This window comes from Curtobacterium sp. BH-2-1-1, from assembly GCF_001806325.1.
Taxonomy (GTDB): domain Bacteria; phylum Actinomycetota; class Actinomycetes; order Actinomycetales; family Microbacteriaceae; genus Curtobacterium.
Map to the genome: position 1 here is coordinate 2489138 of NZ_CP017580.1, position 225930 is coordinate 2715067.

Sequence of the window (225930 nt, forward strand, 5' to 3'; positions counted from 1 at the left end):
AACGGCTTGAGGAGCTCGCCGCTGCGGTGCACGAGGGTGATCGAGATGTTGCCGCGCTCGATCTCGGGGTACGCGCCGACGAGGGCCTGGTCGCGGAGTTCGGCGAGCGCACCGGCCATCTCCACGCCGGTCGCGCCACCGCCCACGATGACGATCTTGATCTCGTCGGGGCCCTGGTTGGCTGCGGCTTCCTCGAGGCGGGTGAACAGCTCGTCGCGGATGCGGAGCGCCTGCGAGCGGGAGTACATCGAGTAGGCGTACTCGTACGCGCCGGGCGTGCCGAAGTAGCTCGTGTTCACGCCGTTCGCGAGGATCAGCCAGTCGTAGTGCAGGTGCTCGCCGTCGGACATCTCGGCGACCCGCTCGACCGGGTCGATGCCGGTGAGCAGCCCGTGCCGGAACTCGGCGTTGCTCTGCTTCGCGCGGAGGCTCCGGAGGAAGTACGTCACGTCGCCGGCGTTCAGCCCACCCGTCGCCACCTGGTACATGAGCGGCTGGAACATGTTGTAGACGTGGCGGTCGACCAGGGTGACCCGCACCGGTGCGTCGGCGAGCTCGCGCATGGCCGCGACACCGGCGAATCCACCGCCGACGATGACGACGTGCGGGCGGGTGTCCTGGGGCATGCTGACTCCGGCTTCCTCGGATGGTGAGATGGTCACCACCGAGGGTACGCGCGGTTCGGACAGTCGTTCGACGGCCGGGAGGCGCTGCGCACCTCCGTCAGGCGTCGAGCCGCGCGTAGGTGCTCACGACGTTGCCCTTGCTCGTCACGGTGCTGTCGACCAAGCGCAGGCGCGTGGGTGGGTCGGTCGGCTCGAAGAGCCTGCGGCCCGAGCCGGCGATCGCCGGGTGCACCATCAGCTGCAGTTCGTCGAGGACTCCTGCGAACAACAGGCTGCGGACGAGGGTGACGCTGCCGCACACCGCGATGTCGGCGCCGTCCCGCTGCTGCAGCCCGCGGACGAACTCGGGGACGTCGCCCGTGATCCGGGTGCTGTTCTCCCACGCCAGGTCGTCGCCGAGCGTGGTGGACGCCACGTGCTTCTCGATCGGGTTGATCCACTGGCCGAAGGGATCGTCGGGGTGGGCGGGCCACCACTCGGACCACTCCAGGTAGCTGTTCCTGCCCAGGAGGACCGTGTCGGTGCGGGCCATGAACGCGCCCATGCCCGCACCGAGCTCGTCGTCGAATGAGTCGTACTGGAAGGTGTACGGGTCCTGCACGACGCCGTCGACCGACGTGAAGAGTCCAGCGGTGACCTTGCGCATGGTCGGAGCGTAGCCCTCAGCTGTTCGCGGAGGAACCGCTCGTGTCCGATCCGGTGCCGGTGCCGGTGCCGGTGCCGGTCCCGGTCCCGCCCTGCGTGCCGTTGCCCGGGAACTGGCCGGTGCCGCCGCCGGGGAACTGGTTCGTGCCGCCGTTCGTGCCCGGCACCTGCGTCGTGGACTGGCTCGTGCCGCCGCCGATCGCGTGTCCGATGGCGAAGCCGATGCCGCCACCGACCAGCAGTGCCGCGAGGCCGACCCCGACGGCCAGCACCTGCCAGAACCACGGCGGTCGCGGGCCGCGCCCGCGCCGGGGCGTCGCCGCGGAGCCGTACCAGGGCGTCGCGCCGTTCGGGGCGCCCGGGTTCCACGAGCCCGCCGGAGGGGCCGGTGTCGCGTACGGGGGCTCGGGCGCCGGCGCCGGCGCCGGGGCGTCGAGCGTCGCGGTCGATGTGGGCGTCGGTGCGGCGCCCCAGCCGGCCGGGCTGGCGGGGTACGGCGTGGTGGGCTGGTGGGCTGCGGGGTCCACGTCGTCGCGGGACTCGCGGGACTCGGGGTTCACGGGGGTGCGCTCGGTCATGAGGACGAGTACAGACCGGTCGCCTATGTGCGGGCGATGACGACGCTGGAGCGTCACTGTGCACGGCGCCGTCCGCGTAGCCTCGCATCGTGCGCGCGAGAGTCGAGACCGTCCGGATCGACGGGCTCCCCGTGCGCCTGCACACCCTCGCGCCCGCCGGCAGGGTGCACGACGCCCTCGCCCCGACCGTCGTGCTCGTGCACGGCATCGGGATGTCGCACCGGTCGTTCGCACGGTCGCAGCGGGCGCTCGCCGCGACGCACCGGACCGTGAGCGTCGACCTGCCGGGCTTCGGCGGGCTCCCGGCGGCCGGTCGGAGCCTCACCATGACGGAGCTCGGGGACCTCGTCGTCCGCGCCGTGCGGTCCCGCGGGGCCGGGGACCTCGTGCTCGTGGGGCAGTCGATGGGGACGCAGGTCGTCGCCGAGGCGGCCCGCCGGCACCCGGACGCCGTCGCCTCGGTCGTGCTCGTCGGCCCGGTCATCGCCGCCGGTCGTCGTCGGCTGCTCACGCAGGCGCTCGACCTCGGGCGGGACGGCTTCGTCGAGGGCGCCCGGATGAACGCCGTCCTCGTGACCGACTACCTGCGGAGCGTGCGGCAGTACGTGCCCGAACTCCGACCGATGCTCCGCTACCGCCTCGAGGACACCGTCGCCGAGCTCGCGCAGCCGGTGCTCGTCGTCCGTGGCACCGAGGACCCGATCGCGCGCCACGACTGGTCCGCCCGGGTCGCCGCCACCGCCCCCCGCGGGGCGTTCGTCGAGCTGCCGGGGCCGCACCACGTGCAGGAGCGCCAGCCGGTGGCGTTCGCGCGGCTCGTGGGGGAGTTCCGCCGCGTGCAGACCCTGGAGGGGCTGCGGTGACCGACGCGACCACGTCGGGGACGGACGGGACGCGCACGGACCGCACCGCGCCTCCCGTCCACGTCTCCCTGCTCCGCCGCACCCGGTGGGCCGTCCTCGACTGGTGGTACGCGATCCGCTGGCAGGTGCGGAGCCTCGGGCCGACGACCGCCGACGACTACCGGAGCGGCGACGGCCAGCCCGTCGTCGTCGTGCCCGGCGTCTACGAGACCTGGCACTTCATGCGTCCGCTCATGGACGCCCTGCACGACCGCGGACACCCCGTGCACGTGCTGCCGGTGCTGCGGCACAACCTGCGTCCGGTGCCGGAGTCCGCGGCGGAGGTGCTCGCCTACCTCGACGAACACGACCTCCGCGACGTCCTGCTCGTCGCGCACAGCAAGGGCGGGCTGATCGGGAAGTACGCGATGACGCGCCTCGACGACCACGCGCGGATCGACCGCATGGTGGCGGTGTCGACGCCGTTCGCGGGCTCCGGGTACGCGCGGCTCGCACCCGTCCGGCACCTGCGGGCGTTCCGGTCGAGCGACCCGGTGCTCGCCGGCCTCGCACGGGAGCTCGACGCGAACGCCCGGATCACCAGCGTGTACGGCGTCTTCGACACGCTCATCCCCGAGGGCAGTGCGCTCGCCGGGGCGACGAACGTGCGGGTCCCGGTCGGCGGGCACTTCCGCATCCTCGGCGACCCGCGGACGCGTGCGGCGGTGCTGGCGGCGGCGGACCCGGACCACCCGGGCACGGCCGAACCCCGGCCGAGCTCCGGCCCGCCCCCGGCCGAGCCCCGGCCCGGCCCGACCCCGGCCTGAGCCCTAGGCGCCCGGCAGGAACAGGCAGAACGGGTGCCCGTCGGGGTCGAGCAGCACGCGGACGTCCTCCTGCGGCTGGAACGCCGCCTGCCGAGCGCCGAGTCCCTCCGCCCGGTTCACCGCCGCTGGCAGGTCCTCCACCTGGAAGTCGAGGTGCAGCTGCATGCCGGGGGCGTCCTCGGTGCCGGGCCACGTGGGCGCCACGTAGGCGGGTTCGTACTGCACGGAGAGGCCCGGGCCGTCCTCGGGGCGGATGCGCGCCCAGGTCGGGTCGTCCTCGTGGACGGTCCAGCCGGTCAGCGCGCCGTAGAACCGGGCGAGCGCCAGGGGGTCCGGCGACTGCAGCACGGTGGCGGCGAGCGTCGGCATCGACGGGTCGGCAGCGGTCATGCGGCGGAGCGTACGCCGGACCCGCCCGCCCCGGTCAGCGCGTGGCCACGCTCGCGCGCTCGACGATCCGGTGCGGCACCACGACGGTCTCGGGCGGAGCCTCGCGGTCCTCGATCCGCCGGGTGAGCAGGTCGAGCGCCGCCGTCGCGAACGCCCCTCGGTCGAACGACACCGTGCTCAGCGCGGGGATCGCGTACGCGGCCCCGTCGACGTCGTCGAACCCGATCACGCTCACCTGCTCGGGGACCCGCACGCCACGCGCGGCGAGGACGTGCAGCACCCCGAACGCGATCGAGTCGGTGAACGCGAACACCGCGTCGGGCAGCGGGTGCTCGTCGAGCCACGCCGCGAACGCCGACGCCGCCGCGCTGGTCGACCACGCCGGCAGCGGGACCCGCAGCTCCGGGTCCGCACCGATGCCCGCCGCCGCGAGGCCCGCGAGGTACCCGCGCTCCCGCAACTCGCTCGTCGCGGTGGCCTCGACGTCACGGGCGGCACCGACGATCGCGATCCGACGGTGGCCCCGGCCGACGAGGTACGACGTCACCTGCTCGGCCGCGGCACGGCTGTCGACGTGCACCTGGTCGACGTGCTCGGGCTCCACCTCGCCGATGACGACGGTCGGGGGCAGCCCCTCGGTCGAGGCCAGCACGCTCGCGCTGAGCGACACCGGGTTGAGGATCAGCCCGTCGACGAGGTGTGCCCGGGCACGCGAGACGAGGTCACGCTCGCGGGCGGGGTCGTTCGCGGTCTGGTCGAGCTGCACGGTCCAGCCGCGCTCCCGCGACAGCTCCACGAACCACTGCGCGAGTTCGGCCGAGTAGGCGCTGGCCATCTCGGGGAGCGTCAGGGCGATCGCACCCGAGCGTCCGTTGCGCAGACCCCGGGCGGACAGGTTCGGCACGTAGTCGAGCTCGGCGAGTGCCTGCTCGACCCGTGCGCGGGTCTCCGGGCGCACCACGACACCGCCGTTGATGACGTTGGAGACGGTCTTCGGCGACACCCCGGCGAGGGCAGCCACGTCCCGCACGGTCGCGCGCATCGCCACGAGCGTAGCGCGGCTGCGGCTCAGGGACGCACGTACCGGTGCACGTACGTGGTGTAGCCGACGGGGACGGTCGCGCTCCCGGCGGTCTCCGGATCGTCGTCGAGCACGCGCCGCACCCGGTCGAGGAGGGCGGTGCGCTCGTCCGGCGGCAGCACGATGACGTAGCTGCGCGAGGCGACCATGTCGAGGAACGCCGACCGGTCCTGCTCGTGCACCCACGGGAACCGCTCGTGCTCGACGGCGCCGTCGTCGAACGGTGCTCCGACGACCGGCGCTCTCTGGACGCTCGCCCGCGACTCGGGCTGGGACAGGATCGCGCTGATCCGGGCGGACCAGGGCCGGGTCTCGTCGCGGACGTTCCACACCAGACCGAGCACGCCGCCGGGGCGGAGGACCCGGGCCACCTCCAGCGACCCCCGCACCGGGTCGACCCAGTGCCACGCCTGCGCGAAGGTCACGGCGTCGGCGCTCCCGTCGGCGAGGGGGATCGACTCGCCGGTCCCCGCGAGCGCCCGCACGTCGGGCAGCACCGCGGTGAGCCGGTCGCGCATCGCCGGGTCCGGTTCGACGGCGACGATCTCGGCGGCGCGTCCGACGAGGCTCCGCGTGAACTTGCCGGTCCCCGCGCCGACGTCGGCGACGAGTCGGGCGTCCGCCGGTAGGAGCCAGCCGACCGCCGCCTCGGGGTACCCCGGCCGTCCGCGCTCGTACGCATCGGCAGCGGCTCCGAACGAGTTGGCGTACTCCTCGAGGGTCATGCGTCCAGCATGCCCCGCCCGGCCGGGTGGCGGACCGGAGGCGCGGGTCGGGCCGGTCGCGTGCCTCCCGGCCGGCCGTGTGACGGACTGGAGGCGCGGGTCGGGGCCGCCACGCGCCTCCCGTGCGCAGTGGGGTCGCCGGGCGACGCGTCGCTCACGCCGTCGGGACGGGCACCGTCCTGCCGGTCCGCACCGACTCCTGTGCCGCGAGGACGATCGACAGCGTCCGCAACCCGACCTGCACGTCGGGCTGGGGCTGCGCGCCGGCCCGCACCCCGTCGAGGAACGTCCGCAGCATCGGCACGTCGTGGTCCGCCCCGTACCGCAGCTCGATCGGCCGGCCGCCGACCGCGTCGAGCCCCCTGGCCGCCGCGCCGAAGAAGTCGACCGACACCGTGCCGCCCGTCCCCGCGACGTCGAGCGTCAGGCCGCCCCACGCGGGCGCCGTGTCCGGGCGGCTCCACGAGCAGTCGACCGCGACGACCATCCCGGTGTCGTAGCTCACCGTCACGAGCCCGGCCGTCTCGGCCCGTGCGCGCTCGGCGTGCAGCACGCGGTTCGCGACGGCGGTGACGGACACCGGTCGCGCGCCGGTCAGCCCGTCGACGAGGTCGGCGACGTGCACGACGTGGTCGACGATCGCGCCGCCGCCGCTCAGCGCTGGGTCCGTGAACCAGTCGCGCGTGAGCGGCAGCATGCCGTTGTTCGCACCGCGGACCGAGAACACCGTGCCGAGTGCGCCCGAGGCGTGCGTGGCCCGCAACCGGTCGAACGCCGACGCGAACCGCACCGGGTAGGCCATCATCAGCGTGACCCCGGCGCGCTGCACGGCGTCGCGGATCGCGAGGCCGTCCTCCCACGAGGTGGCGAGCGGCTTCTCGCAGAGCACGTGTGCGCCGGCGGCGGCGGCCCGTTCGACGAACTCGCGGTGCCGTGCGTTCTCGCTGGTCACCACGACGGCGTCCGGCCCCCAGGCGAGGAGGTCGTCGACCGTGTCGGCGTGCGCGACGCCGAGCGCTCCGGTGAGGTCGGCGCCCCGGAGTTCGCCGAGGGTCGTGCCGGTCGAGACGCCGCCGGGGTCCGTCCCGCGCACCTCGACGTCGGGCATCGCGGCGAGCGCCGCGAGGTACCCGATCGCGTGCGTGTGGGCGAAGGACAGGACGCCGACGCGGAGGGTCACAGCGTCACCTCCACGGGTTGTCCGGACTCGATCGACGCCAGGGCGGCGTTGGCGAGGCGCACCGCGACGGCACCGTCCGCCGCACTGACGCGGGGGAGCGGCCCGCCGTCGAACGCGGCGACGAAGTCTGCGAGCTCGAGGGCGTACGGGTCCTCGGCGGGGTCGACGGACGGCAGGAACCCGTCGACAGCGGTCGGGGTCGCGAGGTCGGCGCGGGTGTCCTCCTCGGCGAGGGACGAGTGCGACAGGCTGCCGCGCGTGCCGGTCACCGAGTACTCCGTGCTGAAGGCCAGGTGCGGTGGTCCCCAGAGCCCGGCGACGTGGCTGATCGCGCCGGACGCGTGCGTGAGGAGGACGTGCGCGGCCTCGACCGGGTGCTCGTCGTCGCCCGTGCGGACGGTGACGGCGGACACCCGGGTGACCGGACCGGCGACCCAGCGGGCGACGTCGAGGTCGTGGATCATCTGGTCCATCACGATGCCGCCGGACTGTGCGCGGTCGCCGAACCACGCGACTCGGGTCGGGAACGCCCCGGAGCGGGAGAAGCGCAGGACGGCGAGGTCGCCCAGGAGGCCCGTCGTGACGGCCTCGTGCAGCCGCCGGTACGCGGGGAACCAGCGGACGACGTGCGCCGGGTAGAGCTGCAGGCCCGCGTCCGCCGCCCGGGCGACGAGGTCGTCGGCGTCGGCGTCGGTGCGGGCGAGGGGCTTCTCGGAGACGACGTGCCTGCCCGCCGCGAGTGCCGCACGGACGACGGTGGCGTGGGCCGGTGTCGGGACGACCACGTCGACGACGTCGACCGCGGCGAGCAGCTCGTCGAGCGAGTCGGCGACGGTGATCGTGCTGCCGACCCGTGCGGCCTCGTCCGCGAAGGCGGCGGCGAGCGCGGGCGCACCGTCCTCCGAGTGCACGACGAGGTCGCCCAGGCGGAGGAGCCCGGGGACGTGCGCCACCGCGATGCCGCCGGCGCCCACGAGTCCGATCCGCCGGCGTGGTCGGGGTGCTGACTGCAGCGTCATGGAGCCAGCGTAGAGGTCCGCCGGACGCGGTGCGGCGATGCGACCCGGCTTCGTCCCGATGGACCGTTACAACGATGGAAACGTTTGGCAACGGGTTGCCGCACGGTTGCCGTCACCGCCAGGGTCGCTCCAGGAATCCAACGGAGGGGGCCACCGAGTGACGAAGCTCGACGACCGTGCGACGGACCGCACGAGGACCGCTGCACAGCGCGACCCGGGAGCGGCACCACCACCCGACCCCGGGCTCCGGCGGCGCAGCACGTGGCAGCGGATCCGCCGTGACCGCGTCCTCCTGCTCATGGGCCTGCCCGGCGTCGCGCTCCTGCTCGGGTTCCACTACCTGCCGCTGCTCGGGAACCTCATCGCGTTCCAGGAGTACCTGCCCTTCGTGCCGCTCGGCCGCAGCCCCTGGGTCGGCGTCGAGAACTTCTCCGTCATCTTCGACGGTGACCCCGAGTTCCTCCGCGCCCTCGGCAACACGCTGCTCATCACGCTCGTGCAGGTCGTGTTCGTGTTCCCGGCGCCGATCATCCTCGCGCTCATGCTCAACTCGCTGCTCTCCGAGCGGATCAAGCAGGTCGTGCAGTCGGTGCTGTACCTGCCGCACTTCCTGTCGTGGGTGATCGTGGTCGCGGTGTTCCAGCAGATCCTCGGCGGCTCCGGGCTCGTGAACAACGCCATCCGCGCGGCCGGCGGTGACGCGATCGACTTCCTCGGCAACCCGAACGGGTTCATCGCCCTGCTGACCAGCCAGGTGATCTGGAAGGACACCGGGTGGGCGACGATCCTGTTCCTCGCGGTCCTCAGCCAGATCGACGCGAGCCTGTACGAGGCCGCGAAGATGGACGGCGCGAGTCGCTGGCGGCAGCTCTGGCACGTCACGCTGCCCGGCATGCGCGGCATCATCATCCTGCTGCTCATCCTCCGGCTCGGCGACTCCCTGACCGTCGGGTTCGAGCAGATCCTCCTGCAGCAGCAGGCCGTCGGCCGGGCCGCGAGCGAGGTCCTCGACACCTACGTCTACAACAACGGCGTGCTCGGCGGGCAGTGGGGCGTCGCCGCAGCGGTCGGGCTCGTGAAGGGCGTCGTCGGCGTCCTGCTCGTCCTCGGCGCCAACAAGCTCGCGCACGTCTTCGGCGAAGCGGGCGTCTACCAGAAGGAGGCGAAGTGACCGCCACGCACACCGTGACCGTCCCCCGGACGAAGAAGCGCCGCCGCGGTGGCCCGGACGCACCCCCGCTGCCCGGACGGCTGCTCACCGGGTTCGTCCTGCTCATGATCTGCCTCGTCGTCATCCTGCCGTTCGTCGGCATCGTGTCGACCAGCCTCGCGCCCGTCGCCCAGGTGAACGACGCCGGCGGGTTCGTGATGTGGCCGCAGGGACTCGACCTCGGCGCGTACCAGAGCATCTTCGCCGGCGGCGTCGTCACCCGCGCGATGCTCGTCAGCATCGGGATCACCGTCGTCGGGACGCTCATCAGCCTGTTCGTCAGCGCGATGCTCGCCTACGCCCTGAGCCGTCCGGGGTCGTACGGCTCCGGGTTCGTCCTGAGCCTCGTGCTGGTCAGCCTGCTGTTCGCGCCCGGGCTGATCCCGAACTACCTCGTCGTGAAGGAGTTCGGGCTGCTCGACTCGTACTGGGCCCTGATCCTCCCGACGGCCCTCAGCGCGTTCAACGTCATCGTGATGCGGTCGTTCTTCATGGCGATCCCGAAGGAGCTCATCGAGTCCGCCCGCATCGACGGCGCCGGCGACTTCCAGGTCTTCTGGCGGATCGTGCTCCCGCTGTCCAAGGCCGTCCTCGCCGTGATCGGCCTGTTCTACGCGGTCGGCTACTGGAACGCCTTCTTCAACGCGCTGCTCTACATCAACGACACCGCGAAGTGGCCGCTCCAGCTCGTCCTGCGCACCTACGTCATCAACAACGCACAGCTCGGCGGCGCCGACCTCGGCACGTCCTCCGACGCGCTGCCCCCGCAGGCCTCGATCCAGATGGCGATCCTCGTCGTCTCGATCGTGCCGATCCTCATCGTCTACCCGTTCCTGCAGCGGCGCTTCGCCAAGGGTGTCCTGACCGGCGCGGTGAAGGGCTGACCATGACCACCTCCATCAGCCGCCGCGCGCTCGTCGCGGGCGGACTCGGGATCGCCGCCACGACCCTCCTGGCCAGCTGCTCGACCGTGACCCGGTCCACCGACGTCCGGGCCATCAACAAGGCCGTCCAGCTGCCGGACTACGTCCCGTGGACCGGCGGCCCCGAGCCCGTCCTGCCGAAGACGAGCCCGCTCATGCCGAGCGCCTTCCGGAAGATCCCGGCGACCCTCGTGCCGACCAGGGGCAAGCCCGGCGATGGTTCGACCGTGCACGGCAGCGTTCCCACCAACTCGCCCGTCCCGCCCTCGAAGGGGAGCAACCCGTACTGGCAGGGCCTCGACGAGCGGATGGGGATCGACCTCGACCTGACGATCACCCCGAACGCGGACTTCGGCAACAAGTTCGCCACCCAGGTCGCGGGCGACACCCTCGGCGACGTCTTCACGATCAACCAGGCGTTCTCCTACCTGCCGCAGTTCCTCGAGGCGAAGGCCGCCGACCTCAGCCCGTACCTCTCCGGCAACGGCGTCCGCGACTACCCGTACCTGGCGAACCTGCCGACGGCGTCGTGGCGCGGGACGGTGTTCTCGGGCGGCATCTACGGCGTCCCCGTGCCCCGGGGGCCGCTGACCTCGCAGGCGCTGCACCGCCGCCAGGACCGCTTCGAGCGGCTCGGCGTCGACCCGTCGTTCTCGAGCGTCGACGAGTTCGTGCAGCTCTGCCGGCAGGTCTCCGACCCGCACGCGAACCGCTGGGCCCTGGCCTCGGTGCCGACGAGCATCCTCGCGCCGATGCTCGGCCTGCCGAACCAGTGGCAGGAGCAGGGCGGACGGCTCATCCACATGTACGAGCTCGAGGAGTACGTGGAGCTCCTCGACGTGTCGCGCCGGCTCATCGCCGAGGACCTCGTCCACCCCGACAGCGTCACGGCCTACAACGGCAAGGTCTGGTTCGTGCAGGGCTCCGCGCTGATGCTGTCCGACACGTACAGCGCGATCCCGGGACTCCTGCAGCAGGCCACGCCCGGCTCCGGGTTCGAGCTGACGATCGCCCCGTTCGTCGGACCGTCCGGAGGCGCCGCGAAGCCCTGGTTGGGTGACCCGAACAACACGATCACGTCCGTGGCCGCGGGCTCCGAGTCTCGGGTGCGGATGCTCCTCGAGGTCCTGAACTGGTGCGCCTCGCCGTTCGGCACCGAGGCCTGGACCTACCGCAAGTTCGGCATCGAGGGGCGCGACTTCGAGTACCGCGACGGCGCCCCGGTCCTGACGAAGACCGGCAACAGCGAGACCGCGCTCGGCGAGTTCCCGCTGCAGTACTTCACCGAGTGCCCGCTGCCGCTCTACTACGCGGGCAACCCGACGATGACCGACACCGTGTACGAGTCGCTGGCGTCCTGGCTCGACCGCGGCCTGCCGAACCCCGTCTACGGCCTGTACTCGCCGACGAACTCGACGAAGGGACCGGCGGTCGGCACGTTCGCGACGAACGCGATCAACGACGTGCTGCTCGGGCGGGCGAAGGTCTCGTCGTGGCGGGCGACCGTGCGCGACTGGCGCCGCCGGGGCGGCGACGCGATCCGCCGCGAGTACGAGCAGGCGCTGGAGGCGCGCGCCGCCTGACGCGGCTGCTGACGGACGGGAGGCGCGGGTCGGCCCCGCCCCGCGCCTCCCGTCCCCCAGACCGGCGCGCCCACCCCCCCCACCGGACCCCGCTGGCTCGCGGACGTTCGCATCCGCCTCCGGTCGTGACCGTTCCGGTTCGCGGAACCCGGAAATCGCGAACCGGACGGTCACGGGTCGCGCGGATTGCCCGAACCCGGCGCGCTCCGTGCCCTACGCTCGGGCTGTGGGGAAGCGCGGCATCTACGTCGAGACGGTCATCGACGCGGACGTCGACCGGGTGTGGGCGGCGACGCAGGACCCCGAGCAGCACGTCCGGTGGGACGTCCGCTTCTCCGAGATCGTCCCCGAGCCGGCGGACGCCGACGGTGCCGCCCGCTTCACGTACGTCCGGCGCTCCCCGGTGCACGACGTGCACGGCACCGGCGTGAGCATCGGCGAGCGACGTCGTGCGGACGGCACCCGCACGTCGGCACTGCGGTTCGCGACCGACGACCGGTTGTCGCCGATCCGGGCCGGCCGCGGCTACTGGCGGTACGTCCCGACCGACGACGGGCGCACCCGGTTCGTCACCGGCTACGACTACGACTCCGGCTGGGGCCCGCTCGACCTGGTGGTCCGGCCGCTCCTCGGCTGGGCGACCGCGTGGAGCTTCGACCGGCTCCGGATCTGGCTGGAAGGCGGGGCCGAGCCGGAGGCCTGGCCGCTCACCTCGGTGCTGCAGCCGTGGCAGCGGGACCGGCCCCGCGCCTCCAGGACCCGCCGCGCGCCCGTCGGTGGCACCCGGCGAGGCGACCAGCTGCACGACGCGCCCGCCACCCTGGCAGCGCTGCCCGACCCGGGAGGCGACCGATGAGCTCGGTGTTCGAGGAGGCGCTCGGCGCCGACTTCCAGCGGCTGCACCCGCAGATGCGCCGCAGGTTCGGCGTCGGTCTCGACGCCGCCGAGGCGTGCACCGGCCGCGGCGTCATGACGTCGATCCGCCGGGGACCGTGGTGGACCGTGCCGTTCCTGCAGATCGGGCGACTGCGGAACATCCTCGTCCCGGACGTCGGGACGGACGTGCCGTTCACGATCGAGAACTACCCCTACCGCGACCGGTACGGCCGCGAGACGGTGACGTTCGTCCGGACCTACACGACCAAGCCCGGGCGGACCGCTCGGTTCGACGCCACGATGGTGCTCGTCGACGGCCGGGTGCTCGACTACCTCGGTTCCCACCAGCACCTCGCGGTGGACCTCGACCTGACCGTCGACGACCGCGGTGGCCTCGTCCTGACCTCGGACGCGCAGCGGTTCTACGAGGGGCCGATCGCGTTCCGTTTCCCGATGCTGTTCAGCGGTCGCGCGACCCTGCACGAGTGGTGGTCGGACGACGACCAGGCGTTCCACGTCGACCTCGAGGTGCACAACCGCGTCTTCGGGTTCCTGTTCGGCTACCGCGGGACGTTCACCTGCGAGTGGACGCCGGCGACCGACGCCCCCGAGCGGTTGAAGCCGCGGCGGACCGAACTCCGGACCTGACCGCGGCGGCGGGCACCAGGGTGTTCAGCGGCGGAGCCACCCCGCCTCGGCGAGCACCGTCTGGAGCTCGTCGACGAACCGGGACCCGTGGAAGCCGTCCGTGACCGCGTGGCTCACCTGGAGCGCGAGCGGCATCAGGGTGCGTCCCTCGACGAACCGGTACCGGCCGATGGTGAAGATCGGCAGCAGGTGGTCCCAGCCGTCCCGCACGTGCAGGGCGAACCCGGTGAAGGACGCCCCGGGCAGGGTCGAGATGTCGAACACGTTCCGCGGGCGGTCCTCCTGCGGGAACATCCGGTGGTCGTCCCGGTAGCGCTCCATCGTGGCGACCGCGGCCTCGTGGAAGCGTGCCGGATCGTCGTCGTACGGCACGGTCAGCACCGAGAACGTCTCGGTGCTGCGGTGGAACACGGTGAACATCGGGTGCACCACGTCCCAGACGGCGGGCGAGCCGTCGTCGAGCAGCTGCATCCGGAACTCGGCGTGCCGGTTCACCACCGAGGCGATCGCCCAGATCTGCGACGCGTACGTGCGGCGGTCCGTGGCGCGCACCGTCTCGGCGAAGTCCGTGACGTCGAGCTCGACGGTCATCTCCCACGTGCAGGGCACCCGGTCGCGGTAGTGCTCGAAGTGTTCGCGTCGGGGCCAGCGGTCGAGGTCGACGGGGCGGAGCTCGGTCATGGGACCAGCTTCGTCGCGAGCGCCTGGTCGAGTGCCGAACGGTCCCCGTCGATCGTCACGGCGACCGCGTCGAGTGGACGCCGGCCCCAGAGGACGAGCAGCAGGTCCTCCGCCCGCCCCGTCACCCGGACCTCCGGCCCGGCACCCGCCGTCCCGACGAGCTCCGCCTCGCCGTCGGCGTCCGGGAACCGGAACACGACGGTCTCCGACAACGGGTCGACGCGGCCGAGGCGCACCTGGCGCGGGTACAGGTCGCCGACCACCTCGCGCACGCCGTCGGCCGCGGTGTCGGCCTGGAGGCGCGGCTCGCCCCCGACCGCCTGCTGCGCGTCCCACAGGTGGATCGTCGTCTCGTGCAGCTGCCGTCGTGCCCACGTGCCGGCCGTGTCGGGTGGGTAGATCGCGCTGCACGCCGCGTCCGCGGCGCGCGCGCGGAGCGCGGCCACGAGGCGGTCCGCGCCGGCGCGGAACCGGTCGGCGAGGTCGGCGGGCTCCGGCGCTTCCGGGTCGTCCGGCTCGGTTCCGGTGAGCTGGCCGAGGGCCCAGCGGTGGACATCCGTCAGGTGCCCGGCGAGGTCCGTCAGCGTCCACCCCGGGCAAGACGGCACCACGGAGCTGTGGTCGCCCGTCCGGAGCACCGCCTCGAACCCGTCGACCGCCTCCGCGAGCAGGTCGATGTGGGCCCGGTAGGTGGATCCACCGGCGTCGGTGAGGTCGATGCCGCTCGAGCGCAGGGCAGCACGGAGTCCGTCGACCCCGGTGAAGTGGTGGACCCGCATGCCGAGTGCGACGGCCCCGGCGAGCTTCGACTCCGAGTCGTCGGTGAAGAACACCTCGGGTCCGTCGAGGTCGAGCGCGTCGAGCACGTGCCGGAAGGCCCGGACGTCGGGCTTCGCGAACCCGATCTCGTGCGAGCTGTACAAGGCGTCGACCCGGTCGCGCAGGCCGAACGAGGCCACCTCGGCCGGGATGCCGTCCGTGCCGTTCGTGAGCACCGCCGTCGTGTACCCGGCGGCACGGAGCTCGTCCGCGAGGGCCAGCACCTCGGCGTCCGGGGTGAACGGCTGTCGGCCCCAGGCCTCGGCGGCGTCATGGTCGCCGATGCGCTCGCCGACGGCCCGGACCCACTCGGTCCGGGTGATCCGGCCGGTCGTCACCTCGTCGATCAGGGGCGCGGCGAACGCCACCGCCTCGATCGTTCCCGGTGGCAGGCCGTGCGCGCGTTCGATGGCCGCGACGTGCTCCGGGTGGAAGTGTCGGATGACGCCGTCCAGGTCGAACAGGACCGCGCGGATGCCCGTCACGAGCCGTCAGTCGTTCGGACGGATGAGGCAGAACGGGTGCCCGGCCGGGTCGAGGTACACGCGGAACGTGTCCGTCCCCGAGCCCGTCGCCGTCGCCCCGATGGCCAGGACCGCGGTCTCGCCGGCGTCCAGGTCGTCGACCTTCACGTCGAGGTGGCTCTGCTGCGGGACGTCCTGGCCGGGCCACTCGGGGGCGCGGTACTCCGCCACCTGCTGGAAGGCGAGGATCGGCCGGTGGTCCGTGAAGGGGAGCGCGACCTCGGTCCAGTCCTCGTCGAAGCCGACGATCTCGCCGCCGAGCAGTTCGGCGTAGAAGCGGGCGAGCGCGCGAGGGTCCGCGCAGTCGAGGACGATGACGTCGAGTGTGCCGATCACAGGAGTGCTCCCGTCGTGAGGATGGTGGAGGTGAACAGGACCCAGTCGTTGATGATGTGTGCGCCCGTGCTGACGGCGATGTTCTTCGTGCGGATGTACGCGAGCGTCAGGACGAGTCGTGCGACACCGATGACCAGGAGCGCCTGGGCGAAGTTCCAGTCGTAGGTCGGGAGGTGCGCCGCACCGAACCAGACGGCGGTGACGAGCCAGGCCACCAGGACCGCCCGGTTGCGGGACATCCCGCCGCGGAAGCAGAACGACATCACGGCCAGGAACGGCAGGATCGAGAAGAGCTCCTCGCCGAACAGCTGGATCGCCGTGCCGAGGTAGAACGCCGTGATCTCCGCAGCGCCGTGGACGCCGTCCGTCGCGCCGTTCGCGTTCGCGCCGAAGACGTACTTGACGAGGATGCCCATCGCGAAGCTCACGACGATGTTCGCGATCGCGAACAGCACCATCGTGAGGACGTCCCGCCCCGTGGTCCGCTGGAAGATCCGCGACCAGTGCCGCCGGGTGAAGACGATGAACACCGCGAGGGGGATCGCGGCGAAGAGGAACCGGGGGACCAGCGACTGGACGTTGTCCGCCGCGGGGGTGAAGCTCAGGACGAGGAACCCGACGGCACACGCGGCGATCACCGCCACCCACTGCAGGATCGACAACGGCAGCGGATCACCGTCGTAGTACGGGAAGTCCCGCCCGTCCCTGCGCTCGATCGCCCTGCCGTAGCGGGCTTGCACCCGTTCCGGCCCTGCCGTCGTCCCCACCATGTCCCGAGGCTAGCGGGATCAGCGGACGGCGGCCAGCGCCTTCGTGATGCGCTGCAGCGAGACCGTCTCGGCGGTGCCGAGCTCCTGCGCGAACAGACTGAGCCGGAACTCCTCGAGCATCCAGCGGGCGTGCACGAGTTCCGGGTGCGCTCCGACGGACGGCGGGAAGGTGCCGCCCGCGTCGACGTACCGGTCGGTCGCGACGGTGACCTCGCGCATCCACGTGGCGTCCCGCCCGGGGTTCTGCAGGAGCTTCTGCACGCGGGCGTCGACGCCCTGCAGGTACACCCGGATGCGCCGGAGACGATCGAGCCCGGCGACCGAGACGAACCCCGGGAACACGAGCCGCTCCATCTGCTGCCGCATGTCCGTGAGCGCCGGCAGGAGCGACATCGAGTTCGCCTGCTTGAGCGACCGTTCCGCGGCTCGGTGCGCGGCGAGGACCGCGGCCACCTCGGACACGGCGGTGAACATCGTGTCGACGACGGTCGCGGACACGGTGTCGCGCACGGACTCGAAGTCGGTCTTCGTGAACACCAGCCCGTCGGGGTGCTCCCGGCGGATGCCGGCGTCCACGACCGCCGCGAGGACGTCGTCGAAGAGCGCCGCGGTGGAGGGGTACGGGCTGGCGGCGAGCGCGAGCTTCTCCTGCGCGGTCAGGTGGGACTGGATGTAGGAGACCGGCGAGGGCACCGCGTGCATGACCAGCCGCCGGACACCCGCGGGCATCCGCACGGCCCGGTCGGACGGCGTCGCGAGCAGCTGGACGCCGACCGTCGCCTTCGGGCCGTCGCCCTCCTCCACGAGGGACGGGTACGCGCGGATCACGCCACCCGCCTGCTTCGTGTCGAGCACCTGCGGCAGGTCGTCGGGGGGCCAGGCGGTGAGCCCTGACCGCTCCACGGCACCACCGGAGGCGGCGGACGCGACGCGAGCCGCGCCTCCTGGACGCCCTGCGGCGCGCGTCGTCGCCGAGGCGACGCTCTGCTGCGTCCGGTCCTTGAGCTTCGTCTGCAGCGCCGAGAGGTCCTTGCCGGCCTCGACCCGACGGCCGCGTTCGTCGACGATCGCCCACGTCGGCAGGAGGTGGGCCGGTACCCGCGAGAGGTCGAAGTCCGACTCCGACACCGGCACGTACGTCATGCGCTGGATCGCCTTGGCGAGGGTGGCGCGGAACGACTCGGTCGGCTCGGTCGGGGCGTCGTCGGGGAGCTCGGCGACGATCTTCTCGGCCCAGTCGGCAGCGGGGACGACGTTCTTCCGGATCTGCTTCGGCAGGGACTTGATGAGCGCCGTGACGAGCTCCTTGCGGAGGCCGCGGACCTGCCAGTCGAAGCCCTCTTCGCGCATGCGGGGGAGCAGCGCGAGCGGCACCTGCACGCTCACGCCGTCGTCCTGTGCGCCGGGTTCGAACCGGTACTTGATCGCGAGGCGCTGGTCGCCGCTCCGCCACTGGGTCGGGTACTCCTGCTGGTCCTGTGCGGCCTCGGCCGCGTCTTCGTCCAGCAGGTCCGACCGGCGCATCGTGAGCAGGTCCGGCTGCTCGCGTCTCGTCTGCCGCCACCAGCCCTCGAAGTCGCGCGTGGTCGCGATGTCGGCCGGGATTCGGGCGTCGTAGAACTCGAAGACCCGCTCGTCGTCGAAGAGGATGTCGCGGCGACGCGTGCGCTCCTCGAGCTGTTCGAGCTCGCGCCGCAGCCTGCGGTTGTCGCGGTCGAACGCCTGCTGCGCGTCCCACTCGCCCTCGACGAGCGCGTGCCGGATGAAGAGCTCACGCGAGTGCTCCGGGTCGACGCGCTTGTACTGCACGCGGCGGCGCTGGACGATCGGGACGCCGAACAGGGTGACCCGCTCGTAGGCGACCGCCGCACCCTGCTTCTTCTCCCAGTGGGGTTCGCCGTAGGTGCGCTTCAGGAGGTCCCCGGCGAGCGGCTCGACCCACGCCGGGTCGATCCGACCGACCGTCCGCGCGAAGAGCCGACTCGTCTCGACGAGTTCGGCGGCCATCACCGCGTCCGGCTGCTTCTTGGCGAGGACACTGCCGGGGAACACCACGAACCGGGTGTTCCGCGAGCCGAGGTAGTCGCGCTTCTCACGGTCGCGCAGACCGATCTGGCTGAGGAGTCCGGCCAGCAGGGAACGGTGCACCGCGTCGCCGTCGTCGGAGCGCGCCTGCCCGATGCGGACGTCGACCTGCTTCGCCGCACGGGAGAGCTGCCGGTACAGGTCCTGCCACTCGCGGATGCGGAGGTAGTTCAGGAACTCGGCCTTGCACAGGCGGCGGAACGCACTGGACGAGAGCTCGTCCTGCTTGTCCTCGATGTGGTTCCAGAGGTTGAGCAGGGTGAGGAAGTCGCTCGTCGGATCGGCGAACCGGGAGTGCAGCTGGTCGGCGTGTGCGCGCTTCTCGAGGGGGCGCTCGCGCGGGTCCTGGATGCTCAGTGCGCTGACGACGGCGATGACCTCGCGCCCGACGCCCTGCCGACCGGCCTCGAGCACCATGCGTCCGAGCCGGGGGTCGATGGGCAACCGGGTGAGCTGCTTGCCGGTCTTCGTGATCGTGCCCGCGGCGTCGACGGCTCGGAGCTCGCGGAGCAGGTCGAGGCCGTCCTTCACACCCCGGGAGTCCGGCGGCTGCAGGAACGGGAACGCCTCGATGTCACCGAACCCCAGCGAGATCATCTGCAGGATCACCGCCGCGAGGTTCGTCCGGAGGATCTCGGGGTCGGTGAACTCCGGACGGCGTTCGAAGTCGTCCTCGGAGTAGAGCCGGATCGCGATGCCGGCGCTCGTGCGGCCCGCGCGACCGGAGCGCTGGTTCGCGCTCGCCTGCGAGATCGCCTCGATCGGCAGTCGCTGCACCTTGGCCCGCGGCGAGTAGCGCGAGATGCGGGCGGTGCCGACGTCGATCACGTACTTGATGCCGGGAACCGTCAGACTCGTCTCCGCCACGTTGGTCGCGAGGACCACTCGGCGTCGGATGCCCGGTGTGGTGCGCCGCTCGAAGACCCGGTGCTGGTCGGCGGCGGACAGGCGACCGTAGAGCGGGAGGACCTCGGTACCGGGGTAGCGTTTGCCCTCGATGGCGTCCTGGGCGTCGCGGATCTGGTTCTCGCCGGAGAGGAACACGAGGACGTCGCCCGGGTCCTCCTGCGCGAGTTCGTCGAGCGCGTCGGTGATGCCCTGCATCGTGTCGCGGTCGTCGGCCGTGCGCCCGCCGTGGTCGTCCGTCCGCGGATCGTCCTCGTCGCCTTCGTCGTCGCGGTCGGCGTCGTCGGCGTCCTCCGCGACGAGCGGGCGGTACCGGATCTCGACCGGGTAGGTGCGGCCGGAGACCTCGATGATCGGTGCCCCGCCGAAGTGCTGCGAGAACGACTCGGGGTCGATCGTCGCACTCGTGATGATGAGCTTGAGGTCCGGCCGACGGGGGAGCAGCCGCTTGAGGTAGCCGAGCAGGAAGTCGATGGTGAGGGACCGCTCGTGCGCCTCGTCGATGATGATCGTGTCGTACCGCTTGAGGTCGCGGTCGAAGTGGATCTCGTTGAGCAGGATGCCGTCGGTCATCAGCTTGACCCGGGTGTCGGAGGACACCTTGTCGGTGAAGCGGACCTGGTACCCGACGAGTCCGCCGAGCTCGCCCCCGAGCTCCTCGGACACGCGCTCGGCGATGGTCCGGGCCGCGATCCGCCGGGGCTGGGTGTGCCCGATGTGCTCACGTCCGAGCTCGAGGCAGATCTTCGGCAGCTGGGTGGTCTTGCCCGACCCCGTGGCACCGGCGACGATCACGACCTGGTTGTCGCGGATGGCGGCAGCGATGTCGTCCCGCCGCTGCGACACCGGCAGTTCGGGCGGGTACGTGATGACGGGGGTGGCAGACATGAGCCCTCCAGGATACCGCGCCGGGGGTCGGTGGGTCGCTAGCCTGTCGTGCGGACTCGATCGCCGAGGAGAGGAACCGGCCGGTGCACGTGTGGATCCGCCCGAGCGCGCGTGGTGCGGTGCGAGGAGCGGCAACCGCTCGGGAGCGGCCCTGGGATGCACTGGCCGCGGTCCGGACGCTCGACGCGGAACTGAGCACCGGCCGACGGTTCTGGGGTGGGACGGTCTCGGTCGCACTCGCGGTGCTCGGAGGCGCGGTGCTGTTCGGGGTCGGCGGCGCTCGGAGCGGTCCGGATGTCGTCGCAGTGGCGATCACTGCCTCGCTGCTGCTGGGAGCGGCGCTCTGTGTGGGGATCGGAGTCCTCCGTGCACGGCACGCCATCGTCGAGGCGTTCGTGACGTGGTCGTCGATGTCGGCGCCGCTCGGCCCTTCGTCGGTCTTCACCGGGCAGCTCAGCGGGAAGAGAATCGCTCGTACGGCGCTCGCCGCCGTGCTCTTCATCGCCGCTGCGTTCAGCTGGTCGTCGGTCGCGGCCGGCCCGTGGGCGTCCGATGACTGGTCGTTCCGCCTGTCCGCCGTTGTGTGGGGTGTCGCCAGCACGGTCGCGATGCTCGCTGTCGTCGCGACCGAGGTCCGTGGGAACCTCGCTCGGACCGGGCGCATCGCCCGTGGCCGGCTCTGAGCGCCCCTGACTCCGCCGATTCCGGGTGTCGCCGCCGGTCGGGCCGCGAGCTGGTCACGCGCTGAGCTGTGCCGTCAGCTCGTCGACCGACCGCGCGGGCAGGGCGCACACGCGGTCGTGGCAGACGTACCCGGCGGGGTCGAGCCCGTCACGGGACTCGAAGAGCGTGAAGCCCGCGGCCGACCAGTCGGCCGCCTGCGCCGGGGTCACCGTGGCGACGACGGTCCCCTGACGCCGAGCGCCGCGGGCCGCCGCACGGATCGGGTCGTCCGGGTCCGACGCGACCACGACGACCTCGCGCGAGGGACGCTGCAGCGCGAGCGCAACCCCGAGGGCATCGGCGTGCCCGAGCGGCCGCTCCGTCCCGGTGACGGCCCGGTCGGCCACGAGCGACAGCGCCGCCGCCCGGTACGACTCGTTGCCGGTCAGCGCGGCGAGCGTCGCGGCGGCCGCGGCGAGTGCGACCGTGCCGGAGCGCATGGCGGTCTGCGGCTGCTCGCCCGTGGCGGTGCCGGCTGCCGCGAGCACCGGGTCGGTGTCGAACCGCCCGGCCAGGCCGTCGTCGACCAGCGTGCGCGCGACGTCGGCGTGGGGGCGCTCCCCGGTGACGAGGGCGAGTTCGAGGAGCCCTTCGGCGAGGAGTCCCACGTCCTCGATGGTGGGCGCCGCCGTCGACGCGCCTCGCGGAGTGCTCGACCGCACCGACACGTGTCCGTCCGTGAGGTGCCCGGCGACGATCGCGTCGGCCGCACCCCGTGCGAGCTCGATCATCTCGGCGTCGCCGTGGCGGGCCCCGGCGATGGCGAGCCCCCGGATCGCCAGGCCGTTCCACCCGGTGAGCACTTGGTCGTCGAGCGGCGGAGGATCGAGCCGCCCACGCTCGTCGAGCGGGAGTCGGTACCACTCGCCCTCGACCCGCCGGCCGTCGATGGTGGACTCGCTGTCCTGCGCCGCGACGAACACGCCGTCCGCACGCCGGAGCGTGTCCCGCAGGAAGTCGGCGATGCCCCGGGCCTGCTCCGCCCCGGCCACCGCGAGCAGTCCCGCGTTGTCGTAGAGCATCCGCTCGTAGTGCGGCACCGACCAGTCGCGCTTGGTCGCGTACCGGAAGACCCCGCCGTCGGCGTCGGTCAGCTCGCTCGCGCGGATCGCGTGCAGGGAACGTTCGAGCAGTGCGGACGCCCGAGCGTCGCCGTCGGCGGCGACGTCCGACAGGAACTCGAGGAGCGGCGCGCTCGGGAACTTGGGGGCACCGCCGAAACCGCCGTGCGTGGTGTCCTCGGCTCGTGCCAGTTGGTCGACGACGGCTCGGACGTCGTCGACGCTCGGGAGGCGCGGCTCGTCCCCGCCACCGTCCGCGCCACCGCGGGCGGTCCGGTCCGCCTCGGCACCCTGCCGGATCGCCGCGGCGATCGCACTCGCGTTCGCGTCCACCTCGTGCCGGCGCTCGGTCCACGCGTCGAGCACCGCCGCCAGGATCTGCCGGAACGCCGGCACCTGCCCGACGGGCGACGGCGGGAAGTACGTCCCCGCGAAGAACACGTGCCCGTCCGGTGTGAGGAACGTCGTCAGGGGCCAGCCGAGCTGCTGCGTGAAGGCACTCGCCGAGGCCATCAGGCTGGCGTCCACGTCCGGCCGTTCTTCGCGGTCGACCTTCACCGCGACGAAGTCCTGGCGGAGCAGCTCGCCGATGCCCGGGTCGGAGAAGCTCTCGCGCGCCATGACGTGGCACCAGTGGCACGTGGCGTAGCCGACCGACACGAGCACGGGGACGTCGCGCTCGCGGGCCTCGGCGAAGGCTTCCGGGCCCCACTCACGCCAGTCCACCGGGTTGTCGGCGTGCTGGCGGAGGTACGGGCTGACGGCGGATCCGAGGCGGTTGTCCGTCATGCGTCCAGCCTGCCTCGACCGTCCTGGGTGCGCTGCGCTCAGTCGCGATCTGTGGACGGATCCGCGGTGTCCACAGGGAGCCGCAGACCGACCCAGCCCACGAGCGACGCGAGCTGCGCGGCCACGTCGACCGGCGACCGGGAGTCGGTGTCCACCCGGGTGACGTCGCGTCGGACAGTCGAGTCGAGCCTCCTGGCCGTCCGCGTGCTGTGCGCCAGCTGCGCCTCGGGGAGGTGCCCACCGGATCGACGGCGCAGCCGGTCGGCGGTCGTCGTGTCGCCGGCGCGGAGCAGCACGGCGGTCACGACGGGGTCGTCGCCCATCGCCTCGGCCAACGCGTCCTGCTCCAGCACCGACACGGTGTTCGTGTACACGAGCCGGTGGTGGCCGAGTTCGCGGTACCGGGCCCACATCGCGGCGAGGTTCCGTTCGGCGAGGCGGGCCTCCGGGTGCTCGACGTGCGGCGCGGGGTGGGCGAGGTCGAGGAAGTCGCCCTCGATGACGGCGTGCTGCACGTCGGCGGCGACGAGCAGGTCGTGCAGTGCCTCTGCTGCGGTCGACTTCCCCACGCCGGACCTGCCCCCGATGAAGAGGACCTCGGTGCGGGGCACGGCGTCAGTCCCCGCTGAGCGACAGGAGGGCGAGGGCGGCGTCCTCGGGGCCGTAGTCGAACAGCCGGTCCCAGAACGGGTCGTCGGCCCACGGCACGTCGCTGCCGGCCGGGACCGCGTTCGCCGTCTCGACGAGCCAGTCGAGCTCCGGCCGGACCGCCGTCGCGAACACGGGCGGCTCCCACCCGAGGGAGCGTGCGGCGGTGGTGTCGAGCACGAACGGCGTCGGCGTGGTCCACGGGGTGGTGCCCACGAACGCGGGGGCGTCGGCGTCGAGCAGGACCTCGTCGAACGGGTGGTCGAGGTGACCGGCGATGGTGCGGACGATCTCGAGCACGCTCGGCGCGGTGTCGTCGGCGACGTTGAGGATGCGGCGGTCAGGTGCATCGGCGACGAGGCGGACGAGGGAACCGATGCCGCTGGCAGCCGTGGTGTGGTCGACGCTGCGGCCGTGGTCGGCGAGGAGGATGCGCTCCCGACCGTCCAACGCTCGCCGGACGACGAACCACTCGCGGGGCCGACCGATGCCGACGCCGTACACCTTCGATGGCCGGACCACGGTGACCGGGGCGCCGTGGTCGAGCAGCACCTGTTCGGCGGCGACCTTGGCGGCGCCGTAGCCGTCACGACCGGTGGGGTCGCCGTCGCCCGCCGTGACGGTCGGCTGCAGCTCGGTCACCGCGCCGCCGAACACGGGCTTGTCCAGCGAGTTGGCGTGCCGACCCTGCTCGTCGGCGTACACGGCCTTCGATGACACGAACACGGTCGAGCCGACGTCGTCGAGGAAGGGCAGGAGCTGTCGGGCGTCGTCGCGGGTGAGGCCAACCGTGTCCACCAGCAGGTCGGCGCCGGGGCGGAGGAGGTCGCGGAGGACGGCGGTGTCGCGACGGTCGCCCGGGAGGAACGTCGCTCCCGCCGCGGTGAGTTCGTCGGCGACGGGGCCACCGCGGCGGGCGACCACGTCCACCTGCCAGTCGTCGCCGCCGCGTCCGGAGGCGTCGAGGAGCGCACGCGCGACGGCCGAACCGATCCCGCCGGTACCGCCGAGGACGACCGCGCGTCTGGTGCTCATGGGTCAACGGTAGTCGGCGCGGGCGCGGGCGCGGGCGCGGAGTCACCCGAGACGGCCGCCGGTGTGACCGGTGTCGGCCGCCGGTGTCACCGGCGTCGGCGCTCGGGGTCGTCGGGCTAGGAGGCCAGCGCCTCGGGCTCGCGCCGCCACCAGTCGAGCAGGGACCCGTCGTAGACCCGGACCTTCTCGTGGCCGAGCACCGTCAGCGCGAGGGCGTCGACGCACGCGGCACTGCCGACACCGCAGTACGTGACGATCTCGTCGGCGTCGAGCACGGATGCGAAGGCCTGCTCGAGGGCGGGACGGCGCAGGTACGCGTTCGTCGTGGGGTCCACGAGCGTGTCCACGGTGATCGGGGTGCTGCCGGGGACGATCGGCGGGTGCTCGGCGCCGAGGGCGGACTCGGGCGCGGCGAACACCAGCGACGCGGGCTGCTCGCCCGAGACGGCACGGAGGACTCGTTCGTGGTCGGCCCAGAGCGGACGCTCCTCGCCCGCGAGGAAGGTCGTGGTCGCCGTCGCGTCGCCCACGTGCGACGCCGGGGTCGACGCTGGATTCGGCGCCGATCGGAGCGCACCGACGCGCACCGGGCGACCCTCGTCCCGCCACTTCGTGAAGCCCCCGTCGAGCACAGCGACGGAGTCGAAGCCGAACGAGCGGAAGATCCACCAGAGCCGCGCCGACCACTCGCCGACGCTGTCGTCGTAGACCACGACCGTCGAGGTGTTCGTCACGCCGAGGTCGCCGGCGGCGGACTCGAACCGCTCGGCGCCGGGTCGGGTGAACGGGACGTCGGCGTCGGGCGTGGAGAACGCCTCGACGAGGTCGGCGTGCCGGGCGCCCGGGACGTGTCCGCGCTGCTCGTAGGAGTCCCGCGCCGTCTGCCACGTCGTCTCGAGACCGGTCCCCGCGGTGTGCACGGACGCGTCGAGCACGACGAGCTCGTCAGCACCGAGGTGGTCTGCGAGCCACTGCGTCGACACGAGCGGCGAGGTCAGGACGGGGGCCATGCCGGAAAGGGTAATCGGCACCCCTGACGTGTGCGAGGGAAACCGACACACGACGCAACCGGGCCGCGTCCTGCGGCGGATCGTCAGACCGGACGGAGCGGTTCCGGCGTGCCGGCGGGGACCTCGACGCGGATGCGGTCTCCGGGGCGGACGACCCCGCCGGTGACGACGACGGCCATCACGCCGCCCTTGCGTTCGACCGAGCCGTCCTCGGCGCGACCGAGCACAGCGCGCAGGAGCCCGGGCTCGAAGTCGTTGATCTGCTGGCAGGGGTTCCGCAGGCCGGTCACGCGGACGCAGGCGTCGTCGCCGAGGTGCAGGAGCGTGTCGGTCGGCAACCCGAGCAGGTCGACGCCGCGGGTGGTGACGTTCTCGCCCATCTGGCCCGGAGCGACTTCGTACCCGGCCTCGGCGACCTCGTCGAAGAGTTCGGTGTGCAGCAGGTGGACCTGCCGCAGGTTCGGCTGCGAGGGGTCCCGCGCGACCCGGGACCGGTGCTGGACCGTGGTGCCGGCGTGTGCGTCGCCCTCGATGCCCCAGCCGGCGACGAGCACGACCTCGTCCACGACCGGCTTGCTGAACCGGTGGTCGGTGTCGCGGCTGACGGAGACGACGGCGGCGTGATCTTCCTGGTGTTCGGTCACCCCTCGATCCTGGCGCGGATCGGGTCGGGGCGCGAGGGTGTCCCGCGCGGAGTGCCGGGAGTGTCGACGCCGAACGACAAACCCGTTGTCGTACGACCTCGATCATGTCGCTGCCGTCGGACCGCGAATGCTCGCGAACGCAACGAGCGACAACGCCGATGTCGTGCGCCGTCGACCATGTCGTTCGGCGTCGGCGTCGGCGCCCCCGCCCCGCCCCGCCCCGCCCGCCACGCCGCACCCGCGCCCGCGCCCGCGAGCGACGAACGGCCCGCCCCGGAGAACCGGGACGGGCCGTTCGTGTCGAGCGGGACGGGTCAGTGCGCCGCGGTCGGGATGCTGCCCGTCGTCGCCGCGCTGGCGTGCTCGAGCTTCGCGAGCCGCACCGACTGGCGGTTGATGAGGAGCCCGCCGGCCAGTGCGACCAGGACGAGCACGCCCGCCGAGATGCCGAACGCCACGTGGTACCCGTCGAGCACGGCCTGCGCCTGCTGGAGCTTCGTCGGCGCCGCGGAGAGCCCGGAGAGGCTGTTCGCCACGACGTTCGCGAAGATCGTCGACAGGAGCGCGGTGCCGATCGAGCCGCCGATCTGCTGCATCGTGTTCACTGTCGCCGAGGCCACGCCAGCGTCCGCACGGGCGACCCCGGTCGTCGCGGTGTTCATCGCGGACGAGAAGATCGTGCCCATGCCGAGGCCGATCACGATGAGCGCCGGCAGGACGGTGCCCGCGTAGGAGCTGTCGAGGTCCGTGCGGAGGAGCAGCAGCAGACCGATCGACGCGACGAGACCACCGGCGAAGATGAGCACCTTCGGCCCGACGCGGGGGAGCAGGCGACCACCGATCTGCGTCGCCGAGATCATGATCGAGAGCGGCATCGGCAGGAACGCCAGACCCGTCTGCAGCGAGCTGAACCCGAGGGTCTGCTCGAGGTAGTAGGTCAGGAACAGGAAGATGCCGAACATGCCGATCGCCACCAGGCCGATCGCGATGAACGAGCCACCGCGGTCACGGTCGAGCACGACCCGGAGCGGCAGCAGCGGGTGCGCGACGCGGGTCTCGATGAAGACGAACGCCGCGATGAGCACGACGCCCGCGGCGAGCATGACGATCGTGACCGGGGAGTCCCAGCCGTTGGTCTCGGCGTTGGAGAAGCCGTAGACGACGCCGACCAGGCCAGCGGTGATCGTGAGGACGCCGGCGACGTCGATGCGCGGGCGTTCGACCTTCGGCGGCTTCGCCATGAACACCAGGGCGCCGATCACGCCGAGCACCGCGAACACGACGTTCACGTAGAGGCACCAGCGCCACGACGCGTACTCGGTGAGCACGCCGCCGAGAAGGAGGCCGATCGCGGCACCGGAGCCGGCGATCGACCCGAAGATGCCGAACGCACGGCCGCGTTCCTTCGGGTCGCGGAAGGTCGTCGTCAGCATGCCCAGCGCGGAGGGGGCGAGGAGCGCGCCGAACACGCCCTGCAGTGCACGAGCGGCGACGAGCAGGCCGAACGAGTCCGCCAGGCCGCCGAGCACGGACGCCACGGCGAAGCCGACGAGCCCGATGATGAAGGTGTTCTTCCGGCCGAAGAGGTCGCCGAGCCGCCCGCCGAGGAGCAGCAGCGACCCGAACGCGAGCGAGTACGCCGTGACGATCCACTGGCGCTGGTCGGTGCCGAAGTCGAGGTCGGCCTGGGCCGAGGGCAGTGCGATGTTGACGATCGTCGCGTCGAGCACGACCATCAGCTGCGCGAGGGCGATGACCGCCAGGGCGATCCAACGGTGGTTGCTCTTGTCGGGCGTGGAGCCGGAAGTCGTGGGTGCTGTCCCGGTGGGGGTCGGCACGGTCTGTTCTGCCGTCACGGCAGCCTCCTTCGAGAAGGTGGAGGGGTGGTGGAGCACGCGCCGTCGGGCGCTCCGGGAGAGGGAGGGATGAAGCGGATGCGATGCATCCGCTTGTGACCAGTGTAGACCGAAACGGAAGGTCCGCATCCGCTTATTCCCAGAAAGTTCAACTAGCGTCGAGGCCGTGAGCACCACCGACCTCGAGCGCCCCCTCCGCGCCGACGCAGCACGCAACCGCGAGCTGATCCTGCAGACGGCACGCAAGTGCTTCGCGGAACGCGGGTTGTCGGTCACGCTGAACGACATCGCGCACGAGGCCGGGGTCGGCGTCGGCACGGTCTACCGCCGCTTCGCCGACAAGGACTCCCTGATCGAGGCGCTGCTCGCCACCAAGTTCGAGGCGATGAACGACGCCGCGGCACGTGCGGCGGACGAGTCCGATCCGCGCGAGTCCCTGCGGGTGTACCTGATGGGCGTGTTCGAGTTCCGGGCACGCGACCGGGCCCTCGCCGACGCCATCGTGCGTGCCGGCAAGTCGCGTCCGTCGATCGTGCAGGAACGCGATCGACTCGAGACCCAGGTCTCCGAGATCATCCGCCGTGCGCGGGACGCCGGCGTCGTGCGGGTCGGGTTCGACTACCGCGACCTGCCGATGCTCACCTCGATGGTCGGCGCCGTCGCGGACACCACCCGCGCGCACGACCCCAACGCGTGGCGGCGCTACGCCGAGGTCCTCATCGAGGGCGTGCTACCGGGCGAACGGGAAGCGCCCATGCTCGGCGAGCCGCTCGACCGTGAATCGATCGAGCGAGCGCTGCACGCGCAGTCCTGACGCCGCGCACGCCGCAGTCCCGGCACCGCGGCGGCCGAGCACTACAACCAGCTCGGCACCCAGTAGTGCGACCGGACGAAGTCCCACGGCATCTGCATGCCGGTCCACATCGGGAACCAGTACGCCGACGCGAGCACCACGACCCCGAGGTACACGCCGACCCAGACGACCGCTCGGGTCCGGCGTGGCCGGAGATCGTCCCGTGAACCGAGCACCAACCCGATCGCCGCGGCGAGCGCCATCACCATGAAGGGCTCGAACGAGACCGTGTAGAACTGGAACACCGTCCGGTTCACGTAGAGCAGCCACGGCAGGTACCCTGCCGCGACGCCCATCAGGACGAAGGCGTACTCCCACCGGCGGCGCAGGATCCAGAGCACCAGCAGCGCCACGGTCGCGATGACGGCCGCGTACCAGATGAACGGGTTCGCGATGCCGGTGATGGCCTCCCCGCAGCGGGTCGCCGTGCAGCCGTCCTGGCCGGCGTTCGTGCCGACGTAGTACATCGACGTGGGCCGCTGCATGAGCAGCCAGAGCAGTGGGTTCGCCTGGTACGAGTGCGGGGTGTGCAGGCCGATGTTGAAGCCGTAGATCTCGGACTGGTAGTGCCACCAGTTCTGCAGGCTGTCCGGCACCCACGACAGCACGCCGGTCCAGCGCTGCCCGCCCGTGGCGATCCAGTCGCGGTCCCAGCCGTCCTTCGACACGAACCACCCGGTCCACGACGCGACGTAGGTGACCGCGGCGATCGGCACCGTGAGCAGGAACGACGCCGGTCCCTGTTGCAGCCAGGCGCTCGAGGACCAGAACTCGATGCCGGCCCGCTTCCGCAGCATCATGTCGGTCAGGACGGAGTACACCGCGAAGAACGCGAGGAAGTACATGCCGGACCACTTCGTCGCGGTCGCGAGTCCGAGCGCCACCCCCATCGCGATCAGCCACGGACGCCACCAGAGCACCGGTCCCCAGAGCGTGTCGCGGCCGGCTGCCGTGCGCCGGGCGACCCAGGCGTCGAGCCGCTTGGACGTCCAGCGACGGTCGAGCAGCAGTGCGCCGAAGCCGAGCACCACGAAGAACGTCAGGATCCCGTCGAGCAGGCTCACACGGGACAGCACGATCGCCTGCCCATCGATCGCGAGCAGGAAGCCGGCGAGGGTGCCGACCAGTGTCGAGCGGAAGAGCGACCGGGCGATGACCGCCGTGAGGAACACGGTCGCGATGCCGAGTACCGCCACGGCGAACCGCCAGCCGAACGAGTTGTCCGCGCCGAACAGGAGCATCCCGAGGCCGATGAGGTACTTGCCGAGCGGCGGGTGCGCGATGAACTCTGCAGCGCTGGTGAACAGCGAGGTCTCACCGGACGCGAACCGCTGGTCCGTCGTCGGCTGGGAGCTGTCGGCGGGGTTGCCCGGCCAGGTGCCCTCGTACCCGAGGTGCACGATCGACCAGCCGTCCTTGACGTAGTACGTCTCGTCGAACACGAGCGAGTGCGGGTGTCCGAGGGCGACGAGCCGCAGCACCGCGGCCAGCAGCGTGACGGCCAGGGGCCCGGCCCAGCGCCAGACGGCGACGCGCCTGGCGGTGGAGAGCGTGCGCCCCCACCAGTCGTCGAGACGGGAGCCGACCGGCCCGTCGGGGACGGCGGTGCGGTCGTCGGTCAGCTCGCTGGTCATCGAGAGAGCATCCTACGGACCGACGCCATGTCTCCGCTGTCGCGCTCAGGCGACCACAATGGTCCCGTGATCGTGCTCGCAGCAACGCCCATCGGCAACCTCGGAGACGCCTCCCGGAGGTTGGTCGAGACCCTCTCGAACGCGAGTGTGGTCGCCGCCGAGGACACCCGCACCGCGATCCACCTCATGCGGGCGCTCGGCATCGAGAACCGCCCGCGCCTCATCGCCCTGCACGAGCACAACGAACGGGCGAAGGCGGCCGAGGTCGTCGAGCTCGCGCGGGACGAGGACGTCGTCGTCCTCACCGACGCCGGCATGCCCGCGATCAGCGACCCGGGCTTCCCCCTCGTCGAGGCCGCCGCGGCCGCCGGGGTCACGGTCACCGCGCTGCCGGGCCCCTCGGCGGTGCTCATGGCGCTCGCCGTGTCGGGGCTGCCGACCGACCGCTTCAGCTTCGAGGGGTTCCCGACGCGGAAGGGCGGGGAACGTCGGCGGCTCTTCGCGTCGCTCGCCGGGGAGCAGCGGACGATGGTGTTCTTCGAGTCGCCGCACCGGTTGGGTGACACGCTCGCGGACATGGCCGCGGGCTTCGGGGACGACCGGCGCGCGGTCGTCTGCCGCGAGCTCACGAAGCTGCACGAGGAGGTCCGGCGCGGGTCCCTCGCGGAGCTCGCGGCGTGGGCAGCCGACGGGGTACGCGGCGAGATCTGCGTGGTCGTCGAGGGGTCGACCGGTGCGCTCGACGACACGACGATCGAGGACGGGGTCCGGCTCGTGCTGGAGCGGGTGGCCGCCGGGTCGCGCATGAAGGAGGCGGCCGCGGCCGTCGCCGACGCGACGGGGCTGTCGAAGCGCGACCTCTACGAGGGCGCGCTGGCGGCGCGGTAGACGCGAGCGTCACCGGACTGGAGGCGCGGCTCCGGACGCGCACCGCGCCTCCCGTCCGGTTCTCCACAGGTGGCGCGCGGGGCGCGTCATGCGGCTCCCGCCCGCCCGTAGGATGGTCCGCATGTCCGACGGGTCCTCGTTCAGCATCACCACGCCGATCTTCTACGTGAACGACGTGCCCCACATCGGGCACGCCTACACCGAGGTGGCCGCGGACGTCCTCGCGCGCTGGCACCGGCAGCGCGGCGACGACACGTGGCTGCTCACCGGCACCGACGAACACGGGCAGAAGATCCTGCGGACGGCCTCGGCCAACGACGTCACGCCCAAGGAATGGGCCGACCGGCTCGTGACCGAGGCGTGGAAGCCGCTCCTCGACACCGTCGACGTGGCGAACGACGACTTCATCCGCACCACGGACGAGCGCCACGAGCGCGGTGTGACGGCGTTCCTGCAGAAGCTGTACGACGACGGCTACATCTACGCGGGCGAGTTCGAGGGCTTCTACTGCGTGGGCTGCGAGGAGTACAAGCAGCCGAGCGACCTCGTCCCCGGCACCGGTGCGTACGAGGGGCAGCAGGTCTGCGCGATCCACTCGATCCCGGTCGAGGTGCTGTCCGAGCGCAACTACTTCTTCCGCATGTCCGACTTCGAGCAGCGCCTGCTCGACCTGTACGAGTCGAACCCGCTGTTCATCCAGCCGGAGAGCGTCCGCAACGAGATCATCTCGTTCGTCAAGCAGGGTCTGCGCGACCTGTCGATCTCGCGGTCGAGCTTCGACTGGGGCATCCAGATCCCGTGGGACCACGACCACGTCCTCTACGTGTGGTTCGACGCCCTGCTCAACTACGTCACGGCGCTCGGGTACGGCACCGACGACGACGAGGCCTTCCAGCGCCTCTGGCCGAGCGTGCACATCGTCGGCAAGGACATCGCACGGTTCCACGCGGTGATCTGGCCGGCGATGCTCATGGCCGCCGGGCTGCCCCTCCCCGAGCGCGTGTTCGGCCACGGCTGGCTGCTCGTCGGCGGCGAGAAGATGTCGAAGTCGAAGCTGACCGGCATCGCGCCGTCGGAGATCACCGACACGTTCGGGTCCGACGCCTTCCGCTACTACTTCCTCCGCGCCATCACCTTCGGGCAGGACGGCAACTTCAGCTGGGAGGACATCTCCGCCCGCTACCAGGCCGAGCTCGCGAACGGCTTCGGCAACCTCGCCTCCCGCCTCGTCGCGATGCTGCAGAAGTACTTCGACGGTGCGGTGCCCGAGCGTGGGTCGCTGACCTCGTCCGACGAAGCGATCGACGCGCTCGCGGTCTCCGTCACCGAGCGCGCCGACGCCGCCATCGCCGCGTTCGCCCCGCACGAGGCCATCGCCGCGGTGTGGGAGCTCGTCGACGCGCTGAACGGGTACATCACCGAGCAGCAGCCGTGGGCGCTGGCGAAGGTCGACGCGCAACGCGAGCGGCTCGGCACCGTCCTGGCCACCGCGCTCCGTGGGCTCGGCACCGTCGCCGTCCTGCTCTCGCCGGTCATGCCGAAGGCGACCGAGAAGCTCTGGGCCTCGATCGGTGCCGGCGGATCGATCGCCGAGCAGCGGGTGGACCGTGCCTGGGAGTGGCAGGGTGCCTCGACCGTGGTCCCGCTCGAGTCCGGGTTGTTCCCGCGCATCGAGCAGTCGGAGCAGGGCGCAGCGTGACCGACGCCCACCTCCGCGCCCGTGGTGACGGCGACGGGTCCAAGCGGGACCTGACCTACCCGCCCCTGCCCGAGGCGCTCGTCGTCCCGGTCTACGACAACCACACCCACATGGAGATCGCCGACGGCGGCGACGGCGCGCTCGACTACCGGGAACACCTCGACCGCGCGTCGAGCGTCGGCGTCCGCGGTGTCGTGCAGGTCGGCACCGACCTGGCCACCTCGGAGTGGTCGGCGGCCATCGCCGCACGGGAACCCCGGGTCCTCGCCGCGGTGGCGCTGCACCCGAACGAGGCGCCGTCGCTGCAGGAACAGGGTCTGCTCGACGAGCACCTCGCCGGCATCGAACGGCTCGCGGCACTGCCCCGGGTCCGGGCGATCGGTGAGACCGGTCTCGACTTCTTCCGCACCGGCGAGGACGGCCGCGACGCCCAGGTCCGCTCGTTCGAGGAGCACATCCGCATCGCCAAGGCGCACGACCTCGCGCTGACGATCCACGACCGCGACGCGCACGACGCCGTGGTCGAGGTCCTCGACCGTGTCGGCGCTCCCGAGAAGACCGTGTTCCACTGCTTCTCCGGCGGTCCCGACCTCGCCCGGCTCTGCGCGGAGCGCGGCTGGTACATGTCGTTCGCCGGCACCGTGACGTTCAAGAACGCGGCCCCCCTGCGTGCCGCGCTCGAGGTCGCACCCCGTCACCTGATCATGGTCGAGACCGACGCCCCGTACCTCACGCCGACGCCGTTCCGCGGTCGCCCGAACGCGCCGTACCTCATCCCGCTCACCCTCCGGTCGATGGCCGAGACCCTCGGGACCGACGCCTCGATGCTCGCGGCACAGATCGCCTCGACCACCGAGCTCGTCTACGGCGCGTGGGACGCCGAGCCCGTGACGGTGGAGCAGTAGTGGCATCGCTCCTCGGCCCGGCGGAGATCCGGGACCTCGCGGCCCAGCTCGACGTCACGCCGACGAAGAAGCTCGGCCAGAACTTCGTGCACGACGCGAACACGGTCCGTCGCATCGTGGCGTCGGGTCGGGTCACCGCCGACTCGAAGGTGCTCGAGATCGGTCCCGGTCTCGGCTCGCTGACGCTCGGGTTGACCGAGACGGGCGCGTCCGTCACCGCGGTGGAGATCGACGGCCGGCTCGCCGCACAGCTGCCGACCACGGTCGCCACGATGCAACCGGCGGCCCGGCTCGAGGTCATCCACCAGGACGCCCTCACCGTCGCCGCGACGGACCTGCCCGAGGCGCCCACGCACGTCGTCGCGAACCTGCCCTACAACGTCTCCGTCCCGGTGCTGCTGCACCTGCTCGCGACCTTCCCGTCGATCGAACGGGCGCTCGTCATGGTGCAGGCCGAGGTCGGCTACCGCATCGCCGCGGGCCCCGGCAGCAAGGTCTACGGGGCGCCGAGCGTGAAGGCGGCCTGGTACGGGTCGTGGTCGATCGCCGGACAGGTCAGCCGGCAGGTGTTCTGGCCGGTGCCGAACGTCGACAGTGTCCTCGTCGGGTTCGACCGGCACGACCCGCCCGGGGACGAAGCACTGCGGGCGCAGGTCTTCGCGCTCGTCGACGGGGCGTTCCAGCAGCGGCGGAAGATGCTCCGCCAGAGCCTCTCCGGTGTCCTCGGCAGCAGTGCCCGGGCGTCGGAACTCCTCACCGCCGGTGGGGTCGACCCGACGGCTCGGGGCGAGATGCTCAGCGCCGACGACTTCGTGCGCCTCGGCCGGACGGTCCTCGCCGCGGCGGAGTGACCCCGGCGGCCGCGTCCGCCGTCGTGCTCCAGTGCCCGGGGCGCTGGAACCCCTCCGGCAGGACCGTGGCCGCGTCGCCCCGCGCCGCGTTGACCTGCATCTGTGTGAGGAACACCGCGCCACGGAGATCGGTGCCGCGCAGGTCCGCATCGCGGAGGTCCACGCCGAGCAGGTCGCAGCGGTCCAACCGGGCGCCCCGCAGGTCCGCCGCGATGGCGAGCGACCCGCGCAGCGTCGCCCCGCGCAGGTCGGCCCCGCGCAGGTCCGCGCCGACGAGGTCCGTCCCCGGACCGACCCGCTGGCCGTGGGCACCGACCGGACCCTGCCGACGCGCGATCGCACTCGCGTCGAGCAACAGCGGACGGACACGGTCGTACTCCGCGTCGACGTCGAGGGTGGTGAGGTCCTCCGGCGTCCCGTCGCTCAGCAGACGAACGTGCTCGAAAGCCGCGACCCACGGGGTCTGGTCGTGTGTCGCTCGCACGAGGGTGATCGCCTCGTCGAGGTACCGCAGGAGGTCGTGGAGTCGTCGGACGATCGGGAACGTGGCGAACATGGAGCGCCGCGTCTCGGGGTCGTCGCGCCACGAGCGGCCCGCGAAGGTGTGCCGGGAGACCTTCTGCCCGGCCCCCGAGCAGTCGAACACCGTGCAGCCGGAGAAGCCCCGCTCACGCAGGTGCGGGTGGATCCGGCAGCCGTCCGCGTCGTCGAGGTTCGTGCACGGGTCGCCGGCGTCCTTGTCGAACGGGAAGTCCGCGGACTTCGCGAACGCCAGGGCCACGCAGCACAGGCCGAAGCAGTTCGCGCAGTCGGCGCCGAGGTCCTCGCGTCGCCCCAGCTCGACCCGCGTCCGCGCCGCCATCAGTGGTCGTTGACCCGGACGACCGTCCCACCGGTCAGCGACAGCAACTGCTCGAAGGTCAGGGGGAGCACGCTGTTCGCGGTCCCGGCCGCCGACCAGACCGTGTCGTACTCGCGGAGCGCCTCGTCCACCACCGTGCGGATCGGGGCCGGGTGCCCGACGGGGGAGACGCCGCCGATCGGCTGCCCGGTGATCTCGCGGACCTGCTTCGCGGTGGCCATGGTGAGCTCGGTCGCGTCGATCTGGGCGGCGAGCAGGTCGGTGTCGACCCGGTGCCGGCCGGACGTCATCGCGAGCAGGGGTTCCCCGTCGGCCAGGAACAGCAGGCTGCTCGCGATCGCTCCCGGTTCGGTGCCGAGCGCGGCGGCGGCCTGCGCGGCGCTGTGGGTCGAGTCGGGGAGTTCCCGGGGGGTCGCGTCGATGCCGGCTTCGGCGACGATGCGCTGGACGGTGGCGAGGCGGTCGTTCATCACCGTCCATCCTCGTGGGAAGCGGTGTCGAGCGCGAGCACCTGCCCTGCAATCATGGAAATCCAACATGTTTGCAGACCGGATCCGTGCCCGCCTATGGTCGTCCCCACGAACCGAAGGAGACACCATGACCGTTCAGTACCGACCGTCAGCCTCCGACACCGCTCCGGCAGAGGTGCGTCACGGAGTCCGCGTGTTCACCGCGGCGGAGATGGCGTCGATCCTCACACGAACGCCGCCGCGCGAAGGGACGCGGGAAGAACGTCGAGCTCGGCTGCATCGCGCGCTGAACTCGTTCCAGGGTGACGTCAGGCCCGCACCGGTCGAACACTTCCGACGCACCGCCGTCTGAGCGGTGTTCGAGCCGCTCAGCCCGACGGCGTTCGGTGACCGCGGAGTGCTCACCTACTCCACCTGCACCGCGCGTCCGGACCAGGTACTCCTCGACAGCGGTTTCGTGCTGCGCGCCCTGAACCCCTCCGAGCCGGATCACGTCGAGGCCGTCGAGTTCCTCGACCGCCTCGACCTGATGGACACCACGATCCTCTCCACCACGCTCCTCGAGCTCGACGTGTTCGACGCGGCGTTCGACATCGGCCAGGACGCTGATGTCGACGTGGGGGCTCACCACCCGGGGAGCAGTTCAGGTCGCGACCGCGATCGCCGCCGAAGTCAGCGCCATCGTCACGTGCGACGTCGCGTTCGGCACCGTTCCGCGCGAGGAACTCCCGCTCCTCATCTCGCCTGACGGCGTCGATGCTGCGCGGCGACTGCGGTCCGGATCCGCGAGCTGACGAGATCACGAGCGTGAAGCGATCGCACCGCCCCTACGATGGCGGCATGACCGACGGGACGGTGCGATCGCACGCGCAGGGGATGGCCGCCGACAACGTGCTCGCGGCGACCGGTCGCACGCCGGACGACTGGTACGCCCGCATCGACGAGATCGACGGACGGACGATCGGGCACGCCGCCATCGCCGCCTGGATCGTCGAACAGGGCGTCGAGCCGTGGTGGGCGCAGGGCGTCACGATCGGGTACGAGCAGGCGAGGGGCCTCCGGATCCCCGGGCAACGATCGGACGGCTCGTTCGCGGTGTCGGCGTCGCGCCAGGTGCCCGGGGAGCGCGAGACGGTGCTCGACGGGGTCGTGCCGGTCTGCACGACGGCGTTCGGGTTCGCCCCGACCTCGGAACGCCGGGGCGGGAAGCGGCCGTCGGCGCGGTGGACGTTCCCCGATCGCGAGTCGGTGCTGCTCACCACCGAGGACGGCCCCCGGGCGGGCACGGTCCGGATCGCCGTGCAGCGGGAACGGCTCACCGGACCGGAACGCATGCCCGACGCCAAGGCGGAGCTCCAGGACCTGCTCGCGGCACTCTGAACCGGGGTCCCGAACGGGGCACGCGCAGATCGACCGGATGGCCCTAGGCTTCGACGGGTGTCCGCACCGCGTTCCCGTTCCGCAATCGTCCTCCTGCTCACGGCAGTGGTCGCAGGGTGCGCCATCGTGGTCTTCGCCGTGCTCGCGCTCCTCCGGGATCCGTCCGACGACGCCGCGTGGGTGGCCGTCGTGCTGGGCGGGCTGTTCGTCGCGTGGGGGATCACGTTCGACCGCCTTCCCGACGATGACGATGACGGGGACGGCGACGGTGACCTCCACCACCACGACCACAGCCACGGCCAGGGCTGGACGCCCCGCCGCCTCAACGCCGCCCTGTCGACCGGCCTGGTGATGACGGGCGCGTACGTCGTGATCCGCGCGCTCGGCCGCCCGGTCGACACGGCGCTGGTCGGGGCCCTCGCGTGGCCGGCCTGGCGACTCGTCAACCGGCTCCTCGACGGCGTGATCCGACGGCGCGGAGCCCGCGGCGAGGCGGACGGCGCCACCGACTGAGCGAGGCGGACGGCGAGCCGGTCGTCAGTGCCCCCGCGACGCCAGCGCCTCGATGAGCTGCTGCTGCGTCCCGTCCCGCTCCGACCACCGCAGCGGCAGCACGTTCTGCACCAGGATCTCCGGCGCGGCGCCGGCCTGCAGCAGCGACACCACCTCGTCGAGGAACGAGGACAGCGGCATCCCGCCGAAGTCGACGCCCTCGCCCATCAGGTCCGTGGCGACCGCCGGCGGCACGAGCTCGAGCACCGAGACGGGCGACCCGGTCAGCTGCTGGCGGAGCGACTGCGTGTACGAGTGCACCGCGGCCTTCGTGGCGCTGTAGGTCGGGGTCGCGGCGAGCGGTGTGTACGCCAGCCCCGACGACACGGTGACGATCGTCGACGCCGGACGGCCGAGCAGGTGCGGCAGGAACGCGTCGATGAGGCGGATGGTGCCGAGCAGGTTCGTCTCGACGGTGGCGACGGCGTCGGCCAGGTGTTCCGACGAGCGCAGGTCCTCGGCGCGCATGATGCCCGACATCGTGACGAGAGTGTCGAGCGACGGGTAGGCATCGATGACGGAGGCGGCCGCGGCGGTGATCGACGCCGGGTCGGTGACGTCGAGCTCGACGGTGCCGAAGCCGTACTCGTCGTGCAGCGAGTCGAGCAGCGCGCGACGTCGGCCGCCGATGACGACGGTGCTGCCCGCTGCCTGCAGGCGCTGGGCCAGCCCGAGGCCGATGCCCGAGGTCGCGCCGGGGATGAAGACGGTGGAGTTCGTGATGTCCATGACGACCACGATCCACCCGCCCGACCGCCCGAACCAGAGCGCCGTCATCGGGGGACCGCCGATCCCTGGCACGGTCGCCGGACCCGGTGCACGATGAAGGCATGGACCGCCCCGGGCTCGCCGACTTCCTCCGCCGCCGCCGCGAACTGCTGCGCCCCGAGGACGTCGGGCTCGGCTCCGGGCAGCGCCGCCGCACGCCGGGCCTCCGGCGCGAGGAGGTCGCCGCGCTGGCGGGGATGTCCGCCGACTACTACACGCGCCTCGAGCAGCAGCGTGGACCGCAGCCGTCCGAGCAGATGGTGGCGGCGATCGCCCGGGCGCTCCGCTGCAGCCTCGACGAGCGCGACCACCTGTTCCGCCTCGCCGGGCACAACGCGCCCGCACGGGTCCACCGTTCCGACCACGTCGACCCCGCGATCCTCCGGGTGCTCGACCGCCTCGAGGACACCCCGGCGATCGTGGTGAACGACCTGGGGGAGACCCTCGTCGAGAACCGGCTCGGGGCCGCGCTCCTCGGCACGACGACGGGGTTGCCGGGCAACGAGCGGTACCAGCCGTGGCGCTGGTTCATGACGGGCTACGAACGGGCGAAGTACGCGCCGGAGGAGCACGAGCGGCTCGCCCGGGCACAGGTCGCCGCACTCCGTGCAGCGGTCGGCGCCGCGGGGCCGACGGACACCCGGGCGGCGGAGCTCATCGCCGACCTCGAGGCGAACAGCGCGGGCTTCCGAGCGCTGTGGTCCCTGCACGAGGTGGCGAGCCGGTGGGAGGACCACAAGACGTTCGTCCACCCGGAGCTCGGCCGCATCACCGTGGACTGCCAGGTGCTCCACACGACGAGCCAGACGCAGGCGCTGCTGCTCTTCACGGCACCGACGGGCAGCGAGGACGCGGAGAAGCTCGAGCTCCTCGGCGTCGTCGGCCAGCAGACCTTCGCCCGCTGACGGAGTAAACCCGCGTCACACACCTGGCGACTCCCGGCAGGCCGTGCCTAGGGTGGCGAGGTGAGCACTCCCCGCGTGTACGTCATCCACGAGAACCCCGAGTGGTTCCCGCCGCTCGCCGCTGCCTTCGAGGCCGAGGGGGTCCCCGTCGAGGAGATCCTCCTCACCGAGGGACAGATCGACCTCGCAGCCGACCCCGAACCGGGCGTGTACTGGTCGCGGATGTCGGCGAGCTCCCACACGCGCGGGCACGAGCACTCGAAGGAGTACACCCGCGCGGTCCTCGGCTGGCTCGAGCGGGCCGGTCGACCGGTCGTCGGCGGCAGCCACGTCCTCGAGCTCGAGGTCTCGAAGGTCGCCCAGCACGGACTGCTCCGGAACGCCGGGTTCGACGTGCCCCGCACCACGGCCGTCTTCGGGCGCACGACGCTCAAGCAGGCGGCCCACGACTTCACCGGCGGCCAGGACGTGCCGTTCATCACGAAGCACAACCAGGGCGGCAAGGGCCTCGGCGTCCGCCGGTTCGACTCGCTCGCCGAGTTCGACGCCTACGTCGACAGCCCGGAGTTCGAGGAGCCCGTCGACGGCATCACCCTGCTGCAGGAGTACCTCACGGCCCGCGAGCCGTTCATCACACGCGTCGAGTTCGTCGGCGGCGAGTTCGTCTACGCCGTCCGCGTCGACACGAGCGCCGGCAGCTTCGAGCTGTGCCCGGCCGACGCCTGCGAGGTCCCGCAGGTCATCGCCGGTGCGGTCTGCGACGTCCCCGGCACCGAGGCCGCCGGGGCACCCCCGGCGTTCAGCGTCCGCACGGAGGTCACCGCCGAACACCCGCTCGTCCAGCAGCTCCGCGGGTTCCTCGCGGAGCAGCGGATCCAGATCGCGGGCGTCGAGTTCATGGAGACGACGGACGGTCGCACGGTCGTCTACGACATCAACACGAACACGAACTACAACCCCGCCGTCGAGGAGACCGCGCCGGCCTCCGGCCCGCGCTCCATCGCGCGGTACCTCGGTGGCCTGCTGGAGACGCAGTACGCGGCGCAGCTCACGGCCTGAGAACGCAAGATCCACCGGACTGGAGGCGCGGTGCGGGCCCGCCCCGCGCCTCCAGTCCGACCCTCCCCACCTCCCCAAGGAACTCACCCCGTGCGATTCGGATACTGGACCCCGCTCTTCGGCGGCTGGCTGCGCAACGTCGACAACGAGAACATGCCGGTCACCTTCGACTACGTGAAGCGGTTGGCGCAGCGCGCCGAGCGGATCGGCTTCGACCTGACGCTCGTGCCGGAGCTCAACCTCAACGACATCAAGGGCACGGCCGCGCCCTCGCTGGAGGCCTGGTCGCTCGCCGCGGCCATCGCGGCGACGACCGAGCGCCTCGAGATCATGGCGGCGATGCGTCCCGGGTACCACCTGCCCGCGGTGACGGCGAAGCAGGCCGCGACGATCGACGACATCTCGTGCGGCCGGTTCACGTTCAACGTGGTGAGCGCGTGGTGGGCGGAAGAGGCCAAGCAGTACGGCGGCATCTTCTCGGAGCACGACGACCGGTACAAGCGCACGGCGGAGTTCGTCGAGATCATGAAGGGGCTCTGGCGGGAGACGCCGTACTCCTTCCACGGCGAGTACTACGACATCGAGAACAGCCACCTCGAGCCGAAGCCCCGGGTCACCCCGCGCATCTACGCCGGCGGCGAGAGCGAGGCCGGCAAGGCGGCGATCACCGGGTACGCCGACGCCTACGTGACCCACGGCGGCACCGTCGAGGAGCTCCGGACGAAGATCGCCGAGATGAAGGAACGCCGTGTCGACGCGGGGCTGCCGCCGTTCGAGGCGTTCGGCATGGCCGCCTACGTCATCGTCCGCGAGACGGAGCAGGAGGCGCAGGCCGAGCTCGCCCGGATCACCGACGTGCAGCACGGGCACGCGTACGAGTCGTACCAGGACTTCATCTCGAAGTCGCAGCTCGAGCACGTGCCGTCGCTCGAGGACTACTCGGTGTCGAACCGTGGGCTCCGCCCCGGGTTCGTGGGGACGCCGGAGCAGGTGGCCGCGCGGATCCGCGAGTTCGAGGACGCCGGGGTGGACACGCTGCTGCTGCAGTTCTCGCCGCAGCTCGAGGAGATGGACCGGTTCGGCGAGCAGGTCATCCCGCTCGTCCGGCCGTCCGTGGCCGCGCCGTCCGGGGCGGTCGTCTGATGGGCGACGCTTCCGACGGCACCGAGGCCGGCTGGGCCTTCGAGACCCGGCAGATCCGTGCCGGCTTCCGGGCGGACCCCGGGTTCGGTGCCAACGTACCGCCGATCGCGCAGAGCGCCGCGTTCGTGTACCCGTCGGGTGAGGACGCGGCCGACCGGTTCATGCTCAACGCGCCGGGTCACACGTACTCGCGGGTGAACAACCCGTCGGCGGCGGCGCTCGAGCGGCGCATCGCCGACCTCGAGGGCGGTGTCGGCGCCCTCGCGCTCGCGTCCGGGCAGGCCGCGACCTCGCTCGCCGTCCTCGGCCTGGCCCGCGCCGGAGACCACATCGTGTCGAGCGCGTCGCTCTACGGCGCGACCTACACGCTCTTCGCCTCCACCCTGGGCGACCTCGGCATCGCGTTCACGTTCGTGCAGGACCCGACGGACCTCGACGAGTGGGCGGCGGCGGTCCGTCCGGAGACGAAGGCGTTCTTCGGCGAGTCGATCCCGAACCCGCGCGGCGACGTCCTCGACTTCGCGGGGGTGGCCGGTGTCGCGCACGAGCACGGCGTGCCGCTCATCGTCGACAACACCATCGCCACGCCGTACCTCGTCCGGCCGATCGAGCACGGTGCGGACATCGTCGTGCACTCGGCGACGAAGTACCTCGCCGGGCACGGCAGCGCCATCGCCGGGCTCATCGTCGACAGCGGGAACTTCGACTGGGCGGCGCACGCCGAGCGGTACCCGCAGCTCGCCACGACCGAGCAGTCCGGGTTCGCGAACACGAACTTCGCGGCGAAGTTCGGGCGGCGCGCCTTCATCCAGCGCACCCGGTCGAAGCTCTCCGCCGACCTCGGGCCGGCGATCGCACCCTTCAACGCCTTCCTCGTGCTGCAGGGCATCCAGACCCTGTCGCTCAGGATGGACCGGCACGTGTCGAACGCGGCCGCGGTGGCGACGTGGCTCGACGCGCACGACCAGGTGCTCGGCGTGCACTACGCCGGGCTGCCGTCGTCGCCGTGGCACGAACTCGCCCAGCGGTACGTGCCGGCGGGTCCGTCGGCGGTGCTCGCGTTCGACCTCGACGGCGGGGTCGACGCCGGGCGGCGGTTCGTCGCGGCGCTCGAGCTGTTCGACCACGTGTCGAACATCGGTGACGTGCGCTCGCTCGTCGTGCACCCGGCGTCGACGACCCATGTGCAGATGACCTCGGCGGAGCGGGCGGCCGCGGGGGTCGGGGACGGGCTGATCCGGCTGTCCATCGGACTCGAGCACGTGGACGACATCCTCGCGGACCTCGCGCGCGGCTTCGCGGCTGCGTCGGGATAGGTTGGGGGCATGACCACGCTGGCCGCACCGACCCGTGTGCGGACGCGCGCCCCCGGGAAGATCAACGTCTACCTGTCGGTGGGGGCCCTGCAGGACGACGGGTACCACGACGTGGCGACGGCGTACCAGGCGGTCTCGTTGTACGAGGACGTCTCGGCCGAGCCGGCGGACGACTTCTCGGTGACCTTCACCGGGCCGATCGACACCCGGTCGGTCCCGGTCGACGAGTCGAACCTCGCGATCCGGGCCGCGCGCCTCGTGGCCGACGCAGCCGGGTACCGCGGGGGCGTCCGGCTCACCATCGACAAGCAGGTCCCGGTCGCCGGTGGGATGGGCGGTGGATCGGCCGACGCCGCAGCGACCCTGCTCGCCGTCGACACGCTGTGGGGGACCGCGCTCGGGCGTGAGGAACTGCTGCGTCTCGCCGCGCAGCTCGGCGCCGACGTGCCCTTCGCCTTCGCCGGCGGGACCGCGGTCGGGACCGGGCGCGGCGACGAGCTGAGCCCGGCGCTGGCCAAGGGCGAGTTCCACTGGGTGCTCGCCCTGAGCGACGCCGGCCTCTCGACGCCCGCCGTGTACCGGGCGCTCGACGAGCACCGTGAGCGGTACCGTGCGGACATCGCGCCGGCACCCACCACGCCCGTGGTCGAGGCGAACGTGCTGCAGGCCCTCCGCGCCGGCGATCCCGACCTGCTCGCGGATTGCCTGCACAACGACCTGCAGGCCCCGGCGATGCGCCTCCAGCCCGCGCTCGCGACGACGCTCGAGATCGGGGAGAAGGCCGGTGCCCTCGCCGGACTGGTGTCGGGCAGCGGGCCGACGGTGGCGTTCCTCGTCGCCGACCGCGATGCCGCGCTCGAGGTGCAGGTCGAGCTCAGCGCCGCCGGCATGGTCGCGGTGCGTGCCGCCGGACCGGTGCACGGCGCCCGCGTCCTGCACTGACAGCGAGCCCCGTCGGCCGGTCAGTTCCGGACGTACTCCGTGATGACGACCGTGCCGGTCTTCCAGTGCTCCTTGGCGGTGAAACCGTGCTCCGCGAGCACCGCGGCGGTCTCCGGCTCGATGTTGCGCGCCTTCACCGTCCCGCCGACGAACCAGACCGTGTCGATGTCGCCCAGGCGGCTCGGGATCGTCGTCTCGAGGTCCCCGGTCTGGTTCCACAGGACGCCGGACTCGGCTCCGACCTTGCGCACGCCGAGGTCCGTCATGCCCGCGAACGCCGACGGGTAGGAGACGCGGATGACGTCGGCGGTGGTGCCGGGGTGCCCGTAGACGCTGCCGAACACGACACCCTCGTCGGCGTCGGCGCGGTTGGTGCTCCGCTCGGCGGCGATGATCGAGGCGGCACGGGCCCAGGTCGAGTCCTGCTTCGCGAGCGGCTCCTTCACGGCCACGGCCGTCGGCACCGACAGCACGAGGACGGCGGCCACGGCGGCGGCGAGCAGTGCCTTCGGCCGGACCAGCGTCAGGGCGAGGGCGATGAGCAGCGCGACGAACGGCAGGCTGAGGGTCGCGTACTTCGGGGAGTACAGGTGCTTCCCCATCGCCGTGGCGAACACGAGCGCGGCCGTCGGGATGACGACGAGCGGCACGGCGACGCGGACCGCCTGCGCGCGGACGAGGGACCGGACCGTGGCGGAGCGCCGGTGCGCCTCGACGAGGGCGAACACCGTGCCGACGAGCATGAGCGCCCACGCGCCCGCGGCGTACACGTCGACGCCGCCGAACCACGCCGTGGCGAACACCTGCACGCCCGTGCGTTCGCCGATGCCGGCGATCCACGCGACCTGCTTCGACTGCGAGGCGACCTCGACGACGAGCGGAGATACGGCCACGGCGGCGAAGGCGGCTGCGACGGCCCAGCGGACCAGGACCCCGCGCGTCACGAGCGCCCGACCCAGGTCGTGGCCGCGACGGGACACCGTGGCGCGACGGACGGCCGCGCGGCGGGCGACCAGCGTCCACAGCAGGGTCACGGCGTGCGCGACGACTGCGAGCGAGAGGTAGACGTTGAAGGTCACCGAGACGAGTGCGAGTGCTCCGTAGGCCGCCCACCAGTGCAGGCTGCGACCCGTCCGGGTGCGGCGGACCGCGGTCAGGCCGACGAGGGTGAGGCAGACGGCCAGGGTCGTGATCGTGGCGTACGGCCGACCTTCGGACCCGGCCCACTGCACGCGGGGCAGCGCGAGGAACACGAGCCCGGCGGTGATGCCGAGGCGAAGTCCGCCGAGCCGGCGCCCGAGCGCGACGAGGAGCCCCGCGGCCACGCCGATGGCCAGGGCGCTCGGGAACCGCAGCGTGAACGGTGTGTACCCGACGAGCCAGAACCAGACGTGCATCAGCGAGTAGTAGAGCCCGTGCACGGCGTCGACGCTGTGCAGCTCGGCCCAGAGCTGCGGCCAGGTCCGCTGGGCGCTCGTGACCGTCGCGGCCTCGTCGTACCAGAGCGACGGGACCCAGGCGAAGGCGGCGCAGACGATCACGCCGAACGCGCCGACCGTCAGCTCGGGCGTGCGGACGACGGCGGTGCCGATGCTCGACACGAGGCCGCGGAACCAGGAGCGGGAGCGGGCACGGACCGGCGCGATCCCCGACGTTCGGGGGATGCTGATGGTGCCGGTCCGTGGTGCAGTCACGGTGAGGACGGTATCCGCGGCGGCTGGGCAGGTGCCCGGCGTCCCCGCAGCCCAGACTGAGAGTTCCACATACCGGTATCGTGCGGAGGACCATGACGAAGCTCCGCATCCGCGACGCCGCGCGGTACCTCGGCGTCAGCGACGACACCGTCCGGCGGTTGGTCGACGCCGGGACCTTCACGCGGGAGACCGACCCCTCCGGACGGACCGTCGTGGACGGGCGGGAGCTCGCGGCGCACATCCGCGGCACCGGCGGGCAGCTCGACGACCCGTCGGGGACGAAGAGCTCGGCGCGCAACCGGTTCGTCGGGATCGTCACCGACCTCGTGGTCGACGGCGTGATGGCGCAGGTGGAGCTGCAGAGCGGCCCGCACCGGGTCGTGTCGCTCATGAGCGCCGAGGCCGTCCGCGACCTCGGGCTCGAGGTCGGGACGGTCGCCGTCGCATCGGTCAAGGCGACGATGGTGTCGGTCGAGGTGCCGGCGGAACCGACCGACGCATGACCGACGACCGGCACCCGAGCGACGACCGCCGTCGGTTGCTGTCCCGCACCGCGGCGCTCCAGGGCGCGGGGGACCGGGCCGTCCGGGCGCTGTCCGAGGCGAGCGTCCTCGTCGTCGGTGCCGGTGGCCTCGGCGCGCCCGTGCTCACGTACCTGGCCGGGTCGGGACTCCGCCGCGTCACCATCGTCGACCACGACGTCGTCGACACGTCCAACCTGGCACGGCAGACGCTCTTCGCCGCGGCGGACGTCGGCCGACCCAAGGCCGAGTGCGCGGCCGAGCGGGTGCGGGGCGTCGACCCGGAGCTCGAGGTCGTCGCACTCGCCGAGCCGTTCCACGCCGACCACGTGGCGGGCCACGACGTGGTCGTCGACGCCGCGGACAGCGTCGAGGTCACCCGGGCGATCTCGGACGCCTGCTCCACGGCCGGGGTCCCGTTCGTGTGGGGCACGGTCCTCGGCACCGACGGGCAGGTGTCGGTGTTCCACGACGCCGAGCCGGAGCCGATCGACTTCCACGACCTGCACCCGGACGCCCTGCCGGACGAGGGGTCCTGCGCGCTCGACGGCGTGCTGCCCGCGCTGTGCGGCGCCGTCGGCTCGGTGATGGCGGCCCAGGTGACCGCGCTCGTCGCCGGCATCGGGGAGCCGTTGACCGGTCGGGTGCTCACGGTCGACGCCCGGCGGTGGCGCTGGACCGAGAGCACGCTGCGACGTGGCCCGGGCTCCCGGCGTCCGGTCCCCTCGGTGGACGAGGCCCCGCCCCGGATCGCCCCGGCGGCACTCGCCGCCCGACTCGACCGGACCACCGGCGGCAGCGGCGGACCCGTCCTCGTCGACGTCCGCACCCCGGCCGAACGCGCCACCGGGATCGTCGCCGGCAGCATCCCGCCGGACGACCTCGCCGCGGACGACGACCGACCCGTCGTCGTGGTGTGCGCCAGTGGCGTCCGCGCGACCGCCTGGGCACGCGCAGCCCGTGCCGCAGGCCGTGACGCGACGGTCCTCGACGGGGGCATCCAGGCCTGGGACCGAGAGGGCCTGCCGACGATCCGGCCCACGGCGACCGCAGATGCGGATACGATCGAGCGATGACGACGCACGTGCGGAACGCCGCCCTCCTGATCGCCGCGACCGCCCTCGTCGCCGTCGGCCTCGCCGGCTGCAGGACGGCCGACACGGCTGGCACGGCTGGCACGGCTGGCACGGCTGGCACGGCCGGCACGACGGACGCCACCGCCCCGAGCACCAGCGCGAGCAGCACGGCCGCGGCCCCGACCGGGAAGATCACCGTCTTCGCCGCGGCGTCGCTCCAGAAGACGTTCACGACCCTCGGTGAGCAGTACGAGGCCGCCCACCCGGGGAACACGATCACCTTCTCGTTCGCCGGCTCGAGCGACCTCGTCACGCAGATCCAGAACGGCGCCCCCGCCGACGTCTTCGCGTCCGCCGACGAGGCGAACATGGACAAGCTCGTGAAGACCGACATCGCCGCCGGTTCGCCGCGGGACTTCGCCACGAACGTCCTCGAGATCGCCGTGGCTCCCGGCAACCCGAAGGGGATCAAGGACCTCGACGACCTGACCGCCTCGGACGTGCAGCTCGTCACCTGCGCCACCCCGGTGCCGTGCGGTGCCGCGACCGCGAAGGTCGAGCAGGCCACCGGTGTCGACCTGCAGCCGGTCAGCGAGGAGCAGTCGGTGACCGACGTCCTCGGCAAGGTCGAGTCCGGCCAGGCGGACGCGGGACTCGTCTACGTGACCGACGTCGAGGGTGCCGGCGGCAAGGTCGACGGCGTCCGGTTCGACGCGGCGTCGAAGGCCGTCAACACCTACCCGATCGGTGTCCTGAAGGACGCGTCGAACCCCGACCTCGCGGCGGCGTTCACGGCGTACGTGCGTTCCGACGCCGGCCAGAAGGTGCTCGCCGACGCCGGCTTCGGAGCCCCCTGAGCCGTGCCCGACCACACTGACCGAACACCCCGGGCGAGCCCGTCCGTCCGCACCCCGGTGCCGTGGTGGCTGCCGGTCCCGGCGGTCCTCGGCGGCCTGTTCGTGGTGGTCCCGGTCCTGGCGATGGTCGGCCGCGTCGACTGGGGGTCGTTCGGCGCACTCGTCACGTCGCCCGCGTCGCTCACCGCCCTCGGACTGAGTCTCGGGACCGCTGCCGCCGCGACGGGCATCGCCTTCGTGCTCGGCTACCCGCTCGCCGTCCTGTTCGCCCGGTCCACGTCGCGGTGGATCGGGGCCGCACGCGCCCTGGTCCTGCTGCCGCTCGTGCTGCCGCCGGTCGTCGGGGGACTGGCCCTCCTCGCGGCGTTCGGTCGGCTCGGCGTCGTCGGGGCGTGGCTCGACGACCACGGTCTCCGGATCGCCTTCACCACGGCCGCGGTCGTGATCGCGCAGACCTTCGTCGCGATGCCGTTCCTGGTGTCCTCGATCGAGGGTGCGCTGCGCGTCGGGGGCGACCGGTTCGAGCGGGTCGCCGCGACGCTCGGTGCGTCCCCGACCCGGACGTTCCTGACGGTGACGACACCGCGGGTGCTCCCGGGCATCCTGGCCGGCCTCGTCCTCTGCTTCGCCCGTGCCCTCGGGGAGTTCGGCGCGACCCTCACGTTCGCCGGCAGCCTGCAGGGCGTCACCCGGACGCTGCCCCTCGAGATCTACCTGCAGCGCGAGATCGACCCGGACACCGCGGTCGCGCTGGCGCTCGTGCTGGTCGTCGTCGCGCTCGTGGTCATCGGCGCCTCCGCGCTCCGCACCCGGACGGCACTCGCATGAGCCGCGAGCGTCCGGCGCACAGCGGCCTCCGCGCCCACGTCGTCGTCCCCGACCGTGGCGTCGACGTCCACCTCGACGTCGCACCGGACGAGTGCGTCGCGCTGGTCGGGCCGAACGGCGCGGGCAAGTCCACGGTCGTCGAGGCCCTCGCCGGACTGCTGCGCATCCGGTCCGGATCGGTCCTGCTCGGCGACCGCGACCTCACGGGCGTCCGAGCGCACCGCCGCGGGGTCGGGCTCGTCGCCCAGCGCGCGGACCTCTTCCCCCACCTGTCGGTCGCTCGCAACGTCGGCTACGGACCGCGCGCGGCCGGTTCCGGGGGCCAGGAGGCGCGGCTCCGCTCCGACGCGGCCCTCGCCGCCGTCGGCGTGGCCGGTCTGGCGGACCGCGCACCGGGGACGCTCTCGGGAGGGCAGGCCCAGCGCGTGGCGATCGCCCGGGCCCTCGCCACCGAGCCGGCGCTCCTGCTGCTCGACGAGCCCACCTCGGCGCTCGACGTCGACGCCCGGGCCGAGGTCCGCTCCGCCCTCGGGACCGCCCGGACCGGTCGACCGACGGTCCTCGTCACGCACGACCCGCTCGAGGCCGTCACCCTCGCGGACCGCATCGTCGTGCTCGAGGGCGGCCGGGTCGCCGAGCAGGGACCGACCGCCGTCGTCCTCGGGCGTCCGACCAGCGCGTTCGCGGCGTCCTTCTCGGGCCTGACGCTCCTGCGCGGCACCGCCACCCGGGGTGGGATCGCCCTCGACGACGGGGGTGCGCTCGCGTCGTCGACCGGCACCGCGCCTCCTGGCTCGTCCGCCCTCGCCGTCTACCACCCGACGGCCGCCGTCGTGACGCGCGACGGTGCCGGGCCGGGGCGCCGGGTGACCGGACTCGAACCGCGGGACGGGCTCGTCCGGGTGCGGGCCGGTGACCTCGTGGCGGACGTCACGGTCGCGGTGGCTGCGGCGCTGGCGCTCGCGCCGGGGGATGCCGTGCGGATCGCGGTCCCGGCGGACGAACTGGCGGTCTACCGGCCGGACGGACCCACGCCGGACTGAGCCGGACTCGGCCGCAGGGCTCAGCTGCCGGACTCGGCCGCCGGGCTCAGCCGCCGCAGTCGGCTGCCGGGCTCAGTCGCCGGGCTCAGCCGCCGGCGAAGGGCGGCATGACGTCGACGACCGCCACGCCGTCGAGCCCGGTCGCCCGGTCGCGGGTCGTCACCCCGTCGACGAGGTACGAGCAGCGCTCCTGCAGTGCCCGCCACCGATCGGGGTCGTCCGCCGTCACCGACCGCAGGGCCTCGTCGAGCGTCGCTGCCTGCACCGCGACGTCGTCCACGCCCACCGCTGCCCGGGCCGCGGCGAAGAACCGGATCGTCGTCACCGTCATCCGCCGATCGCGCTCATGCCCCGGGTGGGGTGCACCAGGTCGTCGCTGTCGTCGCCGTGGTCGCGGGGCTTCGCCCACATCGCCAGGCGCCAGAGCTCGGCGACCTCGTCGTCGGAGGCACCCTGGCGCATCGGGCCGAGCACGTCGGTCTCGTCGTCCGAGAAGAGGCAGCTGCGGACGTTGCCGTCGGCCGTCAGACGGGTGCGGGTGCAGTCGGCGCAGAACGACTCGGTGATGCTCGCGATGATGCCGATCGTGCCGAGCTCCGCACCGACGCCGCCGTCGGCCGTCCCCGCGAGCACCCGGAAGCGCTCCGCCGGGGCGCCGTCGCGGGGCGCCTCGTCCGGCACCAGGGCGAAGGACTCGGACAGCATCGCCCGGGTCTCGGCCGCGGTCACCATCGACGTGCGGTCCCAGGCGTGGTCGGGGTCGAGCGGCATCTGCTCGATGAACCGGAGCTCGTAGCCGCGGTCGAGGCACCACCGCATGAGGTCCGGCGCCAGGTGGTCGTTCACGCCGCGCAGCAGCACCGCATTGACCTTGATCGCGAGCCCCGCTGCCCGCGCGGCCTCGAGCCCGGCGATGACCTTGTCGAGGAACGGGCGCCGGGTGACGGTGGTGAAGACGTCCGGGTCGACGGTGTCGAGCGACACGTTCACGCGTCGGAGGCCGGCGTCGTACAGGGCGGCTGCGCGGTGGGCGAGCCCGATCGCGTTCGTGGTGAGCGACAGCTCCGGGGCGTCGGGGAGCGCGGCGCACCGGGCGATCACGTCGACGAGGTCGTGGCGGAGCATCGGCTCACCGCCGGTGAAGCGGACCTTGCGCACGCCGAAGCGGTCGGTCGCGAGCCGGACGAGCCGCTCGATCTCGGCCGCGGTCATGAGTGCGTCGTCAGGGGCGAACGGCAGCCCGGCCGCCGGCATGCAGTACGTGCAGCGGAGGTTGCAGCGCTCGGTGAGCGACACGCGCAGGTCGACCGCGCGCCGCCCGAACCGGTCGAGCAGGCCGCCGGTGGAGCCGAGCATGGTCGCGGGTGCCATGAGCGTCAGCGTACGGGGTCGGCGGGTCCTCCACCTGATGACATCGCGAGCGCTCGTTCCCGGAAGGCGAGCCGGCGCCCCCAGCGCTCCCAGTCGGACCGCCGGGTGCGCACCAGCGTGACGACGATGACCACGGCGACCGCGGCGGCGAGCCACCAGCGGTACGCGTCCGCCGACGGCCAGACGCCGCGCAGGGCGATGGCGAGCCCGATCGACAGCCACTCCCAGCGGCCGGAGAGCACCACGAAGGGGATGAGGAGCAGCGCGTACCAGGGGTAGCGCGGGCTCACCGCGAGGAACGTCACGCCGATGAGGAGGACCTCGCCGGACCACGGCCGCGCGGGGTCGGACAGCCGCCACGCCACGAACGCCGCCAGCAGGACGAGCAGTCCGACCACGAGCGTCGCCGCGTCGCCGTGGAAGACGAGCGAGACCAGGGCGAACCGGGAGCCGTCCTCGTAGCCCTCTTCCGACAGGTACCCGGGCAGGTAGCCGAGGACGTCGAGGCCCGTCGTCAGCACGTACGGCACGTAGAGCAGCCCGAACACCGCGATGCCGACCGGGATCGCCCACCAGTTCCGCCACCGACCGAGCAGTGGCGGGTACACGAGCGCGGGGATGAGCTTCGTCGCGGTCGCGGCGCCGAGGGCGATCCCGCCCCAGATCGGGCGGCCGAAGGCGACGAGCACGGCGCCGGCGGTGGCCAGGGCCGCGCCGAGGGCGTCGACGTGCGAGTTGGTGACGGCCTCGGACGCGACGAGCGGGGACCACGCCCACAGTGCGGCCCACCACGTCGGTCGTCCGAGCTTGCGGAGCACGACGACCAGGCCCACGGTGACGCCGAGCGACAGGAGCAGCCCCGCGACCTGGAACGGCATGTACTGCGCGGTGGCCGGCACGAACGCCCGCACCGCCGCGAACCAGAGCTGGGCCATCGGCGGGTAGATCGTCACGACGTCCGGGCGGTTGATCGCGACGCAGTGCCCGTCCGCGCCGTCGCCGAGGCCGCGGAACCGGGGTTCGAGGGGCTTGCACGTGCCGTCGACCTTGTCGGGGAAGAGCCAGTCGGGGCGCAGACCGGACAACGCGGTCGACTGCGGCGTGTGCGCGTACGGCGAGATCCCGGCGTGCTGCACGATGCCGTCCCAGGCGTAGCGAGCAGAGTCGGTGCTGGTGTTCGGCGGCCCGGCGATGGCGGCGAGCCCGACCACCAGGCCACCGCCGACCACGAGCCACGTCATCCACTTCGCCGGGACGAACCGCAGCGCGAGCACCGCGAGCGCGAACACCGTCCAAGCGATCAGGGTCCACGCAACGAATGGGGAACGATGACCGGACCGGAGGAACCCCAGATGCGTGACGCCGAAGGCGATGACGCCCGACAGAGCGAGCACGCCGAGCACGGCCAGCACGGTCGGCAGGAGTCGGCCGGGGCGAAGTCGTTCACTCATGGTGCGACGAGGCTATCCATGGTCCGCGGGCTGCTCCTGGATGCACGATCCGCGATGGCGTCGCCGAACCGGAACGCGCGGACGGCGGTCGTCCTGGGGCGGTTGCTCGGGGTGGCGTTCCTGGTCTGCTTCGCGACCGGCGTCTACAGCTACTTCCTCCAGCAGCCGCTGCCGTGGATGCGGTTCCCGACCCGTCCCGCGCAGCTCTACCAGTTCACGCAGGGCGTGCACATCACCGCGGGGATCGCGATCATCCCGCTGCTGCTCGCGAAGCTCAACACGGTCATGCCGGCACTCGTGCAGACCCCGCCGGTGCGTGGGCCGCTGCACCTGCTCGAGCGGCTCTCGATCGCGGTGTTCGTGGCGTCGGCGATCGTGCAGGTGACGACGGGCCTGCTCAACACGTACCAGTGGTACCCGTGGCCGTTCCCGTTCAAGCAGGTCCACAACGCGCTCGCGTACGTGCTCATCGGGTCGCTCGTGCTGCACATCGGCGTGAAGCTCCGGCTGATCACCCGGTACTGGCGGAAGCGGGACTCGTACGACGAGCACGGCCGGTTCGTGGTCGACCCGGCCGCGGGGAGCGAGCTGCTCTCGCCGTCCCAGGAGGAACGGGGCGCTTCCACCGGGCCGGATGCGCCTCCGCAGGCGGTCGCGTCCTACCCCCGCGGCGTCACCGGCCGTGTGCTCCGCTGGGTCGACGGCGTGCCGGCCGAGCCCGCCGTCCCGGCCGTCCCGGCGGACGCTGCCGAGACTCGTCCCGGCGGACCGGACTCGGCGTCCGCGACCCGAGCGGCGTCCGCAGAGCCGAGTCTCGGCGTGCCGCAGGACGGTGCGGCGGAGGCGAGCCGCGCCTCCAGGGCCACGCCGGACGCGACCGACGGTCGACGTGAGCGGATCGCCCGACGCGGGTTCTTCGCCGGTGTGACCGCCGCGACGGTCGGTGTCGTGGCGTTGACCGCCGGACAGTCGAGCACGCTCGCCGAGCCGTTCAACGTGTTCGGCGCCCGACAGCGGCACCGCGGGCCGAACGACCTGCCGGTCAACCGCACGGCCCGTGCCGCCGGTGTGCTGGCGACCGCCACCGCCGCCGACTGGTCCCTGACCGTCGTCGGGCACGACGTGGTCCGCACCTTCTCGCGAGCCGAGCTGGTGGCGCTCGGCACCGCCGAGGCCGAGCTCCCCATCTCCTGCGTCGAGGGCTGGAGCCAGATGGCGACCTGGAAGGGCGTGCGCATGCGCGACCTGCTCGGCGCCGTGCAGGCCGCGCCGGGGTCGCACGTGCGGGTGACGAGCCTCGAGCGGCACGGCGGCTACCGCATCATGGACATGGGCCCCGAGTACGCCGAGGACCCGACGACGCTCGTCGCGCTCGAGCTGAACGGCGCGACGCTCGACCTCGACCACGGGTTCCCGGCGCGGATCATCGCTCCCGGACGACCCGGTGTGCTGCAGACCAAGTGGATCGAGAAGATCGAGGTGATCGCATGAGGGCCGCACGCATCGTGCTCGTCGTGGTCGGGGTGCTCGTCATCGCGTTCGGGGCGTACGTCCTCGTGACGACGGTCCGACCGAACCGGATCTGGGGGCTGGCGACCTGGCTCCTCGGGGCCGTGATCCTGCACGACGCGATCCTGTCGCCGTTCGTCGTCGGAGTGGGGCTCCTGCTCCGCCGGACCGGGCGGACGCTGCGTGCCTGGGCGCTCGTCGTCGTGCAGGCGGTCGTCGTGCTCGGGAGCGTCCTCGCGCTCGTGGTCCTGCCGGAGATCGCGGCGAAGGCGCACGGGCAGAAGAACCCGACGGTGCTGCCGTTCGACTACGGCGCGCGGCTGCTCCTCGTCGAGGGGGTCCTGCTGCTCGTCGTCGTGGCGGTACTCGTGGTCGCCGCACGTCGTCCGGCACGCGTTCGCGCGAGTACTGGTTGAACCGACAACCTTTCGGTAGACTCGACGCATGACCGACGACACCCCGTGGCTCACCCGCGACCAGCTGCGCGCGTGGATGAAGCTCGTCGCGGTCATGGAGCTCCTGCCGGCCGCGCTCGACCAGCAGCTCCAGCGCGACGCCGACCTGACGCACTTCGACTACATGGTCATCGCGATGCTCTCCGAGACCGACTCCCGGACGCTCCGGATGTCGGCGCTCGCCTCGGCGACGAACGCCTCGCTGCCGCGGCTGTCCCACGTGGTGTCCCGGCTCGAGAAGCGCGGCCTCGTGGCGCGCTGTCCCTCGACCGACGACCGGCGCGCGACCGACGTCCGGCTGACCGACGCCGGCTACGCGACCATCGTCGACGCGGCCCCCGACCACGTCCGGACCGCCCGTCGCGTGGTGATCGACGCGCTGAGCGACGAGCAGGTCGGGCAGCTCGACGGCATCGCCGCGGCGCTCCTCAGCCGGCTCGACCCCGAGGGACGGTTCGCCGCCCTGACCTACCCGCGCGACGACGACGAGCCCGCCATCTGCGAGGCCCGGCTGACGGGTACGGCGACCGACTGACGCCACCGTCACGCACGCCTGCGAGCCGTGGGCGTTGCAATAGGCTCGCCGCATGACCGAGTCCGCCGCGCCGTCCGACACGTACTCCTACCTCGGACCCGCAGGGACCTTCACCGAGGCTGCGCTCAAGCTCGTGGACGCGGCGGCCGGCAAGCCCTGGCGGAGCGTGAACAACGTCGGCGAGGCCCTCGACGACGTCGTCAGCGGCCAGTCGATCGGTGCCGTCATCGCCATCGAGAACAGCGTCGACGGCGGGGTCAGCGCGACGCAGGACGCCCTCGCCCGGATCCCCGGCGTGCGCATCGTGGGGGAGTACCTCGTCCCCGTCGACTTCGTGCTCGTCGCCCGCCCCGGCACCGCGCTCGCCGACGTCCGCACCGTGAACGCCCACCCCGTGGCCTACGCCCAGACCCACAACTGGCTCGAGGCGAACGTCCGCGGCCACGGGCACATCCCGGCGTCCTCGAACGTGGCGGCCGCAGCAGCCCTGCTCGACGAGCACCCCACCGCCGACGCTGCCGTCGCACCCCCGGGGATCACCGACCACTACGCGCTCGAGGTCCTGGCCTCGTCCATCGGGGACAACGCCTCGGCGGTCACCCGGTTCGTGCTCGTGTCGAAGACCCTGGCGCTGCCCGAGCCGACCGGCGCCGACAAGACCAGCGTCATCGTCGAACTGCCCGCCGACCACCCCGGCGCCCTGGTCGACATGCTCGAGCAGTTCGCGACGCGGGGCATCAACATGGGGTTGCTGTCCTCGCGGCCGATCGGCGACGAGCTCGGGCGGTACCGGTTCGTCATCGACCTCGACGGGCACGTGCGGGACGAGCGCGTGGCGGACGCACTGCTCGGCCTGCGGCGGTTCAGCCCGCGCGTGACGTTCCTCGGGTCGTACCCGCGGGCCGACGGGTTCCGGCCCGAGGTGCCCGCGCGCTACTCGGACGTCGCGTTCGTCGAGGCGCGCGACTGGCTGCGCGCGATCGTGTCGGGCAAGCCCGAGGTGCGCTGAGCGCTGCGCGCTGCGCGCTGCGCGCCCGCGCGGCCTTGCAGGGTCGAACCACGAATCCGACATGGAACCAGCCGCGAGGGGCGGTTCCACGTCGGATCCGTGGTTCGAAGGCGTCAGCGCACCAGAGCAGGGACCGGCAGCGTGAGCGGCTGCGGGACGACTGCACGAAGGAGCCGGCGACGTCGAGGTAGAGGTATGCCGGACTTCGCGAGACCTTCGTCACCACGTCGTCGCGTGGTTCCGAGGGACTTTCGTTGTGCGGAGCGCGCACCGCGGCGCGCCCGCGCGGCCCGCGCTACCGCCGGCGGCCGCGGCCCGTCGCCGGCTCGACCGCGGGGATCCGCACGTCCAGCGAGCCCGGGTCGATCTTCGCGCGGAACGCCAAGATCTCGCCCACCGGGTCGCCGTCGATCTCGAACTCGTCCGGCTTCGCCAGGCGCAGCGTGAACTCCTCGCCGCGCAGGTACCGCAGCGGGCGCTCCTGCTTCGCGGCCGTGGTGATCCGGCGGCCGATCACCGTGTCGGACAGGGCCGACCGGCGGAACCACCGCAGGATCCCGTTCTCCCAGAACACCCGGGCGGCGATGCGCACCCAGCCGAAGAACCCGCGAGGCCGCATCACGACGATGTCGAACACCCCGTCGTCGATCTCGGCATCGGGCAGGAGCATGGCGTTGGCCTGGAGCATGCCGCAGTTGCCGACGATGACCGAGTGCGCCCGGACCGAGCCGTTGCGCGCCGACTCGTCGAGCCGGTACTTGAACTCGAAGCCGTCGGTGTCCCGGACGGAGCGGAACAGCGAGTCGAGGTAGGCGAGCCACCCGACGCGCTTCTTCAGCTCGGGGCGCGTGTTCGCGAGCATGCGGGCGTCGAGCCCGAGGCCAGCCATCACGACGAAGCCGAACCGGTCGCGGGAGCCGTCGGGACGCTCGACACCGAGCAGTCCGAAGTCGATCGAACGGTCGTGCCCGGTGAAGATCGCCTTGGCCATCCCGCCGAGGTCGTCCAGCGGCAACTTCATGTTCCGCGCGAGCAGGTTTCCCGTGCCGCTCGGCAGCAGCGCCAGCGAGGCGTCGGACCCGTGCACCACCTCGGCCACGGCGCGGACGGTGCCGTCCCCACCCGCGGCGGCGACGACGTCGGCGCCGGCTTCGAGCGCGGCGCGGGCCATGCCGCCGCCCGGGTCCTCCTCCGTCGTCTCGAACCAGAGGGTCTCGGCCCAGCCGGCCTCCTGCTGGTGCTTCTCGACGGTGCGCTTGAGGGTCGGCAGGTGGACCTTGACCGGGTTGTAGACCACCGCGGCCGTCCGCTGCTCGGTCTGGAGGGCGTCCTGGTCCGCGGGCGCGGTCTCCGAAGGGGTCGACATGCACCAACGGTACCGATCGGATGCTGCGAGCGGACGGCCATGGCGACCCGCCGCGGGCCTGGAGGCGCGGGTCGGGCCCGCACCGCGCCTCCAGTCCGTCCGCAACTGCGCCCCTTTAGGATGGTGCGGTGATCGATCCCCAGCTGCTGCGTGACAACCCGGACGTCATCAAGGCCTCGCAGGAGGCGCGCGGCGCCTCCGTCGCCGTCGTCGACGAGGCCGTCGCCGCGGACGCGGCACGGCGGAGCGCGATCACCTCGTTCGAGTCCCTCCGGGCCGAGCAGAACGCCTTCGGCAAGACCGTCGCGAAGGCCCCGAAGGACGAGAAGGCCGCGCTCGTGCAGCAGGCCCAGGCGCTCGCCGCGAAGGTGAAGGAAGCGCAGGCGACCGTCACCGCGGCCGAGGAGTCCTTCAACGCGGTGGTCCGGAGCATCCCGAACGTCGTCCTGCCCGACGTGCCGAAGGGCGGCGAGGACGACTTCGTCACGCTCCGCACCGTCGGCACGAAGCCGGAGTTCGACTTCGAGCCCAAGGACCACGCCGACCTCGGCGAGCACCTCGGCATCATCGACATCCCGCGCGGCGTGAAGGTCTCCGGCTCGCGGTTCTACTTCCTGCGCGGCCTCGGTGCCCGGCTCGAGATCGCCCTGATGTCGCTCGGCCTCGACCGTGCGATCGCCGCGGGCTTCGAGCCGCTCATCACCCCGACGCTCGTGCGCCCCGAGACCATGGCCGGCACGGGCTTCCTCGGCGAGCACGCGGCCGAGGTCTACCGGCTCGAGGCGGACGACCTCTACCTGACCGGCACGAGCGAGGTCGCCCTCGCCGGGTTCCACGCCGACGAGATCCTCTCCTTCGACGGTGGCGACGGCCTGCGGTACGCCGGCTGGTCGACCTGCTACCGGCGCGAGGCGGGGTCGGCGGGCAAGGACAACCGCGGCATCCTGCGCGTGCACCAGTTCAACAAGCTCGAGATGTTCGCCTACGTCCACCCGGACCAGGCCGAGGCCGAGCACGCCAAACTCGTCGGGTACCAGGAGCAGATGCTGCAGGACCTCGGGCTGCACTACCGCGTGATCGACGTGGCGGGTGGCGACCTCGGCACGAGTGCGGCGCGCAAGTACGACATCGAGGCGTGGGTCCCGACGCAGGGCACCTTCCGCGAGCTCACGTCGACGTCGAACTGCACGACGTTCCAGGCTCGGCGCCTCGACATCCGGTACCGCACCGAGAGCGGGAAGACCGCGCCGGTCGCGACCCTGAACGGCACCCTCGCGACCACCCGGTGGATCGTCGCGATCCTCGAGACGCACCAGCAGGCCGACGGCTCGGTCGTCGTGCCCGAGGTCCTCCGTCCCTACCTGGGCGGCGTCGAGGTGATCGAACCCCGATGAGCACGCAGGGTCGGTTCGTCGACGGTTCGGCCGGTGCGGGTGCGCCGGCCCGGACGAAGCGCTGGTTGGTGGCGCTCGACATCGACGGCACCACCATGCGCGAGGACGGTGTCGTCACCGACACCGTGATCGCCGCGCTCCGCGATGCCGAGGCAGCCGGGCACGAGGTCATGCTCAGCACCGGTCGCAGCGAGGGCATGACCGTCCCGCTGCTCGACACGCTCGGCATCCAGCCGAAGTACCTCGTCTGCGCGAACGGCGCCCTGACCCTGGGACGCCGGTCCGACGGTTCCTACGAGCGGGTGCACGTCGAGCAGTTCGACCCGAGCGAGGTCCTCCGGACGATCCACGGCGCCCTCGAGAACGCCGCGTTCGGCGTCGAGGACCAGACCGGGCACTTCCTGCTCTCCGGCAACTTCCCCGACGACACGATGACCGTTGCCGGTGAGCACGTCCCGTTCGAACGGCTGCTCGGCGTCGAGGCGACCCGTGTCGTCGTCATCTCGCCCGGCCACGACACCGAGGACTTCCTGCAGATCGTCGAGCGGATGGGGCTGCACAAGGTCTCGTACTCGGTGGGCTGGACGTCGTGGCTCGACATCGCACCCGAGGGTGTGACGAAGGCCACCGCGATGGAGCGGGTCCGTGAGCGGCTCGACATCCCGCGCTCCCGCGTCTTCGCCGCGGGGGACGGTCGGAACGACATCGACATGCTCCGGTGGGCCTCGACCTCGGGGCGCGGCGTCGTCATGGGGCAGGCACCCGAGGACGTCGTGGACGCGGGCAACGAGCTCACGGGTGGCGTGACCGACGACGGCCTGGCGGCTGCGCTCGACTCCCTGCCGCGCTAGCCCGGTAGACTTCCCGGGACGCGATCACGTCTCGCCACGTGGTCGCGTCGCTGGAGGGTTGTCCGAGCGGCCGATGGAGCCTGTCTTGAAAACAGGTGGGCAGAGATGTCTCGTGGGTTCGAATCCCACACCCTCCGCCATGGACACACGCCTGCGCCTGATCCGCGTCGACGACGCCGCGACGCTCGCGGCCGTCGTCAGTGCGAGCGCCGACCACCTGCGGCCGTGGGAACCGACCCGTTCGCCCGCCTACTTCACCGAGGCGGGGCAGCACGACGTCATCGTGCAGGCCCTCGCGGCCGAGCGTGCCGGCACGTCCGTCCCGTTCGTGATCGAGTCGGTCGACGGCGAACTGCTCGGCCGGATCACGCTGAGCGGCATCACCCGCGGTGCCCTGCAGTCGTGTGCGATGGGGTACTGGATCCGCGCCGACCGGACCCGGCAGGGACATGCCTCCCGGGCGGTCCGGGCGGCTGCGGCGCACGCGTTCGAGGTGCTGCGGCTCCACCGTGTCCAGGCGGAGACCCTGCCCGAGAACGTGGGCTCGCAGCGTGCACTGCAGGCAGCGGGGTTCACGCGCTACGGCCTGGCACCCGAGTACCTCAGGATCGCCGGGGCGTGGCGCGACCACGTCATGTTCCAGCTCCTCGCTCCGACCGACCGGTGAGCCCCCGGTTCAGCTGACGAGCCCCGTCACCACGTCGTGCACCACCCGGGCGGCACGGGCGGCCGCATCGTCGAGGTGCTCCTTGAACTCGTCGCCGTCCGGCGCGCACAGGTCGCTGATGCACCGCACGGACACGAACGGCATGGCGTGGACGTGCGCGAACTGCGCGATCGCCGCCGACTCCATGTCGACCGCCGCAACCGTGGGGAACGCCGTCCGGAGCAGACGCGCTCGACCCTCGGTGACGAAGATCTCGCTCGAGCCGATCGTGGCCGAGCGGAGGCGGTACCCGGCGTCCGAGGCGAGTGCCAGCTCGACGAGCCGGTCGTTGGGCTCGTACCCGGTGGGCATGCCCGGGACCTGGCCGAGCGCGTACCCGAACGCCGTCGCGTCGGCGTTGAGGTTGACGTAGCGGTCCCCGACGACGACGTCGCCGATCTCGACGCCGTGCATCAGCCCACCGGCCGTCCCGACGCTGATCACCGGGATGCCGGAGCCGAAGTCGTGGAAGGCGTGGGCGACCGCTGCCGTGGCGTTCGTGAACCCGATGCCGCTGCGGCGCACGGCTACCGTGGCGCCACCGACGTCGAGCAGGTGGTGTTCGTCGTGGCCGCCGACCGGACCGTCGAGGATCGGGACACCGCCGAGGAGCCCGGCGAACGCGGACACCTCTTCGCTCATGGCGGCGATGACGACCGCGATCGGGGGAGGGAGTTGCACTGATCGATGATCGCACGGGCCGCCGACCGTCGGGACACCGGGACGCGTACCGTGCACCGTGCGCGGGGAGATCCAGGGGGCGGTGTGGTCGAGGTCGTCGAGTACCGAGCGGAGTGGCCGCGGCGCTTCGCGGTGCTGCGGACGGCGTACGGCGCGGCGCTCCTCGCCACCGGGGTCCCGCACCGCATCGAGCACGTCGGGAGCACGGCGGTGCCCGGCCTCGCGGCGAAGCCCGTGATCGACGTCGACGTGGTCGTCGGGGCGGCGGACGTGCCCGCGGCCGTCGAGGCCCTCGCTGCGATCGGCTTCGTGCCGCGCGGCGACCTCGGCATCCCGGGGCGGCAGGCGTTCCGCACGCCCGAGCGCTTCGCCCCGAGCAACACCTACGTCGTGGTCGAGGGATCGCTCGCGCTCCGCAACCACCTCGGCGTGCGTGATGTCCTGCGCGCGGACGTCGCACTCCGCGAGGAGTACGCCACCGTGAAGCGTCGGGCTGCCGCCGAGGCGCTGGACATCGACGACTACCTCGTGCGCAAGACCGCGGTGCTCGACCGGGTGTTGCGCGCGGCGGGCCTCACCGACTCCGAGCGCGCGTCGATCGCCGATGCCACCGCGGGCATCACCGGCCGAGGCGCCCACGGCTGACCCCGGACGCGCGGGTGGGACCCGACTGGCTGCGATCGGCCGGCTCGCGGCGTCGTGCGCGTGTCGTCCTGCCGTCGTGACCGTTCCGGTTCGCGGATCACGGGTCCCCCGAACCGGAACGGTCACGCGCCCCGCGGAACCGGCGGTCCCGCCGCGTCCCGACGCCTCAGCGCGCCGCGGCGTGTCCCGACGCCTCGCCGTCGCGCGGAACGGCGGGCCGGGTCGCGAGCACCGCCGAGCCCATCGACAGCGAAGGCGTCAGGCCGACGCCAGCGCCGGGTAGAGCGTGGTGAGCGGGGCGCTCAGTCCGGCACGGACGTCGCGGCTGACCTGGTCGGCCAGGACCTCGTGCTCGCCGGCCTCGAGGGCGTCGTAGATCGCCGCCACGATGTCCGCCGGGTCGGCCTTCTCGACGTCGAGGTCGGCCGTCATGCCGGTGTCCGTGTAACCGAGGTGCGCTCCGAGGACCTGGGTCCCCTGGGGTGCGAGCTCGAGGCGCAGGGAGTTCGTGATCGACCAGAACGCGGCCTTCGAGGCGGAGTAGCCCCCGGCCAGCGCGATCCAGCTGAGCACCGAGTGCACGTCGACGAGCGCGCCCCCGGCCAGCGACGGCGCGAAGGCCTTGGCGACCCGGAGCGCACCGAAGACGTTCGTGGCGAAGACGTGCTCGACCTCGTCGACCGAGGTCTCGAGGAGCGGCGCGGAGCCACCGATGCCGGCGTTGTTCACGACGACCGTGGCGTCGGCTGCTGCACGGGCGGCGGCGTCGACGCTCGCCTGGTCGGTGACGTCGAGGGCGAGCGGCACGATGCGCTCGTCGTCCCAGGTGCGCGGGGTCCGGGCCGTGGCGTAGACCTTGGCGGCGCCGCGGTCGAGGGCCTGCTGGACGAACGCGGCGCCGAGGCCGCCGTTCGCTCCGGTGACGAGGACGGTCGCGTCGGTGAGGGTGGTCATGGTGTGCTCCTGTCGAAGAGGTTGAGTACGGAAAATGAACCTAGCACGGTGTGTCTGGATTCCGAACCCAGGTAGGATGAACACATGCTCGGCATCCTCGGCGGCGACGAGCGCTGCCCCATCGCGCGGTCCCTCGACGTCCTCGGCGAGAAGTGGACGCTCATGATCGTCCGCGACGCCCTCGCGGGGTCGACTCGCTTCAGCCAGTTCCAGCAGAGCCTCGGGGTCCCGCGGGAGGTCCTCACGGCACGCCTCGGCTCCCTCGTCGAGGGCGGCGTGTTCGAACGCCACGCCTACAAGCCGGACGGTGGACGGGTCCGTGACGAGTACGTCCTCACCGAGGCCGGCCGCGACCTCTCGCTGGTGCTGCTCGCTCTCGGCGGGTGGGCGGACCGGCACCGGCCGTCCGAGCGCACGTCCGACCTCCGCTTCGTCGAGGCCACCACCGGCGAGCCGGTCGAGGCGGTCGCCGTGACGCGCAGCGGGCACCGCCGCGTCGCGCTCGACGCGCTCGAGGCGGTCATGGAGGGCTGATGGTGCGCAGCCGGACGACGACTGCGCACGGTGGACCCCGCGCACTCGTCGTCAGCGCGCGCACTCGCGCGAGCAGGCGGGCTGGCGTGACCAGCGTCGGACGGGAGGCGCGGGTCGGCCCCGCACCGCGCCTCCCGGACCACAGGCGGGTGCGTCAGCGACGCACGCCGCACCCGCAACTGGCGCCGAGCACCAACTCGGCGGGGACGAGGTCCCGGTGCCACTGGTTGTCCGCGTCGAGGCCGAGCACCCGGTCGACGGCGGCGGTCGCCATCGTCTCGATCGGCTGCCGGACCGTGGTGAGCTGCGGGTTCGTGTAGTCGGCCTCCACCGCGCCGTCGAAGGAGACGATCGCGACGTCGTCGGGCGCGGACAGTCCGAGCTCGAAGAGGGCGCGCAGCAGCCCGACCGCCTGCATGTCGGAGCTGACGAAGACCGCTCGGGGGCCGGAGCCCTCGCCGAACATGCGGAGACCGGCCTCGTAGCCGCCCCGTCGGGTGAAGTCGCAGCGGACGATCGGGCCGTCGGGCAGCCCGGCGTCGCGGAGCGCTCGCATCCAGCCCTGCTCGCGGAGCTCCATCGAGCCGGCGTGCCCCATGACCAGGCCGATCGAGCGGTACCCGTGCTCGACGAGGTGCTGCGTGCCGTCGTACGCGCCACGGAGGGCATCGACGCCGATGCTCGCGTAGTCGGGGACCTCGAAGAAGGTGTTGAGCAGGACCATCGGGAGGCCGGGGTCCGTCACGGTGGACAGGTCCGGCCGCGTCATGATGCTCGTGACGATGATGCCGTCGACCTGCCGGGCGGAGAGGCTGCGCAGGCGCTCCCGTTCCTGCGCGGCGTCGCCGTCGCTGTTGGCGAGCAGGACGTCGTACCCGCGCGCGGCGGCGGCGTGCGTGACCGCGACGCCGAGCTCGGACCAGAACGGGTTGTCGAGCTCGGGGACGATGAGTCCGAGCATCTTCGAGGACCCGGTGCGGAGGGCCTGGGCGCTCGCGTTCGGGCGGTAGCCGAGGACGCGGATCGCCTCGCGGACGCGTGCCGCGGTGGCCGCTGCGACCGGACGGGGTCCGTCGTGCACGACGTAGCTCACGACGGAGGTGCTCACGCCGGCGTACCGGGCGACGTCGGCGCGGGTGACCGCCCTCGGGGTCGTCGGGACGGTCACGGGTGCCACCTTCGTCGGGTCGGAAGTCGCGTTCGGGTGCCGGCCCGTGCGGACCGACACCCGAACACCACTTGCTAGTCGCTGGCGATACTAGACGAGCCCACCGCCTCGACCGTCTCCGGGGCGTCGCCGAAGTCCGGCACCTCGAGGCGGACGCCGCCCTGCAGTGCGGACTGGTGGGCGATGATGCCGGGCAGCGTGAACCGGGCGGCGGTCCAGGCGTTCACCGGCGGCAGGGTCCGGTCGACGACGGCGCGGACGAAGTCGTCGGCGAGGAACTGGTGGCTGCCCTCGTGTCCGGTCGGCACGCCGGCGTACTCGGCCGGCAGGCGCGACGTGTCGTGCACGGCCGCGTAGCCCGAGACGAACGCGTCACGGAGCGAGGGGTCGACGCCGGCGAGTCGGGGGTCGTCGAGCTCCATCGTCGCCTGGGTGTCGATCTGGTCGCTGATGTCGTGCGAGTCCTCCTTGTCCTGCCAGACGCTGACCTTGGCGAGCTGCTCGAAGCTCGCCTCGGTGCCGAAGTACCGGAAGCGGGACTCGCGGATGTGCGACGGGTAGCCGACGCGGCGCATCTCGTTGATCCGCATGACCCCGCCGTTGTCGAGCTCGAACAGGGCGGTGGCGTTCGAGAAGTCGTTGTCGAACTGGCTGACGTCCTTGTCGAAGACCCCGTCGCCGCGGTCGTCCGTGACGCCGATGCAGCTGACGCTGACCGCGTGCCCCGGGATCGCACCGAGGACCCCGCCGACCGAGTGCGTCGGGTAGAGCATGGGCGGGTAGCTGGCGGTGCGCTTCCAGTCCTCGCCGCCGCTGAACTGGTACGCGGCGTAGAAGCCGAGGTCCATGTCGTGCACGTAGTCGCCCTCGGCGTAGAAGACACGGCCGAAGGCACCCTCGGCGACCTTCGAGCGGGCGAACACCGTCGCGGGGTTGTAGTAGCTCGTCTCGCCCATCATGTAGGTGAGTCCGGTCTCGCGGACGGCCTCGATGATGGCCTGGATCTCCTCGACGGAGATCGCCATCGGCACGGCCGAGTAGACGTGCTTGCCGGCGCGGAGGGCCTTGACCACGAGTGGCCCGTGCGTCCAGCGCTGCGTGAAGATCGCGACGGCGTCGACGTCCGAGGCGAGCACGGCGTCGAAGTCCGGGAACGTGCCGTCGAGGTGCTGCGACTCGACGAGCTCGGATGCCCGGTCGTCGACGAGGTCGGTGACGAAGACGCGGTCGACGTCCGGGTGCAGCTTGAACAGCTTGGCGAACTGGGGGGCGAACTGGCCCGCGCCGACCATTCCGACAGAGATCATCAGTGACCTTTCCAGGTGGGGGATGCGTCGCCGGGCAGGTCGCTCCGATGCGATCGAGGGACATCCTGACACCGATGTCTACACGTGACAACCCCCGATTCGAACCGAGAAAAAGCCTCTTGCCACCCGGTGTCCCCACGTGTAGATTCCCGGCTCACGGACTGCTGCACGTCAGTCCACCGCAGACGAAGGAGTCGCGATGGCCACCGAGAGCCCTGTGTCGTCACCCTTGACGACGGCCAGCACGAGACGGAGGAGTCGGGCGCCCGACCGCGCCCGTGCCGGCACCACCTCCCCGCGACGCCGGCCCAGGAACGACCTCTGGCTGGCGCTGATCTTCATCGCCCCGGCATCGGTCGGCTTCGCCGTGTTCCTCGCGTGGCCCACCGTCCGGGGCATCTACCTCAGCTTCACGTCGTTCAACCTGCTCACACCGCCGGTGTTCACCGGCCTGCAGAACTACGAGCGCCTGGTGCAGGATTCGATCTTCTGGCACTCGATGGCGGTGACGGTCGAGTACGTCCTGCTCAACATCGGGTTCCAGACGATCCTCGCGCTGTTCATCGCCGTGATGATGCACCGCCTCACCAAATCGACCTTCGTCCGGGGCATCGTCCTCGCGCCGTACCTCGTGTCGAACGTCGTCGCGGCGCTCATCTGGCTGTGGATCCTCGACACGCAGCTCGGTATCGGCAACGAGATCCTGTCGGCGATCGGTGTGGGCCGCATCCCGTTCCTGCAGAGCGACTTCTGGGGCATCCCGACCATCGCGTTCATCAACGTCTGGCGGAACGTCGGCTACACGGCCCTGCTCATCTTCGCGGGACTGCAGGCGCTGCCGGAGCAGGTCTACGAAGCCGGCCGCATCGACGGCGCCAGCGAGTGGAAGATGTTCTGGCGCATCACCGTGCCGCTGCTCCGACCGATCCTCTCGCTCGTGCTCATCATCACGATCATCGGGTCGTTCCAGGTGTTCGACACCGTCGCCATCGCCACCCAGGGCGGGCCCGCGAACGCCACGAACGTCGTGCAGAACTACATCTACAACCTGGCGTTCGGCCGGTTCCAGTTCGGCTACGCGTCCGCCGTCTCGGTGGCCCTCCTCATCGTCCTCAGCATCATCACGATCATCCAGTACCGACTCTCGCGTTCCGGCGAGAGCGACCTGGACTGACGGCCACAGCACACGGAAGCGAGTCGAAGATGACCAGCACCCTGCCCCCGGTGGTCGAACCGCAGACCACCCGCGCGATCACCACCCGTGGCGGTCCCCGACCGCCTCGTCGGAAGCCCTCCGTCGGACGGGTCATCGCCTGGATCGCGATGATCGCCGTCATCGTCGTGACCCTGTTCCCGTTCTACTGGATCCTCCGCACCGCCCTGTCCTCGAACGGTGCGATCTCGGCCGACCCCACCTCGCTCCTCCCCACGGGCTTCAGCCTCGGTGGCTTCGAGCGCGTGTTCGGCCTGCAGTCCACGAAGGAGGCGCTCGCCCAGGGCGGGTCCGGCGCTGCCATCAACTTCTGGCAGTACCTGCTGAACTCCGTGCTCACCGCGACGATGATCACCGTCGGCCAGGTGTTCTTCTCGGCCGGGGCGGCCTACGCGTTCGCGCGGTTGCGGTGGCCCGGGCGGGACCGCGTCTTCGCGGTCTTCCTCGCCGGACTGATGGTGCCGACGATCTTCACGCTCCTGCCGAACTTCACGCTGATCAAGTCGCTCGGCCTGGTCGACACCCTGTTCGGGATCGCCCTGCCGTCGATGCTCATGACGCCGTTCGCGGTGTTCTTCCTCCGGCAGTTCTTCCTCGGGATCTCCCGCGAGGTCGAGGAGGCGGCACTCATCGACGGCGCCGGCAAGGTCCGGGTCTTCTTCCGGCTCATCCTCCCGATGGCCTCCGCCCCGATCGCGACGCTCGCCGTCCTGACGTACATCACGGCGTGGAACGACTACTTCTGGCCGCTGATGGTCTCGTACACCGACAGCTCCCGCGTGCTCACGGTGGCGCTCGGGGTCTTCAAGTCGCAGTCGCCGCAGTCCGGCACCGACTGGGCCGGGCTCATGGCCGCGACGCTCGTGGCGGCGCTCCCGATGATCGTGCTCTTCGGCGTCTTCGCCAAGCGGATCGTCAACTCCATCGGCTTCTCCGGCATCAAGTAGGGATCCGCACATGACGAACTCCATCACCCGCCGCGCCCTCTTCGCCGGCGGAGCGTCCGCCCTGGCGCTCGGTGCGCTCGCCGCCTGCTCCACCACGGGCACCCCGAACCCGCGGAGCGGTGCGACCGGCACGGTGTCCTACTGGCTCTGGGACTCGAACCAGCTGCCGGCGTACCAGGCCGTCGCCAAGGCCTTCGAGCGCGAGAACCCCGGCATCACGATCAGGATCACCCAGCTCGGGTGGGCCGACTACTGGACGAAGCTCACCGCCGGGTTCATCGCCGGCACCGCGCCGGACGTGTTCACGGACCACCTGTCGAAGTTCCCCCAGTTCGCCGACCTCGACGTGCTGTACAAGCTCGACGAGCTCGAGGCGACGTCGGGTATCCGTGACGACGACTACCAGTCCGGGCTCGCCCAGCTCTGGAAGGGGCGGGACGGCGACCGGTACGGCTCGCCGAAGGACTGGGACACGGTCGCGATGTTCTACGACCAGAAGGTCATCGCGAAGGCCGGGTACACCGCCGACGACCTGGCCGCCCTGTCCTGGAACCCCGATGACGGCGGCACCTTCGAGCGCGCCGTCGCGCACCTCACGATCGACGGCAAGGGGCGCCGCGGGGACGAGCCGGGTTTCGACAAGACGGACGTCGCCGTCTACGGGATGAGCGCCAACGGCAGCGGGGGCGACGGGTTCGGGCAGACCCAGTGGTCGCCGTTCACCGGGTCGATCGACTGGTTCTACACGAACAAGAACCCCTGGGGGAACCGGTTCCGCTACGACGACGCCGGGTTCCAGAAGACGATCTCGTGGTACTTCGGGCTCGCCGAGAAGGGCTACATGCCGAAGTACGGGGTCTTCTCCACGACGACCGGACCGGACGTCCAGCTCGGCTCGAAGAAGGTGGCGCTCTCGTTCAACGGCTCGTGGATGATCGGGACGTACGCGAACCTCCCGGGCATCGACGTCGGCATCGCGCCGACGCCGACCGGGCCGATCGGACACCGCGCGTCGATGTTCAACGGTCTCGGCGACTCGATCACGAAGCAGGCGCGGAACCCGGAGGCAGCGGCGAAGTGGGTCGCGTTCCTCGGCAGCGCTGCCGCCCAGGAGATCGTCGGCCGGGCGGGCATCGTCTTCCCGGCACGCCGATCGGGGACCGACGCAGCGGTGGCGGCGTACGCGAAGCGGGGCCTCGACGTGACGGCCTTCACCGAGCAGGTCGAGGACGGCACGACGTTCCTGTTCCCCGTGACCCGGAACCCGGCCGACGTGCAGGCCCTCGTGCAACCGGCGTTCGACGACATCTACGCGAACGGCAAGCCGATCAGCACGCTGACCGGCGTGAACGAGCAGGTCAACAACCTCCTCGCCCTCACCTGAGCCGCCGTCGGTCGACCGACTGGAGGCGCGGGTCGGGCCCGCACCGCGCCTCCAGTCCGCCCGTTGGGACGCGCACGCCGACGCGCGGACTGCGCACCCTGACGACGACTGCGCGTGGTGGAACGCTCGCAGTGGTCGTCAGCGCGCGCACTCACGCCCGCGCCCGACCGCGCCCGCCCGCCCGCGCCCGCCCGCGCCCGCGCGCCCTACCGCTCCGGCGCGGGCTGGAACCCGATCTCGAGCAGCAGGTTCGCGTGCGAGCGCTGGTCGCCGGTCGCGATGACCAACCCGGTCTCGGGCGCCCGGACCGCGTCGTAGAACGCGAACCGGTCGAGCGCACCGAGCGGTACGTCCGGCCCGAGGATGCGCCGGTAGCCCTCGTGCGCCGCGACGACGGTGTCCGCCGGAGCCTCCATGACCGTCGCCGCCTCGACCGGGACCGCGTCGAGCAGGGTCGTCAGGACCTCGTCGACGTCGAGCAGTCCGGGGCGGAAGTTGAGGTGCACGAGCGCGGCGCCGGGACGCATCGCCGTCGCGAACGGGTAGTTCCCGTCGGCGACCAGCACCTTGGAGCCGTGCCCGAGCGACGCGAGCGCGCTCAGCGTCGGCTGGTGGGTGAGGGTGTAGCGCAGCATCATGCCTCCGTGGGGGTGACGAGTCGGGCGACCGATCCACCGGCGACCAGACGGGGTGCGACGACGACGTCGACGGGAGCCGGGTCGGCGTCGGGGTCCGTCAGGCGCGCGTGGATCAGGTCGGCGGCGCGGACGGCGAGCTCGTGCGTGGGCTGCACGATGACGGTGAGCTTCGGGACGGTGGCCTGGGCGAGTTCGAGGCCGTCGAACCCGAGCACGGAGAGCTCCCGGCCGAGGGTCAGCCCGGACTCGTTCAGCGCGATGACGGCTCCGAGGGTGAGTTCGTAGTTCGCGCAGAAGACCGCTGTCGGTCGGTCCGGCTGCACGAGGAGCCGCTGCATCGCCGCCTGCCCGTGCTGCACCGTGAGGGGGCCCTCGACGACCGAGTCCGGTCCGAGGACACCGCCCTCCCGTTCGACCACCGCACGGAAGCCTGCGGTGCGCTCCCGCATGGTGGAGACCGCGGGGGCACCCGCGACGACCCCGACCCGGCGGTGCCCGTGGTCGAGCAGGTGGCGGGCGGCGAGGGCGCCGGCGCCGCGGTTGTCGAGGAAGACGCCGTCGGTGGCGAGGGTGTCCGCACGCCAGTCGATCTGCACGACCGGCACGCGCTCGGCCGCACGCGCCAGGGCCTCGACGTCGTGGTCCGACGGCACCGCGATGATGCCGTCCACCATCCGGCTGAGGAGCAGGTCGACCGCGCCCGCTGCGGCGTCCGGGCTGGACGAGACGATGACGCTCGTCCCGTGCGCCCGCAGTGCGCTCTCGACCCCGGCGATCACGGTGAGGTGGAAGTCGTTGTCGAGCGCCGGCAGCAGGACGCCGATCGTGCCGGACCGCCGGGAGCGCAGGCTCCGGGCGAACCCGTTGGGACGGAACCCGAGCGTCGCCGCGGCCCGTTCGATCGCCTGCGCGTTCTCGTCGCGGACGGTGCCGCCGTTGTAGAACTTCGAGATCGTCGCGAGCGAGAGCCCCGTCGCCTGCTGCAGGTCCTTGTAGGTCGCCGTCACCCGACACCCCCGGGGATCGTGCCGTCCTCGTCCCACAGGTCGTGCCAGCTTGCGGCGCCCGACCACAGGAACACCTGCCCCTTGATGAGCCGGACGCCGCGGTCGACGTCCTGCATCGCCCGGAGTTCCTCGTCGGTGAGCGGGTCCGTCAGCGCACCGTCGAGGTTCGCGCGGTACTGCTCGGGCTTGACCGAGAACGGGATCGGGACCTGCCCGCGCGCGACCGCCCACTTGAGGCAGACCACGGCGGGGTGCACGCCGTGCGCCTCGGCGATCCGCCGGACGACGGGGTGGTCGACGTCCACGGGGTCGTCGTCCTCGCGGTCGCGCTCCGGGCGGGACGGTGACCCGAGCGGCGAGTAACCCACGGGCTGGATGTCGTTCGCGCGGCAGAAGTCGAACAGCTCCGGTTGCTGGAACGTCGGGTGCAGCTCCATCTCGTTGAGCGCCGGGAGGACCCGGGCGTCGCGGAGCAGCAGCCGCAGCTTGGGGACCGTCGTGTTCGACGTGCCGAGGTGCCGGACCAGTCCAGCGTCGACGAGCCCCTCGAGCGCCCGCCAGAGCGCGAGGTACGGGGCGTGGTCGTAGGGGCGGGCCGACCGGTCGCGGTCCTCGACCGAGGCGTGCGGCGCGTGGTGGTTCGGGAACGGCCAGTGCACGAACACCGCGTCGAGGTGGTCGAGCCCCAGGTCCCGGAGTGATCGCTCGACCGACGCGACCGCATCGGCCGGGTCGTGCGCGTCGTTCCAGACCTTCGACATCACGAAGAGGTCCTCGCGCGGGACACCGCTCGCCGCGATCGCTGCGCCGACCTCGGGCTCGTTGCCGTAGACCGAGGCGCAGTCGACCAACCGGAAGCCGGCGTCGAGGCCGCCGCGGACCGCCGCCGCCACCTCGTCCGGGCCGTACCGGTCGGAGCCGAACGTGCCGAGCCCGATCGTCGGGATGCGTGCGCCGGTCCGCAGGGGTCGGCTCGTCGGGACGTCCACGGTGGCCTGCTTCCTGCGCGTCGTCGCGCATCACTCAACGTTTCACCCGTGCGGGTGCAATGCACGCTACCGTAGAACCGTCCCCAGGACGAAACGTTTCGCTCGACTCGAGGAGGAGTCATGCCCGAACCCCACGACCTGCCACGGATCGACCCGGCAGCCCTGCCGGCGCCGGTCGACGTCAGCGACAACTCGGTGGCGCTCGCTGCCGTCGCCGCGGTCGTCGCCGCCGGCCCGTACGAGGCGACCTGGGAGTCACTCCGCGGGTACACGCCACCGCGCTGGTACGAGGACGCCAAGTTCGGGGTCTTCCTGCACTGGGGCGTCTACTCGGTGCCGGCCTTCCGGAACGAGTGGTACTCGCGGGACATGTACCGCGCGGGCACCCCCGAGTTCGAGCACCACGTGGCCACCTACGGACCGCAGTCGGAGTTCGGGTACAAGGACTTCATCCCGTCGTTCACGATGGAGCACTTCGACCCGCAGGACTGGGCGACCCTGTTCCGTCGCGCGGGGGCGCAGTTCGTGGTCCCCGTCGCCGAGCACCACGACGGCTTCGCGATGTACGACACCGACCGCTCCCGGTGGAGCGCGGCGCGGATGGGGCCGGAGCGCGACGTGTTCGGCGACCTGCTCCAGGCGGTCGACGACGCGTTCATGGTCCGCGGAGCTTCCTCGCACCGGGCCGAGCACTGGTTCTTCATGAACGGGGGCGCCCGGTTCGACTCGGACGTGCTCGACCCGCGGTTCATCGACTTCTACGGCCCGGCCCAGCGCGAGGAGACCGCGCCGAACGAGCGACACCTCGAGGACTGGCTGCTCCGGACCGTCGAGGTCATCGACAAGTACCGGCCGCAGGTGCTCTGGTTCGACTGGTGGATCGAGCAGCCAGCGTTCGAGCCGTGGCTGCGCACCCTCGCCGCGTACTACTACAACCGTGCCGCCGAGTGGGGGCGCGAGGTCGTCATCAACTACAAGTGGCAGGCGTTCGCGGACGGCTCCGCGGTCTACGACATCGAGCGCGGTGCGATGGGGGACATCCCGCCGGTCGTCTGGCAGAACGACACCTCGGTGTCGAAGTCCGCCTGGTGCTGGATCGAGGGGCACGACTACAAGTCCGCGCGCGACCTCGTCGCCGAGCTCGTCGACGTCGTCGCGAAGAACGGCGTCCTCCTGCTCAACGTCGGCCCGAAGCCGGACGGCACGATCGCCGAGCCCGAGCAGCGGCTGCTGGAGGGCATAGGCCGGTGGTTGACCGCCAACGGTGAGGCGATCTACGGCACCCGTCCCTGGCGCGTCTTCGGCGAGGGTCCGACGCACGTCCAGGCGGGGTCGTTCGTCGACGGCGCCGCTCCGGCCTACACGTCCGAGGACGTCCGGTTCACCACCCGCCACGACGTCACCGGCGAGTACGTCTACGCGGTCCTGCTCGCCGACCCGGCGGACGGTGTCGCGCGCATCCGCTCGTTCGGCAGCGGCACGAACCTGCTCGGACGGCCGATCCGCAGCGTCGAGGTGCTCGGCGCCGACGGCGAGGTGCAGTGGACGCAGACCGCCACGGCGCTCGAGGTCGTGGTGCCGACCGGTACCGATCCCGATTCCGGCCCGGTCGTGAAGGTCTGGCTGCGTCCGGAGGAGCGGCAGGAACGAACCGACTCGCTGCACGGGTGAGCGAGCGGTCCGACGGTGACCACCCTCGGACTGGAGGCGCGGTGCGGGCCCGCACCGCGCCTCCAGTCCGTGACACTGGAACCGTGGAACGACGCGCACTGATCCTGGAGGCCGCCGCCCGTGAGTTCGAGCGTGTCGGCTTCGCCGCCACGACGATCGCGGCCGTCGCCCGCGAGGCGGGCGTCTCGCAGGGCGCCCTGCACTTCCACTTCCCCACCAAGCTGTCCCTCGCGCTCGGGGTCATCGACGAGCAGAACGTGCGGACGTTCGACGTCGTGAGCCACCACGACGCGTCGCCCGCCGAGGCGCTCGTCCGGGCCTCCCGGGGCATCGCCGGCATGCTGCTGACCGACCCCGTCGTGAGCGCCGGCATCCGGCTCTCGCTCGAACGCGGCGAGTTCGGTGCCGCGACCGCCGCCTTCTACGACCAGTGGATCGGTGGGATCAGCGACCTGTTCCGCCTCGCGATCGCGAGCGGCGAACTCCGGACGGACCTCACCCCCGAGCAGCTCGGCGCGACCGTCGTCCCGATGTTCACCGGAGTCCAGCTCGTCTCGGCGGTGCGGACCGGTCGGCAGGACCTCTTCCCCGCGGTCGCGACGATGTGGCGGATGGTGCTCACCGCCGTCGCGGACCCTCGGCACCGGCCCCGCTTGCTGGGGGTCGTGGCGGACGCGTTCGGCACGGCAGACTGACGCCGTGGACACCAGCGAGCACGGCACCCCTCCCTCCGGCGACCCCGCGCTCGCGACGTCCGGGGTCGAGCGGGTGGGGTGGTCCGCGAGCGTCGTCGCGCTGCACGTCGTCGCGACCGTGCTGCTCGCGGTCGGGTTCGTCGCCGTCGCGGTGACGCTCTGGGCCCTGTTCGTCTCGGTCGACGACGGCGGCGGCGCGAACATCGGCGCCGGGATCCTCGGGGTGTTCGGCCTGGGCGTCGGTGCGCTCGGGCTGGTCGTGCTCGCCGCTGCGGGCAGTGCGGCCGCGGTCACCCGTGTCCGGCGCCGACGAGCGCACTGACGCGGGACGGCACGGGGGCCGGGCTGCTGCGGGTCAGCGGTCGTGGAGCTCGCGGTCGCGGAACCACTTCAGCAGCCAGGCCGCGCTCGTGCGGTCGAAGGACCGCGGGAAGTCGACGCCGTCGGTGAGGAACGGGCTGAAGCCCTCCTCGGCGGCGATGTCGGAGTCGTCGAGCGACCGGTAGGCCATCGACCAGCCGTCGAACCGACGGCGTTCGATGTCCTCGCGCACGAGCGACTTCACCTCGCCGTGGCGGGGGTCGCGCGCGATCGCGGCGAACCGGTCGTCCACGCTCCACGCCGGGCCCTCGAGCAGCTGCATGAAGCGGCCGTCCTTCGCCAACAGGATGCCGGAGACCCCCAGCGCCTCGTTCCGGAGCCGCGACCCACGCAGGAGTTCGGTCAGGGCGGCGTCGTCGAAGGGGGTGGCCGCCCGGCTCATGTAGACGATGGAGACGAGCACGGCTCCATCTTGGCGCGGGCCGCCGTCGACACGAAATGGTGTCCGCTAGACGTAGTCCGGTCAGTCCGCGGACGGGGCCGGTGCGCCGACCGGGGGCTCCCGCACGTCGAGCGTGGTGCGGTTCCGGGTCGCCGGGGCGGCGAGCAGCGCCACGACGAGGAGTGCGGCGGGGACGAGCATCGCCGCCTGCAGGCCGAGGTGCTCGCCGAGGAACCCGAGGGCCGGAGGACCCGCCAGGAACGCGATGTAACCCGCGGTCGCGACGACGGACACCCGTCGGTCACCATCGGTCGGGTGGTCGCCGGCGGCCGAGATCGCGAGCGGGAAGCCGAGGGCGATGCCGAGGCCCCACACCCCGGCGGCGGCCGCGGTCAGCACCGGGCTCGGCGACACCACGACGAGCAGCACGCCGACGGTGCCGACCGCCGCGCACACCCGGACGACCGGTGCGCGACCGAAGCGGGCGACGAGGGGCGTGCCGGCCGTCCGCCCGACGAACATCGCGAGGGCGAAGCCGGTGAAGACGAGGGACCCGACGGCCTCGGGGGCGCCGTGGTCGGTCGTCATGAGCAGCGGGAGCCAGTCGCTCGCGGCACCCTCGGCGAAGGCCATCGCCAGGGTGATCACGGCGATGAGCAGCACCTGCACCGTGAGCACGGCCCGGAGCCGCGGAGCCGGTGCGGCCGCGGACGACGCCTCGGGCGCAACGCGGGGGACCGGACGGAGGTTCACGGCGGCGAACGCGGCGAGTGCGGCCATGACGACGGTGGCGCCGAGCAGGTGCGTGAGGACCGGCGTCCGGGCAGCGGTGACCGCGATGCCCGCCACCCCGCCGAGGACCGTGCCGAGACTGAAGCAGGCGTGGAGCAGCGGGACGACCGGCCGACCGATCCGTCGTTCGACCGCGGCCGCCTCGACGTTCAGGCCGATCTCGGCGACGCCGGACCCGAAGCCGATGAGGAACAGCCCGCCCCACACCCCGGCGGCGAGCTGCGCGGGGGCGGACAGGGCGACGAGGAGCATGCCGACGACGGGCAGGACCCCGCCGAGGACGATGAGCGGCCGGGTTCCGAGTCGCCGGACGAGCACACCGGCGCCGAGGATCCCGATCATCGAGCCGATCGAGAGCCCGAGGATGACGATGCCCATCGCCTCGATCGAGGCCCCGAGCGCGTCGCGGATCGCGGGCGTGCGCGTGATCCACGAGGCGATCCCGAACCCGGTCATCGTCGACGTGGCGAAGAGTGCCGCGCGGTGGCGCTCGATCATGGGTCCATCAGAACGTCCCACCGTGGTCGAGTCAAGGGAACGGCGCAGACCGCCGGTGCGAGGTCAGCGCAGCATGCCGAGCGAGCGCGCCGTGGACACCGCAGCCGTCCGCGAGGCGACCCCGAGCTTCGAGAACACGTGCACGAGGTGCGACTTGACCGTCGCCTCGCTGATGTGGAGCCGCGCCGCGACCTCGCCGTTCGCAGCGCCGGCGGCGACGAGCTCGAGGACCTCGATCTCCCGCGCCGAGAGCGACACCTGCGGGGTCCGCATCCGGGCCATCAGCCGGCCGGCGATCGCGGGCGCGAGCGCGCTCTGGCCGGACGCCGCCGCCCGGACGGCCGCGATCAGGTCGTGCGGCGGCGCGTCCTTGAGCAGGTACCCGCTCGCGCCGGCCTCCACCGCGCCGAGGATGTCGCCGTCGGAGTCGTAGTTCGTGAGCACGAGGACGTACGGCGCGGCGTCGAGCGCACGGATCCGCCGGGTGGCTTCGGCACCGGAGGTGTCCTGGCCGAACTGCAGGTCCATCAGGACGAGTTCCGGCGAGAGGTCGGCGGCGAGCTCGACCGCGGTCCCCGGCGTCGCCGCCTCGCCGACGACCTCGAGGTCGTCCTCCGCGTCGAGCAGTGCGCGCAGGCCGGCCCGCACGACCGGGTGGTCGTCGGCGATCAGGATCCGGATCACGGCACCTCCAGGACGGCGACGAGGGTGGTGCCGCGTCCGGGCGCCGAGTCGATCTCCAGCCGTCCGCCGAACTGGCCGACGCGGTCCCGGGCCGCGCGCAGGCCGAACGAGTCGGACGCGACCGCCCGCGACAGGGCGGTGACCGGGTCGAAACCGACGCCGTCGTCCGAGACCGTCAGTCGCGCCTCCTGGCCGTCGACCGCGAGCGACAGCGCGACGTGCGTGGCGTGCGCGTGCTGCACCACGTTCGCGACCGCGCCCTGGGCGATGCGCAGGAGCGCCGTCTGGACGTCCATCGGGAGCACCACGTCGGGCACGTCGACGGTCACGGTCAGGCCGTCGCCGGACCACTGCTGCTCGGCGAGCCGCCCGAGCGCCGCCGGGAGTCCCTGGTCGAGCGACGGCGGCGTGAGCTCACGGATGAACCGCCGGGTGTCGGCGAGTCCGTCCGCCGCGGTGTCACGTGCGAGCCGGATGTGCTCCAGCCCGGGGCGGTCGCCGTCCGCGCGTTCCGCGGCGTGCAGGAGCATCTGGATGCTCGACAGGCCCTGAGCGACGGTGTCGTGGATCTCGCGGGCGAGGCGAGCCCGCTCGGCGAGGACGCCCTGTTCACGCTCGGTCGCGGCCAGGCGGTCACGGGTCGCGATGAGTTCAGCGACGAGCGCCTCGCGCTCCGTGGCCTCGCGCGCGAGGGCGCGGTACCCGAGCCCGATGAGCAACGCCACACCGGCGCCGACGAGCGGGCCGACGACTCCGCCGACCGTGAAGCCGCCGTGCAGACCGAGCGCGACGACCGCGACGAGGGTGGCGACCACGACGGCGACCGGACCGACCACGCGGGGGAGGACGTGCAGGTACAGGAAGAACAGCGGGAAGACGAGGTACGCGGCCTCGGGCACGAGCACGAGCAGGGCGATCCAGACGAGGCTCAGCGCGACGAGCCAGAATCCGCCGGCGATCGCACGACGGCGCTCGGCGGTGCGGGCGGCGACTGCGCCGAGCAGGTAGACGCCGGCGAAGACGACGCTCAGCCCGAGGGGCACCCAGGGCCGCGGGCCGTCGCTCACCAGGACACGGATGACGACGAGGGCCAGGAGCGCGGCGGACAGCACGTGCAGGCCGGTCCGGAGACCGACGAAGACCGGGGTGAGCGTGCTGTGCGCCATGACGGTCCCAGCGTACGGAGCCGGGTGCGGGACCGGATCAACCGAAAGTTCGATCGGGGGACCAGTCCGGTCGACGATGTCCGGAGGGACCGGCGCGGCGAGGCTGGAGGCGTGGTCGCGGAGGGTCCGTGACCCGGGAAGGGACCATCGTGTTCGTCGCCTGGCGCGACCTCCGGTTCGCTCGCGGCCGCTTCGTGCTCATCGGCTCCGTCGTCGCGCTCATCACCCTGCTCGTGGGGTTCCTCGCGGGCCTCACCGGCGGACTCGCCGCCCAGAACGTCTCGGCCGTGCTCGACCTGCCGGGTGACCGACTGGTCCTGCAGCAACCGTCCGACGGGCAGCCGTCCTTCGGCGAGTCGACCATCGGCCAGGAGGCGCGGGTCGGCTGGCAGACGGCGGCCGGCGTCGACGAGGTGGTCCCGGTCGGGATCGTCCAGGGGCGGGCGACGTCGGGTCACGACGACGGGTCGGCGGTCGGGGTCGCCCTGTTCGGGCTGGCCGCCGACCACGGCGGCTCGGCCGACGCGCGTGGCTCGGTCGCCTCGCTCGCGCCGACGCGGGACGACGAGGTCGGCCTGTCCTCCGGCGCGGCCGCCGACCTCGGGGTCGACGTCGGCGACCACGTGACGATCACGGGCACCACCTACCGGGTCGCCTCCGTCGGCGGCGACGCCTGGTACAGCCACACGCCGGTCCTCGCGATGACCCCGGACGCCTGGTCCGCGGCCGATCGGCGGCTCGGCGGCGACGGCGACCCCACCGTCCTCGCGGTGAGCGGGTCGCCCGACTGGGACGCCGTCGCCACCGCGACCCACACGTCGGCCTCGTCGCACCTCGGCTCGCTCACGGCCCTCGAGACGTTCCGGTCGGAGGTCGGTTCGCTCGCCCTGATGATCGCGATGCTGTTCGGCGTCTCCGCCCTCGTCGTCGGTGCCTTCTTCACGGTGTGGACCATGCAGCGCGCGGGCGATGTCGCCGTCCTGAAGGCACTCGGTGCGAGTACCCGGTCGCTCGTCCGGGACGCCCTCGGCCAGGCGCTCGTCGTGCTCGTCGTCGGCATCGGCGTCGGGACCGCCGCGGTCGTGGGACTCGGGGCGCTCGCCGGCGGCGCGCTGCCGTTCCTGCTCAGCCCGCTCACCACGCTGGTCCCGGCGATCGCGATGGCGGCCCTCGGGCTCGCCGGAGCCGCGGTCGCCCTCCGCACCGTCACCGTGGCCGACCCCCTCACCGCACTCGGGAGCAACCGATGATCACCCTCGACGACGTCACCCTCACCTTCCCCGACGGCGACCGCCGCGTCACCGCGGTCGACCACGTCTCGCTGACGGCCCGCACCGGCGAGGTCACCGGGATCACCGGCCCCTCCGGCTCCGGCAAGTCCTCGATCCTGGCCGTCGCGGCGACGCTCATCCGGCCGGACTCCGGCCGTGTGGTCATCACCGGTGCGCGGGGCGACGCGGTCGACGCCGCCGCGCTGTCGCGGGACGAGGCCACCGCGCTCCGACGGGAACGCATCGGCATCGTGTTCCAGCAGTCGAACCTGTTGCCGTCGCTGACCGCCCGCGAGCAGCTCCTCGTCATGGCGCACCTCGGCGGCCCGCGGGCCGGGCGGCGGAGTGCGGCGGTCCGCGATCGGGCCGACGACCTGATCGACGCAGTCGGGCTGTCCGGGCACGCCGACAAGCGACCGGCCCAGCTGTCCGGAGGGCAACGGCAGCGGATCGCGATCGCCCGCGCACTCGTGCACGAGCCGGAGGTCCTGCTCGTCGACGAACCCACGAGCGCACTCGACCAGGAGCGCGGCGCGGCGATCATGTCGCTCATCGGGCAGCTGACCCACGAGCGCGGCACCGCGACGATGCTCGTGACGCACGACCTCGTGCACCGGGGCGCGCTCGACTCGCTCGTGACCGTCGTCGACGGACGGGTGGTGTCCGACGCGGCGACGGGCGACGGGCGCATCGCGGCCTAGGATCGGGCACATGGCGACCGTCCTCCTCGTCCGGCACGGACGCACCACCGCGAACGCGACCGGCGTCCTCGCCGGACGGACGGCAGGGGTGGCGCTCGACGCCGTCGGTCGCGAACAGGCCGCACGGACGGCCGGACGACTCGCCGCGGTCCCGCTCGCCGCGGTCGTGTCCAGCCCGCTCGAACGGTGTCGGCAGACCGCCCGCGCGCTGCTCGGACGCCAGGCCGGTGAGCCGGAGACCCGCATCGAGCGGGCGATCACGGAGTGCGACTACGGCGACTGGCAGGGCCGGAAGCTCGCGGACCTCGCGAAGGAGCCCCTCTGGCGGACGGTCCAGGTGAACCCGAGCGCCGTCGTGTTCCCCGGCGGGGAGTCCATGCAGGGGATGCAGTCGCGCGCCGTCGCCGCCGTCCGCCGGATCGACGCTGAGGTCGAGGCCGCCCACGGTCCGGGCGCCGTCTGGGTCGCGGTGAGCCACGGCGACGTGATCAAGTCCGTGCTCGCCGACGCCCTCGGCATGCACCTCGACCTGTTCCAGCGCATCGCGGTCGGACCGGCGTCGGTGTCCATCGTGCGCTACGGCGAGCACCGTCCCGAGGTCGTCGCGTCGAACACCGAGTCGGGCGACCTGACGTGGCTCGCGGCCGCACCGGCGCCGAGCGCGGACGCCGCGGTCGGGGGCGGCGCCGGCCACGGCGACCCCGCCACCGGGCCGGCTCCTGCCGGAGCCTGAACGACTGTCGCCCGGCGCTCCTACAATGCGGGGTATGCCCACCATCGTGCACGGCTTCGACTGGCCGGACCGTCTCGTCGTCGGGACCGTCGGCCGTCCGGGCGAGCGGTCCTTCTACATCCAGGCGCGTGACGGCCGCCGTGTCACGAGCGTCGCGCTCGAGAAGGAGCAGTCGGCCGTCCTCGCGGACAAGATCGACGAGCTCCTGGACGAGGTCGCGACCGTCGAGGACAACCGGTTCAGCGTCCCGCCGTCCGCGCCCGCAGAACTCCGTGACGGTGAACCGCTCGACCAGCCGGTCGAGGCCGAGTTCCGTGCCGGCGCCCTGAGCCTCGGGTTCGACCCCGCCACCGCCCAGGTGGTGATCGAGGCGTACCCCATCGACGACGAGCTCGAGATCGTCGCCGAGACGACCGAGGACGGCGAGGAGATCGAGGCCGTGGTCGAGATCCCCGAGCCCGCCGAGCTGTTCCAGGTGAAGATCCCGGTCGGCACCGCCCGCGCGTTCGTCGAGCGCACGCGGGAGATCGTGGCCGCCGGCCGTCCGCCAGGGGCCGCATGAGCGACGGGTCGCTGTCCATCCGGGCACGCATCCGGGAAGCCTCGAACGCCACCTTCCTCGCCGACCTCGACGGCGAGGCGGTCGTCTACAAGCCGATCGAGGGGGAGCGACCGCTCTGGGACTTCCCGGACGGCACCCTCGCCGATCGAGAGGTCGCGGCGTACCTCGTGTCCGAGGCGTTCGGCTGGGACGTCGTCCCCCCGACGTGGATGGGCGAGGGGCCGTTCGGCCGCGGCATGGTCCAGCGGTGGCAGGACGTCGATCCCGAGCAGGACGCGGTCGACCTCGTCCCCACCGAGGACGCCGAGGCCGAGCTGTCCGGCGACGGCGCACCTCGCTGGCGACCGGTGCTCGAGGCGATCGACGAGGCGGACCGTCCGGTGACCCTCGTGCACGAGGACACGACCGCACTGCGGCGGATGGCGGTGTTCGACGTCGTGGTGAACAACGCCGACCGCAAGGGCGGGCACGTCCTCGCGATGCCGGACGGTCACCGCTTCGGCGTCGACCACGGGCTGACCTTCCACGTCGAGCACAAGCTGCGCTCGGTGCTGTGGGGGTGGATCGGCGAACCGCTCGACGCGGACGAGCTCGAGGGCATCGACCGGGTGACCGACGCGCTGCACGGCGATCTCGGTGCCGCACTCGACGAGCACCTCACGGTGGCGGAGGTCGACACCCTGCGCGCCCGGTGCGCGGCGCTGCGGGCGGTCGGGCTGTTCCCGCCGCCACCGGGACACGGCCCCGCCGTGCCCTGGCCGCTCTTCTAGCGAAGCGCTCGGCCGTCGGTGCGGAGATCGGGTCGGCGGGTTCCGTCGGGTGCGGAACCCACCGACCCGTACCGCGTCCCGCCTGCCGGGGCGCGGTGACCCGTGGCGGTCGGACGGAGCGCGCCGTTGCCCTCCGGGACCCCACGGGGGTCGACCGGCCGAGGACGGATCAGGTGCCATCGGTCGGTCATCACCACCTCACCGACGCTGTCGGTGTACCGACAGCATCGGTTCACCGACGCGGTCGGTTCACCGACGCGGTCGGTTCACCGACGCGGTCGGTTCACCGACGAGGTCGGTCAGGTGGAGCGGTGATCGCGGCCGGGGTCTGGGGCAGCTGTGGCGTCAGCATACGACCGAGATCGCCGGAGGAACAGACCCTGCCGTCAGATTGTCCAGTCGTCCCGGAAGAGCGCTCCACCGCGGCGCGATCCCAGGTACGACCCGACCACCGCGACGCCGAGGTCGTCGTTCTCGGGCGCGACGACCTTGCCGTCCACCCGCTTCGCCATCGCGTCGATGAAGCGCGCCAGCCCCGGGTCGTCGCCGAGCCGGAAGAACGTCGTCTGCGCGCCCAGCCGTCCGGCGTTCTCGAGCTCCCGGACGGACAGCGCGATCGTGATCGGGTCCGGCGGGTACCCGAACCACACCTGGCCGTTCGGTTCGAGGTGGGAGGTGGGCTCGCCGTCGGTGACGATGAGCAGCACGGGCTGGGCGGTCGGGTGCTTCCGGAAGTGCCGGTTCGCGAGCAGCAGGGCGTGGTGGAGGTTGGTGCCCTTGTCCCACATCGCGTCGAGGCCGACGAGTTGCTCGATCTCCATCACCTCGGCTTCGCGGCCGAAGGCGATGAGCTGCAGGTCGTCGCCGCGGAACCGTGTGGAAACGAGGGTGTGGAGTGCCAGCGCGGTGCGCTTCATCGGCACCCACCGGTCCTCCATCGCCATCGAGAACGAGGTGTCGACGAGCAGGGCGACACAGGCCTGCGTCCGTGCCTCGGTCTCCTGCACCTCGACGTCGTCGATCTCCAGGCGGACGCCGGGGCCCATCCGTCCCGAGGCAGCCGTGCGGGTGAGCGCGTTCGTGATCGACCGGGTGACGTCCCACGGCTCGGTGTCGCCGTACTGCCACTGCCGGGTCGCACCGGAGGGTTCGCCGGACGCACCGGAGCGGCGGAGGTCTCGGGCACCCTGGCGGCCGGACATGCGCTCGGCGACGTCCCGGAGCAGGCTCTTCCCGAGCTGCCGCATCGCCTTCGGGGTGAGCCGGAGCTGCCCGTCGGCACCGCGGCGCATCGCACCGGAGTTGCGCAGGGCCTTCTCGAGCTGCTGCAGGGTCCTCGCGTCGACGACGGCGTCGTTCCCGAGCTGGCGGCCGAGGGCGTCGAGGTCGAGGTCGTCGAGGTCGGAGCCCGGTCCGGCCTGCGCGATCTGGTCGGCGAGGGCGTCGAGGTCGGCGATGTCCTGGAAGACCCCGGTCCCGTCGCCGAGCCCGAGGCCCTGCTCGCCCTCCATCCGCTCGGAGCCGCCCCAGTCCTCGCCCGGCCGGAGCGAGCGGAGGGTGTCGTCGAGCTGGGCGAGCTGTCCCATCAGGTCGGGGGAGCCGAACGCCTGCTGGGCGAGGGCATCGAGTTCGTCGCGCTGCTCCTGGGTCATCGAGTTGCGCATGCGCTGCGCCGCGGCCGCCCGGGCAGCGAGGTCGTCGAGCAGTTCCTCGACGTTCTGCGGGTCCGACGGGAAGTACTGCCCGTGCTCGGCCATGAACGCGTCGAACTGCTCCTGCGTGTCCGTGCCCGCACGGTGGTCCTCGAGCAGGGTGTTGAGGTCGCGCATCATCGCGGCGACGTCCTCGCGGTCCTGGTCGGTGGCACCCTCGAGCGCCTGCTTCATGCCGGCGAACCGCTGGTCGAGCACCTCACGGCCGAGCAGGTCCTTGATCTCCTCGTACTTCTGGCGCGCGGTCGGGCTCGTCCAGTCGTAGCCGCTCAGCTCCTGCACCGCGGTGGCGGGCGACGGCGACAGGCTGTCGAGCTGCATCTCGGCGAGGGCTCGGTCGCCGTCGTCGATCTCGGTGTCGCGGGCGAGTTGTCCGCGTTCCGCGAGCACGGCCTCGTCGAGCAGCTGCTTGACCTGCTGCAGGGTGCCGTCGAGGTTGTTCTTCGCCGTCAGCTCGCGCCGTCGCTCGGCCACGCGGCGGGCCAGGTCGTCGAGGCCGCGCTGGTCCTGACCGCCACGGCGCAGGTACTCCCGGATGGCGCGCTCGGGCGAGGTGCCGCCCATGACGTCCTCGCCGATGGCGTCGAGCGCCTCGGCCAGGTCGACCGGGGGAGCGAGCGGGTCCGGGCCGTCCTCGTACTTCCCGTAGCGCGCGTCCCGCGCCAGGCGTCGGTTCGCCCTAGCCATAGACGGCTTCGCCCCCGCCGGACTCCTTGCTGATCCGCCGGGCGAGGAAGAGCCCCTCGAGCGCGAGTTCGATGGCGCCGGCACGCTCGCCGTCGTCGGTCGCTCCGAGCCGTTCGCAGATCTGGTCGTACAGGTCGGACTCGCCGATCGACGGCAGGCCCTCGAGGAAGGCGCGGGCGCTGACCTGCTCACCCGTGGTCACCATCGTGCCCCCGTCGAGCGCCTCGACGAGGACCGCGAAGTCGAGCCCGCGGAAGCGCGCCCGGACGGTCTCGGCGGTCGCGGTCCGGAGCAGGTGCTCGAGCACCTCGTCGGCGCGGTCCTCCTCGCCGTTCTCGAACTCGATCTTCCCGCCGAGGACGTCGATCGCGGTCTCGAGGTCGATCGGTCGCGCGACCGCGTGCTCCTCGCCCTGCCGCGCAGCGCGGTGCACCGCGGCGGCGGAGATCGTCTCCGCGCCGGCGATCGCGAAGCGGGCGCTGACGCCGCTGCGCTGATCGACCGCACTCGATCCGCGCAGGGCACGCGTGAACCGGGCGAGGATCTCGACCAGCGCGTCCGGCACGTCGGCGGTGAGCCGCGCCTCCTGGCGGATCACGGCGATCTCGTCCTCGAGCTCGATCGGGTAGTGGGTGCGGATCTCGGCGCCGAAGCGGTCCTTCAACGGGGTGATGATCCGACCGCGGTTCGTGTAGTCCTCGGGGTTCGCGCTGGCGACCACGAGCACGTCGAGCGGCAGCCGGAGGACGTAGCCGCGGATCTGGACGTCGCGCTCCTCCATCACGTTGAGCATCGCGACCTGGATGCGCTCGGCGAGGTCGGGGAGCTCGTTGATGGCGACGATGCCGCGGTGGCCCCGGGGGACGAGGCCGAAGTGGATCGTCTCGGGGTCACCCAGGCTGCGGCCCTCGGCGACCTTCATCGGGTCGACGTCGCCGATGAGGTCCGCGACGCTCGTGTCCGGCGTCGCGAGCTTCTCGACGTAGCGGTCGTCGCGGTGCCGCCAGCTGATGGGCAGGGCGTCGCCGAGGTCCGCGGCCCGGCGGATGCTCGCGGTCGTGATCGGTTCGTAGGGGTGCTCGCCGAGTTCGGAGCCGGTGATGACGGGCGTCCACTCGTCGAGCAGGCCCTGCAGGGTGCGGAGGAGTCGGGTCTTGCCCTGTCCGCGCTCGCCGAGCAGGACGACGTCGTGCCCGGCGATCAGGGCGCGTTCGAGCTGCGGGACGACGGTGGTGGCGAAGCCGTGGAGGCCGGGCCAGGGGTCGCGGCCCTCGCGGAGGGCGCTGAGCAGGTTGTCGCGGATCTCGGCGCGGACCGTCTTCTGGAGGTGGCCAGAGGTGCGGAGCTCGCCGACCGTTCGGATGTCGGGTCGGGTCACCTCTTCGACGTTACGCCGTTCGGGCCTGGAGGCGCGGTGCGGGCTGGCACCGCGCCTCCAGGCCACCTGCTTGTGAGTTTTCATAGCAATTGCAATGATTGGTGTTCCGGCATCGGAGCCGGATTCGATTAGGGGGATCCGGCTCCGAGCCCGGAACCCGTTCGTTTCCGGATCTGAACCATCTTCTCGATCTGGGCGTACGTTCCCTCCTCGTGAGCAGCACGACGAACGGGGCGATCAAGAGCCTGGTCCCCGCCAGGATGGACAGACTGCCGTGGACACGGTTCCACTGGAGTGTCGTGGTGGGACTCGGTGTCTCGTGGGTCCTCGACGGCCTCGAGATCCAGATCGTGTCGAACGCCGGGTTCCAGGCCGACCTGGACCTGTCGACGCAGCAGGTGACCTCGCTCGGCACCATCTACCTCGTCGGGCAGGTCGTCGGCGCGATCGTCTTCGGTCGGATGTCCGACCGGCTGGGTCGTCGGAAGCTCTTCATCCTCACGCTGGCCATCTACCTGATCGGCTCCGGCATCGCGGGGCTCGCGCAGGACTTCTGGTTCCTCGCGGCCTTCCGGTTCGTCGCCGGGCTCGGCATCGGCGGCGAGTACGCCGCGATCAACTCGGCGATCGACGAGCTCATCCCCGCGAAGTACCGCGGGCACGTCGACATCGCGATCAACGGCACCTACTGGGGCGGCGCGGCACTCGGCGCGTTCGCGAACATCTACCTGCTCGACACGGCCAACTTCGCCGAGAACATCGGCTGGCGCATCGGCTTCTTCCTCGGCCCGGTGCTCGGCATCGCGATCATCTTCCTGCGGCGGCACATCCCGGAGAGTCCGCGGTGGCTCATGACGCACGGACGCGAAGAGGAAGCCGAGGCGACGGTCACGCAGATCGAGGAGTCGGTCGAGAAGTCCACCGGGCACCGGCTGCCGGAGGTCGACGAGTCCAAGGCGATGACCGTCACGCCGACGGAGAACGTGAAGTTCCGGACGATCGTGAAGGTGCTGTTCCGGCAGTACCCGACCCGGACCCTGGTCGGCGCGACCATGATGATCACGCAGGCGTTCCTCTACAACGCGATCTTCTTCACCTACGCCCTGGTGCTCACGAACTTCTTCGGCCTGAAGACCGCCGAGACGAGCGTGTACTTCTTCCCGTTCGCGATCGGCAACCTGCTCGGGCCGATCATCCTCGGTCGGTTCTTCGACACCTGGGGTCGTCGGCAGATGATCTTCTCGACGTACCTGGTGTCCGGGCTCGTGCTCGCCACCTCGGCGTTCCTGTTCCAGGCCGACGCGATCACCGCTCCGGTGCAGGTCGTCTTCTGGTGCATCTCGTTCTTCTTCGCCTCGGCGGGTGCGTCCAGCGCCTACCTGACCGTGAGCGAGATCTTCCCGCTCGAGCTCCGGTCGCAGGCGATCTCGTACTTCTTCGCGCTGGCGCAGATCTTCGGTGCCGTCGCGCCGCTCATCTACGGGGCACTCATCGGCGACGGGTCGTCCCGCGAGCCGCTGTTCTGGGGGTACCTGCTCGGGTCCGCGGTGATGATCGCGGGCGGTGTCGTGGCGCTGATCTTCGGCGTCGACGCGGCCCGGAAGGGGCTCGAGGACGTCACACAACCCCTGTCGGTCCTGACCAAGGAGGCGGACGCGGCGCGGAAGTAGTATTCCGTATGCGGAGTGTTTAGCGCCGCGCTCCGGGGTCTGTCATCGTCCTCGCATGGCAGTCCTCCACAGCACGACAGTGTCCTGCACGGTCCACGGGCCGACCACTCGCGAAGCCGGCGGCGTGGGCCGTGCGTGATCCTGGCGGCATGGAGCGAGCACAGCACCGGCCGGGTCGCGACGACGACGACCCGCACGGCATCCGACGCAGTCTGCTGCGGGACGCGGTCTTCGCGCGGCTGCTCGACAACGTGCTGCGCGGGGTCTACCGCCGTGGCCAGCGGATCCGGCTCGACACGATCGCGGCGGACATGCGGGTGTCCCGGACCCCGGTGCGCGAAGCGCTCGTGCCGCTCGAGAACCTGCGGCTCGTCTCGGTGCAGCGGTACGTCGGGGTGGTCGTCGCGCACTGGACCGTCGACCACATGATCGAGCGGATCCGGATCGCGCGGACGATGATCACCGAGCCCTCGGCGGGCGCCGTGCGGTGTGCGGATCGCTTCGACGTCGCCTGGCTCCGCGAGTGCATGACCGAGGGCGGGGTGTTCGTCGAGCTCGGTTCGTGGTGGCTCCGCCGGAGCGGTGCGGCCGTCAGCGCCGACTGGCTCCTGTCGCAGCGTGCCGTGCTCGACGCGTTCTTCACGGACGACGTGGCGCTGGCGAACGGGATCGACGCCGTGGTCGCTCGTCGGGAACGCCGGAAGATCGCCGAACGCGCGACCACCGCGGCCGAGCGGGACGCGCTCGACGAGTGCGCGGTGGCGCTGGTCGAGCTCGCCGATGCCCTGATCGGCCTGCCCGAACGGTTCCGGGCGGCCGCCTGAGCACTCACCGCGGATTCCGGGGCTGCTCGCACTGAATCGACAGGCGGGCGCATGGCAGGGTGGTCCGGTTGCCGTCCCCGCGGCACCGGGACCGACCGGGCCAGCGCGGGACCCCACGGTGCCCGACAGGGAGGGCACTGCCCGCGTGCTCGTCCGCTCGAGCACGCACCGTGTCCGCACACGACAGGAGTGCCCGTGAACGACGTCCGCGACCGATCCCACCGGCTGAACCGAGCGACCGGGATCGCACGGCACGGACGTCTCCGGCACCGCAACCCCGTCGGCACCGCGATGAAGGTGCTCTCCGGCGTGGCCGCGGTCGCCCTCGTGAGCACGGCGTCGGTCGCCGCGATCGCCGCCAAGCAGGTCACCGACGACTTCGGCGACGGCGTCGCGATCCAGGGGCAGCCAGCGCAGCCGGCGAAGGGACCGGCAGCGCTGAATTCGTACCAGGGCGGTTTCAACATGCTCGTCGTCGGCACGGACAACGACCCCGAGCAGGGCACGGCGTACGGCGAACGCGACGCCACGTTGAACGACGTCAACATCCTGCTGCACGTCTCGGCCGACCACACCAACGCCACCGCGGTGAGCATCCCGCGCGACCTCGTCACGCCGATCCCTGCGTGCCGCAAGCAGGACGGCTCCGGGACGACCCCCGCCATGGCCGCGCAGCCGATCAACAGCGCGTGGGGCGAGGGCGGGCTGAACTGCGTCGTGCAGACCGTGCAGGGGCTGACCGGCCTCGACGTGCAGTACTCGGCGGCGGTGTCGTTCCAGGGCGTCATCGAGATGTCGAACGCGATCGGCGGTGTGCCGGTGTGCGTCGCGCAGCCGATCCACGACCGCTACACGGGGCTCGACCTGCCGCAGGGCACCTCGACGTTGCAGGGTGACCAGGCGCTGGCGTTCCTCCGCTCCCGGCACGGTGTGGGAGACGGCTCGGACCTCGGGCGGATCTCCAGCCAGCAGGCCTTCCTGTCCTCGCTGCTCCGCACGGTGAAGTCGAACGACACCCTCACCTCGCCGCCCACCCTGTACAAGCTGGCCCGGGCAGCGGCCTCGAACATGCAGCTGTCGCAGAGCCTCAACGACGCCGGCACGATGGTGGAGATGGGGCGGGCGCTCCAGGACCTCCCGCTCGCGCAGGTCAACTTCGTGCAGTACCCGGGGACGACCGGTGGCACGGGGGTGTACTCGGGGAAGGTGCAGCCGTCGGCGGAGCTCGCGGCGCAGTTGTTCGCGAAGATCCGGGCGGACCAGTCGTTCTCGCTCGGCGCGGACAGCACCGGGATCGGGGCGGAGCGCGCGGCGGGCGCGGGGTCTGCCGCGGGGGCGTCGACCGCGGGATCCGCTGCGGGGTCCGCTGCGGGAGCCTCTGCGGGCACGGCCGCGGGCGCGGGGTCGGCTTCGGGTGCCGGCGGCTCGGCTGCCCGCGCGGGGTCGGCTTCGGCTGCCGGCTCAGCTGCCGGCGCGGGCGCGGCCGCCGGCGCGGGATCGGGCGCGGGGACGGGTGCCGGTGCGAGCGGCGCGGGCGCGGCTGCCGGTTCGGGTGCGGACCTCGGTACGGATGGTGCGAGCGCAGGTGCAGCCGGTGCCGCTGCCGCTGCCGGCGGAGCCTCGGCGCCCGCGAGCAGCCCCGCGGCCACGGCTCCGGCCGAGACCCTCGACGGCTTGCAGGGGCAGTCCGCCGACGAGCAGACCTGCTCGAAGGCCTTCGGCTCCTGACCCCCGTCCCCGAGGTTTCGCGCCCACCGACACTCCACGCGCTCCCCGGCCCGTGAGATGTCGCCCAGCGCGAAGAACCGCCCGCGAATCCAGCGCACCCAGCGCACCCGAACCACCGAGAGCGGGGGCGCGGTGGTGGGCCGCGCCCCCTGGTCACTCCTCGGTCTGAGCCTCGCGCGATCGGGCGCGCGTCGGGCTCGCCGCCCAGGAGCGACATCGGTGCTGTGTCGCGGCGACGGGGTGAGACCCCGGAATGTGATGGCCGCGCCTCGACGATGCTATTGACCGGGGTACGGGTGGACAACCCTCGACTGTCCCCACTTCGGGGGACCCTGCCGTGCGCTCGACGCAGGGTCGGTGTCGAGACAGTGCTCGACCTCCTGTATGGTGGTGGGAGCGCTCGCGAGAGTGCTTGGAGACGTCGCATAGTCCGGCCGAGTGCACCACCCTGCTAAGGTGGAGTCCCCTTTGAGGGGACCGAGGGTTCAAATCCCTCCGTCTCCGCGGCACACGAAACCCCGGTCCTCCAGGACCGGGGTTTCGTCGTTCCCGAGGAACACCGGGAGCGCCGGGCGCATCGAGTGCGCGGCGCGACCACCGCCGGACGGGAGGCACGGTGCCAGCCCGCACCGCGCCTCCCGTCCGTGCGTACGCGCCGTGACTGCCGCGCATCTCGTGAGCAGAAATGGTCGGGTGCGCGCACATGACCCGACCATTTCTGCTCACGAAACCTCGCGGAGCGCCGCCCGCGCCCGCGCGTCAGACCGTCGCGACGCTGCCCGTCGGCACCGCGCCGCGCGAGCGCGCGCGCCGCGCCGTGGCCGCCGCGACGGACGTCAGCACCACGGCCGCCGCCGTGATCCCGGCCCCCGCCCAGATCGGCGAGGTGTAGCCGAGCCCCGCCGCGATCGTGAGCCCACCGATCCAGGCGCCGAGCGCGTTCCCGAGGTTGAACGCCGCGATGTTCGCCCCGCTCGCCAGGGTCGGCGCGTGGTCCGCGTACTGCATCACCCGCGTCTGCAGCGCCGGCACGGTGGCGAACCCGAACGCTCCCATGAGCACGAGCGCGATCACGGTGAGCACGGGCGAGGCTGCGACTGCCGCGAACACGGCGAGCACCACCGTGAGGACGACGAGCACCACGAGCAGTGTGCCGTCGATCGACCGGGACGCGAGCTTGCCGCCCGCGAAGTTGCCGACGAACAGCCCGATGCCGAACACGATGAGCAGCCACGGCACGGCGCCCGACGAGAACCCGGACACCGAGGTCAGCGTGTACGCGATGTAGGTGAAGGCACCGAACATCCCGCCGTAGCCGAGCACGGTGATGCCGAGCGAGAGCCACACCTGGCCGGAGCGGAAGGCGCCGAGCTCTCGGCGGAGCGAGGGGACCGCGGCGTCGGCCGAGCGGACGGTGGGGACGAGCAGAGCGACCCCGACGAGGGCGACGACACCGATCGCCGCGATGGTCCAGAACGTGGCGCGCCAGCCGAGCGCCTGGCCGAGGAAGGTGCCGAACGGGACGCCGAGCACGTTCGAGGCGGTGAGCCCGGTGAACATCAGGGCGACCGCGGACGCCCGCTTCTCCTTCGCGACCATGTTCGACGCGACCACCGAGCCGATGCCGAAGAACGCCCCGTGGCAGAGGGCCGCGATCACCCGGCCGAGCATCATCACGCCGTACGCCGGCGCGAGGGCGGACAGGGTGTTGCCGATCACGAACAGCACGAGCAACCCGATGAGTACCGGCTTGCGGGGGAGCCGGGTGGTCGCGGCGGTGAGTCCGAGCGCACCGACGATGACGGCGAGGGCGTACCCGGTCACGAGCCACCCGGCCGTGGTCTCGGTCACGCCGTAGTCGGCGGCGACCTCGGGCAGGAGCCCGGTGATGACGAACTCGGTCAGGCCGATGCCGAATCCGCCGAGTGCGAGGGCGATGAGTCCCGCGGGCATGGATGTCCTTCCGTTGTGCGGTGCAGCTGGGCCGCGTACGCTGGTTGTTGCAGACGCGGGATATCGATAGTTGCACACGCGGGGTATCCGCGCAAGCAACCAATCCTGCCCGGAAGCACACCAGGAGGCCCCTCATGTCCGTCGACGACTCCTCCGTCGCCGTCCGCGCCCACGGCTGGCGCACGCTCGCGGCCCTGCACGGCCTCATCGAGACGCGGCTCGAGCGGGCGCTGCGCGCCGTCGACCTGTCGGTCGTCGAGTTCACGGTGCTCGACGCCCTCCGCCGCCAGGACGGCTTCCACATGCGCATGCAGCAGCTCGCCCGGGCGGCAGCGCTCAGCCCGAGTGCGACGACCCGGCTCGTGAACCGCCTGGAGGAGCGCGCCCTCCTCACCCGCGTGCTCTGCGCCGACGACCGCCGCGGGCTCTACACGGAGCTCACGCACGCGGGCCAACGGCTGCTCGACGAGGCCACGCCCGTGCACGCCGCCGCGCTCGAGGAAGCGCTCGCCGAGGCGCGCGAGGTCCCCGAGCTCGAGGAGCTCGCCGTCGCGGTCGACCGGCTCGAGGGTGCCACCGTCTGAGGTCCAGGAGGCGCGGCCCGACCCCGCCCCGCACGCTACGGTGAGCGGGTGGTGCGGCGGACAGGACTCGTGGTCGGTTTCGCGGTCGTGGTCGCGCTGGCCCTCGGTGGCTGCGTCGGCACGCAGGGTGCCGACGCCGACCTCGCTGTCGAGGCGTACGTCGAACCAGGTGACGGATCGGCGGCGAACGTCTCGGACGCGTCCCGTCGTGCGACGACGATCGGGATCGACGGCGTCACGGTGGCGGACGACGGTGCCGGGCTGAACGACCTGCCCGGCGGCGTGGCGGCACTCGCCCGCACGGCGCGTACCGGTGGAGCCGCACCCGAACTGCTCGTCAGCAACTTCTCCGAGTCGATCGGGGACTTCTCGCCCGAGGTCGGCACCGCGCTGCTGTCGGACGCGGGGAACCGCTCACGGGTCGCCGAGCGCCTGGCCGAACTGGCGTCCGATGCGCACATGCGCGGCGTGCAGATCGACCTCGAGTCGCTCCGGAGCCGCGACCGTGCCGGGCTCGTGGCGTTCGCCGCGACGCTCGAGGACGCCGTGCACGAGCGGCTCGGGTCGGACGCCGAGGTGTCGATGGCGGTCATGGCCTCGACGGACGAGCGGGGCTACCGCGACCCCGGGTACGACCTCGGCGCGCTCGCGGACCACGTCGACCGGTTCGTCCTGATGACGTACGACCAGCACGGGCCCTGGAGCGGTGCCGGCACCATCGGGTCCCTGCCGTGGGCGGAGCGGGTGGTCGACGCGGCCGAGCGCTCGGGCGTCCCGGCCGACCGGATCGACCTCGGCATCGCGGGGTACGGGTACGTGTGGGGTGGCTCGGGTGACGCACAGGTGAGCCCGGCGCGGGCGCGGGAGCTCGCGGGCGACGATGCCCGGTGGTCGGCCCGGACCGGCGAGTGGTCGGCGACGCTGGACGACGGCCGCGAGCTGCACTGGTCCGACGCGCGCTCCTACCGGGCACGGGTCGCGCTCGCCGCGGACCTCGGACTGCACGGCGTGGCACTGTGGTCCCTGAACACGCTGGAACTGCCTGGATCGGAGGCGACGTGAAGCTCTTGCTGACCTCGGGAGGCGTCACCAACCCGACTATCCACGCCGCGCTCGTGTCGATGCTCGACAAGCCGGTCGAGGAGGCCAACGCCCTCGTCGTCCCCACGGCGCAGTGGGGGCATCCGATGTGCGGACCGGCCTCGGTCCGGGACCTCGTGGCCGGCGGTCCCGACTCCCGCGCCTTCACCGGCCTCGGCTGGGCGTCGATCGGCGTGCTGGAGCTCACGGCGCTGCCGACGATCGAGCCCGAGCGGTGGCGGCGGTGGGTCACGGGAGCCGACGTCCTGCTGGTCGACGGCGGGGATGCCACCTACCTCGCCCACTGGATGCGGACATCCGGGCTCGCGGACCTGCTGCCCTCGTTGCCCGACACGGTGTGGGTGGGCGTGAGCGCCGGCAGCATGGTCATGACGCCGCGCATCGGCGCGTCCTTCGTCGCGTGGCCGTCAGCGGTCGACGACGTGACGTTGGGAGTCGTCGACTTCTCGATCTTCCCGCACCTCGACGCGTTCCCGGAGAACACCCTCGAGAACGCCGAGCGGTGGGCGGCCGAGATCGGCGTTCCGACCGCCTACGCCATCGACGAGCAGACCGCCGTGGCGGTCGACGGTGGCTCGGTCCGGGTCGTCTCCGAGGGGCGCTGGGTGCAGCTCGCGCCGTGACGGGATCGGCACCGACCGGCGGACGCCGGTCAGCGGGCGCGCGGGGGAGCGGTCGTCGACCGGACGACGAGCGACGGCGGCACGAGGACCCGGGTCGGCTCCGGCCGCTCGGCCGCACCGATCAGCTCGACGAGCCGGTCCGCCGCGAGTCGCCCGACCTCGTCGTTGTGCGGGTCCACCGTCGTCAGGCGCAGCAGGGGTGACGCGGCGAGCGGGGTCTCGTCGTTGCCCATGACCGACACGTCCTGCGGTACCCGGAGCCCGGCCTCGTGCACGGCGGCGATCGCGCCCATCGCCATGACGTCGTTCGCCGCGAACACCGCGGTCAGGTCCGGGTGGTCCTCCAGTGCGCGGACGGTGCCGCGGTAGCCGGTCTGCTCCGAGGTCGGTCCGTCGCTGTACACCAGTGGCTCGATGCCGGAGGCGACCATCCGGGCGACGGTGGCCTCGCGGCGGACGGCAGCCGGGCCTCCTGAGCCGGTGACGTGGGCGATGCGGCGGTGACCCAGGCCGACCAAGTGATCCGCGGCCAGGCGTCCGCCGGCGGCTTCGTCGGAGGCGACGACGTCGAGTCCTCCCGGGACGTCGGCGCGTGCGCCGGCGATGACGACCGGGGTGTCCGCGGGGACCACGAGGTCGGGGAAGCCCTCGGCGGCGAGCACGACGCCGTCGACCCGGAGCGAGACGAGGTCGTCGAACGGGGAGGAGTCGAGGTGGGCGTTCGCGCGGGTGTCCGCGAGCGTGAGGCGCAGGCCGTGCGGGGAGAGCGCGTCACGGATGCCGTCGAGCATCGGGACGTACCAAGGGTTCCGGAAGTCGTCGACGACGACGCCGATCGTGCGCGTCCGCGTGCCGGCGAGGATCGCGGCGGCACGGTTGGGGCGGTAGCCGAGCTCGGCGGCCGCGGCGAGGACGGCTGCCCGGCGGGTGTCGGAGACGCCGGGGTCGTCGCGCATCACCATCGAGACGAGCGACTTCGAGACCCCGGCACGGGTCGCGACGTCGATGATCGTCGGTGGTCGGGACACGCGGCTCCTTGACAGGACATGGGTGGGTGCGTCTACAGTCTACCGACGCTCTCTGGAACGTTCCAGAGCCATCACCGACTTCTCGAGGGAGAGAACATGAGCGACAGCATCGGCGTCGCCGTCATCGGCGCAGGCATGGCCGGCAAGGCCCACATGGCCGCGTGGCGGAACGCACCGTCCCTGTTCGGTCACACGCTGCCGCCCGTCCGGCTCGTGTCGGTCGGCGACGTCTACGAACCGCTCGCGGCCGAGGCTGCGACGCGCTTCGGGTACGACCGGCACGACACCGACTGGCGAGCGATCGCCGAGGCCGACGACATCGACGTGGTGAGCGTCGTCGTCGCGAACACGCTGCACCGCGAGATCGTCGAGGGGCTCCTCGCCGCCGGCAAGCACGTGCTGTGCGAGAAGCCGCTCTCGGACTCGCTCGACGATGCCCGCGCGATGGCGTCCGCCGCATCGCTCGCGGCCGGTCGTGGTCTCACCGCCCGCGTCGGCTTCACCTACCGCCGCGCTCCCGGCCTCGCTGCCATCAAGCAGCTCGTCGAGGACGGCACCCTCGGTCGCGTCCTGCACGTCTCCGCGCGCTACTGGACCGACTACGGCTCCTCGCCCGACGTCCCGTTCTCGTGGCGCTTCGCGGGGGCCCCGGGGACCGGCGCCCTCGCCGACGTCGGGTCGCACCTCGCGTACGTCGCCGAGTTCCTGGCCGGCGAGGTGCAGAGCGTCAACGGCGGCATGTTCACCACGGCCGTCACGAAGCGGCCGATCGCCGCCGGGTTCGCCCTCCGTGGCCAGGCCGTACCGTTGACCGGGGAGTTCGCCGACGTCGAGAACGACGACTACGCCACGTTCACCGCGCGCTTCGGCGACGGCTCGGTGGTCGGTTCGCTCGAGGTCTCCCGGGTCGCGACCTCGCACCCGAACGGCCTCGTCGTCGAGGTGTTCTGCGAGCACGGCGCCGCACGCTGGGACCAGGAGCGCGCATCCGAGATCGGACTCGCGCTGCAGTCCGACGGCTCCCGTCTCGGCGGCTACCGTCAGGTCGTCCTCGGCCCGGACCACCCCTACGTCGCCGGCGGCATGGCGATGGACGCTCCCGGTGTCGGCTGGGGCCAGAACCAGATGTTCGAGTACCAGGCGCGTGCCTTCCTCGACGAGGTCGTGGGCAACACGGCCGACCCGCTGCCGGCGAACGCCACGTTCGACGACGGCGTCCACAACATGGAGATCCTCGACGCGGTGGCCCGGTCCGCCGCCGACGGAGGAGCAACCGTCGACCTCACCGCAGCGTCCGTCACCGGAGGAGCACACGCATGAAGCTCGGTCTCTACAACGCGATCTTCCACGACCGCCCGCTCGCCGCGGCGCTCGAGGCCATCGCGGGCAACGGCCTCACCGGCATCGAGCTGAACACCGGCGGGTTCCTGCCGCCGGTGCACGTGTCGAACGTCGACGAGATCCTCGACGACGACGCGGCGCGCGACGCCTTCCTCGCGCAGTTCGACGGGACCAACGTCTCGATCGCCGGCCTGAACTGCAACGGCAACCCGCTGCACCCGGACCCGGCGATCGGGCCGAAGCACGCGGAGGACGTCCGCCGCAGCATCCGGCTCGCGGCCCGTCTCGGCCAGGACCGGGTCGTGACGATGTCGGGCCTCCCCGCGGGGGAACCCGGCGGCACCCGGCCGAACTGGATCGTGAACGCCTGGAACTCCGCCGCGCTCGACGTGATCGAGTACCAGTGGAGCGTCGCGGTGCCGTTCTGGCAGGAGATCGACGCCCTCGCCCGCGAGCACGGGGTCAAGGTCGCGCTCGAGCTGCACCCGCAGAACGTCGTCTTCAACCCGGCGACGATCCGCGAGCTCGTCGAGCGCGGCGGGCTGACCAACGTCGGCGTCGAACTCGACGCGTCGCACCTGTTCTGGCAGCAGATGGACCCGGTGGCGGTCGTCCGCGACCTCGGTCCGCTCGTGTTCCACGCCGCCGCGAAGGACGTCCGGATCAACCCGCAGGCCGCGATCAACGGCGTGCTCGACAACTCGTTCCGTCGGCTCTCGCCGGACGAGCCGCGCACGAACCTCGGCGGGGACGAGTGGGCGAACGAGTGGCCGAAGCCGTCCGCGTGGGACTTCGTCGCGCTCGGCAAGGGGCACGACGAGGCGTACTGGTCGGCGTTCCTCGAGGCCTTGCGCGAGGTGGACCCGGACATGTGGGTGAACATCGAGCACGAGGACACCGAGCTCGGGCGCGAGGAGGGCGTCGCCGTGGCGGCGCAGGTCCTGCTGGCCGCCGACGCGTCGCTGGCGGCTCGCGTCTGAGTTGCTGCGGGATCCGGACTGGAGGCGCGGATCACGTGCGCTGATCGGCGCACGTGACCCGCGCCTCCAGTCCGTCGCCGTGTGTCCGGCGGCCCGGTCGGTGACGCATCCCCCGGTCCCTGTCACCGGGCCGTTGTAGCATGCACGACACCTGTCCTGAGCCGAGGAGGCCTGCGTGCCGGAACCGACCGACCCCGCCTTCCCGATCGAGCGCATCCGGGACGTCGGTGACGACATCACCGCCGCCGTCTCCACCGTCGTCGACGGCAAGACCGAGGCCATCCGCACCGCCCTGACGGTGATGCTGGCAGAGGGGCACCTGCTCGTCGAAGACGTCCCCGGCGTCGGCAAGACGGTGCTGGCCAAGGCGCTCGGCGCATCGGTCGGCGGGTCCGTGAACCGCATCCAGTTCACCTCGGACATGCTGCCGTCGGACGTCACCGGCGTGAACATCTTCGACCAGTCCTCCGGCACGTTCCGGTTCTCGCCGGGGCCGGTGTTCGCGAACGTCGTGATCGGCGACGAGATCAACCGCACGAGCCCGAAGACCCAGTCGGCGCTGCTCGAGGCGATGGCCGAGGCGCAGGTGACCGTGGACGGCGTGACGCGCAAGCTGGACAGCCCGTTCATGATCGTCGCGACGCAGAACCCGATCGACATGGAGGGCACGTACCCGCTGCCCGAGGCCCAGCGCGACCGCTTCATGGCCCGCCTGACGATGGGGTACCCGAGCGCCGACGCCGAACGGCAGATGCTGACCAACCGCGGTGGGGGCGACCCGCTGGCGCACCTCCGTCCGATCGTCGACGTGGACACCCTCCGCGACCTCATCCAGTCGGTGCGCACGGTCCACGTCGCCCCCGACGTCGAGGCGTACATCGTCGCGATCGTCCGGGCCACCCGTAGCCACCCCGACATCGTGCTCGGTGCCAGCCCGCGGGCCACGCTGCACCTCGCCTCGGCCGCCCGTGCCCACGCCGCGCTGCTCGGTCGTCCCTTCGTCACGCCGGACGACGTCGCCACGCTGGCGCCGGTCATCCTCGCGCACCGGCTCGTGCCGGTCGCCCGCGGCCTCGGTGGGACGGGCGACGACACCGTCCGCGACATCGTCGTGCGCATCGTGTCCGACACGGCCGTGCCGTTCACGGCGACCCCGGTCCGCTCCTGATGTCCGGGTCCCCGGCGCCGACGTCGCTCGCGCTGCGTGCCGGCGCCCTACGCTCCGGGGCGCTCCGGTACGGGCGGCGCGGCCTCGCGCTGCTGCGCCGTACGCCGTTCCCCCGACCGACCGTGCGCGGCTGGACCGTGATCGCGGTCGGCATCGGGCTGATCGGCGGCGGGCTGGTGGGGACGACGAGCGTCGCGGTGTCCGCGGGGCTGCTGCTCCTCGTGCTCGTGGTGCTCGGCATCGTCATGGCGTTCGTCGTCGCCGCACCGCTGCGCGGCAGCCGGAGCACGGCGCGCGCGATCGTCCAGGTCGGCGAGGTGTACCGCGAACGGATCACCCTCGGCGGGACGAGCCTGCCGATCGGCCCGCGGTCGATGCTCCTCGTGCGCGAACAGCTCGACGACGCCCTCGTCAGCATGTCCACCGCCGAGACCTACGCCACGGTCGGGCCGAACCTCCCGCCGGCGGTGCTCGACGTCGAGGCCCTGGCGATGCACCGTGGGCGCAGTGTGGTCGGCCCGGTGACGATCCGCGTCGAGGACCCGTTCGGCCTGCTCCGCATCGACCGACCGGTGGTCGCCGCGGAAGAGGTCGTCGTCGTCCCGGCATCGACCCCGCTCGCGTCGCTCGACGCGGGTGCGCTCGCCGGAGCCGTCTCCGCCGACGAAGGACGGGTGGGGCAGGGCGGGTCGGCCGATGACAGCGAGCTGCGTCCCTACCGCCCGGGTGACCCGATCCGCCGTGTGCACTGGGCCCAGAGCGCCCGCCGCGGGGAACTCCACGTCCGTCAGACCACGCAGGCGCAGCCGCCGGAGGCCGTCATCGCGCTCGACGTCCGACGCGAGTCGTACCAGCGCCTCGGCCGCGACGACCTGGCGGAGCTCTCGGACCTCGGCGGCGACGCCGCGTTCGAGCACGCGGTCGTCGTCGCCGCGAGCGTCGCACGGGCACTGGCCGCACGGACCGCGCGCGTCGTGCTCGTCAGCGACGGACCGTCCGGCAGCACCCGGCACGCGGGGGACGCCGGCGGACTGACCGACGTGCTCGTGGGGCTCGCCGACGTCCGGGTCCGCTCCGACGCCCGTGAGGTCACCGAGGTCCTCCCGGACGTCCGCGGCCGCGACGTGCACGGCATGACCGCCGTCGTCACCGGCAACTGCACGGCAGAGCAGGCCGCCGAGCTCGTCTCCGCGACGACCGGGTCGAGCCGGGGGATCCTGGCGACCATCGTCCCGCCGGACCCGGTGGTGCGCGGCATCCTCGACCGCGGCGGGTGGCGGACCCTGGTGGTCCCGGTCGCCGGTGCCCACGCGCCCGGGAGCATCCGGTGAGCGGCGTCGCCACCCGTCCGGCTCCGCCCCGGGGCGAGGCGCGGCGCGAACCCGACCGACGGGTCGACCGACCGGACTCGCCGAGCCCGTGGGTCGTCGCACTCGCACCGGTGCCCGTGCTCATCGCCGCGCTCGCCATGCGTCCCCTCGTGCAGGGCGTCGCGTGGTGGGTGTCCGGCGTCCTCGTCGCCGCCGTCCTCGTCGGCACGATGCTCGCGGTCCGTCGTCGGGCGCCCGGGGTGCGGTTCGTGGCACTCGTCGCGGCGCTCGTGGTCTGCTCGTGCGCCGCTGCGGTCGTGAACGACGTCCAGCCACTCGGGTGGCTCGACCGGAACGGCGCGCTCGGCGAGACGCTCGCGGCGATCCGACTGAACCCCGCACCGCTGCCGCAGTCCGACGCGATCCGGCTCATCGTCACGGTCGCGATCGGCTGGGTCGCCGGCGTCTCGCTGTTCCTCGCGGCCGTCGCCCCGACCGCCGCACTCGCCGCCGTCCCCGCGCTCGTGATCCTCATCGTGCCGGGCGTCGTGACCGGAGCCCCCGCGGCACCCGGGCTCGTGATCGCCACCGGCATCGCCTTCCTCGTCCTGCTCTGGCTCTCGGTGCGGCCGGTCCAACGGGCGTTCCCCGCCGCCGTCGTCGGGGCGATCGGACTCGTCGTCGCCGTGGGACTGCCCGCGATCGTGCCGCTCAACGCCAGCTGGTTGTCCGGCGTCACCGGGGCGATCCAGTCGCCCGTGCAGCCCGGACGCCCCGGCACGCTGCTCAACCTCGGGCAGGACCTCCGGCAGCCGAACGAGCTCGAGGTGTTCCGCTACCGCTCGTCCGACGGTCGGCCGGAGTACCTGAAGCTCGCGAACCTCGACGAGTTCGGCACCGGCGACTGGGTGCCGACCACCACCGACGCCGCGAAGTCCGAGACCGCCGACCAGCAGCAGTGGGCGGTCGGCATCAACCCGCGGCTCTCCAGCCGCGGCGACGTCACGATCCGGGTCACCGGGCTGTCGAGCAACTACCTGCCCGTCCCCGCCGGCGCGGTCTCGATCGAGTCCCGCTCGACGAACCTCGACCTGTCGCAGTGGCGCTGGATGGGGGAGTCGAGCACGGTGCGCTCCACCGGCCCGGCCACCCCGCGCGGTGCCACCTACGAGGTGTACGGCGCCTCGACGTGGGCCGGCGAGTACCTCGACGCGATCGCCAGCTCCGGCCTGCTCGGACGTGCCGACGGCCGGGGGTTCGCCACCCCCTCGGCGAACCAGCTCCGCACCGACCGCGAGCTCCCCGACAAGCTGCCGGTCAGCATCTCGCGGACGGCGCAGCGCGTCGCGGGGAGCGCGGCCACCGACTACGAGAAGGGCCGCGCGCTCGAGCAGTGGTTCCGCAGCGACCTGTTCACGTACTCCGAGACCGCGCCGGTCGAACAGGGCTACGACGGCGACAGCATGGACGTCGTCGCGAAGTTCCTGCAGGTCCGCGAGGGCTACTGCGTCCATTTCTCCTCGGCGATGGCGGTGATGGCCCGCACGCTCGGCATCCCGTCGCGCATCGCGGTCGGCTACCGGGCGGGCTCCACGCAGGCCGACGGCGAGTACACGGTGTCGAACCGGCAGCTGCACTCGTGGCCGGAGCTCTACATCAAGGGCGCCGGCTGGGTCGCGTTCGAGCCGACGCCCGACTCCGACGCCGCCGCGACGCCCTCGACCGAGGCCACCTCCACCCCCTCGGCCGCCGCCCCGGAGACGCCGCTGCCCGCCCCGGGCGAATCCGCTCCCGCCACGTCCGAGACGCCGACGCCGAGCGCGTCCGCCGCACCGGGTGCCGCCGGGTCGACCGGTGGTGGGGGCAACGGACCCCTCGGGCTCGCGGTGGGACTGGTGATCGCCGTGGCGCTCCTGGTGTCCCCGGCGCTCGTCCGGGCACTCCGCCGTCGGACACGGCTCGGCGCGGTGCGATCGGGCAGGTCGCCAGCGGTGAACGCCTGGCGTGAGGCGCTCGACGACGTCGCCGACCACGGCTACGCGCCTGGCCTCGCGCCGCCGGGTGACGCGGCCGCCGCAGCGCGGACGGCACGTGCGGTGCTCGGGCGGCTCCGGCCGTCGGTGCCGGCGACGGTGCTGCCGCACCTCGAGACGATCGTCGACGCGGTCGACCGGGAGCGGTTCGCCGCGGGCGGTGCGGCATCGGTGGACGCTGCGGCGTTGCTCGCGGCGGTCCAGGAGGTGCGGGTCGCCCTGGACGCCTCGGCCTCCGGTGCGCGGGTGCTCCGGTCGCGCCTGGTGCCGCCGAGCCTGCTGCCGTCGTCCGCGTGGTCGCACGAAGGGCGGCGCGCACGCCGCAGCGCGGCGTAGCGCCGCGCGCCGCGCGCTCGTAGTGTGCGAGGTTCCGCGCGTGGTGCGGGGCCCGCAGGGTCCCACCGCGCGCGGAACCTCGCACACTGCGTCACCCGCCGCGGCGCGTCAGCGCCGGCGGATGACCGCCTCGACGAGGGCCGCGACGACCTCGCCCGGGTTCACCCCGGGCAGCGCCGCCGCGTCGAACACGATCCCCACGTTCGCCCCGATGAGCACCCGGGAGAAGTCCTCGAGCGACATCCCCGCATCGATCTCCGGGTGCGCCCCGAACCACAGCTCCACGAGCTCGAACACGCCGTCCTGCAGCTCCCGCCGCTGCCGCACGAACTCGGGCAGGAACTCGGGATGGCGCGTGGCGTACCCCCGGAACTCCGACAGCAGGGCGAACTGGCCGCTCTGGTCGTGCCGCCCGAACGCTGCCCGGACGACGTCGCCGATGTCCACCGCGGCGATGTCGGCGCGGACGAGTTCCCGCAGCGACCCGAGCACCAGGTTCGTCGCGCGCTGCATGACCTGCGCGACGAGGTCTTCCTTCGACGAGAAGTTCGAGTAGACGGCGCCCTTGCTGAACCCGGCGCGTGCGGCGACCTCGTCGAGCCGAGCTTCGTGCACGCCCTGCTCGGCGAAGACCTGGGCCCCGGCGGTGAGGAGTCGTTCCCGCACCTCGGCCCGCGGGGTCCGGGGCGTGGGCGAGCCGGTGACGGAGGGGCTGGGGTCGGAGGCGTCGTCGCTCATGGTTCCTGATTCGACGGGCCCGCCGTGATCCGTCGGGTCCGGCTTCGTCGGGCTGGCGTGGTGGTGGGTCACGACCATTGTGCTGGAGGCAGGGTGCGTCGGGAGACCTGCCGCGCCGCGCGTCTGATCCCGCGCGGCATCAGCGAAGCCCCCAACCACAGGTCCGTACGGAACCGGCGCGTTCGGGTCGCGTCGGTGCGCCAGCGGACCATGGATGCCGGGTCGATACCCGGCGGTACTGATTGTACGACCGAGCACCGACAGATGACAGCCCCTTCGCGGATTCAGCCGTCCGACGCGTCCGCGGGCCCCGACTCGTTCTCGTGGTGCACGCTCCCCGCGCCGGACCGTCGCCCCGGCCGTCGCAGCAACCGGATCGCGTCCGGTCGGAGCTTCCGGCCGCGCTGGAGCAGGGATCCGAGCGTGGACTTCGGCTGCCACTCACGACCGTTCGGCAGCCCCCAGCCGCGCCGGACCGCGCCCCACCGCAGCCCGAGGGAGAGCACGATCGCGGCGACGATGCCGATCGAGGGCGACCCGAGGTGCGACGCGACGACCATCACGGCGGACGCGGCGACGGCGACCGTGGCGTAGAGCGCGTTGCCGCCGAACACCGCCGGGACCCGGCGGAGCAGCAGGTCCCGCATCGCACCACCGCCGACCGCCGTGATCGTGCCCATGATGATCGCGGCCGGCCAGTCGAGCCCGGCGTCGAACGTCCGCTGCACCCCGACCACCGACCAGAAGCCGATGACCGCGGCGTCGAGCACGGTGAACAACCGGTCCCAGGTCAGCTCGGAGAACGACACGAAGAAGGCGATGAGCGCACCGGCGATCGCGACCGGCACGTACAGCGGGTCGACGAGCGCGACGGGCGGCCCGTTCTGCAACAGGGTGTCGCGGAGCATGCCGCCGCCGAGGCCGGACACGAACCCGACGACGAGGAACCCGAAGAGATCGAAGTCCATCGTCCGTGCGAGCGATCCGCCGAGCAGCGCCGACGCGAACACCCCGGCCAGGTCGAGCACGTTCGTGACCGACGCCAGGCCATCGACGGACAGCAGGTTCATGAGAACCATCAAACATCACCGGCGGGAGGTGGCGGGTCGCGCGCTGGTTAGGTTAGCCTCACCTTTGCCATGCTCGCCACCCTCGTCATCGGCCTCCGTGAAGGCCTCGAAGCGACGCTCATCGTCGGCATCATCGCCGCGTTCCTCCGTCGCAACCGCGTCCCCCTCGCCCCCATGTGGTTCGGCGTCGGGGTCGCCGTGGTGCTCAGCATCGCCGTGGGCTTCGGGCTGCAGGTCGTCGAGCAGGCGCTCCCGCAGGCCCAGCAGGAGGGCATGGAGGCGGTCATCGGCATCGTCGCCGTCGTGTTCGTGACGGGCATGATCGTCTGGATGCGCACCCACGCGCGGACGCTCACGACCGAGCTCGAGGCGAGCGCGAGCGAGGCCCTCGGCCGCGGCACCGCCTGGGCACTCGCCGGCATGGCCTTCCTCGCCGTCCTCAAGGAGGGCTTCGAGACCGCGGTCTTCCTGCTCGCCACGTTCCAGGCGTCGTCGGACACCGGGCTCGCGGCGCTCGGTGCGGTCATCGGCATCGCGGGCGCCGTGGTCGTCGGGTACGGCATCTACACCGGCGGCGTCCGGCTGAACCTGTCGAAGTTCTTCACCGGCACGGGGATCTTCCTCGTGTTCGTCGCCGGCGGCCTCGTGCTGACCGTGCTCCGCCGCGCGCACGAGGCCGGCTGGATCGTGATCGGGCAGCAGCGCACGGTCGACCTCAGCTGGCTCGCGCCGAACGGATCCGTGCAGGGTGCCCTCGTCACCGGCGTCCTCGGCATCCCGCCGGACCCCCGGGTCATCGAGGTGCTCGGCTGGGTGCTCTACGTCGTCCCCGTCCTCGCGATCTCCCTCTGGCCGCGTGCCTGGCGTCCGTCCCGCGGACGGGTCCCCGCCGTGCGACTCGGCATCGCCGGTGTCCTCGCCGTCGCCGCTGCGACCCTGGCGATCGCGGTCCCGACCGGAGGCGTCGACCTCCCGCCCACGACCGCCGTGACCGGCGGCGGCTCCGTCACCGCGTCCGTCGACGGGACGACCGCGAGCATGCGCACCAGCGGCACGGGCCAGGAGGCGCGGTTCGCCTTCCCGGCGTCGACCCACCGGAGCGTCACCCGCGCGGGCGTGACCGCCGACCGCTGGCGGCGGACCGAGGACGGGTCGGCCGCGCAGCGGCCGTCGAGCCTGACGCTCGACGACCTCGTCGACCTGTTCGGTCGCGTCCCCGTCGGCATCTCACCGAGCACGAACCCCGGGCCGTTCTCGGCGCGCTGGGCCGTCCGCGACACCGTCAGCCTCTGGACCGTCCGGGGTGGCGTCCTGGACGCGAGCCGCACGGAACGCACCGTGCTCACGCTGAGCGGTGGGGGCCTCCCGTCCGCTCGCACCACGACCCTGGACCGCACCGTCTGGTCCGTGCCGGACGCCCGCGTCCAGCAGGCCGCCACCGCGGTGGCGGCCGCGGACACCCGCTCCGCCGAGCTGCTGCTCTGGAAGGCCTGGCTGCCGATCGCCCTGGGCGTCGCCGCCGCTGCCCAGGCGTTGCTCGCCCTCCGCGACCGCCGTCGGCGGCCGGAGCCCACGACCACCACCCCCGAAACCGACCCGTCACGCGGCCCACCCGCGGACGACCCCACGAGGAGCCCTGAGTATGCCGTTCGGTAGGACTGCCCGCCCCCTGACCATCCTCGGCGCCCTCGGCGTCGTCACCGCCCTCGCCCTGACCGGCTGCGCGAACTCGTCCACGTCGGCGGGTGACACCGCGAGCAGCTCCGGCAAGGTCTCCCGCGTCTCGGTCACACTGACGAACGACGGCTCCGACAAGTGCGCCGTGTCGACCACGAAGGTCCCCGCCGGTCCGGTCACGTTCACGGTGAAGAACGAGTCGTCGACCGCGATCACCGAGGTCGAGCTGCTGCAGGACCAGCGCATCCTCGGCGAGAAGGAGAACCTCGCGCCCGGGCTGGCCGCTGTCACGTTCACCGCCACGCTCACCGGCGGCAAGTACCAGGTGTACTGCCCCGGCGCCGACCAGGAGCTCACCGACTTCACCGTCACCGGCAAGGTGACCTCGACGGCGAACAGTAGCGCCGCGACCCTCCTCGACGAGGGCGCGAAGGGCTACGCCGAGTACGTTGACGGCCAGGTCACCGACATGGTCGCCGCGGTCGAGCAGCTGCAGAAGGACGTCGACGCGGGTGACCTCGCCGCCGCGAAGACCGACTACGCGAACGCCCGCCCGTTCTACGAGCACGTCGAGAGCGACGTCGACGGCTTCGTGAAGAAGGGCTTCAAGGCCACCGACAACGCCGGCAACCTCGACTACCTCATCGACATGCGCGCCTCGAACCTCGACCCGGCCGTCGGCTGGAGCGGGTTCCACGCGGTCGAGAAGGACCTGTTCGAGGCGGGGGCGATCACCGCGTCGACCGAGCAGACCGCCGCGGACCTGACCGAGAACGTGCAGCTGCTCGCGAAGCTCGTGCCGACCCTCGACTACAAGCCCGAGGACCTCGCCAACGGTGCCGCGGGCCTGCTCGAGGAGGTCCAGTCGAACAAGATCACCGGCGAGGAGGAGGCGTACAGCCACATCGACCTCGTCGACCTCGCCGCGAACGTGGAGGGCGCCCGCCAGGCCTTCGCGTACCTCAAGCCGGGCCTGACGAAGCTCGACCCGACGCTGACGAAGCAGATCGCGACGCAGTTCGACCGCACGAACACGCTCATGGACGGCTACCGCAACGCCGACGACCTCGGCGGCTTCGACACGTGGGACGCCGCGACCAAGGCCTCGGACGCGAACACGATCTCGCAGCAGGTCCAGGCGCTGCAGGACCCGCTGTCCCGCCTCGCCGAGAAGGTCGCCACCGCGTGACGACCCCGCACGACGAGCCGGCCCGCGACGGGACGGGCCCCGCGCCCCTCTCCCGCCGCGGGCTCCTCGGCGCCGGCGTGACCGCCGGTGTCGCTGCGGCCGGAGCCGGCCTCGGCGCCGCCGCCGGGGTCGCCGGTGCCACGGCCGCGACCGGGGTGAACCCGTTCACCGCGGCGACGAACGGCGACGAGTCGATCGACCTCTCGCGGAGCCACCCGTTCTACGCGACGGCCGCGCGGCAGCCGCAGGGCGGGGTGCAGACCGCTCCGCAGCGCTACTGCGTGTTCATGACGTTCGACATGTCCTCGACGGTCCGGACCGACCTGCAGGTGCTCCTCGCCCGCTGGTCGGCGTCGATCGCGCAGCTGCAGGCCGGGAAGACCGTCGGCAGCGTCGAACCCGCCCACGGCGACGGCGTCGGTGCGGACACGGGGGAGGCGCTCGACCTCGGTCCCGCGTCCCTGACGGTCACCGTCGGCCTCGGCCCGGGGCTCTTCGACGAACGCTTCGGTCTCGCGTCGAAGAAGCCGGCGCACCTCGCCGCGATCCCGACGCTGCCGAGCGACAACCTCGACCGTGCCCTCACCGGGGGAGACCTGTCCCTGCAAGCGTGTGCGGACGACCCGCAGGTGGCGTACCACGCGGTCCGCGACCTCGCCCGGATGGCCCGCGGCACCGCGACCGTGCGGTGGACGGTGCTCGGCTTCGGTCGCGCCTCGGCCGGGCCCGACCAGTCCACGCCCCGCAACCTCATGGGGTTCAAGGACGGCACCCGGAACATCACCACCGACGAGGACTACGACCGCTTCGTCTGGGTCGACGAACCGGGGTCCGGGGCCGGCTGGATGCGCGGCGGCACGTACCAGGTGGTGCGGAAGATCCGGATGAACATCGAGATCTGGGACGCGGACGTCGTCAGCGACCAGCAGCGGGTGTTCGGTCGCACGAAGATCGAGGGCGCACCGCTCTCCGGCGGCTCGGAGCACACCACGCCCGACTTCCACGCGACGGCGTCGGACGGCACGACGAAGATCGACCCGACGTCGCACATCGCGCTCGCGGCCCACGAGGCGAACGGTGGTGTGAAGATCCTGCGGCGCCCGTACAACTACACCGACGGGCTCAACCAGTACGGTCAGCTCGACGCGGGGCTGCTCTTCGCGGCGTACATGAACGACCCGGAGCACTTCACGACGCTCCAGCGGAAGCTCGGCGCCTCCGACCGGCTCAACGAGTACGTCTCGCACATCGGGAGCGGCGTGTTCGCCGTCCCGCCGGCGCCGCGCAAGGGCTCGTACATCGGCGAGCAGCTCTTCCGCTGAGGAAGTGAGATGGGTGCCCTCCGTCGTTTCCCTGGAGACGGAGAGCACCCGCGTCGCGGAGTCCCCCGGGCGGAACCACCGTCCGGGATGAGAGGCGACCCAGCGCGACGCGTCGCGATGCGACAGGGCTGAGCGTACCCCGCCGATCGCCGGTACAGCAGGGAAGTACCGTGATGGGACAAGCGTCGCGGCCCACCCGCGGACGGGCGCCGACGCTGCGGACCGGCACCGCGCCTCCTGGACCCACGAGAACGGGCCGTCCCACCTGGGTGGGACGGCCCGTTTCTCCTGCCTGGAGGCGCGGCGTCAGTCCGTCAGGTCCGTCGCCTCGCGCTCGGCGCGCTTCCGACGCGCGAGCACCAGCGCCACGAGGCCCGCGAGGAGCAGGAGGCCGGCTGCGACGGCCGGGGCCGCGATGTCGGCACCGGTGTACGCGAGCGCTCCGCCGGCGTTCGCCGGGACCGTGCCGTCGACGACGCCGTCACCGTCGGTGTCGACACCGACCGCACCGTCGTCACCGTCACCGCCGCCGGCGCCGGGGGTGCCAGGCGTGCCGGGGTCGGTCGGGTCCGTGGGGTCAGCGGGGTCGGTCGGGTCCACGGCCGCGGCGACGGGGATCGTCACCGCGAGCGTGATCGTCTGCCCGTTCGGCAGCGTGACGACCAGGGGCTCGTCGGTCGTGGCGGCCGGGGCCACGGCTGCCGCGAGGGTCGTCGTACCGGCTGCCCGGCCGAGTGCGGTCGCGGGGTCCGTGGACGCGCCGGGGACGAGGAACGACAGCGTCGCCTGACCCTGCTCGTCCGTCGTGTCGACGATCGTCGTGTCGATCGTCGCGCGGTCGAGTTCCTTCCCACCGGCGCTGACCGTGACCGCGCCGCCCTGGTCGGGTTCGTTGCTGAACGTCAGCGAGGAGAGCTCGATGGTGACCCGGTCACCGGGCTGGAAGCCGCCGTCCGGGGTCGCCGTCGTGCGGATGCCGGTGGAGCGCTGGTCGTGGGCGACCGTCACCGTGGGGTCCGCGCGGAAGTACTCGACCTGCGCCTCGAGGTCGACCTTCCCGCTGTCCTGCTTCGCCGCCGCCTGCTTGAACGCCGCGAAGTTGTCGCCGCCGCCCGCGAGGAACGAGTTGACGGTGACCTTGTAGATCGTGTCCGCGTCGATCGCCGTTCCGTCGAGGGTCATCGTGGTGATGCGCGAGCCGGCCGGGGCACCCGGGTCGTAGGTGTACCCGAAGCCGTCCGAGGCGCCGAGCTTGAGGAACGGCCGGCTCGAGCCGGAGGGCTGCCACTGCTGTTCGAGCGCCTGCCGGATCTGCGCGCCGGTCAGGTCGAGGACGACGAGCGTGTTGGCGAAGGGCTGGACGACCGCGGCCTCCTTGTAGGTGACCGTGCCCGACGCGATGTCGGCCCGGAGCCCGCCGGGGTTCATGAACGCGATCTGCGAGCCCTGGCGGGTCGTCGCGGCGCGCTGCACCTCGGCGACGAAGTTCCCCAGCGTGGACTCGCCGCCGCGGTTCTCGGAACCGTTGCGCTGCTTCGCACGGCCCAGGTCGCGGTCGACCGTGCCGAGCTCGACCGCACCGAGGACCTCAGCCTCGGCAACCGCGTCGTCGACGGTGGCCTGCACGTCGGCGTCGGGCGTGAATGTCCCGTCGACGAGCCGGATGTTCTCCGCGACGGTCGACGTGACGGTGCCGTCCGCCGCGACGGTGAGCTGCACGTGTCCGAGGTTGAAGCCGTACGAGCCGGTCTGGATCACCGGGCGGGTGGCCGGACCGTCGCCGACCTTCGCCTGGTGCACGTACGTCTGGTGGGTGTGCGCGGAGAGGATCGCCGAGACACGGGGGTCCACGTCGCGGACGGCACGGGCGAAGTCGGAGTCGCCGTCGAGGTCCGTCGCAGCAGCGGACTCGGCACCGTCGTGCACGAGCAGGACGAGGACGTCGGCCTCGCCGTTGCCCTCGACGCCGTCGGTGAGGTCCGCTGCGACCTTGTTCACCTCGGTCGTGATGTCGCCCATCTCGAGGCCCTCGATGCCGGCCGGGCTCACAAGGCCCTGTCCGACGAGGTCGACCGTGGCGCCGATGAACCCGACGCGCTTGCCGCTGATCTCCTCGATCGCGTACGGGTCGAACGCGGGCTCACCCGTCGCGGTGTCGAGGATGTTCGCCGAGACGTAGTCCCACTGCGCGTTCCGGTCGCCCTGGGGTCCGATGACGCGGTCGCGCAGGTCGTCCTGGCCCTTGTCGAGCTCGTGGTTCCCGATGGCACTGACGGAGAGGTCCATCTGGTTCAGGACGTCGATCGTCGGCTGGTCGTCCTGGATGAAGGACTCGAACGTCGATCCGCCGATGTTGTCGCCGGAGCTGACGAACGCGGACGTCGTCAGGTCCGGCCCGCGGAGCTGCTCGAGCGCACCCGCCAGGGTCGCGGCACCGGCGGCGTCGCCGTCGCGCGGGGTCGGCTTGCCGTCGGTCTGCGAGATCGACTGTGCGATGCGGCCGTGGAAGTCGTTGACGTCGTAGAGGTCGATCGTGGTGTCCCCGTCGGCGGCGATCGCAGCGGACGGGACGGACAGGGCGACGAGCACGCCGGCGGTGGCGAGTGCTGCGCCGCCGACGAGGCGCCGTCGTCGGCGCGGGGAGGTGTGAGCGTTCATCGCCCAAGAACCTATGAAGTCGTACAGCCGACGCGCCAGGGTGTGCCGCAACACGTCACGAGTTGTTCACACACGCAACACGGGCACGCACGCCTCACTCGACGGCGATGAGGGGCCGCAGCGTGCGGTGGGCGATCCGGAGCCCTTCGAGGACCTTCTCGTCGGTCCCGCCCCACAGCGGGTCCTCGTGCTCGACGCTCAGGGTGCCGTCGAAGCCGGCCTCGTACAGCCGGTCGACCACGTGCGGCCAGTCCACGACCCCGCGACCGGGGACCCGGAAGCGCCACCAGCCCATGTCCCACGGGTCGTCGCCCTTGTCGACCTTGCCGAAGAACCCGTACTCGTCGCGCTTGCGCGGGAAGAGCTCGACGTCCTTCGCCTGCGCGTGCACGATGTGCTCGGCGAACGGCAGGATCGTCTCGACGGGGTCGATGCCGATCCAGGTCAGGTGCGAGGGGTCCCAGTTCAAGCCGAAGCCGAGCCCGGTGACCCAGTCCCAGAGCTCGGGGGAGTAGGCGAGGTTGCCCGGGTACCCGTCCGGGTGCCAGCCCTCCATCACGCAGTTCTCGATGATCAGGCGCACGCCGCGTTCGCCGGCGTGGTCGACGAGCTCCGGCAGCACCTGGTCACCCAGGCGCATGTTCTCGCGCACCGACCTGCTGTTGTCGCGGCCGATGAACGTGCCGACGTACGGCACCCCGAGCACCTGGGCGGCGTCGATCGCGTGGAACAGGTGCTCCTTGACCTCGGCCCGGCGGTCGAGGTCCTGGTGCAGGTTGTTCTCGTAGTAGGCGAAGGCCGAGATCTCGAGCCCGGTGCGGTCCAGCAGCTCCCGCGTGGCCTGGGCGTCGTCGTCCGTGAAGGTGGCCACGGGCAGGTGCGCGGCCTCGAAGTCACGCCCGCCGGTGCCGGGCCAGACGCCGACCTCGAGGCGCTCGTACCCCTGCTGCTGGGCGAACGCGGCGATGCGGTCGAGCGACCACCCGGGCAGGCAGGCCGTCAGCATCCCGAGCTTCACCGGATCTCTCCCCACGTGCCGTCGGCTGCGCTGCCGACCACGGCGTCGATGATGTGGGCCGACCGGGCGCCGTCCGCGAACGTCGGCAGACCTTCGGGCCACCCGTCCTGGTCGGGTCCGCTCCGGACCGCGTCGTAGGTGTCGGCGACGAACGCGGCGAACGCGTCGAGGTAGCCCTGCGGGTGCCCCGACGGCACCACGGCCAGGCGCCGCTGGTCCGGCACGCCGAGCGACGGGTCGCGGACGACGATCTGCGCGCCGCGTTCGTTCCCGAACCACGCCGACTCGGGCTGCTCCTGGTCGAAGGCGGCGGACCCGCGGGTGCCGTCGACCTCGAACCACAGCCGGTTCTTCCGCCCGGAGGCCACCTGCGAGATGACCACGTTGCCGATGCGACCGGTGCCGGTCCGGAAGGTCGCGACCGCGGTGTCCTCGGTGGTGACCTCGGCGCGCTGCGAGGCGTCGGCCACCGGGTCGGGGTCGGGGGAGCCGGAGAACGACGGGCCGGACGCCGCCGGACGCGTCGGGTAGACGATGTCGGTCGCGGCCGAGACCGAGGCGAAGCGCTCGCCCGTGACGAACTCGACCAGGTCGCACCAGTGCGAGCCGATGTCGGCGAACGCCCGCGAGAGGCCGCCGGAGCCCGCGTCGACCCGCCACGACGAGGCGTCCTCGTCGAGCATCCAGTCCTGCAGGTAGTGGCCGTGGACGGCGAGCACGCGCCCCAGGTCGCCGTCGGCGATGCGTCCGCGGATCTCCCGGATGATCGGGTGGTACCGGTACACGAACGGCACGGTGGCCACGACGCCGGCCAGCCGTGCGGCCTCGACCAGCTCGTCGGCCTCGGTGGCGTCGATGGCGAGCGGCTTCTCGCACACGACGTTGATCCCGGCGCGGATGACCGCGAGGGCCTGCGGGTGGTGCTGGTCGTTCGGCGTGCAGACGTGCACGACGTCGGGAGCGTCCGCGATCACTTCGTCGAGCGAGGCGTACCCGCGGGGGAGGTCGAGCTGGGCGGCGACCTGCTCGGAACGGGACGGACTCCGGCCGAGCACCCCGAGGACCTCGGCCCCGGCCGCGCGGGCGGCCCGCGCGTGCACACCGGCGATCATGCCGGTCCCGACCACGGCGACGCGCAGGCGTCGCCCTCCGTACCCACTGCTCATGGTGCTCCCTCGCGCCGGACTGGACCCCACCGTACCGACGTCTCCCGGCCACACGCCGGAACGCATGAGTACGTTCTGGGGCATGTCGAGCCTCCAGACCTCCCTGCTCATCCTCGGTGCCAGCGGCGACCTGTCCAAGCGGCTCCTGCTGCCGGGCCTGGCCACCCTCCTCGAGGTGAAGGACGACTGGGACGTCCAGCTCGTCGGAGCCGGCGTGGAGGACATCTCGGACGCCGACTGGAAGGCGCAGGTCCGCGAGTCCTTCGAGAACGCGCAGGCGTCGAAGAACGAGGAGGACGAGGGGGCTGCCGACGGCGGTGAGCGCCTCAGCAAGCGGCTCCTGGGTGTCATCGACGCCTCGAGCTACCGCAAGGCCGACGTCACCGACGCCGACGACCTCCGGACCCTGCTCGGCGACTGCCGGTACGACCCCGCGATCTACTTCGCCCTGCCGCCCGCCGTCACCGAGAAGAGCTGCGAGGTGCTCAAGGACCTGGACCTGCCGTCCGGGACGCGCCTGGCGCTGGAGAAGCCGTTCGGCACCGACGCCGAGAGTGCCGAGCACCTCAACGACGTGCTGCACTCGTTCCTCCCCGAGGAGCGCATCCACCGGGTCGACCACTTCCTCGGCCGGTCCACCGTGCTGAACCTGCTCGGCCTCCGCTTCGCGAACCGCATCATCGAGCCGCTGCTGTCGTCCGCGCACGTCGCCCGCGTCGACATCGTCTACGACGAGACGCTCGGACTCGAGGGGCGTGCGCGCTACTACGACAAGGCGGGTGCGCTCGTCGACATGATCCAGAGCCACCTGCTCCAGGTGATGGCCGTGGTCGCGATGGAGGCGCCGGCGTCGATCGACGCGGACGACCTGCGCACCCAGAAGGAGCTCGTGCTCCGTGCCGTCCGGCCGTGGGGTGGCGACGTCGTCGCGGCGGGCAAGCGCGCCCGGTACACCGCGGGCACGATCGGCGACCGCTCGCTGCCGTCGTACGCCGACGAGGACGGCGTGGACCCGTCCCTCGGGACCGAGACGCTCGCGCAGCTCACCCTCGAGATCGCGAACTGGCGCTGGGCCGGGGTGCCCTTCACGCTGCGGTCCGGCAAGGCCCTCGCCGAACAGCGCCGCGAGATCGTGATCACCTTCAAGGACTCGCCGCACGTGCCGGTCGGCCTGCACGGTGCGGAACTGCCCGACCGGCTCCGGATCTGGATCGCACCGGACGAGATGCAGCTCGAGCTCAACGTCAACGGCGCCGGCGACCCGTACACGATCGACCACACGAGCCTCGACGTGACGTTCAACCCCGGACGCCTCAGTGCCTACGGCGAGGTGCTCGCCGGGGTGCTCGAGGGCGACGCCACCCTGTCCGTCCGCGGGGACAGCGCCGTGCAGGGCTGGAAGGTCGTCGAGCCGTTCCTGCAGGCCTGGCGCAGCGGGAAGGCCCCGCTCGACGAGTACCCGGCAGGCTCCGAGGGACCCGGTTCCTGGGACAACATCGACTGCTGACGGACCGCGCGGCGTAGGTTCCGACGCGTGACCACGATCGACGACGTCCTGCAGACCGTTCCCGAACCCGCCGGAGCCGACGTGCGCGTCGATCCCGTCCGCTACGACCACGAGGGCACCCCGCTGCTCGGCGTGCTGGCGAAGGACGCGGCGATCGCCGGTCGTCGCCCGGCCGTGCTCGTCGTCCACGACTGGCACGGCGTCAACGGGCACGTCGAGGCGCGCGTCACGATGCTCGCCCGCCTCGGGTACGTGGCCTTCGGCGCCGACGTCTACGGCGAGGGCGTCCGGCCGGGCGACGACACCGCCGCCCAGGTCGCCGGGTCGTTCTACCAGGACCTCCCGCTCATGCGGGCCCGCGTCCGCGCCGGCCTCGACCGCCTGCTCGGGGACCCCGACGTCGACCCCGCCCGGGTCGTCGTGATGGGCTACTGCTTCGGCGGATCCGCCGCGCTCGAACTCGCGCGCACCGGGGCCGACCTCGTCGGCGCGGTCTCGTTCCACGGCGGGCTGCTCACGCACGACCCCTCCGACGCGGCCGCGATCCGCGCGAAGCTGCTGGTGCTCACCGGCGCATCGGACCCGGTCGTCCCCGACGAGAGCGTCGTCGCGTGGGAGGACGAGATGCGGGCCGCGCCCGAGGTCGACTGGCAGCTCGTGAGCTACGCCGGTGCGATGCACGCCTTCGCAGTGCCCGGGACGGACGCACCGGACCACGGTGCGCAGTACCAGGCGCGTGCGGACCGTCGGTCGTGGCGGGCACTCGAGGTGTTCCTCGCCGAGGTCTTCGACGAGGAGCTCGCCGCGCTCTGAGGGCCGACACGCCGATGGCGGGCTCGGGGCGGCCTCGATTGGCGTTCGGGGCCGCAGCTGTTGTAGAGTCTTCCACGGCCGCAAGGCCACGCGCTCGTAGCTCAATGGATAGAGCATCTGACTACGGATCAGAAGGTTGGGGGTTCGAGTCCCTTCGAGCGCACTGCACCACCGAACCGATCGAAGGCCCCGTCGCACCGCGACGGGGCCTTCGTCGTTCCTGGCCTGGCCTGGCGTGGCCCGGGCCGGAGCCGCGTCAGCGCAGGCGCGCCGCCTGCTGCCGGTCCTTCTCGTGCTCCCGCACCACCGCGCTCACCGCGAGCCACAGGAGCAGCGACACGAACCACCAGAAGCTCACCACGGCAGCAGCGCCGGCGAGCGACGCCGCGAGCGGCACGAGCTCGACCGAGTCCGGTCCCTTGCCGAAGATGACGATCGCCGAGACCCAGAGCCCGATCGCCGCCAGCAGGGAGACGATCCACACGACCAAGAGACCGTCGCGCCACCCGTTGTCCACGGGACCACCGTACCGGAGCGTCTGCACAGGAACGCCGCGGACGCCGAGCAGCCCGGTCAGGACAGGTTGATCGCCACGATCAGCGCGACGAACCCGAGCGTCACCGTCCCGACGATGAGCACCGTCCCGGCACCCCAGGTCGTCCGGAGCCGCCGCCCGGGCTTCGCGACCTCCCGCACCCGCACGACCGGGCCGTCATCGGCGGAGACAGCTGCCTCGGAGCGCTCGTCCCGCCACCGCGCCCAGCGCTCGACCCGGTCGTCGAGGGCGTCGACCGCCGCCGCGAGGGCCTCCCACCGCTCGGGCCGGTCCGTGATCAGGTCACGGGCGCTGATCAGGTACATCCAGTCGTCCACGATCTCGACGTCGAGCCCCCGCAGGTGGTCGACGAGCCGCGCCATCACGTCCGGCGTGAACAGGTACAGCGCGTCGCGTTCGTACCCGGCGGGGCAGTACAGACGGAAGTACCGGTCGAAGTCGCCCTCCAACGACAGCACCTGCGAGCCACGAACGACCGACGAGGTGTGCAGCGGGCGTCGAGGGCCCTCCTCGGACCGCAGCAGGATGTTCGGCAACGCCACCGGCAGACGCATCGCGCAGTACCCGCCGAACGCCGGCGAGGTGTTCGTCATTGTCGACCGGACGAGCTCGTGGTTCGCGAACTCCAGGCCTCGGGGCTCGGGGGTCCGGAGCACCCGGTAGCAGTTCAGCGCGCCGCGTCGACGGAGCGGCGCGTCACGACGGGTGCCGGTCGGCCCCGGGCTGTACGTCATGCCGTTGGCTGCCGCGAACCGGGCGAGGCGGTGGTGCACCCGCTTCCGCGGGCGTCGGCGCCGCACCCGGATCCACGCCCAGGTGCAGAGGACCCCGGCCAGGCCGAGGAAGGCGCCGATCACGCTCTGCACGAGGACGGCGGTCGCCACGTCCTCGCCGCCCTCGGCGACGGTGGCGGTGATGACGAGGGTGAACGCGAGCAGGCCGATCGGCAGGCAGAGTGCTCCGGCGCCGAGCACGATCCGTCGGACGAGTCCGACCAGGTCGCGCGCCTCGGGGTGTTCGGCGACGAGGGCCTTCCAGGTCCGTCGCGCGTCGCGGCGTCGGACCGGCTCGGTGAGGGCGGTGGTGTCGATCGGTGTGCGCAGTGCCTGCACGGTTCCCCCCGGTTCGTGACCTCACGACCCTACCGGGTGGGCAGACTGACGGGAGGCGCGGTGCCAGCTGGCACCGCGCCTCCCGTCCGTGACCCGGTCGCGTCGACTACGCGACCTGCGCGCGCACCTCGGTCAGCGTCGGGTAGTCGGTGTAGCCCTCGGCGCCGTTGCCGTAGAACAGCTCCGGGCGCGGCTCGTTCAGCTCGGTGTCCTGCTCCCAGCGGTACGCGAGGTCCGGGTTCGCGATCGCCGCACGACCGACGCCCACGGCGTCCGCGTGGCCCTGCGTGACGAGGGCGATGGCCTCGTCACGGGTGGTCAGCGCGCTGAAGCCGGAGTTGGCGATGAACGGGGCACCCGCGGTCCGGCGGATGTGCTGCACGAGGTCGCCGGTCGGCTCGGCGTGCAGGATGTCGACGAAGGCGAGGCCCAGCGGCGCGAGGCCCTCGGCGACGGCGGTGTAGACCGCGTGGACGTCCGCCGGGTCGCTCTCGAGGACACCCTGGATGCCGTGCTCGGGGGAGAGACGGATGCCGGTGCGGTCGGCGCCGATGGCCTCGGCGACGGCCGTGGTGACCTCGATCGCGAAGCGGGCGCGGTTCTCGGGCGACCCGCCGTACTCGTCGGTGCGCGTGTTCGACGCTGCCGACATGAACTCGTGCACGAGGTAGCCGTTCGCGCCGTGCACCTCGACGCCGTCGAGTCCGGCGGCGATCGCGTTGCGGGCGGCGCGGACGAAGCCCTGGACGGCCTCTCGCACCTCGTCGGTGGTCAGCGCGTGGGGGACGGGCATGTCCGCCTTCGAGCCGTCGGGGAGGTGTGTCTGCCCGGGAGCAGCGATCGCGGACGGGGCGACGATGCGCGGCGTGCCGGAGATGGCGGTGTGGGACACCCGGCCACCGTGCATGAGCTGCATCACGATGCGACCGCCCTCGGCGTGCACGGCGTCGGCGACGCGGCGCCACCCGGCGATCTGCTCGTCGGTCTCGATGCCGGGCTGCCCGGGGTAGGAGCGGCCTTCCTGCACGGGCCAGGTGCCCTCGGTGACGATGAGCCCGAGGCCGGCGCGCTGGGCGTAGTGCTCGACGAGCAGGTCGTTCGGGATGCCGTGCTCACCGGCGCGCGTGCGGGTGAGGGGCGCCATCACGATGCGGTTCGACAGGGGGAGTGCGCCGAAGTCGGCGGGTTCGAAGAGCTTCACGTCCGGGTGGAACGACGTGTTGCCGGGTGCAATTCCCGGTCGGGGCGGATCGTCAGGCTCGGGGGCACACGAGCGTCGAGGAGCGCACCTGCCCCTCGGGGCGGATCACCTGGTGCTGGGAGAGGGGCTGGCCGCAGATCGGGCAGCCGCGGTCGATCGTGCGGTCGTCGATGCCCTCGGGGTGGCCGGCGCCGATCTGCGACGGGCCCATCTTGGCGATGAGCGTGCTGTTCCACCGTTCGTACCACTGTCCGAAGCGACCCACGGTCCGTCCTTTCGTTCGTACACGAACCATTGTGCCACGAACGGCTTCGCAGCACACGGCCGATCACACGGTGTCGACGCGTTCGAGCAGTTCGGTGAGCTCGTCCTTCAGTGCTTCGAGGCGTTCCAGTGGCCAGCCGAGGCGGTCGGCGACGGCGAGCGGGACCGCCCGGGCCTGTTCGCGCAGGGAGCGCCCGGCGACGGTGAGGGAGACCTCGAGCTGGCGTTCGTCCGTGGTGCTCCGGGTGCGGCGGACGTAGCCGGAGGCCTCGAGACGCTTGAGCAGCGGGCTGAGGGTGGCCGAGTCGAGCCGGAGTTCGCGGGCGATCTCGCGGACGGAGCGAGGGTCCTGCTCCCAGAGGGCCAGCATGACCAGGTACTGCGGGTGCGTCAGGCCCATGGGCTCGAGCAGGTCGCGGTAGAGCCCGATGACGCTCCGGCTCGTCGCCGCGAGCGCGAAGCAGAGCTGTCGGTCGAGGGCGAGCGGGTCGACGTCGGTCTCGGTCATCCGCCCACCCTACCGTTCGTGTACGAACGAGCGGGCGGGGTCTGCGCGCGCGGTGCTCGGTCGAGTGGTTGCGGGCGCGGGATTGCGACAACCCGCGAGTCGATCGACGGGCGGAGTGTCGGAACATGCGCACGCAGAGGATGCGCGGGCACAATGCGACAACACGCGTGTCGATCGACCGGCGGAGTGTCGAATCCACGGTGCGAGACGCACGCACGGGAGGCGCGGGCCGACCCGTGTGGGTCGACCCGCGCCTCCTGGGTGGTCGCGTCGTGCCTACGCGCGGTGCGCCGGCGGGTGCCCCGACTCGTGCGCGTTCGCGTCCGGCTCCACGGGGAGCGCGTGCGACCCGGTGTGGGTGCTCTCGTGCCCACCGGCCGGGTGCGACCGCTCGAGCTTGGCGCCCTCGACGTCGACGTCCGGCACGATCCGGTCGAGCCACTTCGGGAACCACCACGCGCTCTCGCCGAGCAGGTGCATCGCGGCCGGGATGAGCAGCATCCGGACGACGAACGCGTCGACCAGCACACCGAACGCCAGGCCGAAGCCGATCGGCTTGATGGTGGAGGAGTCCGAGAAGATGAAACCCGCGAACACCGAGATCATGATGATCGCGGCCGCCGTGACCACTGCGCGACCGGCGTGCAGGCCTCGCTGGACCGCGACCTTCGCCGAGGCTCCGTGGGCGTACGCCTCGCGCATGCCCGACACCAGGAAGAGCTGGTAGTCCATCGCGAGCCCGAACAAGATGCCGATCTCGATGATGGGCAGGAAGCTCAGGATCGGTGCGGGGTCGTGCACCCCGAAGACGCTGCCGAGCCAGCCCCACTGGTAGATCGCGGTCAGGCCACCGAACGACGCCAGGACGGACAGGATGAAGCCGGCCGTCGCGGTGATCGGCACGAGGAACGACCGGAACACGATGATGAGGATGATCAGCGACAGGCCGACGACCACCACGAGGTAGAGGGGCAGCACGTTCGAGAGCTTCTCGGACACGTCGATGTTGGCGGACGCGTTGCCGGCGACCCCGAGCGTGACCTTCCCGTCGTCGGTGGAGACGGTCTGCTCGCGGAGGTCCTTCACGAGGGTCTCGGTCGAGACGCTGTCCGGGCCACCGGCGGGCTTCACCTGGAACGCGATGATGTCGCGGTCCTTCGATGCGCCGATCGGCAGGACGGCCTTCACGTCGTCGTTCTTCGCGATCGCTTCACCGATGGTGACCTCGGTCGCGGTGACGTCGTCCTCGCTGACCGAGTCCGGCAGGGTGGCGACCACGAGGAGCGGCCCGTTCTGGCCGGCACCGAACTCGTCGTCGAGGGCCTTGTACGCCTTGTACTGGCTGGACTCCACGGACTCGGACGCACCCGTCGGCAGGCCGAGGCGCATCTGCGTGGCGGGCAGGGCGATGGTGCCGAGCACCGCGACGCCGGCGACGAGCGTGATGACCGCGCGCCAGGTCGACATCGGCTTGTTCGGGACGCGGGTCGAGTCGGTGTTGCCGATCTTCGCGCGCTCCTTCTTCCGGAGGATCCGCATGCCGATGAGCGACAGCAGCGCCGGGGTGAAGGACGTCGCGATGAGGATCGCGAAGAACACGGCGACGGCACCGACCGTGCCCATCAGACCGAGGAACGGGATGCCCGTGATGTTCAGGGCGAGCAGCGCGACGATGACGGTCGCGCCGGCGAAGACCACGGCGTTGCCGGAGGTCCCGTTCGCGAGCCCGATGGACTCGTGCACGCCCATGCCCTGCTTCAGCTGGGTCCGGTGTCGGTTGAGGATGAAGAGCGAGTAGTCGATGCCGACCGCCAGGCCCAGCATCACCCCCAGCACCGGCGTGACCGAGATGAACTCGACGAGGCTCGAGAACGACAGGGCCGCGAGGGACGCGACGCCGACGCCGAGCACGGCGGAGACGAGCGGGACGGCGGCGCCGATGATCGTGCGGAGCATGAGGAACAGCACGATCGCGGCGATGATCACGCCGCCGATCTCACCGGGGCCGAGGATCGACGGGACGCCCTGGGCGATGTCGTTCGAGACGTACACGTCGACGCCGCTGATGTCGGCCGCCTCGGCGTCGTCCGCGATCTGGGTCTTCGTGTCGGCCGGGACCTCGTAGGTCGACTTCGTGAACTGCACGGTGCCGATGACGGCGATGCCGTTCGACGACACGAAGCGGATGTCCTTCGACAGGTCCAGCAGCTTGGAGCCCTGCTCGAGCTCCTGCTCGCTGTCGTCGAGCTTCTTCGTGTTGTCGTCGATCTTCTGCTGTGCGGCCTCGATCTGCTGCTCGCCCGAGGTGATCTGCTGCTGCTGCGCGTCGATCTGTGCCTGTGCCTGGGCGAGCTGAGTCTGGGCGGCCGCCGCCGCGGCACCTCCCGCTGCCTCGGCCTGGGCCTTCTGTGCGTTCAGCTGGGCCTGCGCGCTGGCGATCTGCTCCTTGCCGGACGCCAGCTGCGACTTCTGCGCGTCGAGCTCCTTCTGGCCGCTCTCGATCTGCGCACGACCGTCGGTGATCTGCTCGCGGCCGTCGACGATCTTCTGCCGCTGGTCGTCGAGCTGCTGCTGGGTCTCGAACCCGCTCGTGGCGCCCTTGACGCCGTCGAGCTTCTCGACCTTCTGCAGGAAGTCGGCGACGTCGGACTTCTGGGCGTCGCTGAAGGCCTTGCCGTTCGTCGTCTCGAAGACGATCGTGCCGGTGCCGCCGTTCGCGGACGGGAACTTGTCGGCGAGCTCGTCCTGCACCTGGCTCGTCTTGGTGTTCGGGATCGTGATCGACGACGAGATGGTGCCGGCGAAGAGCGAGTACGTGACACCCGCGATGCCCATGATCACCACCCACGCGATGATCACGAGCCAGTGGCGTCGTGCGGAGAACCGTCCGAGACGGTAGAGGAGACCGGCCATGCGGTTGCCCCGATCCTTTCGTTGTCAGCTGCTGTGGAGCGGGGTGCGCCGGTGGACCCCTGGGAGGGAAGTGTCAGTCGTCGGCCATGTAGCCGCTGCGGACGCTGTGCACGAGTCGTGCGAGCAGGGCGTCCCAGTCGTCGAGCGCGTCCTGGTCGAGGCGGGGCCCGGTCGTCGTGAGCCAGTGCTCGGCGATCACGACGATCCCGCTCATCAGGGACTCGACGAGGAGTGCGGCGTCGAGGGCGTCGGCGGCCGGGTGGCGTCGGGCGACCTCGTCGCGGAGTCGTTCGGTGACCCGTGCGAAGGCGGTCTGGGTGAGCACCGCGGCCTTGGGGTCGTCCTTGCCGGGGTCGCCGAGGATCCGGTACATCCCGGCGATCGCGGGCGCCAGGTCGGCACCGCGGGCGGCGGACTCGAGCTCGTCGAACATCGACGACCGGCTACCGTCGCCGACCGGGGTCTTCGCCATGTCGGCGAGGAAGCGGTCGATGATGACCGAGAGCTCCTGCTCGCAGACGGCCAGCAGGACCTCGTCGAGGGACCCGAAGTGGTTGAACACGGTCCGGCGGGCGATGTCGGCCCGTGAGGCGAGGTCCTCGACGCTGAACCCACGGCCCCCGCGCTCCTCGACGAGGTCGCGGGCGGCCTGCAGGATCGCCGCACGGTGCTTCGCCTTGAGGGCAGCACGGCGGTCGATCGACAGGGTCACGGCCACGACACTAGGTGCATCGATGCACTCGGTGCAACGACGTGGAGAGCATCTTCAGGTACGTACCCCGGCAGGAACCGTGGTTCTGAACAGATGTGCACGTGGTTGACTGGGCGAGCACGTCCGCCGTACGAAGGAGTACCCGATGCCCGTCCGTCTGTCCCCGCAGCACCTCGACGAGATCGCCGCGAGCGGTGTCGCCGTCCCGAGCTACGACCGCGACGGGATCACCGCCGGCATCGTGCACTTCGGCGTCGGCGGCTTCCACCGGGCGCACCAGGCGATGGTGATCGACCGGCTGCTCCAGCAGGGCGAGGCCCGCGAGTACGGCATCTGCGGCGTCGGCGTGCTCGAGCAGGACCGTCGGATGGCCACGGCGATGGCCGAGCAGGGCGGGCTGTACACGCTCGTGCTCAAGCACCCCGACGGCACCCGCGAGTCCCGTGTCATCGGCAGCATCGTCGACTACCTGCTCGCCGTCGACGACCCCGACGCCGTCGTCGAGAAGATGGCGCACCCGGACACCCGGATCGTCAGCCTGACCATCACCGAGGGTGGCTACAACTTCGACCACGTCACCGGCGAGTTCGTCGCCGACGAGCCGGGCGTCGCGGCCGACCTGCGCGGCGACGGCCCGCCGCACACCGTGTTCGGACTCGTCGTCGAGGCCCTGCGGCGCCGGCGGGACCGTGGGCTGGAGCCCTTCACCGTGATGTCCTGCGACAACATCCAGGGGAACGGGCACGTCGCCCGCGAGATGTTCACCGCCTACGCCCGGCTGCAGGACCCGGCGTTCGCCGACTGGATGGACGAGCACGTCTCGTTCCCGAACTCGATGGTCGACCGCATCACCCCGGTCACCGCCGACGAGGACCGCGCCTGGGTCCGGGACGAGCTCGGCATCGAGGACGCCTGGCCGGTCGTCGCCGAACCGTTCTTCCAGTGGGTGCTCGAGGACGACCACCCCGCGGGCCGCCCGCCGTACGAGCAGGCCGACGTCCAGATCGTCGACGACGTCGAGCCGTACGAGCTCATGAAGTTGCGGCTGTTGAACGCGAGCCACCAGGGCCTGTGCTACTTCGGGTACCTGTCCGGGTACCGCTACGCGCACGAGGCCACGCAGGACCCGGCGATCGCGACCTTCCTGCGCCGGTACATGGACGAGGAGGGCACGCCGACCCTGCACCCGGTGCCCGGCATCGACCTCGAGGACTACAAGTCCACCCTCATCGAGCGCTTCCAGAACCCCGAGGTCCGCGACACCCTCGCCCGGCTCTGCGCCGAGTCGAGCGACCGCATCCCGAAGTGGCTGCTGGCGGTGGTGCGCGAGAACCTCGCCGCCGACCGACCCGTCACCCTGTCCGCGGGCATCGTGGCATCGTGGGCACGCTACGACGAGGGCACCGACGAGTCCGGCGAGCCGATCCAGATCGTCGACCGGCTGGCAGAGCCGTTGCACCGCATCGCGCTCACGCAGCGGGACGACCGGCTCGCCTTCATCCGGAACCGCCAGGTCTTCGGGGACCTCGTGGACGACGACCGGTTCGTCACGGCCTACCGCGACGCCCTCGACGGGCTGATCGCGGACGGTGCCCACGCGACGGTGACGCGCCTGTCGCGTTCCTGAGACGCGACCGGAGACGGTCCAGGAGGCGCGGTGCCAGTCCGCACCGCGCCTCCTGGCCCGTCCCGTGGTGCGTCCAGGGCGCTAGGGTCGCGTCGTGAACCGGACCGACCGCCTGTACGCGCTCGTCGAGGAGCTGCGCGCGGCGGCACCCGCCCTGCGGAGCGCTCGTCGCCTGGCCGAACACTTCGGGGTGAGCGTCCGCACCGTCGAACGGGACCTGCGCGCGCTGCAGGAGGCCGGCCTCCCGATCTGGTCCGAGCCCGGACGCACCGGCGGGTACACCATCGACGCCCGCGCGACGCTCCCGCCCCTCGGGCTCACGGTGGACGAGGCGCTCGCCGTGGCGATCGGCCTCGGGACCCTCGGTGCGAGCCCCTTCCGCGACGCCGCCAGGAGCGCAGCGCGCAAGGTCACCGCGGTCCTCGCCGAGGACGACGCCCGACGGACGGCCCGACTCGCGGCACGGGTGCTCCTGCTCGAGGCGGGGGACCGGACTCCGGGACCCGTCGCACTCGCGGGGGCGCTCACCGGCGGACGCGTGGTGCGGATGCGGTACCGGGACGCGACCGGCACCGAGACCGACCGCACGGTCGAGCCGCTCGGGTACGTCGGCAAGGGCGAGGACTGGTACCTCGTCGCCTGGTGCCGACTGCGCGACGGGGTCCGGGCGTTCCGCGGCGACCGGGTGCTTGCCGTCGAGGAGACGGACGAGGTCGCGCCGCCGCGGGTCGTCCGGACCGAGGAGCTCGACATCCCGCACGGGGTGCTCCGACCCGTCCTCGGGGACTGACGGACCGATCCGCGGAAACGCCGACAGGACGGTGTCGCGGACGGCGAGGATGCTCGACCCCGGGTGGCCACGGTGGTCACCCGGGAAGGCACACCGTGGAGTTCGCATCGATCCGCATCATCACCGACGACCTGGACGGGATGGTGGCGTTCTACGAGCGCGTCACCGACACCACCGCCCGACGTCCGGCTCCGGTCTTCGCGGAGATCGTGACCGGCGGCCTCGTGCTCGCGCTCGGGACGCCGGCGACGGTCGCGGTGCTCGGCGTCGACGCGCCCCGGGCGGGTGCGGCGGGCAGCGCGATCGTCGAGTTCCTCGTGGCGGACGTGGACGCGACGTTCGACCGCCTGCAGGTGGGTCCCGCCGACGTGGTGCTGCCGCCGACGACGATGCCGTGGGGCAACCGGTCCGCGATCCTCCGGGACCCGGACGGCACGCTGGTGAACCTGTTCAGCCGTCCTGCGTGACCGTTCCGGTTCGCCGATCCCGGGGATCGCGACCCGCCACGGTCAGCGCTCGTCGTCGTCCCACGGCACCGGCGTGGTCGTGCCCGTCTCCCAGTCGCGGCGGAGCACGCCGTAGCCGACCGAGGCGACGGGGCGTCCGCCCTCGACAGGCCAGCCCTCGCGGTAGTGCGCCTCCTTCACCCAGCCGGCGCGGACGAACACGCGCCGCATCGCGACGTTGTCCTCGCGCGTCTGCCCCTCGAAGCGCGTGACCTCGGGCAGGGTGCGGAACACGTGGTCGGTCGTCGCGCGGAGTGCCGGGACGCCGAGGCCCTGCCCGCGGAACCGGCCGGCGATCCGGAGGTCGAAGAGCGGGACGGGGTCGGCCAGGTCCTCGAGCCGGACGATCCCGACGCGGCCGAGCTCGGCGTGCTCCAACCAAGAGGTGTCGTGCTCGTCGTCGCGGTAGGCACCGGCGTCGACGGCGGCCTCGGCGTCGGCGCGGGGGATGGTGCGCCGGACGTGGAACGGGAACTCCTCGCCGGTGAGGAACGCGATCAGGTCGGCGCGGTCGGCGCCGGTCGGGTCGAGCCGGACGAGTGAGACGGAGGACATGGCGATCAGGGTAGCGGCGTCGTGCTCAGCGGCGTCGTGTTCAGCGGGGGAGCGAGGCGGCCCAGCGGCCGATCGCGTCGTAGGCGCGCTCGCGGACCTCGGGGGCGGAGAGCACGACGTCGTGCACCGCGCCGTGCAGGCGTCGGACCGTGACTTCGCTGCCGAGGGACAGGGCGCGGTGCGCGACGACGTCCACGTTGAGCGCGACGTCCGCCCGCGCCATCCCGTCGTCCCACCGGGGTTGCAGCATGCTCTTGTCGCTGAGGAGGACGAGCACGGGCACCTCGAGGTCGAGTCCCGCCTCGACCGTGGCCTGGCCGTCGAACACCGCGGCGAGCCAGTTCGGGTGCAGGGGGAAGCCCCGGTCGGGTCGCCACTGCTGGTCGTACGTCCACGAGCCCTCGCCCGCGGCGGACACCGTGCGGGTGTAGAAGCCCGGGTCGACGGCGGGCATCGGCGCGAGCGGGTTCCGACGGGCGCCGAGCTTGATGACCGGCGCCACGATCGCACGGCCGACCGCGCTCGCCTGGAACTCGAGCCACGGGCTGTTCAAGATGAGACCGTCGACCCGGTCGGCGTGCCGGGCCGCCCACAGCGACAGGGTCAGACCGCCGGTCGAGTGGCCCATCGGCACGAGCCGACGACCGGTCTCACCGTGGTGCTCCGCGGCGATGGCGTCGAGCGCGGCGGCGATGTCCTCGTCGTAGGTGGCGAGGTCGTCGACGTTCCCCGGGGTCTGCCGCGGTCGCAGGCTCCGCCCGTACTTGCGCAGGTCGAGGGCGTGGAACCGGGCACCGAGCCGCTCGACGCGCTCCGCGAGCTCGACCTGGAAGAAGTAGTCCGACCAGCCGTGCACGTACAGCACGTCGACGCCGTGCAGCGGACCGCGTGCGTGCAGCAGGAGGTCCGCAGCGGATCGGCGTCGTCGGACGAGCGTCGCCACCACCGGTCCCTCGTGGTCCTCGCCGAGCGGGAGCTCGAGGCGCTCGAACGGCGCTCCGAGGACGTCCTCGCGCCACCCGTGGTCCGCCATCCGTCGAGCGTATCCGGAGCCCCTCCGCGTGGTACCGGGGTACCACGCAGCGCGCCCGGAGATCGGTTCCGGTGCCGATGTGCGGGCGGGTGCGGTCTCCGTACCGTTGCCGCATGATCGAGATCCAGAACCTGACGAAGCGCTACGGCGAGAAGGTCGCCGTCGACGACGTGTCGTTCACCGTCCGCCCCGGGGTGGTCACCGGTTTCCTCGGCCCGAACGGAGCCGGCAAGTCCACGACCATGCGGGCCGTGATGGGCCTCGACAGCCCGACCTCGGGCAGCGCCGTGGTCGACGGGCGCCCGTACCGCGAGCTCCGCGACCCGCTCCGCCGCGTCGGGGCGCTGCTCGAGGCGAAGGCCGTGCACAAGGGCCGCAGCGCCTACGACCACCTGCGCGCCCTCGCCGCGACGCACCGGATCCCGAAGGCCCGGGTCGAGGAGGTCATCGGCATGACCGGTCTCGAGCGGGTCGCGAAGCAGCGAGTCGGTGGGTTCTCCCTCGGCATGGGGCAGCGGCTCGGCATCGCCGCGGCGCTCCTCGGCGACCCGCAGACGCTCATCCTCGACGAGCCGGTCAACGGCCTCGACCCCGAGGGCGTCGTGTGGGTGCGGCAGCTCGCCCGGAGCCTCGCCGCCGAGGGCCGTGCGGTCTTCATCTCGAGCCACCTGATGAGCGAGATGGCGCTGACCGCGGACCGCATCGTCGTGATGGGCCGCGGCCGGGTCCTCGCCGACACGGACCTCGCCGACCTCGTCGCGTCCTCGACCGAGCGCTCCGTCTCCGTCCGGACGCCGGAGCCCGACCGGCTCATGACCGCCATCGCCGGTCCGGACGTCACGGTGACGTACGAGGACGACGGCGCACTGCACGTGCGCGGACTCGGCGCGGAACAGATCGGCGAGGCGGCCGCTGCGTCCGGGATCGTCCTGCACCGGCTGGCCTCCACCGAGGCGAGCCTCGAGCAGGCGTACCTCGAGCTCACGCACGACGAGGTCGAGTACCGGTCGGAGGTCGCACGATGAGCGCCACGATGACGACGGACCGGCCCCGCACGCTGCACCAGCACGACGCCGCACGCGTCCGGTTCTCGGGCGTGCTGCACTCCGAGTGGATCAAGCTGCGGTCCCTCCGCTCCACGATCTGGAGCCTGCTCGTCCTCGTCCTCGTGCCGATCGGCATCGGCGTCCTGCTCGCCTCGCTGGCGGACGACGGGGGCCGCACCGTCACCGGGGACGCCGCCCGGAACGCGCTCGTGCAGTACAGCACCAGCGGTGCGACGATCGCCGTCCTGGTCGTGGCCGTCATCGGCGCCCTCGTCGTGACCGGCGAGTACGGCACCGGCATGATCCGGTCGACGTTCTCGGCGGTGCCCCGGCGGTGGGAGGCGCTCGCCGCGAAGGGCATCGTGCTCGCCGCGACCGTGTTCGTCACGAGCGCCGTCAGCGTGTGGGCGACGGCGTTCACGACGCTGCCGATCGCCGACGCGAACGGGGTCGAGGCCTCGCTCGACGCCAGCGTCGCGATGCCGCTGCTCGGTGCGTCGGTGTACCTGACCCTCATCGCGCTGCTCGCCTTCGCCGTGGGCGTCGTGCTGCGCTCCACCGCGGGGGCGATCGCCACCGTGCTCGGGCTCATGCTGGTGGCCCCGGTGGTGGTCCAGCTCGTGCAGGGGTTCACGAACGCGACCTGGCTCGGCACGCTGAACAACCTGCTCCCGCAGAACGCCGGGCAGCCGCTCATGCAGTTCGGCGCCGAGGACACCTCGGGCTGGCACGACGGCGTCCTAGCCTTGGGAGGGTGGAGCGGATTCGCGGTGCTGGCGGCCTGGGTGGTCGCGGCGTCGGTGACGGCACTCGTCCTGGCGCAGAAGCGGGACGCGTGACGATGACCGAACCCGTCCCCGGCGCCGTGCACGACGGCGCCGGGGACCTCACGCTGCCCGTCGCACCCGGGCGGATCCGGCGCTGGTGGGCCGGACACCCGCGTGCGGCGGACGTCCTGCTCATCCTGTTCTGGGGCGGCCCCGAGGTCGCCTTCGCGATCGGCGGTGTCTGGCGCGCGGACTCCTCGGTCACGAACACGGTCGTGGTGCTGGTCCTCGTCGGCATCGCGGTCGCCGGCATCCCGTTCCGTCGGACCCGGCCGCAGGTCACGGTCGTGGCCGGGCTCGTGTCCGTCGTCGCGATGGCGTGGACCGAGGCGGGGTACTCGCCGATGCTGTTCGCCGCATTCGCCGCGTGCGTGTGGTGGTCGCGGGCAGCGGGGTGGTGGAGCATCGCCGTCGCGTCCGTGCTCGGTGCGGCGGCCACCGCGGTCCGGGTGTGGGTCGTGGCCCCGGGATCGGGTGGACTCGGCGAGGTGTTCGCACCCGCGCTGCCGGCCTTCCTGGTCATCGCGGTGCTGATCGGCACGACGACCGGGGACCGCCGCCGCTACACCGAGGCGCTCATCGACCGGGCACGCCAGCTCGCCCGCGAGCGCGATCAGCAGGCCCGGCTCGCCGCGGCAGCCGAACGCGCACGGATCGCCCGCGAGATGCACGACATCGTGTCGCACTCGGTCACGGTCATGGTCCGACTGGCCGAGGGCGCCGCGGCGGGGCTGCCGGACGACGACCCGTCCGCGACGGCGATGCGCGGCGTCGCGGACGTCGGCCGGAGCGCGATGACCGACATGCGGCGCATGCTCGGTGTGCTGTCCGAGCCGGGCGCCGGCAGCGGCGGCGCCGACGCTGCGGACTCCCTCGCCCCGCAGCCGGCCGTCCGTGACCTCCCGCAACTCGTCGACGGCTTCCGCGCGCTCGGCACCCCCGTCACGCTCGAGGTCGCCGGTGGTCCGCCGGACGACGACGCCCTGCAGCTCGCGGTCTACCGCATCGTCCAGGAGGCCCTCACGAACGTCGTGCGGTACGCCCCTCGTGCCCGCGCGGTGACCGCCACCGTGACCACCTCGTCCGACGAGGTCGTCGTCACCGTGACGGACGACGCTCGACGGACCGCCCCCGCACCGCAGATCGGTACCGGGCGTGGGCTCGTGGGCATCCGCGAGCGCGTGCACGCCCTCGGCGGCAGCGTCCACGCCGGTCCGCGCCCCGCGGACGGCTGGGAGGTCCGGGCGACGATCCCGGTCCGGAAGGAGGCCTGAGTGATCCGCGTCGCGATCGTCGACGACCAGCAGCTCATCCGCACGGGGTTCCGGCTCCTGCTCGACGCCCAGCCCGACATCGAGGTGGTCGGCGAGGCCGAGGACGGCGCCGCCGGCGTCCAGCTGGCACGCGCCCACCACCCGGACGTCGTGCTCATGGACGTCCGCATGCCCCGCGTCGACGGGGTCACCGCGACCGCCGCGATCGTCGAGCAGCTCCCCGACACCCGCGTGCTCGTGCTCACGACGTTCGACCTCGACGAGTACGCGTTCGGCGGGTTGCGAGCGGGGGCGAGCGGGTTCCTCCTCAAGGACATCAGCTCCGCGCAGCTGCTCGACGCGATCCGTGCCGTGGCCTCGGGTGAGGCGGTCGTCTCACCCCGCGTCACGCAGCGGATGCTCGACCTGTTCGGCACCCGGCTGCCGGATCCGGGGGACGGCGGCCCGGACCCCGCGGCCGCGCTCACACCCCGGGAACGGGACGTGCTGCTCGCGATGGCGCGGGGACTGTCGAACCAGGAGATCGCGTCGTCGCTGCACACGAGCGAGTCGACGGTGAAGACGCACGTCGGCCGGGTCCTCGCGAAGCTCGGCCTGCGGGACCGCGTGCACGCGGTCATCTTCGCCTACGAGCACGGCCTCCTGTAACGATCCGTACCGCCTCGGGACCTTCCCAGCCGCCGTGACGGACTTCCCCGGGGAAGTCCCGGCTGTCGTCCGACCTCGGCTGGGACGCTCCGGGAACCGCAGCAGCGGTGATCCACACGAGGGGGAGGCCCAGGGGATGACGTTCAGACGTGCAGGAGGAGCCGCGCTCGGCTTCGTCGGCGGGAGTGTGCTCGCCGGGTTGCTGGTCGGGGTCGGCGTGACGCCGGTGCTGGCGGTGGCCGGGGTGGGGACGACCTCGGCGATCGGGGTCTTCGACTCGATGCCCGAGTACATCGAGATCGGTGAGCTGCCGCAGCGCAACGAGGTCTGGGCGTACCGCGGCGGGAAGCCGGTGCACCTGGCGAACGTCTGGGCGCAGAACCGGCAGGAGCTCAGCCTCGACCAGATCAGCGACACCCTCGAGCACGCCGCCGTCGACGGCGAGGACAAGCGCTTCTACGAGACCGGCGGCGTCGACGCGACGAGCATGGTCCGGTCCCTCGTGAGCGTGGTCGCCGCGGGCGGCAAGGGCGGCTCCGGCGGGTCGACCATCACGATGCAGCTGGTGCGGAACATCAAGATCCTGCAGGCGAGCGAGCTCCCGACGGCCGAGGAGCGGGACGCCGCGTACAAGGAGGCGACGAAGCGTTCCGCGCAGCGCAAGCTCGCCGAGATGAAGCTGGCGATCGGCCTCGCGAAGGAGTACTCGAAGCAGGAGATCCTGTCGGCGTACCTCAACATCGCGTACTTCGGCGACCAGACGTACGGGGTGCAGGCCGCCGCGCAGCGCTACTACGGCAAGGACGCCACCGACCTGTCCCCGGCCGAGGCCGCGTCGCTCGTCGCGATCGTGCAGTGGCCGGAGCGGCGGGACCTGTCGCGCCCGAGCCACTACGCCGACAACGTCGCCCGCCGCGACGTCATCCTCCGGTCGATGCACGACCAGGGGCACCTGAGCCGCGCCGAGCTCACCGAGGCACTGGCGTCGAAGCCGGCCGAGTACGTCCGCCTGACGCCCCCGCAGCAGGGGTGCGAGGCCGTCGCCCGCGGCGCGGAGTTCTTCTGCCAGTACGCGGTCGAGGCCGCTCGGGAACTGCCGCAGCTCGGCCCGACGCAGGACCGCCGCGACGACGCCTGGCGGAAGGGCGGCTACCGCGTGCAGACGACCCTCGACCTCGACCTGAACGGGCAGCAGAAGGCGCTGCTCGACCGCTACGACCCGGCCACCGAGTCCCGGTTCGCACTCGGCGCCACGCTGGACACGGTCGAGGCCGGCACCGGTCGGGTCCTGACGATGGCGCAGAACAAGGACTACGACCGCTCGTCGAACGCCCCCGCGAGCGCGACCTCGCTGAACTACGCGACCGACGAGGCGAACGGCGACTCGACCGGGTTCCAGGTCGGCTCGACCTACAAGATGTTCACGCTCCTGCAGTGGCTGGCCGCCGGCAAGAGCCCGGACGCGGTCGTCGACGGCACCCGGCACGGGCGGAGCTCGTGGACGCAGTGCGGGCAGACGATCGACTCGTACTGGAACCCGAAGAACGACTCGCCGGGGCAGACCGGCCGCTTCACGGTCCGCGCGGCGACGGCGCAGTCGGTGAACGCCGCCTACGCGTCGATGGCCGAGCAGCTCGACCTGTGCGACATCCGCGACACCGCGGCGGCGCTCGGCGTGCACCCGGCGACCGGGGGAGCCCTGCCGGCGAACCCCGCGGCCGTGCTCGGCACGACGAGCATCGCGCCGCTCACCATGGCGGCCGCGTACGCCGGCGTCGCGAACGGCGGCGTGTACTGCGCGCCGGTCGTCATCGACCAGGTGACCTCGCGGGACGGCGAGCAGCTCGGCGGCCAGCAGCGCTCGTGCCGGCAGGCGGTCCCCACCGCCGTCGCGACCACCGCGTTCGAGGTCATGCAGGGCGCGTTCCGCGGCGGTACCGCGAACGGCGGGCAGACCCCGGACGGTGCGACGGTGTTCGGCAAGACAGGCACGACCGACGACGCCGACCAGATCTGGCTCATCGGCGGGACGACCCGCGCGGTGACGGCCTACTGGCAGGGGAACACCGACGGTGGGAAGGCGAACCTGCGCCACTTCGACAACGTCGAGGGGACGTACGCGAGCACCCGTGCCGCCGTGTGGCGGCAGGCGCAGACGGCGGTCAACGCGGCGGTGCCCGTGGGGTGAGCTGCAGCGGACGAACGACGGGAGGCGCGGTGCCAGCCGGCACCGCGCCTCCCGTCCGTCGTCCGGTGGCGACTAGGACAGCTTCTTGCTGTCCTCGAGCCAGCCCGCGAGCTGCTGCATGTAGCCGGCCTGCGACGCGTAGTCGAGCGCCGGGAAGGTCCAGCTGTGCACCTGGCCGGCCTCGAGCGCCGCGTTGTCGGCGAACGTCGGCTGCTTCTCGAGGTCGGCGACCTGGTAGCCCTGCTGCGACAGCAGGATCACGTCACCGGAGATCTGCCCGGCGTTCTCCCACGAGTAGATGCCCCAGTAGAAGCCCTTGGGCTTCGGGTTCACGAAGTCGACGCCGAAGGACGTGTACATCTGCAGCGTCGGCTCGTCGCTCGGGCGGGTGACGTAGGCGCCGTCGCCGTCGGCGTACATCGAGACGACCGAGAGGTCGGACGCCTTCGCGGCCTTCTCGAGGTCGTCCGCTGCGGTCTCGAAGCGGTCCTCGGCCTCGTCGACCGTGGACTCCTTCGCACCGAGCGACTCGGCGAGGTCGGCGATCGTCTTGATGACGTCCTCGCCCTTGCCGCCCCACTTGACCTGGGCGACCGGAGCGATCGCCTGGACCTGCTTCTGCTGTTCCTTGTCCTTGAAGCCGTAGCCCGGCTGGGTGGTGTCGAGCGTGCCCTTCTCGTCCGTCGGGTAGACCGAGGTGACGACGAGGTCGGGCTTCAGCGCGGCGAGCTGCTCGAGGTCGATGTCGCCGTAGGCCTCGCCGAGCTGCGTGATGCCGTCGGTGTCGAGGTCGTCGAAGCGGGCGTCCTTCGCCATGGTGAGCTGCCCGAAGGTGCCGACCGGCTTGAGCCCGTACTCGATGAACGAGATCGCGATGTCGTTGAGCACGACGATGCGCTTCGGGGTGTGGTCGACCTTGACGGTCGTGCCGGTGGCGTCCTTGTACGACCAGGCGCCGTCGGCTGCGGCGCTGCTGCCGCTGCCGGCGCTGTCGTCGGAGCTGTTCGTGCTGGAGCAGCCGGCGAGGAGGAGGGCCGAGACGGCCACGGAGGTCACGAGGGCGGCGCGGAAGGAGCCGCGGCGGAAGGTCTTCACGTTAGGAGAGGCTAACCTAAGTTGAGCGCGCCCGCCAGTTCGTCGTGGCGGACCACATCGTGCTCGTCGGCCTCGGGGACGATCATCGGGGCCCCGGTCACCGGGTCGGCGACGACGCGGGCGTGCAACCCGAACGCGCGTTCCAGCAGCTCCGGCGTGAGGACGTCCGCCGGGGTGCCGTCCGCTGCGACACCGCCCTCGTGCAGGACCACGAGCCGGTCCGAGTACCGGGCCGCCAGCGTCAGGTCGTGCAGGACCATGACCACGGTCGATCCCTGTTCGCGGTTGAGGCGCCGGACCAGCCGGAGGACCTCGAGCTGGTGCGCCAGGTCGAGGTAGGTCGTCGGTTCGTCCAGCAGGAGCGTCTCGGCCTGCTGGGCGACCACGAGCGCGATCCAGGCGCGCTGCCGCTGCCCGCCCGACAGGCTCGCGACGTCCCGGTGCGCGACCTCGGTCAGACCGGTCGCCGCGATGGCCTGCTCGGCGACGTCGGCGTCGTCGGCGGTCCACGGCTTCGCCCACGACTGGTGCGGGTTCCGGCCGCGCATCACCAGGTCGAGGACGCTCGTGCCGGCCGGGGCCACGGGGGACTGCGGGAGGATCGCGAGCTTCTTCGCGACCGCTCGGTTCGACTCCCGGCGGATCGGGGTCCCGTCGAGGTGGACCTCGCCGGCCTGGGGCTTGAGCACCCGGCCGAAGGCCTTGAGGAGCGTGGACTTCCCGCAGCCGTTCGCGCCGAGGAACGTCGTGACGGTGCCCCGCTCGATCCGCAGGTCGAGGTCGGAGAGGACGGGGTGCCGGTCGTAGCCGACCGCGAGCCCGCGGGCCTCGAGCACGGGGACGGTGGCGTCGGTCGTGGTGTCCGGGGTGGGGGTCATCGGGACATCTCCTTGCGGTGACGGATGAGGAGCCAGATCAGGTACGGGGCGCCGATCACGGTCGTGATGATGCCGACCGGCACCTGCCACGGGAACGCCGACCGGGCGAGCAGGTCCGCGGCGAGGACGAGGGCGGCACCGAGCGCTCCGGCGAGCAGCAGGGGTGGACGGTTCGTGCCGGCGAGCCGGAGCCCGACCTGCGGGACGACGAACGCGACGAAGCCGACCGGGCCGGCCGCGGCGACGGCGGCGGCGGTCAGGACGACCGCGAGCGCGATCACGACGAGTCGGTGTCGCTGCACGGCCAGGCCGACCCCGGTCGCGACCTCGTCGCCGAGCTGCCCGATGCCGAGTGCGGCGCTCGTGGCCAGGGCCAGGGGGACGGCGATCGCGGCGACCACGAGCAGCGGCCAGACGCTCGACCACGAGGTGCTCGACAGGCTGCCGACGAGCCACTGCGAGGCCGCCGCTGCCGCCGTGATCTTCGCGCGGACGAGCAGGTAGCTCGTGACGGCGTCGAGCGTGGCGCTCACCCCGATGCCGACGAGGATCAGCCGGTAGCTCTGCACGCCGCCGCGCCACCCGAACCCGTACACCGCCGCGGCCGCGAGGAGCGCACCGATCGTCGCGGCCACCGGGATGCCCCCGCCGAGGACGATCGCCGAGACCGAGTACGACCCGCCGCCGAGCACGATCGCGGCCACCGCTCCGACGCTCGCGCCGGACGTCACCCCGATGATGTCGGGCGTCCCGAGGGGGTTCCGCGTGAAGGTCTGGGTGAGGGCGCCGGCGACGCCGAGGGTCAGGCCGACGAGTGCGCCGGTGAGGACGCGGGGGAGGCGCAGGGTGGAGACGATGAAGGCGTCCGGCCCCGTCTCGAGCCCGAACAGCGAGCGGAGGACCGTGACCGGGGCGATCCAGGTCGAGCCGATCGCGACACCGAGGACGACCAGGACGCCGACGGCACCGAGCGCTGCGACCGTGTACCAGAAGACGCGGGGGCGCCAGGCGAGCCCGACGGGACCGACCACGACGCCGCGACGGCGCGTGCGCGCCTGCTCCGCCGCGCTCACAGCGACACCAGCGATCGGCGACGTGCGACGGCGACGAAGACGGGCCCGCCGATGACGGCCAGGACGATGCCGACCTCCACCTCGGCGAAGCCGCCGATCAGGCGACCGACCACGTCCGCGAGCACGACGAGCGCCGCACCCACGAGCGCGGACACCGGCAGGGTCCAGCGGTGCCCCGTGCCGACGAGTGCCCGGGCGACGTGCGGCACCGTGAGGCCGACGAACCCGATCGGGCCCGCGGCGGCGGTCGCCCCGGCGGCGAGGAGCGTGATGCCGCCGAGTCCGACGAGCCGCGCGACGAGCACGTTCTCGCCGAGGCCCTTCGCCAGGTCCGTCCCGAGCCCGAGTGCGTCGAGCGCCCGCACGTTCAGCACGGCGAGCACGAGTCCGACGACGAGGAACGGCCAGACCGCTCCGAGCACGTCGAGCTGCCGTGCCGCGAGCGACCCGACGACCCACAGCCGGTACGCGTCGAGCGAGTCCTGGTCGGTGAGCACCACGAACGACGTCAGGGCACCGAGCAGCGCCGAGACCGCGGCGCCGGCGAGGGCGAGGGGCACCGGGCTCGCGGTCCCGCTGCCCGCGATCGTCACCGAGAACACGACCACGCTCGCCACGAGGGCCCCGACGAGCGCGAACCACACCGTGGCGCCCGTGCTCGTGATGCCGAACACGTAGACGCCGATCACGACCGCGAGGCCGGCACCGGACGAGACGCCGAACAGGCCCGGGTCGGCGAGGGGGTTCCGGGTGTGCCCCTGCATGAGCAGGCCCGCGATCCCGAGCGCCGCTCCGACCGCGGCACCGATGAGGGTCCGGGGGATGCGGGAGCCCCAGACGATCGCCTCGTCCGTGCTGCTGCCGGTGCGCATGAGCCCGTCGAGGACCCGGTCGGCGCCGATCCGGTTGCTGCCGAGGAGCAGGCTCGCGACCGCCACCAGGGCGAGCACCCCGACGAGCGCGACGATCACCAGGGCCCGACGTCGGACGGCGGTTCGGTGCACGCCGAGCGCGTCGGTCGGACGCGTGGCGGGGGCCTCCCGGACGGGAGCCAGGGTGGGGATGGGGGCTGGCACGGAGATCATCTTAGGTTAGCCTTGCCTCATGGCGAAGATCCCGCGGCTCCTGCCCGAGAACCCCCGGCTCTTCCGCGCGCGGGTCGTCCGCACCGACCGGGTCACCCCGTCGATGCACCGCGTCACGGTCACCGGCGACGACCTGCACGAGTTCCGGTACCTCGGGTTCGACCACTGGTTCCGCCTGTTCGTGCAGCGCCCGGACCAGGACGCCTTCCGGATGCCCGACCTCGACGGCACGAAGTGGTGGCCGACCTACCTCGCCATCCCCGAGGACGTCCGCCCGCACTGCGCGAACTACACCGTCGCGGCCTTCCGCCGGCTCGCCGACGGCACACCCGAACTCGACGTCGACTTCGTCGTGCACACCGACGCGGACGGCACCCCCGAGGGTCGCGCAGCCATCTGGGCCTGCGACGCCCGCCCCGGTGACGAGCTCGCGATGCTCGACCAGGGCTGCATCTTCGACTGCCCGCCCGACACGAGCGAGGTGCTGGTCGCCGCCGAGGAGACCGGGCTCCCCGGGGTCGTCGGCATCGCCGCCTCGCTCCCGCGCGACGCGGTCGGCCGCATCATCCAGGAGGTCCCGTCCAGAGGCGACGTCCGCCCTCTCGACGCACCCGCGGGTGTCACCGTCACGTGGATCGTCCGCGACGAGGTCGCCCCGCACACGGTCCCCGGTCGGGCGGCGCTCGCCGAGCTCCAGCGGCACGTCCCGGCCGACGACCGCGGGTACGCTTTCGTGGTGGGCGAGTCGACGCTCGCGACGGAGGGACGTCGACACCTGCACCGTGCCGGGCTGCCGAAGTCCCGGATCACGTTCTCCGGCTTCTGGAAGGACCAGGCCCGCGAGTCCGTCTCCGCCTGACCCGGCTCCTGTTCGGCACGCCCGATCCGGCTTGCGCGTCCCCACATGCGAGACGGGAGGCGCGGTGCCAGCCGGCACCGCGCCTCCCGTCCGTCCTGTGGTCGCGTCAGCCCTTGAGGCCGGAACCCGTCACGCCCTCGACGATCTGCCGCTGGAAGATCAGGTACAGGATGATCAGCGGCAGCGCCGCCAGGATCGCCCCGGCCTGGATGTCCGCGTAGCGCTGACCGAAGCTGCCCTGGACCGTGGCGAGCCCGACCGGGATCGTCATGAGGTCCGGGTTCGACAGCACGAACAGCGGCAGCAGCAGGTTGTTCCAGACCCCGACGAACGTCAGGATCGCCACCGCCGCGATGACCGGACGCGAGAGCGGCAGGATCACCGACCAGTAGATCTTCCACATGCCGGCGCCGTCGATGCGCGCCGCCTCCTCGAGCTCCCGGGGGATCCCGTCGAAGAACTGCTTGAAGATGAACACCGCGATCACCGCGGGCACCTGCGGGAAGATGACCGACCAGTAGGTGTTCAGCAGGCCGACCGAGTTGAGCTCCTGGAAGATCGGGATGATCAGGACCTGCGTCGGGATCATGATGCCCAGGATGATGAGCAGGAACGCGACGTTCCGCCCGCGGAAGGCGAGCCGGGACAGCGCGAACGCCGCCATCGACGCGAACAGCACCGTCAGCGCGGTCGTCACGAGGCTCGTGATGCCGCTCGCCAGGTACCAGTTCCAGATGTCGCCGGCCTGGAACAGTGCCGCGTAGGAGTGCAGCGTCGGGTTCCAGTTCGACAGGATCGAGTTGGCGCCGAGGGCCGCGACGCCGTTGTCGGACAGGGACGTCTTCAGGGCGAACAGGCTCGGGATGAGCCAGATCACCGCGAAGACGCCGAGGACGATGCCGGCGACGAGGTTGAAGCCCTTGCCGGAGACGCCGATCTTGGCGGCGTTCGCCGGTGCCGCGGCGGAGACCCCGGTGCGGAGCTTCGGGCGGTCGGTCGTGATGCTCTCGGTGGTGGTCACGTCAGGCACCCATCTCTCGCTTGGCGGCAGCGCGCTCGACGATCTGCCGGATGATCGCGATCGCGACGATCACGATGAACAGGAGCACCGATGCGGCCGATGCTGCGCCGAGTCGGTTGTCGGTGAAGCCGACGCCGGTGATGAGCTGCAGCGAGACCTGGGTCGAGATGCCCGGTCCGCCGTTCGTCATCAGGTACACCTGGTCGAAGATCTTCAGGCTGGCGATGATCTGCAGCAGGATGACCAGCGTCGTGGTGCGGCCGAGCAGCGGGAGGGTGATCGACTTGATCTGCTGCCAATTCGACGCGCCGTCGACGGCCGCCGCCTCGTACAGTTCGCGCGGGATCTCCTGCAGGCCGGCCAGGTAGAGCACGAAGTTGAAGCCGAGGGTCCACCAGACCGTGGCGATCGCGACACCGATCATCGCGGTGTTCGGGCTCGCCAGGACACCGGCGCCGGGGGTCAGCCCGAGCGCCGACTGGATCGACGCGAACAGACCGGTCGCGGGGGTGAAGATGAACACCCAGATCAGCGAGATCGTCGCCGACGGCAGGATGAACGGCAGGAAGAACGCCAGTCGGAAGAACCACTGCCCGCGGTTCATCCGGTTCGTCAGCACGGCGAAGAGGAACGCCAGGATGACGAGCGGCGGTGTCGTGTAGAGCGTGAACTGCAGGGTGTGCCAGAGCGACGACCAGAAGTCGTCACGGCCGAGCATCTCGGCGTAGTTCGCGAACCCGGCGAAACTGCCGAGACCGGTGCGGACCGTCGAGGTGTTGAAGAAGCTCGACACGATCATCCACACCGTGGGGCCGAGCAGGAAGGCCAGGTAGAACAGGCCGAAGGGGGCGAGGAAGAGCCACCCCGTGCGGCCCTGGCCGCGCGTGAGGCTGGTCCGGAAGGAGCCGGCCCGGCGTGCACGCGGCGCCGTGGTGGCGTCGGTGGGCCGGTCGAGGACAGGTGCTGTGGTCACGTCATCGTGCCTTTCGCGCGGTGTTCACGTCGTTCGGGTTCCGGGTCACAGCGGGCTCGGGGTGTTGAGGTAGGTGGACAGCTGGGACTTGATCGCGGACATGGCCTGCGCGGGGGAGCTGCTGCCCTGCTGGACGAGGGCGAGCTGGGCACCGACCGTGTTCTCGAAGGTCGACCCCGATCCGCCGTACCAGGCCGGGTCGTCGAACACGGCGCTCTCGGCGGCCGAGGCGTAGTTCGACTGCGGCGTGAGCTTCTTGTACGCGGTGCTGTCGTAGGTCGGCATGTAGGCGGGGACGTGACCGCCCTGCGCCCACGTGAGACTCTGCTCGAGCATCTGCTTGATGAAGAGCATGTGCGCCTTGCGCTGCTCGGGCGTGCGGTCCTTCCTCGGGAGGATGAACGTGTGCGAGTCGGCCTGCGTCGCCGGCTTGTCGAAGAGCTGCGGGATCGGCGCCATGCCGAACTTCAGGCCCTTGATGGACTGCGCCGTGCTGATCTCCCACTCGCCCTGCATGAAGAAGCCCGCCTTGCCGGTGAACATCAGCGTCTGCGCGGTGGCGTAGTCGAGGCCCTTGTTGAGCCAGCCGTTCTTCACCCACTTCTGGGTCATGTCGGTGACCTTCGTGTACGCGTCCTCGTTGACGGTGAGCTTCGCGCCACCGTCGCTGATGAACGGCGTCGCACCGTCGATCTGGTTGTACATCGTCCAGAAGAACCGCCACGGGGTCGCGATCTCGCTGACGTTCGCGACGTTGAGGGCCGTGCCGCCGGTGACCTTCGCGACCGCGGCGAGCGCGCTCTCGAAGGCGTCGATCCCGGTCAGGTCCTTGAGGTTGCCGTCGCTGTCGATGAGGCCGGCCTTCTGGCAGACATCAACGTTGTAGAAGAGCACGAACGGGTGGGTGTCGAGCGGGATGCAGATGTTCTTGCCGTCGGTCTTCTGCGCCGTCCACGCCTTCTGGTTGAAGTCGCTGGCACTCAGGCCGACGCTCGCCAGGTCGTCGTTCGTGATCGGGTCGAGCAGGTCGCCGTCCCAGAGCGGCTTCGCGCGGGTGAGGTGGGCGATCGCGACGTCCGGCGGCTTGTTCCCGACGGTGGCCAGTGTGACCTTGGAGTAGTACGGGTTGCCCCACGCGAACGTGGTCGCCTGCAGCGAGGACGAGCCGCCGTGCTGCTTGGCGTAGCCGGCCTCCATCTCCTGCATGCGGAGGCCGTCACCGCCACCGAACAGGTTCCAGAAGACGAGCGTCTCCGGGTTGAGCGGTGCACCGGCGATGCCGGCGGCGAGGGGGCTGGAGCAGGCGGCGAGCGGCAGGACCGTCGCGGCGGCTGCGCCCGCGGCGAGGAGGCTCCGCCGTGTGAAGGCGCCGCCTCGTGGGTGCGGGGTGGGTACGGGGATTCGGTTCGGCATGGCATCACTCCATCGGGACGGGCCGAGTCGGAGCAGGGTCGGTGCTCCGTGAGCGCTCACATTAGCGCGCGTCCCGGCGTGCCGCCACCCTTTCGGCGCGGGTGACGACCGATCCGTGATGTTCGTGGCCGCCCCCTTTCGTGTCGCGCGGAAAGCCGCTAGCGTTTCGGGAACGTGAGCGCTCACTTTCTCCGAGCGCAGGCAGCCCCACGATCGAAGGAGATCCATGCCCCGCACACACCTCGTCCTCGACGCCGCGTTCACCGTGGGGCCGGTGCGACGTCGCCTGTTCGGCGGGTTCGTCGAACACCTCGGACGCCACGTCTACGACGGCATCCACGAGCCGTCGCACGAGACCGCCGACGAGCACGGCTTCCGCAAGGACGTCGTCGAGCTCGTCAAGGAACTCAACGTGTCCGCGATCCGCTACCCCGGCGGCAACTTCGTCTCCGGCTACAAGTGGGAGGACGGCGTCGGCCCGGTCGAGCAGCGCCCCCGCCGACTCGACCTCGCCTGGCACTCGACCGAGACGAACGAGGTCGGCCTGCACGAGTTCCAGCACTGGCTCGACCAGGTCGGTTCGGAGCTCATGCTCGCCGTCAACCTCGGCACGCGCGGCACGCAGGAGGCCATCGAGCTCCTCGAGTACGCGAACATCGACGCTGGCACCGCCCTCAGCGAGTACCGCAAGTCGAACGGTCGCCAGGAGCCCTTCGCCATCAAGATGTGGTGCCTCGGCAACGAGATGGACGGCCCGTGGCAGCTCGGTCACAAGAACGCCGAGGACTACGGCAAGCTCGCCGCCATGACCGCCAAGGCCATGCGGCAGATCCAGCCCGACCTCGAGCTCGTGGCCTGCGGTTCCTCCGGGGCGTCGATGCCGACGTTCGGTGAGTGGGAGCGCACCGTCCTCGAGCACACCTACGACGACGTCGACTACATCTCCGCCCACGCCTACTACGAGGAGGGCGACGACCTCGCCTCCTTCCTCGCCTCCGGCGTGAACATGGACCACTTCATCAAGACGGTCACGACCGCCGCCGACCACGTGCAGGCGCAGAAGAAGTCCGACAAGCGGATCGACATCTCCTTCGACGAGTGGAACGTCTGGTCCATCTCGAAGTGGAACGAGCAGCAGAAGACCTTCGAGCTGCAGGACTGGCCGGTCGCCCCGCGCCTGCTCGAGGACGTCTACACGGTCGCCGACGCCGTCGTCGTCGGTGGCCTGCTCATCTCGCTGCTGCGGCACGCCGACCGCGTCGCCTCGGCCTCGCTCGCGCAGCTCGTCAACGTCATCGGCCCGATCATGACCGAGCCCGGTGGCCCGGCCTGGCGTCAGACGACGTTCTTCCCGTTCTCGCTGACGTCGAAGCTCGCCAACGGCACGTCGCTGCAGGTCAAGGCCTCGGGTGACACGGTCGACGGCGGCAAGTACGGCGAGGTCCCGGTCGTCGACTCGGCCGCCACGGTCTCGGACGACGGTGCCGCGGTGTTCCTCGTGAACCGGCACCCGTCGGAGTCGACCACGGTGACGATCGACCTCGCCGGCCTGTCCGTCGACGGTGACGTCCGTGCCGAGGGCGTCTGGGACGACGACCTGCACGCCGTGAACGACCTGGCGAACACCGAGCGCGTCGGGCTCCGCACGAACGAGTCCGTCCGCCGCGAGGGTGACACCATCACGATCGAGCTCCCGCCGGTCTCCTGGACCGCCGTGTCGATCGGCTGAGACGCCTCGGCGCACGCTGCGGCGGGCGTCGAGTGAGCACAGAGGGCGTCGGACCGCTTCGCGGTGCCGGCGCCTTCTGCCGTGCGGAGCGGCCGCGGCGTGCGCGGTCGCGACTTCACGGGCTGGCTGACGCGTGAGGTGTCGGTGGGCGCGTGAGGTGCGTGACGGCGGCCGGGAGGCGCGGTGCGGACTGGCACCGCGCCTCCCGTCCGGCGGCGGTGCGGCGCGGTCCGTGCTGCGGAAGCGACACCGTGCCGCGTGCGGCGCGGGTCCGTGTCGCCAGGGCGACAGATGTGCGCCGGAGGTTCGCTGTGACGTGTCGCTTTCGCGACGGTGGACGGGAGGCACGGTGCGGGCTCGCATCGCGCTTCCCGTCCGTCGGGCCGTCGCGTCTCACGCGCGCAGCGACAGTTCACGGAGTGCCGCGCGCGTGAGGTGTCGCCGCGCGCGTGGGCTCGTCAGGCGTGCGGCGGCGGCGTGCAGCGCACAGCGCGCGCCCGCCACGAGATCTCCTCGACGAAGGCGGCCGTGTCGGGGCCGAGCGGATCGTCGGCGGCGTCCTCGACGAGGAGCCCGAGCGCCGGGGCGAGCAGGAACGACGTCGTCGTGGTGCTCCCGAACGCGTCGACGGTGGGGACGGCGACGGTGTCCGCCAGTCCGGCGTGCGCGAGTGCTGCGGCGTAGTCCAGCACGGCGTCCGCGGCCTCGTCGGAGGTCAGGACGGCGGTCAGGCCGTACACGATGTTCTTCATGATCCGAACGCGCCGAGGTGGGGAGATGAGGACCGCAGCGGTGGCTCGTCCTCCGGACACACGAAAGTGGCGCACACCCGGGGCCGGGACAGCAGACCGGCTCCGTGTGCACGGTACGCGCCGCGCGCTGACCGTGTGACGGACGCCGTGGCCGCGGGGTCGGTCAGGCCGGCGGCGGCGCCGTGCTCGCCCGGACCACCAGGCGGACCGGCACGAGGTCGGCCTCGGCGCGGACCGGCTGCCCGTCGATCTGGGCGAGGAGGTTCCGGACCGCCCGGCGCCCGACCTCGTCGAAGGACTGGTGCACGGTGGTCAGCGGCGGCCAGAAGGAGTCGGACTCGGGGGAGTCGTCGAAGCCCACCACGCTGAGGGTCTCCGGCACGGGACGCCCGAGTTCGTGGGCGGCGCGGAGCACCCCGAGGGCCGTCTGGTCGTTCGCGGCGAACACGGCGGTGATCTCGGGGCGGCGGGCGATCTCCTGCCCGGCGCGGTACCCGGACTCGGCGCCCCAGCCGCCGCGGAACACCGGCGGGACGGTGCGCCCCGCGGCCTCGAGCGTGGCCTGCCAGGCGGCGAGACGTCGGGCGGCCGAGTACGACGACTCGGGGCCGGCGACGTGCCAGACGGTGTCGTGCCCGAGGTCGAGCAGGTGCAGGGTGGCCCGGCGGGCGCCGTCGGCCTGGTCGGTGTCGATCGCCGGGTGCTGCGTGGTGCCGGTCGAGTCGACGACGACCATCGGGACGCCGTCGGGCAGGACGACCTCGGCCGTGTCGATGATGTGCGACTCGATGATGATGACGACGCCGTCGACGGCCTGTTCGTGCAGGCGGGAGAAGGCCGAGCGGACGCCTTCCTCGGTGCGGGAGGCCATCGGCAGCAACGTGATCGTGAAGTCGGCGACACCGGCCGCGTCGGCGATCGCCTCGAGCGTCCGCATGTTGCCGTACGACGCGAGGGTGAACATGATCACGCCGATCGTCCGGAAGCGCCCGGAGCGGAGGGCCCGGGCAGCGCGGTTCGGGCGGTAGCCGAGGTCGTCCATCACACGCTGGACCCGGTCACGGGTGTCCGGCGAGACGTTGTCGAAGCCGCGGGCGACGCGGGACACGGTCTGCATCGAGACCCCGGCGGCCTCGGCCACGGCGGCCATCGAGGGGGACCGGCGCGTGGCGGACATGTCGGTCGTCACGGGGTCTCCCATCGGTGCGAGTGGACGTCGAGCGCGACGGCCTGCACCGGACGCTAGCGCATGTTGACGTTGCCATGCTATCGTCGCGCCGTTCGATGTTGACGTCAACATCGACGGACCCGAACACAGCACGACAAGGGAGTCACATGAGCACGCTGGAAGCGCGCGCAGCCGGAGCCACCGCCCCGGCCGTGCCACCGCGGCGCCGCGCCAGACCGCGCGGCCGGTACACGGGATGGCTCTTCGTCGGCCCGTTCGTCGTCGTCCTCGTCGCGATGCTCATCGTCCCGATCGGCTACGCGCTCTGGCTCAGCCTGTTCCGCGACCAGCTCATCGGCGGCAACCAGTTCGTCTGGTTCGCCAACTACGTGCAGCTCTTCCAGGACGCGAAGTTCTGGTCGGGTCTCGGCCGGGTCGCGGTGTTCCTCGTCGTGCAGGTCCCGATCATGCTCGGCCTCGCGCTCGTCGCCGCCCTCGCGCTCGACAGCGCGCGGCTCTGGGGAACGAGCTTCTTCCGCATCGCGGTGTTCCTGCCCTACGCGGTCCCCGGTGTCGTCGCCGCGCTGATCTGGGGCTTCATCTACGGCAACCAGTTCGGCCTCACCGGTACCGCGAACCACGCGCTCGGCATCGACCTGCTGCAGCCGTTCAGCCCGGACTGGGTCCTCACGTCGATCGGCAACGTGGTCACGTGGGAGTTCCTCGGCTACAACATGCTGATCTTCTACGCCGCGCTCCGCACCGTGCCCGGCGAGCTGTACGAGGCGGCCGAGCTCGACGGTGCCGGCCCGATGCGCACGGTCTTCTCGATCAAGCTCCCGGCCCTGCGCGGCCCGATGGTCATCGCCACGATCTTCTCGATCATCGGCAGCTTCCAGCTCTTCAACGAGCCGAACCTGCTCAAGACGCTCGCCCCGAACGTCATCGGCAGTGCCTTCACGCCGAACATGTACGCCTACTCGCTGTCCTTCAGCGGCCAGCAGTTCAACTACTCCGCCACCGTCGCGATCGTCATGGGCGTGATCACCGCGGTGATCGCCTACGTCGTCCAGGTCCGCGGCACCCGCGAGGAGAACCGATGAGCACCCTGCAGCACCCGGCGACCGGCGCGTCCGGCCCGGCCACCGTCACCGAGGCGACCACGACGCTGCGCGACCCGCAGGCCCGGTCGAGCCGCGCCTCCAGGCGTGCCGAGCGGAAGGCCGAGCAGCACGTCGACGGACGCAAGCCGAAGCGTTCCGGCCTCCTCACGGCCGTGATGATCGTCTTCGTCGTCTACTCGTTCGCGCCGCTGTTCTACCTGCTCGTGAACAGCACGAAGACGCAGGCCTCGCTCCTGTCGACCTTCGGCCTGTGGTTCGGCGGGAAGTTCAACCTCTGGCAGAACATCGTCGACACGCTGACGTACAACGACGGCATCTTCGTGCAGTGGCTCGGGAACACGCTGCTCTACGTGGTCGTCGGCGCCGGTGGCGCGACCCTCCTCGCCACGATCGCCGGCTACGGCATGGCGAAGTTCCAGTTCCCAGGCCGCCGTGCGGTCTTCGCCGTCGTCCTCGGAGCGATCGCCGTCCCCGGCACCGCCCTCGCCGTCCCGACCTTCCTGCTCTTCTCGCAGTTCGGTCTGACGAACACCCCGTGGGCGATCATCCTTCCGTCGTTGATCAGCCCCTTCGGCATGTACCTGATCTGGACCTACGCGGTGGACGCGATCCCCGCCGAACTCCTCGAGGCAGCCCGCATGGACGGCGCCGGCGAGTTCCGGATCTTCTTCACCATCGCGCTCCGCCTGCTCGCACCCGGTGTCGTCACGGTCCTGCTCTTCGCCGTCGTGGCCACCTGGAACAACTACTTCCTGCCGCTCATCATGCTGAGCGACCCGAAGTGGTACCCGCTGACGGTCGGCCTCAACCAGTGGAACGCGCAGGCCACCGGGTCCGGTGCCGAGCCGATCTACAACCTCGTCGTCACGGGATCGCTCCTCACGATCATCCCGATCGTGGTCGCGTTCCTCTTCCTCCAGCGCTTCTGGCAGTCCGGCCTCGCGGCCGGGTCCGTCAAGGCCTGATCCGTCGGACGGGAGGCACGCAGCGGCCCCGCCACGCGCCTCCTGCCCGACACACAGCAGCTCCACCCCCCTCTCCACGAAGAAGTGAAAGGCACCTCCATGAACAAGCGTCTCCGGCGCGGCCTCAGCGCCGTCGCCATCGGCGTCACCGCAGCCGTCGCCCTCGCCGCCTGCGCCTCCGGCGGCTCCTCGTCCGGCGGTTCGTCCGACGACATCTCGAAGGCCCTCAAGGACGGCGGCACGCTGACCTACTGGTCGTGGACCCCGTCCGCGAAGGACCAGGTCGCCGCGTTCGAGAAGGCCTACCCCAAGGTGAAGGTCAAGCTCGTCAACGCCGGCACCGGCGCCGACCAGTACACGAAGCTCCAGAACACGATCAAGGCCGGCTCGGGTGCCCCCGACGTCGCCCAGGTCGAGTACTACGCGCTCCCGCAGTTCGCGCTCTCCGACTCGCTGCTCGACCTGTCCTCGTACGGGTTCGGCGACCTCAAGGACAAGTTCGCGACGAGCACGTGGAACTCGGTCGACATGGACGGCAAGATCTACGGTCTGCCCCAGGACTCCGGCCCCATGGCGCTGTTCTACAACAAGAAGGTCTTCGACAAGTACGGCATCGCCGTGCCGAAGACGTGGGACGAGTACGTCGCAGCGGCCAAGAAGCTGCACGAGGCCGACCCGGACGCCTACATCGCAGCGGACTCCGGCGACGCGGGGTTCACCACGAGCATGATCGCCCAGGCCGGCGGCACGCCCTTCACCACGACGGGCGACAAGGTCACGATCAACCTCGAGGACGCCGGCACGAAGAAGTGGACCAAGACCTGGGACCAGCTCGTCGAGCAGGGTCTGCTGTCGAAGACCGTCGGCTGGAGCGACGACTGGTACAAGCAGCTCGGCAACGGTCAGATCGCCACGCTCATCACCGGCGCCTGGATGCCCGGCAACCTCGAGGCGAGCGTCGCCGACGCCAGCGGTGACTGGCGCGTCGCGCCGATGCCGACCTACGACGGCGGCACCGCGCAGACCGCGAACAACGGCGGCAGCGCCGAGGCGGTCATGAAGCAGTCGAAGAACCCTGCCCTCGCGGCGGGCTTCCTCAAGTGGCTGAACTCCTCGAAGGAGTCGACCGGCATCTTCATGAAGTCCGGTGGGTTCCCGTCGACGACCGCCGACCTCGAGTCCTCGGCGTTCCTCGACGAGAAGCCGGAGTACTTCGGCGGCCAGCAGATCAACAAGGTGCTCGTCGACGCGTCGAAGTCGTCCGACAACGACTTCACCTACCTGCCCTACCAGGTGTACGCGAACAGCGTGTACGCGGACACCGTCGGCCAGTCGTACGAGAACGGCACCTCGCTCGAGAGCGGTCTCGCCGCCTGGCAGAAGGCCCTCGCGAAGTACGGCAAGGACCAGGGCTTCACGGTCTCGTCCAAGTAGTCACCACACCAGTTCGACCCGGGGCCGTGCGGAACCTTCCGCACGGCCCCGTCTCCTGAAAGAGTTCCCCCATGCGCTTCGCCATCGGCGACACCGACTTCCTGCTCGACGGCGAGCCGCACCGGATCCTGTCCGGCGCGATCCACTACTTCCGTGTCCACCCCGACCTGTGGGCGGACCGGATCCGCAAGGCGAAGCTGATGGGGCTCAACACCATCGAGACGTACGTCGCCTGGAACGCGCACGCGCCGTCGCCTTCTTCGTTCAGTTTCGAGGACGGTCTCGACCTCGGCCGCTTCCTGGACCTCGTCGCCGCCGAGGGCATGCACGCCATCGTCCGTCCCGGCCCCTACATCTGCGCGGAGTGGACGAACGGCGGCCTGCCGTACTGGCTCTTCGCCGACGGCACCGTCGGGGTCCGCCGCGACGAGCCGGGGTTCCTCGCCGCCGTGCAGGGGTACTTGGAGCATCTCGCGCCGGTGCTGGTCCCGAGGCAGATCGACCACGGCGGGCCGATCGTGCTCGTGCAGGTCGAGAACGAGTACGGCGCCTACGGCTCCGACCCCGTCTACCTGTCGAAGCTCGAGCAGATGCACCGGGAGATCGGTCTCACCGTGCCGTTCACGAGCGTCGACCAGCCGATGGGCACGATGCTCGAGGACGGTTCGCTGCCCTCGCTGCACAAGACCGGTTCGTTCGGCTCGCGTTCCATCGAACGGCTCGCGCGACTCCGACAGGCCCAGCCGACCGGCCCCCTCATGTGCTCGGAGTTCTGGGACGGCTGGTTCGACAGCTGGGGCGAGCACCACCACACCACGCCGGCCGCTGCTTCGGCATCGGACCTCGACGACCTGCTGGCCGCGGGCGGCTCGGTCAACATCTACATGTTCCACGGGGGCACGAACTTCGGCTTCACGAACGGCGCGAACGACAAGGGTGTGTACCGCCCGATCGCGACGTCGTACGACTACGACGCCCCGCTCGACGAGGCCGGGCGTCCGACGGAGAAGTTCCACGCCTTCCGCTCGGTCATCGAGCGCTACGCGCCCGTGCCGCCGCTGCCCGCTGCGATGCAGCCCGGTGGGTCGGGTCGGCTCGGGTCCGTCGGTCCCGTCGGGTCGGCTCCGGGCCAGGAGGCGCGGCTCGCCCCCGCCTCGGACGTCGCCGTCCGCCTCGACCGCGTCACACCCCTGCGCGCGCTGCTGCCGTCCCTCACGTCGTGGTCCGCGCACGACACCCCGCCGACGTTCGACGCCCTCGGCGCTGCGAGCGGCTTCGTGCTGTACCGGACCGAGGTGGACCTGCCGTCCGGCGGCGTGCTCACCGTCGGCGAGGAGGTCCGCGACCGCGCCGGCGTCTCCGTGGACGGGATCGTCGTCGGCGTGCTCGAACGGGAGCACCACGACCGCGCCATCGTCCTGCCCCCGGTCACCGGCACGCTCGAGCTCCTCGTCGAGGACCAGGGTCGCGTCGACTACGGCCCACGCATCGGCGAGCCGAAGGGCCTGATCGGCGGGATCGCCGTCGACGGAGTCCCGCTCGCCCGGTGGACCGCGTCGCCCCTGGCCCTCGACCCGATGCCCGAGGCCGCGCTGACGATCCTCGCCGACGCACTGCCCACCGACGGCGACGTGCTGGCCGGACCGGTCTTCGCCACGGGGTCGTTCGACCTCGCCGAGGCAGGGGACCGCTACCTCGCCCTCGACGGGTTCCGGAAGGGCGTCGCCTGGGTGAACGGGTTCTGCCTCGGCCGGTACTGGTCCCGCGGACCGCAGCGCACCCTGGCCGTCCCCGGACCGGTGCTCCGCGCCGGGAGGAACGACGTCGTCGTCCTCGAACTGCACGCCGCGGCCTCCCGGTCGGTGTGCCTGCGGGTCGAGCCGGACCTCGGGCACACGGAGGGCTGACGGGGTTAGGCTTCGCTGGAGTCCGAGCAGCCGAGGGGGATGCGATGGTGCGGGTGTTGCAGTGGGTGTGGCGCGTGGTCGGCTCCGTGCTCCACGTCCTGGCGGGGGTGCTCACCTCGTTCGGTTCCGGCGGGATCGTCGGTGCGGGAGCGCCGCCGACCCCGACCCCGAACAAGCCCGACGACTACCGCCCCTGACCGTTCCGGGAGTCAGACTGCTCGAGCTCCGGCCCACGCCCGCACCTCGAGCAGCGCCGCACGTCGCCACCGCCACAGTGGGGCGAACTTGGTGCCGTCGTCCTCCCACGCCTGCGTGAGCATCCAGATCTGCCGCCGGTGTTCCGTGCCGCCGTCATCACGCCATTCGACGAACGCATCGTCGAGCACCGCGGTGATCGCCTCACGGGGCACGGTCCACCAGACGACCCAGCCTCGGTAGCGAAGACGATCCGCGTCGAGTCGGATGCCCGCGCGGGGTGCTCGGAAAGCAGCCCAGGTGCTGGGGACAGCGCCGATGGAGCCGATGACGGTGATCAGCACGGTGCCCTCGACGATGCCGGCGAGCGCCATCCCTGTGCAGGTCGCTGCGAGCAACCAGAGCGAGCACGTCGTCGGGACGGCTTCCCACCGCGGCGGACGAATGGTGGTCATCCGGCGTGCTCGTCGAGGGCGTCGAGGTCGTGGAGCGCTCGGCGGGCGTCGGCGATCCGGTCGGCTTCGGGGCGGGTCCACCACTCGGGCCCGCGTTCGCCGAGCCCGTGCTTCGCCAGGCCGTTGCGGTGCCGTGCTGCGGCGAGGGCCTCCTCGTCTCCGGAGCGCTTGGCCTGCTTGACGGCGTTGCGGCCCCGACCGAGGTGCGACCGGAGTGCTGCGGCGACGTCCTCGGGGAGCGCCGGGTCGGTCCGTCGCCACCGCCGACCGTCGACCACGAAGAAGTGGTCGTCGGGCGTCGCGGTCATGCACCCGAGTCTTGCAGCGGACGCCGGGTTCGTCCGGAGGGATGACCGTTCTGGTTCGTGGAGTCCGGGGATCGCGAACCAGAACGGTCACCGCGCGGATCCGGTGCACGGTGTCAGCGGTGGGCGGTAGAACGGCGGTGATGCCCGAACCCCGCACCCGCGCCCTGCTCGACGTCCGCCGGATCTACGCCGAGCCGGCAGCCCTCGAGCTCCAGCGCGGGCAGGAGGTCGTCGGGCAGTGGCCCGACGCCGAGATCGTCCCCGTCGAGTCGCACTGGAACATCCCCGAGGTGCACGGCGACGAACGGAACGTCCAGCGGTGGGTGCGCATCAAGACCGAGGCGCTCGTCCTCGGCGTGAAGAAGTCGCTCGTGACCCGGCCGAACGGGCGCTCCGCGGACTTCATCGCCCCGTCGACGGCGAACGGCTGCGCCATGGCGTGCGCCTACTGCTACGTCCCACGGCGCAAGGGCTACAGCAACCCCGTGACGGTCTTCGCGAACATCGACCAGATCACGAAGCACGTCGCCCGCAACATCGCGAAGCAGGGACCGAAGACCGAGCCGAACCAGTGCGACCCGCACGCGTGGGTCTACGACATCGGCGAGAACAGCGACTGCTCGGTGGACGCGATGCTCAGCGACAACGTGCGGGACCTCTGCGACCTGTTCCGGATGTCACCGACCGCCAAGGCCTCCTTCGCGACGAAGTACGTCAACCGCGACCTGCTCGACTGGGACCCGATGGGCCGCACGCGCATCCGGTTCTCGCTCATGCCGCACGAGACCGCGAAGGTCACCGACATCCGCACCAGCCCGATCGCCGAGAGGATCGCCGCGGTGAACGACTTCGTCGACGCCGGGTACGAGGTCCACCTCAACTTCTCGCCCGTCATCCTGACCCCGATGTGGGAGTCCGACTGGGCCGACCTCCTGCGTCAGGTGGACGACGTCCTGTCCCCGGCCGCGAAGGCGCAGCTCGCGGCCGAGGTCATCTTCCTCACCCACAACGAGCCCCTGCACGAGGTCAACCTCGGCTGGCACCCGAAGGCCGAGGACCTGCTGTGGCGCCCGGACCTGCAGGAGCAGAAGGTGTCGCAGAACGGCGCGGTCAACGTCCGCTACCGCTCCGGGATGAAGGGGCAGCTGGTCGAGCGGTTCCGGGAACTCGTCGCGGAGCACCTGCCGAGCTGCCGCATCCGCTACGCCTTCTGAGACGACGAACGCCCGCGCCGTCGGGCGCGGGCGTTGCGTGGTGCGACGGGCTCAGTGACCGTCGAGGTGGTCCTTCGCCTTCTCGGTCTCGAGACGGCCCTCGCCCATGACCTGGTCCTTCTGGCCCTGGTGCTTGAGCTCGTCGTCGTCCGTGTGCTTGCCGACCGCTTCCTCGACCTTGCCGACGACCTTCTGGGTGACGTCCTTCGCCTTGTCTCCGAGCGACATGCTGTCTTCCTTCCTCCGGGGACCGCCGAGGGTCCTCGGGGCCTGTGCCACGAAGACAACCAGGGGCAGCAGCGCGGCTCGCGGCCGGGCCGCAGGTTCGTGTCCCCCGATTGCTTCCACCGGGGTACGGATCAGGGGATCAGTCGGTCGGCGCGGTAGCGGTCGAAGAGCTCGGCGAAGGCACGTTCGGTGCGACGGAAGGCGGTGAAACCGGCGTCGCGGCTCTTGCCCATGTCGGTGACGACCTCCATCGCGCGACCGAGGTCGGCGTCGGTGTGCCACCACGAGGCGAGCCGGGTGATGTCGGGTTCGACGAGGCCGTGGCGCTCCGCGATGTCGGCCCATGCAGCCTCGTGCGGCGCCATCTGCTCCTCGAGCGGACGCGGCGCATCCTCGTACCCCACGACCCGCGCTGGGTCGACACCGAGGTGGGCGGCGAGCCGGGGCCACATCCAGCGCCAGCGGAACACGTCGCCGTTCACGATGTTGAACGCCTCGTCGGCACCCTCGGGCGTGGTCGACGCCCAGACCATGTGCTCGGCCAGGATGCCGGCGTCGGTCATGTCGGTGAGGCCGTTCCACTGCGCCTCGCTGCCCGGGAACACGAAGTCCAGACCGAGCTCCTTCGCCAGGGTCGCCTGCACCGCGATCGTCAGCCCCATGTTCATCGCGTTGCCGACCGCGTGGCCGATCACCGTGTGCGAGCGGTGCACCGACCACGTGAAGCCCTGGCGGTCGGCGGCGGCGAAGAGCTCATCCTCCTGGGCGTAGTAGAAGTTCGGGGTGTCGAGGCGCGGTTCCTCCTCGTGGAACGGGGTGTCGGGCATCTCGCCGGCGGCGTACGCCTCGAACGGGCCGAGGTAGTGCTTCAGCCCGGTGACGAGGGCGACGTGCTCGAGCGGCGCGGGGGCGAGGGCTGCGAGGAGGTCGCGCACCATGCCGCCGTTCACGCGGATGTTCTCGGCCTCGGTGTCCTGCCGCTGCCACGCGGTGAAGAAGACGTGGGTCGGGCGCTCGTCGGCGAGGGCGGTGCCTAGCGAGTCCGGGTCCCGCAGGTCCGCGGCCACGGTGCGGACACCGTCGCGGGCGAGGGGCCGGCGGGAGAGCGCGGTCACCTCCCACCCGAGGTCGAGCAGGTGCGAGACGAGCGCCGATCCAGTGATGCCGCTGGCACCCACCACGAGGGCTCGGAGACGGTCGGGGGACTGTGCGGCGGTGTCGTCGAGGGTCATCCCGGTGCTCAACACGTGTCGTGCTGTGCTTGTTCCCGGACGAGCAGTTGACGCCGCGATTCGAGGCGACTGACCACGGTGATGAACACGGCGACGGCGAAGAGGCCGACCATCAAGGACCATCCAGCCGTCCCGTTGGTCATCGCGACCGAACCGGAGAGCCCGACCAGACTGAGGAACACCCCGACGAGCACCGGGACGGCGGCACGCGACGAGCGGCGCTGCCAGTCGATCATGCTCCGGACGAGTCCCGCGTACGGTTCCGTGACGGTGCCCGGTCGCCGCAACTGCCGTCGGAGTTCGCGACGTTGCGCCGGGGTGAGGACCGCGAGCGGCCGCTCGGGAGCGGAGAGGAAGAACGGCAGCAAGGCCCCCGTCCGGCGGGCACGAATCCACACGGTGACGGTGAGCACTGCACCGATCGCTGCGATGATCGTCCAGACGAGTTCCGCGGGCCGGGTGATCCCGACGGCGCCGAGTGCGGTCCACAACACGGAGAGTCCGGCGAGGGCGGCCTGTTGCGAGATGCCGATGACGGTGCCCCCGATGGCAGCGAGGTGATCGGCGCGGCGGGTGGCCGTGATGAGGCGGTCGTCCATGTCAGCGCGGTCTGCGGATACGGATCGGACCCTTGGCGGTGGACGGGTCGACGACGCTGCCGTGCTGGGTGATCTCGACCTCGCCTCTGGACATCATCCGCCGCGCCGCACGCCGGGCGGGTTCCATCAGGTCACGCCAGCCGTCGGGGTCGAGGGCCCGGGCGGCGTCGGACGGGCAGATGCTGGACGTGCGGGCCCGTGCGGCGAGGAGTTCGTCGATGCGCTGTTCGAGCGCGAGGTCGGTCTCGTCCACGCCGTGCTTCCGGCACGCGGCCGAGCAGTACTTCGCATCCGGGGCGGCGGAACCGGGCATCCGGCGGCCGCACGAGGCACACGTCCGATCGGCGTGCTCCGCCTCGTTCGCGGCGGCGTCCGCCTCGGTCCTGATCGCTCGTCCCATGCGACCATCCTGTCCCCGCTGTCCGGTCTCGCGCCCAGCCCAGGCACGGCTGGCAGCATCGGGTCGGTGAACACCGACACCGCACCCGAGCGTCCCGCTGAGCCCGCCTGGGTCGAGCACGTCATGTGGTGGCACGTCTACCCGCTCGGGTTCGTCGGTGCCGACGTCCGGCCGGACACCCCCGTGGACGGACGCCCCGTCGACCACCGGCTCGGCCGCATCGAGCCCTGGCTCGACCACGTCGTGGACCTCGGGCTGAACGGGCTGCTGCTGGGCCCCGTCTTCACGAGCTCGACGCACGGCTACGACACGGTCGACCACTTCCGGATCGACCCGCGGCTCGGTGACGACGACGACTTCGACCGGCTCGTCACGGCCGCGCACGACCGGGGGATCCGGGTCCTGCTCGACGGGGTGTTCAACCACGTCGGACGGGAGCACCCGGCCTTCCGCGCCGTCGAGGAGCAGGGCCCGGACGCGCCGACGGCGGATCTGTTCGCGATCGACTGGGCAGGCTGGTCGCCCGGCGACGACGTGCCGGTGGGACTGTTCGAGGGGCACGACATCCTGGTCGCGCTCGACCACGGCAGCCGGGCCACCGAGGACCTCGTCGTCGAGGTGATGACGCACTGGCTCGCACGAGGCGTCGACGGCTGGCGACTCGACGCGGCCTACGCGGTACCGACGGCGTTCTGGGCAGGGGTGCTGCCGCGCGTCCGGGAGCGCTTCCCGGACGCCTGGTTCACGGGCGAGGTCATCCACGGGGACACGGCTGCGTTCGTCCGCGCCTCGACGGTCGACTCCACCACGCAGTACGAGCTCTGGCAGGGCATCTGGCACGGCATCGCCGACCGGAACTGCTTCGAGCTCGCCCACGCCGTCGAACGGCACGACGAACTGCTGGCCGCACAGGCACCGAGCACGTTCGTCGGCAACCACGACGTGACGCGCATCGCGAGTTCCGTGGGGGAGCGGTTCGCCGGGCACGCCGCCGCCGTCCTCTTCACGGTCGCCGGGACCCCGAGCGTCTGGGCCGGTGACGAGTACGGCTGGACGGGGGTGAAGGAGGAGCGCGTCGGCGGGGACGATGCCGTCCGCCCGGAGTTCCCGGCCGCTCCGCCCGAGTCCGTGGAGCTCACGCACGCGTACGAGGCGCTCATCGCCCTCCGTCGCCGCGAGCCCTGGCTGCACCGCGCCCACACCGACGTCGTCCACCTGACGAACACCGCGATCGTGCTGCGGACCGCGACCGCGGAGCGGGCGGTGGTGACCGCCCTGAACCTGTCGCCCGATCCCGTAGACCTGCCCACAGCGGGTGCGACGCGCGTCGAGGCGGGCGGAGCCGACGTCGGGGACGGGACCCTGCGCCTCCAGGCCGCCGCCTGGGCCGTGCTCTCCGGATCGTGAGCAGAAATGGTCGGGTCCCCGGACAGGACCCGACCATTTCTGCACACGAAACGAACGCCCGCGCGCCCGAACGCCCGCGCTACTTGCGCGCGGACGCCGCCCGGCGCTTGTTGAACACGTCGAACGCGACGGCGGCGAGCAGCACCAGGCCCTTGATGAGCGACTGGTACTCGGTCCCGATGCCGAGGATCGACATGCCGTTGTTCAGGATGCCGATGATGAGACCACCGACGATCGCTCCCGGCACCGTCCCGATGCCACCGGTGACGGCCGCGCCGCCGATGAACACCGCGGCGATGGCGTCGAGCTCGAAGCCGTTGCCGGCACCCGGAGCCGCGAGGTTGAGCTGGCCGGTGAACACCACGCCGGCCAGGGCCGAGATGACGCCCATGTTGACGAAGAGCAGGAACGTGACCCGCTTCGTCTTCACACCGGAGAGCTGGGCGGCGAGGGCGTTCCCGCCGATCGCGTAGATGTGGCGGCCGAACACCGCGCTCCGCATGACGACCGAGTAGATCACCACGAGCGCACCGAGCACGACGAGCACGATCGGGGTGCCGTTGTAGCTCGCGAGCAGGAGCGCCACGTAGATGACGAGCGCGACCGTGAAGGCGAGCTTCGTGATGAACCAGGCGAACGGCTCGCCCTCGAGCTGGTACTTGCGCCGGGTGGCACGACCGCGGAACGCCGTGACCACGAGGACGATCGCGGCCGCGAAGCCGAGGATCATCGTGAGGGGCTCGTACCCGGTGGTGCCGAACGACGGCAGGAAGCCGGAGCCGAGGGAGCGGAAGCCCTCCGGGAACGGCGAGATCTGCTGGTTGTGCAGGACGATCTGCGCGGCGCCACGGAACGCGAGCATGCCCGCGAGCGTGACGATGAACGCGGGGATCCCGAAGTAGGCGATCCAGAACCCCTGCCAGGCACCGACGAGGGCGCCGACCACCAGGCAGAGCACGACCGCGATCGGCCAGGGCAGGCCCCACTGCGTGATCATGACACCGGCCATGGCGCCGGTGAAGGCCACGACCGAGCCGACCGAGAGGTCGATGTGCCCGGCGATGATGACCATCACCATGCCGATGGCGAGGATGAGGATGTAGCTGTTCTGGACGATCAGGTTCGAGACGTTGATCGGGGCGAGGGTGATGCCGTTCGTCGTCACCTGGAAGAAGATGACGATGACGATCAGCGCGATGAACAGGCCGATCTGTCGGAGCTGCCCGGTGAGGTAGCCGGCGGCGGACTTAAGCGCGTTCATTGACAGGGGTCTCCCGTTCCTGGGTCATGTACTGCATGAGGGCCTCGGGCGTGGCCTCGGAGCGGGGCACGTCGGCGGTGATCGTGCCCTCGGAGAGCGTGTAGATGCGGTCGCAGATGCCGAGGAGCTCGGGGAGTTCGGAGGAGATCACGATGATCCCCTTCCCCTGGTCCGCGAGCTGGTTGATGATCGTGTAGATCTCGTACTTCGCGCCGACGTCGATGCCCCGCGTGGGCTCGTCGAGGATGAGCACGTCGGGGTCGGCGTACATCCACTTCGACAGGACGACCTTCTGCTGGTTGCCGCCGGAGAGCTTCCCGGTGACGACGTCGACGTTCGGTGCCTTGATGTTGAGGCTCCGGAGGAACTGCCCGGCGACGGTGGTCTCCTCGGACGCGTTGACGAAGCCCCAGTTCGCGAGCTTCCCGAGCGCCGACCCGGAGATGTTCCGCTTGATGTCGTCGATGAGGTTGAGCCCGTAGCGCTTCCGGTCCTCGGTGACGTACGCGATGCCGTTGTCGATCGCTTGCGACACCGTGTGGGTCTTGATCGGGACGCCGCGCTTGTACACGGTGCCGCTGATCCCGGTGCCGTAGGACTGGCCGAACACGCTCATCGCGAGCTCGGTCCGTCCGGCGCCCATGAGCCCGGCGATGCCGACGACCTCGCCCGCCCGGACGGAGAGGTTCGCCTGGTGGATGATCTCGCGCGAGGCGTCGAGCTGGTGGTGGACGGTCCAGTCCTCGATGCGGAGGAGTTCCTCGCCGATCTGCGGGTCCTCGCGCTCGGGGTACCGGTTCGACAGGTCGCGACCGACCATGCCGCGGATGATCCGGTCCTCGGAGACGTCGTCGGCGTGCATGTCGAGCGTCTCGATGGTCTTGCCGTCGCGGATGATCGTGACCTTGTCCGCGATCGCCTTGATCTCGTTGAGCTTGTGGCTGATGATGATCGCCGTCATCCCCTCGGCCTGCAGCGACCGGATGAGGTCGAGCAGGTGCGCCGAGTCGTCGTCGTTCAGCGCCGCCGTCGGCTCGTCGAGGATGAGGAGCTTCACCCGCTTCGACAGGGCCTTCGCGATCTCGACGAGCTGCTGCTTGCCGACGCCGATGTCGACGATCTTCGTGACCGGGTTGTCCTTGAGGCCGACGCGCTGCAGGAGCTCGGCGGCCGCGAGGTTCGTCTTGTTCCAGTCGATGAACCCGGCCTTCGACTGTTCGTTGCCGAGGAAGATGTTCTCGGCGATCGACAGGAACGGGCTGAGCGCGAGCTCCTGGTGGATGATCACGACCCCGGCCGCTTCCGAGCCGTTGATGTCGCCGAACTCGACGGGGGATCCGTCGATGAGGATCTCGCCGTCGAAGGAGCCGTGCGGGTAGACCCCGGACAGCACCTTCATCAGGGTGGACTTGCCGGCGCCGTTCTCGCCGCAGATCGCGTGGACCTGGCCGCGCTCGACCTCGATCGAGACCCCCTGCAGCGCCTTGACCCCGGGGAACGTCTTGGTGATGTCACGCATCTCGAGGATGGTGTCCGCCATGTGGGACCGCCTTTTCGTCGTCCGCGCGTGGGCGCGCGGGTGGTGACGGACTGGAGGCGCGGGGCGGGGTCGACCCGCGCCTCCAGTCCGACAGATGGGTTGCGTCCTACTTGAGGTCGGCCTCGGTGTAGTAGCCCGAGTCGACGAGGACTTCCTTGTAGTTGTCCTTCGTCACGACGGTCGGCTGGAACAGGTAGGTCGGGACGACCTTGACCTTGTTGTCGTAGCTCTTCGTGTCGTTGACCTCGGGCTTCTTGCCGGTGAGCAGGTCCTCGGCCATGGTGACCGACTGCTTGGCGAGCTTGCGCGTGTCCTTGTAGATGGTCGAGTACTGCTGACCGGCGATGATCGACTTCACGCTGGCCTGCTCGGCGTCCTGTCCCGTGATGGTCGGGAGCGGGCGGTCGCTCGAGCCGTACCCGGCGCCCTGCAGCGCCGAGATGATGCCGATCGACATGCCGTCGTAGGGCGAGAGCACGCCGTTCAGCGTGGTGCCGCCGGAGTACGACTTCGCGATGAGGTTCTGCATGCGGGCCTTGGCGGTCGCCGGGTCCCACTGCTGCGTCGCGGCCTGGGAGAGCTGGTCCTGGCCGGACTGGATCTTCAGGGTGCCGTCCTCGAGGTACGGCTTGAGGGTCTTCATCGCACCGTCGAAGAAGAAGCCCGCGTTGTTGTCGTCGAGCGAGCCGGCGAAGACCTCGATGTTGAAGGGGCCCTTCTCGCCGGTCTTCTTGCCGTCCGCGTCGAGCACGCCGAGGCCGGTGAGCAGGCTCGTCGCCTGGTCGACGCCGACCTTCTCGTTGTCGAACGACACGTAGTAGTCGACGTTCTTGTTGCCCGTGAGCAGGCGGTCGTAGGAGATCACCTTGATGCCGGCCTTGGCGGCGGCGTCGAGCTGGTCGGAGAGCGCTCCGCCGTCGATCGACGCGATGATGAGGACCTTCGCGCCCTTCGTGATCATGTTGCTGACCTGCTGCGCCTGCTGCTGGACCTTGTTGTCGCCGTACTCGAGGTCGACCTTGTAGCCGGCCTTCTCGAGGTCGCTCTTGACGGCGTTGCCGTCCTTGATCCAGCGTTCCGAGACCTTGGTCGGCATCGCGACGCCCACCAGGGCGCCCTTGTTGTCGCCGCTGCTGCTCCCACCGTCGGTGGACGCGCGTCCGCCGGCGGAGCAGCCGGCGAGTGCGATGGCGATGCCGAGGGCGGCGACGCCCGCGACGATCTTGCGCTTCATCATCGAAGTACCTCTGTTCCTGCGCGTCCACGTCGACGCGCTCGGTGCCGGGGCTGCTGTGCCCCGAGGGATTTGCTCGTGTGAGCGCTCACATACTGGGGGTTCCGTGACGGGGTGTCAACTCACCGTGACCGTTTCGCGATCTTGTCGCGTCGGCCGGACTGCGCGGTACGGTTGGCGACGTGACGACCACGACCGCGCTCGGGGACGCCGGCGGCAAACGTCGCAAGGCACCCACGATCTTCGACGTCGCCGAGCGCGCGGGCGTCTCCCACCAGACCGTCTCGCGAGTGATCAACGGCGACCCGACGGTCCGCGAGCAGTTCCGCGCCCAGGTGTCCGACGCGGTCACCGAGCTCGGGTACCGGCCCCGTGCCGCTGCCCGGGCGCTCGCCGGGGGGCGCAGTCGGGCGCTCGGCATCATCACCGCCGGGGACGCGCTGTACGGACCGTCGAGCACCGCCATCGGGTTCGAGCGGGCAGCCCGGTCCGCCGGCTACCACGTCCTGCTCTCCACCCTGCCCGACGACCCGCGGCCCGTCGACCTGTCGAACGCCCTCGTGACGCTGCTCGCCCAGGACGTCGCCGCCATCGTGCTCGTCGCCGCCGACAACCGGGTGCTCGACGCCCTCGCCTCGCTGACCGTCCCGGTCTCGGTGCCCGTCGTCGTCGCGAACGCCGTGCAGCGGGACGCGGCCAGGGCCCCGGTGGCACCGAGCGTCGCGGCGGTCGCGATCGACCAGGCGGCGGGGACCTCGCTCGTGATGGAGCACCTGTTCGCCCGCGGGCACCGCCGGATCGTGCACATCGCCGGCCCCGCGGTCTCGCAGGAGTCCGAGGTCCGCCGGGTGACCTACGAGCGGATCATGCGCGACGCCGGACTCGAACCCGTGGTACTCGACGGCGACTGGACCCCGGCGAGCGGGTTCGCGGCGGCCCGGACGATCGACGTGCACACGGTCGACGCGGTCTTCGCCGGGAACGACCAGATGGCGCTCGGGGTCCTGCACGCCTTCGCCGACGAGGGACTGCGGGTGCCGGACGACATCGCCGTGGTGGGCTTCGACGACGTTCCCGAGGCGGCGCACTTCACGCCGCCGCTCACCACCGTGCGGCAGGACTTCCGGGCGATGGGGGAGCGGGTGCTCGACACCGTGCGGGCCCTCGTCGAGGGGGAGCCGCGGGACGAGACGTTGCTCGTGCCCGAGCTCGTGGTGCGCCGGAGCGCGTAGGGCACGCGGCGCGCGGCGCGGGCGCGGGGCGCGGGCGCGGGGGCACGGCGGCGCGGGCGCAGCTTCGCGGGTTCGCCGAGCGGGCACGACTCGCCGCGGGTTCGTCGTCGAGCGGGCAGAACAGGCCGGGTGTGCGGGCCGAATGTGACGTTTTTCGCCCGCTCGGGGCCCCCGGCCCGCGGCAACGCCGCCCCGGCCCGCGGCAACGCCGCCCCGCACGCGGCAGCGCCGCCCCCGCACGGTGCGAGGACGGCGCCGCCCGGCTGACCCGACCGTCAGCCCTTCAGCGCGCCGGACGACAGCCCGGCGACGTAGAACCGCTGCAGCCCGACGTACAGCGCGATGCACGGGATCATCGCCACGACCGACCCGGCCACGAGGTTCCCGTACGACACCTGCCCGTACGCCCCGGTCTGCAGGTTGAGCAGCGCGACGGGCAAGGTGTAGAGCGAGTCCTTCGTGAGGAAGGTCAGCGCCCCGAGGAACTCCGTCCACGACGCCAGGAACGCGTACAGCGCGGCCGTCGCGGCACCCGGCAGCAGCAGCGGCCGCAGCACCGACACGACGACCCGGAAGCGGGAGGCGCCGTCGACGAACGCCGAGTCCTCGAGCTCCGTCGGGATCGACTCGAACGCGTTCCGCATCACGAACACCCCGAACGGCAGGTTCACCGTCGTGTAGAAGAGCACGAGCCCGAGCAGCGAGTTCGTGAGCTTCATCGCGTTCATCTCGAGGTACAGCGGCGTGAGGATCGCCTGGAACGGCACCATCATCGTCAGCAGCACCAGCCCGAAGACGACGCCGGAACCGCGGAACCGGAACCGGGCGAACCCGTACCCGGCCATCGTCGCGATCACGGCGGTCAGGACGGCCGTGGCGATCGACACGACGAGCGAGTTCACGACGCCGGTGAGCAGGTGCGACGAGGGGCTGAAGACCGCGCCGAAGTTCTGCCAGCCGAGCTGGAAGAACGTCGCCGGGTCGGCCGCCTGCGTGATGACGGCCTCGGACTGGAAGGCCCGCAGGATCGACCAGATGAGCGGGACGCCGAACACCAGCGTCGCGCCGACCCCGGCGATGACGTACAGCGTGCGCTTCACCGCGGTGTCACGCGGGTGGCGCACGCTGCCCTGGTGGCGGCGACGGCGGCCTCCGTCGCCGGAGGTGGTGAGCGTGCGGGTGGACAGGTCCGGGGCCGCGAGGCCCGCACGGGAAGCGGTGGTGCTCATGGCTCAGTCCTTCTCTCGCAGTGCCCAGAACTGGAACACGGTGACGGCGGCGATGACGACGACGAGGGCGATCGACTCGGCGGTCGCCGCGCCGAGCTGCAGGTTCACGAAGCCGCGGTTGTAGATCGCGTTGACGATCGTCGTGGTCTCCGTGCCCGGCCCGCCCTGGGTCAGGATGTAGAACTGGTTGAACGCGAGCAGTGACCCGATGACCGAGATGATCGCGCTGAGGGCGAGCGTCGAGCGGATCATCGGCATCGTGATGAGGCGTTCGGTCTGCCACCACGAGGCCCCTTCGAGCTGGGCGGACTCGTACACCTCGTCGGGGATGCCCTGCATGGCGGACATCACGAGCACCATCGTCAGCCCGGACACCGCCCAGACGACGAGCACGCAGATGAGCAGCGTCGCGAGCGGGCCGTTCACGAGCCACGCCGTGCTGCCGTCGGTGATCCCGAGCCAGCGCAGCACCATGTTCACCGCGCCGGAGTTCGGCTGCGCCTCGAGCACGAGCATGAACGACAGCGTGGTCAGCCCGACGACGTACGGCAGGAAGAACACCGTGCGCAGGAACGTCGACCCGCGCCGTCGGGCCCGGATGAGCACGGCGAGGAAGTACCCGAGCGCCAGGATCGGCACCGTCACGATCGCCGTGTAGAGCAGCGTGTACCCGATGGCGTGCACGAACGTCGGGTCCTGGAACAGCGTCAGGTAGTTCTGCAGTCCGATGAACCGGTACGGGCCGATCAGGGGCCAGTTCGTGAACGAGATGTAGAGCGCGAACACCAGCGGCGCGAGGACGAACACCGCGACGAACACGATCGCCGGGGTGACGAGCACGGCGCCGGTGCGCGGCGGGTGCGTGAGCGAGTTCCGGGACGGACCCGGGCGGCTGACGCCACGGCCGACGGTCGGACGGCCGGCGCCGGTCCGTCGGTTGGAGACAGTGGTCATGTCTGCACCTCTCTGTGCAACGAGCGAACGAGCGAACGAGCGAGCGAGCGAACGAACGGTCGCTCAGGCCTGGACCTGGTCGAGGATGCGGGTGTAGTCCGACTGCGCCGTCTTCATGGCCGCAGCGGCCCCCGAGCCGAACACCGCCTCGCGGAACATCGCGAAGTACGGCGACGAGGGCTGGTTGACGAGCAGGTTGTACGCGAGCGTCTGCGGCGCGTACCCCTTCTCGATCGCGTCGAGCGGGCCGAACGCGAGCGGGTACTTCTTCCGGTACGCGGGCGTCGCGGCGTCGGACCGGGTCGGGAAGTACCCGCCGTCCGGCAGCGCCTGCTGTTGCTGCAGCCCGTTCGCGTACTGCATGAACGCCCAGCCCCCGGACGGGTTCGCCGCCCCGTTCGGGATGCACATGTTGTCGCCCCCGTCGAAGAACGAGCGCTTGCCGTCCCACGACGGGATCAGCACCGTCTGCATCTTCGCGCGCATCGCCTTCGTCGCGGCGGGCACGGTCGCACCGTACGAGGTCGGGAAGATACCGACCTTGCCGGCCCGGAAGTCGGCGCCCCACGTGGTCCCGGCGTCCGCGTAGGTCGCCTTCGACAGCACGCCGTCCTTCCACAGCTGCCGGTAGAACTCGAGCATGCGTTCGAGCGCCTCGTTGCCGGTGATGTTCGCCGTCTGCTTGCCGACCTCGCCGGACATCATGTCGACGCCGGTGGCCCAGACGTGCGGCTGCGTGACGAACCCGATGATGCCGGCGGCGTTGCCCGAGATCGACCACCCGTACACGTCGTCGCCGGTCTTCCGGATCGCCTTCGCGGCGGCGAGCAGCGAGTCGAGGTCCTTCGTCGCGTCCTCGACGTCGAGGCCGGCCCGGTCGAACAGCTCGGTGTTGACGAACAACTGCGAGTTGTCCGCCAGGTACGGCAGCCCGTAGTACCGGTCGCGGTACTCGAGCAGCCGGAGGTGGCCGGGCGAGATCGCGTCGAAGTAGTCGAGCCCCTTGACAACGTCGGTGAGGTCGGCGAACGCCTCGCGGAAGATGAACAGCTGCGAGTTGATGTCGTCGATGTCCACGACGTCCGGCGGCTCACCACCACGGATCGCGGTCGCGAGCTTCGTCACGTACTGTCCGTCCGGCACGGGCGTCAGCTCGACCTGCAGCTTCGGGTTCGCCTTGTTGAACCCGGCGACGGCCGCCGTCAGTCCGGCCTGCGTCGCGGAGCGGCACCAGACGTGCACGGTGCCGGTCGCGTTCCGGCCGAAGCTCGCGACGCGCGCGTCGACCTTCGGCAGGGTGCCGGAGCACCCCGCCAGGGCGAGGGCCGCCCCGCCGGCGAGACCGCCGGCGAGGAACGCTCTGCGGTCCATCGTGTCACCGCGCCAACGGGAGCCAGACGCGCATCGGCGCGGCTCCGCGGTTCGCCCAGGCGTAGTACGGGACCGCGGTGGCGGTGACGTCCTGGAGGCGCGTGGCGGCCGCCGTGGACCCGGCCGCGTCGTCGATGCTGGTCGCCGCACCTGCGTGATCCGTTCCTCCTGGACCGTCCAGTCGGCGGTACGGCCACGCTGCCTGCGCGTGCTCGGCCGGGGCATGTCCGGCGACGCGCAGCGTGACGACGCCGTCGAGGAGCCCGTCCTGGCGCTCCTCGGTGATCGGCGCGTCGGCGTCGACCGTCAGGTCGTCGACCGTGAAGCCCTGCTGGTCCGCCTGTTCGACCGCGTACACGAGCGGTCCGCGCTCGATGGCGACCTGCCCGCGTGCGGCGTCGATCCGGGCGTCGGCGACGTACCGGTGCGGCGTCGTGTCGAAGACGAGCTCGACGGTGTCGCCGGCCGTCCACTCGCGGTCGATGACGTGCAGCGTGCCCGCGGCGGGGCTGACCGTGCCGTCCGGACCCAGCACCGTCGTGGTGTCCGACCACGACGGGATCCGCAGGCCGAGGGCGAGCGGGCCGTCCGCGGTGACGGTGACGACCACGCGGCCGTCGTGCGGGTACCCGGTCTCGACGTCGACCGGGCCGAGCGAGGCCGTGGCGTACTGGTGCAGCTGGAGGCCGCCGTCGGTCGCGGTGGCGAGGTAGCCGTCGAGGCTCGCGAACGTCCGCATGATGTTCGGCGGGCAGCAGGCGCAGTCGAACCAGCCGCGGCGGCCGTGCGCGGGGGAGCGGTTCTCGTCCTGGTGCGCGTGGTCACGCTGCTGCAGCGGGTTGACGTAGAAGTACTCGGTGCCGGCGAGGCTCACGCCCGCGAGGAACGCGTTGTACAGCAGGCGCTCGATCGCGTCGGCGTACACGGGCTTCCCGGTCGCGAGGAGCAGGCGCCAGGCCCACTGGATCCCGCCGATGGCCGCACAGGTCTCGGCGTACCCGCGGTCGGTCGGGAGTTCGTACGGGTCGCCGAACGCCTCCCAGTCCCAGCGCGCGCCGAGACCGCCGGTGATGAACGCCTTCGTGGCCATCATGTCCGCGAACTGCGTCTCGCTCGCGGTGAGGAGCTCGGTGTCGCCGGTCTCGATCGCGACGTCCACGGCGCCGGCCGCGAGGTACACGGCGCGGACCGCGTGGCCCTCGACGGTCGTGGCCTGGCGGCTCGGCACCCGGTCGGAGAAGTACGTCGGCTCGCCGCCGGCGCGCTCGATGATGCCGGTGCCCCGGGCGTCGACGAACCAGTGCGCGAGGTCGAGGTAGTCGCGGGTGCCGGTCTCGCGGTAGAGCTCGACGAGGCCCATCTCGACCACCGGGTGGCCGTCGACGTCGCGGACCTTGCCGGGGCCGTCCCCGAACGTGCGGACGAGGTGGTCGGCGTTCTTGATCGCGACGTCGAGCAGCCCGGTGTCGCCCGTCGCCCGGTGCTGCGCCACGGCCGCCTGGTACAGGTGTCCGGCGCAGTACATCTCGTGGCTCCACTTGAGGTCCGTGTACCGCTCGCCCTTCCCGCGGATCTGCTGCACGGAGTCGAGGTAGCCGTCGTCGGCCTGCGCCTGGGCGTACAGGGCGGTGACCTCGCGCTGGAGTTCCAGCAGGTCCTCGGCGGGGGCTCGGCCGTACTCCCACGCCACCGCCTCGAGCCACTTCGTGACGTCGGAGTCCATGAAGATCGGGCCGGTCGCGTCGCCCTCCTCGAGACCGGCGGCGATGCGGAGGTTCCGGAAGTTCCCGGCAGCCTCGAGCAGGGCGTACCCGCCGCGGACCGCGTCGCGGCCGTTCCGCTCCTGTCGGAGGGCCCAGAAGCCGCCGGTGATCCGGGCGTCGCCCGTGGGCAGCGGACGGAGCGTCAGGTGCGCGTCCAGGGTCGGGAGGACCGGGGTCGCGGTGTGCGCGCGGCTGTCGGTCGCGAGCGTGGTGGTCATGTCGCCTCCTTGCGATGTGACTCAGGCCGGGTCCGGTTCCGAGCTGGTTCCGGAAAACGGTTTCTGCGGAGGACGTTACGACACGACCTGGAGGCGCGCAAGGGCGTCTTCTCACATCGTGCGTATAGTCGTGGTCAGTTTCCCGCATCCGGAAAGGGGTTTGCCGTGACACTGGAGCGCGCTGGGCGGACCGTCCGGATCACCGACGTCGCGGCGCTCGCCGGCGTGTCGATCGGCACCGCCTCGAAGGCCCTGAACGGCACCGGGCAGCTCCGGGAGTCGACGCGCGCCCGGGTGAAGGACGCCGCCGAGAAGCTCGGGTTCGTCGGCGACGCCCGGGCCCGCGCGCTCTCCTCGGGACGGACCTACACGGTGGGCATGATCACGACGGACTCGTTCGGCCGGTTCTCGATCCCGGTGCTCCTCGGTGCCGAGGACGCCCTCTCCGCCGGGCAGATGGCCGTGCTGCTGTGCGACACCCGCGACGACCACGTCCGCGAGGCCCACTACCTCCGCTCGCTCGCCGCCCGCGGGGTCGACGGCATCATCGTGACCGGCCGTTCCGCCGACGCTCGGCCGCCGATCGACGTGCCGATCCCGGTCGTGTACGCGTTCACGCCCTCGACCGACCCGGACGACGTGTCGGTCACGCTCGACGACGCCGCCGGGTCGGCGGCCGTCGCCGCGCACGTGCTGTCGACCGGGCGTCGGCGGGTGGCGATCGTGACGGGGCCCGAGCGGCACCGGTCGGCGGTCCGGCGTGTGTCCGGCGCCACCGAGGTGCTCGGCGCGAGCCTCGTGGCCGAACCGCTGTACGGCGAGTGGTCGGAGCGGTGGGGGCGGCAGGCGGTGGACGTGCTGGCGCGGGGCGTGGGGCTCGCGTCGGCGGGGACCGGGGCCGGGGCGGCGTCCGGGTCGGGTGCGCTCGGCGTGGACGCGATCGTCTGCGGGAGCGACCAGATCGCGCGGGGCGTGTGCGATCGGCTGCGGGAGCTCGGGCTGTCCGTGCCGGACGACGTCGCGGTCGCCGGGTTCGACGACTGGGACGTGATGGCGCTCGCGAGCCGGCCGCCGCTGACCACGGTGGACCTGCGCCTCGAGGAGCTCGGGCGCGTTGCGGGTCGGGCGCTGCTCGACCTCATCGACGGGGGCGCTGCGGCGTCCGCGACCGTGACCCCGTCCCTGGTCGTCCGCGAGAGCACCGTCGGCGCGTAGGGCCCGCGCGGGGCGCCAGCCGGCGGGCGGGCCGAGGTCGCACGACTCGCCGCGGCCTGGTCGGTCAGGTCGCACGACGTGCCGTTCGGGGCGGCGGCGAGCGGCAGTTCGTGCGACCTCGCCGAGCGCGGGCGGGCGGCGGCGTGCGGCGGCGAGCGGCGGTTCGTGCGACCTGGGCGGGCGCGGGCGTGGCGGCGTTGCGGGAGTGAGCGCTCACGTGCCAGGATGTGAGCGCTCACGGAGGACGACGAGGTTCTGGAGGAACGCATGGGCGACGACCGCAGGCAGCAGGTCGTGGACGGCCGCACCACGCTCGGGATCGAGCTCGGCTCCACCCGCATCAAGGCGTGCCTCGTGGACGAGGACCTCGTCCCCATCGCGGCGGGCGCCCACGAGTGGGAGAACGAGTTCGTCGACGGGCGCTGGACGTACTCGCTCGAGGCCGTCGAGACCGGACTCCGCGCCGCCTACTCCGCCCTCGTGGCCGACGTCGAGGCCCGGTACGGCGTCACCCCGACGACCTACCGCGCCGCGGGCGTGAGCGCGATGATGCACGGCTACCTCGCGTTCGACGCCGCGGGCGAGCTGCTCGTGCCGTTCCGCACCTGGCGCAACACCTCGACCGGCCCCGCCGCCGAACGACTCAGCGATGCCCTCGGGTTCAACATCCCGCTGCGCTGGTCCATCGCGCACCTGTACCAGGCCGTCCTCGACGACGAGCCGCACGTCGCCGACCTCGCGAGCGTCACGACGCTCGCCGGGTACGTGCACCGACGGCTCACGGGGCGGGACGTCCTCGGCGTCGGCGATGCGAGCGGTGTCTTCCCGATCGACAGCACCCCGGCGGACAGCGGTCCGGGCGACCCCGGCACGCGCGACTACGACGGCGCGATGCTCCGGACGGCCGAGGACCTGATCGGGGTCGGGGACCTCCGGGCGCTCCTGCCCGAGGTGCTCGTCGCCGGGGACGACGCGGGAGCCCTCACCCCCGAGGGCGCCGCGTGGCTCGACCCGTCCGGCACCCTGCTCCCTGGTGTTCCCCTCTGCCCGCCCGAGGGCGACGCCGGCACGGGCATGGTCGCGACGAACGCCGTCGCACCGCGCACGGGCAACGTCAGCGTCGGCACGAGCATCTTCGCGATGGTCGTGCTGGAGCACCCGCTCGCGACCCCGCACGAGGAACTCGACGTCGTGACCACGCCCTCCGGGGACGCCGTCGCGATGGTGCACTGCAACAACGGTGCGAGCGAGATCGCGAGTTGGGCGCGCGTGTTCGGCCGGTTCGCCGAGGCCGCGAGCGAGCGCACCGGCAGCACGGCACCGGACATCGACACCGTCTACGCGACGCTGTTGGCCGAAGCCGAGCACGCGGACCCCGACGCCGGCGGCCTGCTCTCCTTCAACTACCTCGCCGGGGAGCCCGTCACGCACGTCGAGGACGGCCGACCCCTGCTGCTCCGGACCCCGGACGCACGCTTCACGCTCGGCAACCTCGTGCGCTCCGAGGTGCACGGCGCCTTCGCCACCCTCGCGATCGGCATGGACGTCCTGCACGGCGAGGAGGTCCAGGTCGACCGGATGACGGCCCACGGCGGGCTCTTCCGGACGCCCGGTGCACCGCAACGCCTGCTCGCAGCCGCCCTCCGCGTGCCCGTCGCGCTCGAGGAGACCGCGGGCGAGGGCGGTGCGTGGGGGATCGCGGTGCTCGCCGCCTACCTCGAGCACACCGACCAGCACCTGGCGGACTTCCTCGCCGACACGGTGTTCGCCGGTGACGCCGTGCACGTGGCCGAGCCCGAGCCGGCCGACGTCGACGGGTTCCAGACGTACCTCGAGCGCTACAGGCGGGCACTGCCCGTCCAGGACGTCGCCGCCGCAGCGACCCGCCCCGAGGCGACCTCCACAAACACCGACACCAGCGCCAGCGCGACCACCAGCGCGACCACCCCCGGAGCCGAGCCGACGACGGCAGGCGAGCCGCGCCTCCAGGCCGAGAAGGAGCCGACCCGATGACCACCGACACCCAGCAGGCCGTCGCCGCCACCCGCGATCGCGTCGCCCGCCTGCACGGCGAACTCGTCCGCTACGGCCTCGTGATCTGGACCGGTGGCAACGTCTCCGAGCGGGTGCCGGGCACGGACCTCTTCGTCATCAAGCCGAGCGGCGTGTCCAGCGACGACCTGACCCCCGGGAACCAGGTCGTCTGCACGCTCGACGGGGTGCCGGCCGACGGCTGGGACAACAGCCACGGGCCGAGCTCCGACACCGCCGCGCACGCCTACGTCTACCGGAACATGCCGGAGGTCGGCGGCGTCGTGCACACCCACTCGACGTACGCGACGGCGTGGGCGGCACGGGCGGAACCGATCCCGTGCGTGATCACCGCGATGGCGGACGAGTTCGGCGGACCGATCCCGGTCGGGCCGTTCGCGATCATCGGCGACGACTCGATCGGACACGGCATCGTCGAGACCCTCGCGGGCCACCGCTCTCGTGCCGTCCTCATGCAGAACCACGGCGTCTTCACGATCGGCCGCGACGCGAAGGACGCCGTCAAGGCCGCCGTGATGTGCGAGGACGTCGCCCGGACCGTGCACATCGCGAAGCAGGGCGGGGACGTCGTCCCGATCGCCGAAGCAGACATCGACCGACTCTTCGATCGCTACCAGAACGTCTACGGACAGACCCCCGAAGGAGCACTCCAGTGACCCACGACACCGTGACGCACGTCGTCGACCCCGCCGAGACGCTGGCGGGCTACGAGGTCTGGTTCCTCACCGGGTCCCAGGGGCTGTACGGCGAGGAGACCCTGCGCCAGGTGGAGTCGCAGAGCAAGCACGTGCACGAGACGCTGGCACCGCACGTGCCGGTGAAGCTCGTCTGGAAGCCCGTGCTGAAGGACGCCGACGGCATCCGGCGCGCCCTCATCGAGGCCAGCGCGGACGACAAGGTCATCGGTGTGACGACGTGGATGCACACGTTCAGCCCCGCGAAGATGTGGATCGGCGGCCTGCAGGCGCTCACGAAGCCGCTGCTGCACCTGCACACCCAGGCGAACGTCACGCTGCCGTGGTCGGACATCGACTTCGACTTCATGAACCTCAACCAGGCGGCGCACGGTGACCGCGAGTTCGGGTACGCCCTGGCGCGCCTCGGCGTCCGGCACGCCACCGCCGTCGGGCACGTCTCGGACCCCCGCGTCCAGCAGCGGGTCGCGAACTGGACCCGCGCCGCCGCCGGTGCCGCGGCCGTGCGGGAGCTCAAGCTCACCCGGTTCGGCGACAACATGCGGTACGTCGCGGTCACCGAGGGCGACAAGACCGAGGCGGAGATCGAGCTCGGCGTGCAGGTGAACACGTGGGCGGTGAACGAGCTGGCCGAGGCGGTCGCCTCGGCGGAAGCCGACACGGCAGCGGTCGATGCGCTCGTCGCGACCTACCAGCAGGACTACGACGTCGACCCGTCGCTCCGTGACGGCGGTGACCGCCACCAGTCCCTCCGCGACGGTGCCGCGATCGAGATCGGCCTCCGTACCCTGCTCGCGCAGAACGGGTCCGCCGCCTTCACCACCAACTTCGAGGACCTCGGCGCGCTCAAGCAGCTGCCCGGCCTCGCCGTGCAGCGACTGATGGCCGACGGGTACGGCTTCGGTGCCGAGGGCGACTGGAAGACCGCCGTCCTCGTCCGTGCGATGAACGTCGCCGGCGCCGGCCTCCCCGGTGGCGCGTCGCTCATGGAGGACTACACGTACGACCTCACGCCGGGTGCCGAGAAGATCCTCGGCGCGCACATGCTCGAGGTCTCGCCGACCCTCACCACCACGAAGCCGACGCTCGAGATCCACCCGCTCGGCATCGGCGGCAAGGACGACCCGGTGCGCCTGGTCTTCACCGCGGACGCCGGCGAGGCCGTCGTGGTCGCGCTCTCCGACACCCGCGACGGCTTCCGTCTCACGGCGAACGTCGTGGACGTCGTCCCGCCGACCGCGGCGTTGCCGAAGCTGCCCGTCGGTCGCGCCGTCTGGGAGCCGCGCCCGTCGTTCCCCGTCGCGGCGGAGGCCTGGCTCACCGCCGGCGCCGCCCACCACACCGTCATGACGACGGCCGTCGGCCTGCAGGTGGTCGAGGACTTCGCGACCATGGTCGGCACGGAGTTCCTCGTCATCGACGAGCACACCACCGAGCGCGGGTTCCGCGACGAGCTGCGCCTCCAGCAGACGTGGCACCGTCTCGACCGGGGGTTCTAGGCTCGTGACCGTGAGCGCGACGACGCGGACGAACTGGGCGGGCAACGTCACCTACCGGGCGTCCGGCCTGACGCGCCCGACGTCGGTCGACGAGCTGCAGCAGCTCGTCGCGTCGACGCCGCGCCTGACGGCGCTCGGGTCACGGCACTCGTTCAACACGATCGCCGACACGGACGCGCTCCAGGTGTCGCTGGCGGACCTGCCGCCGGTGCTCGACATCGACGAGGACCGGCGGGTCGTGCGCGTCGCCGCCGGCATGATCCACAGCCAGGTGGCCGCGGGCCTGGAGGCGCGGGGCTGGGCACTCGCGAACCTCGCCTCCCTGCCGCACATCTCCACCGCCGGAGCGGTCGCCACCGGCACGCACGGCTCCGGCGTCCGCAACCCGTCGCTCGCGCAGGCGGTCGTCGGTCTCGAGATCGTCCGCGCTTCCGGAGACCTGGCGTTCGTCGATGCGTCGACACCGGACGGTTCCCTCGACGCACACCGGGTGGCGCTCGGCGCGCTCGGTGTCGTCACCGCGGTGGAGCTCGCGATCGAGCCCACCTTCCAGGTCGCCACGACCGTGCACCTCGACCTGCCGTGGGACGCCGTCGCCGCGCACTTCGACGAGGTCATGTCGGACGCGTACTCGGTGTCGCTGTTCACCTCGTTCGACGACCGCGGGGCCCGGCAGGTCTGGGTCAAGCACCGCGTGGGCGAACCGGCACCGGCCGTCGACCTCGTCGCGCTCGGCGCCCGTCCCGCCGACGGCCCGGTGCACCCGGGGGAGAACGACCCCGCCGGCGTCACCGAGCAGGGCGGCGTGCCGGGGCCGTGGTCCGAGCGGCTCCCGCACTTCCGGTCCTCGTTCACGCCGTCGACCGGGGCGGAGATCCAGGCGGAGTACCTGCTGCCGGCCGGTTCCGCGGTCGACGCACTGCAAGCACTCCGACCCCTGGAGTCGCTGTTCGCGCCGATCCTCATCGCGGCCGAGGTCCGGACGATCGCCGCCGACACCGCGTGGCTCGCACCGTCCTCGGAGCGGCAGTCGGTCGGCATCCACTTCACGTTCCGGCGGGACGTGAGCGCGGTGGCAGCCGCGGTGGAGCGGATCGAGGACGTCCTCGCGCCGTTCGACGCCCGCCCGCACTGGGGGAAGGTGTCGGCGGCGAGTGCCGAACGGCTACACGAGGTGTACCCGCGGCTGTCCGACTTCGCCGCGCTCGCCCGTGACCTCGACCCGACCGGACGGTTCCGAAACGCGTTCCTCGCGCGCATCCTGACCTGACCGGGGGTCGGCGCTCCCAGGGGCTTCGGATGACATCTCCGGCCGATCCACCGGGGCGTTCCTGAGTGCTCACATGTGCGATCACAAAGGTTGGGGCATGGCGAACCTCAACCGCATCATCGGCATGGCCGGCAAGGTCATCGACAAGCAGCTCCAGAAGCGCGGGCAGGCGGGACCCGCGGCCGGCGCCGGGCAGCAGCAGGGCGGGACGGACTGGCGCGGCATCGTCCGGAGCGCGGCGGACAAGCTGACCGGGGACGACCGGAACCAGCAGGCGCAGCACGGGCAGCAGGCGCAGCACGGGCAGCAGGCGCAGTACGGCCAGCAGCATCCGTACGGCCAGGCGCCCGGCCAGCAGCAGCACGGCCAGCGGCAGCACGGGTCGGCCGACTCCGACCAGGTCGCGATCGCCAAGTACGACTACCTGCTGCGGACCGCCCCGCCGGAGCAGCTCGAGCAGGTCCACCACGACGCCTTCGCCCGGCTCACCCCCGCGCAGCGCCAGCAGATCCGCAACCGCCTGAACTCCGAGCTGCCGCCGCACGAGCACCTCCGCGACGACTCCGCCGGTGGGATGGCCCGCGCGATGACCCGCGGCGAGGTCGCTCGGCCCGGACTCGTCCGGCGCGTCCTGGGCGGCGGATCGGCGGGGCGCGGCCGCGGTGGAGCGTTCGCCGGCGGGGCAGCGGTCGGCGCCGGTGCGATGGCGCTCGGCGGTCTGGGTGCAGCGGTCGCTGGTGGCGCGGTGCTCAGCGCGGCCGCGGGGCCGGTGCTGGCCGAGGCCGCGAACCTCGGCGTCGACTTCGAGGGCATCGCCGCCGGGATCGGCGACCTCGGACTCGGGGACCTCGGCGGTGGTGTCGAGGGACTCGCGGGCGAGGGCGAGCAGCTCCTCGGTGGGCTCGGTGAGCAGGCGTCGAACCTCGGCAACGACTTCCTCGGCGGGCTGTTCGACCGCTGACCCGGTGCCGCCGGTCAGGTCCGGGTCAGGGCATCTCCCACGGCACTCCGGTAGTACAGCACGGCCCGCCCGTACCGCGACCGGTTCAGCAACCCGCCCCGCTCCATCACGCGCAGGTGCTGGTTGACCGCCGAGGTCGACACCCCGAACCGCAGCGCGAGGTCGGTCGACGACGCCGGTTCGCCGAGCGCGTCGAGGAGCGCCGCGCGGGTCGCCCCCAGGAGGTCCCGCACCGAACCCGCGTCCGGGTGGTCCGACGTCGACCACATCGCGCCCTGCCCGCGGGCCGGGTACATCACCGTCGGCAGCAGGTCGTCGTCGATCGGGACGGAGGCCCGGACGACGAACATCGACGGCACCAGGGTCAGCCCGTCGCCGTCCACCGGTCGATCGCGCGCGACCGGGCTCGTCAGCCGCACGTCGAGGTCCGTGCCGTCGTACCGCACCGCGTCCGACAGGCCACCGAGGACCGCGCCGATCCCCTCGTGCGACGCGATCCGCGCCCGGTGGCTGACGTCCGCCTGCAGCACGGCACGCATCCGTGCCCAGTGCGGCGCGAAGCAGAGCTCCCACGCGGTCGAGAGGGCGTGCTGGAGCCGCTCGACGACGGCGTCGTGTCGTTCCGTGAACACCCGGGGGACCGTGCCGTGCACCCGTTCCAGGTCGGCGAGCATCCGCGCCCGGGGGAGCCGGCCGAGGGCGCGGAGCTCCTCGTCGATGGACGTGAGCGGCGATGCGGGCCGCGGGTTGACGAAGTCGGCCACCCACCGGCGCTCGTCCACGAGTCCGAGCAGCACCTCGTCGTCGAGCAGGGGCCGGACGGCGGCGATCCGGTCGAGCCACGGTCGTTGCAGCGGGTAGCGGTCGGGCGCCCGGAACGCACGGAGGCCGAGACCGAGCTCGGAGAGGGGCGAGATCCCGAAACGGATCGCCGAGACGTCGCTCGGCTCGAGTCGGTACCGGATCATGAAGCCCCACGCTACATCCGTTGTCCCGGCTCCCGCCCGGGTGCGAGAACTGGACCATGCGCAGCACCACTGCACCCCGGGTCCCGATCGGCACGCTCGTCCGGGACGACCGTGCCCTCCGACGGCTGCTCGTCGTCACGTTCGTGGACACCCTCGGTCGCGGTGCGTTCTTCACCCTCACCACGCTGTACCTCACCACGATCGTCGGCATCGCCCCGGTCGTCGTCGGACTCGGGCTGACCGTCGCCGGAGCCGTCGGCGTCGCCAGCTCCCTGGTGTTCGGGCACCTCGCGGACCGGTTCAGCTCGCGCCGGATGCTCGCGTGGCTGCACGTCGTGCAGGGACTCGCCCTAGTCGGGTACGTGCTCGTCCACGACCTCCCGACGCTCGTCCTGACGGCGTCCGTGGTGACGCTGGCACAGCAGGGCGGCAGCTCGGTCCGCTCGGCCGCGGTCGGTCGGGCGTTCCCGGGGGAGGAGCGGGTCCGGGTCCGGGCGACGATGCGGACCGTCACGAACGTCGGCATCGGGCTCGGCACGGCGGTCGCGGCGATCCCGCTGGCCGTCGGGACGGGTGCGGCCTACCGGGTGACGATGGTCGCCGCGGGCATCCTCTTCCTGGCGTCGGCGGTCCTCGTGCTCGGCCTGCCCGCCGCGCGGATCGACGCCGCGCCCGCCGAACGGACCGACACGGGCACCATCGTCGTCCGGACGCCGGACGGTCGCAGTCCCTACCGTGACGCGAGGTTCCTGACGATCACCGCCCTCACCGGGATCTTCGGCATCCAGTTCGGGTTGTTCGAGGTCGCCGTGCCGCTGTGGGTCGTGCAGCACACCGTGGCACCGGACGTCCTCGTGTCACCCCTGCTCCTCGTGAACACGCTCGCGGTCGTGCTCCTGCAGGTCCGGATGAGTCGGGGGACGGACACGGTCGGAGGCGCTGCGCGGGTGATGCGGCACGCGGGGTGGCTGATGGCGCTCGCGTGCGGGCTGTGGGCGGCGGCCGGGTGGGTGCGCGGTGACGACTGGGTGCCGATCGCGCTCGCCGCCGGGATCCTCGTCGTCGCAGCGATCGCGCACTCGTTGGCCGAGATCACCTCGAGCGCCGCGGGTTGGGCGCTGAGCTTCGAGCTGGCGCCGGCCGACCGGGTCGGGGCGTACCAGGGCGTGTACGGCACCGGGTTCGCGATCGGCGCGATGGTCGCCCCGACGGTGGTCACCGTCACCGCCATCGACCTCGGCACCCCGGGGTGGGCGGTCCTCGCGGTCGTGTTCCTCGGCGCGGCGCTCGGCACCGCACACGTCGCCCGACGGGCCGCGACGCCCGTCGTCCGGGCGCATCGGGAATAGACCGGGGGCACACGGCGATTGGACCGTTACGCCGTGCGACGTCGGCCGTGCCCGGGATTCGGACACCGTCCGATCGCGGTGTCAGGATGGACGACGCCCCGACAGCCCGACGCCCCGACACACGGAGCCTGCACCGGCTCCGGAGCGCGGCGACACGTCACGGCCACCCCACGGCTGCGCACCACCACTTCCCCACGAGGAGCACCACCGTCATGAGACGCCCGAACCGCCTGACCATCACCGCTGCGGTCGCCGCAGCTGCAGCCCTGGTCCTCACCGGCTGCTCGGGCGGGGGCGCCTCGGACGACGCCTCGGGCGGAACCTCCAAGGGCGGCACGCTCAACATCCTGACGACGGCCACCGCGGTGCACCTCGACCCGGCGACCAGCCAGAACCTCAACATCACGACGCTCGGCCTCGTGCTCCGTCGTCTCACCGCGTGGGACGTCGAGCCCGGCAAGACGGCCAAGGTCGTCCCCGACCTCGCGACGAACACCGGCGACTCGAGCGACGGCGGCAAGACCTGGACCTACCACCTCAAGAAGGGGCTGAAGTTCCAGGACGGCACCGAGATCACCACGAAGGACATCAAGTGGGGCATCGAGCGCTCGTTCGCGCCGACGCTCACCGGTGGCCTGAGCTACCACAAGTCGCTCCTCGTCGGCGGTGACAGCTACAAGGGTCCGTTCGACGGCAAGACCCTCGACAGCATCGAGACCCCGGACGACTCGACGATCGTCTTCAAGCTCAACGCGGCATACGGCGACTGGCCGTGGATCGTGTCGATGCCCGCGTTCGCCCCGGTCCCCGAGGGCGACGGCACCGACACCGGTGCGTACGACGCCAAGCCCGTCGCCTCCGGCCCCTACGAGGTGCAGTCCAACACGCAGGGCTCGCAGATCACCCTCGTGCGGAACGAGGAGTGGAGCGCGAAGACCGACGACGTCCGCACCGCCGGCCCGTCGAAGGTCGTGTTCAAGGAGAGCCAGGACCCGTCGACCGTCACCCAGACGCTGATCGCCGACAACGGTGACGCGAAGGACTCGTTCGGCGCGACGTACCTCGGTGCTGCCGAGCTGAACCAGGTCCGCTCGAACCCGGCCGCCCAGGACCGCCTCGCCACCTCGAAGGCCGGCCCGATCAACTACCTCGCGATCAACACGCAGAAGGGCTCGCTCAAGGAGCTCAAGGTCCGGCAGGCGCTGCAGTACGCCGTCGACAAGAAGTCGTACCGGATCGCCGCCGGTGGTGCCCTCGCCGGCTCCTACGCGACGACGCTCATCACGCCCGGCATCGCGGGGCGCCAGCAGTACGACCTGTACGAGCCCGGCGCCACCGGTGACGTGGCCAAGGCGAAGAAGCTCCTGCAGGAAGCCGGCGTCTCGGACCTCAAGCTGACCCTGGTCACGCAGAACGACTCGGCGAACCTGGCCGAGGCGCAGGCGATCCAGGCCGGCCTCAAGCGCGCGGGCATCACCGTGACGCTCAAGCCGCTCGACATCGACTCGTTCTACACGGCGACGACGGACGGCGACGACTTCGACCTCGCGATGTTCAGCTGGCAGCCGGACTTCCCGAGCGCGAACGCCAACATCCAGCCGCTGTACGACTCGTCGCAGATCGGTGGGGGCGGCTACAACGTCTCGAAGTACAGCAACCCCGAGGTCGACGCCCTGATCAAGCAGGCGACGGGCACCATCGACCAGCAGGACGCGCAGAAGCTCTGGGCCGAGGCGGACAAGAAGATCATGGCCGACGCCCCGATCGTCCCGCTCACCTACGCGAAGCAGTCCTTCCTCGCCGGTTCGAACGTGCAGAACTTCCAGATCGCGGACTTCCCGGCGTACCCGAACTACCTCAAGGTCTCGCTCGCCAAGTGAGTGCACCGCTGCTCGAGGTCGAGGGGCTCCACGTCGCGTTCGGCGACGCGGAGCCCGTCGTCCGTGACGTCTCCTTCACCCTGACGCCCGGCCGCGTGCTCGCCCTCGTCGGCGAGTCCGGCTCGGGCAAGTCCGTCAGCGCGATGAGCGTGCTCGGCCTGCTCCCGCCGGAGGCCCGCGTCACCGGCAGCATCCGCTTCCGCGGCACCGAGCTCGTCGGGGCGTCGGACGACGAGCTCCGAGCGGTCCGCGGGGCCGGCATCGGCGTCGTGTTCCAGGAGCCGATGAACTCCTTCACCCCCGTGCTCTCGATCGGCACCCAGATCGCCGAGGCGATCACGGCCCACCCGACGGACCTCGACCGACGCGGTGTGTCCGCGCGGACCGACGAACTCCTCCGCGCGGCCGGGCTCCCGGACCCGCAGCGGATCCGGAAGGCCTACCCGCACGAGCTCTCCGGCGGCCAGCTCCAGCGCGCGATGATCGCGATGGCCCTCGCCGGTGACCCGGTCGCCCTCATCGCCGACGAGCCGACCACCGCGCTCGACGTCACGGTGCAGGCGGGCATCCTCGACCTGCTCCGCACGCTCGGTCGCGAGCGCGACCTCGCCGTGCTGCTCATCACGCACGACATGGGCGTGGTGGCGGACGTCGCCGACGAGGTGCTCGTGATGCGGCGCGGCGACCCGGTCGAGCACGGGACCGTCGCCGAGGTGTTCGCGCACCCGGACGCCGACTACACGCGGGCACTCCTCGCGGCGGTACCGGCCCTGGAGGCGCGACCCACCTCCGCACCGCACGCTGCGGACGGTGGGACGGTCGCGTCCACCGCGCCGGCCGACGAGACGGAGACGAGCCGCGCCTCCCGGCCCCTCGTCGCGCAGCTGCGCGACGTCGCCGTGCGCTACGCGCGCCGCGGTGACCCGACCGTCTCCGGCATCGACCTGACGCTCCGCGCGGGCGAGACGCTCGGACTCGTGGGGGAGTCGGGGTCCGGGAAGTCCACCATCGGGCGTGCGCTCGCCGGTCTCGTGCCGGTCGTCGCGGGGTCCGTCGAGGTGGACGGCAGCGACCTCCGCACCGCTCGTGGTGCACGCCTGCGCGAGCTCCGCAGCCGGGTGGGCATCGTCTTCCAGGACCCCGCGTCCTCGCTCAACCCGCGACAGACCATCGGGTGGAGCATCGCCGAGCCCCTCCTCGTGCACGGCACGGCCTCGGCGGCGGACCGTGCCGAACGGGTCCGCGAGCTGCTCGTGGCGGTCCAGCTCGACCCGTCGTGGGCCGAGCGCTTCCCGCACCAGCTCTCCGGCGGGCAGCGGCAGCGCGTGGCGGTCGCCCGGGCCCTCGCGCTCCGGCCCGCGCTCGTGATCGCCGACGAACCGACCTCGGCGCTGGACGTCACCGTGCAGGCCGCCGTGCTCGACCTCCTCGCGGCACTGCAGCAGGACTTCGGCTTCGGCATGCTCCTCATCAGCCACGACCTCGCCGTGGTGCGGCAGCTCGCCGACGAGGTGGTCGTGCTGCACGACGGCCGCGTGGTCGAGCGCGGCACGACCGACGCCGTGCTCGACGATCCGCAGCAGGACTACACGCGCATGCTCCTCGCGGCAGCGCCCGTCGCCGACCCGGCGCGACAGGCCGCCCGCCGCGAGGCCTGGCGCGCGTGGGAAGGGGTGGCCTCGTGACCGCCAACGTCGTCGACCGTCCGGTCGCGGCAGCCGCGAACCGGAGCACCGGCTTCCGCGCCGTCGTCCGCCGCGTGCGTCAGGACCGCTGGGCGGTCGCGTCCGCGGTCGTCATCGTGGTGTTCGTCGTCGTGGCGCTCGCGGCGCCGCTCATCGCCGCCGTCACCGGCCAGGACCCGTACGGGTACCACATCGACGCGCTCAACTCGTTCGGCGCCCCGCGCGGGGTCGGCGGCGGGATCAGCGGCGAGCACTGGTTCGGGGTCGAGCCCCTGACCGGGCGCGACCTGTTCGCGATCGTCACCTACGGTGCCCGCACCTCGCTCGGCATCGGGATCGCCGCGACGATCGTGTCGATCGTCATCGGCGTGCTCGTCGGCGTGACGACCGGGTTCTTCGGCGGCTGGTACGACCGCGTCCTCTCCCGTGTCGTCGACGTCATCTTCGGCTTCCCGTCGCTCGTCTTCATGATCGCCCTGACCGCGATCGTCCCGACGTCGTTCCCGAAGCCCGTGCTCGTCGTCCTCGTCATCGGGTTCTTCGGGTGGCCCTCGGTCGCCCGTGTCGTGCGCGGGCAGACGCTGTCGCTCGTCACCCGGAACTACGTCGTCGCCTCCACCGCGATGGGCGCCGGGCGCTGGCACGTCATCCGGACGCAGCTGCTGCCGAACCTCGCCGCGACGATCACCGTCTACGCGACGATCTCGATCCCGTCGATGATCGGCGCCGAGGCCGCGCTGTCGTTCCTCGCCGTCGGCGTCACCCCGCCGACGCCGTCGTGGGGCCGCAGCATCGGCGACGCGATCGGTTGGGTGCAGACCGACCCGATGTACCTCGTGTTCCCGGGCCTTGCGCTGTTCCTCATCACCCTGGCGTTCAACGTGCTCGGCGACGCCCTGCGCGACGCCCTCGACCCGCGGAGGAGCAACCGGTGACCACCTTCCGCTTCATCGCGATCCGTGTGCTCGGCGCAGCAGTCGTCCTGCTCGTCGTGGCCGCGATCACCTACGCCCTGTTCATGCTGCTGCCGACGAACCCGGCGCGCGCGATCTGCGACAAGCCCTGCACGCCGGACCGGCTGCGCGAGGTGCAGGCGTTCCTCGGGACGGACAAGCCGTGGATCGCCCAGTTCGGGGCCTACCTCGCGGGCATCTTCACCGGGCGGGCGTTCGGGTCCGGCGCCTCCGTCATACACTGCGCGGCGCCCTGCTTCGGGTACTCGTTCCAGCTCCACGACAGCGTCACGAACCTCATCCTCACGCGCCTGCCCGTCACCGCCTCGATCGCCGTCGGGGCAGCCGTGCTCTGGCTCGTCGCCGGGGTGGCCGGCGGCGCGCTGTCGGCACTGCGCCGAGGGACGTACGTCGACCGCACGGTCATGACGATCGCCGTCGCCGGGGTGTCCGCGCCGTCGTACCTCGTCGGGCTGCTGGCGATCCTGCTGTTCGGGTTCGTGCTCGGCGTCCTGCCCACCAGCGGCTACGTCGCGTTCGGGGACGATCCCGTCGGGTGGTTCACGCACCTCGTCCTGCCGTGGTGCGTGCTCGCGTTCATCAGTGCGGCGATCTACGCCCGGCTGACCCGGGGCGAGATGCTCGAGTCGATGTCGCAGGACTTCGTCCGGACCGCCCGCGCGAAGGGCCTCCGCGAACGCCAGGTCGTCGTGCGCCACGGGCTGCGGACGGCGATCCTCCCCGTGGTGACGCTGTTCGGACTGGACCTCGGGTCGCTGCTCGGCGGTGCCGTCATCACCGAGAAGGTGTTCTCGATGCAGGGGCTCGGTGCGCTGCTCATCGACGCGGTGCACACGCTCGACCTGCAGGTCGTCGTGGGGTTCACGCTGTTCTCTGCGCTGCTCATCGTCACGGCGAACGTGATCGTCGACGTCGTGTACGCGTTCGTCGACCCGCGGGTGCGCCGCCGGGCCTAGGGGGGGGCGCGGCGCGGCCGGGCCGCAGCGTGCGAGGTTCCGCGCAGCACCGGTGGCGCAGTGGGTCGAGCGGACTCAGCCGTCGACCGGCTCCGCGGACCGTGCAGCCCGGACGACCTGCCAGACCGCGAGGGCGACGACGGTGGCCCCAGCGGCCCCGGCGATCCACGATCCGGCGACCCCGAGCACGGGTTCGGTCTCGCAGGTGCTCGTGCCCTGGCCGGGAGCGGCATCGGAGCAGCTGGTCACCTGGACCAGGACCAACCACAGCACCGTCACGGCCACGATGACGGCGACCGTGCTCCACCCCACCACTCGCTCCACGACCCGCTCCGTCCCCGACGTCATCAGTGACGACCAGGCTCGCACGGTCCGGGCGGCCCGTCGGTCTCGATCGTGCAACAGGACGCGGCCGTCGAGGGCTCAGACGCCGTCCCACCACCGCAGCACTCGCGTGCCCACGAGCGTGAGCCAGCGGGACGGCTCGCCGGCGGGCACGTCCACCTCGAACCACTGCCGGCCCGGCGGGCGGACGCCCTGGAGCCACCGTCGGTCAGCACCACGGGCAGCGCGGACCACCTCGATCGCCTCGGCGGCGCGGGGGTCCGGCGCCGCCTCGTCCCGGAGCGCCGCGGCCCGGAGGTGGTCGGTCGCGCGGAGCACGCTGTACCTCCAGCGGAACGGGTACGCGAACTCCGTGGCCCAGGGGCCGACGAGCGCGCCGTCGGACTTCCGGTGGAGCAGTCGTCGGTCGAGGAGGTAGTCGGCGCCTCGGTGGCGGGCGTCCCGGAGCTCGGCCGCGCGGGGATGCCGTCCGTCGGTCAGGACCTCGTGTTGCAGGAGCCCCTCGAGCACGTTGAGGGTCGAGTGGAACGACGAGACCGTCGAGCCCTCGACCCACTCGCAGTTCCACCCGCCGTCGGGCTGCTGGTGTTCGAGCACCCAGTCGGCGATGCCGTCGACGTCGGCGCCCAGCCATGCGCCGTTCGCGAGGGTGAAGGCGTTGATGCAGCAGTCGACCTCGCCGCCCCAGTACGGCAGGTCGTCGTACTCCCACCGGCTGTTCGCGTCGAGTCGTGCGGCGGTGTCGCCGAGGACCGCGGCGTCCAACCCCCACTCGCGCAGGGCGTTGAGCGACCAGGTCGTCGCGGTGTACGGCTGCCCGGGTCCCTCGGGCTCGGGTTCGGCGGGGAAGTACGCGCCGCCGGCCCACTGTCCGTCGGGGTCCTGGTGGGCGAGGAGTGCGGCGCCGAGGCCCTCGGTCGCGACCCGGGCGCGCGTGGCCTGCCAGGTCGGTGCCGGCGCGCCGACGATGTCCCGTTCCACCTGCCACCGCAGGGCCGGGTCCGAGTCGAGGAGCCAGTCGACCACCGTGTCGTCCATGGCGCGGACACTACGCCGGCCATGGCGCGCGGGCGCCTGCGCGCGGCCGGGTCCGCACAACGGGAGTCGATCGGAGCCGTGTGTTCCCGTGGTTCGCGCGCACTTCGGTTGTGCGCCACCGCGCCGAACCGCGCCAGCACCGCGCCGGGCGCCAGGCCCGCCGCGCCCGCGTCAGCCGACGTAGCGGTACGACGCCCCGTCGTCCGTCCGCACGAGCACGCCGAGGTCCACCGCGTCCCGCCGCACGATCGCGACGTCCTCGGCGAACATGGCGATCGCGGCGTTGAGCACCGGCTCGGGGACCGGCCTGCCCGTGCCGAGCCGCTCGAACACGAGCTCCACGATGCGCACGGACAGCGGGTGGCGCTGGTCGTCCGGCACCGGCATCCGGGCGATCCGGTCGAACTCGAGCAGCGCCGCCGGCCCCTGCAGCCGCTGGAGGTCCTGCGCCGTCCGCCCGAGCAGCGGCGTGTCCGGCCCCGCGTCGCCGAGCCAGTCGAACGCCGCGACCGCGAGCCTCGTGCGCTCGTCGAGGACTGCGCCGCCGACGATCGCGGACCGGAGCGACGGGCTCGCCAGCACCGCGACGGCCTGGCGAGCCCGTGCGACCGACTCGCGAAGGTGCATCAGAAGTACGTGATGCCGTGCGGCTCCCGCGGCGGGGTCAGCATCGCCCGCAGGAGTGCCGGCGCCGCCGGGTCCGCCGCGCGGAGGAGCCCGGCCGCCGCGAGCGTCGTCGGCGACACCGACCCGATGAGCAACGCACCGAGGTCCGCGACGTCGAGCTGGAGGTCGGACCCGGCCGCGTCGGCGGTCTTCGTCACGGTGCCCCGCGCCTCCTGGACGTCCAGCCGGTACGTGCCGGAGGCGAACCCGAGCGCATCCGTCACGGCGAGCGTCAGCGAACCGTCGACGGCGTACGGACGCGACGCGAGCACCCGCTCGACGTCGAGGACGCGCAGCCAGACGTGGTCCTCCTCGTGGTCGACGTCGTACGCGCGGTTGTCGCCGAGCGCGGCGACGATCGGGTCGTCGAGCCGCGACCGGTTGTACGTGACGACGTCGTTGAGGTCGATCGAGAGCAGGAACTCCCAGAGCGACAGGTAGGCGTCGTCGGTGGCGTAGACCAGGTCGACGACCTCGAGCGTGGTGTCGCCGTCGCGGCTCTCCTTGACGCGCCAGGTCACGTAGCCGTCGAGCTCGTCGGAGCCGTCCGGGCGGTGCACGGCTGCGCGGACGTCCTTCGCCTTCTCGCCGTCGCCGTTGCGCAGCCCGAACACGACGGGCCAGGTGCCGGCGTTGCGCACCATGGAGCCCGGCGTCCGCGCGTTGAACCGGTCGAAGACGGCACGGCCGGGGCCGCCGGCGAGCCACTCGGGCGTGACGACGCTGACGACGCCGGTGGTCGGTGCGAGGAGCGGGAGCGCACGCTCGCGGCGGACCCGGACGGCCCGCTCGCGGATCGCGCTGCCGAAGCCGAAGCGGCGGTAGATGGTGCCCTCGGACGCGGTCAGCGAGGCGACGGCGTAGCCCTCGGCGACACCGCGCGCGAGGGCGTGCGTCATCATCGCGCGGAGGATCCCGCGGCGGCGCTCGGTCGGTCGGACGGTCACGGCGGAGATCGCCTGGGTGTCGATCGACGAACCGTCGCCCCAGCTCAGCTCCTTGCCGAACCAGGCGAAGGTACCGGCCGGCCAGGTCTCGTCGACGGAGCCCGGTGCGGGTCGGCGGACGTACGCGCCGAGCCAGGTCTGGTCGTCCTCGATGAACTGCGCGACCATGCGCGCGGCCGCCTCGTCGCCGGGGTGCGGTTCGTGGAACCCGAGTCCGACGGCCTGCATCCAGGCCTCGGTCTCGGCGTTCGGTGCCCCCTGCTCGTCCGTCCCGGGCGCGAAGGCGCGCAGCTCGTAGCGGTCGTCGAATGCCTCGTTGCTCACGTTCCCGACCCTATCGGGGTCCGGTGACGGAACGACAGGCGCGACGAGCGGGCCAGGAGGCGCGGGTCGGCCCCGCCACGCGCCGCACGCGGGCTCGGGTCACGCCGTCGCGCGTCGGCTCACCTCGCGGCGCGGCGGGACGCCGATCGGGGCGGGTTCTTCCGGAGGTGCTCGCTGATCCGCCCGAGGATCCGGTCGAGCTCCGCGGCGTCCTCGTCCGTGATCGGTGCGAACAGCAGCCCGTGCACCGTGCCGATGTGCCCCGGGAACACCGCCGCGAGGACGGCTCTCCCGTCGTCGGTCAGCGACACCACGGTGCTGCGCTCGTCGTCCGGAGAGGGGCCGCGCGTGACGAGTCCGCGCTGCTCGAGCAACTGCGCCTGGTAGGTCAGCCCACTGCGGCTGTAGACCACCCCGTCGGCGAGGTCCGTCATCCGCAGGTGCCCGTCGGGGGAGTCCCCGAGTCGTGCCAGCAGCTGGAACTGCACGTACGACAGCCCGCCCACGTCCTTGAGCTGCTGCTCGACCGAGGGGCGCAGGAGCGCACTGACCTCGGTGAACGACAGGTAGGCGCGCAGTTGCGTCGGCGTCAGGGAGGAGGGGATTTCGGACATGATCCGATCCTACCTGTTGCTTCGAGTTCGAAGCAGTGTTACGGTTCCATCAATCGCTTCGAATTCGAAGCAAATGACGGAGGAGTCATCATGAAGGCAGTGCAGTTCCACGAGGTCGGCGGTCCCGAGGTCCTCACCTACGGCGACGTCGACCAGCCCACCCCCGGCCCGGGCGAGGTCCTCGTCCGGGTCTCGGCATCGGCGTACAACGCGGCGGACAACGGCATGCGCGCCGGCTTCCTGCCCATCCCGGTCGCCCTGCCCCACGTCCCCGGGTACGACGTCTCCGGAACGGTCGCGTCCCTCGGGGACGACGTCACGGACCTGGCGGTCGGTGACGCGGTGATCGGCTTCCTGCCGATGGAACGCGACGGCGGAGCGGCCGAGTACGTCGTCGCTCCGGCGGACGCGCTCGTCGCCGCCCCGGCGAGCATCCCGCTGGCGGACGCAGCTGCGCTGCCGTCGGTGGCGCTCACGGCGTGGCAGGCGCTCTTCGACGACGGTCGGCTCGAGGCCGGGCAGCGCGTGCTCGTCGTCGGCGCGGGCGGTGTGGTCGGGAAGTACGCGATCCAGCTCGCGAAGCGCGCCGGTGTCGAGGTCATCGCCACGGCCAGCCCGCGCAGCGCCGACGCCGTCCGCGCCGCCGGTGCCGACCAGGTCGTCGACCACACCACGACCGACGTGCTGCAGGCGGTCGACGGGCAGGTCGACGTCCTGCTCAACCTCGCCCCGATCGAGCCCGAGCAGTTCGCCTCGTTCGTGGCCGCGGTCCGCGACGGGGGTGCGGTCGTGAGCACGACGGCGTTCATGGCGACCCCGGGGGACGAGTCCCGCGGGGTCCGTGCTGCGACGGTGTTCGTGCTGCGGAACCGCGAACGGCTGGCCGAGCTCGTCCGGCTCGTCGACGCCGGGGAGCTCACGGTCGAGGTGACGCGGCGCATCCCGCTGACCGAGCTGCAGGCGCTGCACACCGAGGGCGCCGCCGGACGGATCGCCGGCAAGGTCGTCGTCCTCGTCTGAGCGACCAGCGACCCGGTGGGGGGGGGGGGGGGGGGGATCGTGACCCACCACCGGGCCGGGCGGGTCAGGGGGAGCCGCGCCGCGCCTCCTGGGCCACCACCTCGTCGAGGTCCGCCAGCTTCCGCATCTGCTGGAGCGGACGGGCCATCCGGTTGTTGTCCCGCAGGGCGGGCTCCGTCCGCGCGAGGAAGGCCCAGTAGCCGGCGGTGAACGGGCAGGCGTCCTCGCCGAGCCGCTTCGTCGGGTCGTAGCGGCACCCGCCGCAGTGGTCCGACATCCGGTCGATGTACCGACCACCGGACGCGTACGGCTTCGTCGCGACCATCCCGCCGTCGGCGTGCTGGGACATCCCGATGATGTTCGTGGGCATCACCCAGTCGGTCCCGTCGACGAACACGTCCGTGAACCACTCGGTGAGGTGCACGGGGTCGTACCCGCGCTGCAGCGCCCAGTTGCCCAGCACCATGAGCCGCTGGATGTGGTGCAGCCAGCCGTGGTCGTGCAGGCCCTCGATCGCGGTGCCGAGGCAGGCGGCCTCGACCCGGGACGCGTCGAGCTCCCGCCACCATCGGGGGAGCCGCTCGTGCGCTCCGAGGGCGTTCTCCGACGCCCCGTAGTCGTCGCCGAACCACCAGTAGAGGTGCCAGACGTAGTCGCGCCACCCGGCGACCTGCCGGACGAACCCCTCGACGCTCGCGAGCGGGGCGTCGTCGTCGCGGTGGGCCACGAGTGCCGCCTCGATCGCATCGCGCGGGTCGAGGACACCGAGGTTCATCGGGACGCTGAGCAACGAGTGCGCCATCGTCCAGTCGTTCGTGAGCGTGGCGTCCTCGAACGGGCCGAAGTCGTTCAGCCGGGTGCGCACGAAATCGTCGAGTGCGTGACGGGCCTCGTCGGGCGTGACCGCGAAGCGCCGACGGTCGTCCGCACCGACGAAGCGGGCGATGCCGTCCCGCTCCCAGCGGTCCAGGTCACGTCGGACCTCCTCGTCGACCTCGTCCTCCTCGGGCCACCACGGCTCCGGGAGTCCGAGCGTGGTCGCACCCTTCGGCGGCGACTCCCGGTTCTGCTCGTCGAGGCTGAACTTCCCGCCCACGGGCGCGTCCGAGCGCATCAGCCAGCCCTCGCGACGGCGGACCCGCTCGTAGAACGTCTCCATCCGGAAGCGACCGGTGCCCTGCGCGGCCCACTCGGCGAACTCGTCCTCGTCGGTCACGAAGCCGCGGCTCGGCAGCACCTCGGTGCCCCTGCCCCAGTGCCGCACCTGCGCGCGGAGCGTCCGCGACGGCGGGTCGACGACCTCGAGGTCGTCCCGGCCGACCAGCGCCTGCCGGAGCGTGTCGACCTGCACGTGCTCGACGCGGTCGCCCTCGCCCCGGTCGCGGAGGTCGCGGACCAGGTGCCGGAGCGCACTCAGCCACAGATGCGCCTTCGCACGGTGCACGGGACGCGCGGTGAAGAACTCGCGGGCCTCGACCACGAGGAGCGGGCCGCCGTCGTCGAAGTCCGGGCCGTACTGTCCCGGCAGGATGAGACGCCGGCGCCGCTCGGAGCGTCGGTCGGCCGGGGCGGTGCGCGCGTCCGTCATGCGGCGGACGGTACGCGAGCACGCGGGTGCGGGCCCGGGACGTCCCCCGACTCCACGGCGGTTCCGCGGGCGCGCCGTCCTGTGTAGGGTGGCGGACATGCAGTGCCGCTGAACCCGCTTCCGACTCCCTCCAGTGCCCCGTCGGGGCCGTCGAAAGGTTCAGCATGCCCGCATCCACTCTACCCCTCGCCGGCAAGACCGCCCTCGTCACCGGTGTCTCACGACGCCGTGGCATCGGGTTCGCCGTCGCGTCGAAGCTCGCCGACCTCGGCGCGAGCATCGTCGTGCACCACCACCGCCCGCACGACCTCGACCTGCCGTGGGGCGGCGACGACCTCGACGCCGTCCGCGACGGACTGCGCGCACACCTCACCGAGGGCGCCCGGTTCGCGGACGTCCCCGGCGACCTGTCCGATCCCTCCGTGATCCCGGAGCTGATCGACACCGCGACGGCACTCACCGGCCGCCTCGACGTCCTCGTGTGCAACCACGCCAAGAGCGGGGACGACGGCAGCATCCTCGACATGACCCCGGAGCGGCTCACCGCCTTCTGGGAGGTCAACACCCGGGCGACGATGCTGCTGACCGCCGAGTTCGCCCGGCGCCGCGCACCACGGACGGACGAGCCACGACGGCCGGGGGACCGGATCGTGGGCACCGGCCCGTACGCCGAGGCAGAGGGGCACGTGTTCTGGATGACCTCGGGGCAGATCCACGGGGCGATGATCGGCGAGGTCGCGTACGCCGCGAGCAAGGCCGCGCTCGCCGGGGTGACCGCCACGGTCGCGAAGGAGCTGCTCGAACTCGGCATCGTGCTGAACACCGTCAACCCGGGGCCGGTGAACACGGGCTACATGGACCCGGAGACCACGGACCGGTCGCTCGACGGCCTCGACGAGTACCTGGCGAGCACGCCGTTCGGTCGCGTCGGGACGCCGCAGGACCCGGCCGAACTCATCGGGTGGCTCGCGTCGTCCGCGGGCAGTTGGGTCGTCGGGCAGGTCCTCACGTCGGACGGCGGCTTCAGTCTGTGACGTGGCCACGGTCCTGACGTGGCCACGGTCGGACGGGAGGCGCGGTGCGGGCAGGCACCGCGCCTCCCGTCCGTCGGCGGGTCCTGTCCACCGCGACGGGTCGCGTCCACCGCGACGGCGCGCGCGGACGCGTGGTGACGCCGCGTGGTCGCGCCGTGGTCAGTCGGTCGCGCCGCGCGGGGGATCGACCAGCAGCCCGACGCGGTCCGCCAGGTACGCCTCGAGCGGGACGGCGGCGCCCGCGGTGGGGGACCACCGGACGAACGGACCCCCGTCCGCGACGAAGAGCACGCCCTCCGAGTCGACGAGCGACCCGTCGACCGGGATCGGCGTCGCGCCGTGGTTCACGGTGTCCCCGGGCTCGAAGTGCCCTTTCTGCGCCGCTGCCCGGTAGGCCCGACGGACCTCGGCGGAGACGGACACGAACTGCGACCGCCCGGGTTCGGTGACGCGCGTGATCCGTCCGGTCGCCCAGACCCGGCCGTCGGTCTCGGGGGAGGACCCGAGCAGCAGCGCGCCGACCCGCCACACCCGGCCGAGCGATCGGATGGTGGGCTCGCGCCGGATGCCGAGCACGGCCTTCGGCTCGACGTACTCGCCGAGGGCCTCGTCCGGGACGTCGGCGTCGCGGAGCCGTCGCGCCGCGTCGTCGAGCAGCGCCCTCGCCCGTTCCACGCCGTCCGTCACGTCACCCGAGCGTAGCCCGGTGGGCGCCGCGACCGCGTGGTACCCGCCCGTCGGCGTCGCCCGCGGCGCGTCGGCGACGCACGGCCGACACGGTGCCGATCGTGACCATCACCGCGCCGTACGCCAGCAGGACCCCGGCGATCGCGGGCACGAGCCACGAGCGCGACCCGTTGACGAGCTGGTTCACCAGGCCGATGTCCGGCAGGCTGTACCAGACGACACCGCGCACCTGGGCGGCCATCACCGGCTCGGGATCGGCGAGCGCGTTGTTGTCGCCCTTGAGCGTGAACGTCCGGGACCCGTCCGACGACGACGCGACCGAGACCACCCGGTGGCTGATGACCGCCGGCTGCCCGGACGTGATCTGGTAGGTCACGACGTCGCCGATGCGGATGTCCTCGACGGGCGTGGGCCGGACGACGAGGAGCGTGCCGGGCGGCAGCGTCGGGTCCATCGACTGCGTGAGCACGGTGAGTGGCGTGGACCCGGTCGCCTTCGGCACGACGATGAGCACGACGGCGAGCCCGGCAACGATGACGAGCAGCCCCGTGCTCAGTCCGAGCGCGAGGGCGTGAACGACCGCACGCCAGCCGGTGCGCGGCGGGCGCCGGCCGCGCCGGGAAGCGCCGTCGGTGGCCGCGCTCATGCGCCGCACCGGACGGCCGCCCCGTCGTTCTGGGTGAAGAGGGTGATCTGCCCGGTCCCGACCACGGTGCTCGTGGGGTTGCCCGCGCTGTCGAGGATCTTCACGGTGATCAGCACCGGGCCGCTCGTGGCGACGCTCGCGGGGATCTGGCTCGGCGCGATGGTGAAGCGGCCGTAGTAGTCCTGCTGCTTCGGGGCGACCATCGTGGACGCGTCGCGCCCGGCGTAGGCGCCGTACCAGGTGTCCTTCGGACGGGACGAGGTGGCCCAGGCGACCTCGACGTAGTTGCCGCTGTGGTCCGTGCACGTGAGGGCGGGCGCGGCGGCGGAGGTATTGAGGGAGAAGCCGCCGGACACGACGCCCGAGCTCCACGTGCCGGCCGTCACCGTGAGGTTCACGTTCACGTTCGCGGTGCTCGAAGCCGGCGCGGACGAGGACGGCGTGCTCCGCGTGCACCAGACGGCACTCGCCCGGGCGGCGAGCTTCGTGGTCATGCTCGGCAGCGACGCCCAGGTGCCGGAGACGGAGCCGGTGCCGACCGAGGTCGACGCCGTGCAGGCCGCGGTCCCGGTCACGGGCCACGCGACGACGCTCACGGCCTGTGCGAGGGCGGTCGAGCTGCCGGACACGACGGAGACGGTGGTGGTGGCGGTGCCGGCGAGCGACCCCGCGTTGGTCAGGGTGAGCGGCTTCGTCGTGCTCGTCACGCTCGAGGAGAACGTGGTCGTCATGTCGCTCGTGCCGGTGAGGGACGCCCCGGTCTTCCCGATGGTCACGCTCGAGGCGGTCGTCCCGGTCGCGCTCCAGAGCGCCCACGCGGCGGACGACCCGCCGACGACGAACGCCAGCGCGAGCAGCCCGGCGAGCACGGTGCGGAGTCGGCGGCTCATGCGCTGACCTGCGTCCCGGTCACGGTCAGGGTGAAGTCGGTGACGGCCCCGGCGACGGTCTGCGGTGCGTCGGCGTCGAGGTCCATCTCGACGCACCCGACGGCGCTCGCGCCGGCCGCGAGGGTGAACGAGCCGCTGCCGGTGTCGAAGGCGGCGAGCCGTCCGCTCGCGCCGGACAGGCCGGTGCGGCAGTCGGCGGTGCTGCCGACCACCGCGAGGCGCAGGCTCAGCTCACCGAGCACCGCAGCCGGGGTCGCGTTCGTGGCGGAGGCGACGTTCGTCGAGGTGGTGGCGACCCGCATGGTGAGCGGGATCGAGCCGGTGTTGCGGACCGTGAACGTGCCGGTGACGCCGCCACCAGGACCGAGGACGGACGTGTTCATCGCGGAGAGCGGGCCGGTGGTGATGGTGGCGGTCGCGGACCGCACCGTCGAGGCCGAGGTGCTGGCGGTGCCGTTCCAGAGCGCGTAGGTGCCGCCCGTGCCGAGCAGCGCCGTCACGACCGCGACGACCAGGGCGAGGGCAGTGGGCCAGATCCACCGGTGACGACGCGGCGCCGCGTGGCGTCCGCTCGTCCTCGGTGTGCTGGTCATGTCCGTCCCCTGGTCGTCGTGGTGGTGTGCGCCGCCGTCCGGCGGTGCGGGTGGGCCAGGAGGCGCGTGGTCGCGATCGGCGGATCAGGGACCCATCGAGACCACGGGCTCCACAGCCCGGGTTGCTTCCGCGGGTCAGGAACCGATCGCGGTCTGGGTCAGCGTGAACGCGAGCGCGCCGACGTTGAGCGTGCCGCCCTGGCCCGTGGTGGCCGACGACGGCAGGGTGATCGTGAAGACGACCTTGACGGTCGAGGTCGCGGCCGAGGGGGAGACCACGAAGGTGTTCGCGTTCGCGGTCGACTGCACGACCGAGGCGCTCGACGAGGTCACCGCGAGGGTCTTCGTCGTCGCGGCGAGCAGGGCGCTGTCACCGGTGATGCTCTGGCTGGCGTAGGTGAGGTTCGCCTTGAGGTCCTGGCCGGTCGCACCGATCGTCAGGGTCTGCGTGAACTGGTACGAGTTGCCCGGCACCATGAGGGCGCTCGCCGGGTTGATCGTCGCCGAGCGGCCGTTGGTGATGTCCGTCCAGACGCCGTCGTTGTTCGCGCTGAGGGTCAGCGATCCCGAGCTCACCGAGGAGGCCGCCGTGCTGGCGCTGGCGTTCCACAGGGCGAAGGTGCCCGCGCCGCCGAGGAGGAGGGCGACACCGGCGGCGCCGGCGATGGCACCGGTCACGATCTTGTGCATGAGGGGTCCGTTCTGCGCGTTCGGGCGCGCTGCGACCATCGGCAGTGCCGACGGGACGATGTCATCGACCCGTGGTTCGTGCGGGTCGCGGCTGACCTGTGCCGGAGAGCTGTCGCCGGGCTCCGCGACGTGACACGTCTCGGGCGGGCTGGACTCGCTCTGGTGTCGACGCTACCGGTCCCCCAAAGTGCGGACAAGTGGGAACATGCGTCTGAATGGACCCAGTACAGGGGTCATTTTCGTCCCCGAGAGTGCCGACACTGTTTGTACCCCGATCGGTCTCGGTCGTGCAAGGAATGCCGACCGCCCCCGTACCGTTGCACCGTCCGGAAACGAGGAGGGCCCATGGGCATCGTGCGGTGGCTGTTCGACGCGCAGCTCGTCATCGGCGACCAGACCGTGCTCTGGCGCGAGGTGATCGGCAACGTGTTCGGCCTGCTCAGCGCCCTCGGTGGGATGCGCCGCAAGGTGTGGGCCTGGCCGGTCGGCATCGTCGGCAACGCCCTGCTCTTCACGGTCTTCATGGGAGCGCTCTTCGACACCCCCAATCCGGTGAACCTGCTCGGTCAGGCCGGTCGCCAGGTGATGTTCATCATCGTGAGCGTCTACGGCTGGTACCGCTGGACGCACCGTCCCGACGACGCGACGACCGTGATCGAGCCGCGCTGGGCCTCCTGGAAGGCCCGTGGACTGATGGTCCTCGTCATGGTGGGCGGCACCGCCGTCCTGACCCCGGTGTTCCGCGCCCTCGGCTCGTACGAGCCGGTGTGGAGCGACGCCTGGATCTTCGTCGGCTCGCTGCTCGCGACCTACGGCATGGCCAAGGGTTGGGTGGAGTTCTGGCTGATCTGGGTCGCGGTCGACCTGGTCGGGGTGCCGCTGCTGTTCTCGGCCGGGTACTACGCCTCCGGGCTCATGTACGTGTTCTACGGCGTCTTCACCCTGACCGGGTTCTTCGTCTGGATGCGCCAGCGCACGAAGCCCTCGGCGGCCCCGGTCACGGTCGGCTGACCGAGGCCCCCGCTCTGGGACGAGACAAACCCTCGGGAACAGTGTGTGATGGTCGGATGGCACACCACCACGACGCGGCCTTCGAGGACGAACAGTCCCTGGCCGAACGGATCGTCCGCGCCGCGATCCGCGCCTACCGACTGCACCCGTTCGACAGCGTCGACGCCGAGGTGGTCGCCGAGGTCGCCGGCATCGAGGTGACCACGGTGGAGCGGCTCTTCCCGACGTGGGACGCGCTGCTGCTCGTGACCTACGACCGGTGGACGCAGCTGCGCGGGACGCGTCGGAGGAACCCGCCGACGTGCACGATCGAGCACGTCCGGATGACCCTCGCCGAGGACGTCGCCGACCCCGGCCTGGTGCGGGTGCTCGCCGGTGCCATCACGATCGCGGCGGCCGACACCGGCTTCGCCGAGCTTTTCCGCAAGCGCTTCGAGGAGTACGCCGAGCAGCTCTCGTCCGGGCTCGAGCGCGACGTCGAGTCCGGGTCCGAGCGCCTGGCGATCCCCGCGTACCAGGCCGCGACGCAGCTGCTCGCGGTGTACGAGGGGCTGCAGATCCAGATGCTCGTGCGCCCGCACATCGACGTGCTCGTGGAGTTCGACCGTGCCGTCCGCACCCTCCGTCAGGGGTGGCGCGAGCGCGAGGTGCGGGCGTGGGACCTCGACGAGGTCGTCCTCACCAGCTAGCCCGTCGGGCCGGGCAGGCCGGTCAGGCCCGCGACCGACGCCGCCACGACACGATCTGCCGGAGCGTCACCTTCGAGCCGTACTGCGCGACGGAGTGCCGGAACAGGTACTCGGCGAACCACAGCAGCACGGCCGCGACCACGAACACCTCGACGATGCAGACCACCGACTCGGTGACGGTGAGCGACCCGACCGCGTTCCGGACCATCGCGGTGATCGGTGTGAACGTCGGGAAGTACGTGAAGAACGACGCCACCGGCGAGGTCGGCGTCGTCATCACGAAGAACGCCGCGTAGAGCGGGATGATGAGCGAGAAGATCGCCACCGACTGCAGCGCCGAGGCGTCCTTGATCGACGGCACGGCGGCCCCGACCGCGACGAACAGCGCCGACGCCAGCAGGACCCCGCCGACGAGGAGCAGCGCACCGACCACCATCCGCCAGGGGTCGATGGTCAGCCCGCCCAGTCGTGACGCGACGAGGGGGAGCGCGGCGAGCAGCCCGATCAGCCCCGGGACGACGAACACCCCGACCTGGACGAACCCGACGAGCAGCATCGCGATGACCTTGCCGCGGATGAGGTCGCCGGCCGTGACGGTCGTGAGGATCATCTCGGAGATGCGGTTCTCCTTCTCCTCGACCACCACCGTGACCATGCGGGTGGCGAGCAGGATGACGAGCCCGAAGAACGCGGCGACGTAGAGGAACGGCGGCACGATCGACAACCAGCCCGGCGCCACCCGGCCGTCCGCGTAGGTCGTCAGGTCGGTGTCCGGCGGGTTCCGGAGGAGTTCGACGGACTCCGGGTCGTCGACGGTCGCGGCGACGCTCTGCTCGAGGACCCGCTCCGCCAGCGAGGAGTACCCGCCGTTCCCGAAGAGCCCGCGGTCGGCCGCCTCGACCCGGATCGGCGACGTCGACGGCGACTCGGGGAAGGTGATGAACGCGTCGAGGGTCCCGGAGCGCACCGCGGCCCGGTCGGCCGCGGGGTCGGTCGACGGCGACCCGCCCCACTTCGCGGCGACGCTCTCGGACACCAGACCGGAGTCGTCCACGTACCGGAAGGGCGTCTTCGTCGCGGACGAGCTGGACACCACCGAGTCGGTCCCGGCGGACTGCCCGACCCCGACGAGGAGCGACACCACCACGATGACGACCGGCAGCGCCAGCGTGCCGATCCAGAACGCGGGCTTCTTCACCGCACGCACGAACTCGAACCGGATGACGGTCCCGAGGCGGCTCACGCGGCGGCTCCGGCCCGTGCGGTGTCGGCGGCCGCGTCGGCTCCGGCGTCGTGCCCGTACACCTGGACGAAGATCTCGTCGAGCGGGATGCGCCGCATCTCGAACCCGGTGACGTGCACGCCGGCCGAGACGAGCGACGCGAGGATGTCCGACCCGTCGGCCGCGGCCGCGGGCATCGGCACGAGGTAGGCGACGTGCCCTTCGTGCCGGGCGAGGCGGTACAGCGGCGACGGCGGCACCGGCCCGTCGAGGCCGACCCGGGCGACCGCGCCCCCGAAGGCGTCCTGCACGTCCGGGATGGTGCCGTACGCCGCCGCGGTGCCGTCCTTCAGGAGCAGGATGCGGTCGCAGAGCCGCTCGACCTCGTCCATGTGGTGGGTGACGAGGACGACCGTGGCACCGTCGGCCTTCCGCTCGTCGACGAGGTCCAGCAGCAGCCGACGATTGACCGGGTCGAGGCCCTTCGTCGGCTCGTCGAGGATGAGCAGCCGGGGCCGGTCCATGATCGTGATGCCGAGCTGGACCTTCTGCTGCTGACCGCCGGAGAGCTTGTCCACCCGGAGCTTCGCCCGGTCCGCCAGGCCGACGCGGGCGAGGTAGTCCATGCTCCACGCCGTCGCCTCGGGCCCGCGCAGGCCGCGGAGCCGCCCGAAGTACGTCATCACGTCGATGACCGACTCCTTGCGGTACAGGCCGCGTTCCTCGGGCAGGTAGCCGATCCCGCCGGTGGCCGGTCGGTAGGGCTGCCCGTCGATCGTGAGGGTGCCGGCGGTCGGGGTGGTGATGCCGAGCAGCGCACGGATGGTCGTGGTCTTGCCCGAGCCGTTGCTGCCGAGCAGGCCGAAGGTCTCGCCGGGGGCGATGTCGAACGACAGCCCGTCGACCACGTTCCGGTCCCCGAACCGCATCACGAAGTCCTGCACGCTGATGGTCGCCCCGCTCATGCCGCGACCCTACCGGCAGCGCCTGACGGCGCTCGGGCGTGACCGCCTGACGAACTGGAGGCGCGGTGCCTGCCCGCACCGCGCCTCCCGTCCGTCACCTGGTCGCGTCCACGACGCGCACCTTCCGTCAGGAACGCAACCAGGCCGTCCCCACACCCGACAGTGCGCCGTCTGCCACCGGCGCGGAGGCGAGCAGCAGCTCGCCTGCGGGGAGGTCGTACGGCTCGTCGCCGAACACCGTCACGCTCGTCCAGCCGTTCGGCCGGCGGAACGCGAGCACGTCGTCGCGGCCGGTCTCGAGCCACTCGAGGTGTTCCTCGGACTGCAGCTGGCCGCGCAGGCCGAGCGCCTTCCGGTACAGGTTCAGCGTCGAGTCGGGGTCGGCGTCCTCGGCCTCGACCGACACATCGGCGAACCACGCCGGCTGCGGCAGGTGCGCACCGCCGTCGCCGAACCCGAAGCTCCTGCCGCTCCGGGTCCAGGGGAGCGGCACGCGGCAGCCGTCACGGCCGACGTCGACGCCCGGGTTCCGGAAGAACGCCGGGTCCTGGCGGTCGGCGTCGGGGATGTCGCCGACCTCCTGCAGGCCGAGCTCCTCGCCCTGGTAGAGGTAGGCCGAGCCGGGCAGCGCGAGTTCGAGCAGCGTCGCCGCGGTGGCACGGCGGAGCCCGAGCGAGCGGTCGAGCGCGTCCTGCGAGCCGCCGGCGAGCAGCCAGGCGCTGCCCTGCTTCTCCTCGGCGCCGTTGCGTGCCGGCAGGGCGTAGCGGGTGGCGTGCCGGACGACGTCGTGGTTCGAGAAGACCCACGTGGTCGACGACCCGGACTCCTCGGCGAGCCCGAGGTTGAACTCGATGATGCTCCGGAACTGCCCGGCGTCGAAGTCGGCCTCGAGCAGGTCGAAGTTGAACGCCTGCCCGAGCCCCTCGGCGCTGGCGTACCGGGCGCGGCGGTCGGCGGCGACCCACGCCTCGGCGACGGCCGTGCGTGCGGGCGTGTACTCGTCGAAGACCTTCCGCCACTCGGCGTAGATCTCGTGGACGTCGTCGCGGTCCCAGAGGATGTGCGAGCCGTCCTTCGGCGACGCGAGGACCTCGGCCCACGTCGGGAGCGGGCCCGACGGCAGGTCCTTCGCCAGGCCGTGCGCGACGTCGATGCGGAACCCGTCCACACCGCGGTCGGACCAGAAGCGGAGGGTGTGCAGGAAGTCGTCGCGGACCTCGCGGTTCGCCCAGTTGAGGTCGGGCTGTTCCTTGGCGAAGTTGTGCAGGTACCACTGGCCGTCGCCGACCGCGGTCCAGGCCGGGCCGCCGAAGATCGACACCCAGTCGGCAGGGGCGCCCTCGCCGGACGGCCCGGTGCCGTCGCGGAACACGTAGCGGTCGCGTGCCGGGCTGCCCTTCGGGGACGCCAGGGCCTCGCGGAACCACTCGTGCCGGTCGCTCGTGTGGTTCGGGACGACGTCGACGATCACGCGGATCCCGGCACCGTGCAGCGCCGCGACCATCTCGTCGAAGTCTTCGAGCGTGCCGAGGCGCGGGTCGACGTCCCGGTAGTCGTCCACGTCGTAGCCGCCGTCGGCGAGGGCGGACGGGTAGAACGGGCTGAGCCAGACGGCCTCGATCCCGAGGGACGCCAGGTACGGCACCTTCGCGGTGACACCGGGCAGGTCGCCGATGCCGTCGCCGTTCGCGTCGGCGAAGGACCGCGGGTAGATCTGGTAGACGCTGGCCTGGCGCCACCAGGTGCTGCTCCCGTCCTCGGTCGCGGGTGCGGCGGCGGTCTCGACGACGTCGGTCATGGTGGGGGTCCTCTCGGTTGCGGAGTCGGTGGTCGTCACTTGATCGCGCCCTGCGTGACCCCGGCCATCACCCAGCGCTGCGTGAACAGGTAGACGATGATCGCCGGCGCCATCGCCATCAGGTACGAGGCGAACGACACGTTGTAGTTGTTGCTGAACTGCGTCTGGAACATCTGCTGCAGCACCGGCAGGGTCTGCAGCGCCGGGTTCGAGGTGATCAGCGAAGGCATCACGAAGTCGTTCCAGGACGCGAGGAACGCGAAGATGCCGACGGTGGCGCTCATGGGTGCCAGCAGCGGGAACACGAGTCGCCAGAACACCTGCCCCGTGCTCGCACCGTCGATGCGGGCACTCTCCTCCAGTTCGGCCGGGATCGACCGCAGGAACGCGGTGAAGAGCAGCACGCTGAACGACAGCTGGAACATGACGTGCAGGATCGCGACGCCGAACGGGTTGTCGAGGTGCGCCAGGCCGGTGAGCTTCACCTGCGACAGGGCGAGCACCGGGAACGGCAGGAACATCGCGGCGAGCAGGTAGAAGAACGACCAGCGGAAGAGCCTGCGGTCCCAGTTCCGGGCGATCGCGTACGCCGTGAACGAGGCGAGCAGGATCGTGCCGACGACGGTGATCGCGGCGACGAGCACCGAGACGCCGAACGCGCGCGGGAAGTCCGTCAGCTGCCAGGCCTGCACGAAGCCGTCGACGCTGAACGGCGCCGGGAGGGAGAACGCGTTGCCGTCGACCGCCTGGCTCGTCGTCTTGAACGCCATCGTGATCGTCACGTACAGCGGGACGAGGACGGACAGGGTGCAGAGGACGAGGACGACCGTGACCGGCCAGTTGAAGCGCTCGCCACGACGGCCGGCGTTCCGATCGGCGTCGACGGAGCGGATGGTGCCGGTCGCGGTGGTCCCCGGCTGGAGGGGTGCCTGGATGGTCATCAGAGCGCTGCCTTCCCGCGGGTCGCCCGCAGCTGGATCACGGCGATGACGACCGCGATGACGAAGAAGATCGTGGCGTTCGCCATCTGGTAGGCGTAGTCGCCGCCGTTGAAGCCCTTGAAGATCGACATCGCCACGCTGGTGGTCGAGGTGCCGGGGCCGCCGTCGGTGAGGCCGACGATGATGTCGTACGAGTTCAGGAAGTTCTTGAACCCGATCACGAGGTTGATGAGGATGTAGCCCGCCGTGAGCGGTGCCGTGATCGACACGAGCTGCCGCCAGGCGCTCGCGCCGTCGAGCGCCGACGCCTCGTACACCTCGGCCGGGATCGAGAGCACGCCGGCGATGTAGATGAGCAGTGTCGACGGGATCGCCTGCCACGCGGTCACGACCACGATCGCGATCCACGCCAGGTCCGGGTTCGCGAGGATGCTCTGCTCGAGCGGCGCGAAGCCGAGCGTGGTCGCGAGCGCCGGCAGGCTGTTCGCGAACAGGAACGAGAACACGTAGGCGATGACGATGCCGGAGATCACCATGGGCAGCACGAACACGGCGCGGAGGGTGATCTTGCCGCGGACCTTCGAGGTCAGGGCGATCGCGAGCAGGAACGCGACCGCGTTCACGACGAGGACCGTGACGAGCGAGAACCCGATCGTGAACAGGTACGCCTGCAGGATCGCCGGGTCGCTGAACACGGCGACGTAGTTCGTCAGGCCGATGAACCGGAAGTCACCGAAGCCGACGGAGTCGGTGAAGCTCAGCACGATGCCCATCACGGCGGGGAGCGTGATCGCCAGGGTGAAGAGCAGGAGGGTGGGGATCAGGAAGACCAGGAAGAGCGGGTCGGTCCGGCTGCGCTTCGTGCGCAGTCCGGCTCCGCCCCGTCGTCCGGACTGGAGGCGCGATGCGGCTCCGCCCCGTCGGCGGCTGCCCGCCGTCGTGACGGATTCTGTGGTCGTGGTGGCCAAGGTCGTCTCCTTACGCGGCCGTACGGAGCGCGAGACGCGCCCAGTCGCCGTCGAGGGTGCGGAGTTGGGGAGCGGGGGCACCGCCGAAGGCGATGGACTGCAGGTAGTTCGCCACCGGGATCTCGGCGGGGATGAGCTGCGAGGCGCCCAGGGAGAACTTCGCCTGGTCGTAGGAGTCCTGCATGCCGCGGAGCGCGGGGTTCGATGCGGGTGGCGAGTCCTTCCGGACGCCGAAACCGTTGTTGTCGGCGTTGTACTTGTCGTTCACGGCGGGGCTCATCAGGAACGACAGGAATTCGCGCGCCGCCTCCTTCTTGCGGGACGCCTCCGGGATCCAGAGGCCGAGGTCGACGTTCACGCGCACCTTGTTGTCGGCGGCGTCGTCGGTCGCCGGGAACGGGAACGTGCCGAGGTCGATGTCCTTGTTCGACTTCGCGATCTCACCGAGCGCCCACGGCCCCTGCAGGTACATCGCGGCCTTCCCCTGCGCGAACGCGAGGTTGCCGTCGCCGTACCCGCGGCTCGCCGCGCCCTTCTGGTGCCACTGCAGGAGGTCCACCATGCGGTCGACGGGGGCGGCGAAGTCCTTCTCGAACGAGACGCTCGAGCTCGTGCCCACCTTCGTGCCCTCGCGGTCGAGTGCCGCGAAGGTCTGCTGCAGGTCGAGCATCCCGCCCACCGAGTAGTCGAACATGCCCTGGGCGATCGTCCAGTTGTCCTTGTAGGTGCCGTACATGGGGGTGATGCCGGCCTTGGTGAGTCGTTCGCAGACGTCTCTGAACTCGCTCCACGTGGTGGGCACGTCGATGCCCTGGTCGGCGAAGATCTGCTTGTTGTAGATCACCGACGCTGCGGTCACCGAGTACGGCAGCACGCTCGTCCGACCCGGGTAGTCCGCGGTCTGCTTCATGAGCGGCCACAGGTCGGGGTTGATCGTGTCCCTCTCCGGCAGGTCCGACAGGTCGGAGAGGGCACCGTGCTCGACGAACGAGACCATCGCGTAGTTGTAGTTCAGGCAGCCGAGGTCCGGCGGTCGGTTCCGGACGAAGTTGGCGGACATGTTCGACGTCGAGTCGCGGATGACGCGGATCCTCGACTGGCTGTCGTGGAACTTCGCGATGACCTCGTCGAAGTAGCCGATGACCTCGGGCTTCGACACGTAGAACGTGATCGTCTCGGGGCGGCTGCTCGAGGAACCGAGCGGGGCACACCCGGCGAGGGCCAGGCCCGCTCCGATGCCGCCCGCCCCGAGCAGGAACCCGCGGCGGCTGAGCGCGGCGGCGTTCCTGGTGGTGGCGTGTGTCTGCACGTCGTCTCCGTCCGTCCGGACCCGGCGTCCCTGCCGTTCCGGTTCGCGGTCCGGCTCCACTGCCGCCCGCAGAACTAAATCTAGCGACAAAATCTAATTCTGCAAGGAACTGTTTCCGCGGTAGTGTGCGGGCATGCCGCCGCCCCGTGGAACGAGCGCAGAGACGCTGCTCGCGTACGCCTTCTCCGTGCGCGCGTTCACCGCGACCGAGGCGATCGACACGACCGGCCTGACCCGTTCGACCGTCCTCGCCGCGTGCGAGGAGCTCGTCCGCCTCGGTTGGGTCCGCGAACTCGACGACGCCCGGGCCGCGGGGGAGTACCGCATCGGCCGACCGGCGCGCCGGTACGAGCTCGACACCGCCGGCGGCGTGGTCGTCGGCATCGACGCCGGGCAGCACCGGGTGACCGTGCTCGTCGCCGATCTGCGCGGCACCGTGCTCGGCCGTGCCGAAGGGGCACTCGGCGACTCCGGTCTCGACGTCCCGGTCCGGCTCGGGGTCGTCGGCGAGACCGTCGCCGCCGCACTCCTCGACGCCGGGGTCGACCCGCTGCGGGTGCTCGTGTCCGTCGTCGGCATCCCCGCCCCCGTGGACGCCGGCGGCGCGTCACCCGGCGACGGCGGGTTCTGGGACCGGATGAACCCGGGCTTCGCCGACGCCGTCCCGGGGCACCGGGTCGTGGTCGAGAACGACGCCAACCTCGCCGCGCTCGCCGAACGGCCCTCCTCGGGCGACGCCTCGTTCGCAGCGCTGCTGTCCGGCGAGCGGTTCGGCAGCGGACTCGTCGTCGACGGGGTCCTGCTCCGGGGTGCCCACGGCGGCGCGGGGGAGATGCGCGTGCTCGACCTCGTCGAGGGTGTCGGGTCGTCCGACGGCATCGGTGCCACCGCCCGCCGGCTCGTCGCCGAAGCGCTCGCCGCGGGCGACGTCCCGCCGGACAGCCCCCTCGCCGCGGACGCCGACGCCTCCGTCCTGTTCCGCGCGGCGCACGACGGGGACCCGGTCGCCCTCGGCATCGTCGACCGCCTGGGGGACCGGTTGGCCCGCGTCTGCGTCCTGCTCGTCAGCCTGCTCGACATCGATCGCGTGGTCGTCGCGGGGGCCATCGCCGAGCCCGCCGGTGCCGTGATCGACCGGGCGCGGGCCTGGCTCGACGGCGCGGGGTTCGACCCGGTCCCCGAGATCGTCGCGTCGACGCTGGGTGCCGACGTCGTGGTGCTCGGTGCGGTCGCGCACGCGGTCGACGCGGTCCGGGCGGCGCCGCTGTCCTTCGCCCTGACGACACGCCCGGCTGTCCCCGCGCTGTGACGATCGGACCGGTCCGGACACTGCTGGGGTGAAGGGGGTGGTCATGGACCGATCACGAGAACCGGACACAGCACTGGTCCGGGCGGCGGGGAACGGCGACCGGGCAGCGGGCGTCGCGCTCTTCGACCGCTACGTGGCGACGGTGACCCGGTACGCCTGGGCGCTCGTCCCGTCGCGCCAGGACGTCGAGGAGGTCGTCCAGGACACGTTCGTGACGCTCTGGCGACGGGCGGCTTCCATCGAGCTCCCCGACGAATCGATCCTGCCGTGGCTGCTGGTGGTCAGCCGCAACCACGCGGCGAACCTCCGGCGCACGCACCAGCGGCACCAGGGCGACGAACTGCCGGACGACCTGCCGGCACCGGTCGAGGACGACGACGCCCGAGACCGGCTGCGCTGGGTCAGAGCCGAGATCGACGCGCTCTCGCCGATCGACCGGCAGGTGTGCGAGCTGTGCCTCATCGACGGCCGTTCGTACGCCGAAGCCGCGACTGCGCTCGGATTGAGCGTCGGAGCGGTCAGACAGCGGGTCGCGCGATCGCGGGCCCGGATCAAGAAGGCGGTGACGCACGATGAGCTCTGAACCTCCCGTCGGAGACGACCTGCAGCAGATGATCGTCGGCATGCGCCAGCGCTTCGTCGCACACCTCGACGCCGAACCCCGTCGGGTCTCCGTCCGCAAGCGTGTCGGGATCGCCGTCGCGATCGTGGCGCTGCTCGGTGTCGGCACCGCGAGTGGAGCGGTCGCGCTCGGGATGATCCCGAGTCCGATCGCCGCGCCGCCGGCTCCGAGCGCCTCGAGTCCCGCAGCGGTGCCCCGGCCGGACCGGACGGCTTCGTCTGCTCCCATCCGCCCGACCACCCGGCCGTCCTCGCCGACGTCCGGTGGTGTCGCGGCATCGATCCCGGACTCGTGCGCCGCGGCGGTGCCGTCAGCCGATTCCGCGCGGCTGTTCGGCCAGCGGAAGGTCGAGCAGATCCGACCCGTCGCACCCGGCGGAGTCGGATCGAGCTACTGGGTCGACCCGGACGAACCGTTCGTCGCCGACGCGGCCCTCGTCTGCCGGTGGTCCCAGACCGGGAGCCCGGAAGAATCGGACAACCTCTTCCTCGCGATGGGGTCGACCGCGGAAGGGACCCTCGACGAGCGACTCAGCGCACACGAGCAGGCGGGTTGGTCGTGCACCGATCGGCTCGGTGGGCGGGCCTGTCAGCACAGCGAGTCGTCGGACTACTACGGCGACCCGCTGGAGACCACCCACACGTTCTTCGTCCGGGGGGACACGTGGATCTCGGTGACGCAGACCAACACGCCCACGGACGGGCTGCTCGAGGTGCTGGTCCGGCAGACGTGGCGGTGAGACGGAGGTGACGGGGCACTGGAACCACGACACGCACGTCCACCGGCGCTCCTCGGTCACCTGGCGCCGTCCGCGCTGATCGTCACCGGCAGGCTCGCGCCGGACCCGTCGCCGTCGTGGCTGCTCACGTCGAGGACGGCGTCGCCCACCGGCAGGGCGTCGGGCAGGTCGAAGCGCCCGGCGACCGTGAACTGCTCGCCCTGCGGGGTCGGCCGCCCGAGCAGCACCGGGTCACCGGTCGACTCGGGCGTGATGGTCACCGTGACGTCGTCGGACGCACGGAACGCGCCGCCGCCGTCCTCGCAGTCGCGGGAGAGCCAGTCGACGTGCAGGTCGACCGTGCCGGGGTGCAGGTCCGAGTCGCCGAGGTCGGTCGAGGTTCCGGCGCAGGACGCGGCCGCTCCGCTCTGCACGCCACAACCCTCCACCTCCGAGCGGTCCATCGGGTCATGATCTCGGTACGTTCGGGGTGTGGGGAACGAACGATCAGCTGAACAGACCGAGCCGGAGCACGACCCGTACGCCCGGCGCCCGGGCTACGTCACCGCCATCGACGGCCGGACCGACCGGGTCACGACTGCGGCGGCGGTCGGCGCGGGCGTCGGCCTCGTCACGTCCTGGGCGCTCGGCTTCTCCCAAGCGCCCGAATGGGTCGTGTGGGCGGGGGCCATCGCCGTCGGTGTGACGACGTGGCTGCTGCTGCGCGCTCGACAACGTCGCCGCGATCGAAGTGAAGGCCGCGCGCCCGGCGCCGTCGCCCGTGCCCGCGACCGTGCGATCGCCGACGCGAACGGCGGCCGACGCTTCTTCGTCGCCCCGAACCCAGTCATCCTGATCGTGATGGGCGGGATCTTCATCGCGCTCGCCGTCGGCACGCTCGGGCTCGGGAGCATGTCGGTCGTCACCGTGATCCGGACGATCGTCCTGGTCGGCGGTGGCGCGTACTTCGTCGTCCAGGGCATCGGCACCCTCGTCGTGCGCCGCCGCTCGCCCGACCCCCGCTGACCCCCGCCGCCGCCTCGTCCGCGCCGAACCACGAATCCGACATCGAACCAGCGGCGCTGCCTGGTTCGACGTCGGATTCGTGGTTCGACATCCGCGTCGGCCACGTCGGCCTCGACGGACCGCCAGCGTGACCGCCGCGCCGGTCAGCCCCGCGGGACCGGCGTCAACCGCTGCAACTGCGTCACGTGCCCCGGCTCGAGCTCGTCGAGCGAGGCCACCCCGAGCAGCCGCATCGTCCGCTCGATCTGCTCGGACAGGATCTGGATCATCCGGTCGACCCCGGCCTCGCCACCCGCCATCAGGCCGTACAGGTACGCCCGACCGACCATCGTGAACTTCGCGCCGAGGGCCACCGCGGCGACGATGTCGGCGCCGGACATGATGCCCGTGTCGAGGTGCACCTCGGTGTCCTTGCCGACCTCGCGGACGACGGGGGGGAGCAGGTGGAACGGGACGGGAGCACGGTCGAGCTGCCGGCCGCCGTGGTTCGACAGCGTGATCCCGTCGACGCCCATGTCAGCGAGGCGCTTCGCGTCCGCCAGTGACTGCACGCCCTTGACGACGACCTTGCCCTTCCACTGCGACCGGATCCACTCGAGGTCCTCGTAGGTGACGGTCGGGTCGAACATGTGGTCGAGGAGCTCGCCGACGGTGCCGGACCAGCGGTCGAGCGACGCGAACGCCAACGGCTCGGTGGTGAGGAAGTCGAACCACCACCAGGGCCGCGGGATCGCGTTCAGCACGGTGCGGGCGCTCAGCTGCGGCGGGATGGAGAACCCGTTGCGCTTGTCCCGCAGCCGAGCACCGGCGACGGGCACGTCCACGGTGACGAGCAGCGTGTCGAACCCGGCCTTCTCGGCGCGGGAGACGAGCGCCATCGACTTCTCGCGGTCCTTCCACATGTAGAGCTGGAACCAGTTGCGGCCCGACGGGTTGGCGTCGCGGACGTCCTCGATCGCGGTGGTCCCCATCGTGGAGAGCGAGAACGGGATGCCGGCGCGGCCTGCTGCCCGGGCTCCGGCGCGCTCGCCCTCGGTCTGCATCATGCGCGTGAAACCGGTCGGGGCGATGCCGAACGGGTATGCGACGGGCGCACCGAGCACGTCGCGCGACGTGTCGACCTTCGAGACGTCGCGCAGGATCGCGGGGGTGAACTCGATGTCCTCGAACGCCTGGCGGGCACGGGCGAGGGAGATCTCGGCCTCGGCGGCGCCCTCGGTGTAGTCGAACGCGGCCTTCGGCGTGCGTCGGGCGGCGATGTCGCGCAGGTCCCAGATCGTCAGCGCCGACTCGAGACGCTGTCGCCGACCCGGCAGCGACGGCTTCTTGAACTGCATGAGCGGCGCGAGGTCGCGCACGGTCGGCAGCTGCCGCTTGATCGGAGAACGCCGGGCCGACGGCGCCCCGGGGGTCGCTGCCGGAGCGCCCGTCGCGGGGTCGACGCGGTGCTGGTCGTCGGTCGAGGTCATACAGACATCCTACGTCTCGGGGTGGATCGGTGGGGGGAATGGTCGGCTCGCGGGGTGTAGCGCACGGGTTCGACGGAACGGGCGATCGTCGAGCGCAGGGCCTCGAGCGAGGCGCCACCCAGGCCGCCGAGCCCGACCGCCCGCGCCTGCACGAGGACGTTGCCGAGCGCGGTCGCCTCGACCGGCCCGGCGAGCACGGGGAGCCCGGTGCGGTCGGCGGTGAGCTGGCAGAGGAGCCGGTTCTGCGATCCTCCGCCGACGACGTGCACCTGTCGGACGTCTCGGCCCGTGACGGCGACGATCGTCTCGAGGGTCGAGGCGTACGCCGAGGCGAGCGATTCGAGGATCGACCGTACGGTCTCGGCCCGCGATGCCGGGGCGGCGAGTCCGTGTGCACCGCACCAGGCGGCGATCCGTGCCGGCATGTCACCCGGCGCGGTGAACGTGTCGTCCGCGACGTCGAAGACGGGGACCGGGGCGGTGACGTCCGCTGCGGAGGCGAGCAGCGCCTCCAGGTCGACGCGCTCGCCACCACGCTCCCACGTGCGGACGCTCTCGGAGAGCAGCCACAGTCCGGACACGTTCTTCAGGAACCGGACGCGTCCGTCGACGCCGCCCTCGTTGGTGCAGTTGGCCTCGCGAGCCGCGTCCGACAGGACGGGTGCGTCGAGCTCGACGCCGACGAGCGACCAGGTGCCGGACGAGATGTACGCGAAGTCCGGGTCGGTGGCCGGTACCGCCACCACGGCCGAGGCCGTGTCGTGGGAGCCGACGAGCGTGACCGGCGCGGTGCCGCCGACCGCCTCGGCGACGGCGGGCAGCAGGGGACCGAGTCGGTCGCCCGGGTCGCGCAGGGTGGGCAGGAGTCCGCTCGGGAGGCGCGCAGCAGCCCGCAACGCCGGGTCCCACCCGCGGGTGGTCGCGTTCAGGACCCCGGTCGTCGAGGCGTTCGTGCGCTCGGCCGCCTCGACGCCGGTCAGCCAGTAGCCGAGCAGGTCGGGCACGAGCAGCGCCCGTTGCGCGAGCTGCAGGGACGGGTCGGCGGCGAACTGGAACAGGGTGTTGAACGGCAGGTGTTGCAGGCCGTTCCGGGCGTACAGCTCGGCGGCGGAGAGTCGCTCGTGCACGGTCGCGACGCCGCCGTCGTGTCGTGCGTCGCGGTAGTGGGACGGCAGCCCGAGCAGCCGCCCGCCACGGAGCAGACCGTAGTCGACCGCCCACGAGTCGATGCCGATGCTGGCGATGTCCGGGGTCCGGGCGAAGGCGTCGCCGAGGCCCGCGGTGACCTGCCGGTACAGCTCGACGACGTCCCAGTGCAGCGCTTCGCGGTCGCCCTCGTGGAGCGCGACCGGACCGTTGGGGAACCGGGCGACGTGCTCCATCCGGACGCCGTCGGTGTCGACGTGGCCGACGATCACCCGCCCGCTCGTGGCACCGAGGTCGACCGCGGCGACGCTGCCGCTGTTCGTCACGCTGCTCCCTCTGTCCCGGACATCAGCGCAGGAACGCGGCCGCGACACCGGCGTCGACGGGGACGTGCAGGCCGGTCGTGTGCGAGAAGTCGTCGGTGCAGATGGCGTAGACGGCGTTGGCGACGTTCTCGGGCACGACCTCGCGCTTGAGGATCGTGCGCTGGGCGTAGAACTTGCCGAGGTCCTGCTCCTCGATGCCGTACGTCTTCGCCCGGTTCGCACCCCAGCCGGACGCGAAGATGCCCGAGCCACGGACGACACCGTCGGGGTTGATGCCGTTGACGCGCACCCCGTGCTCACCGAGTTCGGCCGCCAGCAGCCGGACCTGGTGCGCCTGGTCGGCCTTGGTCGCCGAGTAGGCGATGTTGTTCGGACCGGCGAACACCGAGTTCTTCGACGAGATGTACACGATGTCGCCGCCGAGGCCCTGCTCGATGAGGACCTTCGCGGCCGCCTTCGACACCAGGAACGAGCCCTTCGCCATGACGTCGTGCTGCAGGTCCCAGTCCTGCTCGGTGGTCTCGAGCAGGCTCTTGCTGAGGCTCAGCCCGGCGTTGTTCACGACGAGGTCGAGGCCGCCGAAGTGCAGGAGCGTCTGCTCGATCGCGTGGTCGATCGCGCCGGCGTCCGTCACGTTCGCGGCGACGCCGATCGCCGTGTCGGTGTTCCCGATCTCGGCCGCGGCCTCCTGCGCCTTGGCGAGGTCGAGGTCCGCGATGACGACCGCGGCGCCCTCGGCCGCCAGGCGCTTCGCGATGGCCTTGCCGATGCCGCTCGCGGCTCCGGTGACGAGGGCGATGCGCGTGGCGAGCTTCTTCGGTGCGGGCATCCGCTGGAGCTTCGCCTCCTCGAGGGCCCAGTACTCGATGCGGAACTTCTCGGCCTCGTCGATGGGGGCGTAGGTGCTGAGGGACTCCGCGCCCCGCATGACGTTGATCGCGTTCACGTAGAACTCGCCGGCGACGCGGGCGGTCTGGGCGTCCTTGCCGTAGGAGAACATGCCGATGCCCGGGACGAGCACGATGAGCGGGTCGGCGCCGCGGATCGCCGGGCTCGTCTCGTCGGCGTGCCGGTCGTAGTAGGCCTGGTAGTCGACGCGGTACTGCTCGTGGAGCTCGTGCAGGCGGGCGGTCTGCTCCTCGACCGATGCCGTGGCGGGCAGGTCGAGGATGAGCGGCTTCACCTTGGTGCGGAGGAAGTGGTCCGGGCAGCTCGTCCCGAGGGCCGCGAGCTCCTCTGCCCGTGACGACGCGAGGAAGTCGAGCACCGCCGGGCTGTCGGTGAAGCTGCCGACGACGGGCTTGTCGTGCCCGGCGATGCCCCGGATCGTCGGGGCGAGGGCTGCGGCGCGCGCGCGGCGTTCGTCCGTCGGCAGCGCCTCGAAGCCTCGGCGGACGGGGCCGAACGGCTGGTCCTTCCCGTGTTCGGCGATGAATGATTCTGCGGTGTCGATGATCCAGCGGGAGTTCGCCTCGGCCTCGGCGCTGGTGTCGCCCCAGGCGGTGATGCCGTGGCCGCCGAGGATCGTGCCGATCGCCGCGGGGTGGTTCCGCTTGACCGCCGCGATGTCGAGCCCGAGCTGGAACCCCGGTCGGCGCCACGGCACCCAGACCACCTTGTCGCCGAAGACCTGCTCGGTCAGGGCCGGGCCGTCGGCGGCGGTCGCGATGGCGATGCCGGCGTCGGGGTGCAGGTGGTCGACGTGCGCGGCGTCGACGAGGGCGTGCATCGCGGTGTCGATGGAGGGTGCTGCCCCACCGCGACCGAACAGGGTGTGGTCGAACGCGGCGACCATCTCGTCCTCGCGCTCCACGCCGGGGTAGACGTCCTGCAGGGCGCGGACGCGGTCGACGCGCAGGACTGCGAGGCCCGCCGGGGTGAGGGTGCCGAGGTCGCCGCCGGAGCCCTTCACCCAGAGCAGCTCCACCGGTTCGCCCGTGACGGGGTCGGTGTCGGTGCCCTTGGCGGAGGTGTTGCCGCCCGCGTAGTTCGTGATCCGCGGATCCGAGCCGAGCGCGTTCGAACGTGCGACGAGCGCACTGATCGTCGTGTCTGCGTCGGTGCCGTGCGTTGCGGGGTCCACCCGGGCCTCCAGTCCTGTGCTTGTCATGATGTCTACGCGCCCCAGCCGGCCTGGACGCCGCCGACCCGGTCCTCGGCGATCTGCCGCTGGTAGCCGGAGTCGAGGTATGCGTGCATCGGGTTCGCGGGGAGACCGCGGGACTCGCGCCACGCGGCGAGGTCGGCCCGGACGTCGGTCTGGTACGCGTCCATGAAGATCTCGTTCGCGCCGAGGACGTCGTGCGCCTCCTGTGCGGCGGTCAGTGCGACGCGGTCGAGGAGCAGTGCTCGGGCCGTCATCTCCTGGACGTTGAGCACCGAGCGGATCTGCCCGGGGATCTTGTCCTCGATGTTGTGGCACTGGTCGAGCATGAACGCGACGTCGGGGTTGTCGTAGCCGCCGCCGCGGATGACCTCGACGAGGATGCGGAACAACTGGAACGGGTCGGCGGCGCCCACGATGAGGTCGTCGTCGGCGTAGAAGCGCGAGTTGAAGTCGAAGCTGCCGAGCTTGCCGAGGCGCAGGAGCTGCATGACGATGAACTCGATGTTCGTGCCGGGGGCGTGGTGGCCGGTGTCGAGGCAGACCATCGCCTTGTCGCCGAGCGCCGCCGTCTGCACGTAGCTCGTGCCCCAGTCCGGGACGTCCGTGTGGTAGAACGACGGCTCGAAGAACTTGTACTCGAGCACGAGGCGCTGGTCCGGGCCGAGGCGGTCGTAGATCGTGGTCAGCGAGTCGTGGAGGCGGTCCTGGCGGGAGCGCATGTCCTCCTGGCCGGGGTAGTTGGAGCCCTCCGCGAGCCAGATCTTCAGGTCGCGGGAACCCGTGGCGTCCATCACGTCGATGCAGCGCAGGTGGTGGTCGATCGCCTTCTGCCGGATCGTCTCGTCGACGTGGGTCAGGGCGCCGAACTTGTAGTCGTCGTCCTGGAAGGTGTTCGAGTTGACGGTGCCGAGGGAGACGCCGTGCTCTTCTGCGTGGCGCTTCAGGTCGGCGAAGTCGTCGACGAGGTCCCACGGGATGTGGAGCGCGACGGTCGGTGCGAGCCCGGTGTACCGGTGGACCTGGGCAGCGTCGGCGATCTTCTCGTAGGGGTCGCGCGGGGTGCCGGGGGTCCCGAACACCTTGAAGCGGGTGCCGGAGTTGCCGAACGCCCAGCTCGGGAGCTCGATCGCCTGCCGGGCCAGCTGGCCGGCGACGGAGCTGAAGCTCGCTGATGTCATCGTGTCACTTCCTCGTGTCGATTGAATCGTTTCATACGGTACGTGCTGCGCGGGGTTCGCGCAAGCCGGGGTGGGTGACGAACCACGTTTCCGACATCGAACCGGGCGGTGAGGCTGGTTCGACGTCGGGAACGTGGTTCGACACGGGGCGGAGCGACGCCCCGCAAGCCGCCGAGCGCCGCCGCGCCGCGCCGCGGCCGCCGCTACCCCGCGGGGACGGCGGCCGGCGCGCGCAGCTCGTGCGTGCCTCCCGACACGCGCTGCTCCGCAGCACCGGGCAGCCGCACCACCGCGGTGCCGCCCTCGGGCACGGTCACCCGCACGAGCAACTCTCCGTCGACGAGCTCCCACCGCACGGCGACGTGCCCGTGCACGGTGTCCAGCGAGGTCGACGCCCACTTGAGACCGCCTCCGGGCTGCGGCGCCACGAGCACCGACTCGTACCCGGGCGTCAACGGCGCGAGACCACCGACCACGCGGTGCATCCAGTCCGCCACGGCACCGAGCGCGTAGTGGTTGAACGACGTCATCTGGCCCGGGTTGATCGTGCCGTCCGGCAGCATCGAGTCCCACCGCTCCCACACCGTCGTCGCGCCCATCGTCACCGGGTACAGCCACGACGGGCACTCGGTCTGCAGCAGCAGCCGGTACGCGTCCTCGAGGTGTCCGGTCTGCGTCAGCGCATCCGTGATGAACGGCGTCCCGGCGAAGCCCGTCGAGATCCGGTACCCGGACTGCTCGACGAGCTCCGCCAGACGGTCGCCGGCCGTGGCCTGCTCCGCCTCGGACAGGATCCCGAACACGATCGCGAGCGTGTACACGGTCGTGCAGTCGGACAGGATCCGACCGTCGTCCTGCAGGTAGTGGGTCCGGAAGCCGGCCTGGAGGCGCGACGCGAGTTCCCGGAACTCGCTCGCCTCCGCCTCGTGGCCGCCCAACAGCTCGGCCGCGTCCGCCGCGATGGTGGCGGACCGGTACGCGCAGATCGTCGCGACGACGCCCTTGTCGGCCTTCGCCGCCGCGGGGTCCTCCGGCGGGGCGTCCGGGTCCAGCCAGTCGCCGAACTGGAACACGGTGTCCCACAGGTCCTCTGGGGAGAGGTGGTCGCGGACCCGCCGGAGGTGCGCGGCCATGGACGGGAACTGCTCCTCGAGCACCGCGGTGTCGCCGTACGCCTGGTAGAGCGTCCAGGGCACCCACACCCCGGCGTCCGACCAGACGGCGGTGGCGTCGGGCTTGCCGAAGTCCTCGGCGGGGGAGTACTTCAGCACGTCCGGCACGACGAAGGGGATGATGCCGTCGGCGTGCTGCTGCTCGAGCCACACGTCGCGGAGCCAGTCGCCGAGGAACGCCCGCGTGTCGAAGAGGTACGAGGCCGTCGGCGCGAACGCCGCGATGTCGCCGGTCCACCCGAGTCGTTCGTCGCGCTGCGGGCAGTCGGTCGGCACGCTGAGGAAGTTGCCCTGCATGCCCCGCACCACGTTGTCGTGGAAGGTGTTCAGCAGCTCGTGGCTCGACTCGAACGTGCCGGTGCGGGGGAGGTCCGACCCGACCTGCACCGCGGTGAGGGCGGCGCGGAGCTCGTCGAGCGTGCCGGGCCACCCGTCGACCTGGGCGTACCGGAAGCCGTGGAACGTGAAGCGCGGCTCGAAGACGTCCTGGCCGTCCCCGCTCAGGGTGAAGTGGTCGGTGGCCTTCGCGGTGCGCAGGGGACGCGTGCCGAGCTCGTCGTGCTCGAGGACCTCGGCGTGCTGCAGGGTCAGGACCGTCCCCGCCGGGCCGGACGCGGTCACCCGGATCCAGCCGACGAGGTTCACGCCGAAGTCGACCAGCGTGGCGCCGGCGGGGCTCGTCCAGACCTCGACCGGGGCGATCTCGGCGAGCGGTCGGACGGGCGGCACGGTGTCGGCGACGAGCTCGCGCTCCCCGAGGTCCACCGTGTGCACCGTGCTCGTGCGGCCCTCGTGCCCGTCCACGCTCGGCACCGTCACGTCGCCGGGCGTGAGGAAGGAGCCGTCGCGCAGGCGGGCGTCGATGTCCTCGCCGTCGTAGAGCTGGTCGGCCGTGATCGCGCTCGACAGTGCCTGCCAGTCGGTGTCGGTCGCGACGAGCTGTTCGTGGCCGTCGGCGAAGGTGACGCGGAGTTCGGCGAACCCGGCGACCTCGTCGGCGTACCAGCCGCCACCGCCGCCCCAGGCGAGGCGTCCGGCGGCCCAGCCCTTGCCGAGGACGAGCGCGAGGACGGCGGCGCCACCCGGCTCGGCGTCGGTGAGGTGTGCCGTGACGTCGTGCGAGACGACGCGGACGCGCCACTCGTAGCTCGTCCACCCCGGCTCGAGCAGGTGGTCGGAGACGCGCTGCCCGCCGAGCCAGGCCTCGACGACGCCGAGGGCGCTGACGTCGAGGGTCGCGCTCGTCACGGCACCGTGGCCGTCGTCGAGGGTGAACTCCCGGCGCAGGATCGGTGCGCTCCCGAGGTCGGCGTCGCTCGCGATGAACGGTGCTGTCCAGGCGGTCATGTGGTGTGTCCTTTCACGCGACCGGTCGTCGTCGACCGGTGCGGGGGTCGTGGGCCCGGCCACCCGCCCGCGGGGGCGGGGTGGTGGAGGCGGGTCGCGCCTCCAGGCCGTGGATCGGGCGTCAGCCCTTGACGGCGCCGCTCGTCATGCCGGCGACGATCTGACGGTTGAAGAAGATGTAGAGGATCAGCGGCGGGATCGTGATGAGCAGCACGTCCGTGAACAGCAGGTTCAGCTGGCTGACCGACTGGCTCTGGAACGTGTACAGCGTCTGCTGCACCGTCGCGTTCTCGGAACCCGGCAGGAAGTACAGCGGGTTCGTGAAGTCGTTGAACACGGTCACCGACTGCACGAGCACGACCGTGATGATGACCGGCTTGAGCAGCGGCAGGACGACCCCGAAGAACAGACGGATCGGACCGGCGCCGTCGAGCACGGCTGCCTCGTCGAGCTCCTTGGGGATCGTCGCGACGAACGCCCGGAAGAGCAGGATGCAGAACGAGAGGCCGAAGGTCGCCTCGATGAGGATCATCCCGCCCATGGTCTTGAACAGGTTGAGCCCCTGCAGCACCCAGATCGTCGGGACGATCGCGGGCGGGACGATGAGGCCGGCCAGGACGAAGAAGTTGATCAGGCCGTTCCACTTGCTCGGCCGCCGTTGCAGGACGTAGCCGACCATCGCGGAGAACACCACCATGATGATGACGCTCCCCACGGTTAGCACGGCGCTGTTCATGAACGATCGCAGGATCCCGCCGTCGCCGGTCTGCATGACCGCCACGAGGTTCTGCCACAGCTGCCACTGGGTCGGCAGGCTGAAGCCGAGCTGGTTGGCCTCGGCCGGGCTCTTCGCGGCCTGCAGCAGGACGAAGACGAACGGCACGAGGAAGACCACGAAGCTGACGACGATCGCGACGATGCCGATGACCCACTTGCGTGCGGTGTGCGGGCTCCGTCGGCGCGGGGTGGGCGTCTTCGCGGCGCCGGCGCCGGCGCGTCGGCCGGTGGTGATCGCGGTCACAGGTCCGCCTCCTTGCGGTTGATGAGCCAGGAGATCGGGACCATGATCGCCGTGACCACGATGAACAACACGACGTTGCCGGCGGTCGACAGCCCGTAGAACCCGGCCTGGTACTGCTTGTAGATCACGCTCGCGATGACGTCGCTCGTGAAGCCGGGTCCGCCGCCGGTCATCGCCCAGATGAGGTCGAACGATCGCAGGCCGCCGATGAGCGACAGGATGATGACCGTCCCCATCGCCGGGCGGGACAGCGGCAGCGTGATGTTCTTGAAGATCGTCCACGCGCTGGCGCCGTCGACCCGGGCGGCCTCGAAGTACTCCTGGGGGATCGCCACGATGCCGGCGATGAAGATGAGCGTCGCGATGCCGACGCCCTTCCAGACGTCCACCGCGGCGACGCTCCAGAGGGCGAGGGCCGGGTCGGTCAGCCACCCCGGTGTGGGGAGGCCGACCGCCCCGAGGGCGCCGTTGATGATCCCGTGGAAGGGGTCCATCAGCGCCTTGAACGTGATGCCGATGCCGATGGTCGACACCAGCACGGGGAAGAACACCACCGCTCGGAGGTACCCGCGCCCGAGCACGGGGCTCGTGAGGAGCAGGGCGAGGGCGAGTCCGAGGACCACCTTCGCCGCGCTCGTCACGAACCCGTACTCGAACGTGTGCACGAACCCGGAGACGAGCTGCGGGTCCTGGAAGAACCGGACGAAGTTGTCGAAGCCGATGAAGGTCTGGTCGAACAGCGTCCAGCGGGTGAGCGAGAAGTAGAACCCCGCGAAGGTCGGGACCGCGAAGAACACGACGTAGAGCGCGATCGCCGGGATGAAGAACCAGGCCGGGTAGAACGAGCGCATGCGGCGCCGTGCCGGCCCGGGGCCTGCCTTCGTGGTCTGCGGCGGGGCCACCGCCGTCGTGAGGGTCGCGGTCACCGGATCACCAGCCCTTGATGCCGAGCTGCTGGGCCTGCTGGACGACGTCGTCGTCGTACTGGTCAGCGCCCTTCGCCGCGTTCGTGATGCCCGAGCCGACCTGCACGCAGATCTTCTCGAGGTTCGGGCCCTTGATCGGGGAGAGGAACTCGAGCGCCGGGCTCGCCTTGCCGTCGTCGAGGTACTTCTGCAGGTCGCCGATCATCGGCGGGACGGAGTCGGGCAGGGTGCAGGTCGAGATGACGTACGGGCCACCGGGGGTGCCGGTGTCGTTCTGCACCTTGCAGCCCTCGGACGAGTTCGCGAAGGCGACGAACTTCTTGGCGGCCGCGAGCTTGTCACCCGTGGTCGTCTTCGGGATGTAGAGGCCGTTCGGCTCCCAGATGGTGAGGTTCGTGTCGTCCGCGTTCTCCGCCGGGAGGGCGAAGGCGCCGATGTCGTTCACCGCGTCGGGCGAGTCCTGCTGGATCGCCGAGATCGCGTTGGTCAGCATCGGGTACTGGGCACCCTTGCCCTCGGCGAGCATCTTCAGGCCGTTCGCCTGCGTGGCGGACGCGTAGTCCTCGTTGTAGAGGTCCTTGTCCTTGCCCTCCTGGAGGTGCTGGAACCCGGCCAGTGCCGGCTGCTCCGCGTAGGACTCCTTGTGCTTCGTGTACTGCGTCGCCCAGTTCTTCTGCTGCGCGGTGATGTTCGCGAAGTCGCCGAGGACGAACAGCTGGCTGGTCCAGGTGTCGCCGTAGGTCTGGATGATCGGCGCGATGCCGGCGTCCTTGATCTTCTCGCTGTTGCTGATGAAGTCCGCCCACGTGGTCGGGACGCTCAGGCCGAGGTCCGCGTAGACCTTCTTGTTGTAGAGGACGGCGCCGCCGAAGCTGGTGCCGAACGGTGCGCCGTACATGCCCTTGTCGGTGCTGACGACCTTGGTGAACTGCGGGTCGACGTCCTTCGCCCAGCTCTCCTTCGAGAGGTCGACGAGCGTGTTGTCCGGGTTGAGCGCCTGCATGAGCGAGCCGGAGTTGTAGTTGAAGACGTCGGCCATCTCGCCGGTCGACAGCCGGGTCTTCACCAGGTTGTCGCCGTCGGTGCCCTGCGGCTTCGTGTCGAACTTGACGGTGATGTCGGGGTTCGCCTTCTCGAACGCGGCGATGAGCGGCTTCGCGGTGGCGGCGGTGGCCTCGGCGTTGTCGGCGAGGTACGTGATCGTGACCTTGCCGCCGCCGCTGCCGGTGTCGGCGGAGCCGCCCGACGAGCACGCGGCCAGGCTGCCGATGAGGACCGCGGCGCCGCCGATGGCGAGCAACCTGGTGGTCAGGGGACGAGCTGACATTCCTTACCTCCTCGTAAGGCCCGGGACTGGGGGAACCCGGGTGAAACGGACCCGGTCACCGCGCCGATGCGGTTCCCGGTGGTGCTGTTTAGAACGTTTCAATCGGAATGGAACCATGCGGATTGAAGCGTGTCAATCACCGATCCTGATTCGTTACGCAAGTGCGCGGTCCCGCCGGCCGCGGGAGCCGGGAGGCGCGGGTCGGCCCCGGCGGGCGGGGCGCGCTGGGCGGGCGGTGCGGCTGCGCTGGCGGCAAAGCGACACTGTGCCGTCGAACCCGCGTGGGAATGTGTCGCTTCGGCGGGGTCGAGCGCGGAGCCGTCCTGTGAACTGTCGCTTTGGCGGAGCGGGGCGGGCGGGGCGGGCGGTCGCGACGTTTCGCGCTGGCCGACAGTTCACGGGCCCAGCGGCGCGTGAGGTGTCGCTCAGCGCGAAACCTCGCGCGCGGGGGCCACCGCGCGAGACTCGCCTCGGCGGACACTTTCGCGGCTCCGCGCCCGCGAAACTGTCCGCCGAGGTGAGACTCGGGAACGCCGAGCGCCGAGCGCCGCGCGCGGCCGCTCAGGCCTCGGTACGCCTCGGGTCGCTCGGCGCCGTCCGGGCAGCCGCCTCGGCCGCCCCCGCTCGCCCGAGGGTGCTCTCACGCGGCACGAGCTCGCTCCCGAGCACCACCGTCCGGTGCACGTGGTCCGCGGGGTCCTCGTCGAGCTCGGCCAGCATGAGCTCGACCGCCGCCGCGCCCATCTCCGACCCGTGCATCGTCACCGAGGTCAGCGGCACGGCACCGCCCCACGCGACGGAGTTGTGGTCGCAGCCCGACACCGGGATGTCCTCCGGCACCCGGATCCCCGCCGCGCGCAGTTCGGACACGACCGCCATCGCCAGCAGATCCGTCACACCGAGGATGCCGTCCGGCCGCTCGTTCGCCGGCATGGCGGCGATGCGTGCACCGGCGTCGGTCCCGCCGGGAGGGTCGATGTCACCGGCGTCGATGTCGACGAGCGTGACCTCGGGGTGGGCGGCGACCGCACGGAGCACCCCCGCCCGCCGGCGTTCGACGGGCTGCAGCTCCGCACGGGCGCTGACGAACCCGATGCGTCGGCAGCCGCGTTCGATGAGGTGCTCCGTCGCGAGGAACGCCGCTTGCTCGTTGTCCACCACCACCGAGCACGCATCGACCTCGGTCGGCTCGAAGTTCACGTAGACCACCGGTCGCCCGTGCCGCCGCGTGGTCTCGACCTGCTCGCGGGACTGGGTCATCGGGGCGAGCAGGATCCCCGACACACGTGCGCTCTCGAGGAACGCGAGGTGCTCACCCTGCGCCTGCAGGTCGTCCTCGCTGCTCGTGATGAGCAGGGTCAGCCCACGCTCACGCGCGGCGAGCTGCGCACCGTTCACCATGTCGCTGAACAGGGAGTTGCGGAGGGACATCACGACGAGCCCGATCGCCCGCGTGCTCCCCGAGGCGAGTGCCCGCGCGTTGCGGTTCGGCGTGTACCCGAGGTCGGTGATCGCGGCACGGACCCGCGCCGCCGTCGCGTCCGCCACGCGTTCCGGGTGGTTCAGCACGTTCGAGACCGTCGCGAGCGAGACGCCCGCCCGAGCGGCGACGTGGTGCACGCTCGGCGGTCCGTCGCGCCGGGGGACATGCACCATGCTCCGATCGTAGGCGGACCGGCGCGCCCTCCCGGCCATCCGCCGGACAGGCCGGCGCACCGACGCGCCCACCCGGCCATCCGTCGGACGGGAGGTGGGCCCCCCAGCCGGTTCCGGCGAACCGCGCCAGCGGGGCGACGGCCGTGACGGGAGGCGCGGTGCGGCGCCGACCCGCGCCTCCCGTCCGACGCGGCTCGCCGCCCGGTCCGCGAACGCGACGGTGTGCCGCGAACGGTTCCCGGGGGTCTGTCGCTCTGCCGTCACGGACGCCACGGCATGCCTGTGTCCTGTCGCTCCGGCGGCACGATCACGGGCACGCGGCGAAGCGCGCAGCGCACCTCAGCGCTCGGCGACCGTGGATTGCCGCACGACGAGCTCGGGCGTGAACTCCACGTGCAGCTGGTCCGTGCCCTGCCCCTGGTCCACCTGGGCGAGCAGCAGTTCGATCGCCCGCCGCCCGAGGTCCTGCGCCGGCTGCCGCACCGAGGTGAGCGGGACGACCGCGGCCTCGGCGAACGCGATGTCGTCGTACCCGACGATCGCGATCTCCTCCGGCACCCGGATCGACCCGCGCATGATGAACGCCTGTTCGAGGCCGACGGCGAGCAGGTCGTTCGCCGCGAACACCGCGTCCGGGCGTTCGGCGGCCGGTCGGGCCTGGATCTCCTCGCCGACGCGCCGACCCTCGAGGACGGAGAGCGACGTGGTCGGGATCACCTCGAGCGCCGCACCCGACGCCTCGGCCGCGGCGACCGCGCCGGAGTGGCGGTCGGTGACCTGCCGGATGCCGAACGGGCCGCCGACGAAGGCGATCCGCCGGCGTCCGATCGCGGTGAGGTGCGTGACGGCGATGCGGCCTCCGGCGACGTCGTCGACGGAGACGGACGCGAAGTGCTCGTCGTCGGCACGGCGGTCCACGAGGACCACGGCGGTGCCCTGGTCGCGCAGTCGCTCGAGGCGGCCGAGGTCGTCCCCGGCGGGGGAGATGAGGAGTCCGGCGACGCGGCGCTCCTCGAACAGGTCGACGTAGGTGTGCTCGCGGTCGACCGACTCGTCGGAGTTCCCGACGAGGACGGCCAGACCCTTCTGCATGGCCGCGTCCTCGGCGCCGCGGGCGACGTCGGTGAAGAACGGGTTCCCGCCGTCGAGCACGATGAGCCCGACGGTCGAGCTGCGGCCGGCGCGGAGCTGGCGGGCGGAGTCGTTGCGGACGAACCCGAGTTCGGCGATCGCGGACTGCACGCGTTCGACGGTCCCCGGTGCCACCTTGTCGGGACGGTTCAGCACGTTCGAGACGGTGCCGAGTGACACGCCGGCGAGCGCTGCGACGTCCCGAACGCTCACTGCCATGGGGTCATCCTGGCATCGGGGCGGGCGTTCCGGTGGAGCGACTTGCCCTCCGGCCGAACGACGAGTACCGTCTCCGCAGCACCGTTGAAACGATTCACTGACGAACACGCGAACGGAGGACCAATGGCGGTCCGTATCGGAGCCCGCAACACCACGGGCTGGAAGGCGACGATCTCGGTCGCCATGTCGAACTACATCGAGTCGGGGTCGATCATCGCGATCGCCACGAGCCTCAGCCTCTGGCAGGCGCAGTTCCACGTCGGGGACCTGCAGGTCGGGCTCCTCGCCAGCCTGTCCGCGAACGCGTTCGGCGCAGCGGCCGGCGCCATCATCGGCGGACCCCTGTGCGACCGCTACGGCCGGAAGTTCATCTACACCTACGACCTGCTGCTCTACATGCTCGGGATCCTGCTCGCGGTGTTCGCCGGCAGCTACGGCATGCTCCTCGTCGGGTTCATCCTCACCGGCATCGCGGTCGGCGCGGGCGTCCCCGCGAGCTGGACCTACATCGCCGAACAGGCCCCGGCCGACAAGCGCGCTGCCCACGTCGGCACCGCGCAGCTCGCCTGGTCGATCGGCCCGATGGTCGGCTTCGCCCTGGCCATCGCCGCCGCGCCGCTCGGGCTCCTCGGCAGCCGCCTGATCTTCGCGCACCTGTTCGTCGTCGCCGCGATCGTGTGGTGGCTGCGACGCGGCCTGCCCGAGTCCACGATCTGGAAGGACGAGCGCGCGGCCACCGGCTCCGCGAACTTCTTCCACGGCTTCACCCAGCTGTTCAGCCGCCGCAAGAACCTCACCGCGATGCTGTTCCTGTTCGGCGTCTACGCGCTCTGGAACACCGTGGCCGGGCAGGCCGGCATCTTCCAGCCCCGCGTCTACTCCGCCACCGGCGTGACGAGCGTCACCGAGCAGTACGGGCTGCAGATCCTCGTGTGGGGCTGCACCGTCGCCGCGACGTACTTCGGGTTCATGCGCTTCGCCGACCGGATGAGCCGGAGGCTGCTCTACGCGATCGGCGCCGCGCTCGCGGTCGTCGCCTGGGCCGTCCTCATCTACGCGCCCGCGAACCTCGGCACGCTGCTGTTCTTCGCGATCGCGTGGGGCATCTCGTCGGGCATCGGCGCGCAGGCGTTCTACGGGCTCTGGACGAGCGAGCTGTTCGCGACCCGTTACCGGGCGAGCGCGCAGGGCGTCCTGTTCCTCGCCGCGCGGGTCATGGTCGGCCTGCTGAGCATCTGGTTCCCGCTCCTGCTCTCCGACATCGGGCTCCGTGCACTCGGCGGGCTCATCCTCGGCCTGCTCGCGCTGTCGTTCCTGGTCGGGACGATCTGGGCGCCGCGGACGCAGGGCAAGACCCTCGAGGAGATCGAGGCCGAACGCTACGGCACCGTCACCAGCGCGACCGGCACGGTCCGCACGCCCGAGGAGCACGCCGCGCGCCAGCAGACGCTGCAGGGTGCGCGGGACGAGCGGACGCCACGGTGAGCGACGCGGACCAGCGTGATGCGCGCCTCCCCGACGGCACTGGAGGCGCGGATCACGTGACCCGCGTCTGCTTCCGCCTGCAGGTGGGGACCGAGCACCTCGACGCCTACCGCGAGCGGCACGCCGCGGTCTGGCCGGCGATGCTGCGGGCGATCGCGGCCGCGGGACGACGGAACTACTCGCTGTTCCTCGACGACGACGGCCTGCTCATCGGGTACTACGAGACGGACTCGGTGGCGGATGCCGACGCGTCGCTCGCCACGTCCGAGGTGGCCGCCGCGTGGGAGGCGCACATGCAGGACCTGTTCGACGGCGCGACCGGGCGGGCGGACCAGGCGGCGCGTGTACTGCCGGAGGTCTTCAACCTCGAGGACCAGCTCGCGTCGGGCGCATCGTGAGCAGGAATGGTCGGGTCCCGTCGCCGGACCCGACCATTCCTGCTCACCGAACGACGTCCGCGGGGCACCGGGGACTGCAAGGCACCCTCGCTACCGTGGGGCCATGCAGCAGCCCGCAGCCGGGACCCTCCGCGTCCTCCACCTGTCCGACACCCACCTCACGGGCGACGGTGCCCTGCACCAGGGGTCCGTCGACACGACCGCCGCGCTCGAGGGCGTGCTCGCCCGGGTCGACGGCGTCCCGGGGATCGGGCTCGTGGTGGTGTCCGGCGACGTCTCCGAGGACGGCTCCCCGGAGTCGTACGCCGCAGTGCTCGAGCGCGTCGGCGGCTGGGCGGAACGCCACGGCGCGGCGCTCGTCACAGTCCCGGGCAACCACGACCTCCGCGAGGGGTTCCGACAGGTCCTCGCGAACGGCCACGTCCTCGGCGAGGGCGGCCGGCCGCTCATGCACACCATGGAGTACCACCCGCCGACCGTGCCGGTCTGGGGGCAGTCCCTCGTCGCGGGTCGGCGGATCGTCACGGTCGACACGAGCGTCCCCGGGGTCGGCTACGGCGAGATCGCCGAGGCGTCGCTCGAACGACTCCGCGCCGCGCTCGCCGGCGACCACGCGCCGCACGGCACCGTCGTCGTGCTGCACCACCCGCCGCTGCCGGCACCGACCGCGCTGCACGAGGCCCTGCGACTCCGCAACCCGGAGGCGCTCGCCGACGCGATCCGCGGCTCCGACGTCCGGGTCGTGCTCGCGGGGCACTACCACCACCACTTCGCCGGGACGCTCGCGGGCGTGCCCGTGCTCGTCGCGCCCGGTGTCGCGAACGACACCGACGTCACCGGCGCCTACGACGAGGAGTCCGCGTACGTCGACTCCGGAGCGCTCGTCGTCGACGTCGCCGAGGACGGCTCGGTCTGGTCGACACCGGTCCGCGTGCCGCGGCCGGACGCGGACCCGCTCGCGTTCGCGCTCGACGCGGACACCGTGGCGCGCGTCATCGAGGCGTCCACCGGGCAGTAGACGCGCCGTTCGTCGGACGGGAGGCACGGTGCGGGCGCGCACCGTCCCTCCCGTTCGTCGTGTGCGCACGCCGGTACCCCGCGCGTTCGGGTTGCAGTCGGGAACTCCGAGTAGGCCGGTGGCACACCTGGAGCGAAGGAGCACCCCATGCGGATCGGCAGTGCAGTGCAGTACGACCGGTACGGCGACTTCGACGTCGTCGAGCTCGTCCCGCAGGAACGCCCGGAAGCGGGTCCCGGCGAGATCGTCGTCGAGATCGTCGCGGCGGGGCTCAACCACATCGAACGGTTCCTGCGAGAGGGCAAGCTCCAGGACCACATCGAGCTCACGTTCCCGGCTCGTCAGGGCGTCGACTTCGCCGGCATCGTCCGGGCACGCGGCGACGGGGTCAAGGACCTGCGCGTCGGCGACGAGGTGATGGGGCACGCACCGACCGGCGGGTCGCACGCCACCTGGCTCGTCGTGCCGCGCGCTGCCGTCATCAAGAAGCCGGAGCACGTCGGCTGGGAGGTCGCCGGCGGCCTCTACCTGGCCGGGTGCACCGCGGTGTCGGTCG

General features: G+C 71.7%; 211 protein-coding genes and 3 tRNA genes (2 of these 214 only partly in view). 106 read left to right on the plus strand and 108 right to left on the minus strand.

All coding sequences use genetic code 11. The annotated features are described in order from the left end of the window. The 3 genes from BJK06_RS11910 to BJK06_RS11920 form a co-directional block, all read right to left on the minus strand. Positions 1-662: the 5' portion of an NAD(P)/FAD-dependent oxidoreductase gene (locus BJK06_RS11910; protein ID WP_229086779.1), read on the minus strand. The gene continues 673 nt to the left of window position 1, outside the view; the window shows 662 of its 1335 coding nt (coding positions 1-662); the start codon lies at positions 660-662; its stop codon lies beyond the left edge, outside the window. A gap of 61 nt (positions 663-723) precedes the next feature. Further along, positions 724-1272, minus strand: a complete 549-nt coding sequence (locus BJK06_RS11915; RefSeq protein WP_070418076.1) for a dihydrofolate reductase family protein — start codon at positions 1270-1272, stop codon at positions 724-726. Positions 1273-1288: 16 nt separating this feature from the next. Beyond that, positions 1289-1849: a hypothetical protein gene (locus BJK06_RS11920; protein WP_070418077.1), complete on the minus strand. Its 561-nt coding sequence runs from the start codon at positions 1847-1849 to the stop codon at positions 1289-1291. Positions 1850-1938: 89 nt separating this feature from the next. Here BJK06_RS11920 and BJK06_RS11925 point away from each other — a divergent pair, with 89 nt between their 5' ends. Next, positions 1939-2712 (plus strand): alpha/beta fold hydrolase, encoded by a 774-nt coding sequence (locus BJK06_RS11925; RefSeq protein ID WP_156794847.1) that lies wholly within the window; start codon positions 1939-1941, stop codon positions 2710-2712. Then, positions 2709-3518, plus strand: a complete 810-nt coding sequence (locus BJK06_RS11930) for a triacylglycerol lipase (protein ID WP_258027629.1) — start codon at positions 2709-2711, stop codon at positions 3516-3518. Before BJK06_RS11925 ends, BJK06_RS11930 begins: the two co-directional genes overlap by 4 nt. A gap of 3 nt (positions 3519-3521) precedes the next feature. On the opposite strand, the gene BJK06_RS11935 is transcribed toward BJK06_RS11930, so the two are convergent. The 5 genes from BJK06_RS11935 to BJK06_RS11955 all read right to left on the minus strand — a co-directional run bounded on the left by BJK06_RS11935 (position 3522) and on the right by BJK06_RS11955 (position 7913). Further along, positions 3522-3908 carry a VOC family protein gene (locus tag BJK06_RS11935; RefSeq protein ID WP_070418079.1) on the minus strand — a complete coding sequence of 129 codons (387 nt, stop codon included), beginning with the start codon at positions 3906-3908 and terminating at the stop codon, positions 3522-3524. A gap of 34 nt (positions 3909-3942) precedes the next feature. After that, positions 3943-4950 (minus strand): LacI family DNA-binding transcriptional regulator, encoded by a 1008-nt coding sequence (locus BJK06_RS11940; RefSeq protein WP_070419418.1) that lies wholly within the window; start codon positions 4948-4950, stop codon positions 3943-3945. 26 nt (positions 4951-4976) lie between these two features. After that, positions 4977-5714, minus strand: coding sequence for a class I SAM-dependent methyltransferase (locus BJK06_RS11945; RefSeq protein ID WP_070418080.1), 738 nt, complete (start codon positions 5712-5714; stop codon positions 4977-4979). Positions 5715-5868: 154 nt separating this feature from the next. Then, positions 5869-6894 (minus strand): Gfo/Idh/MocA family protein, encoded by a 1026-nt coding sequence (locus BJK06_RS11950; RefSeq protein ID WP_070418081.1) that lies wholly within the window; start codon positions 6892-6894, stop codon positions 5869-5871. Beyond that, a complete protein-coding gene (locus BJK06_RS11955) occupies positions 6891-7913 on the minus strand; it encodes a Gfo/Idh/MocA family protein (protein WP_070418082.1) in 1023 nt (340 codons plus the stop codon). Before BJK06_RS11955 ends, BJK06_RS11950 begins: the two co-directional genes overlap by 4 nt. A 157-nt stretch (positions 7914-8070) precedes the next feature. On the opposite strand from BJK06_RS11955, the gene BJK06_RS11960 reads away from it, so the two are divergent. From BJK06_RS11960 to BJK06_RS11980, 5 genes are all read left to right on the plus strand, one after another. Beyond that, a complete protein-coding gene (locus tag BJK06_RS11960; protein ID WP_258027630.1) occupies positions 8071-9084 on the plus strand; it encodes a sugar ABC transporter permease in 1014 nt (337 codons plus the stop codon). Further along, the gene (locus tag BJK06_RS11965; RefSeq protein WP_258027631.1) at positions 9081-10007 is read left to right on the plus strand and encodes a carbohydrate ABC transporter permease; all 927 of its coding nucleotides are present in this window, start codon (positions 9081-9083) and stop codon (positions 10005-10007) included. Before BJK06_RS11960 ends, BJK06_RS11965 begins: the two co-directional genes overlap by 4 nt. Positions 10008-10009: 2 nt before the next feature. Then, positions 10010-11629, plus strand: coding sequence for a hypothetical protein (locus tag BJK06_RS11970; RefSeq protein WP_070418083.1), 1620 nt, complete (start codon positions 10010-10012; stop codon positions 11627-11629). Between the two features lie 226 nt (positions 11630-11855). Further along, positions 11856-12485, plus strand: coding sequence for an SRPBCC family protein (locus tag BJK06_RS11975; protein WP_156794848.1), 630 nt, complete (start codon positions 11856-11858; stop codon positions 12483-12485). Further along, on the plus strand, positions 12482-13153 hold the full coding sequence (locus BJK06_RS11980) for a DUF4166 domain-containing protein (protein WP_070418084.1): 672 nt from the start codon (positions 12482-12484) through the stop codon (positions 13151-13153). Before BJK06_RS11975 ends, BJK06_RS11980 begins: the two co-directional genes overlap by 4 nt. Positions 13154-13177: 24 nt before the next feature. On the opposite strand, the gene BJK06_RS11985 is transcribed toward BJK06_RS11980, so the two are convergent. From BJK06_RS11985 to hrpA, 5 genes are read right to left on the minus strand one after another with little or no spacing between them, the layout of a single operon-like run. Continuing rightward, positions 13178-13834: a CatA-like O-acetyltransferase gene (locus BJK06_RS11985; RefSeq protein WP_070418085.1), complete on the minus strand. Its 657-nt coding sequence runs from the start codon at positions 13832-13834 to the stop codon at positions 13178-13180. Beyond that, positions 13831-15138 carry an HAD-IA family hydrolase gene (locus BJK06_RS18275; RefSeq protein ID WP_083295219.1) on the minus strand — a complete coding sequence of 436 codons (1308 nt, stop codon included), beginning with the start codon at positions 15136-15138 and terminating at the stop codon, positions 13831-13833. Before BJK06_RS18275 ends, BJK06_RS11985 begins: the two co-directional genes overlap by 4 nt. Before the next feature lie 6 nt (positions 15139-15144). Next, a complete protein-coding gene (locus tag BJK06_RS11995; RefSeq protein ID WP_070418086.1) occupies positions 15145-15513 on the minus strand; it encodes a VOC family protein in 369 nt (122 codons plus the stop codon). Beyond that, positions 15510-16283, minus strand: a complete 774-nt coding sequence (locus BJK06_RS12000; protein WP_083295220.1) for a CPBP family intramembrane glutamic endopeptidase — start codon at positions 16281-16283, stop codon at positions 15510-15512. The genes BJK06_RS11995 and BJK06_RS12000 overlap by 4 nt, the downstream gene beginning before the upstream one ends. Positions 16284-16301: 18 nt before the next feature. Next, positions 16302-20162 (minus strand): ATP-dependent RNA helicase HrpA, encoded by a 3861-nt coding sequence (hrpA, locus tag BJK06_RS12005; RefSeq protein WP_070418087.1) that lies wholly within the window; start codon positions 20160-20162, stop codon positions 16302-16304. Positions 20163-20245: 83 nt separating this feature from the next. Here hrpA and BJK06_RS12010 point away from each other — a divergent pair, with 83 nt between their 5' ends. Beyond that, positions 20246-20845: a hypothetical protein gene (locus BJK06_RS12010; RefSeq protein ID WP_070418088.1), complete on the plus strand. Its 600-nt coding sequence runs from the start codon at positions 20246-20248 to the stop codon at positions 20843-20845. Between the two features lie 54 nt (positions 20846-20899). Here BJK06_RS12010 and BJK06_RS12015 read toward each other — a convergent pair whose 3' ends face one another. The 6 genes from BJK06_RS12015 to BJK06_RS12040 all read right to left on the minus strand — a co-directional run bounded on the left by BJK06_RS12015 (position 20900) and on the right by BJK06_RS12040 (position 27928). Next, on the minus strand, positions 20900-22735 hold the full coding sequence (locus BJK06_RS12015) for a thioredoxin domain-containing protein (protein ID WP_070418089.1): 1836 nt from the start codon (positions 22733-22735) through the stop codon (positions 20900-20902). Between the two features lie 38 nt (positions 22736-22773). Next, entirely contained in the window at positions 22774-23346 is a 573-nt protein-coding gene (locus BJK06_RS12020; RefSeq protein ID WP_070418090.1) for an ATPase, read from the minus strand. Between the two features lie 4 nt (positions 23347-23350). After that, positions 23351-24418, minus strand: a complete 1068-nt coding sequence (locus BJK06_RS12025) for an NAD(P)-dependent oxidoreductase (RefSeq protein WP_070418091.1) — start codon at positions 24416-24418, stop codon at positions 23351-23353. A 116-nt stretch (positions 24419-24534) separates the two neighbouring features. After that, the gene (locus BJK06_RS12030) at positions 24535-25428 is read right to left on the minus strand and encodes a sulfurtransferase (protein ID WP_070418092.1); all 894 of its coding nucleotides are present in this window, start codon (positions 25426-25428) and stop codon (positions 24535-24537) included. 83 nt (positions 25429-25511) lie between these two features. Further along, complete coding sequence (locus BJK06_RS12035) at positions 25512-26072, minus strand: MOSC domain-containing protein (protein ID WP_070418093.1); 561 nt, start codon at positions 26070-26072, stop codon at positions 25512-25514. 314 nt (positions 26073-26386) lie between these two features. Further along, positions 26387-27928, minus strand: coding sequence for an MFS transporter (locus BJK06_RS12040; protein WP_070419424.1), 1542 nt, complete (start codon positions 27926-27928; stop codon positions 26387-26389). Between the two features lie 166 nt (positions 27929-28094). Here BJK06_RS12040 and BJK06_RS12045 point away from each other — a divergent pair, with 166 nt between their 5' ends. After that, positions 28095-28742: a TetR/AcrR family transcriptional regulator gene (locus BJK06_RS12045; RefSeq protein ID WP_070418094.1), complete on the plus strand. Its 648-nt coding sequence runs from the start codon at positions 28095-28097 to the stop codon at positions 28740-28742. A gap of 41 nt (positions 28743-28783) precedes the next feature. Here the strand turns inward: BJK06_RS12045 and BJK06_RS12050 are convergent, their stop codons facing one another. Continuing rightward, positions 28784-30415 (minus strand): dolichyl-phosphate-mannose--protein mannosyltransferase, encoded by a 1632-nt coding sequence (locus BJK06_RS12050; RefSeq protein WP_070418095.1) that lies wholly within the window; start codon positions 30413-30415, stop codon positions 28784-28786. A 66-nt stretch (positions 30416-30481) separates the two neighbouring features. Between BJK06_RS12050 and rsmI the strand changes: the two genes are divergently transcribed. The 4 genes from rsmI to rsmA all read left to right on the plus strand — a co-directional run bounded on the left by rsmI (position 30482) and on the right by rsmA (position 34758). Next, on the plus strand, positions 30482-31303 hold the full coding sequence (rsmI, locus tag BJK06_RS12055) for a 16S rRNA (cytidine(1402)-2'-O)-methyltransferase (protein ID WP_070418096.1): 822 nt from the start codon (positions 30482-30484) through the stop codon (positions 31301-31303). A 121-nt stretch (positions 31304-31424) separates the two neighbouring features. Continuing rightward, positions 31425-33002 (plus strand): methionine--tRNA ligase, encoded by a 1578-nt coding sequence (gene metG / locus BJK06_RS12060; RefSeq protein ID WP_070418097.1) that lies wholly within the window; start codon positions 31425-31427, stop codon positions 33000-33002. Continuing rightward, positions 32999-33907 carry a TatD family hydrolase gene (locus tag BJK06_RS12065; protein WP_070418098.1) on the plus strand — a complete coding sequence of 303 codons (909 nt, stop codon included), beginning with the start codon at positions 32999-33001 and terminating at the stop codon, positions 33905-33907. Before metG ends, BJK06_RS12065 begins: the two co-directional genes overlap by 4 nt. Then, positions 33907-34758: a 16S rRNA (adenine(1518)-N(6)/adenine(1519)-N(6))-dimethyltransferase RsmA gene (gene rsmA, locus BJK06_RS12070; RefSeq protein WP_070418099.1), complete on the plus strand. Its 852-nt coding sequence runs from the start codon at positions 33907-33909 to the stop codon at positions 34756-34758. The genes BJK06_RS12065 and rsmA overlap by 1 nt, the downstream gene beginning before the upstream one ends. Here rsmA and BJK06_RS12075 read toward each other — a convergent pair. Both BJK06_RS12075 and BJK06_RS12080 read right to left on the minus strand, forming a co-directional pair. After that, positions 34703-35620: a pentapeptide repeat-containing protein gene (locus tag BJK06_RS12075; protein WP_070418100.1), complete on the minus strand. Its 918-nt coding sequence runs from the start codon at positions 35618-35620 to the stop codon at positions 34703-34705. The genes rsmA and BJK06_RS12075 overlap by 56 nt on opposite strands. Next, entirely contained in the window at positions 35620-36090 is a 471-nt protein-coding gene (locus BJK06_RS12080; protein WP_070418101.1) for a YbaK/EbsC family protein, read from the minus strand. The genes BJK06_RS12075 and BJK06_RS12080 overlap by 1 nt, the downstream gene beginning before the upstream one ends. A 355-nt stretch (positions 36091-36445) precedes the next feature. Here BJK06_RS12080 and BJK06_RS12085 point away from each other — a divergent pair, with 355 nt between their 5' ends. The 3 genes from BJK06_RS12085 to BJK06_RS12095 all read left to right on the plus strand — a co-directional run bounded on the left by BJK06_RS12085 (position 36446) and on the right by BJK06_RS12095 (position 37983). Beyond that, a complete protein-coding gene (locus BJK06_RS12085) occupies positions 36446-36838 on the plus strand; it encodes a hypothetical protein (RefSeq protein ID WP_070418102.1) in 393 nt (130 codons plus the stop codon). A 92-nt stretch (positions 36839-36930) separates the two neighbouring features. Continuing rightward, positions 36931-37470, plus strand: coding sequence for a hypothetical protein (locus BJK06_RS12090; RefSeq protein WP_156794849.1), 540 nt, complete (start codon positions 36931-36933; stop codon positions 37468-37470). A 57-nt stretch (positions 37471-37527) separates the two neighbouring features. After that, positions 37528-37983 (plus strand): hypothetical protein, encoded by a 456-nt coding sequence (locus BJK06_RS12095; RefSeq protein ID WP_156794850.1) that lies wholly within the window; start codon positions 37528-37530, stop codon positions 37981-37983. Between the two features lie 24 nt (positions 37984-38007). Here the strand turns inward: BJK06_RS12095 and BJK06_RS12100 are convergent, their stop codons facing one another. Continuing rightward, entirely contained in the window at positions 38008-38799 is a 792-nt protein-coding gene (locus tag BJK06_RS12100) for an SDR family oxidoreductase (protein ID WP_258027632.1), read from the minus strand. A gap of 53 nt (positions 38800-38852) precedes the next feature. Between BJK06_RS12100 and BJK06_RS12105 the strand changes: the two genes are divergently transcribed. The 5 genes from BJK06_RS12105 to BJK06_RS12125 all read left to right on the plus strand — a co-directional run bounded on the left by BJK06_RS12105 (position 38853) and on the right by BJK06_RS12125 (position 44155). Then, positions 38853-39695: a helix-turn-helix transcriptional regulator gene (locus tag BJK06_RS12105; protein WP_070418105.1), complete on the plus strand. Its 843-nt coding sequence runs from the start codon at positions 38853-38855 to the stop codon at positions 39693-39695. Between the two features lie 60 nt (positions 39696-39755). Continuing rightward, complete coding sequence (locus BJK06_RS12110; protein ID WP_070418106.1) at positions 39756-40754, plus strand: RimK family alpha-L-glutamate ligase; 999 nt, start codon at positions 39756-39758, stop codon at positions 40752-40754. Between the two features lie 90 nt (positions 40755-40844). Further along, the gene (locus BJK06_RS12115) at positions 40845-41897 is read left to right on the plus strand and encodes an LLM class flavin-dependent oxidoreductase (protein ID WP_070418107.1); all 1053 of its coding nucleotides are present in this window, start codon (positions 40845-40847) and stop codon (positions 41895-41897) included. Further along, a complete protein-coding gene (locus BJK06_RS12120; protein WP_070418108.1) occupies positions 41897-43213 on the plus strand; it encodes an O-acetylhomoserine aminocarboxypropyltransferase/cysteine synthase family protein in 1317 nt (438 codons plus the stop codon). Before BJK06_RS12115 ends, BJK06_RS12120 begins: the two co-directional genes overlap by 1 nt. A 9-nt stretch (positions 43214-43222) precedes the next feature. Next, positions 43223-44155, plus strand: a complete 933-nt coding sequence (locus tag BJK06_RS12125) for a 4-(cytidine 5'-diphospho)-2-C-methyl-D-erythritol kinase (RefSeq protein ID WP_070418109.1) — start codon at positions 43223-43225, stop codon at positions 44153-44155. 20 nt (positions 44156-44175) lie between these two features. Here BJK06_RS12125 and BJK06_RS12130 read toward each other — a convergent pair whose 3' ends face one another. After that, positions 44176-45849: a hypothetical protein gene (locus BJK06_RS12130; RefSeq protein ID WP_070418110.1), complete on the minus strand. Its 1674-nt coding sequence runs from the start codon at positions 45847-45849 to the stop codon at positions 44176-44178. Positions 45850-45941: 92 nt separating this feature from the next. Here BJK06_RS12130 and BJK06_RS12135 point away from each other — a divergent pair, with 92 nt between their 5' ends. Genes BJK06_RS12135 through BJK06_RS12155 form a run of 5 tightly spaced genes read left to right on the plus strand, consistent with a single transcriptional unit; the run spans position 45942 to position 50174 of the window. Then, positions 45942-46352, plus strand: a complete 411-nt coding sequence (locus tag BJK06_RS12135; protein WP_070418111.1) for a molybdopterin-binding protein — start codon at positions 45942-45944, stop codon at positions 46350-46352. Next, a complete protein-coding gene (locus tag BJK06_RS12140) occupies positions 46349-47446 on the plus strand; it encodes a ThiF family adenylyltransferase (RefSeq protein WP_070418112.1) in 1098 nt (365 codons plus the stop codon). The genes BJK06_RS12135 and BJK06_RS12140 overlap by 4 nt, the downstream gene beginning before the upstream one ends. Then, positions 47443-48303 (plus strand): molybdate ABC transporter substrate-binding protein, encoded by an 861-nt coding sequence (gene modA, locus BJK06_RS12145; protein WP_070418113.1) that lies wholly within the window; start codon positions 47443-47445, stop codon positions 48301-48303. Before BJK06_RS12140 ends, modA begins: the two co-directional genes overlap by 4 nt. Positions 48304-48306: 3 nt before the next feature. After that, positions 48307-49131: an ABC transporter permease gene (locus tag BJK06_RS12150; RefSeq protein ID WP_070418114.1), complete on the plus strand. Its 825-nt coding sequence runs from the start codon at positions 48307-48309 to the stop codon at positions 49129-49131. Continuing rightward, positions 49128-50174, plus strand: a complete 1047-nt coding sequence (locus BJK06_RS12155; RefSeq protein ID WP_070418115.1) for an ABC transporter ATP-binding protein — start codon at positions 49128-49130, stop codon at positions 50172-50174. The genes BJK06_RS12150 and BJK06_RS12155 overlap by 4 nt, the downstream gene beginning before the upstream one ends. Positions 50175-50259: 85 nt before the next feature. On the opposite strand, the gene BJK06_RS12160 is transcribed toward BJK06_RS12155, so the two are convergent. Genes BJK06_RS12160 through BJK06_RS12170 form a run of 3 tightly spaced genes read right to left on the minus strand, consistent with a single transcriptional unit; the run spans position 50260 to position 52996 of the window. Further along, positions 50260-50505 carry a MoaD/ThiS family protein gene (locus BJK06_RS12160; RefSeq protein WP_070418116.1) on the minus strand — a complete coding sequence of 82 codons (246 nt, stop codon included), beginning with the start codon at positions 50503-50505 and terminating at the stop codon, positions 50260-50262. Beyond that, positions 50502-51545 (minus strand): GTP 3',8-cyclase MoaA, encoded by a 1044-nt coding sequence (moaA, locus tag BJK06_RS12165; protein WP_070418117.1) that lies wholly within the window; start codon positions 51543-51545, stop codon positions 50502-50504. The genes BJK06_RS12160 and moaA overlap by 4 nt, the downstream gene beginning before the upstream one ends. A gap of 5 nt (positions 51546-51550) precedes the next feature. Next, entirely contained in the window at positions 51551-52996 is a 1446-nt protein-coding gene (locus tag BJK06_RS12170; RefSeq protein WP_083295222.1) for a glycosyltransferase family 87 protein, read from the minus strand. A 54-nt stretch (positions 52997-53050) separates the two neighbouring features. Between BJK06_RS12170 and BJK06_RS12175 the strand changes: the two genes are divergently transcribed. The 4 genes from BJK06_RS12175 to pheA are packed head-to-tail and all read left to right on the plus strand — an operon-like array spanning position 53051 to position 56504. After that, a complete protein-coding gene (locus tag BJK06_RS12175; RefSeq protein WP_070419426.1) occupies positions 53051-54487 on the plus strand; it encodes a molybdopterin-dependent oxidoreductase in 1437 nt (478 codons plus the stop codon). After that, positions 54484-54921, plus strand: coding sequence for a hypothetical protein (locus tag BJK06_RS12180; RefSeq protein WP_070418119.1), 438 nt, complete (start codon positions 54484-54486; stop codon positions 54919-54921). The genes BJK06_RS12175 and BJK06_RS12180 overlap by 4 nt, the downstream gene beginning before the upstream one ends. Before the next feature lie 28 nt (positions 54922-54949). Continuing rightward, the gene (locus BJK06_RS12185; protein ID WP_070418120.1) at positions 54950-55495 is read left to right on the plus strand and encodes a MarR family winged helix-turn-helix transcriptional regulator; all 546 of its coding nucleotides are present in this window, start codon (positions 54950-54952) and stop codon (positions 55493-55495) included. Between the two features lie 52 nt (positions 55496-55547). Then, positions 55548-56504, plus strand: a complete 957-nt coding sequence (pheA, locus tag BJK06_RS12190) for a prephenate dehydratase (RefSeq protein WP_070418121.1) — start codon at positions 55548-55550, stop codon at positions 56502-56504. Positions 56505-56799: 295 nt separating this feature from the next. Here the strand turns inward: pheA and BJK06_RS12195 are convergent, their stop codons facing one another. Next, positions 56800-57870: a diacylglycerol kinase family protein gene (locus BJK06_RS12195; protein ID WP_083295224.1), complete on the minus strand. Its 1071-nt coding sequence runs from the start codon at positions 57868-57870 to the stop codon at positions 56800-56802. A 128-nt stretch (positions 57871-57998) separates the two neighbouring features. Here BJK06_RS12195 and serS point away from each other — a divergent pair, with 128 nt between their 5' ends. The 4 genes from serS to BJK06_RS12215 all read left to right on the plus strand — a co-directional run bounded on the left by serS (position 57999) and on the right by BJK06_RS12215 (position 60782). Beyond that, complete coding sequence (gene serS, locus BJK06_RS12200; protein ID WP_070418122.1) at positions 57999-59264, plus strand: serine--tRNA ligase; 1266 nt, start codon at positions 57999-58001, stop codon at positions 59262-59264. Continuing rightward, positions 59261-60115 carry an HAD family hydrolase gene (locus tag BJK06_RS12205; protein ID WP_181015090.1) on the plus strand — a complete coding sequence of 285 codons (855 nt, stop codon included), beginning with the start codon at positions 59261-59263 and terminating at the stop codon, positions 60113-60115. The genes serS and BJK06_RS12205 overlap by 4 nt, the downstream gene beginning before the upstream one ends. Positions 60116-60167: 52 nt before the next feature. After that, positions 60168-60255: transfer RNA gene (locus BJK06_RS12210), tRNA-Ser, on the plus strand. Then, a complete protein-coding gene (locus BJK06_RS12215; RefSeq protein WP_070418123.1) occupies positions 60255-60782 on the plus strand; it encodes a GNAT family N-acetyltransferase in 528 nt (175 codons plus the stop codon). Before BJK06_RS12210 ends, BJK06_RS12215 begins: the two co-directional genes overlap by 1 nt. A 9-nt stretch (positions 60783-60791) precedes the next feature. On the opposite strand, the gene mtnN is transcribed toward BJK06_RS12215, so the two are convergent. Beyond that, positions 60792-61502 carry a 5'-methylthioadenosine/S-adenosylhomocysteine nucleosidase gene (gene mtnN, locus BJK06_RS12220; RefSeq protein ID WP_083295225.1) on the minus strand — a complete coding sequence of 237 codons (711 nt, stop codon included), beginning with the start codon at positions 61500-61502 and terminating at the stop codon, positions 60792-60794. 84 nt (positions 61503-61586) lie between these two features. On the opposite strand from mtnN, the gene BJK06_RS12225 reads away from it, so the two are divergent. Continuing rightward, on the plus strand, positions 61587-62147 hold the full coding sequence (locus BJK06_RS12225; RefSeq protein WP_070418124.1) for a GrpB family protein: 561 nt from the start codon (positions 61587-61589) through the stop codon (positions 62145-62147). 258 nt (positions 62148-62405) lie between these two features. Here BJK06_RS12225 and BJK06_RS12230 read toward each other — a convergent pair whose 3' ends face one another. Then, a complete protein-coding gene (locus BJK06_RS12230; protein ID WP_070418125.1) occupies positions 62406-63101 on the minus strand; it encodes an SDR family oxidoreductase in 696 nt (231 codons plus the stop codon). Between the two features lie 84 nt (positions 63102-63185). Between BJK06_RS12230 and BJK06_RS12235 the strand changes: the two genes are divergently transcribed. Next, on the plus strand, positions 63186-63635 hold the full coding sequence (locus BJK06_RS12235; RefSeq protein WP_070418126.1) for a helix-turn-helix domain-containing protein: 450 nt from the start codon (positions 63186-63188) through the stop codon (positions 63633-63635). A gap of 154 nt (positions 63636-63789) precedes the next feature. On the opposite strand, the gene BJK06_RS12240 is transcribed toward BJK06_RS12235, so the two are convergent. Then, positions 63790-64803 carry a LacI family DNA-binding transcriptional regulator gene (locus tag BJK06_RS12240; protein ID WP_258027633.1) on the minus strand — a complete coding sequence of 338 codons (1014 nt, stop codon included), beginning with the start codon at positions 64801-64803 and terminating at the stop codon, positions 63790-63792. Positions 64804-64877: 74 nt separating this feature from the next. Next, positions 64878-66110, minus strand: coding sequence for a Gfo/Idh/MocA family protein (locus BJK06_RS12245; protein WP_070418127.1), 1233 nt, complete (start codon positions 66108-66110; stop codon positions 64878-64880). Positions 66111-66309: 199 nt separating this feature from the next. On the opposite strand from BJK06_RS12245, the gene BJK06_RS12250 reads away from it, so the two are divergent. Genes BJK06_RS12250 through BJK06_RS12260 form a run of 3 tightly spaced genes read left to right on the plus strand, consistent with a single transcriptional unit; the run spans position 66310 to position 69654 of the window. Beyond that, complete coding sequence (locus BJK06_RS12250; protein WP_083295226.1) at positions 66310-67284, plus strand: carbohydrate ABC transporter permease; 975 nt, start codon at positions 66310-66312, stop codon at positions 67282-67284. Between the two features lie 29 nt (positions 67285-67313). Then, a complete protein-coding gene (locus BJK06_RS12255) occupies positions 67314-68270 on the plus strand; it encodes a carbohydrate ABC transporter permease (protein ID WP_083295227.1) in 957 nt (318 codons plus the stop codon). Between the two features lie 10 nt (positions 68271-68280). Then, positions 68281-69654: a sugar ABC transporter substrate-binding protein gene (locus BJK06_RS12260; protein ID WP_070418128.1), complete on the plus strand. Its 1374-nt coding sequence runs from the start codon at positions 68281-68283 to the stop codon at positions 69652-69654. A gap of 206 nt (positions 69655-69860) precedes the next feature. Here BJK06_RS12260 and BJK06_RS12265 read toward each other — a convergent pair whose 3' ends face one another. From BJK06_RS12265 to BJK06_RS12275, 3 genes are read right to left on the minus strand one after another with little or no spacing between them, the layout of a single operon-like run. Beyond that, entirely contained in the window at positions 69861-70292 is a 432-nt protein-coding gene (locus BJK06_RS12265) for an RbsD/FucU family protein (RefSeq protein ID WP_258027634.1), read from the minus strand. Beyond that, entirely contained in the window at positions 70289-71299 is a 1011-nt protein-coding gene (locus BJK06_RS12270; protein ID WP_070418130.1) for a LacI family DNA-binding transcriptional regulator, read from the minus strand. The genes BJK06_RS12265 and BJK06_RS12270 overlap by 4 nt, the downstream gene beginning before the upstream one ends. Continuing rightward, positions 71296-72288 carry an aldo/keto reductase gene (locus BJK06_RS12275; protein WP_070418131.1) on the minus strand — a complete coding sequence of 331 codons (993 nt, stop codon included), beginning with the start codon at positions 72286-72288 and terminating at the stop codon, positions 71296-71298. Before BJK06_RS12275 ends, BJK06_RS12270 begins: the two co-directional genes overlap by 4 nt. A 120-nt stretch (positions 72289-72408) precedes the next feature. On the opposite strand from BJK06_RS12275, the gene BJK06_RS12280 reads away from it, so the two are divergent. From BJK06_RS12280 to BJK06_RS12290, 3 genes are all read left to right on the plus strand, one after another. Further along, complete coding sequence (locus BJK06_RS12280) at positions 72409-73959, plus strand: alpha-L-fucosidase (protein ID WP_070418132.1); 1551 nt, start codon at positions 72409-72411, stop codon at positions 73957-73959. Between the two features lie 83 nt (positions 73960-74042). After that, on the plus strand, positions 74043-74654 hold the full coding sequence (locus BJK06_RS12285) for a ScbR family autoregulator-binding transcription factor (RefSeq protein WP_070418133.1): 612 nt from the start codon (positions 74043-74045) through the stop codon (positions 74652-74654). Positions 74655-74658: 4 nt separating this feature from the next. Further along, complete coding sequence (locus tag BJK06_RS12290) at positions 74659-74976, plus strand: hypothetical protein (RefSeq protein ID WP_070418134.1); 318 nt, start codon at positions 74659-74661, stop codon at positions 74974-74976. 33 nt (positions 74977-75009) lie between these two features. On the opposite strand, the gene BJK06_RS12295 is transcribed toward BJK06_RS12290, so the two are convergent. The 4 genes from BJK06_RS12295 to BJK06_RS12310 all read right to left on the minus strand — a co-directional run bounded on the left by BJK06_RS12295 (position 75010) and on the right by BJK06_RS12310 (position 78557). Further along, on the minus strand, positions 75010-75438 hold the full coding sequence (locus tag BJK06_RS12295) for a BLUF domain-containing protein (RefSeq protein ID WP_083295228.1): 429 nt from the start codon (positions 75436-75438) through the stop codon (positions 75010-75012). A gap of 60 nt (positions 75439-75498) precedes the next feature. Continuing rightward, on the minus strand, positions 75499-76707 hold the full coding sequence (locus BJK06_RS12300; RefSeq protein ID WP_070418135.1) for an MFS transporter: 1209 nt from the start codon (positions 76705-76707) through the stop codon (positions 75499-75501). Positions 76708-76770: 63 nt separating this feature from the next. Then, positions 76771-77391 carry a response regulator transcription factor gene (locus BJK06_RS12305; RefSeq protein WP_070418136.1) on the minus strand — a complete coding sequence of 207 codons (621 nt, stop codon included), beginning with the start codon at positions 77389-77391 and terminating at the stop codon, positions 76771-76773. Then, on the minus strand, positions 77388-78557 hold the full coding sequence (locus BJK06_RS12310) for a sensor histidine kinase (RefSeq protein WP_070418137.1): 1170 nt from the start codon (positions 78555-78557) through the stop codon (positions 77388-77390). The genes BJK06_RS12305 and BJK06_RS12310 overlap by 4 nt, the downstream gene beginning before the upstream one ends. 149 nt (positions 78558-78706) lie before the next feature. Between BJK06_RS12310 and BJK06_RS12315 the strand changes: the two genes are divergently transcribed. The 5 genes from BJK06_RS12315 to BJK06_RS12335 are packed head-to-tail and all read left to right on the plus strand — an operon-like array spanning position 78707 to position 82594. Continuing rightward, the gene (locus BJK06_RS12315; protein ID WP_070419434.1) at positions 78707-79807 is read left to right on the plus strand and encodes an FtsX-like permease family protein; all 1101 of its coding nucleotides are present in this window, start codon (positions 78707-78709) and stop codon (positions 79805-79807) included. Next, on the plus strand, positions 79804-80529 hold the full coding sequence (locus BJK06_RS12320; protein ID WP_070418138.1) for an ABC transporter ATP-binding protein: 726 nt from the start codon (positions 79804-79806) through the stop codon (positions 80527-80529). The genes BJK06_RS12315 and BJK06_RS12320 overlap by 4 nt, the downstream gene beginning before the upstream one ends. Before the next feature lie 10 nt (positions 80530-80539). Then, on the plus strand, positions 80540-81262 hold the full coding sequence (locus BJK06_RS12325; protein ID WP_070418139.1) for a histidine phosphatase family protein: 723 nt from the start codon (positions 80540-80542) through the stop codon (positions 81260-81262). 34 nt (positions 81263-81296) lie between these two features. After that, complete coding sequence (locus BJK06_RS12330) at positions 81297-81824, plus strand: DUF3090 domain-containing protein (protein WP_070418140.1); 528 nt, start codon at positions 81297-81299, stop codon at positions 81822-81824. Next, complete coding sequence (locus BJK06_RS12335; RefSeq protein WP_070418141.1) at positions 81821-82594, plus strand: SCO1664 family protein; 774 nt, start codon at positions 81821-81823, stop codon at positions 82592-82594. The genes BJK06_RS12330 and BJK06_RS12335 overlap by 4 nt, the downstream gene beginning before the upstream one ends. Positions 82595-82980: 386 nt before the next feature. Here BJK06_RS12335 and BJK06_RS12340 read toward each other — a convergent pair whose 3' ends face one another. Both BJK06_RS12340 and BJK06_RS12345 read right to left on the minus strand, forming a co-directional pair. Then, the gene (locus BJK06_RS12340) at positions 82981-84993 is read right to left on the minus strand and encodes a VWA domain-containing protein (RefSeq protein ID WP_156794852.1); all 2013 of its coding nucleotides are present in this window, start codon (positions 84991-84993) and stop codon (positions 82981-82983) included. Further along, a complete protein-coding gene (locus tag BJK06_RS12345) occupies positions 84986-86371 on the minus strand; it encodes an AAA family ATPase (RefSeq protein ID WP_070418142.1) in 1386 nt (461 codons plus the stop codon). Before BJK06_RS12345 ends, BJK06_RS12340 begins: the two co-directional genes overlap by 8 nt. Positions 86372-86583: 212 nt before the next feature. Between BJK06_RS12345 and BJK06_RS12350 the strand changes: the two genes are divergently transcribed. The 4 genes from BJK06_RS12350 to BJK06_RS12365 all read left to right on the plus strand — a co-directional run bounded on the left by BJK06_RS12350 (position 86584) and on the right by BJK06_RS12365 (position 91097). Beyond that, positions 86584-88041: an MFS transporter gene (locus tag BJK06_RS12350; RefSeq protein ID WP_308447480.1), complete on the plus strand. Its 1458-nt coding sequence runs from the start codon at positions 86584-86586 to the stop codon at positions 88039-88041. A gap of 149 nt (positions 88042-88190) precedes the next feature. After that, positions 88191-88865: a GntR family transcriptional regulator gene (locus BJK06_RS12355; protein ID WP_070418143.1), complete on the plus strand. Its 675-nt coding sequence runs from the start codon at positions 88191-88193 to the stop codon at positions 88863-88865. Between the two features lie 195 nt (positions 88866-89060). Then, positions 89061-90593: an LCP family protein gene (locus BJK06_RS12360; RefSeq protein WP_258027635.1), complete on the plus strand. Its 1533-nt coding sequence runs from the start codon at positions 89061-89063 to the stop codon at positions 90591-90593. 414 nt (positions 90594-91007) lie between these two features. Continuing rightward, positions 91008-91097 (plus strand) — tRNA-Ser (locus BJK06_RS12365). 255 nt (positions 91098-91352) lie between these two features. Here BJK06_RS12365 and BJK06_RS12370 read toward each other — a convergent pair. Then, positions 91353-92546 (minus strand): MFS transporter, encoded by a 1194-nt coding sequence (locus tag BJK06_RS12370; protein ID WP_070418144.1) that lies wholly within the window; start codon positions 92544-92546, stop codon positions 91353-91355. Between the two features lie 134 nt (positions 92547-92680). On the opposite strand from BJK06_RS12370, the gene BJK06_RS12375 reads away from it, so the two are divergent. The 3 genes from BJK06_RS12375 to BJK06_RS12385 are packed head-to-tail and all read left to right on the plus strand — an operon-like array spanning position 92681 to position 94854. Then, positions 92681-93130 (plus strand): MarR family winged helix-turn-helix transcriptional regulator, encoded by a 450-nt coding sequence (locus BJK06_RS12375; protein ID WP_070418145.1) that lies wholly within the window; start codon positions 92681-92683, stop codon positions 93128-93130. 48 nt (positions 93131-93178) lie between these two features. After that, positions 93179-94192, plus strand: coding sequence for a glycosyl hydrolase family 18 protein (locus tag BJK06_RS12380; RefSeq protein WP_083295229.1), 1014 nt, complete (start codon positions 93179-93181; stop codon positions 94190-94192). Next, positions 94189-94854: a Type 1 glutamine amidotransferase-like domain-containing protein gene (locus BJK06_RS12385; RefSeq protein WP_070418146.1), complete on the plus strand. Its 666-nt coding sequence runs from the start codon at positions 94189-94191 to the stop codon at positions 94852-94854. Before BJK06_RS12380 ends, BJK06_RS12385 begins: the two co-directional genes overlap by 4 nt. Positions 94855-94883: 29 nt before the next feature. On the opposite strand, the gene BJK06_RS12390 is transcribed toward BJK06_RS12385, so the two are convergent. Further along, positions 94884-95882 (minus strand): LacI family DNA-binding transcriptional regulator, encoded by a 999-nt coding sequence (locus tag BJK06_RS12390; protein WP_083295230.1) that lies wholly within the window; start codon positions 95880-95882, stop codon positions 94884-94886. Between the two features lie 96 nt (positions 95883-95978). Here BJK06_RS12390 and BJK06_RS12395 point away from each other — a divergent pair, with 96 nt between their 5' ends. The 5 genes from BJK06_RS12395 to BJK06_RS12415 all read left to right on the plus strand — a co-directional run bounded on the left by BJK06_RS12395 (position 95979) and on the right by BJK06_RS12415 (position 103050). After that, complete coding sequence (locus tag BJK06_RS12395; protein ID WP_070418148.1) at positions 95979-97202, plus strand: Gfo/Idh/MocA family protein; 1224 nt, start codon at positions 95979-95981, stop codon at positions 97200-97202. Further along, on the plus strand, positions 97199-98203 hold the full coding sequence (locus BJK06_RS12400; RefSeq protein WP_070418149.1) for a sugar phosphate isomerase/epimerase: 1005 nt from the start codon (positions 97199-97201) through the stop codon (positions 98201-98203). Before BJK06_RS12395 ends, BJK06_RS12400 begins: the two co-directional genes overlap by 4 nt. Before the next feature lie 175 nt (positions 98204-98378). Then, a complete protein-coding gene (locus tag BJK06_RS12405) occupies positions 98379-99371 on the plus strand; it encodes a MoxR family ATPase (protein WP_083295231.1) in 993 nt (330 codons plus the stop codon). After that, positions 99371-100702, plus strand: a complete 1332-nt coding sequence (locus tag BJK06_RS12410; RefSeq protein ID WP_070418150.1) for a DUF58 domain-containing protein — start codon at positions 99371-99373, stop codon at positions 100700-100702. Before BJK06_RS12405 ends, BJK06_RS12410 begins: the two co-directional genes overlap by 1 nt. Then, a complete protein-coding gene (locus BJK06_RS12415; RefSeq protein WP_070418151.1) occupies positions 100699-103050 on the plus strand; it encodes a DUF3488 and transglutaminase-like domain-containing protein in 2352 nt (783 codons plus the stop codon). The genes BJK06_RS12410 and BJK06_RS12415 overlap by 4 nt, the downstream gene beginning before the upstream one ends. Positions 103051-103158: 108 nt before the next feature. On the opposite strand, the gene BJK06_RS18855 is transcribed toward BJK06_RS12415, so the two are convergent. Then, positions 103159-103788: a TetR/AcrR family transcriptional regulator gene (locus BJK06_RS18855; RefSeq protein ID WP_070418152.1), complete on the minus strand. Its 630-nt coding sequence runs from the start codon at positions 103786-103788 to the stop codon at positions 103159-103161. A gap of 284 nt (positions 103789-104072) precedes the next feature. Next, entirely contained in the window at positions 104073-104858 is a 786-nt protein-coding gene (locus tag BJK06_RS12425) for a trimeric intracellular cation channel family protein (RefSeq protein WP_070418153.1), read from the minus strand. A gap of 69 nt (positions 104859-104927) precedes the next feature. Here BJK06_RS12425 and efeU point away from each other — a divergent pair, with 69 nt between their 5' ends. The 3 genes from efeU to efeB are packed head-to-tail and all read left to right on the plus strand — an operon-like array spanning position 104928 to position 109046. Beyond that, entirely contained in the window at positions 104928-106514 is a 1587-nt protein-coding gene (gene efeU / locus BJK06_RS12430; RefSeq protein ID WP_070418154.1) for an iron uptake transporter permease EfeU, read from the plus strand. Next, complete coding sequence (gene efeO, locus BJK06_RS12435) at positions 106501-107724, plus strand: iron uptake system protein EfeO (RefSeq protein WP_070418155.1); 1224 nt, start codon at positions 106501-106503, stop codon at positions 107722-107724. Before efeU ends, efeO begins: the two co-directional genes overlap by 14 nt. Further along, on the plus strand, positions 107721-109046 hold the full coding sequence (gene efeB / locus BJK06_RS12440) for an iron uptake transporter deferrochelatase/peroxidase subunit (RefSeq protein WP_070418156.1): 1326 nt from the start codon (positions 107721-107723) through the stop codon (positions 109044-109046). The genes efeO and efeB overlap by 4 nt, the downstream gene beginning before the upstream one ends. A gap of 306 nt (positions 109047-109352) precedes the next feature. Here efeB and BJK06_RS12445 read toward each other — a convergent pair whose 3' ends face one another. The 3 genes from BJK06_RS12445 to BJK06_RS12455 all read right to left on the minus strand — a co-directional run bounded on the left by BJK06_RS12445 (position 109353) and on the right by BJK06_RS12455 (position 113888). Next, entirely contained in the window at positions 109353-111704 is a 2352-nt protein-coding gene (locus BJK06_RS12445; protein ID WP_070418157.1) for a bifunctional UDP-sugar hydrolase/5'-nucleotidase, read from the minus strand. 94 nt (positions 111705-111798) lie between these two features. Continuing rightward, positions 111799-112722 carry a sugar phosphate isomerase/epimerase gene (locus tag BJK06_RS12450; RefSeq protein WP_070418158.1) on the minus strand — a complete coding sequence of 308 codons (924 nt, stop codon included), beginning with the start codon at positions 112720-112722 and terminating at the stop codon, positions 111799-111801. After that, a complete protein-coding gene (locus BJK06_RS12455; RefSeq protein ID WP_070418159.1) occupies positions 112719-113888 on the minus strand; it encodes a Gfo/Idh/MocA family protein in 1170 nt (389 codons plus the stop codon). The genes BJK06_RS12450 and BJK06_RS12455 overlap by 4 nt, the downstream gene beginning before the upstream one ends. An 82-nt stretch (positions 113889-113970) precedes the next feature. Between BJK06_RS12455 and BJK06_RS12460 the strand changes: the two genes are divergently transcribed. From BJK06_RS12460 to BJK06_RS12470, 3 genes are all read left to right on the plus strand, one after another. Beyond that, a complete protein-coding gene (locus BJK06_RS12460; protein WP_083295233.1) occupies positions 113971-115395 on the plus strand; it encodes a glucose-6-phosphate dehydrogenase in 1425 nt (474 codons plus the stop codon). A 27-nt stretch (positions 115396-115422) separates the two neighbouring features. Beyond that, on the plus strand, positions 115423-116208 hold the full coding sequence (locus BJK06_RS12465) for a dienelactone hydrolase family protein (RefSeq protein ID WP_070418161.1): 786 nt from the start codon (positions 115423-115425) through the stop codon (positions 116206-116208). 90 nt (positions 116209-116298) lie between these two features. After that, positions 116299-116371, plus strand: a tRNA-Arg gene (locus tag BJK06_RS12470). 93 nt (positions 116372-116464) lie between these two features. On the opposite strand, the gene BJK06_RS12475 is transcribed toward BJK06_RS12470, so the two are convergent. The 7 genes from BJK06_RS12475 to BJK06_RS12505 all read right to left on the minus strand — a co-directional run bounded on the left by BJK06_RS12475 (position 116465) and on the right by BJK06_RS12505 (position 123474). After that, positions 116465-116725 (minus strand): hypothetical protein, encoded by a 261-nt coding sequence (locus tag BJK06_RS12475; protein WP_070418162.1) that lies wholly within the window; start codon positions 116723-116725, stop codon positions 116465-116467. 56 nt (positions 116726-116781) lie between these two features. Continuing rightward, positions 116782-117876 carry a hypothetical protein gene (locus tag BJK06_RS12480; RefSeq protein ID WP_070418163.1) on the minus strand — a complete coding sequence of 365 codons (1095 nt, stop codon included), beginning with the start codon at positions 117874-117876 and terminating at the stop codon, positions 116782-116784. A 106-nt stretch (positions 117877-117982) separates the two neighbouring features. Beyond that, the gene (locus BJK06_RS12485) at positions 117983-119077 is read right to left on the minus strand and encodes an alkene reductase (protein ID WP_070418164.1); all 1095 of its coding nucleotides are present in this window, start codon (positions 119075-119077) and stop codon (positions 117983-117985) included. 52 nt (positions 119078-119129) lie between these two features. Further along, complete coding sequence (locus tag BJK06_RS12490) at positions 119130-119342, minus strand: hypothetical protein (RefSeq protein WP_175473687.1); 213 nt, start codon at positions 119340-119342, stop codon at positions 119130-119132. Positions 119343-119405: 63 nt separating this feature from the next. Continuing rightward, positions 119406-119849, minus strand: coding sequence for a MarR family winged helix-turn-helix transcriptional regulator (locus BJK06_RS12495; RefSeq protein WP_070418166.1), 444 nt, complete (start codon positions 119847-119849; stop codon positions 119406-119408). Positions 119850-120125: 276 nt separating this feature from the next. Continuing rightward, the gene (locus tag BJK06_RS12500) at positions 120126-122762 is read right to left on the minus strand and encodes an MMPL family transporter (RefSeq protein ID WP_070418167.1); all 2637 of its coding nucleotides are present in this window, start codon (positions 122760-122762) and stop codon (positions 120126-120128) included. Between the two features lie 73 nt (positions 122763-122835). After that, positions 122836-123474: a TetR/AcrR family transcriptional regulator gene (locus BJK06_RS12505; RefSeq protein WP_139219791.1), complete on the minus strand. Its 639-nt coding sequence runs from the start codon at positions 123472-123474 to the stop codon at positions 122836-122838. A gap of 145 nt (positions 123475-123619) precedes the next feature. On the opposite strand from BJK06_RS12505, the gene BJK06_RS12510 reads away from it, so the two are divergent. The 3 genes from BJK06_RS12510 (at position 123620) to BJK06_RS12520 (ending at position 126358) form a co-directional block, all read left to right on the plus strand. After that, on the plus strand, positions 123620-125101 hold the full coding sequence (locus tag BJK06_RS12510; RefSeq protein ID WP_070418169.1) for a mannitol dehydrogenase family protein: 1482 nt from the start codon (positions 123620-123622) through the stop codon (positions 125099-125101). A 94-nt stretch (positions 125102-125195) separates the two neighbouring features. Next, positions 125196-125891: a YafY family protein gene (locus BJK06_RS12515; RefSeq protein ID WP_070418170.1), complete on the plus strand. Its 696-nt coding sequence runs from the start codon at positions 125196-125198 to the stop codon at positions 125889-125891. A gap of 95 nt (positions 125892-125986) precedes the next feature. Continuing rightward, positions 125987-126358, plus strand: a complete 372-nt coding sequence (locus tag BJK06_RS12520; protein ID WP_070418171.1) for a VOC family protein — start codon at positions 125987-125989, stop codon at positions 126356-126358. Between the two features lie 42 nt (positions 126359-126400). On the opposite strand, the gene BJK06_RS12525 is transcribed toward BJK06_RS12520, so the two are convergent. Together BJK06_RS12525 and BJK06_RS12530 are read right to left on the minus strand one after the other, a co-directional pair. Continuing rightward, positions 126401-126952, minus strand: a complete 552-nt coding sequence (locus tag BJK06_RS12525) for a GNAT family N-acetyltransferase (RefSeq protein WP_070418172.1) — start codon at positions 126950-126952, stop codon at positions 126401-126403. A gap of 40 nt (positions 126953-126992) precedes the next feature. Continuing rightward, positions 126993-127985: an alpha/beta hydrolase gene (locus BJK06_RS12530; RefSeq protein ID WP_070418173.1), complete on the minus strand. Its 993-nt coding sequence runs from the start codon at positions 127983-127985 to the stop codon at positions 126993-126995. 113 nt (positions 127986-128098) lie between these two features. Between BJK06_RS12530 and BJK06_RS12535 the strand changes: the two genes are divergently transcribed. The 5 genes from BJK06_RS12535 (at position 128099) to BJK06_RS12555 (ending at position 133968) form a co-directional block, all read left to right on the plus strand. After that, on the plus strand, positions 128099-129010 hold the full coding sequence (locus BJK06_RS12535; protein WP_070418174.1) for an ABC transporter ATP-binding protein: 912 nt from the start codon (positions 128099-128101) through the stop codon (positions 129008-129010). Then, positions 129007-129870 carry an ABC transporter permease subunit gene (locus tag BJK06_RS12540; protein ID WP_083295234.1) on the plus strand — a complete coding sequence of 288 codons (864 nt, stop codon included), beginning with the start codon at positions 129007-129009 and terminating at the stop codon, positions 129868-129870. Before BJK06_RS12535 ends, BJK06_RS12540 begins: the two co-directional genes overlap by 4 nt. A 2-nt stretch (positions 129871-129872) precedes the next feature. Then, complete coding sequence (locus BJK06_RS18280; protein WP_156794853.1) at positions 129873-131132, plus strand: sensor histidine kinase; 1260 nt, start codon at positions 129873-129875, stop codon at positions 131130-131132. Next, positions 131133-131780: a response regulator transcription factor gene (locus BJK06_RS18645; RefSeq protein ID WP_070418175.1), complete on the plus strand. Its 648-nt coding sequence runs from the start codon at positions 131133-131135 to the stop codon at positions 131778-131780. It begins immediately after the preceding gene. Positions 131781-131916: 136 nt separating this feature from the next. Next, a complete protein-coding gene (locus tag BJK06_RS12555; protein WP_070418176.1) occupies positions 131917-133968 on the plus strand; it encodes a transglycosylase domain-containing protein in 2052 nt (683 codons plus the stop codon). Between the two features lie 72 nt (positions 133969-134040). Here the strand turns inward: BJK06_RS12555 and BJK06_RS12560 are convergent, their stop codons facing one another. The 4 genes from BJK06_RS12560 to BJK06_RS12575 are packed head-to-tail and all read right to left on the minus strand — an operon-like array spanning position 134041 to position 138090. Then, positions 134041-135063, minus strand: a complete 1023-nt coding sequence (locus BJK06_RS12560; RefSeq protein ID WP_070418177.1) for an ABC transporter substrate-binding protein — start codon at positions 135061-135063, stop codon at positions 134041-134043. Between the two features lie 11 nt (positions 135064-135074). After that, positions 135075-135941, minus strand: coding sequence for an ABC transporter ATP-binding protein (locus BJK06_RS12565; protein WP_070418178.1), 867 nt, complete (start codon positions 135939-135941; stop codon positions 135075-135077). Beyond that, a complete protein-coding gene (locus tag BJK06_RS12570) occupies positions 135938-137014 on the minus strand; it encodes an iron chelate uptake ABC transporter family permease subunit (RefSeq protein ID WP_258027636.1) in 1077 nt (358 codons plus the stop codon). The genes BJK06_RS12565 and BJK06_RS12570 overlap by 4 nt, the downstream gene beginning before the upstream one ends. Further along, entirely contained in the window at positions 137011-138090 is a 1080-nt protein-coding gene (locus BJK06_RS12575) for an iron ABC transporter permease (protein WP_258027637.1), read from the minus strand. The genes BJK06_RS12570 and BJK06_RS12575 overlap by 4 nt, the downstream gene beginning before the upstream one ends. Positions 138091-138118: 28 nt before the next feature. Here BJK06_RS12575 and BJK06_RS12580 point away from each other — a divergent pair, with 28 nt between their 5' ends. Next, entirely contained in the window at positions 138119-138958 is an 840-nt protein-coding gene (locus BJK06_RS12580) for a siderophore-interacting protein (RefSeq protein WP_070418179.1), read from the plus strand. Positions 138959-139064: 106 nt separating this feature from the next. Here BJK06_RS12580 and BJK06_RS12585 read toward each other — a convergent pair whose 3' ends face one another. The 3 genes from BJK06_RS12585 to BJK06_RS12595 are packed head-to-tail and all read right to left on the minus strand — an operon-like array spanning position 139065 to position 142365. Continuing rightward, a complete protein-coding gene (locus BJK06_RS12585) occupies positions 139065-139979 on the minus strand; it encodes a carbohydrate ABC transporter permease (RefSeq protein ID WP_083295235.1) in 915 nt (304 codons plus the stop codon). Between the two features lies 1 nt (position 139980). After that, complete coding sequence (locus tag BJK06_RS12590; RefSeq protein WP_070418180.1) at positions 139981-140952, minus strand: carbohydrate ABC transporter permease; 972 nt, start codon at positions 140950-140952, stop codon at positions 139981-139983. A 45-nt stretch (positions 140953-140997) separates the two neighbouring features. After that, positions 140998-142365 carry an extracellular solute-binding protein gene (locus tag BJK06_RS12595; protein WP_070418181.1) on the minus strand — a complete coding sequence of 456 codons (1368 nt, stop codon included), beginning with the start codon at positions 142363-142365 and terminating at the stop codon, positions 140998-141000. A gap of 226 nt (positions 142366-142591) precedes the next feature. Between BJK06_RS12595 and BJK06_RS12600 the strand changes: the two genes are divergently transcribed. Continuing rightward, on the plus strand, positions 142592-144094 hold the full coding sequence (locus BJK06_RS12600) for an alpha-N-arabinofuranosidase (RefSeq protein WP_070418182.1): 1503 nt from the start codon (positions 142592-142594) through the stop codon (positions 144092-144094). Positions 144095-144552: 458 nt separating this feature from the next. Here the strand turns inward: BJK06_RS12600 and BJK06_RS12605 are convergent, their stop codons facing one another. Further along, positions 144553-144846, minus strand: a complete 294-nt coding sequence (locus tag BJK06_RS12605; protein WP_070418183.1) for a hypothetical protein — start codon at positions 144844-144846, stop codon at positions 144553-144555. A 163-nt stretch (positions 144847-145009) separates the two neighbouring features. After that, a complete protein-coding gene (locus tag BJK06_RS12610; protein WP_070418184.1) occupies positions 145010-146047 on the minus strand; it encodes a LacI family DNA-binding transcriptional regulator in 1038 nt (345 codons plus the stop codon). Positions 146048-146181: 134 nt separating this feature from the next. Here BJK06_RS12610 and BJK06_RS12615 point away from each other — a divergent pair, with 134 nt between their 5' ends. From BJK06_RS12615 to BJK06_RS18650, 5 genes are all read left to right on the plus strand, one after another. Next, positions 146182-147117, plus strand: a complete 936-nt coding sequence (locus BJK06_RS12615) for a carbohydrate ABC transporter permease (RefSeq protein ID WP_070418185.1) — start codon at positions 146182-146184, stop codon at positions 147115-147117. Beyond that, positions 147114-148103 carry a carbohydrate ABC transporter permease gene (locus BJK06_RS12620; RefSeq protein ID WP_175473685.1) on the plus strand — a complete coding sequence of 330 codons (990 nt, stop codon included), beginning with the start codon at positions 147114-147116 and terminating at the stop codon, positions 148101-148103. The genes BJK06_RS12615 and BJK06_RS12620 overlap by 4 nt, the downstream gene beginning before the upstream one ends. A 99-nt stretch (positions 148104-148202) precedes the next feature. Beyond that, positions 148203-149537, plus strand: a complete 1335-nt coding sequence (locus BJK06_RS12625) for a sugar ABC transporter substrate-binding protein (protein WP_181015091.1) — start codon at positions 148203-148205, stop codon at positions 149535-149537. A 71-nt stretch (positions 149538-149608) separates the two neighbouring features. Continuing rightward, the gene (locus tag BJK06_RS12630) at positions 149609-151444 is read left to right on the plus strand and encodes a beta-galactosidase family protein (RefSeq protein ID WP_070418187.1); all 1836 of its coding nucleotides are present in this window, start codon (positions 149609-149611) and stop codon (positions 151442-151444) included. Positions 151445-151488: 44 nt separating this feature from the next. Further along, positions 151489-151641: a hypothetical protein gene (locus BJK06_RS18650; protein WP_156794855.1), complete on the plus strand. Its 153-nt coding sequence runs from the start codon at positions 151489-151491 to the stop codon at positions 151639-151641. Between the two features lie 12 nt (positions 151642-151653). On the opposite strand, the gene BJK06_RS12635 is transcribed toward BJK06_RS18650, so the two are convergent. Together BJK06_RS12635 and BJK06_RS12640 are read right to left on the minus strand one after the other, a co-directional pair. Further along, positions 151654-152094 (minus strand): hypothetical protein, encoded by a 441-nt coding sequence (locus BJK06_RS12635; RefSeq protein ID WP_156794856.1) that lies wholly within the window; start codon positions 152092-152094, stop codon positions 151654-151656. Next, the gene (locus BJK06_RS12640; protein WP_070418189.1) at positions 152091-152402 is read right to left on the minus strand and encodes a biopolymer transporter Tol; all 312 of its coding nucleotides are present in this window, start codon (positions 152400-152402) and stop codon (positions 152091-152093) included. Before BJK06_RS12640 ends, BJK06_RS12635 begins: the two co-directional genes overlap by 4 nt. A gap of 140 nt (positions 152403-152542) precedes the next feature. Here BJK06_RS12640 and BJK06_RS12645 point away from each other — a divergent pair, with 140 nt between their 5' ends. After that, a complete protein-coding gene (locus BJK06_RS12645) occupies positions 152543-153616 on the plus strand; it encodes a spore photoproduct lyase family protein (protein ID WP_070418190.1) in 1074 nt (357 codons plus the stop codon). A 51-nt stretch (positions 153617-153667) separates the two neighbouring features. On the opposite strand, the gene BJK06_RS18655 is transcribed toward BJK06_RS12645, so the two are convergent. From BJK06_RS18655 to BJK06_RS12660, 4 genes are all read right to left on the minus strand, one after another. Then, on the minus strand, positions 153668-153844 hold the full coding sequence (locus BJK06_RS18655; RefSeq protein ID WP_139199296.1) for a CsbD family protein: 177 nt from the start codon (positions 153842-153844) through the stop codon (positions 153668-153670). A 131-nt stretch (positions 153845-153975) separates the two neighbouring features. Next, the gene (locus BJK06_RS12650) at positions 153976-155076 is read right to left on the minus strand and encodes an SDR family oxidoreductase (RefSeq protein ID WP_070418191.1); all 1101 of its coding nucleotides are present in this window, start codon (positions 155074-155076) and stop codon (positions 153976-153978) included. Positions 155077-155084: 8 nt separating this feature from the next. Continuing rightward, positions 155085-155675 carry a hypothetical protein gene (locus BJK06_RS12655; RefSeq protein WP_070418192.1) on the minus strand — a complete coding sequence of 197 codons (591 nt, stop codon included), beginning with the start codon at positions 155673-155675 and terminating at the stop codon, positions 155085-155087. Between the two features lies 1 nt (position 155676). After that, a complete protein-coding gene (locus BJK06_RS12660) occupies positions 155677-156075 on the minus strand; it encodes a DUF3253 domain-containing protein (protein ID WP_070418193.1) in 399 nt (132 codons plus the stop codon). 66 nt (positions 156076-156141) lie between these two features. On the opposite strand from BJK06_RS12660, the gene BJK06_RS12665 reads away from it, so the two are divergent. Next, positions 156142-157482 carry an alpha-amylase family glycosyl hydrolase gene (locus BJK06_RS12665; RefSeq protein WP_156794857.1) on the plus strand — a complete coding sequence of 447 codons (1341 nt, stop codon included), beginning with the start codon at positions 156142-156144 and terminating at the stop codon, positions 157480-157482. Positions 157483-157561: 79 nt separating this feature from the next. On the opposite strand, the gene mmsB is transcribed toward BJK06_RS12665, so the two are convergent. The 3 genes from mmsB to chvE all read right to left on the minus strand — a co-directional run bounded on the left by mmsB (position 157562) and on the right by chvE (position 161520). Then, positions 157562-158743 (minus strand): multiple monosaccharide ABC transporter permease, encoded by a 1182-nt coding sequence (gene mmsB / locus BJK06_RS12670; protein ID WP_070418194.1) that lies wholly within the window; start codon positions 158741-158743, stop codon positions 157562-157564. Next, complete coding sequence (gene mmsA / locus BJK06_RS12675; protein ID WP_070418195.1) at positions 158730-160283, minus strand: multiple monosaccharide ABC transporter ATP-binding protein; 1554 nt, start codon at positions 160281-160283, stop codon at positions 158730-158732. The genes mmsB and mmsA overlap by 14 nt, the downstream gene beginning before the upstream one ends. A 106-nt stretch (positions 160284-160389) precedes the next feature. Next, positions 160390-161520 (minus strand): multiple monosaccharide ABC transporter substrate-binding protein, encoded by a 1131-nt coding sequence (gene chvE, locus BJK06_RS12680; RefSeq protein WP_083295236.1) that lies wholly within the window; start codon positions 161518-161520, stop codon positions 160390-160392. A gap of 179 nt (positions 161521-161699) precedes the next feature. On the opposite strand from chvE, the gene BJK06_RS12685 reads away from it, so the two are divergent. Further along, complete coding sequence (locus BJK06_RS12685) at positions 161700-162749, plus strand: substrate-binding domain-containing protein (protein WP_070418196.1); 1050 nt, start codon at positions 161700-161702, stop codon at positions 162747-162749. A gap of 275 nt (positions 162750-163024) precedes the next feature. On the opposite strand, the gene BJK06_RS12690 is transcribed toward BJK06_RS12685, so the two are convergent. The 4 genes from BJK06_RS12690 to BJK06_RS12705 all read right to left on the minus strand — a co-directional run bounded on the left by BJK06_RS12690 (position 163025) and on the right by BJK06_RS12705 (position 168284). Beyond that, entirely contained in the window at positions 163025-163978 is a 954-nt protein-coding gene (locus tag BJK06_RS12690; protein WP_070418197.1) for a carbohydrate ABC transporter permease, read from the minus strand. Between the two features lie 3 nt (positions 163979-163981). Then, positions 163982-164932 (minus strand): carbohydrate ABC transporter permease, encoded by a 951-nt coding sequence (locus tag BJK06_RS12695; protein ID WP_070418198.1) that lies wholly within the window; start codon positions 164930-164932, stop codon positions 163982-163984. Between the two features lie 63 nt (positions 164933-164995). Next, the gene (locus tag BJK06_RS12700; RefSeq protein WP_070418199.1) at positions 164996-166303 is read right to left on the minus strand and encodes a sugar ABC transporter substrate-binding protein; all 1308 of its coding nucleotides are present in this window, start codon (positions 166301-166303) and stop codon (positions 164996-164998) included. Between the two features lie 4 nt (positions 166304-166307). Next, the gene (locus BJK06_RS12705) at positions 166308-168284 is read right to left on the minus strand and encodes a glycoside hydrolase family 127 protein (RefSeq protein WP_070418200.1); all 1977 of its coding nucleotides are present in this window, start codon (positions 168282-168284) and stop codon (positions 166308-166310) included. 165 nt (positions 168285-168449) lie between these two features. Here BJK06_RS12705 and BJK06_RS12710 point away from each other — a divergent pair, with 165 nt between their 5' ends. From BJK06_RS12710 to BJK06_RS12735, 6 genes are all read left to right on the plus strand, one after another. Beyond that, complete coding sequence (locus BJK06_RS12710) at positions 168450-169499, plus strand: LacI family DNA-binding transcriptional regulator (RefSeq protein ID WP_070418201.1); 1050 nt, start codon at positions 168450-168452, stop codon at positions 169497-169499. A gap of 267 nt (positions 169500-169766) precedes the next feature. Next, a complete protein-coding gene (locus BJK06_RS12715) occupies positions 169767-171512 on the plus strand; it encodes a xylulokinase (protein WP_070418202.1) in 1746 nt (581 codons plus the stop codon). Continuing rightward, positions 171509-172207: an L-ribulose-5-phosphate 4-epimerase gene (locus tag BJK06_RS12720; protein ID WP_070418203.1), complete on the plus strand. Its 699-nt coding sequence runs from the start codon at positions 171509-171511 to the stop codon at positions 172205-172207. Before BJK06_RS12715 ends, BJK06_RS12720 begins: the two co-directional genes overlap by 4 nt. Beyond that, complete coding sequence (araA, locus tag BJK06_RS12725) at positions 172204-173745, plus strand: L-arabinose isomerase (RefSeq protein WP_258027638.1); 1542 nt, start codon at positions 172204-172206, stop codon at positions 173743-173745. The genes BJK06_RS12720 and araA overlap by 4 nt, the downstream gene beginning before the upstream one ends. Before the next feature lie 10 nt (positions 173746-173755). Next, complete coding sequence (locus BJK06_RS12730) at positions 173756-175015, plus strand: D-arabinono-1,4-lactone oxidase (protein ID WP_070419447.1); 1260 nt, start codon at positions 173756-173758, stop codon at positions 175013-175015. A 97-nt stretch (positions 175016-175112) separates the two neighbouring features. Then, entirely contained in the window at positions 175113-175976 is an 864-nt protein-coding gene (locus BJK06_RS12735) for a hypothetical protein (RefSeq protein WP_070418204.1), read from the plus strand. Positions 175977-175990: 14 nt separating this feature from the next. Here BJK06_RS12735 and BJK06_RS12740 read toward each other — a convergent pair whose 3' ends face one another. After that, complete coding sequence (locus BJK06_RS12740; RefSeq protein ID WP_070418205.1) at positions 175991-176944, minus strand: DUF5937 family protein; 954 nt, start codon at positions 176942-176944, stop codon at positions 175991-175993. A gap of 56 nt (positions 176945-177000) precedes the next feature. Between BJK06_RS12740 and BJK06_RS12745 the strand changes: the two genes are divergently transcribed. The 5 genes from BJK06_RS12745 to BJK06_RS12765 all read left to right on the plus strand — a co-directional run bounded on the left by BJK06_RS12745 (position 177001) and on the right by BJK06_RS12765 (position 183788). Then, a complete protein-coding gene (locus tag BJK06_RS12745; RefSeq protein ID WP_083295237.1) occupies positions 177001-178293 on the plus strand; it encodes an MFS transporter in 1293 nt (430 codons plus the stop codon). 212 nt (positions 178294-178505) lie between these two features. Beyond that, complete coding sequence (locus BJK06_RS12750) at positions 178506-180173, plus strand: ABC transporter substrate-binding protein (RefSeq protein ID WP_070418206.1); 1668 nt, start codon at positions 178506-178508, stop codon at positions 180171-180173. Continuing rightward, positions 180170-181858: an ABC transporter ATP-binding protein gene (locus tag BJK06_RS12755; protein ID WP_070418207.1), complete on the plus strand. Its 1689-nt coding sequence runs from the start codon at positions 180170-180172 to the stop codon at positions 181856-181858. The genes BJK06_RS12750 and BJK06_RS12755 overlap by 4 nt, the downstream gene beginning before the upstream one ends. Continuing rightward, on the plus strand, positions 181855-182793 hold the full coding sequence (locus tag BJK06_RS12760; protein ID WP_070418208.1) for an ABC transporter permease: 939 nt from the start codon (positions 181855-181857) through the stop codon (positions 182791-182793). Before BJK06_RS12755 ends, BJK06_RS12760 begins: the two co-directional genes overlap by 4 nt. Continuing rightward, entirely contained in the window at positions 182790-183788 is a 999-nt protein-coding gene (locus BJK06_RS12765; RefSeq protein ID WP_070418209.1) for an ABC transporter permease, read from the plus strand. Before BJK06_RS12760 ends, BJK06_RS12765 begins: the two co-directional genes overlap by 4 nt. A 75-nt stretch (positions 183789-183863) precedes the next feature. On the opposite strand, the gene BJK06_RS12770 is transcribed toward BJK06_RS12765, so the two are convergent. The 5 genes from BJK06_RS12770 to BJK06_RS12790 all read right to left on the minus strand — a co-directional run bounded on the left by BJK06_RS12770 (position 183864) and on the right by BJK06_RS12790 (position 187722). After that, the gene (locus BJK06_RS12770) at positions 183864-184112 is read right to left on the minus strand and encodes a hypothetical protein (RefSeq protein WP_156794858.1); all 249 of its coding nucleotides are present in this window, start codon (positions 184110-184112) and stop codon (positions 183864-183866) included. A gap of 99 nt (positions 184113-184211) precedes the next feature. Beyond that, complete coding sequence (locus tag BJK06_RS12775; RefSeq protein WP_070418211.1) at positions 184212-185171, minus strand: prenyltransferase/squalene oxidase repeat-containing protein; 960 nt, start codon at positions 185169-185171, stop codon at positions 184212-184214. 171 nt (positions 185172-185342) lie between these two features. Next, positions 185343-185798: a DUF2087 domain-containing protein gene (locus BJK06_RS12780; RefSeq protein ID WP_070418212.1), complete on the minus strand. Its 456-nt coding sequence runs from the start codon at positions 185796-185798 to the stop codon at positions 185343-185345. Then, positions 185798-187108, minus strand: coding sequence for a GNAT family N-acetyltransferase (locus BJK06_RS12785; RefSeq protein ID WP_070418213.1), 1311 nt, complete (start codon positions 187106-187108; stop codon positions 185798-185800). The genes BJK06_RS12780 and BJK06_RS12785 overlap by 1 nt, the downstream gene beginning before the upstream one ends. 119 nt (positions 187109-187227) lie before the next feature. Then, positions 187228-187722 (minus strand): MarR family winged helix-turn-helix transcriptional regulator, encoded by a 495-nt coding sequence (locus BJK06_RS12790; RefSeq protein WP_070418214.1) that lies wholly within the window; start codon positions 187720-187722, stop codon positions 187228-187230. Between the two features lie 90 nt (positions 187723-187812). On the opposite strand from BJK06_RS12790, the gene BJK06_RS12795 reads away from it, so the two are divergent. Beyond that, on the plus strand, positions 187813-188742 hold the full coding sequence (locus tag BJK06_RS12795) for an NADP-dependent oxidoreductase (RefSeq protein ID WP_070418215.1): 930 nt from the start codon (positions 187813-187815) through the stop codon (positions 188740-188742). A gap of 64 nt (positions 188743-188806) precedes the next feature. Here BJK06_RS12795 and BJK06_RS12800 read toward each other — a convergent pair whose 3' ends face one another. Beyond that, entirely contained in the window at positions 188807-190330 is a 1524-nt protein-coding gene (locus tag BJK06_RS12800) for a cryptochrome/photolyase family protein (protein WP_070418216.1), read from the minus strand. A gap of 164 nt (positions 190331-190494) precedes the next feature. Here BJK06_RS12800 and BJK06_RS12805 point away from each other — a divergent pair, with 164 nt between their 5' ends. Next, a complete protein-coding gene (locus BJK06_RS12805; protein ID WP_070418217.1) occupies positions 190495-191364 on the plus strand; it encodes an SDR family oxidoreductase in 870 nt (289 codons plus the stop codon). 159 nt (positions 191365-191523) lie between these two features. Here the strand turns inward: BJK06_RS12805 and BJK06_RS12810 are convergent, their stop codons facing one another. The 5 genes from BJK06_RS12810 to BJK06_RS12835 form a co-directional block, all read right to left on the minus strand. Continuing rightward, on the minus strand, positions 191524-192051 hold the full coding sequence (locus tag BJK06_RS12810) for a hypothetical protein (RefSeq protein WP_070418218.1): 528 nt from the start codon (positions 192049-192051) through the stop codon (positions 191524-191526). A gap of 1 nt (position 192052) precedes the next feature. Beyond that, positions 192053-192697 (minus strand): signal peptidase I, encoded by a 645-nt coding sequence (locus tag BJK06_RS12815; protein ID WP_156794859.1) that lies wholly within the window; start codon positions 192695-192697, stop codon positions 192053-192055. Then, on the minus strand, positions 192694-193587 hold the full coding sequence (locus BJK06_RS18660) for a hypothetical protein (protein WP_156794860.1): 894 nt from the start codon (positions 193585-193587) through the stop codon (positions 192694-192696). Before BJK06_RS18660 ends, BJK06_RS12815 begins: the two co-directional genes overlap by 4 nt. Continuing rightward, positions 193584-194180, minus strand: coding sequence for a TasA family protein (locus BJK06_RS12830; protein ID WP_070418222.1), 597 nt, complete (start codon positions 194178-194180; stop codon positions 193584-193586). Before BJK06_RS12830 ends, BJK06_RS18660 begins: the two co-directional genes overlap by 4 nt. Positions 194181-194315: 135 nt before the next feature. After that, positions 194316-194870, minus strand: coding sequence for an alternate-type signal peptide domain-containing protein (locus BJK06_RS12835; RefSeq protein ID WP_070419449.1), 555 nt, complete (start codon positions 194868-194870; stop codon positions 194316-194318). 345 nt (positions 194871-195215) lie between these two features. Here BJK06_RS12835 and pnuC point away from each other — a divergent pair, with 345 nt between their 5' ends. Together pnuC and BJK06_RS12845 are read left to right on the plus strand one after the other, a co-directional pair. After that, a complete protein-coding gene (gene pnuC / locus BJK06_RS12840; protein WP_070418223.1) occupies positions 195216-195881 on the plus strand; it encodes a nicotinamide riboside transporter PnuC in 666 nt (221 codons plus the stop codon). Between the two features lie 56 nt (positions 195882-195937). Continuing rightward, positions 195938-196570, plus strand: coding sequence for a TetR/AcrR family transcriptional regulator (locus BJK06_RS12845; RefSeq protein WP_070418224.1), 633 nt, complete (start codon positions 195938-195940; stop codon positions 196568-196570). A gap of 22 nt (positions 196571-196592) precedes the next feature. On the opposite strand, the gene BJK06_RS12850 is transcribed toward BJK06_RS12845, so the two are convergent. From BJK06_RS12850 to BJK06_RS12875, 6 genes are all read right to left on the minus strand, one after another. Continuing rightward, positions 196593-197813 (minus strand): ABC transporter permease, encoded by a 1221-nt coding sequence (locus BJK06_RS12850; RefSeq protein WP_070418225.1) that lies wholly within the window; start codon positions 197811-197813, stop codon positions 196593-196595. After that, positions 197810-198757: an ABC transporter ATP-binding protein gene (locus BJK06_RS12855; protein WP_070418226.1), complete on the minus strand. Its 948-nt coding sequence runs from the start codon at positions 198755-198757 to the stop codon at positions 197810-197812. Before BJK06_RS12855 ends, BJK06_RS12850 begins: the two co-directional genes overlap by 4 nt. Positions 198758-198884: 127 nt before the next feature. Then, on the minus strand, positions 198885-200555 hold the full coding sequence (locus tag BJK06_RS12860; protein ID WP_070418227.1) for a glycoside hydrolase family 13 protein: 1671 nt from the start codon (positions 200553-200555) through the stop codon (positions 198885-198887). Between the two features lie 35 nt (positions 200556-200590). Continuing rightward, positions 200591-201496 (minus strand): carbohydrate ABC transporter permease, encoded by a 906-nt coding sequence (locus BJK06_RS12865; protein WP_070418228.1) that lies wholly within the window; start codon positions 201494-201496, stop codon positions 200591-200593. After that, the gene (locus BJK06_RS12870) at positions 201496-202464 is read right to left on the minus strand and encodes a carbohydrate ABC transporter permease (RefSeq protein ID WP_070418229.1); all 969 of its coding nucleotides are present in this window, start codon (positions 202462-202464) and stop codon (positions 201496-201498) included. Before BJK06_RS12870 ends, BJK06_RS12865 begins: the two co-directional genes overlap by 1 nt. 10 nt (positions 202465-202474) lie before the next feature. Next, the gene (locus BJK06_RS12875) at positions 202475-203773 is read right to left on the minus strand and encodes an ABC transporter substrate-binding protein (protein WP_070419450.1); all 1299 of its coding nucleotides are present in this window, start codon (positions 203771-203773) and stop codon (positions 202475-202477) included. A 133-nt stretch (positions 203774-203906) separates the two neighbouring features. Between BJK06_RS12875 and BJK06_RS12880 the strand changes: the two genes are divergently transcribed. The 3 genes from BJK06_RS12880 to BJK06_RS12890 are packed head-to-tail and all read left to right on the plus strand — an operon-like array spanning position 203907 to position 206443. Further along, positions 203907-205082, plus strand: a complete 1176-nt coding sequence (locus BJK06_RS12880) for an ROK family protein (protein WP_070418230.1) — start codon at positions 203907-203909, stop codon at positions 205080-205082. Between the two features lie 43 nt (positions 205083-205125). Then, entirely contained in the window at positions 205126-205665 is a 540-nt protein-coding gene (locus BJK06_RS12885) for an RNA polymerase sigma factor (RefSeq protein ID WP_083295452.1), read from the plus strand. Beyond that, positions 205655-206443, plus strand: a complete 789-nt coding sequence (locus BJK06_RS12890; RefSeq protein WP_156794861.1) for a hypothetical protein — start codon at positions 205655-205657, stop codon at positions 206441-206443. The genes BJK06_RS12885 and BJK06_RS12890 overlap by 11 nt, the downstream gene beginning before the upstream one ends. A gap of 56 nt (positions 206444-206499) precedes the next feature. Here BJK06_RS12890 and BJK06_RS12895 read toward each other — a convergent pair whose 3' ends face one another. After that, the gene (locus BJK06_RS12895; RefSeq protein ID WP_156794862.1) at positions 206500-206856 is read right to left on the minus strand and encodes a hypothetical protein; all 357 of its coding nucleotides are present in this window, start codon (positions 206854-206856) and stop codon (positions 206500-206502) included. A 58-nt stretch (positions 206857-206914) separates the two neighbouring features. Here BJK06_RS12895 and BJK06_RS12900 point away from each other — a divergent pair, with 58 nt between their 5' ends. Beyond that, the gene (locus BJK06_RS12900; RefSeq protein WP_070418234.1) at positions 206915-207448 is read left to right on the plus strand and encodes a hypothetical protein; all 534 of its coding nucleotides are present in this window, start codon (positions 206915-206917) and stop codon (positions 207446-207448) included. Positions 207449-207591: 143 nt separating this feature from the next. Here BJK06_RS12900 and BJK06_RS12905 read toward each other — a convergent pair whose 3' ends face one another. The 10 genes from BJK06_RS12905 to BJK06_RS12950 form a co-directional block, all read right to left on the minus strand. Further along, positions 207592-208785: an alpha-hydroxy acid oxidase gene (locus BJK06_RS12905; protein ID WP_070419451.1), complete on the minus strand. Its 1194-nt coding sequence runs from the start codon at positions 208783-208785 to the stop codon at positions 207592-207594. Positions 208786-208913: 128 nt separating this feature from the next. Then, a complete protein-coding gene (locus tag BJK06_RS12910) occupies positions 208914-210389 on the minus strand; it encodes a rhamnulokinase family protein (RefSeq protein WP_070418235.1) in 1476 nt (491 codons plus the stop codon). Between the two features lie 22 nt (positions 210390-210411). Next, positions 210412-212499: a bifunctional aldolase/short-chain dehydrogenase gene (locus BJK06_RS12915; protein WP_083295239.1), complete on the minus strand. Its 2088-nt coding sequence runs from the start codon at positions 212497-212499 to the stop codon at positions 210412-210414. Positions 212500-212504: 5 nt separating this feature from the next. Next, a complete protein-coding gene (gene rhaI / locus BJK06_RS12920) occupies positions 212505-213674 on the minus strand; it encodes an L-rhamnose isomerase (RefSeq protein WP_070418237.1) in 1170 nt (389 codons plus the stop codon). 203 nt (positions 213675-213877) lie between these two features. Beyond that, on the minus strand, positions 213878-216193 hold the full coding sequence (locus BJK06_RS12925) for a family 78 glycoside hydrolase catalytic domain (RefSeq protein ID WP_070418238.1): 2316 nt from the start codon (positions 216191-216193) through the stop codon (positions 213878-213880). A gap of 121 nt (positions 216194-216314) precedes the next feature. Beyond that, positions 216315-217118, minus strand: a complete 804-nt coding sequence (locus BJK06_RS12930; protein WP_070419452.1) for a carbohydrate ABC transporter permease — start codon at positions 217116-217118, stop codon at positions 216315-216317. Between the two features lie 92 nt (positions 217119-217210). Continuing rightward, positions 217211-218065 carry a carbohydrate ABC transporter permease gene (locus BJK06_RS12935; protein ID WP_083295454.1) on the minus strand — a complete coding sequence of 285 codons (855 nt, stop codon included), beginning with the start codon at positions 218063-218065 and terminating at the stop codon, positions 217211-217213. A 79-nt stretch (positions 218066-218144) separates the two neighbouring features. Beyond that, positions 218145-219467, minus strand: a complete 1323-nt coding sequence (locus tag BJK06_RS12940) for an ABC transporter substrate-binding protein (protein WP_070418239.1) — start codon at positions 219465-219467, stop codon at positions 218145-218147. A gap of 561 nt (positions 219468-220028) precedes the next feature. After that, positions 220029-221123 (minus strand): LacI family DNA-binding transcriptional regulator, encoded by a 1095-nt coding sequence (locus BJK06_RS12945; protein ID WP_070418240.1) that lies wholly within the window; start codon positions 221121-221123, stop codon positions 220029-220031. A 339-nt stretch (positions 221124-221462) separates the two neighbouring features. Next, positions 221463-222473 (minus strand): LacI family DNA-binding transcriptional regulator, encoded by a 1011-nt coding sequence (locus BJK06_RS12950; protein WP_070418241.1) that lies wholly within the window; start codon positions 222471-222473, stop codon positions 221463-221465. 123 nt (positions 222474-222596) lie between these two features. On the opposite strand from BJK06_RS12950, the gene BJK06_RS12955 reads away from it, so the two are divergent. The 4 genes from BJK06_RS12955 to BJK06_RS12970 all read left to right on the plus strand — a co-directional run. Beyond that, the gene (locus BJK06_RS12955) at positions 222597-223958 is read left to right on the plus strand and encodes an MFS transporter (RefSeq protein ID WP_083295241.1); all 1362 of its coding nucleotides are present in this window, start codon (positions 222597-222599) and stop codon (positions 223956-223958) included. 56 nt (positions 223959-224014) lie between these two features. Beyond that, positions 224015-224356, plus strand: a complete 342-nt coding sequence (locus tag BJK06_RS12960; RefSeq protein WP_070418242.1) for an L-rhamnose mutarotase — start codon at positions 224015-224017, stop codon at positions 224354-224356. Between the two features lie 103 nt (positions 224357-224459). Beyond that, positions 224460-225374 carry a metallophosphoesterase gene (locus tag BJK06_RS12965; RefSeq protein ID WP_070418243.1) on the plus strand — a complete coding sequence of 305 codons (915 nt, stop codon included), beginning with the start codon at positions 224460-224462 and terminating at the stop codon, positions 225372-225374. Between the two features lie 147 nt (positions 225375-225521). Beyond that, positions 225522-225930 carry the 5' end (the start) of an NADP-dependent oxidoreductase gene (locus tag BJK06_RS12970; protein ID WP_070418244.1) on the plus strand. 653 nt of this gene lie beyond the right edge of the window, so only the first 409 of its 1062 coding nucleotides appear in the window; the start codon lies at positions 225522-225524; its stop codon lies beyond the right edge, outside the window.

Bases quoted from the DNA above. Each gene is read 5' to 3' on its own strand.
- BJK06_RS11915 (WP_070418076.1), bottom strand. From the start codon at position 1,272: ATGCGCAAGGTCACCGCTGGACTCTTCACGTCGGTCGACGGCGTCGTG.
- BJK06_RS11920 (WP_070418077.1), bottom strand. From the start codon at position 1,849: ATGACCGAGCGCACCCCCGTGAACCCCGAGTCCCGCGAGTCCCGCGAC.
- BJK06_RS11935 (WP_070418079.1), bottom strand. From the start codon at position 3,908: ATGACCGCTGCCGACCCGTCGATGCCGACGCTCGCCGCCACCGTGCTG.
- BJK06_RS11940 (WP_070419418.1), bottom strand. From the start codon at position 4,950: ATGCGCGCGACCGTGCGGGACGTGGCTGCCCTCGCCGGGGTGTCGCCG.
- BJK06_RS11945 (WP_070418080.1), bottom strand. From the start codon at position 5,714: ATGACCCTCGAGGAGTACGCCAACTCGTTCGGAGCCGCTGCCGATGCG.
- BJK06_RS11955 (WP_070418082.1), bottom strand. From the start codon at position 7,913: ATGACGCTGCAGTCAGCACCCCGACCACGCCGGCGGATCGGACTCGTG.
- BJK06_RS11970 (WP_070418083.1), top strand. From the start codon at position 10,010: ATGACCACCTCCATCAGCCGCCGCGCGCTCGTCGCGGGCGGACTCGGG.
- BJK06_RS11980 (WP_070418084.1), top strand. From the start codon at position 12,482: ATGAGCTCGGTGTTCGAGGAGGCGCTCGGCGCCGACTTCCAGCGGCTG.
- BJK06_RS11985 (WP_070418085.1), bottom strand. From the start codon at position 13,834: ATGACCGAGCTCCGCCCCGTCGACCTCGACCGCTGGCCCCGACGCGAA.
- BJK06_RS12000 (WP_083295220.1), bottom strand. From the start codon at position 16,283: ATGGTGGGGACGACGGCAGGGCCGGAACGGGTGCAAGCCCGCTACGGC.
- hrpA (WP_070418087.1), bottom strand. From the start codon at position 20,162: ATGTCTGCCACCCCCGTCATCACGTACCCGCCCGAACTGCCGGTGTCG.
- BJK06_RS12015 (WP_070418089.1), bottom strand. From the start codon at position 22,735: ATGACGGACAACCGCCTCGGATCCGCCGTCAGCCCGTACCTCCGCCAG.
- BJK06_RS12025 (WP_070418091.1), bottom strand. From the start codon at position 24,418: ATGAGCACCAGACGCGCGGTCGTCCTCGGCGGTACCGGCGGGATCGGT.
- BJK06_RS12030 (WP_070418092.1), bottom strand. From the start codon at position 25,428: ATGGCCCCCGTCCTGACCTCGCCGCTCGTGTCGACGCAGTGGCTCGCA.
- BJK06_RS12050 (WP_070418095.1), bottom strand. From the start codon at position 30,415: ATGACCAGCGAGCTGACCGACGACCGCACCGCCGTCCCCGACGGGCCG.
- metG (WP_070418097.1), top strand. From the start codon at position 31,425: ATGTCCGACGGGTCCTCGTTCAGCATCACCACGCCGATCTTCTACGTG.
- BJK06_RS12075 (WP_070418100.1), bottom strand. From the start codon at position 35,620: ATGGCGGCGCGGACGCGGGTCGAGCTGGGGCGACGCGAGGACCTCGGC.
- BJK06_RS12080 (WP_070418101.1), bottom strand. From the start codon at position 36,090: ATGAACGACCGCCTCGCCACCGTCCAGCGCATCGTCGCCGAAGCCGGC.
- BJK06_RS12090 (WP_156794849.1), top strand. From the start codon at position 36,931: ATGACCGACGGGACGGTGCGATCGCACGCGCAGGGGATGGCCGCCGAC.
- BJK06_RS12100 (WP_258027632.1), bottom strand. From the start codon at position 38,799: ATGACGGCGCTCTGGTTCGGGCGGTCGGGCGGGTGGATCGTGGTCGTC.
- BJK06_RS12105 (WP_070418105.1), top strand. From the start codon at position 38,853: ATGGACCGCCCCGGGCTCGCCGACTTCCTCCGCCGCCGCCGCGAACTG.
- BJK06_RS12120 (WP_070418108.1), top strand. From the start codon at position 41,897: ATGGGCGACGCTTCCGACGGCACCGAGGCCGGCTGGGCCTTCGAGACC.
- BJK06_RS12125 (WP_070418109.1), top strand. From the start codon at position 43,223: ATGACCACGCTGGCCGCACCGACCCGTGTGCGGACGCGCGCCCCCGGG.
- BJK06_RS12135 (WP_070418111.1), top strand. From the start codon at position 45,942: ATGACGAAGCTCCGCATCCGCGACGCCGCGCGGTACCTCGGCGTCAGC.
- BJK06_RS12140 (WP_070418112.1), top strand. From the start codon at position 46,349: ATGACCGACGACCGGCACCCGAGCGACGACCGCCGTCGGTTGCTGTCC.
- modA (WP_070418113.1), top strand. From the start codon at position 47,443: ATGACGACGCACGTGCGGAACGCCGCCCTCCTGATCGCCGCGACCGCC.
- BJK06_RS12155 (WP_070418115.1), top strand. From the start codon at position 49,128: ATGAGCCGCGAGCGTCCGGCGCACAGCGGCCTCCGCGCCCACGTCGTC.
- BJK06_RS12160 (WP_070418116.1), bottom strand. From the start codon at position 50,505: ATGACGGTGACGACGATCCGGTTCTTCGCCGCGGCCCGGGCAGCGGTG.
- moaA (WP_070418117.1), bottom strand. From the start codon at position 51,545: ATGGCACCCGCGACCATGCTCGGCTCCACCGGCGGCCTGCTCGACCGG.
- BJK06_RS12170 (WP_083295222.1), bottom strand. From the start codon at position 52,996: ATGAGTGAACGACTTCGCCCCGGCCGACTCCTGCCGACCGTGCTGGCC.
- BJK06_RS12175 (WP_070419426.1), top strand. From the start codon at position 53,051: ATGGCGTCGCCGAACCGGAACGCGCGGACGGCGGTCGTCCTGGGGCGG.
- BJK06_RS12180 (WP_070418119.1), top strand. From the start codon at position 54,484: ATGAGGGCCGCACGCATCGTGCTCGTCGTGGTCGGGGTGCTCGTCATC.
- BJK06_RS12185 (WP_070418120.1), top strand. From the start codon at position 54,950: ATGACCGACGACACCCCGTGGCTCACCCGCGACCAGCTGCGCGCGTGG.
- pheA (WP_070418121.1), top strand. From the start codon at position 55,548: ATGACCGAGTCCGCCGCGCCGTCCGACACGTACTCCTACCTCGGACCC.
- BJK06_RS12195 (WP_083295224.1), bottom strand. From the start codon at position 57,870: ATGTCGACCCCTTCGGAGACCGCGCCCGCGGACCAGGACGCCCTCCAG.
- BJK06_RS12205 (WP_181015090.1), top strand. From the start codon at position 59,261: ATGAGCACGCAGGGTCGGTTCGTCGACGGTTCGGCCGGTGCGGGTGCG.
- BJK06_RS12215 (WP_070418123.1), top strand. From the start codon at position 60,255: ATGGACACACGCCTGCGCCTGATCCGCGTCGACGACGCCGCGACGCTC.
- BJK06_RS12230 (WP_070418125.1), bottom strand. From the start codon at position 63,101: ATGACCACCCTCACCGACGCGACCGTCCTCGTCACCGGAGCGAACGGC.
- BJK06_RS12235 (WP_070418126.1), top strand. From the start codon at position 63,186: ATGCTCGGCATCCTCGGCGGCGACGAGCGCTGCCCCATCGCGCGGTCC.
- BJK06_RS12245 (WP_070418127.1), bottom strand. From the start codon at position 66,110: ATGATCTCTGTCGGAATGGTCGGCGCGGGCCAGTTCGCCCCCCAGTTC.
- BJK06_RS12250 (WP_083295226.1), top strand. From the start codon at position 66,310: ATGGCCACCGAGAGCCCTGTGTCGTCACCCTTGACGACGGCCAGCACG.
- BJK06_RS12255 (WP_083295227.1), top strand. From the start codon at position 67,314: ATGACCAGCACCCTGCCCCCGGTGGTCGAACCGCAGACCACCCGCGCG.
- BJK06_RS12260 (WP_070418128.1), top strand. From the start codon at position 68,281: ATGACGAACTCCATCACCCGCCGCGCCCTCTTCGCCGGCGGAGCGTCC.
- BJK06_RS12265 (WP_258027634.1), bottom strand. From the start codon at position 70,292: ATGATGCTGCGCTACACCCTCACCCACCAGCCGACGCTGAGCGCGCTC.
- BJK06_RS12280 (WP_070418132.1), top strand. From the start codon at position 72,409: ATGCCCGAACCCCACGACCTGCCACGGATCGACCCGGCAGCCCTGCCG.
- BJK06_RS12300 (WP_070418135.1), bottom strand. From the start codon at position 76,707: ATGATCGAGCGCCACCGCGCGGCACTCTTCGCCACGTCGACGATGACC.
- BJK06_RS12310 (WP_070418137.1), bottom strand. From the start codon at position 78,557: ATGGCGCACAGCACGCTCACCCCGGTCTTCGTCGGTCTCCGGACCGGC.
- BJK06_RS12320 (WP_070418138.1), top strand. From the start codon at position 79,804: ATGATCACCCTCGACGACGTCACCCTCACCTTCCCCGACGGCGACCGC.
- BJK06_RS12325 (WP_070418139.1), top strand. From the start codon at position 80,540: ATGGCGACCGTCCTCCTCGTCCGGCACGGACGCACCACCGCGAACGCG.
- BJK06_RS12330 (WP_070418140.1), top strand. From the start codon at position 81,297: ATGCCCACCATCGTGCACGGCTTCGACTGGCCGGACCGTCTCGTCGTC.
- BJK06_RS12335 (WP_070418141.1), top strand. From the start codon at position 81,821: ATGAGCGACGGGTCGCTGTCCATCCGGGCACGCATCCGGGAAGCCTCG.
- BJK06_RS12340 (WP_156794852.1), bottom strand. From the start codon at position 84,993: ATGGCTAGGGCGAACCGACGCCTGGCGCGGGACGCGCGCTACGGGAAG.
- BJK06_RS12355 (WP_070418143.1), top strand. From the start codon at position 88,191: ATGGAGCGAGCACAGCACCGGCCGGGTCGCGACGACGACGACCCGCAC.
- BJK06_RS12370 (WP_070418144.1), bottom strand. From the start codon at position 92,546: ATGCCCGCGGGACTCATCGCCCTCGCACTCGGCGGATTCGGCATCGGC.
- BJK06_RS12375 (WP_070418145.1), top strand. From the start codon at position 92,681: ATGTCCGTCGACGACTCCTCCGTCGCCGTCCGCGCCCACGGCTGGCGC.
- BJK06_RS12395 (WP_070418148.1), top strand. From the start codon at position 95,979: ATGAGCGACAGCATCGGCGTCGCCGTCATCGGCGCAGGCATGGCCGGC.
- BJK06_RS12400 (WP_070418149.1), top strand. From the start codon at position 97,199: ATGAAGCTCGGTCTCTACAACGCGATCTTCCACGACCGCCCGCTCGCC.
- BJK06_RS12410 (WP_070418150.1), top strand. From the start codon at position 99,371: ATGTCCGGGTCCCCGGCGCCGACGTCGCTCGCGCTGCGTGCCGGCGCC.
- BJK06_RS18855 (WP_070418152.1), bottom strand. From the start codon at position 103,788: ATGAGCGACGACGCCTCCGACCCCAGCCCCTCCGTCACCGGCTCGCCC.
- BJK06_RS12425 (WP_070418153.1), bottom strand. From the start codon at position 104,858: ATGAACCTGCTGTCCGTCGATGGCCTGGCGTCGGTCACGAACGTGCTC.
- efeU (WP_070418154.1), top strand. From the start codon at position 104,928: ATGCTCGCCACCCTCGTCATCGGCCTCCGTGAAGGCCTCGAAGCGACG.
- efeO (WP_070418155.1), top strand. From the start codon at position 106,501: ATGCCGTTCGGTAGGACTGCCCGCCCCCTGACCATCCTCGGCGCCCTC.
- BJK06_RS12445 (WP_070418157.1), bottom strand. From the start codon at position 111,704: ATGAACGCTCACACCTCCCCGCGCCGACGACGGCGCCTCGTCGGCGGC.
- BJK06_RS12455 (WP_070418159.1), bottom strand. From the start codon at position 113,888: ATGAGCAGTGGGTACGGAGGGCGACGCCTGCGCGTCGCCGTGGTCGGG.
- BJK06_RS12460 (WP_083295233.1), top strand. From the start codon at position 113,971: ATGTCGAGCCTCCAGACCTCCCTGCTCATCCTCGGTGCCAGCGGCGAC.
- BJK06_RS12495 (WP_070418166.1), bottom strand. From the start codon at position 119,849: ATGACCGAGACCGACGTCGACCCGCTCGCCCTCGACCGACAGCTCTGC.
- BJK06_RS12500 (WP_070418167.1), bottom strand. From the start codon at position 122,762: ATGGCCGGTCTCCTCTACCGTCTCGGACGGTTCTCCGCACGACGCCAC.
- BJK06_RS12510 (WP_070418169.1), top strand. From the start codon at position 123,620: ATGCCCGTCCGTCTGTCCCCGCAGCACCTCGACGAGATCGCCGCGAGC.
- BJK06_RS12525 (WP_070418172.1), bottom strand. From the start codon at position 126,952: ATGTCCTCCGTCTCACTCGTCCGGCTCGACCCGACCGGCGCCGACCGC.
- BJK06_RS12530 (WP_070418173.1), bottom strand. From the start codon at position 127,985: ATGGCGGACCACGGGTGGCGCGAGGACGTCCTCGGAGCGCCGTTCGAG.
- BJK06_RS12535 (WP_070418174.1), top strand. From the start codon at position 128,099: ATGATCGAGATCCAGAACCTGACGAAGCGCTACGGCGAGAAGGTCGCC.
- BJK06_RS12540 (WP_083295234.1), top strand. From the start codon at position 129,007: ATGAGCGCCACGATGACGACGGACCGGCCCCGCACGCTGCACCAGCAC.
- BJK06_RS18280 (WP_156794853.1), top strand. From the start codon at position 129,873: ATGACCGAACCCGTCCCCGGCGCCGTGCACGACGGCGCCGGGGACCTC.
- BJK06_RS12555 (WP_070418176.1), top strand. From the start codon at position 131,917: ATGACGTTCAGACGTGCAGGAGGAGCCGCGCTCGGCTTCGTCGGCGGG.
- BJK06_RS12565 (WP_070418178.1), bottom strand. From the start codon at position 135,941: ATGACCCCCACCCCGGACACCACGACCGACGCCACCGTCCCCGTGCTC.
- BJK06_RS12580 (WP_070418179.1), top strand. From the start codon at position 138,119: ATGGCGAAGATCCCGCGGCTCCTGCCCGAGAACCCCCGGCTCTTCCGC.
- BJK06_RS12595 (WP_070418181.1), bottom strand. From the start codon at position 142,365: ATGCCGAACCGAATCCCCGTACCCACCCCGCACCCACGAGGCGGCGCC.
- BJK06_RS12600 (WP_070418182.1), top strand. From the start codon at position 142,592: ATGCCCCGCACACACCTCGTCCTCGACGCCGCGTTCACCGTGGGGCCG.
- BJK06_RS12605 (WP_070418183.1), bottom strand. From the start codon at position 144,846: ATGAAGAACATCGTGTACGGCCTGACCGCCGTCCTGACCTCCGACGAG.
- BJK06_RS12610 (WP_070418184.1), bottom strand. From the start codon at position 146,047: ATGGGAGACCCCGTGACGACCGACATGTCCGCCACGCGCCGGTCCCCC.
- BJK06_RS12615 (WP_070418185.1), top strand. From the start codon at position 146,182: ATGAGCACGCTGGAAGCGCGCGCAGCCGGAGCCACCGCCCCGGCCGTG.
- BJK06_RS12620 (WP_175473685.1), top strand. From the start codon at position 147,114: ATGAGCACCCTGCAGCACCCGGCGACCGGCGCGTCCGGCCCGGCCACC.
- BJK06_RS12625 (WP_181015091.1), top strand. From the start codon at position 148,203: ATGAACAAGCGTCTCCGGCGCGGCCTCAGCGCCGTCGCCATCGGCGTC.
- BJK06_RS12630 (WP_070418187.1), top strand. From the start codon at position 149,609: ATGCGCTTCGCCATCGGCGACACCGACTTCCTGCTCGACGGCGAGCCG.
- BJK06_RS18650 (WP_156794855.1), top strand. From the start codon at position 151,489: ATGGTGCGGGTGTTGCAGTGGGTGTGGCGCGTGGTCGGCTCCGTGCTC.
- BJK06_RS12635 (WP_156794856.1), bottom strand. From the start codon at position 152,094: ATGACCACCATTCGTCCGCCGCGGTGGGAAGCCGTCCCGACGACGTGC.
- BJK06_RS12640 (WP_070418189.1), bottom strand. From the start codon at position 152,402: ATGACCGCGACGCCCGACGACCACTTCTTCGTGGTCGACGGTCGGCGG.
- BJK06_RS12645 (WP_070418190.1), top strand. From the start codon at position 152,543: ATGCCCGAACCCCGCACCCGCGCCCTGCTCGACGTCCGCCGGATCTAC.
- BJK06_RS18655 (WP_139199296.1), bottom strand. From the start codon at position 153,844: ATGTCGCTCGGAGACAAGGCGAAGGACGTCACCCAGAAGGTCGTCGGC.
- BJK06_RS12650 (WP_070418191.1), bottom strand. From the start codon at position 155,076: ATGACCCTCGACGACACCGCCGCACAGTCCCCCGACCGTCTCCGAGCC.
- BJK06_RS12655 (WP_070418192.1), bottom strand. From the start codon at position 155,675: ATGGACGACCGCCTCATCACGGCCACCCGCCGCGCCGATCACCTCGCT.
- BJK06_RS12660 (WP_070418193.1), bottom strand. From the start codon at position 156,075: ATGGGACGAGCGATCAGGACCGAGGCGGACGCCGCCGCGAACGAGGCG.
- mmsB (WP_070418194.1), bottom strand. From the start codon at position 158,743: ATGAACGCGCTTAAGTCCGCCGCCGGCTACCTCACCGGGCAGCTCCGA.
- mmsA (WP_070418195.1), bottom strand. From the start codon at position 160,283: ATGGCGGACACCATCCTCGAGATGCGTGACATCACCAAGACGTTCCCC.
- chvE (WP_083295236.1), bottom strand. From the start codon at position 161,520: ATGATGAAGCGCAAGATCGTCGCGGGCGTCGCCGCCCTCGGCATCGCC.
- BJK06_RS12690 (WP_070418197.1), bottom strand. From the start codon at position 163,978: ATGAGCACCACCGCTTCCCGTGCGGGCCTCGCGGCCCCGGACCTGTCC.
- BJK06_RS12695 (WP_070418198.1), bottom strand. From the start codon at position 164,932: ATGACCACTGTCTCCAACCGACGGACCGGCGCCGGCCGTCCGACCGTC.
- BJK06_RS12700 (WP_070418199.1), bottom strand. From the start codon at position 166,303: ATGGACCGCAGAGCGTTCCTCGCCGGCGGTCTCGCCGGCGGGGCGGCC.
- BJK06_RS12705 (WP_070418200.1), bottom strand. From the start codon at position 168,284: ATGACCACCACGCTCGCGACCGACAGCCGCGCGCACACCGCGACCCCG.
- BJK06_RS12715 (WP_070418202.1), top strand. From the start codon at position 169,767: ATGGGCGACGACCGCAGGCAGCAGGTCGTGGACGGCCGCACCACGCTC.
- BJK06_RS12720 (WP_070418203.1), top strand. From the start codon at position 171,509: ATGACCACCGACACCCAGCAGGCCGTCGCCGCCACCCGCGATCGCGTC.
- BJK06_RS12735 (WP_070418204.1), top strand. From the start codon at position 175,113: ATGGCGAACCTCAACCGCATCATCGGCATGGCCGGCAAGGTCATCGAC.
- BJK06_RS12740 (WP_070418205.1), bottom strand. From the start codon at position 176,944: ATGATCCGGTACCGACTCGAGCCGAGCGACGTCTCGGCGATCCGTTTC.
- BJK06_RS12745 (WP_083295237.1), top strand. From the start codon at position 177,001: ATGCGCAGCACCACTGCACCCCGGGTCCCGATCGGCACGCTCGTCCGG.
- BJK06_RS12750 (WP_070418206.1), top strand. From the start codon at position 178,506: ATGAGACGCCCGAACCGCCTGACCATCACCGCTGCGGTCGCCGCAGCT.
- BJK06_RS12775 (WP_070418211.1), bottom strand. From the start codon at position 185,171: ATGGACGACACGGTGGTCGACTGGCTCCTCGACTCGGACCCGGCCCTG.
- BJK06_RS12780 (WP_070418212.1), bottom strand. From the start codon at position 185,798: ATGCACCTTCGCGAGTCGGTCGCACGGGCTCGCCAGGCCGTCGCGGTG.
- BJK06_RS12790 (WP_070418214.1), bottom strand. From the start codon at position 187,722: ATGTCCGAAATCCCCTCCTCCCTGACGCCGACGCAACTGCGCGCCTAC.
- BJK06_RS12795 (WP_070418215.1), top strand. From the start codon at position 187,813: ATGAAGGCAGTGCAGTTCCACGAGGTCGGCGGTCCCGAGGTCCTCACC.
- BJK06_RS12800 (WP_070418216.1), bottom strand. From the start codon at position 190,330: ATGACGGACGCGCGCACCGCCCCGGCCGACCGACGCTCCGAGCGGCGC.
- BJK06_RS12805 (WP_070418217.1), top strand. From the start codon at position 190,495: ATGCCCGCATCCACTCTACCCCTCGCCGGCAAGACCGCCCTCGTCACC.
- BJK06_RS12815 (WP_156794859.1), bottom strand. From the start codon at position 192,697: ATGAGCGCGGCCACCGACGGCGCTTCCCGGCGCGGCCGGCGCCCGCCG.
- BJK06_RS18660 (WP_156794860.1), bottom strand. From the start codon at position 193,587: ATGAGCCGCCGACTCCGCACCGTGCTCGCCGGGCTGCTCGCGCTGGCG.
- BJK06_RS12830 (WP_070418222.1), bottom strand. From the start codon at position 194,180: ATGACCAGCACACCGAGGACGAGCGGACGCCACGCGGCGCCGCGTCGT.
- BJK06_RS12835 (WP_070419449.1), bottom strand. From the start codon at position 194,870: ATGCACAAGATCGTGACCGGTGCCATCGCCGGCGCCGCCGGTGTCGCC.
- pnuC (WP_070418223.1), top strand. From the start codon at position 195,216: ATGGGCATCGTGCGGTGGCTGTTCGACGCGCAGCTCGTCATCGGCGAC.
- BJK06_RS12845 (WP_070418224.1), top strand. From the start codon at position 195,938: ATGGCACACCACCACGACGCGGCCTTCGAGGACGAACAGTCCCTGGCC.
- BJK06_RS12855 (WP_070418226.1), bottom strand. From the start codon at position 198,757: ATGAGCGGGGCGACCATCAGCGTGCAGGACTTCGTGATGCGGTTCGGG.
- BJK06_RS12860 (WP_070418227.1), bottom strand. From the start codon at position 200,555: ATGACCGACGTCGTCGAGACCGCCGCCGCACCCGCGACCGAGGACGGG.
- BJK06_RS12865 (WP_070418228.1), bottom strand. From the start codon at position 201,496: ATGACCATCCAGGCACCCCTCCAGCCGGGGACCACCGCGACCGGCACC.
- BJK06_RS12880 (WP_070418230.1), top strand. From the start codon at position 203,907: ATGCCGCCGCCCCGTGGAACGAGCGCAGAGACGCTGCTCGCGTACGCC.
- BJK06_RS12885 (WP_083295452.1), top strand. From the start codon at position 205,126: ATGGACCGATCACGAGAACCGGACACAGCACTGGTCCGGGCGGCGGGG.
- BJK06_RS12890 (WP_156794861.1), top strand. From the start codon at position 205,655: ATGAGCTCTGAACCTCCCGTCGGAGACGACCTGCAGCAGATGATCGTC.
- BJK06_RS12905 (WP_070419451.1), bottom strand. From the start codon at position 208,785: ATGCAGTTCAAGAAGCCGTCGCTGCCGGGTCGGCGACAGCGTCTCGAG.
- BJK06_RS12915 (WP_083295239.1), bottom strand. From the start codon at position 212,499: ATGACAAGCACAGGACTGGAGGCCCGGGTGGACCCCGCAACGCACGGC.
- rhaI (WP_070418237.1), bottom strand. From the start codon at position 213,674: ATGACATCAGCGAGCTTCAGCTCCGTCGCCGGCCAGCTGGCCCGGCAG.
- BJK06_RS12925 (WP_070418238.1), bottom strand. From the start codon at position 216,193: ATGACCGCCTGGACAGCACCGTTCATCGCGAGCGACGCCGACCTCGGG.
- BJK06_RS12935 (WP_083295454.1), bottom strand. From the start codon at position 218,065: ATGCGCTCGTTCTACCCGGCCTGGTTCTTCATCCCGGCGATCGCGCTC.
- BJK06_RS12940 (WP_070418239.1), bottom strand. From the start codon at position 219,467: ATGTCAGCTCGTCCCCTGACCACCAGGTTGCTCGCCATCGGCGGCGCC.
- BJK06_RS12945 (WP_070418240.1), bottom strand. From the start codon at position 221,123: ATGGTGCATGTCCCCCGGCGCGACGGACCGCCGAGCGTGCACCACGTC.
- BJK06_RS12950 (WP_070418241.1), bottom strand. From the start codon at position 222,473: ATGGCAGTGAGCGTTCGGGACGTCGCAGCGCTCGCCGGCGTGTCACTC.
- BJK06_RS12955 (WP_083295241.1), top strand. From the start codon at position 222,597: ATGGCGGTCCGTATCGGAGCCCGCAACACCACGGGCTGGAAGGCGACG.
- BJK06_RS12965 (WP_070418243.1), top strand. From the start codon at position 224,460: ATGCAGCAGCCCGCAGCCGGGACCCTCCGCGTCCTCCACCTGTCCGAC.